Origin of the sequence: Bradyrhizobium sp. LTSP849 (assembly GCF_000938255.1) — a bacterium.
In the GTDB taxonomy this organism is placed as follows: Bacteria; Pseudomonadota; Alphaproteobacteria; order Rhizobiales; family Xanthobacteraceae; genus Bradyrhizobium.
This window is the reverse complement of the sequence record NZ_JYMR01000001.1, coordinates 56,336-247,565: the sequence shown is the minus strand read 5'-3', so window position 1 is coordinate 247,565 and position 191,230 is coordinate 56,336. Positions and strand designations below refer to the sequence as shown.

At 63.0% G+C, this 191,230-nt stretch carries 196 protein-coding genes, 2 tRNA genes and 1 pseudogene (1 of these 199 only partly in view); 106 read left to right on the top strand and 93 right to left on the bottom strand.

Annotated features, from left to right (window positions below; genetic code table 11):
• From UB31_RS01190 to UB31_RS01155, 8 genes are all read left to right on the top strand, one after another.
• Positions 1 to 1,038: IS5 family transposase (locus tag UB31_RS01190; protein ID WP_245305927.1), on the top strand; the 1,038-nt coding region annotated here is incomplete at its 5' end.
• Positions 1,039 to 1,359: 321 nt separating this feature from the next.
• On the top strand, positions 1,360 to 2,223 hold the full coding sequence (locus UB31_RS01185) for an FAD binding domain-containing protein (RefSeq protein ID WP_045009508.1): 864 nt from the start codon (positions 1,360 to 1,362) through the stop codon (positions 2,221 to 2,223).
• Between the two features lie 12 nt (positions 2,224 to 2,235).
• Positions 2,236 to 2,736: a (2Fe-2S)-binding protein gene (locus UB31_RS01180; protein WP_045009488.1), complete on the top strand. Its 501-nt coding sequence runs from the start codon at positions 2,236 to 2,238 to the stop codon at positions 2,734 to 2,736.
• Positions 2,733 to 5,153 (top strand): aerobic carbon-monoxide dehydrogenase large subunit, encoded by a 2,421-nt coding sequence (locus UB31_RS01175; protein WP_045009487.1) that lies wholly within the window; start codon positions 2,733 to 2,735, stop codon positions 5,151 to 5,153. Before UB31_RS01180 ends, UB31_RS01175 begins: the two co-directional genes overlap by 4 nt.
• A 2-nt stretch (positions 5,154 to 5,155) precedes the next feature.
• Positions 5,156 to 6,022 (top strand): AAA family ATPase, encoded by an 867-nt coding sequence (locus UB31_RS01170; protein WP_045009486.1) that lies wholly within the window; start codon positions 5,156 to 5,158, stop codon positions 6,020 to 6,022.
• Entirely contained in the window at positions 6,019 to 7,227 is a 1,209-nt protein-coding gene (locus UB31_RS01165; RefSeq protein ID WP_045009485.1) for a vWA domain-containing protein, read from the top strand. The genes UB31_RS01170 and UB31_RS01165 overlap by 4 nt, the downstream gene beginning before the upstream one ends.
• Before the next feature lie 11 nt (positions 7,228 to 7,238).
• Entirely contained in the window at positions 7,239 to 8,078 is an 840-nt protein-coding gene (locus UB31_RS01160) for an XdhC family protein (RefSeq protein ID WP_045003763.1), read from the top strand.
• A gap of 9 nt (positions 8,079 to 8,087) precedes the next feature.
• The gene (locus UB31_RS01155) at positions 8,088 to 8,546 is read left to right on the top strand and encodes an SRPBCC family protein (RefSeq protein WP_045009484.1); all 459 of its coding nucleotides are present in this window, start codon (positions 8,088 to 8,090) and stop codon (positions 8,544 to 8,546) included.
• Positions 8,547 to 8,662: 116 nt separating this feature from the next.
• Here the strand turns inward: UB31_RS01155 and UB31_RS01150 are convergent, their stop codons facing one another.
• From UB31_RS01150 to UB31_RS01115, 8 genes are all read right to left on the bottom strand, one after another.
• Positions 8,663 to 9,697 carry a D-alanine--D-alanine ligase family protein gene (locus UB31_RS01150; protein ID WP_045003760.1) on the bottom strand — a complete coding sequence of 345 codons (1,035 nt, stop codon included), beginning with the start codon at positions 9,695 to 9,697 and terminating at the stop codon, positions 8,663 to 8,665.
• Complete coding sequence (locus tag UB31_RS01145) at positions 9,694 to 10,722, bottom strand: putative zinc-binding metallopeptidase (protein ID WP_045003759.1); 1,029 nt, start codon at positions 10,720 to 10,722, stop codon at positions 9,694 to 9,696. The genes UB31_RS01150 and UB31_RS01145 overlap by 4 nt, the downstream gene beginning before the upstream one ends.
• A 139-nt stretch (positions 10,723 to 10,861) precedes the next feature.
• Positions 10,862 to 11,815, bottom strand: a complete 954-nt coding sequence (locus UB31_RS01140) for a ribose-phosphate pyrophosphokinase (protein ID WP_045004225.1) — start codon at positions 11,813 to 11,815, stop codon at positions 10,862 to 10,864.
• 193 nt (positions 11,816 to 12,008) lie between these two features.
• On the bottom strand, positions 12,009 to 12,626 hold the full coding sequence (locus UB31_RS01135; RefSeq protein WP_045009483.1) for a hypothetical protein: 618 nt from the start codon (positions 12,624 to 12,626) through the stop codon (positions 12,009 to 12,011).
• Positions 12,627 to 12,748: 122 nt separating this feature from the next.
• Positions 12,749 to 13,516: a peptidoglycan editing factor PgeF gene (gene pgeF / locus UB31_RS01130; RefSeq protein ID WP_045009482.1), complete on the bottom strand. Its 768-nt coding sequence runs from the start codon at positions 13,514 to 13,516 to the stop codon at positions 12,749 to 12,751.
• Positions 13,513 to 14,631 carry a class I SAM-dependent methyltransferase gene (locus UB31_RS01125; RefSeq protein ID WP_045003755.1) on the bottom strand — a complete coding sequence of 373 codons (1,119 nt, stop codon included), beginning with the start codon at positions 14,629 to 14,631 and terminating at the stop codon, positions 13,513 to 13,515. The genes pgeF and UB31_RS01125 overlap by 4 nt, the downstream gene beginning before the upstream one ends.
• A 21-nt stretch (positions 14,632 to 14,652) precedes the next feature.
• On the bottom strand, positions 14,653 to 15,498 hold the full coding sequence (gene lgt, locus UB31_RS01120) for a prolipoprotein diacylglyceryl transferase (RefSeq protein WP_045003753.1): 846 nt from the start codon (positions 15,496 to 15,498) through the stop codon (positions 14,653 to 14,655).
• 6 nt (positions 15,499 to 15,504) lie between these two features.
• Positions 15,505 to 16,236 (bottom strand): dienelactone hydrolase family protein, encoded by a 732-nt coding sequence (locus UB31_RS01115; protein ID WP_045009481.1) that lies wholly within the window; start codon positions 16,234 to 16,236, stop codon positions 15,505 to 15,507.
• Positions 16,237 to 16,408: 172 nt separating this feature from the next.
• Here UB31_RS01115 and UB31_RS01110 point away from each other — a divergent pair, with 172 nt between their 5' ends.
• From UB31_RS01110 to ychF, 4 genes are all read left to right on the top strand, one after another.
• Positions 16,409 to 16,663 carry an accessory factor UbiK family protein gene (locus tag UB31_RS01110; RefSeq protein ID WP_045003749.1) on the top strand — a complete coding sequence of 85 codons (255 nt, stop codon included), beginning with the start codon at positions 16,409 to 16,411 and terminating at the stop codon, positions 16,661 to 16,663.
• Positions 16,664 to 16,910: 247 nt separating this feature from the next.
• Positions 16,911 to 17,651, top strand: a complete 741-nt coding sequence (locus UB31_RS01105; RefSeq protein WP_045003747.1) for a 50S ribosomal protein L25/general stress protein Ctc — start codon at positions 16,911 to 16,913, stop codon at positions 17,649 to 17,651.
• 58 nt (positions 17,652 to 17,709) lie between these two features.
• Positions 17,710 to 18,315, top strand: a complete 606-nt coding sequence (gene pth, locus UB31_RS01100; protein ID WP_045009480.1) for an aminoacyl-tRNA hydrolase — start codon at positions 17,710 to 17,712, stop codon at positions 18,313 to 18,315.
• 5 nt (positions 18,316 to 18,320) lie between these two features.
• The gene (ychF, locus tag UB31_RS01095) at positions 18,321 to 19,418 is read left to right on the top strand and encodes a redox-regulated ATPase YchF (protein WP_045003744.1); all 1,098 of its coding nucleotides are present in this window, start codon (positions 18,321 to 18,323) and stop codon (positions 19,416 to 19,418) included.
• Positions 19,419 to 19,436: 18 nt separating this feature from the next.
• Here ychF and UB31_RS01090 read toward each other — a convergent pair whose 3' ends face one another.
• Complete coding sequence (locus UB31_RS01090; RefSeq protein ID WP_027534247.1) at positions 19,437 to 19,733, bottom strand: DUF4282 domain-containing protein; 297 nt, start codon at positions 19,731 to 19,733, stop codon at positions 19,437 to 19,439.
• Positions 19,734 to 19,892: 159 nt separating this feature from the next.
• Here UB31_RS01090 and UB31_RS01085 point away from each other — a divergent pair, with 159 nt between their 5' ends.
• From UB31_RS01085 to UB31_RS42010, 3 genes are all read left to right on the top strand, one after another.
• Positions 19,893 to 20,345 (top strand): MaoC family dehydratase, encoded by a 453-nt coding sequence (locus UB31_RS01085; RefSeq protein WP_045009479.1) that lies wholly within the window; start codon positions 19,893 to 19,895, stop codon positions 20,343 to 20,345.
• Entirely contained in the window at positions 20,345 to 20,824 is a 480-nt protein-coding gene (locus UB31_RS01080) for a MaoC family dehydratase (protein ID WP_045009478.1), read from the top strand. The genes UB31_RS01085 and UB31_RS01080 overlap by 1 nt, the downstream gene beginning before the upstream one ends.
• Before the next feature lie 199 nt (positions 20,825 to 21,023).
• Positions 21,024 to 21,170: a hypothetical protein gene (locus tag UB31_RS42010; protein ID WP_045003736.1), complete on the top strand. Its 147-nt coding sequence runs from the start codon at positions 21,024 to 21,026 to the stop codon at positions 21,168 to 21,170.
• Between the two features lie 39 nt (positions 21,171 to 21,209).
• On the opposite strand, the gene UB31_RS42005 is transcribed toward UB31_RS42010, so the two are convergent.
• From UB31_RS42005 to UB31_RS01055, 5 genes are all read right to left on the bottom strand, one after another.
• Entirely contained in the window at positions 21,210 to 21,347 is a 138-nt protein-coding gene (locus tag UB31_RS42005; protein WP_197087272.1) for a hypothetical protein, read from the bottom strand.
• Positions 21,348 to 21,649: 302 nt separating this feature from the next.
• A complete protein-coding gene (locus tag UB31_RS01070) occupies positions 21,650 to 22,069 on the bottom strand; it encodes a hypothetical protein (RefSeq protein ID WP_045003734.1) in 420 nt (139 codons plus the stop codon).
• Between the two features lie 172 nt (positions 22,070 to 22,241).
• Positions 22,242 to 23,156, bottom strand: a complete 915-nt coding sequence (locus UB31_RS01065) for a hypothetical protein (protein ID WP_045009477.1) — start codon at positions 23,154 to 23,156, stop codon at positions 22,242 to 22,244.
• Between the two features lie 221 nt (positions 23,157 to 23,377).
• Positions 23,378 to 23,818 (bottom strand): nuclear transport factor 2 family protein, encoded by a 441-nt coding sequence (locus UB31_RS01060; protein WP_045009476.1) that lies wholly within the window; start codon positions 23,816 to 23,818, stop codon positions 23,378 to 23,380.
• A gap of 182 nt (positions 23,819 to 24,000) precedes the next feature.
• Positions 24,001 to 24,279: a hypothetical protein gene (locus tag UB31_RS01055; RefSeq protein ID WP_045009475.1), complete on the bottom strand. Its 279-nt coding sequence runs from the start codon at positions 24,277 to 24,279 to the stop codon at positions 24,001 to 24,003.
• A gap of 187 nt (positions 24,280 to 24,466) precedes the next feature.
• On the opposite strand from UB31_RS01055, the gene UB31_RS01050 reads away from it, so the two are divergent.
• The 4 genes from UB31_RS01050 to UB31_RS01040 all read left to right on the top strand — a co-directional run bounded on the left by UB31_RS01050 (position 24,467) and on the right by UB31_RS01040 (position 25,975).
• A complete protein-coding gene (locus UB31_RS01050; RefSeq protein WP_045009474.1) occupies positions 24,467 to 24,703 on the top strand; it encodes a hypothetical protein in 237 nt (78 codons plus the stop codon).
• 107 nt (positions 24,704 to 24,810) lie between these two features.
• Positions 24,811 to 25,014 carry an SEC-C metal-binding domain-containing protein gene (locus tag UB31_RS42920; protein WP_197090755.1) on the top strand — a complete coding sequence of 68 codons (204 nt, stop codon included), beginning with the start codon at positions 24,811 to 24,813 and terminating at the stop codon, positions 25,012 to 25,014.
• Between the two features lie 201 nt (positions 25,015 to 25,215).
• Positions 25,216 to 25,602 carry a hypothetical protein gene (locus tag UB31_RS01045; protein WP_045009473.1) on the top strand — a complete coding sequence of 129 codons (387 nt, stop codon included), beginning with the start codon at positions 25,216 to 25,218 and terminating at the stop codon, positions 25,600 to 25,602.
• 7 nt (positions 25,603 to 25,609) lie between these two features.
• On the top strand, positions 25,610 to 25,975 hold the full coding sequence (locus UB31_RS01040) for a hypothetical protein (RefSeq protein ID WP_045009472.1): 366 nt from the start codon (positions 25,610 to 25,612) through the stop codon (positions 25,973 to 25,975).
• A 92-nt stretch (positions 25,976 to 26,067) separates the two neighbouring features.
• Here UB31_RS01040 and uvrB read toward each other — a convergent pair whose 3' ends face one another.
• The 4 genes from uvrB to UB31_RS01020 form a co-directional block, all read right to left on the bottom strand.
• Positions 26,068 to 29,061: an excinuclease ABC subunit UvrB gene (gene uvrB, locus UB31_RS01035; protein WP_082078363.1), complete on the bottom strand. Its 2,994-nt coding sequence runs from the start codon at positions 29,059 to 29,061 to the stop codon at positions 26,068 to 26,070.
• Positions 29,062 to 29,154: 93 nt separating this feature from the next.
• Positions 29,155 to 29,385 carry a hypothetical protein gene (locus UB31_RS01030; RefSeq protein ID WP_045009471.1) on the bottom strand — a complete coding sequence of 77 codons (231 nt, stop codon included), beginning with the start codon at positions 29,383 to 29,385 and terminating at the stop codon, positions 29,155 to 29,157.
• A gap of 63 nt (positions 29,386 to 29,448) precedes the next feature.
• On the bottom strand, positions 29,449 to 29,676 hold the full coding sequence (locus tag UB31_RS01025; protein WP_027534256.1) for a hypothetical protein: 228 nt from the start codon (positions 29,674 to 29,676) through the stop codon (positions 29,449 to 29,451).
• Between the two features lie 113 nt (positions 29,677 to 29,789).
• Positions 29,790 to 30,704 carry a LysR substrate-binding domain-containing protein gene (locus tag UB31_RS01020; protein WP_045003718.1) on the bottom strand — a complete coding sequence of 305 codons (915 nt, stop codon included), beginning with the start codon at positions 30,702 to 30,704 and terminating at the stop codon, positions 29,790 to 29,792.
• A gap of 314 nt (positions 30,705 to 31,018) precedes the next feature.
• Here UB31_RS01020 and UB31_RS01015 point away from each other — a divergent pair, with 314 nt between their 5' ends.
• The 4 genes from UB31_RS01015 (at position 31,019) to UB31_RS01000 (ending at position 33,586) form a co-directional block, all read left to right on the top strand.
• Complete coding sequence (locus UB31_RS01015) at positions 31,019 to 31,798, top strand: sulfite exporter TauE/SafE family protein (protein ID WP_045009470.1); 780 nt, start codon at positions 31,019 to 31,021, stop codon at positions 31,796 to 31,798.
• A 12-nt stretch (positions 31,799 to 31,810) separates the two neighbouring features.
• Positions 31,811 to 32,041, top strand: coding sequence for a hypothetical protein (locus UB31_RS01010; RefSeq protein ID WP_045009469.1), 231 nt, complete (start codon positions 31,811 to 31,813; stop codon positions 32,039 to 32,041).
• Positions 32,042 to 32,149: 108 nt separating this feature from the next.
• Positions 32,150 to 32,857, top strand: coding sequence for a glutathione S-transferase N-terminal domain-containing protein (locus tag UB31_RS01005; RefSeq protein ID WP_045003715.1), 708 nt, complete (start codon positions 32,150 to 32,152; stop codon positions 32,855 to 32,857).
• A 33-nt stretch (positions 32,858 to 32,890) separates the two neighbouring features.
• The gene (locus UB31_RS01000; protein ID WP_045003713.1) at positions 32,891 to 33,586 is read left to right on the top strand and encodes a glutathione S-transferase family protein; all 696 of its coding nucleotides are present in this window, start codon (positions 32,891 to 32,893) and stop codon (positions 33,584 to 33,586) included.
• Between the two features lie 61 nt (positions 33,587 to 33,647).
• Here UB31_RS01000 and UB31_RS00995 read toward each other — a convergent pair whose 3' ends face one another.
• Both UB31_RS00995 and UB31_RS42420 read right to left on the bottom strand, forming a co-directional pair.
• Complete coding sequence (locus UB31_RS00995) at positions 33,648 to 34,421, bottom strand: outer membrane protein (RefSeq protein WP_045009506.1); 774 nt, start codon at positions 34,419 to 34,421, stop codon at positions 33,648 to 33,650.
• A 262-nt stretch (positions 34,422 to 34,683) separates the two neighbouring features.
• Entirely contained in the window at positions 34,684 to 34,878 is a 195-nt protein-coding gene (locus UB31_RS42420) for a cysteine-rich CWC family protein (protein ID WP_045009468.1), read from the bottom strand.
• Between the two features lie 114 nt (positions 34,879 to 34,992).
• Between UB31_RS42420 and UB31_RS00985 the strand changes: the two genes are divergently transcribed.
• The 4 genes from UB31_RS00985 (at position 34,993) to hmuQ (ending at position 38,869) form a co-directional block, all read left to right on the top strand.
• Entirely contained in the window at positions 34,993 to 36,567 is a 1,575-nt protein-coding gene (locus UB31_RS00985) for a DUF1800 domain-containing protein (RefSeq protein ID WP_045009467.1), read from the top strand.
• 2 nt (positions 36,568 to 36,569) lie between these two features.
• Positions 36,570 to 37,787, top strand: coding sequence for a DUF1501 domain-containing protein (locus tag UB31_RS00980; protein ID WP_045009505.1), 1,218 nt, complete (start codon positions 36,570 to 36,572; stop codon positions 37,785 to 37,787).
• Positions 37,788 to 37,851: 64 nt separating this feature from the next.
• Positions 37,852 to 38,223 (top strand): endonuclease domain-containing protein, encoded by a 372-nt coding sequence (locus UB31_RS00975; RefSeq protein ID WP_045009504.1) that lies wholly within the window; start codon positions 37,852 to 37,854, stop codon positions 38,221 to 38,223.
• Positions 38,224 to 38,545: 322 nt separating this feature from the next.
• Positions 38,546 to 38,869, top strand: coding sequence for a heme-degrading protein HmuQ (gene hmuQ, locus UB31_RS00970; protein ID WP_045009466.1), 324 nt, complete (start codon positions 38,546 to 38,548; stop codon positions 38,867 to 38,869).
• A 15-nt stretch (positions 38,870 to 38,884) separates the two neighbouring features.
• On the opposite strand, the gene UB31_RS00965 is transcribed toward hmuQ, so the two are convergent.
• The 6 genes from UB31_RS00965 to UB31_RS00950 all read right to left on the bottom strand — a co-directional run bounded on the left by UB31_RS00965 (position 38,885) and on the right by UB31_RS00950 (position 42,783).
• On the bottom strand, positions 38,885 to 39,826 hold the full coding sequence (locus UB31_RS00965; RefSeq protein ID WP_045003704.1) for an aldo/keto reductase: 942 nt from the start codon (positions 39,824 to 39,826) through the stop codon (positions 38,885 to 38,887).
• A gap of 259 nt (positions 39,827 to 40,085) precedes the next feature.
• A complete protein-coding gene (locus UB31_RS00960) occupies positions 40,086 to 40,541 on the bottom strand; it encodes a GNAT family N-acetyltransferase (RefSeq protein ID WP_045003702.1) in 456 nt (151 codons plus the stop codon).
• Positions 40,542 to 40,621: 80 nt separating this feature from the next.
• Positions 40,622 to 41,434 (bottom strand): PAS-domain containing protein, encoded by an 813-nt coding sequence (locus tag UB31_RS00955; protein WP_045009465.1) that lies wholly within the window; start codon positions 41,432 to 41,434, stop codon positions 40,622 to 40,624.
• A 147-nt stretch (positions 41,435 to 41,581) separates the two neighbouring features.
• Complete coding sequence (locus UB31_RS42000) at positions 41,582 to 41,728, bottom strand: hypothetical protein (protein ID WP_197087270.1); 147 nt, start codon at positions 41,726 to 41,728, stop codon at positions 41,582 to 41,584.
• Positions 41,729 to 41,801: 73 nt separating this feature from the next.
• Entirely contained in the window at positions 41,802 to 41,978 is a 177-nt protein-coding gene (locus tag UB31_RS41995) for a hypothetical protein (protein WP_197087268.1), read from the bottom strand.
• A gap of 154 nt (positions 41,979 to 42,132) precedes the next feature.
• Entirely contained in the window at positions 42,133 to 42,783 is a 651-nt protein-coding gene (locus tag UB31_RS00950) for a glutathione S-transferase family protein (protein ID WP_045009464.1), read from the bottom strand.
• 473 nt (positions 42,784 to 43,256) lie between these two features.
• Here UB31_RS00950 and UB31_RS00945 point away from each other — a divergent pair, with 473 nt between their 5' ends.
• The 9 genes from UB31_RS00945 to UB31_RS00905 all read left to right on the top strand — a co-directional run bounded on the left by UB31_RS00945 (position 43,257) and on the right by UB31_RS00905 (position 52,741).
• Complete coding sequence (locus UB31_RS00945) at positions 43,257 to 44,459, top strand: pyridoxal phosphate-dependent aminotransferase (RefSeq protein WP_045004222.1); 1,203 nt, start codon at positions 43,257 to 43,259, stop codon at positions 44,457 to 44,459.
• Between the two features lie 164 nt (positions 44,460 to 44,623).
• Entirely contained in the window at positions 44,624 to 45,103 is a 480-nt protein-coding gene (locus UB31_RS00940) for a DUF992 domain-containing protein (RefSeq protein ID WP_045009463.1), read from the top strand.
• A gap of 152 nt (positions 45,104 to 45,255) precedes the next feature.
• Entirely contained in the window at positions 45,256 to 47,304 is a 2,049-nt protein-coding gene (locus UB31_RS00935; protein WP_045009462.1) for an elongation factor G, read from the top strand.
• A 285-nt stretch (positions 47,305 to 47,589) separates the two neighbouring features.
• Positions 47,590 to 47,862 (top strand): helix-turn-helix domain-containing protein, encoded by a 273-nt coding sequence (locus UB31_RS00930; protein ID WP_045003693.1) that lies wholly within the window; start codon positions 47,590 to 47,592, stop codon positions 47,860 to 47,862.
• Between the two features lie 90 nt (positions 47,863 to 47,952).
• Positions 47,953 to 49,707 carry a SulP family inorganic anion transporter gene (locus UB31_RS00925; protein WP_045009461.1) on the top strand — a complete coding sequence of 585 codons (1,755 nt, stop codon included), beginning with the start codon at positions 47,953 to 47,955 and terminating at the stop codon, positions 49,705 to 49,707.
• Between the two features lie 68 nt (positions 49,708 to 49,775).
• Complete coding sequence (locus UB31_RS00920) at positions 49,776 to 50,420, top strand: YoaK family protein (RefSeq protein ID WP_045009503.1); 645 nt, start codon at positions 49,776 to 49,778, stop codon at positions 50,418 to 50,420.
• A gap of 51 nt (positions 50,421 to 50,471) precedes the next feature.
• The gene (locus tag UB31_RS00915) at positions 50,472 to 51,311 is read left to right on the top strand and encodes a shikimate dehydrogenase (protein ID WP_045009460.1); all 840 of its coding nucleotides are present in this window, start codon (positions 50,472 to 50,474) and stop codon (positions 51,309 to 51,311) included.
• A gap of 56 nt (positions 51,312 to 51,367) precedes the next feature.
• The gene (locus UB31_RS00910; protein ID WP_045009459.1) at positions 51,368 to 51,994 is read left to right on the top strand and encodes a hypothetical protein; all 627 of its coding nucleotides are present in this window, start codon (positions 51,368 to 51,370) and stop codon (positions 51,992 to 51,994) included.
• Positions 51,995 to 52,123: 129 nt separating this feature from the next.
• Positions 52,124 to 52,741, top strand: a complete 618-nt coding sequence (locus UB31_RS00905; RefSeq protein ID WP_045003686.1) for a single stranded DNA-binding domain-containing protein — start codon at positions 52,124 to 52,126, stop codon at positions 52,739 to 52,741.
• Here the strand turns inward: UB31_RS00905 and UB31_RS00900 are convergent.
• The 3 genes from UB31_RS00900 to UB31_RS00890 form a co-directional block, all read right to left on the bottom strand.
• A complete protein-coding gene (locus UB31_RS00900) occupies positions 52,704 to 53,405 on the bottom strand; it encodes a MarR family winged helix-turn-helix transcriptional regulator (RefSeq protein WP_063775618.1) in 702 nt (233 codons plus the stop codon). The two genes, UB31_RS00905 and UB31_RS00900, sit on opposite strands and share 38 nt — an antisense overlap.
• A gap of 44 nt (positions 53,406 to 53,449) precedes the next feature.
• Positions 53,450 to 54,667 carry an ABC transporter substrate-binding protein gene (locus UB31_RS00895; RefSeq protein WP_045009458.1) on the bottom strand — a complete coding sequence of 406 codons (1,218 nt, stop codon included), beginning with the start codon at positions 54,665 to 54,667 and terminating at the stop codon, positions 53,450 to 53,452.
• A 231-nt stretch (positions 54,668 to 54,898) separates the two neighbouring features.
• The gene (locus UB31_RS00890; RefSeq protein ID WP_197087267.1) at positions 54,899 to 55,492 is read right to left on the bottom strand and encodes a TetR/AcrR family transcriptional regulator; all 594 of its coding nucleotides are present in this window, start codon (positions 55,490 to 55,492) and stop codon (positions 54,899 to 54,901) included.
• A 207-nt stretch (positions 55,493 to 55,699) separates the two neighbouring features.
• Here UB31_RS00890 and UB31_RS00885 point away from each other — a divergent pair, with 207 nt between their 5' ends.
• Positions 55,700 to 57,793 carry a methyl-accepting chemotaxis protein gene (locus UB31_RS00885; protein WP_045009457.1) on the top strand — a complete coding sequence of 698 codons (2,094 nt, stop codon included), beginning with the start codon at positions 55,700 to 55,702 and terminating at the stop codon, positions 57,791 to 57,793.
• A 151-nt stretch (positions 57,794 to 57,944) separates the two neighbouring features.
• On the opposite strand, the gene UB31_RS00880 is transcribed toward UB31_RS00885, so the two are convergent.
• Complete coding sequence (locus UB31_RS00880) at positions 57,945 to 59,084, bottom strand: alpha-hydroxy acid oxidase (RefSeq protein WP_045003678.1); 1,140 nt, start codon at positions 59,082 to 59,084, stop codon at positions 57,945 to 57,947.
• 119 nt (positions 59,085 to 59,203) lie between these two features.
• On the opposite strand from UB31_RS00880, the gene UB31_RS41990 reads away from it, so the two are divergent.
• From UB31_RS41990 to UB31_RS00825, 12 genes are all read left to right on the top strand, one after another.
• On the top strand, positions 59,204 to 59,371 hold the full coding sequence (locus UB31_RS41990; protein ID WP_197087265.1) for a hypothetical protein: 168 nt from the start codon (positions 59,204 to 59,206) through the stop codon (positions 59,369 to 59,371).
• 221 nt (positions 59,372 to 59,592) lie between these two features.
• Positions 59,593 to 60,936 (top strand): phosphoglucosamine mutase, encoded by a 1,344-nt coding sequence (gene glmM, locus UB31_RS00875; protein WP_045003676.1) that lies wholly within the window; start codon positions 59,593 to 59,595, stop codon positions 60,934 to 60,936.
• Between the two features lie 223 nt (positions 60,937 to 61,159).
• Entirely contained in the window at positions 61,160 to 62,401 is a 1,242-nt protein-coding gene (locus tag UB31_RS00870) for an MFS transporter (protein ID WP_045009456.1), read from the top strand.
• A 226-nt stretch (positions 62,402 to 62,627) separates the two neighbouring features.
• Positions 62,628 to 63,464, top strand: a complete 837-nt coding sequence (locus tag UB31_RS00865) for an outer membrane beta-barrel protein (protein ID WP_045003674.1) — start codon at positions 62,628 to 62,630, stop codon at positions 63,462 to 63,464.
• A 169-nt stretch (positions 63,465 to 63,633) separates the two neighbouring features.
• Positions 63,634 to 64,521 (top strand): outer membrane protein, encoded by an 888-nt coding sequence (locus tag UB31_RS00860; protein WP_045009455.1) that lies wholly within the window; start codon positions 63,634 to 63,636, stop codon positions 64,519 to 64,521.
• A 76-nt stretch (positions 64,522 to 64,597) separates the two neighbouring features.
• Positions 64,598 to 65,188: a glutathione S-transferase family protein gene (locus UB31_RS00855; protein ID WP_045009454.1), complete on the top strand. Its 591-nt coding sequence runs from the start codon at positions 64,598 to 64,600 to the stop codon at positions 65,186 to 65,188.
• Positions 65,189 to 65,204: 16 nt separating this feature from the next.
• On the top strand, positions 65,205 to 65,669 hold the full coding sequence (locus tag UB31_RS00850; protein WP_045003672.1) for a GNAT family N-acetyltransferase: 465 nt from the start codon (positions 65,205 to 65,207) through the stop codon (positions 65,667 to 65,669).
• 173 nt (positions 65,670 to 65,842) lie between these two features.
• Positions 65,843 to 66,034 (top strand): hypothetical protein, encoded by a 192-nt coding sequence (locus tag UB31_RS00845; RefSeq protein WP_245305926.1) that lies wholly within the window; start codon positions 65,843 to 65,845, stop codon positions 66,032 to 66,034.
• A 79-nt stretch (positions 66,035 to 66,113) separates the two neighbouring features.
• On the top strand, positions 66,114 to 67,286 hold the full coding sequence (locus tag UB31_RS00840; RefSeq protein WP_045003670.1) for a phosphoserine transaminase: 1,173 nt from the start codon (positions 66,114 to 66,116) through the stop codon (positions 67,284 to 67,286).
• A gap of 118 nt (positions 67,287 to 67,404) precedes the next feature.
• A complete protein-coding gene (gene serA, locus UB31_RS00835; RefSeq protein ID WP_045003669.1) occupies positions 67,405 to 68,994 on the top strand; it encodes a phosphoglycerate dehydrogenase in 1,590 nt (529 codons plus the stop codon).
• A 224-nt stretch (positions 68,995 to 69,218) separates the two neighbouring features.
• On the top strand, positions 69,219 to 70,391 hold the full coding sequence (locus UB31_RS00830) for a thiolase family protein (protein ID WP_045003667.1): 1,173 nt from the start codon (positions 69,219 to 69,221) through the stop codon (positions 70,389 to 70,391).
• Positions 70,392 to 70,665: 274 nt separating this feature from the next.
• Positions 70,666 to 72,210 carry an FAD-dependent oxidoreductase gene (locus tag UB31_RS00825; protein ID WP_045009452.1) on the top strand — a complete coding sequence of 515 codons (1,545 nt, stop codon included), beginning with the start codon at positions 70,666 to 70,668 and terminating at the stop codon, positions 72,208 to 72,210.
• Positions 72,211 to 72,224: 14 nt separating this feature from the next.
• Here UB31_RS00825 and UB31_RS00820 read toward each other — a convergent pair whose 3' ends face one another.
• Positions 72,225 to 75,662 (bottom strand): PAS domain S-box protein, encoded by a 3,438-nt coding sequence (locus tag UB31_RS00820; RefSeq protein WP_045009501.1) that lies wholly within the window; start codon positions 75,660 to 75,662, stop codon positions 72,225 to 72,227.
• Between the two features lie 614 nt (positions 75,663 to 76,276).
• On the opposite strand from UB31_RS00820, the gene UB31_RS00815 reads away from it, so the two are divergent.
• The 4 genes from UB31_RS00815 to UB31_RS00805 all read left to right on the top strand — a co-directional run bounded on the left by UB31_RS00815 (position 76,277) and on the right by UB31_RS00805 (position 79,404).
• The gene (locus UB31_RS00815) at positions 76,277 to 76,711 is read left to right on the top strand and encodes a phasin (protein WP_045003664.1); all 435 of its coding nucleotides are present in this window, start codon (positions 76,277 to 76,279) and stop codon (positions 76,709 to 76,711) included.
• Positions 76,712 to 76,902: 191 nt separating this feature from the next.
• A tRNA-His gene (locus tag UB31_RS00810) sits at positions 76,903 to 76,979 on the top strand.
• Positions 76,980 to 77,079: 100 nt separating this feature from the next.
• Positions 77,080 to 77,322 (top strand): hypothetical protein, encoded by a 243-nt coding sequence (locus UB31_RS41110; RefSeq protein ID WP_156175122.1) that lies wholly within the window; start codon positions 77,080 to 77,082, stop codon positions 77,320 to 77,322.
• A gap of 75 nt (positions 77,323 to 77,397) precedes the next feature.
• Positions 77,398 to 79,404, top strand: coding sequence for an ATP-binding protein (locus UB31_RS00805; protein ID WP_045009451.1), 2,007 nt, complete (start codon positions 77,398 to 77,400; stop codon positions 79,402 to 79,404).
• Between the two features lie 55 nt (positions 79,405 to 79,459).
• Here UB31_RS00805 and UB31_RS00800 read toward each other — a convergent pair whose 3' ends face one another.
• Positions 79,460 to 81,040: a trypsin-like peptidase domain-containing protein gene (locus UB31_RS00800; protein ID WP_045009500.1), complete on the bottom strand. Its 1,581-nt coding sequence runs from the start codon at positions 81,038 to 81,040 to the stop codon at positions 79,460 to 79,462.
• A gap of 383 nt (positions 81,041 to 81,423) precedes the next feature.
• On the opposite strand from UB31_RS00800, the gene tenA reads away from it, so the two are divergent.
• Positions 81,424 to 82,098, top strand: a complete 675-nt coding sequence (gene tenA, locus UB31_RS00795; RefSeq protein ID WP_045009450.1) for a thiaminase II — start codon at positions 81,424 to 81,426, stop codon at positions 82,096 to 82,098.
• Between the two features lie 75 nt (positions 82,099 to 82,173).
• Here the strand turns inward: tenA and UB31_RS41105 are convergent, their stop codons facing one another.
• The 3 genes from UB31_RS41105 to UB31_RS00785 form a co-directional block, all read right to left on the bottom strand.
• Positions 82,174 to 82,491 carry a hypothetical protein gene (locus tag UB31_RS41105; protein WP_156175121.1) on the bottom strand — a complete coding sequence of 106 codons (318 nt, stop codon included), beginning with the start codon at positions 82,489 to 82,491 and terminating at the stop codon, positions 82,174 to 82,176.
• A gap of 181 nt (positions 82,492 to 82,672) precedes the next feature.
• Positions 82,673 to 83,020: a hypothetical protein gene (locus UB31_RS00790; protein WP_156175120.1), complete on the bottom strand. Its 348-nt coding sequence runs from the start codon at positions 83,018 to 83,020 to the stop codon at positions 82,673 to 82,675.
• Between the two features lie 464 nt (positions 83,021 to 83,484).
• Positions 83,485 to 83,754 (bottom strand): hypothetical protein, encoded by a 270-nt coding sequence (locus UB31_RS00785; RefSeq protein ID WP_156175119.1) that lies wholly within the window; start codon positions 83,752 to 83,754, stop codon positions 83,485 to 83,487.
• 708 nt (positions 83,755 to 84,462) lie between these two features.
• On the opposite strand from UB31_RS00785, the gene UB31_RS00780 reads away from it, so the two are divergent.
• Positions 84,463 to 86,265, top strand: coding sequence for a caspase family protein (locus UB31_RS00780; protein WP_045009448.1), 1,803 nt, complete (start codon positions 84,463 to 84,465; stop codon positions 86,263 to 86,265).
• A 73-nt stretch (positions 86,266 to 86,338) separates the two neighbouring features.
• On the opposite strand, the gene UB31_RS00775 is transcribed toward UB31_RS00780, so the two are convergent.
• A complete protein-coding gene (locus UB31_RS00775; RefSeq protein ID WP_045009447.1) occupies positions 86,339 to 87,277 on the bottom strand; it encodes an AEC family transporter in 939 nt (312 codons plus the stop codon).
• A gap of 432 nt (positions 87,278 to 87,709) precedes the next feature.
• Here UB31_RS00775 and UB31_RS00770 point away from each other — a divergent pair, with 432 nt between their 5' ends.
• Together UB31_RS00770 and UB31_RS00765 are read left to right on the top strand one after the other, a co-directional pair.
• Positions 87,710 to 88,066 (top strand): hypothetical protein, encoded by a 357-nt coding sequence (locus UB31_RS00770; protein ID WP_045009446.1) that lies wholly within the window; start codon positions 87,710 to 87,712, stop codon positions 88,064 to 88,066.
• A gap of 426 nt (positions 88,067 to 88,492) precedes the next feature.
• The gene (locus UB31_RS00765; RefSeq protein WP_045003647.1) at positions 88,493 to 89,170 is read left to right on the top strand and encodes an AAA family ATPase; all 678 of its coding nucleotides are present in this window, start codon (positions 88,493 to 88,495) and stop codon (positions 89,168 to 89,170) included.
• Between the two features lie 74 nt (positions 89,171 to 89,244).
• Here UB31_RS00765 and UB31_RS41100 read toward each other — a convergent pair whose 3' ends face one another.
• The 5 genes from UB31_RS41100 to trxB all read right to left on the bottom strand — a co-directional run bounded on the left by UB31_RS41100 (position 89,245) and on the right by trxB (position 93,286).
• Positions 89,245 to 89,391, bottom strand: a complete 147-nt coding sequence (locus tag UB31_RS41100) for a hypothetical protein (protein WP_156162994.1) — start codon at positions 89,389 to 89,391, stop codon at positions 89,245 to 89,247.
• 132 nt (positions 89,392 to 89,523) lie between these two features.
• Positions 89,524 to 89,670, bottom strand: a complete 147-nt coding sequence (locus tag UB31_RS41985) for a hypothetical protein (RefSeq protein ID WP_197090754.1) — start codon at positions 89,668 to 89,670, stop codon at positions 89,524 to 89,526.
• Positions 89,671 to 89,972: 302 nt separating this feature from the next.
• Positions 89,973 to 90,944, bottom strand: a complete 972-nt coding sequence (locus UB31_RS00760) for a 4-hydroxy-tetrahydrodipicolinate synthase family protein (protein WP_045009445.1) — start codon at positions 90,942 to 90,944, stop codon at positions 89,973 to 89,975.
• A 447-nt stretch (positions 90,945 to 91,391) separates the two neighbouring features.
• Positions 91,392 to 92,315 (bottom strand): LysR family transcriptional regulator, encoded by a 924-nt coding sequence (locus UB31_RS00755; RefSeq protein WP_045003643.1) that lies wholly within the window; start codon positions 92,313 to 92,315, stop codon positions 91,392 to 91,394.
• 5 nt (positions 92,316 to 92,320) lie between these two features.
• Positions 92,321 to 93,286 (bottom strand): thioredoxin-disulfide reductase, encoded by a 966-nt coding sequence (trxB, locus tag UB31_RS00750; RefSeq protein WP_045009444.1) that lies wholly within the window; start codon positions 93,284 to 93,286, stop codon positions 92,321 to 92,323.
• Between the two features lie 266 nt (positions 93,287 to 93,552).
• On the opposite strand from trxB, the gene UB31_RS00745 reads away from it, so the two are divergent.
• Complete coding sequence (locus UB31_RS00745; RefSeq protein WP_045003640.1) at positions 93,553 to 94,032, top strand: Lrp/AsnC family transcriptional regulator; 480 nt, start codon at positions 93,553 to 93,555, stop codon at positions 94,030 to 94,032.
• A 324-nt stretch (positions 94,033 to 94,356) separates the two neighbouring features.
• Here UB31_RS00745 and greA read toward each other — a convergent pair whose 3' ends face one another.
• From greA to UB31_RS00730, 3 genes are all read right to left on the bottom strand, one after another.
• Positions 94,357 to 94,830, bottom strand: coding sequence for a transcription elongation factor GreA (greA, locus tag UB31_RS00740; RefSeq protein ID WP_045003638.1), 474 nt, complete (start codon positions 94,828 to 94,830; stop codon positions 94,357 to 94,359).
• Between the two features lie 212 nt (positions 94,831 to 95,042).
• Positions 95,043 to 98,507: a carbamoyl-phosphate synthase large subunit gene (carB, locus tag UB31_RS00735; protein WP_045003636.1), complete on the bottom strand. Its 3,465-nt coding sequence runs from the start codon at positions 98,505 to 98,507 to the stop codon at positions 95,043 to 95,045.
• A gap of 143 nt (positions 98,508 to 98,650) precedes the next feature.
• Positions 98,651 to 99,820, bottom strand: coding sequence for an MFS transporter (locus UB31_RS00730; RefSeq protein ID WP_045003635.1), 1,170 nt, complete (start codon positions 99,818 to 99,820; stop codon positions 98,651 to 98,653).
• A 111-nt stretch (positions 99,821 to 99,931) separates the two neighbouring features.
• Here UB31_RS00730 and UB31_RS00725 point away from each other — a divergent pair, with 111 nt between their 5' ends.
• Complete coding sequence (locus UB31_RS00725) at positions 99,932 to 100,303, top strand: ArsR/SmtB family transcription factor (RefSeq protein ID WP_045009443.1); 372 nt, start codon at positions 99,932 to 99,934, stop codon at positions 100,301 to 100,303.
• Between the two features lie 231 nt (positions 100,304 to 100,534).
• Here UB31_RS00725 and UB31_RS00720 read toward each other — a convergent pair whose 3' ends face one another.
• Positions 100,535 to 101,236, bottom strand: a complete 702-nt coding sequence (locus UB31_RS00720) for a class I SAM-dependent methyltransferase (RefSeq protein ID WP_045003633.1) — start codon at positions 101,234 to 101,236, stop codon at positions 100,535 to 100,537.
• A 113-nt stretch (positions 101,237 to 101,349) separates the two neighbouring features.
• Between UB31_RS00720 and UB31_RS00715 the strand changes: the two genes are divergently transcribed.
• Entirely contained in the window at positions 101,350 to 101,874 is a 525-nt protein-coding gene (locus UB31_RS00715; RefSeq protein WP_045009442.1) for a Dps family protein, read from the top strand.
• A gap of 163 nt (positions 101,875 to 102,037) precedes the next feature.
• Here UB31_RS00715 and UB31_RS00710 read toward each other — a convergent pair whose 3' ends face one another.
• Together UB31_RS00710 and carA are read right to left on the bottom strand one after the other, a co-directional pair.
• On the bottom strand, positions 102,038 to 102,562 hold the full coding sequence (locus tag UB31_RS00710) for a cupin domain-containing protein (RefSeq protein ID WP_045009441.1): 525 nt from the start codon (positions 102,560 to 102,562) through the stop codon (positions 102,038 to 102,040).
• Positions 102,563 to 102,684: 122 nt separating this feature from the next.
• Positions 102,685 to 103,875 (bottom strand): glutamine-hydrolyzing carbamoyl-phosphate synthase small subunit, encoded by a 1,191-nt coding sequence (gene carA / locus UB31_RS00705; protein ID WP_045003627.1) that lies wholly within the window; start codon positions 103,873 to 103,875, stop codon positions 102,685 to 102,687.
• Between the two features lie 232 nt (positions 103,876 to 104,107).
• On the opposite strand from carA, the gene UB31_RS00700 reads away from it, so the two are divergent.
• The 7 genes and pseudogenes from UB31_RS00700 (at position 104,108) to UB31_RS42415 (ending at position 109,507) form a co-directional block, all read left to right on the top strand.
• Positions 104,108 to 104,563: a GatB/YqeY domain-containing protein gene (locus UB31_RS00700; RefSeq protein ID WP_045003626.1), complete on the top strand. Its 456-nt coding sequence runs from the start codon at positions 104,108 to 104,110 to the stop codon at positions 104,561 to 104,563.
• Positions 104,564 to 104,648: 85 nt separating this feature from the next.
• On the top strand, positions 104,649 to 105,788 hold the full coding sequence (locus tag UB31_RS00695) for an epoxide hydrolase family protein (protein ID WP_045009440.1): 1,140 nt from the start codon (positions 104,649 to 104,651) through the stop codon (positions 105,786 to 105,788).
• 8 nt (positions 105,789 to 105,796) lie between these two features.
• Positions 105,797 to 107,409: pseudogene (locus UB31_RS00690) on the top strand (acyl-CoA synthetase).
• Between the two features lie 32 nt (positions 107,410 to 107,441).
• Complete coding sequence (locus UB31_RS00685) at positions 107,442 to 107,912, top strand: MarR family winged helix-turn-helix transcriptional regulator (RefSeq protein WP_045009439.1); 471 nt, start codon at positions 107,442 to 107,444, stop codon at positions 107,910 to 107,912.
• 79 nt (positions 107,913 to 107,991) lie between these two features.
• Positions 107,992 to 108,360, top strand: a complete 369-nt coding sequence (locus UB31_RS00680) for a nuclear transport factor 2 family protein (RefSeq protein WP_045009438.1) — start codon at positions 107,992 to 107,994, stop codon at positions 108,358 to 108,360.
• Positions 108,361 to 108,362: 2 nt separating this feature from the next.
• The gene (locus tag UB31_RS00675; protein ID WP_045009437.1) at positions 108,363 to 108,806 is read left to right on the top strand and encodes a hypothetical protein; all 444 of its coding nucleotides are present in this window, start codon (positions 108,363 to 108,365) and stop codon (positions 108,804 to 108,806) included.
• 491 nt (positions 108,807 to 109,297) lie between these two features.
• Positions 109,298 to 109,507: a hypothetical protein gene (locus tag UB31_RS42415; RefSeq protein ID WP_502691243.1), complete on the top strand. Its 210-nt coding sequence runs from the start codon at positions 109,298 to 109,300 to the stop codon at positions 109,505 to 109,507.
• A gap of 18 nt (positions 109,508 to 109,525) precedes the next feature.
• On the opposite strand, the gene UB31_RS00665 is transcribed toward UB31_RS42415, so the two are convergent.
• From UB31_RS00665 to UB31_RS00655, 3 genes are read right to left on the bottom strand one after another with little or no spacing between them, the layout of a single operon-like run.
• Positions 109,526 to 110,038 (bottom strand): SRPBCC family protein, encoded by a 513-nt coding sequence (locus tag UB31_RS00665; protein WP_045009436.1) that lies wholly within the window; start codon positions 110,036 to 110,038, stop codon positions 109,526 to 109,528.
• Positions 110,035 to 110,505 (bottom strand): SRPBCC family protein, encoded by a 471-nt coding sequence (locus UB31_RS00660; protein WP_045009435.1) that lies wholly within the window; start codon positions 110,503 to 110,505, stop codon positions 110,035 to 110,037. Before UB31_RS00660 ends, UB31_RS00665 begins: the two co-directional genes overlap by 4 nt.
• On the bottom strand, positions 110,498 to 110,812 hold the full coding sequence (locus tag UB31_RS00655; protein WP_045009434.1) for an ArsR/SmtB family transcription factor: 315 nt from the start codon (positions 110,810 to 110,812) through the stop codon (positions 110,498 to 110,500). Before UB31_RS00655 ends, UB31_RS00660 begins: the two co-directional genes overlap by 8 nt.
• A gap of 221 nt (positions 110,813 to 111,033) precedes the next feature.
• Here UB31_RS00655 and UB31_RS00650 point away from each other — a divergent pair, with 221 nt between their 5' ends.
• From UB31_RS00650 to UB31_RS00635, 4 genes are all read left to right on the top strand, one after another.
• A complete protein-coding gene (locus UB31_RS00650) occupies positions 111,034 to 112,374 on the top strand; it encodes an LVIVD repeat-containing protein (protein WP_245305925.1) in 1,341 nt (446 codons plus the stop codon).
• Positions 112,375 to 112,376: 2 nt separating this feature from the next.
• Positions 112,377 to 112,922, top strand: coding sequence for a hypothetical protein (locus UB31_RS00645; RefSeq protein WP_045009432.1), 546 nt, complete (start codon positions 112,377 to 112,379; stop codon positions 112,920 to 112,922).
• A 50-nt stretch (positions 112,923 to 112,972) separates the two neighbouring features.
• Positions 112,973 to 113,590, top strand: a complete 618-nt coding sequence (locus UB31_RS00640) for a LysE family translocator (protein WP_045004201.1) — start codon at positions 112,973 to 112,975, stop codon at positions 113,588 to 113,590.
• Positions 113,591 to 113,672: 82 nt separating this feature from the next.
• Positions 113,673 to 114,656: a DUF3592 domain-containing protein gene (locus tag UB31_RS00635; protein WP_050044704.1), complete on the top strand. Its 984-nt coding sequence runs from the start codon at positions 113,673 to 113,675 to the stop codon at positions 114,654 to 114,656.
• Here UB31_RS00635 and UB31_RS00630 read toward each other — a convergent pair.
• Complete coding sequence (locus UB31_RS00630) at positions 114,653 to 115,459, bottom strand: N-formylglutamate amidohydrolase (RefSeq protein ID WP_045009431.1); 807 nt, start codon at positions 115,457 to 115,459, stop codon at positions 114,653 to 114,655. The two genes, UB31_RS00635 and UB31_RS00630, sit on opposite strands and share 4 nt — an antisense overlap.
• 92 nt (positions 115,460 to 115,551) lie before the next feature.
• On the opposite strand from UB31_RS00630, the gene UB31_RS00625 reads away from it, so the two are divergent.
• The 3 genes from UB31_RS00625 to UB31_RS00615 all read left to right on the top strand — a co-directional run bounded on the left by UB31_RS00625 (position 115,552) and on the right by UB31_RS00615 (position 117,903).
• Entirely contained in the window at positions 115,552 to 116,463 is a 912-nt protein-coding gene (locus tag UB31_RS00625; RefSeq protein WP_045009430.1) for a transglutaminase family protein, read from the top strand.
• Positions 116,464 to 117,279, top strand: coding sequence for a transglutaminase-like domain-containing protein (locus UB31_RS00620; protein ID WP_045009429.1), 816 nt, complete (start codon positions 116,464 to 116,466; stop codon positions 117,277 to 117,279).
• Between the two features lie 225 nt (positions 117,280 to 117,504).
• Complete coding sequence (locus tag UB31_RS00615) at positions 117,505 to 117,903, top strand: gamma-glutamylcyclotransferase family protein (protein ID WP_045009428.1); 399 nt, start codon at positions 117,505 to 117,507, stop codon at positions 117,901 to 117,903.
• Here UB31_RS00615 and UB31_RS00610 read toward each other — a convergent pair.
• The 3 genes from UB31_RS00610 to UB31_RS00600 all read right to left on the bottom strand — a co-directional run bounded on the left by UB31_RS00610 (position 117,900) and on the right by UB31_RS00600 (position 119,109).
• On the bottom strand, positions 117,900 to 118,463 hold the full coding sequence (locus UB31_RS00610) for a chlorite dismutase family protein (protein WP_045009427.1): 564 nt from the start codon (positions 118,461 to 118,463) through the stop codon (positions 117,900 to 117,902). The two genes, UB31_RS00615 and UB31_RS00610, sit on opposite strands and share 4 nt — an antisense overlap.
• 69 nt (positions 118,464 to 118,532) lie before the next feature.
• The gene (locus UB31_RS00605) at positions 118,533 to 118,772 is read right to left on the bottom strand and encodes a BrnA antitoxin family protein (RefSeq protein WP_245305488.1); all 240 of its coding nucleotides are present in this window, start codon (positions 118,770 to 118,772) and stop codon (positions 118,533 to 118,535) included.
• 19 nt (positions 118,773 to 118,791) lie between these two features.
• Positions 118,792 to 119,109 carry a BrnT family toxin gene (locus UB31_RS00600; protein ID WP_045009426.1) on the bottom strand — a complete coding sequence of 106 codons (318 nt, stop codon included), beginning with the start codon at positions 119,107 to 119,109 and terminating at the stop codon, positions 118,792 to 118,794.
• Positions 119,110 to 119,269: 160 nt separating this feature from the next.
• Between UB31_RS00600 and dnaG the strand changes: the two genes are divergently transcribed.
• Positions 119,270 to 121,288 carry a DNA primase gene (gene dnaG, locus UB31_RS00595; protein ID WP_045009425.1) on the top strand — a complete coding sequence of 673 codons (2,019 nt, stop codon included), beginning with the start codon at positions 119,270 to 119,272 and terminating at the stop codon, positions 121,286 to 121,288.
• Between the two features lie 378 nt (positions 121,289 to 121,666).
• Positions 121,667 to 123,808 carry an RNA polymerase sigma factor RpoD gene (gene rpoD, locus UB31_RS00590; RefSeq protein WP_045003600.1) on the top strand — a complete coding sequence of 714 codons (2,142 nt, stop codon included), beginning with the start codon at positions 121,667 to 121,669 and terminating at the stop codon, positions 123,806 to 123,808.
• 74 nt (positions 123,809 to 123,882) lie between these two features.
• On the opposite strand, the gene UB31_RS00585 is transcribed toward rpoD, so the two are convergent.
• Positions 123,883 to 125,385, bottom strand: coding sequence for a hypothetical protein (locus tag UB31_RS00585; RefSeq protein ID WP_045009424.1), 1,503 nt, complete (start codon positions 125,383 to 125,385; stop codon positions 123,883 to 123,885).
• Between the two features lie 39 nt (positions 125,386 to 125,424).
• Entirely contained in the window at positions 125,425 to 126,177 is a 753-nt protein-coding gene (locus tag UB31_RS00580; RefSeq protein ID WP_045009423.1) for a hypothetical protein, read from the bottom strand.
• Positions 126,178 to 126,340: 163 nt separating this feature from the next.
• On the opposite strand from UB31_RS00580, the gene UB31_RS00575 reads away from it, so the two are divergent.
• On the top strand, positions 126,341 to 126,721 hold the full coding sequence (locus UB31_RS00575; protein ID WP_045009422.1) for a thiol-disulfide oxidoreductase DCC family protein: 381 nt from the start codon (positions 126,341 to 126,343) through the stop codon (positions 126,719 to 126,721).
• Positions 126,722 to 126,739: 18 nt separating this feature from the next.
• Here the strand turns inward: UB31_RS00575 and UB31_RS00570 are convergent, their stop codons facing one another.
• Entirely contained in the window at positions 126,740 to 126,976 is a 237-nt protein-coding gene (locus UB31_RS00570; protein ID WP_045003598.1) for a hypothetical protein, read from the bottom strand.
• Between the two features lie 546 nt (positions 126,977 to 127,522).
• Positions 127,523 to 128,458 (bottom strand): OmpA family protein, encoded by a 936-nt coding sequence (locus UB31_RS00565; protein ID WP_502691242.1) that lies wholly within the window; start codon positions 128,456 to 128,458, stop codon positions 127,523 to 127,525.
• A 154-nt stretch (positions 128,459 to 128,612) separates the two neighbouring features.
• On the opposite strand from UB31_RS00565, the gene UB31_RS00560 reads away from it, so the two are divergent.
• Complete coding sequence (locus UB31_RS00560) at positions 128,613 to 129,419, top strand: lytic murein transglycosylase (protein ID WP_045009420.1); 807 nt, start codon at positions 128,613 to 128,615, stop codon at positions 129,417 to 129,419.
• Positions 129,420 to 129,617: 198 nt separating this feature from the next.
• Here UB31_RS00560 and UB31_RS00555 read toward each other — a convergent pair whose 3' ends face one another.
• Positions 129,618 to 130,451: an SDR family NAD(P)-dependent oxidoreductase gene (locus UB31_RS00555; protein WP_045009419.1), complete on the bottom strand. Its 834-nt coding sequence runs from the start codon at positions 130,449 to 130,451 to the stop codon at positions 129,618 to 129,620.
• A 125-nt stretch (positions 130,452 to 130,576) separates the two neighbouring features.
• Between UB31_RS00555 and UB31_RS00550 the strand changes: the two genes are divergently transcribed.
• The 4 genes from UB31_RS00550 to UB31_RS00535 all read left to right on the top strand — a co-directional run bounded on the left by UB31_RS00550 (position 130,577) and on the right by UB31_RS00535 (position 134,187).
• A complete protein-coding gene (locus tag UB31_RS00550; RefSeq protein WP_045009418.1) occupies positions 130,577 to 130,951 on the top strand; it encodes a response regulator in 375 nt (124 codons plus the stop codon).
• Between the two features lie 96 nt (positions 130,952 to 131,047).
• Positions 131,048 to 131,659: a LysE family translocator gene (locus UB31_RS00545; RefSeq protein ID WP_045009417.1), complete on the top strand. Its 612-nt coding sequence runs from the start codon at positions 131,048 to 131,050 to the stop codon at positions 131,657 to 131,659.
• Between the two features lie 655 nt (positions 131,660 to 132,314).
• Positions 132,315 to 133,526, top strand: coding sequence for a GGDEF domain-containing protein (locus UB31_RS00540; RefSeq protein WP_045009416.1), 1,212 nt, complete (start codon positions 132,315 to 132,317; stop codon positions 133,524 to 133,526).
• Positions 133,527 to 133,560: 34 nt separating this feature from the next.
• Positions 133,561 to 134,187, top strand: a complete 627-nt coding sequence (locus UB31_RS00535) for a peptidoglycan recognition protein family protein (protein ID WP_045009415.1) — start codon at positions 133,561 to 133,563, stop codon at positions 134,185 to 134,187.
• 8 nt (positions 134,188 to 134,195) lie between these two features.
• Here the strand turns inward: UB31_RS00535 and UB31_RS00530 are convergent, their stop codons facing one another.
• The 3 genes from UB31_RS00530 to UB31_RS00520 all read right to left on the bottom strand — a co-directional run bounded on the left by UB31_RS00530 (position 134,196) and on the right by UB31_RS00520 (position 137,059).
• Positions 134,196 to 134,537: a hypothetical protein gene (locus UB31_RS00530; RefSeq protein ID WP_045009414.1), complete on the bottom strand. Its 342-nt coding sequence runs from the start codon at positions 134,535 to 134,537 to the stop codon at positions 134,196 to 134,198.
• 395 nt (positions 134,538 to 134,932) lie between these two features.
• Positions 134,933 to 135,832, bottom strand: coding sequence for an RNA polymerase sigma factor RpoH (rpoH, locus tag UB31_RS00525; protein ID WP_045009413.1), 900 nt, complete (start codon positions 135,830 to 135,832; stop codon positions 134,933 to 134,935).
• A gap of 219 nt (positions 135,833 to 136,051) precedes the next feature.
• Positions 136,052 to 137,059 (bottom strand): RluA family pseudouridine synthase, encoded by a 1,008-nt coding sequence (locus tag UB31_RS00520; protein ID WP_045009412.1) that lies wholly within the window; start codon positions 137,057 to 137,059, stop codon positions 136,052 to 136,054.
• Between UB31_RS00520 and UB31_RS00515 the strand changes: the two genes are divergently transcribed.
• The 4 genes from UB31_RS00515 (at position 137,058) to UB31_RS00500 (ending at position 139,951) form a co-directional block, all read left to right on the top strand.
• Positions 137,058 to 137,402 carry a hypothetical protein gene (locus UB31_RS00515; protein WP_045009411.1) on the top strand — a complete coding sequence of 115 codons (345 nt, stop codon included), beginning with the start codon at positions 137,058 to 137,060 and terminating at the stop codon, positions 137,400 to 137,402. The genes UB31_RS00520 and UB31_RS00515 overlap by 2 nt on opposite strands.
• Positions 137,403 to 137,632: 230 nt before the next feature.
• Positions 137,633 to 137,707: transfer RNA gene (locus tag UB31_RS00510), tRNA-Glu, on the top strand.
• 89 nt (positions 137,708 to 137,796) lie between these two features.
• A complete protein-coding gene (locus tag UB31_RS00505; protein WP_156175118.1) occupies positions 137,797 to 139,626 on the top strand; it encodes a site-specific integrase in 1,830 nt (609 codons plus the stop codon).
• Between the two features lie 52 nt (positions 139,627 to 139,678).
• The gene (locus tag UB31_RS00500) at positions 139,679 to 139,951 is read left to right on the top strand and encodes a hypothetical protein (RefSeq protein ID WP_045009409.1); all 273 of its coding nucleotides are present in this window, start codon (positions 139,679 to 139,681) and stop codon (positions 139,949 to 139,951) included.
• Between the two features lie 81 nt (positions 139,952 to 140,032).
• Here UB31_RS00500 and UB31_RS00495 read toward each other — a convergent pair whose 3' ends face one another.
• The 4 genes from UB31_RS00495 to UB31_RS41095 form a co-directional block, all read right to left on the bottom strand.
• Positions 140,033 to 141,985, bottom strand: a complete 1,953-nt coding sequence (locus tag UB31_RS00495) for a DEAD/DEAH box helicase family protein (RefSeq protein ID WP_045009408.1) — start codon at positions 141,983 to 141,985, stop codon at positions 140,033 to 140,035.
• A gap of 572 nt (positions 141,986 to 142,557) precedes the next feature.
• Positions 142,558 to 142,935, bottom strand: a complete 378-nt coding sequence (locus UB31_RS00490) for a hypothetical protein (RefSeq protein WP_156175117.1) — start codon at positions 142,933 to 142,935, stop codon at positions 142,558 to 142,560.
• A 173-nt stretch (positions 142,936 to 143,108) separates the two neighbouring features.
• Entirely contained in the window at positions 143,109 to 144,104 is a 996-nt protein-coding gene (locus UB31_RS00485) for a phage tail protein (protein ID WP_045009406.1), read from the bottom strand.
• Positions 144,105 to 144,192: 88 nt separating this feature from the next.
• Positions 144,193 to 144,693: a hypothetical protein gene (locus UB31_RS41095; RefSeq protein ID WP_156175116.1), complete on the bottom strand. Its 501-nt coding sequence runs from the start codon at positions 144,691 to 144,693 to the stop codon at positions 144,193 to 144,195.
• 609 nt (positions 144,694 to 145,302) lie between these two features.
• On the opposite strand from UB31_RS41095, the gene UB31_RS00480 reads away from it, so the two are divergent.
• From UB31_RS00480 to ligD, 3 genes are all read left to right on the top strand, one after another.
• Complete coding sequence (locus tag UB31_RS00480; RefSeq protein ID WP_245305924.1) at positions 145,303 to 145,704, top strand: hypothetical protein; 402 nt, start codon at positions 145,303 to 145,305, stop codon at positions 145,702 to 145,704.
• Positions 145,705 to 145,786: 82 nt separating this feature from the next.
• Positions 145,787 to 146,041: a hypothetical protein gene (locus UB31_RS00475; protein WP_045009404.1), complete on the top strand. Its 255-nt coding sequence runs from the start codon at positions 145,787 to 145,789 to the stop codon at positions 146,039 to 146,041.
• Positions 146,042 to 146,386: 345 nt separating this feature from the next.
• Positions 146,387 to 147,259: a non-homologous end-joining DNA ligase gene (gene ligD / locus UB31_RS00465; RefSeq protein ID WP_045009402.1), complete on the top strand. Its 873-nt coding sequence runs from the start codon at positions 146,387 to 146,389 to the stop codon at positions 147,257 to 147,259.
• Between the two features lie 506 nt (positions 147,260 to 147,765).
• On the opposite strand, the gene UB31_RS42785 is transcribed toward ligD, so the two are convergent.
• Both UB31_RS42785 and UB31_RS41980 read right to left on the bottom strand, forming a co-directional pair.
• Positions 147,766 to 147,891 carry a hypothetical protein gene (locus UB31_RS42785; protein ID WP_283806067.1) on the bottom strand — a complete coding sequence of 42 codons (126 nt, stop codon included), beginning with the start codon at positions 147,889 to 147,891 and terminating at the stop codon, positions 147,766 to 147,768.
• Positions 147,892 to 147,895: 4 nt separating this feature from the next.
• Complete coding sequence (locus UB31_RS41980; protein ID WP_197090753.1) at positions 147,896 to 148,069, bottom strand: hypothetical protein; 174 nt, start codon at positions 148,067 to 148,069, stop codon at positions 147,896 to 147,898.
• Between the two features lie 761 nt (positions 148,070 to 148,830).
• Between UB31_RS41980 and UB31_RS00455 the strand changes: the two genes are divergently transcribed.
• Together UB31_RS00455 and UB31_RS00450 are read left to right on the top strand one after the other, a co-directional pair.
• Positions 148,831 to 149,619 carry an alpha/beta fold hydrolase gene (locus tag UB31_RS00455; protein ID WP_045009400.1) on the top strand — a complete coding sequence of 263 codons (789 nt, stop codon included), beginning with the start codon at positions 148,831 to 148,833 and terminating at the stop codon, positions 149,617 to 149,619.
• 40 nt (positions 149,620 to 149,659) lie between these two features.
• Positions 149,660 to 150,730, top strand: a complete 1,071-nt coding sequence (locus UB31_RS00450) for a PAS domain-containing sensor histidine kinase (RefSeq protein WP_045009497.1) — start codon at positions 149,660 to 149,662, stop codon at positions 150,728 to 150,730.
• Positions 150,731 to 151,209: 479 nt separating this feature from the next.
• Here UB31_RS00450 and UB31_RS00445 read toward each other — a convergent pair whose 3' ends face one another.
• The 4 genes from UB31_RS00445 to UB31_RS00435 form a co-directional block, all read right to left on the bottom strand.
• Positions 151,210 to 151,656, bottom strand: a complete 447-nt coding sequence (locus UB31_RS00445; RefSeq protein WP_045009399.1) for a hypothetical protein — start codon at positions 151,654 to 151,656, stop codon at positions 151,210 to 151,212.
• On the bottom strand, positions 151,653 to 152,033 hold the full coding sequence (locus UB31_RS00440) for a PadR family transcriptional regulator (RefSeq protein ID WP_156175115.1): 381 nt from the start codon (positions 152,031 to 152,033) through the stop codon (positions 151,653 to 151,655). Before UB31_RS00440 ends, UB31_RS00445 begins: the two co-directional genes overlap by 4 nt.
• Before the next feature lie 210 nt (positions 152,034 to 152,243).
• Positions 152,244 to 152,366 (bottom strand): hypothetical protein, encoded by a 123-nt coding sequence (locus UB31_RS42780; RefSeq protein WP_283806066.1) that lies wholly within the window; start codon positions 152,364 to 152,366, stop codon positions 152,244 to 152,246.
• An 11-nt stretch (positions 152,367 to 152,377) separates the two neighbouring features.
• Complete coding sequence (locus UB31_RS00435) at positions 152,378 to 153,073, bottom strand: recombinase family protein (RefSeq protein WP_245305923.1); 696 nt, start codon at positions 153,071 to 153,073, stop codon at positions 152,378 to 152,380.
• A gap of 190 nt (positions 153,074 to 153,263) precedes the next feature.
• On the opposite strand from UB31_RS00435, the gene UB31_RS00430 reads away from it, so the two are divergent.
• Positions 153,264 to 155,435, top strand: a complete 2,172-nt coding sequence (locus tag UB31_RS00430; protein WP_045009398.1) for a hypothetical protein — start codon at positions 153,264 to 153,266, stop codon at positions 155,433 to 155,435.
• Positions 155,436 to 155,656: 221 nt separating this feature from the next.
• On the opposite strand, the gene UB31_RS00425 is transcribed toward UB31_RS00430, so the two are convergent.
• From UB31_RS00425 to UB31_RS00400, 6 genes are all read right to left on the bottom strand, one after another.
• Entirely contained in the window at positions 155,657 to 156,157 is a 501-nt protein-coding gene (locus tag UB31_RS00425; protein WP_045009397.1) for a GNAT family N-acetyltransferase, read from the bottom strand.
• A gap of 3 nt (positions 156,158 to 156,160) precedes the next feature.
• On the bottom strand, positions 156,161 to 156,466 hold the full coding sequence (locus UB31_RS00420; RefSeq protein WP_502691241.1) for a type II toxin-antitoxin system TacA family antitoxin: 306 nt from the start codon (positions 156,464 to 156,466) through the stop codon (positions 156,161 to 156,163).
• A gap of 126 nt (positions 156,467 to 156,592) precedes the next feature.
• Positions 156,593 to 157,024, bottom strand: coding sequence for a hypothetical protein (locus UB31_RS00415; RefSeq protein ID WP_045003580.1), 432 nt, complete (start codon positions 157,022 to 157,024; stop codon positions 156,593 to 156,595).
• Between the two features lie 102 nt (positions 157,025 to 157,126).
• On the bottom strand, positions 157,127 to 157,882 hold the full coding sequence (locus tag UB31_RS00410) for a DUF7986 domain-containing protein (RefSeq protein WP_156175114.1): 756 nt from the start codon (positions 157,880 to 157,882) through the stop codon (positions 157,127 to 157,129).
• 137 nt (positions 157,883 to 158,019) lie between these two features.
• Complete coding sequence (locus tag UB31_RS00405) at positions 158,020 to 158,316, bottom strand: HigA family addiction module antitoxin (RefSeq protein ID WP_045009395.1); 297 nt, start codon at positions 158,314 to 158,316, stop codon at positions 158,020 to 158,022.
• 42 nt (positions 158,317 to 158,358) lie between these two features.
• The gene (locus tag UB31_RS00400; RefSeq protein WP_045009394.1) at positions 158,359 to 158,643 is read right to left on the bottom strand and encodes a type II toxin-antitoxin system RelE/ParE family toxin; all 285 of its coding nucleotides are present in this window, start codon (positions 158,641 to 158,643) and stop codon (positions 158,359 to 158,361) included.
• A gap of 851 nt (positions 158,644 to 159,494) precedes the next feature.
• Between UB31_RS00400 and UB31_RS00395 the strand changes: the two genes are divergently transcribed.
• The 3 genes from UB31_RS00395 to UB31_RS00385 are packed head-to-tail and all read left to right on the top strand — an operon-like array spanning position 159,495 to position 162,847.
• Positions 159,495 to 161,006 carry an amidohydrolase family protein gene (locus UB31_RS00395; protein WP_082078365.1) on the top strand — a complete coding sequence of 504 codons (1,512 nt, stop codon included), beginning with the start codon at positions 159,495 to 159,497 and terminating at the stop codon, positions 161,004 to 161,006.
• Between the two features lie 3 nt (positions 161,007 to 161,009).
• The gene (locus UB31_RS00390; RefSeq protein WP_045009392.1) at positions 161,010 to 161,939 is read left to right on the top strand and encodes a CobW family GTP-binding protein; all 930 of its coding nucleotides are present in this window, start codon (positions 161,010 to 161,012) and stop codon (positions 161,937 to 161,939) included.
• Between the two features lie 44 nt (positions 161,940 to 161,983).
• Positions 161,984 to 162,847, top strand: coding sequence for an urea carboxylase-associated family protein (locus UB31_RS00385; RefSeq protein ID WP_045009391.1), 864 nt, complete (start codon positions 161,984 to 161,986; stop codon positions 162,845 to 162,847).
• A gap of 42 nt (positions 162,848 to 162,889) precedes the next feature.
• Here the strand turns inward: UB31_RS00385 and UB31_RS00380 are convergent, their stop codons facing one another.
• Positions 162,890 to 163,267 carry a tautomerase family protein gene (locus tag UB31_RS00380; RefSeq protein ID WP_045009390.1) on the bottom strand — a complete coding sequence of 126 codons (378 nt, stop codon included), beginning with the start codon at positions 163,265 to 163,267 and terminating at the stop codon, positions 162,890 to 162,892.
• Between the two features lie 147 nt (positions 163,268 to 163,414).
• On the opposite strand from UB31_RS00380, the gene UB31_RS00375 reads away from it, so the two are divergent.
• Together UB31_RS00375 and UB31_RS00370 are read left to right on the top strand one after the other, a co-directional pair.
• On the top strand, positions 163,415 to 164,023 hold the full coding sequence (locus UB31_RS00375; protein WP_045009389.1) for a TetR/AcrR family transcriptional regulator: 609 nt from the start codon (positions 163,415 to 163,417) through the stop codon (positions 164,021 to 164,023).
• A 93-nt stretch (positions 164,024 to 164,116) separates the two neighbouring features.
• Positions 164,117 to 165,799: a methyl-accepting chemotaxis protein gene (locus UB31_RS00370; RefSeq protein ID WP_045009388.1), complete on the top strand. Its 1,683-nt coding sequence runs from the start codon at positions 164,117 to 164,119 to the stop codon at positions 165,797 to 165,799.
• On the opposite strand, the gene UB31_RS00365 is transcribed toward UB31_RS00370, so the two are convergent.
• Genes UB31_RS00365 through UB31_RS00345 form a run of 5 tightly spaced genes read right to left on the bottom strand, consistent with a single transcriptional unit; the run spans position 165,796 to position 170,492 of the window.
• Positions 165,796 to 166,707 (bottom strand): polysaccharide deacetylase family protein, encoded by a 912-nt coding sequence (locus UB31_RS00365; protein WP_082078360.1) that lies wholly within the window; start codon positions 166,705 to 166,707, stop codon positions 165,796 to 165,798. The two genes, UB31_RS00370 and UB31_RS00365, sit on opposite strands and share 4 nt — an antisense overlap.
• Positions 166,708 to 166,709: 2 nt before the next feature.
• Positions 166,710 to 167,519: an ABC transporter permease gene (locus UB31_RS00360; RefSeq protein ID WP_045009387.1), complete on the bottom strand. Its 810-nt coding sequence runs from the start codon at positions 167,517 to 167,519 to the stop codon at positions 166,710 to 166,712.
• Positions 167,509 to 168,366: an ABC transporter permease gene (locus tag UB31_RS00355; RefSeq protein ID WP_045009386.1), complete on the bottom strand. Its 858-nt coding sequence runs from the start codon at positions 168,364 to 168,366 to the stop codon at positions 167,509 to 167,511. Before UB31_RS00355 ends, UB31_RS00360 begins: the two co-directional genes overlap by 11 nt.
• A 1-nt stretch (position 168,367) precedes the next feature.
• Positions 168,368 to 169,411 carry an extracellular solute-binding protein gene (locus tag UB31_RS00350; RefSeq protein ID WP_045009385.1) on the bottom strand — a complete coding sequence of 348 codons (1,044 nt, stop codon included), beginning with the start codon at positions 169,409 to 169,411 and terminating at the stop codon, positions 168,368 to 168,370.
• 1 nt (position 169,412) lies between these two features.
• Complete coding sequence (locus UB31_RS00345) at positions 169,413 to 170,492, bottom strand: ABC transporter ATP-binding protein (protein WP_045009493.1); 1,080 nt, start codon at positions 170,490 to 170,492, stop codon at positions 169,413 to 169,415.
• Positions 170,493 to 170,738: 246 nt separating this feature from the next.
• Here UB31_RS00345 and UB31_RS00340 point away from each other — a divergent pair, with 246 nt between their 5' ends.
• The 4 genes from UB31_RS00340 to UB31_RS00325 all read left to right on the top strand — a co-directional run bounded on the left by UB31_RS00340 (position 170,739) and on the right by UB31_RS00325 (position 177,581).
• Positions 170,739 to 171,512: a GntR family transcriptional regulator gene (locus UB31_RS00340; RefSeq protein ID WP_045009384.1), complete on the top strand. Its 774-nt coding sequence runs from the start codon at positions 170,739 to 170,741 to the stop codon at positions 171,510 to 171,512.
• A gap of 1 nt (position 171,513) precedes the next feature.
• On the top strand, positions 171,514 to 172,182 hold the full coding sequence (locus UB31_RS00335; protein WP_045009383.1) for an aspartate/glutamate racemase family protein: 669 nt from the start codon (positions 171,514 to 171,516) through the stop codon (positions 172,180 to 172,182).
• Positions 172,183 to 172,310: 128 nt separating this feature from the next.
• Positions 172,311 to 175,616 carry an acetyl-CoA carboxylase family protein gene (locus UB31_RS00330; RefSeq protein ID WP_045009382.1) on the top strand — a complete coding sequence of 1,102 codons (3,306 nt, stop codon included), beginning with the start codon at positions 172,311 to 172,313 and terminating at the stop codon, positions 175,614 to 175,616.
• Between the two features lie 108 nt (positions 175,617 to 175,724).
• Positions 175,725 to 177,581: a sigma-54-dependent Fis family transcriptional regulator gene (locus tag UB31_RS00325; RefSeq protein WP_045009381.1), complete on the top strand. Its 1,857-nt coding sequence runs from the start codon at positions 175,725 to 175,727 to the stop codon at positions 177,579 to 177,581.
• Positions 177,582 to 177,590: 9 nt separating this feature from the next.
• Here the strand turns inward: UB31_RS00325 and UB31_RS00320 are convergent, their stop codons facing one another.
• Positions 177,591 to 178,142: a flavin reductase family protein gene (locus UB31_RS00320; RefSeq protein WP_156162989.1), complete on the bottom strand. Its 552-nt coding sequence runs from the start codon at positions 178,140 to 178,142 to the stop codon at positions 177,591 to 177,593.
• A 57-nt stretch (positions 178,143 to 178,199) separates the two neighbouring features.
• A complete protein-coding gene (locus UB31_RS00315; protein WP_045003551.1) occupies positions 178,200 to 179,297 on the bottom strand; it encodes an LLM class flavin-dependent oxidoreductase in 1,098 nt (365 codons plus the stop codon).
• A gap of 217 nt (positions 179,298 to 179,514) precedes the next feature.
• On the opposite strand from UB31_RS00315, the gene UB31_RS00310 reads away from it, so the two are divergent.
• From UB31_RS00310 to poxB, 3 genes are all read left to right on the top strand, one after another.
• Positions 179,515 to 180,429: a 2-dehydro-3-deoxygalactonokinase gene (locus tag UB31_RS00310; RefSeq protein ID WP_045003550.1), complete on the top strand. Its 915-nt coding sequence runs from the start codon at positions 179,515 to 179,517 to the stop codon at positions 180,427 to 180,429.
• 13 nt (positions 180,430 to 180,442) lie between these two features.
• A complete protein-coding gene (locus tag UB31_RS00305) occupies positions 180,443 to 181,075 on the top strand; it encodes a 2-dehydro-3-deoxy-6-phosphogalactonate aldolase (RefSeq protein WP_045003549.1) in 633 nt (210 codons plus the stop codon).
• A 79-nt stretch (positions 181,076 to 181,154) separates the two neighbouring features.
• Positions 181,155 to 182,891, top strand: a complete 1,737-nt coding sequence (gene poxB / locus UB31_RS00300; RefSeq protein WP_045009380.1) for a ubiquinone-dependent pyruvate dehydrogenase — start codon at positions 181,155 to 181,157, stop codon at positions 182,889 to 182,891.
• 19 nt (positions 182,892 to 182,910) lie between these two features.
• Here the strand turns inward: poxB and UB31_RS00295 are convergent, their stop codons facing one another.
• From UB31_RS00295 to UB31_RS00270, 5 genes are all read right to left on the bottom strand, one after another.
• Positions 182,911 to 183,639, bottom strand: a complete 729-nt coding sequence (locus tag UB31_RS00295) for a hypothetical protein (protein WP_156162988.1) — start codon at positions 183,637 to 183,639, stop codon at positions 182,911 to 182,913.
• A complete protein-coding gene (locus tag UB31_RS00290) occupies positions 183,636 to 184,028 on the bottom strand; it encodes a hypothetical protein (RefSeq protein WP_045003543.1) in 393 nt (130 codons plus the stop codon). The genes UB31_RS00295 and UB31_RS00290 overlap by 4 nt, the downstream gene beginning before the upstream one ends.
• Complete coding sequence (locus tag UB31_RS00285) at positions 184,025 to 184,864, bottom strand: M48 family metalloprotease (RefSeq protein WP_156175111.1); 840 nt, start codon at positions 184,862 to 184,864, stop codon at positions 184,025 to 184,027. Before UB31_RS00285 ends, UB31_RS00290 begins: the two co-directional genes overlap by 4 nt.
• A 580-nt stretch (positions 184,865 to 185,444) precedes the next feature.
• Positions 185,445 to 185,810 (bottom strand): hypothetical protein, encoded by a 366-nt coding sequence (locus UB31_RS00275; protein ID WP_045003540.1) that lies wholly within the window; start codon positions 185,808 to 185,810, stop codon positions 185,445 to 185,447.
• A gap of 66 nt (positions 185,811 to 185,876) precedes the next feature.
• A complete protein-coding gene (locus UB31_RS00270; protein ID WP_045003539.1) occupies positions 185,877 to 186,800 on the bottom strand; it encodes a PaaI family thioesterase in 924 nt (307 codons plus the stop codon).
• A 231-nt stretch (positions 186,801 to 187,031) separates the two neighbouring features.
• On the opposite strand from UB31_RS00270, the gene UB31_RS41975 reads away from it, so the two are divergent.
• Together UB31_RS41975 and UB31_RS00260 are read left to right on the top strand one after the other, a co-directional pair.
• The gene (locus UB31_RS41975) at positions 187,032 to 187,349 is read left to right on the top strand and encodes a hypothetical protein (RefSeq protein WP_045003538.1); all 318 of its coding nucleotides are present in this window, start codon (positions 187,032 to 187,034) and stop codon (positions 187,347 to 187,349) included.
• A gap of 181 nt (positions 187,350 to 187,530) precedes the next feature.
• Positions 187,531 to 188,757 (top strand): LON peptidase substrate-binding domain-containing protein, encoded by a 1,227-nt coding sequence (locus UB31_RS00260; RefSeq protein WP_045009377.1) that lies wholly within the window; start codon positions 187,531 to 187,533, stop codon positions 188,755 to 188,757.
• 37 nt (positions 188,758 to 188,794) lie between these two features.
• On the opposite strand, the gene UB31_RS00255 is transcribed toward UB31_RS00260, so the two are convergent.
• Together UB31_RS00255 and atzD are read right to left on the bottom strand one after the other, a co-directional pair.
• On the bottom strand, positions 188,795 to 190,264 hold the full coding sequence (locus UB31_RS00255) for an amidase (RefSeq protein WP_045003536.1): 1,470 nt from the start codon (positions 190,262 to 190,264) through the stop codon (positions 188,795 to 188,797).
• 126 nt (positions 190,265 to 190,390) lie between these two features.
• A protein-coding gene (atzD, locus tag UB31_RS00250) for a cyanuric acid amidohydrolase (protein WP_045003535.1) crosses the window boundary here: on the bottom strand, positions 190,391 to 191,230 show its 3' portion. The gene runs 270 nt beyond the window's last position; the window shows 840 of its 1,110 coding nt (coding positions 271-1,110); its start codon lies beyond the right edge, outside the window; it ends in the stop codon at positions 190,391 to 190,393.

The following is a 191,230-nucleotide window of genomic DNA, read 5'->3' as shown; positions in this document are numbered from 1 at the left end:
GAGAGATCTGAAGAGGGTCTTGGGATGGCATATCGGCAGGTTGGGCAACCGAGCTTCGCAGATGCGCTGGCGTCGCGGCGTGGGAAAGGCGGTGCGGTGCTGAGGCGGATTTGCGAACTGGTCGATTGGGGGGCTGTGGAGCGCGTGCTGTGCGGCCTTCCGGAACCTGAGCGTGGCGCGCCGGCCTATCCTCGGCTGGTGATGTTCAAGGCTGTGCTGTTGCAGCAATGGTACGGGCTGTCCGATCCGGAACTGGAAGAAGCGCTCGATGACCGGGCCTCTTTCCGCGACTTCTGCGGCTTTGCGCTGGGCGACGAGACGCCCGACCATACGACGATCTGGCGCTTCCGCGAAGCTTTGCAGCAGGCCGGTCTGGACGAGACGCTGTTTGCCGAGATGCTGCGCCAGATCGACGCGCGCGGGCTGGTGCTGCGTCGAGGCACATTGATCGACGCCAGCCTGATCCCGGCGGCGGTGAAGCCGCCGAAGCCGCCAAAGGACCCGCTGCCGCCCGGCCCAGACGGGCGCGCGCCGAGCAAGCTGGTCAACAGCGAGCGCGATGCGGATGCGCGATGGACCAAGAAGGGTGGCAAGCGATACTTCGGCTACAAGGCGCATGTCGGTGTCGACCAGTGCTCGGCGATCATCCGTCGCAGTAAGCTGACCGACGCTGCGGTCAACGATACGGTGCCGGCCGATGAATTGATCAGCGGCGACGAGAAGGCGGTCTACGCCGACCAGGCCTATGACAAGCACGAGCGCCGCGCCGGGCTGGCTGCCCGGGGCATCAAGCCGCGGCTGATGTTCCGGCCCAACAAGCATCATCCCCTGACCGAGCGGAAGAAGCGCTTCAACGACGCCGTGGGACGCCGCCGCGCGCCGGTCGAGCAGGTCTTTGCGCGCCTCAAGGGCGTTTACGGCTGGGCGCGCGCTCGCTATCTGGGCTTGGCACGCAACCATACCCATCTGCGTCTTCTCTGCTTGGCCATGAACCTCAAACGATGGGCGGTGCTGTGTCCCGCGGGAGGTGTGGCGTGACTGCCGTAGCCCAACGCCATCGATCGGCCACGAAAACAAGGCCGTCTGCGTTCGCTCGCCATCCGAGGCCACACAAAAAAATGCCCCACATCGAGCCTCACTCCCGCACGGCCAATTAAGCAAAGCCCTCGCAGGCGGGAGAGGTTGCAGCGAGATCGCGGCTCTTACGTCGCCGACCCTGACGCAATTCGTGCGTTCCAACCCGCAACTCGTGCGAAATCTGCTGTTCCGTGCCCTAGCGATTGCGGCCCGCCCCGCCGGGGGAGACCGTCCCGCCAACGTCCGCGCCGTCAGCGCCAAGGACGATTGTGGGAGGTGATGATGATCCCGGGCTCATTCAGCTATCACCGGCCGGCGAGCGTCGCCGATGCCGTCAAACTCTTGACCGACCTCGGCGAGGATGCGCGGCCACTGGCTGGCGGGCACAGCCTGGTGCCGATGATGAAGCTCCGGCTCGCAACCCCCGCCCATCTGATCGATTTGCACGGCATCGCAAACCTCAAGGGCATCCGCCGCGACGGCACCAATCTCGTCATTGGCGCGATGACCACCCAGCATGATCTGCTGGCGTCCGACGAGATCGCCAGATCCGCGCCGATCCTGCACGAGACGGCGCTTCTCATCGCCGACCCGCAGGTGCGCTACCGCGGCACCATCGGCGGCAATGTCGCCAATGGCGATCCCGGCAACGACATGCCGGCGCTGATGATGACGCTGGGCGCGAGCTATCGCCTCGAAGGGCCGAGCGGCGCCCGCGACGTGCCGGCGGCCGACTTCTACCAGGGTGCCTATTTCACCGCGCTCGAGCCCGGCGAGATCCTTACCTCCGTCTCGTTCCCCGCACCAGTTGCCGGCCACGGTTACGCCTACGAAAAGCTCAAGCGCAAGGTCGGCGACTACGCCACCGCCGCGGCTGCTGTTGTGCTGACTATGGCAGGTGGCAAGGTCGCGAGCTGCGTCATCGGCCTCACCAATGTCCACGAGACGCCGCTGCTCGCGACCGACGCCGCCAACGCCGTGATCGGCACGAGCCTCGATCCGGCGACGCTAAAGAAGGCGGCAGCGGCAGCCTCGGCGATCATGTCGCCGGCCGCCGATGCCCGCGGGCCCGTTGAATACCGCAAGCATGTCGGCGGCATCATGGTGACGCGCGCGCTCCAGCGCGCAGTCGCCATCGCGAAATAGGGGAGAGGATCGATGGCAAAAACACATGTGACCATGAAGGTGAACGGCGCCGAGGTCGAAGGCCTCGTGGAGCCGCGCACGCTGCTGGTGCACTTCATCCGCGAGAATTTGCAGCTGACCGGCACCCATATCGGCTGCGAGACCACCCATTGCGGCGCCTGCACCGTCGATATCGACGGCATGTCGGTGAAATCCTGCACCGTGTTCGCGGTGCAGGCCGACGGCTCCGACATCATCACGATCGAAGGCATGGCCAATGCCGACGGCACGCCGTCGGCGCTCCAGGAAGGCTTTCGCATGATGCACGGCCTGCAATGCGGCTTCTGCACGCCCGGCATGATTGTCCGTGCGCATCGGCTGCTGAAAGAGAATCCGTCGCCGAGCGAGCCGGAAATCCGGATGGGCATCTCCGGCAACATCTGCCGCTGCACCGGCTATCAGAACATCGTCAAGGCAATCCAGTACGCTAGCGCCAAGATCAACGGCGTGGAATTCCAGGAGGCCGCAGAATGAATGACCTCACTCCCACGCGGGAACAACGCACCGCCGCGCTCGAAGGCATGGGCTGCAAGCGCAAGCGCGTCGAGGACATCCGCTTCACGCAAGGCAGGGGCAATTACGTCGACGATATCAAGCTGCCGGGCATGCTGCATGGCGACTTCGTCCGCTCGCCGCATCCGCATGCGCGCGTCACAAAGATCGACGACAGCGAGGCGCTGAAAGTGCCCGGCGTGCTGGCGGTCATCACCGCCGAGACGTTGAAGACGGTCAACCTCGCCTGGATGCCGACCTTGGCCGGCGACGTCCAGATGGTCTTGGCCGACGGCAAGGTGCTGTTCCAGAATCAGGAGGTCGCCTTCGTGGTCGCGACCGACCGTTATGCTGCCGACGACGGCATCAACAAGGTCATCGTCGAATACGAGCCGTTGCCGCCACTGGTCGATCCTTTCAAGGCGATGGATGCCGACGCTCCGGTGTTGCGCGAGGACCTCGTCGGCAAGATGTCCGGGGCGCACGGGCCGCGCAAGCACAACAACCACATTTTTGAGTGGATGGTCGGTGACAAGGATCTGACCGACGCTGCCTTCAGAAAGGCGGAGGTGTCGATCAAGGAGATGATCTCCTATCACCGCACCCATCCGTCGCCGCTGGAGACCTGCCAGTGCGTCTGCTCGTTCGACAAGATCAAGGGCGAGCTGACGATCTATGGCACGTTCCAGGCCCCGCATGTGATCCGCACCGTGGTGGCGCTGATCGCAAAGATTCCGGAGCACAAGATCCACGTGATCGCGCCCGATATCGGCGGCGGCTTCGGCAACAAGGTCGGCGCCTATCCCGGCTACATCTGTGCGGCCGTCGCCTCCATCGTCACCGGCAAGCCGGTGAAATGGGTCGAGGATCGCATCGAGAACCTCACCGCGACCTCGTTCGCGCGCGACTATCACATGACCACCGAGATCGCGGCGACCAAGGACGGCAAGGTCACCGGCCTGCGCGTCCACGTGCTTGCCGATCACGGCGCGTTCGATGCCTGCGCCGACCCGTCGAAATGGCCGGCCGGCTTCTTCAACATCGTCACGGGGTCTTACGACTTCCCGACTGCGCATCTGGCGGTCGACGGCGTCTACACCAACAAGGCGCCGGGCGGTGTCGCCTACCGTTGCTCGTTCCGCGTCACTGAGGCGGCCTATTGCATCGAGCGCGCCATGGATATTCTGGCGCAGAAGCTCAACATGGACCCGGCGGAGCTGAGGCTGAAGAACTTCATCAAGCCGGAGCAGTTCCCGTATCACTCGGCCTTGGGTTGGGAATACGATTCCGGTGACTACCACACCGCCATGCGCAAGATGATGGAGACCACCGGCTACGCCGCGCTCCGCAAGGAGCAGGCGGAGAAGCGCGCCGCCTTCGCGCGTGGCGAGACCCGCGACATCATGGGCCTCGGCGTCTCCTTCTTCACCGAGATCGTTGGCGCCGGCCCGTCGAAGAATTGCGACATCCTCGGCATTGCGATGTTCGACTCCTGCGAGATCCGGATGCACCCGACCGGCGCCGGGATCGCGCGGGTCGGCTCCAAGAGCCAGGGCCAGGGCCACGAGACCACCTGGGCGCAGATCATCGCAACCGAGATCGGCATTCCCGCCGACAACATCATGGTGGAAGAGGGCAACACCGACACTGCGCCTTACGGGCTCGGCACTTATGGCTCACGCTCGACACCGGTGGCGGGTGCCGCGATCGCGATGGCTGCGCGAAAGATCAAGGCCAAGGCGCAGATGATCGCAGCCTACAAGCTCGAAGTCCACGAGGACGATCTCGAATTCGACATCGACGGCTTCCGGGTGAGGGGCCTGCCGGAAAAATTCATGTCGATGAAGGATATCTGCTGGGCGGCATACAACTCAGTGCCGCCGGGCATGGAGCCGGGGCTGGAGGCGGTGAGTTACTACGATCCGCCCAACATGACCTATCCGTTCGGCGCCTATCTCTGCGTGATGGACATCGACGTCGATACCGGCGTGTACAATGTTCGGCGCTTCTACGCGCTCGACGATTGCGGCACCCGCATCAACCCGATGATCATTGAGGGCCAGATTCATGGCGGCCTCACCGAAGCCTTCGCGATCGCAATGGGCCAGGAGATCCGTTACGACGAGGTCGGCAATGTCGTCACCGGCTCGTTCATGGACTTCTTCATGCCAACCGCGGTCGAGACGCCGCATTGGGAGACCGACTTCACTGTCACCCCGTCGCCGCATCACCCGATCGGCGCCAAGGGCGTCGGCGAAAGCCCGAATGTCGGCGGCGTGCCGGCCTTCTCCAACGCCGTCAACGACGCGTTCTCGTTCTTAGGGTCCAAGCACATCCAGATGCCGCACGATTTCTGGCGCAACTGGAAGGCGGCAAAGGATCTGGGCGCGGTGGCGTAGCGATGAAGGGCCGTGACGAGATCGCGCAAGCTTTGGCCGCATCGGGATACATCGCCGATGCGGATCTCGCGACCGCGATCTCGCTGATGCAATTGCTGCGGCGTCCGCTGCTGCTCGAAGGCGAGGCGGGCGTCGGCAAGACGGAGGTTGCGAAGGCACTGGCAAAAGTGCACGCGACCGAGCTGATCCGGCTGCAATGCTATGAGGGCCTCGACCAGTCTTCCGCGCTCTACGAATGGAACTACCAGCGCCAATTGCTGGCGATCCAGGCGCATCGCGGGGCCGACAGCATCGAGGATCAGGTCTTCTCGGAAAAATACCTGCTCGAGCGTCCCTTGCTCGCGGCGATCCGCCGCGCGAAAGCGCCGGTGCTGCTGATCGACGAGATCGACCGCGCCGACGACGAGTTCGAAGCCTTCCTGCTCGAGCTGCTGTCCGACTTTCAGATATCGATCCCCGAGCTCGGCACCATTTCCGCCGTCACCATCCCGCATGTGGTGCTGACCTCGAACGGCACGCGCGAGCTCTCCGACGCGCTGCGCCGTCGCTGCCTCTATCACTATGTCGATTATCCCGATGTCGACCGCGAGGCCCGCATCATCCTGGCGCGGATCGCCGGTGCGAGCCCGTCGCTCTCGCTCCAGATTGCGCGCATGGTGGAGGGCGTGCGCAAGGAGGAGTTACGAAAAGTCCCGGGCGTCGCGGAGACGCTGGATTGGACGGCAGCTCTCGTCGGTCTCGACGTTCGTGATCTCCACGACGCGCCCGAGACCGTGCACGAGACGATGGTCTGCCTGCTGAAGACCCACGAAGATCGCGCGCGCGTCACGGGCGAGGTGACCCAGCGCCTGCTCGGGAAGGCCGCATGAGCTGCTGTGGCTCCAGCCCCGGATATGAGGACCTCAACGAGGTCTCCCGCCTCGTCTCGGCGAAGCTTGCGGCCTTTCTCCGCACGCTGCGCGATGCAGGCTTTCGCGTCGGGCTTGCCGAAGGGCAGGATGCGGCGACGCTGATGTCGGCTGGCTATGCGGTACGACCTGGCCTGTTGCGCGCGGCGTTCAAGCATCTGTTTTCGGCGCGCAAGTCCGATTGGGACAAGTTCGACGGACTGTTCGACGCATTCTGGCTCGGCAAGCGCGCACGCTCGCGCTCTCGTACCATCGGCGCGGCCCCGGGCGCCAGCAATCCGTCGCTGAAGAGCTTGCAGGACACGAAAGCAGAGCAGGGTGGCGGTCAATCCGCCACCGACCAGCTTCCGTCTTCGGACGATGCGCCGGACGGGCGCGCCGGCGAGGGCCGCATGGAAGGTGCTTCGCGTGCCGACAATCTCGCTGAGGTCGATTTCCGAAAGCTCGGCGATCCCGACCAGGTCGCGCAGGCCCATGAGGCGGCCGCCCAGCTCGCAAGGGTGATGCGCACGCGGCTGACTCGCCGCGATCTGGCGCGCCGGCGCGGCTACCGGCTCGATCTCAGGCGCACCATCCACCGCAACATCAGCCATGGCGGCGTGCCGATCGCTCTCGTGAAACGGCAACGCAAGGACAAGCCGCTGCGGCTCATCGTGCTGCTCGACGCCTCCGGATCGATGAGCATGTACACCTCGGTGTTCCTGCGCTTCATCCATGGCGTGCTCGACGAGTTCCGCGAGGCCGAGGCGTTCTTGTTCCACACGCGCCTTGCCTATGTCTCCGATGCGATGAAGGAAAAGGACGCCGGCCGCGCGCTCGATCGGCTCTCGATCATGGCGCAGGGCGCGGGCGGCGGCACGCGGATCGGCGAGTCCTTACAAACCTTCAACCGCTGGCATGCCGCGCGGGTGATCCATTCGCGCAGTTGCGTGATGATCGTGTCCGACGGCTACGAGACCGGCGATGCGGCGTTGCTCGGGCGGGAAATGGCGGCGCTGGCGCGGCGCTGCCGCCGCATCGTCTGGCTCAATCCGATGATGGCGTGGGAAGGCTATGCGCCTGAGGCGAGGGGCATCAAGGCCGCGCTGCCGCATGTCGATCTCTATGCGCCAGCCAATTCGCTGAACAGCCTGCGCGCGCTCGAACCTTATCTGGCAAAGCTCTAGAGGAGGCACCGATGACCGCTCACGTCGAAGTGCTGGATCTCGTGGCGCAGATGAAAGCCGCCGAGCGTGCCTTTGTGCTCGCGACCGTCGTGCGCACGGTGTCGGTAACGGCGGCGAAAGCCGGTGCGAAGGCGATCATCGCCGCCGACGGCACCATCGTGGCGGGGTGGATCGGCGGCGGCTGCGCCAAGGGCGCGGTGCTCAAGGCGGCGCGCGAGGCGCTCGCCGACGGGGAGCCGCGCATGGTCTCGGTGCAGCCGGAAAATCTGCTGGCCGAGCTCGGCGTCAGCGCGGGCGAGAGCCGCGACGGCATCCGTTTTGTCAGCAACATGTGCCCGAGCAAGGGCACGATGGATATTTTCGTCGAGCCGGTGCTGCCGCATCCCTCGCTCGTCATCCTCGGTGCGAGCCCAGTGGCTCTCTCGCTTGCGGCGCAGGCGCGCACGCTTGGCTACCACGTCACGCTCGCCGCGCCGGCCTCCGATCTCACGGCGCAGCCGGACGCCGATACGATGATCGATGGCTACCAGCTCGGCGATCTCAACGACGCCAAACGCTTCGTCGTGGTGTCCACGCAAGGCAAGGGCGACGAAGCCGCCTTGCGCGCGGCCGTCGCGACCAGGGCCGACTATCACGCTTTCGTCGGAAGCCGCCGCAAGATGGCGTCGCTGCGCGCAAAGCTGATCGCGGAAGGCGCGATAGCTGCTGCGATCGATGATTTCAGGGCGCCCGCCGGGCTCGATCTCGGCGCCATCACCCCGGAGGAGATCGCGATGTCGATCCTCGCCGAGATCACCCAGGAACGGAGACGCGGCCAGCGCGCCGCCAATCAGGCCGCAAGCAGAGAGTGAGAACCGATCATGCAGATGAACGACAGCCAGCGCATCCCGGCATCACGCAATCAGGTGTGGGCCGCGCTGAACGATCCCGATGTGCTGAAGCAGTGCATCCCCGGCTGTCAGTCGCTCGAGGTGACCGGTCCGAACGAGATGACCGCGACCGTGATCTTCAGGGTCGGTCCGGTGAAGGCAACGTTCGGCGGCAAGGTGACGCTGTCTGATCTCGATCCGCCCAACAGTTACCGTATCTCAGGAGAGGGCTCAGGCGGCGTCGCCGGCTTCGCCAAGGGCGGCGCGCTGGTGCGGCTGGAATCCGAGAGTGCCGACGTGACGGTGTTGCATTACGAAGTCGATGCGCAGATCGGCGGCAAGCTCGCGCAGTTGGGAGCGCGGCTGATCAATTCGACCGCGACGAAGCTGGTGGGGGAGTTCTTCAAGTCATTTGCCGACGTGGTGAGCGCGAAGGCCGAGGCGCAATAGGTCTCGTAGGGTGGGCAAGCGGAAGCGTGCCCACCATTCTCTATCGCAAACAAAGACGGTGGCACGGCGCTTCGCGCCTTTGCCCACCCTACGATATCCGTGCAAGCTGACCCAGCTCACCCCAGCGACACGCCCGCCTTGGCCCGGCTGATTCCGAGAGTCAGGATGCGCTGCAGGAGGTCCGGGTATTTGAGCCCGGCATGTTGAGCCGCCGTGGCGAACTCCTGGCTCTTGGCGATCTCGGGGTTGGGGTTGGCTTCGATGAAATACGGCGTGCCGTCGGCGGCAAGACGAAAATCGATGCGCGCGTAGCCGTCGAGTCCAAGTGCCCGGTAGATGCGCTTTGCAGCGCGCTGGATGCGCGCGGTGATTTCGGGCGCGAGGTCCTTCGCCGGCCCGTCGACGATGCCGACCTTCTCCTGATAGTCGGTGTCATGCTTTGCCTTTTCGGTGGCGATGTGCCGCGACCTACGCCCGCCCATGCTGCCGAATTTCAGCTCCCAAACCGGCAAGACGCGCAGCCGGTTGTTGCCGAGCACGCCGACATAAAGCTCTCTCCCCTCGATGAACTGTTCGGCGATGGCGGCGGATTCGACCCGCTCGTGGATGAAGGCGACGCGCTCCGCCAGCTTTTCGTCGGTGTCGACGATCGATGCCTGAGAGATGCCGAACGAGCCATCCATGTTCAGGCTCTTGACGATCAGCGGCAGCGCAAGGCGCGTCGGGCGTTTCACCTTGCGGCGCATCGGGAAGACGGCGAAGGCCGGCGCCGCGATCCTGCGGTGATGCACCAGCGTCTTGGACAAATCCTTGCCGCGCGCCAGGATCAGGCCACGCGGATTGCACCCGGTATAGGGGACCTTCATCAGTTCGAGATAGCTGGCGATGTGCTGGTCGTAGGCGACGTTGTTGTGGAATTCCTCCAGCAACGTGAAAACAATGTGCGGCTTGAACTCCTCGATCGCCTCGCGCACCGGCTTGATCTCCTCCTGCGCGCCGAGCGGGCGGACGTCGTGGCCGGCCGTGCGCAAGGTGCTCACCACGTCGTATTCGGTTTTCCACGTATTGACCTCCTGCGCGGTGTATCCGTCGGAGGAGTCCGGGGGCAGGAAGTCCGGATGCATCAGGACCAGAATACGGAGTCGCCTCATAGCGCGATCCATTTGCGCCGAGACGGGCCAAACAGCGCGTGCATCGTCTTGGCGGTCACAAGGACAGTGAAATCGAGAACGAGCTTCTGTTCGGGGCCGACGGCGCGCAGATCGAGCTCGCGGCAGCGGGAGATCATGTCATCGAGCACGGCATCGAGCGTGAGCTGGTTCTCGCCCGTCCACCGCGCGACCAATTGCCTGATCTGGGCGCGGTGGCGCCTGATCAGGGCCGAGGCCGGCTTTGAGCGGTGATGCCGTGGATCGGCTGAAAACAGCCGGGAGAGGTCGCGGTCGTAGGTCTTCGGCGGCGTGAAGGCGTAGAACGCCTGCTTCTTCTTGTAGTGCTCTTCGAGCGTCTGGCTGAGCCGCCCCAGCGTATCGACACGCTCTCGCGTCGTGATCAGCGGCCGCTTTCCCGCAATCTCGTTCATCAGCTCGTCGACATATTCGAGCTTCTTCAGCGCCGGCCATCCGGCATATCGCGTCCGCCAGTTCGAGCGTGGCCGCAGCCACACCGCAAAGGTCTCGGCGAAATCTTCGTCCGGATGGCTCTGCGCGTACCACAGCCGGAGATGCTGGACGTAACGCCGACTGGCCGGATTTGGCCGGTAGTAGCGCGGATAGTGTTTCGACGACGGGCCGAACAGCTGCTGCCAGCGCCGGCGGCGCTGCAGCTGGTAGCCGTGCTGCATGGCGTGGCCCGCTTCGTGACGGAGGATGGCCATGCATTCGCGCCAGGTTCCGCCCTCGACGTCGAACATCATCTTCTTCTCGAGCTTCATCAGGCGGGGATGAGCGAGATAGAAGGGAATGGCGATGCCGGGCACATCGCCCGGACTGAACCATTCGCTCGAGATCCATGTGTGCGGCCGCAGCCGGATGCCGCGTTCTTCGAGCTCTTCGTGGAGGGTGCTGACACAATCCTCGAGCCAGGTGCCTTCGATCGAAACCCTCAGGCTGCTGAGGCGCTGCTGGAGCAACTGCTCATCCGACAGCTTTTCCCAAGCAAATTTCCGTCGTGGCATCAGGTATCCAGAAGGCAGGGATGACTCGGTATCTGGATGATGTCATGGGCCGCTGCCGGCAACAACCCGCCCCTCGGTCGTGAGAGACTTAAGGGACGAGCTCCCTCGCCCCGCTTGCGGGGTGAGGCGAAGAAGAAACTCAGTCGAACAGGCTGGACACCGATTCTTCTGCCGCGGTGCGTGCGATCGCGTCGGAGATCAGGCTGGCGATCGGCAGCGTGCGGATGTTCGGTGCCTTGGTCACCGCATCCGTCGGCAGGATCGAGTCGGTGATCACGAGCTCTTTCAGCTTCGAGCCGGCGATACGGGCGGCCGCGCCACCGGAGAGCACACCGTGGGTGATGTAGGCGTAGACTTCCTTGGCGCCCTTGGCGATCAGCGCATCGGCCGCGTTCACCAGCGTGCCGCCGGAATCGACGATGTCGTCGATCAGGATGCAGGTGTAGCCGGCGACGTCGCCGATCACGTTCATGACCTCGGATTCGCCGGCCCTCTCGCGGCGCTTGTCGACGATCGCGAGCGGGGTGTTGATGCGCTTGGCGAGGCCGCGTGCGCGCGCCACGCCGCCGACGTCAGGCGAGATCACCATCGTCTTGGAGAGGTCGAACTTGTCCTTGATGTCGCGCACCATGATGGGCGCTGCGTAGAGATTATCGGTCGGGATGTCGAAGAAGCCCTGGATCTGGCCGGCGTGCAGGTCGAGCGTCATGACGCGGTCGACGCCGGCCTGCGTGATCAGATTGGCGACGAGCTTGGCCGAGATCGGCGTGCGCGAACCCGATTTGCGGTCCTGCCGGGCGTAGCCGAAATAGGGCAGCACCGCGGTGATGCGGCGCGCCGACGAGCGGCGCAGCGCGTCGGTGATGATCAGCAATTCCATCAGATGGTCGTTGGCCGGGAACGAGGTCGACTGGATGATGAAGGCATCCGAACCGCGGACGTTTTCCTGGATCTCGACGAAGATCTCCATGTCGGCGAAGCGCCGTACCACGGCCTTGGTCAGCGGCAGGTCGAGGCCCTGCGCGATGGCCTGGGCGAGAGCCGGATTGGAGTTGCCGGCGACAAGCTTGATGGAGCCGTTCTTGGCCGACATGGACGCTTCCTCCCGCGCTTTGCTGGACACGATGTTCAACATCAGAGACTACCCACTGGAAGCACGGTTACGACGGGCGAGGAAATATCAGGCCGAAGGCCGCACTGGCAACCCGGCATGCTACGTTTTCCCTTCGAAATCCCGAGTCGGGCCAACGGTTTGGCCGGTAGTTGGGCCCGTGGTTTAGCGGGGGTTATTGCTCGGCGTAGCCGAGCGCGGAGGCCCGCATGTCCGGTGTCGGCCCCGCTGGGGTCATGCTCGCCACGGCCGGTCCCCGCAGGCCCGGAACAGAGCCCGGCGCATCCGCCGGCGTTCCGTTGATCATGTTGGAAAGTCCGCTGAATCCGGCCTGGGCGATCCGCCGCAGCACGAGATCGTCGGCGGCCTGCCAGGGATCACGGCCGCCCTTCACCGCAGTCGGTTCCTCGCCGGTGAGGCGCAGCGCCCGCTGCTGGTTGGAATCATAGACGTCCCAGACCCAGGCGATCACGGTCTTACCACGCACCACCTGGGCGGAGAGGTAGCTGCGCACGCGGTAGGCAGCCGTCCCCTCACGGGAGACGACGAACAGGCTACGCAGCTTGGATTCGCTGTCGAGCACGCCGACCATGCGGTCGAACACCTGTGGCGGCGGCCCGTCGATCGATTCGAAGGCCACCGTCGCTCCGCTGCCGGCGGCCGGCGCCATCGCGTAGGAATTGCTCGCAGCACCTCCGCCGGCGCAGCCGCCAAGCGCGGTCGCAGCCGCCAGCAGCATGACCGCCAGCACGCGCGAACCTGCGCGGCGCAAGATGGATGACGCGTCCCTCATTATGGAGGGCAGCGATATCGTTAAAACGCATTAACGTCTAGGGCGGGGACGACACAGACCCGGGGCATTGCGGGGGCAATGTTTGTGCATCGCCCCGGAATGACACGGCGTTGCCTGTGTGTTCACCCCTCCAGCGCAATCGCGTGGATGTGCCGGCCGTAATCCGGCTCCTTGCGATGCACCGAGCGTCGATAGCTGAAGAAGCGATCGTCGGCATAGGTGTCCAGACCGAGATCGTCGATCATCAGGATGCCGGCGGCCTCCAGCCGTTTGCGGATGAAGCCGGCAAGGTCGAACATGGCGTGGCCTTCGCGGACCGACGGGATGAAGAACATGGCGTTCTCCGCATCCGCCTCGATGAAGCGCGCGACGAACTCGTTGCCGACCTCATAGCTGGCCTGGCGGATCAAGGGGCCGATCGCAGCGATGATGCCACTGCGTGTAGCGCCGAGTTTCTCCATTGCGAGAATTGTGGATTCCAGCACGCCGGTCAGCGCGCCCTTCCAGCCGGCATGGGCGCCGCCGATCACGCGCGCATTGGGGTCGACGAACAGCACCGGACCGCAATCGGCGGTGGAGACGCCGAGCGCGATGCCCGGCGTTTTGGTGACCAGCGCATCGCCCTTCGGCCGCGGCCCGCTCGGCCATGGAGCCTCTGCGACGAGGACGTCGGGCGAATGGATCTGGTGCAGGCTGAGGAAGCGCTCCGGTGCGACACCGACATGCTCGGCCATGCGGCGGCGGTTTTCCGCGACATGGGCCGGATCGTCATTGGAGCCGAGCCCGCCATTGAGCGCAGCATAGATGCCGCTAGAGACACCGCCTTCACGGGTGAAGAAGGAATGGCGCAAACCGGGCACTGCTGAGAGCAGCGACGAAGCAAGCGTCATGACGCGCCTCTAGCCTGTTCGAGATCGCTGAGGCCCGCGAGGCCGGTCAGCCGTGGCTCGGAGATGCCGAGCACCTTGAACATCGAGCCCATGCCGCTGCGCCCCGTATCGGTCAGGCGCTTCAGCGCCACGGAAATGTCGGTGGCGACGTCCGGCGCCGCCTTCTGCATCAGCGCGGCCGCGCGGGTGTCGATGCCGACGCGCTTGAGGAAATCGCCTTGCGTCACCGGCCCGTGCACGAGGGCGCCGACGTCCTCCGCCGCCCGCGCCAGCGCCTGGAAGTCGACATGGGCAGTGACGTCGGCCTGGCCCGGCGCCTTCAGGGGATCGGTGAAGGTGTGGCGCGCGATCGCCTGGAAGGTGTCGCCGGCATCGCTGCGCAGATGGCCGTAATCGATGATCAGCGCCGCGCCGTCCTGGTCGCGCACGCGCGTTGCGAGCTTCATGATCTCGGAATCGGGCCGCCATTCGAACACGGCGCCGACGGGCGCCGCGCGCACCAAAGGCGGCAGCAGCACGTCGAAGCGCGGCGTCGGTTCGGAGGCCGCGCCGAACTGAAGCTTGCCGTTGGGATCGATTTCGATCACGCGTTCGTGCCAGCCGTTCTCGCGTTTCACCATCTGGTGGATCGGCAGCACGTCGAAATATTCGTTGGCGAGGATGATGCTTGGACCTTCGGGCACGTCGTCGATGCTGTCGTGCCAGGCGATGTTGCGCACGCCCGACAGCGTCGCGCTCTGCCGGTCGCGCAGGATAGGGTTGACCTCGACCAGGTGGATATGAAGCGCCTGGTAGAGCGGCGGCAGCACGCGCAAAGCGCGCAGCGCGTCCGCCATCATGGTGCCGCGGCCCGGGCCGAGCTCGATCAGCCGCAGGAATTGTGGCGAGCCCATCTGCTTCCACACCGACGCGGTCCACAGGCCGAGCAGCTCACCGAACATCTGGCTGACCTCGGGCGCGGTGGTGAAGTCGCCCTCGCGCCCGAGCGGATCGCGCGAGACATAATAGCCATAGCGCGGATGCATCAGGCACAGTTCCATGTACCGCCAGACCGGCATGGGGCCCGAGGATTTGATCAGCGCCTTGATCTCGTTCAACAGCGGCGAGTCGGTCACGGACTGCTTTCTCGAAATGAATTAACGAATGGCCTCGATGGGCTTCGGCGCACCGCGCTTGATAGCCCATACAATAAGTATACCGCCGACAATAAGCATCGGGATGGACAACAGCATGCCCATGGTTAATCCGCCCCAGAGGAAGCCGAGCTGCTCGTCTGGTTCGCGGAAATGCTCGCCGGCGATCCGGGTCAGGCCATAGATCAGGATGAAGGCACCGAGGATCATGCCCGGCCGTTTCAGGGCACCGAAGCGGATCATGATCGCGAGCACGGTGAACAGCAGGATGCCCTCCATGCCGGCTTCATAGAGTTGGCTCGGATGGCGGGGCAGGTGTGTCGGGTCATGGGGGAAGATCATCGCCCAGGGCACGCTCGCATCGGTGGCGCGGCCCCACAATTCGCCGTTGATGAAGTTGGCGATCCGCCCGAGGAACAGCCCGATCGGACCGACCGCAGTGGTGATGTCACCGAGCGACAGGATCGAGATGCGGTTGCGGTAGGCAAACCACATCACCGCAACGACGCATCCGAGAAAGCCACCATGGAACGACATGCCGCCCTCCCACAGCCGGAAGATCGCCGTGGGATGCTCGATGAAGAACGGCAGATTGTAGAACAGCACGTAGCCGGTGCGACCGCCCAGGATGATGCCGAGCGTGACCCAGAGGATGAAATCGTCGATCTGGAGCAGCGAGATCGGCGCGGGCCCGCCCCACAGCCGCTCGTTCTTCAACAGCGAGCGCGCATAGAGCCAGCCGAGCACGATGCCGCCGATATAGGCGAGCGCATACCAGCGAATCGCGAACGGTCCGATCGCGACCGCGATCGGATTGAAGGACGGAAAGTCGATCAGCAGAAAGGGCATCGCACGCTAGACGAGGTTGCGGCGGTAGAGCGCGAGCAGCCGCTCCCAATGCCGCTCGGCCGCGTCGCGGTCATAGACTGGACGCTTGGGGAAGGCGAAGCCGTGATGGGTGCCGGGATAGATCTCGACCTCGGCTTTGGCGCCGCTCATGCCCTGCTTGACCTTCTCGATGATCTCCGTGGGCGCATAGATATCGGTCTCGGCGCAGCCGAAATACAGCTCGGCCTTGGTCTTGCCGGCGGCGAGATGTGGGCTGTCATCCTGATCGGTGGCAAGCTGCGTTCCGTAGATCGAGGCGGCGGCTTTGACGCGATCGGAAAAATGCGTGGCGGCGTTGACGGCGTAGCGGCCGCTCATGCAGTAGCCGACGGTGCCGACGATCTTCGTGTTCGCAGCGGCTTGGCCCTCGGCATAGGTCAGCAGTGCCCTGGTGTCGTCCATGATCATGGGAATCGTGAGCGAGCCCATCAGCGCGAACATGCGCTTGCGCTCCGGCGCGTTCGGATCGGCCGGCAGCGCGCCGAGCTCCATCACGCCGGAGCGGTAATAGAGGTTCGGCAGCATCACGTAATAGCCCGATGTCGCAAGCCGGCGCGCCATGTCGCGCAGCTCCTCGCGGATCGCCGGCGCATCCATGTAGAAGAGAATGACCGGGAAGGGGCCGCCGCGCTCGGGATGAGCGATGAAGGTCGCGGTGTGACCGTCCTTGGTGGGAATTGCGATCTGCTGCTCGATCATGTCTTGCGTTCCGCCTTGTGATTCTTGTTATGCAGGGACGGTGAATACGATTGCAAGGAAACCGGGGCATGACAAGGATAGCTCGGGTCAGCCCTTGAACCGTCTCGTCTGGATTGCCATTGTGCTTTGAGCAGTTCGCGCAAAGTTTATCGGGGACGCCAAGGAGACCGAAATGACCCAGACCACCAACCGGTTTTTCGACGAGATCGGCCGCCTGATGAACGACGCCGCCGGTGCCGCACAGGGCGCCAAGCGCGAGTTCGACACGGTGCTGCGCAACCAGGCCGAAAAATTCCTCCGCGACATGGATCTGGTCAAGCGCGAGGAGTTCGAGGTGGTCAAGGATATGGCCCGCCTGGCGCGTGAGGAGAACGAGGCGCTGAAGGCACGGATCGCGGCGCTGGAGGCCAAGCTCGGCGGGGCATGATGGCCCCGTAGCCCGGATGGAGCGCAGCGCAATCCGGGGAGCTGCGCCCGCGGAACCACCCCGATTTCGCTGCGCTCCATCCGGGCTACAGTTCCCACCCGGTAGCCCATTCTCCTTGTCATTTCCGCGTCTTCCGGCTAAAAGCCCGCCACGTCCGCAGCCCCCGCACCCCTGGAGGCTTGCTGCGGCGTGCACCATGGGCCGCGTTGCGGCCCATTAACTTTTGCAAAAACAAGGACTTAACGTTATGGCGACCGTCAAGGAATTGAAGGCGACCGCACGTCCGAAGAGCGGCAAGGGGGCCGCCCGGGCTGAGCGTCGCGCCGGGAAAGTGCCCGGAGTGATCTATGGCAACAAGCAACCCCCGCTCACGATCTCGGTCGATGATCGCGAACTGCGCCAGCGCATCCTCGCCGGCCGGTTCCTGACCACGCTGGTCGACATCGACCTCGACGGCAAGAAGCACCGCGTGATTCCGCGCGACTTCCACCTCGATCCGGTCAAGGACTTCCCGATCCACGTCGACTTCATGCGCCTCGGCGAAGGCGCCACCATCCGCATCAGCGTGCCTCTGCACGTGGTGAAGGCGGAAGGCTCCCCGGGTGTGAAGCGCGGCGGCGCCGTCAACATCGTCGCGCATGCAATCGAGCTCGAATGCGGCGTCGAGAGCATCCCGCAGTACATCGAGGCCGATGTCGGCTCGCTCGAAATCGGTCACTCCCTGCATCTGGCCGACATCAAGCTGCCGGCCGGCGTCAAGGCGCTGACCCGCGAGGACGCGACCCTCGTCACCATCGTACCGCCGTCCGGTTACGCTGAAGAGCTGAAGGCGGCGGCTGCGGCTGCTGCTGGTGGCGCGGCTCCGGTGGCTGGTGCGGCCGCTCCGGCGGCTGGCGCTGCGGCTCCGGCTGCGGGTGCTGCTGCTCCGGCAGCGGCTGCCAAGGCTCCTGCTGCCAAGGCTCCGGCCGGCGGCGACAAGAAGAAGTAATCTCTCAAAGCCGGCGCGCGGTCCCTGACTGCGCGCCGAGCGAGGGGCGCACCGCGTCATGCGACTCTTTGTTGGGCTCGGCAATCCCGGCGCGAAATACGCACGTAACCGGCATAATATCGGCTTCATGGCCGTCGACGAGATCGCGCGGCGTCATGGTTTCGCACCATGGCGCCGTCGTTTTCAGGGCGAGACCTCGGAAGGTGCGCTCGGGCCTGAGCGCGTCATCCTGCTCAAGCCGACGACCTACATGAACGACTCCGGCCGCAGCGTTCAGGAGGCGGCGAGCTTCTTCAAGATCGCGCCGGGCGACGTCACCGTGTTCCACGATGAGCTCGAATTGCCGCCGGGCAAGGTGCGGGTGAAGATCGGCGGCGGCATCGCCGGGCATAACGGCCTGCGCTCGATCTCCGCCCATATCGGCAACGACTACCGCCGGGTGCGGCTCGGCATCGGTCATCCCGGCGTCAAGGAGATGGTGCACGGCCATGTGCTGTCGGACTTTGCCAAGGCCGACAACGACTGGGTGGCGACGCTTTGCGACGCGGTGGCCGAGCACGCGGCACTGATCGCCAAGGGCACGGACGCGACCTTCGCCAACAGGGTGCATCTCGCGATGCAGGCGAAGGGATTTTTGACCAAGGACGACAACGGCAAGGAATAACGCTGGTGGGATTCAAATGCGGGATTGTCGGGTTGCCCAATGTCGGCAAGTCGACCTTGTTCAACGCGCTGACAGAGACGGCCGCGGCGCAGGCGGCGAACTATCCGTTCTGCACCATCGAGCCGAATGTCGGCGAGGTCGCCGTGCCCGATCCGCGGCTCGACAAGCTCTCGGCCATCGCCAAATCGGCGCAGATCATCCCGACCCGGCTGACCTTCGTCGACATCGCAGGCCTGGTGCGCGGTGCCTCCAAGGGTGAAGGCCTCGGCAACCAGTTTCTGGCCAACATCCGCGAGGTCGATGCCATCGCGCATGTCGTGCGCTGCTTTGAAGATTCCGACATCACCCATGTCGAGGGCAAGATCGCCCCGCTCGCCGACATCGAGACCATCGAGACCGAGCTGATGCTCGCCGACCTCGACAGCCTCGAGAAGCGCGTCGACAATCTGTCCAAGAAAGCCAAGGGCAACGACAAGGACGCCAAGGAGCAGCTCGACCTCGTCAACCGCACGCTGGTGCTGCTCCGCGAGGGCAAGCCCGCGCGCCTCGTCGAGCGCAAGGCCGAGGAAGAGCGCGCCTTCTCGATGCTCGGCCTGCTCTCGTCGAAGCCCGTGCTCTACGTCTGCAACGTCGAGGAAGGCTCGGCCGCGACCGGCAACGGTTTTTCCAAGGCGGTCGAGGAGCAGGCGGCGAAAGAGGGCGCAATTGCCGTTGTCATCTCGGCAAAAATCGAATCCGAGATCGCGACGATCTCGCGTGACGAGCGCACTGATTTCCTGGAGACGCTGGGCCTGGAGGAGGCCGGTCTCGATCGCCTGATCCGCGCCGGCTACACCCTGCTCCAGCTCATCACCTATTTCACGGTGGGGCCGAAGGAGGCCCGCGCCTGGACCATCCATCGCGGCACCAAGGCGCCGGGTGCGGCCGGCGTGATCCACACCGATTTCGAGAAGGGCTTTATCCGCGCCGAGACCATTGCCTATGACGATTACGTCGCGCTCAACGGCGAAGCCGGCGCCCGCGATGCCGGCAAGCTGCGGCTCGAAGGCAAGGAATACGTCGTCGCCGACGGCGACGTGATGCATTTCCGGTTCAATACGTAAGGCGCGGAGAAGGGTGCCTCACCGCACCCCGCCGCCCTGATCCCTGATCGCGCCGAGATGCTCGTTGATGCGGAACACGATCAGGATCAGCTCCGCGGCGATGCGCGAGAACACGACACCGACGACGACGCCCGCGATCGATTCCAGCACCACCAGGAAGCCGGCGAACGGGCTGATCGCCATCGCCGTGAGACCTGCAAAGATTCCGGAGAGTCCAAACAGGCAGATCACGCCGATCACCAGCCAGTAGAAGGTCTTGATGATCGTCGGCGTGATGAAGCGGTCCCATTGAAACAGATCGCTGAATGAAAACATCTCTCTCCCCCGGGCAAATCGCGCCGCCGGCCGCGTCAATCCGATGAGGAGGCTGGTCTGGCCCGACTCGCCGAATGTAGCACGAGCCATGCGGGCCGGCGGGTTGAGATTGCCGCAAAGTGCGGCCACAATCTGTCATTCCCGGAAGCCAATCCAAAGATGACCCTGACCTTCGAAGATTTCCCACCCGGCCGGTTCGGCACGTTCGGCCCGCGCCATGTCACCCGCGACGAGATCCTGGCCTTTGCGGCCGAGTTCGATCCGCAACCGATGCACCTCGACGAGGAGGCTGCCAGCAAGAGCATGCTGCGCGGCCTGTCCGGCTCGGGCTGGCACCTCTGTTCGCTGATGATGCGGATGATGGCCGACGGCTTCATCACTCGCGCCGCATCGCTCGGCTCGCCCGGCGTCGATGAAGTGCGCTGGCTGTCTCCCTTGCGGCCCGGCGACGACCTCACGCTCGACGTCGACGTCGTGGAAGCCCGCACCTCGAAGAGCAGGCCAAGCCTCGGCATCGTCAAGTTCAAATGCACCGTGCGCAACGCCAAGGGCGACGCGCTGTGCGAGATGACCTCGCCGATCCTGATCGAGCGACGCGAGGGAGCGGTCTGATGCCGTTTTTCGAAGAGATCGAGATCGGTCATCGCCGCGAGATCGGCACCTACACCTTCACGGCCGAGTCCATCAAAACGTTCGCCGCAAAGTTCGATCCGCAGCGCTTCCATCTCGACGAGGAGGAAGGCAAGAATTCGCTGTTCGGCGGGCTCGCCGCGTCCGGCTGGCATGTCGGCTCGGCCTGCATGAGCCTGCTCGTCGCAGACGGCCAGCGCCTGGCGCGCGAGGCCGCAGCACGCGGCGAGGAGGTTGCGGTGTGGGGGCCGTCGCCGGGCTTTCGCGATCTGCGCTGGATCAAGCCGGTGCTCGCCGGCGACACCGTCGTTTACGCCAATGTCGTCATCGATAAGCGCGCCTCCGGCTCGCGTCCCGGCTGGGGCATCCTGACGGCCCGCACCACCGGCACCAACCAGCGCGGCGAGGAAGTCTATTCCATCACCGCCTCGGCCTTCGTGCCAATGCGAAAGAGCGGTTAGATCTGTTCCAAGATGAACGGTTGAAAAGAGCGCGCGAGTGTTGCCCGCGCGCTATGGACGCGATTCGGGGCTGCTGCCATAAGCCTTTCCGAGATGGCCGGCCTGCGAAGCAGTTGGCGGAACCATCGAGTTGCTAACCAATTATGAACCTGTCGCTGTCTATTTGAACGAACTGGGCAGAGTACAGGGGACGAGCATCATGGCAGACCGCGGCGCACTCAAGCTGGTCGGATTTATCTTCGCTACCGCCACGCTGGCTGTGATGCTGGTGGCCGGCATGGTGGTGAAGGGTTATGCCGATGGCGGTTACACCCTGGAAGCCTCGACGATCGACGCGAGCCGTTAAGGGTTCGTTAACTTTTCGGGGCCGGCATCCGGCTTCAGTTCAGCGGCTATAGACGAACGCCAATATCGCGATCGCGACCGCCAGCAATCCGACAAAGCGCAGCATGATCGTGCCGAACTGGTTCGGCGCGGGCCGCATCGGTATCGGGTCCGTGTTGTCCGGTCGAATGCTTTCCATCTGAAATGTCCCCAGGCCCGCCGTGATGGCTGCGGGCGCTTGGCATTGGTCGCCGGGGAGGAGCGGAGGGTTCAAAAGCCGGGGGGGCTGTTAGGCCGCGCGGTGCGGACCACACCCTCCGCCGTCATGCCCCGCGAAGGCGGGGCATCCAGTACTCCGCGGCCTCTCGACTCAATCACAACCGTCTCTGGAATACTGGATCGCCCGCCTTCGCGGGCGATGACCGCGAGAATGTGGTGACAGAATCAAAACCACCGCGTCCCTTTCGGAACGCGGCGGCTGGTGATGCGAGACGTGTGCGATCAGCTGTTGCGCAGGCCGTCGGCGGCGCGCTTCCACTGGGTGACGTTGTCGGCGATCATGCGGGTCGACTTCATTGCGGCCTGGCTGAGCTGGGCGTAGCCGGAGATCTCGCGCTGGACGCGCTGGCCTTCGGCATGGAGCAGGTCGCGCAGGCTTTCGAGCTCGGAGATCAGATTCTCGATCTCGGCGAGCGAGGTGCCGGCGACGCGCTGGATCAGCGAGTTGACGTTGGTGACGGTGGCTTCCGCGCTCGCATCGAGCGCCGGCTCGGTGGCCGTCGTCGCCGGACGGCGCAGATAGGCGATGTCGTTGCGGACGAAATCGCGGATGCCGGCTTCGACTTCCGTCACTGCGGCGAGATTGCTGTCGACGGTTTCGGTCTCGGTTGCTTCAACCTTTTCCGGACGAATGGCGTTCATCGGTGTTCCCCTGTTCGCGTTGAGCGCAGCGCGAGTGTCCCCCGCACGACGATGTGTGTCAGGCCGATGCATCAGGGCGTCGGATTTTGACGGCAACTAGGCAGAGATGCGGCAAGGGCGGACCATTCGGGGGCTTTGCCGTGGCGTTTGGTTACAAGTTTCTAAAGAAGATTCACCAGCTCTTCTTGAAGCCCGCGGTCAGGCTCTTGTTGATCGCGCCTTGCGAGGTCTCGCCGACGGAGCCGGAGACGGTGACGTTGTCGAACAGCTTCTGCTCGGCGCCGACCTTGCGCAGCCATTTGTCGTCGGTGGTCGACAGCGTCTGGCCCGCCGTGATGCTGGTGCCGGTGTCGGTGATCTCGACCTTGGCGGACTGCTCGGTCTCGTAGTTGCGGGTGGTGTGGCCGGCGATGCCGGGCAGCGCGGTGGTGCCCTGCTGGTTGACGCTGTAGCCGTTCTGGAGCGTCAGCGACGTGTCGCCCGACAGCGGCACCGATTTGGTCAGCGACGCGCCGATCTTGCTCTGCTCGGAGCCGGGATCGATGCGGCCTTCCACCGCGGTCTTGTCCCACACCGAGCCCGCGCCCGGCGCGGTCGCGGCGGCCCAGGCGCTGCCGGAGGATTGCGGGATATTGCCGCCATTGGCGGCCTTCTGCGCCATCAGCTCCGACATCGTGGTCGGCTCCTTCGCCACCGTCATGTCGGCGCCGATTCGGGCATCCCAAAACGAGGAGACCGACTGCTTGACCTTCACCGCCGAGGAGCCGTTGGCATTGGCGTTGGACGACCAGTCCATCCCGTCCCTGGCTGCGGCCTGCGCCCGCTTTTTGGCGGCGATGATGTCGTTGAGCGTGCCGGCGTCGATGGCGAGCTGGGCCCAGTCGAGCTTGTCGACGTCGATACCTTTGAGCACGTCGGGGTCGTTGACGTCGGGGGCGTCCTCCGCCTCTTCGTCAGGCACGGCCGCCGCGGGGGCAGGGGAGAAGGGCGGAATGATCTGCGCCGAGGCCGTCGGCACCGAGCCGAAAATCAACGCGGCCGCCAGTAACGGCAGCCTGGTCCAGCCCAAACCTGTCGAGAATTCCATCGTCCTGCCCGCGAGCCCAGTTCGCGCAGAGGATGCGGAACTATCATTGCGAAATTGTGGCGTTCGCCTTGCCCAGAATAACGAACCAACGGGCCGCGCGAAAGGCGCGCGCCCGATGACGAGCTTCTCCACGACGGCATCCGGCGGGGCTGGAGGCCAGGACAACGTCGCGGGAGCATCAATCGATCGGTCCCGAATTGCGGGGCCCGTTGGTGTCCCCCTCAGCCGACGCTCGTCACCTTTGGCAGATGAATGGCGCGGCCGAGTGCCTGCTCGACCAGATCGAAAGTGTCGACCAGCACACGCATGTTGATGAGCCGGTCCGCCCTGAACTGGGCGAACTGCGCGACCCGCAAGCTAATCGGCTTGTCGGAATCCAGTGCGGTCAGCGAATAGCGCAGCATCGAGGAGGCGGAATCGACGCCCAGCATGATGCTCTCGCGCTCGAAGCGGCGGACGCGGAAGTTGTCGGCCAGCTGGCGAATGACGTCGAGCACCGCCCGCTTGCCCTGGCGCGCGCCCAGGAACGGAAACATGTCGATCGGGCCGTAGATCGCCCATTCGACGTCCTCGTCGATCAGGGCCTCGATATCCTCGAAATGCCGGTCGTTGATCGCGCGGTGCAACGCGCGCGAGAAACGCCAGAGGCTGTGCTCTGTCATTTTGGGGGCGTCCTGAAGCTGGCTTGCAAAAAAACGAAAAACAACCCCATGCACAGTAGGCGCAGCGGGTTGCTAATTCATTAGTATACGAACAAATAGGTCGTTTCGGCCAAAACGCAATTCACATTTTCGCAATGCACAATTGAGCGCGAAATGTGAGATTTACAATAGAACCCCGTATTTTACCGGTCCCGGCTACGTGCCGGTTCCGCTGCGGGGTTCCGCTCGATCGCGATGGCGTCGTCGCGCATGGCGAGCAGGCCGAACAGAGCCGCGCCGCCGATCCCGCCGATGACAGCGCCGAGCGGCATGAAGGTGAAGAACACCAGCATGCCGCTATGGCCTTCAAAGCTCGTGGTGTGCGCGATTTCGACCCAGGCGAGCCCGGCCCCGATGCCGAGCGCCGCCCCGCCCAGCGCGCCCAGGAACAGCCCCAAGATTACAAGCAACGCGACTTTCATTGGCCCCACTCACCCCCGGCGTGCACGACGCCCCGGAATGGGTCTGGGAAACGGCGAGGGAGGTTCAAACGGGGCTTGTGGAGATGCGCGAGCGCGCGCCACATATTATCGCCGTGTGGAGAGCGCTGGAACCCGAGCCGGTCCGTGCTCGTTGAGACGCCGACACCGCACCCGGAGACATCGATCCATGAAATTCCCGCTCATCGCCATCGCCGCCGCGCTCCTCATCTGTGGTGCGACATCCGCCGCCAACGCCAAGGGCTGTATCAAGGGCGCCGTCGTCGGCGGCGTCGCCGGTCACTATGCGGGCCATCACGGCGTGTTAGGCGCCGCCGCGGGCTGCCTTTACGGTCGCCACCAAGCCAAGGAGCAGGAGAAGCAGCAGCAACAGGAGAGCCAAGTGAACGGCCAAGGAAAGTTGTAGCCAAGCTGTAACGCTGTCGTCGCCTTTCCACGCAGCCCACATCGTGATAGCGAGACGCCGCGGCAACGGGCCGCGTTTCCAACCGATGGAGGGCGTCATGCGCAACTATCGCGATCTCGAAAACCTCCCCTGCTTTCAGCGTCACGCGTAAGCGGCGGAACTCATTCCCCTCGGAAACCCACGTCAAGCGGGGCAGGCGCGTCGTCCATGGTGACGTCGAGCTGACCGAAAAGCTCGGCCGCAACGACCTCTGCCCCTGCGGCTCCGGACGCAGATTTCAAAGCTTGCTGCCTGAAATCCGGCGCCCATGACGGCTCCAACCGCAAATATTACTTTCAGGGAGTGAGAGCCTGACTTACCGCCATATCGGCGGTCCGCTCCCTCGTCCCGCCTTGCGCCGAAGCTTCGGCGAACAAGAGCGGGGCGAGGTGAACAGCAGCCCGTGACCCATCTCACATCCCGGATCTCCCGATGCGGCTAATGTCATCCGCATGTCACCAGGGAGACGTGCCATGGCCGTCACCGCCGCCGCGAGAAAGTCCCGCCTGCACAACGCGCTCGAAGGCTTTGCGCTGACCGCGATCCTCCAGAGTTTCCCGACCTTCGCCGCCGCCGCGCTACTGCTCAAGCTGTTCGGCAATCACGACCTCGTCGGCGACCCCGGCGTCGCCATCTTCGTCGCCTGCGCGTCCCTCGTTCACGCGGTGATCGCGGTGACGCTGGGGTCGGCAATCCCGGCGCTCTCCAGGCTGCTCTACGAGCCGAGCTTCTTCGATCCCAGCCTGTCACTCTCCGAAAAAATCACCGAATGGCGCACCCACCCGGCAGCCTCGATGCAGCTCGTCGCGATCGTGCTGATGTTGTCGGTGATGGCGGTGGTGACGGCGAGCGTGGGGTGAGCGTGTTATGCCCTTCATCACCGCGCCGAAATTCGGCCCGCTCAATTGGCTCGAAGGCTTTGCGCTCACCACAATCCTTCAGGGCTTCCCGATCTTCGCCGCTGCTTCTCTGATGGTGAAGCTTCTGGGAGACTACCGCGGCAGCAGTCCTGTACTCACGATTGCCTTGGCGTCGATGTTCTACAGCATCTTCGTCGTCTCGGTCGGGTCGGCGTTCCCGACGCTCTTCAAGAACGGCTACGAAGCCCAGTTCTTCGACGCGAACCTGTCCCTCTCCGAAAAGATCGCCTGCTGGCGCACCAGGCCCGCGACGTCGGTGCAGCTCATGGCGTCTGTACTGCTGTTGTCGCTGCTGGCGGCGATTGCGGGGTGAGGAGCCTGAATCTCTCCGCGTCATTCCGGGGCGCCGCAAAGTGGCGAGCCCGGAATCCATAGCCACGACAAGCGCGGACGATACTCCGTCGCCTACCTCTTCTTCCACCCACCCCGATGCCCCGGCGCGCCGCCGCTTGACCGTGGCGACGGCCCGAACTCCGGCCCCGACTGCTTTGAATCGGTCGGCTGGATGATCCGGCTCTCGCCGCCGAACGGCTTTGACGGCAGCGCGCGATCCGCCCGATAGGGCAGTGACTCCGGGCCGTGCATTTCGTCGAGATGCGGCTTGTGCACCTTGGAGCCGCCGCCTCCGCCGCTGGCTTTCAACGCAGAGCTCACGGTCTTCTTCTTCATCGCGCTGACCGGGAGGTTGGCCGCCTCGCCGTACTTCTTCGTGCCGGCATAGGCGCCGGCCTTGCCCTGCACGGTGCGCTGCTTGACGGTGGGGTCGTCGACCACGGCGAGCTCGGTGGCGCGCAGGCGCTTGACTTCGTCGCGCAGGCGGGCGGCTTCCTCGAAATTCAGATCGGCTGCGGCCTCGCGCATCCGCGTTTCCAGATCGCCGAGCACGGCTTCAAAATTGTGGCCGATCGAGATGACGTCGTCGGTCATGTCGTGGCCGCCGATTTCGACCAGCACATGATCGCGCTCGTAGACGCTGTTCATGATGTCGCCAATCGACTTCTTGATGCTCTCCGGCGTGATGCCATGCGCGGTGTTGTACTCGACCTGCTTCTCGCGGCGGCGGTCGGTCTCGGCGATGGCGCGCTCCATCGATCCCGTCACCTGGTCGGCATAGAGGATCACCTTGCCGTCGACATTGCGCGCGGCGCGGCCAATGGTCTGGATCAGCGAGGTTTCGCTGCGCAGAAAGCCCTCCTTGTCGGCGTCCAGAATCGCGACCAGCGCGCATTCGGGAATGTCGAGGCCTTCGCGCAAGAGGTTGATGCCGACCAGCGCGTCGAAGGCGCCGAGGCGCAAATCGCGGATGATCTCGATGCGCTCGATGGTGTCGATGTCGCTATGCATGTAGCGGACGCGAATGCCCTGTTCATGCAGATATTCGGTGAGGTCTTCCGCCATGCGCTTGGTCAGCACGGTGACCAGCGAGCGATAGCCGGCCTGCGCGGTGGCGCGCACCTCGCCGACGAGATCGTCGACCTGGGTGCGGGCCGGGCGAATATTAACGGGAGGATCAATAAGCCCGGTGGGGCGGATGACCTGCTCGACGAACACGCCGCCGCTCTCGTTGATCTCCCAGCCGCTCGGCGTCGCCGACACCGCGACCGTCTGCGGGCGCATCATGTCCCACTCCTCGAAGCGGAGCGGGCGGTTGTCCATGCAGGAGGGCAGGCGGAAGCCGTATTCGGCCAGCGTCGCCTTGCGGCGGAAGTCACCTTTGAACATGGCGCCGATCTGCGGCACCGTGACGTGGCTTTCGTCGGCAAACACCAGCGCGTTGTCGGGCACGTATTCGAACAGCGTCGGCGGCGGCTCGCCGGGCAGACGTCCCGTGAGATAGCGCGAATAGTTTTCGATGCCGGCGCAGCTTCCGGTCGCCTCCATCATCTCGAGATCGAACGTGGTGCGCTGCTCCAGGCGCTGCGCTTCCAGCAGGCGGCCCTGGTCGTGCAGCTGGTCGAGCCGCATCTTCAATTCGGATTTGATCGACTTGATCGCCTGCACCAGCGTCGGGCGCGGCGTCACATAGTGCGAATTGGCGTAGATCTTGATGAATTCGAGCTCGTCCTGCTTGTGGCCGGTGAGCGGATCGAATTCCTCGATATTCTCCACGGTGTCGCCGAACAAATTCACGCGCCAGGCCCGGTCTTCATAGTGCGCCGGAAAAATGTCGATCACGTCGCCGCGCACACGGAACGTGCCGCGGGTGAAATCGGCCTGGGTGCGCTTGTACTGGAGGGCAACGAGGTCGGCGATCAGCTGGCGCTGGTCGATGCGCTCGCCCTTCTTCAGCGCAAACGTCATCGCGGTGTAGGTCTCGACCGAGCCGATACCGTAGATGCAGGATACGGACGCAACGATGATGACGTCGTCGCGTTCGAGCAGCGCGCGCGTCGCGGAGTGACGCATGCGATCGATCTGCTCGTTGATCGAGGAGTCCTTTTCTATGTAGGTGTCCGTGCGCGGGACATAGGCCTCCGGCTGGTAGTAATCGTAATACGAGACGAAATATTCGACCGCGTTGTCCGGGAAGAAGCTCTTGAACTCGCCATAGAGCTGGGCGGCCAGCGTCTTGTTCGGCGCCAGAATGATCGCGGGGCGCTGCGTCGCCTCGATCACCTTGGCCATGGTGTAGGTCTTGCCGGAGCCGGTGACGCCGAGCAGCACCTGCGAGCGGTCGTTGCGCTGGATGCCCTCGACCAGCTCGGCGATCGCGGTCGGCTGGTCGCCGCGCGGCTCATATTCCGACTTGATCTCGAAGCGCACACCGCCTTCGGACTTTTCCGGGCGCGGCGGCCGGTGCGGCGTCCATACCCGCAAGCTGCCGTCGTCCTTGCGGAACTCCGGCCGGCCCTCACGGATCAGCGATTCCAGCGCATCCGCGGTCGCCTTGACGCCGAGCGCCTCCATCTTGTTGCGCGGCGGGCGGGCGAGGGCCTCGGCATCGTCCTCCTCTGTGGGCAGCCCGAGCTGCCGCGCCAGTTCCGGATCGAGCGTCGGGATCGTGGCGGCAGTTCCGTAATTGGCCTGCGGTGCTTCGCCAAGACCTTCGGCCTCTCCGCTCCCTCCCCCCTTGCGGGGGAGGGTCGGGGAGAGGAGTAAGCCACGAGTCGCGCTGCCCGATGCGGTATCCTGTGGAAAGTCTTTTGGCGTCGAGGCGCGCGCGCGATGCGCGGCAGCCTCGCCCCCGGAGCGGCGGTCGCGCGAATTGTCCGGCGGCGGCTGGAGACCGGTGCCCGAGCCAAGCCCGGCATCGCCGCGATTGATCGCGGGATTCAGCAGCTCGGCCAGCGCCGGCCCGATCGGCTGCACGTCAGGCCGATGTGCCTTGGAGTTCGGCGCCTTCGAGCTCAGTGCCTTGGATTTGGGGGATTTTGCGGGGGGAGCAGGTTTCTTCGCCATGCCCCGAATATGGGGCGAGTCCGCCCCTCAGAAAAGAGCGAAAGCCCGTCCGTACGCAGGCTGCTGACAGCAGGTTGGCAGCAGGGTCGACGATTACGCCGCCGGCTGCGGCCCCTCGTCGTCCTCGGCCACCAGACGCGGCTCGAGGATGTCGAGATGGATCCCGCCGCAATCGGTGCAGCGCATGGTCCAGTACTCGCACCCGGCGCGGCCGCCGATCACACGGAGCACCGTGAGATCGCCGTCGCATTCCGGGCATCTCGACAGCACATTACGGGCGTAGATCCTCGGCCGTGGTTCGTCTTCGAATTCGATGATTGACATGACCGGTTCCCCAATTGCGCCGCGCTGTCCCAGGTCGGTTTGAAATGTCGGTTTGAAATCCGCTTATTCGTCGTCGCTGTCGTCGGCGCGCCGGCGGAAGCGATCGATGTGGTGCTTGGCATCGGCAATCGCGGCGTCCGGATCGGGCCAGGCGAAGCCGACTTCCATGGCCGGAAACAGCACGCCGTCGATGGCAACCGGGCTGAAATCGGCGCGCCTGATACGGGCGTGCCACAGTCCCTTGCCTGCTTCGAAGGATTCGATGTCAAAACCGTCGTAAAGGGTCGTCATTGGTAGTCCCCGAATGTCCTGTTCTGTTGGAGGGTCAGGGGACCACATTTCCGGATGTGCGGATGTGAAGCGGTTCACAAGCGGCCGGCTTTTTCACCCGATCGGGTGATGGATCAGCCCCGTCCGGCGGCTCGTCCGACCCGCCGCGGCCGGGCTGCGGGTTCCGCGGCCGCGCGCATGATCCAGCGGCGGAACGCGGCAAAGTCGCGCTGCTCGGTTTGGAAGCTGCGGTAGAGCAGGTACCAGCGCATGCCCTTTGGGACCGAGAGATCGAACGGCGCGACCAAGCGTCCGGCGGCGAGATCGTCGTCGATATAGGGCCGGATGCCCATGGCGATGCCGAGCCCGTCGGCGGCGGCTTGCAGCGCCTGGCCGTAGAACTGGAACTCCGGCCCGCGCGCGTTGATCCGGGTGAGGCCGGCGGCCTTGAGCCAGAGCGGCCAGTCCTCGGTTGAATGCGTGACGCGGATCAGGCTCGGGCCCTTGAGATCCGCCGGGCGCTTCAGGCCGGAGGCGAGGCGGGGCACGCAGACCGGCGTGAGGTCGCCGGCAAACAATGGCTCGGCGACCAGCCCCGGCCAGTCGCCGGTGCCGAGCTTGACGCCGCAGCTCCAATCCTCGCCGAACGCGACCTCGGCGCCGCCGGTGGTGAAGCGCACCTCGATGTCGGGCTCCTCGTTGCGAAACTCCGACAGCCGCGGGATCAGCCAGCGCATCGCAAAGGTATGGCCGACGCCGATGGTAAGCACGCGGACGCTGGAGGGCGCCGTCACCTGCGCGGTGAGGCTCGCCAGCGCATCGAAGATCGGCGTCAGCCCGCTCTGGTAGGCGCGCCCGGCTTGCGTCAGCACCAGTCTGTTGGCCTTGCGCTCGAACAGCGCGACGCCGAGCCGTTCCTCCAGCAGATGCACCATGCGGCTGACGGCGGCCGCCGAGACGTTGAGCTCGAGGCCGGCCGCGGCAAAGCTGCCGGTCCGCGCCGCCGCCTCGAATGCCTTGATGCCGTTGAGAAAGAGCAGTCGCCGCAAATGCAAGGACCCTCAGGAAAGCTGATGCCAGGCCAAGATAACTCAGTTTGCCTGCTTCCCACAAGCGAGGCACAAGAATGAGTGTAATTCCAAGCTGATTTGTTGAAGCGGAGGCCGTGCCCTTCGCCTCTCCCCGCCTGCGGGCAGAGGCCGACACGCGAAGCGTGGTGGGTGAGGGGGAGGCTCCGCGAGTCCAATTGCTACCGTCCTTGCGGAGACTCCCCCTCACCCCACCCGCTCCCCGCAAGCGGGGCGAGGGAGTGAAGCAGTCTGCGTCCCTTACTTGCCGTAGCCACCATGAGGAGAATCATCACGTGACGCCGATCATGATCGCTGCCCTTGGATTGCTGATGGTCGGCACCGCGTTCCTGTCGGGGCTGTTCGGCATGGCGGGCGGGCTGATCCTGATCGGCGTGCTGCTGGCCTTGATGCCGCTGCCGACCGCGATGGTGCTGCATGCGATCACGCAGATGGCCTCGAACGGCTGGCGCGCTTTTCTCTGGCGGGCGCATATCCGCTGGCGGCCGGTAGCGAACTATATGGTCGGCGCTGCCGTCGCGCTCGCAGCCTGGTCGCTCACGCGCTATGTGCCGGACAAGCCGATGGCGCTGCTGCTGCTCGGCATCACGCCGTTCATGGCGCGACTGCTGCCCGCCAACATCAAGCCCGATCCCGACCGCCTCTGGCAGGGCACCGTCTATGGCACGATCTGCATGGGCTTGATGCTGATGACCGGCGTCTCCGGCCCGCTGCTCGACACCTTCTTCCTCGGTGGCGATTTTGGCCGGCGCGAGAAGGTGGCGACCAAGGCGATGTGCCAGCTCGTCAGCCATTTCACCAAGCTGATCTATTTCGGCGGCGTCATCGATCAGGCGGCGACGCTCGATCCGGTGCTGGCCGGCGTCGCGATCGCAGCCTCGATGCTCGGCACCACGCTGGCGCGGCGCCTGCTCGAAGCCATGACCGACCAGCAGTTCATCGCCTGGTCGAACAAGCTGATCACCACCATCGCCTGCTACTACGTCGCCTATGGCGGTTGGCTGCTGGTGCGTACACCGGTGCTGGCCGCCTTCACCAAGGCAGGTGTGCAATGAAGGGAGGTTGCAATGAGCGAGACCGCCGATCCGCTGGTGCTGGACTTCGTCGAATGGGTCGCGCGCGAACCGCGCGCTTATGCCGAGGTGATCGCGACCTGGAAAACCTCGTGCCCGCGTCTCACCATCTGGGAGGACGCCGCTGACCGCGGGCTTGTCGCGCGCGAGACGCTGCCCGGAATCGGGCTGATCATCGCGGTGACGGAAAACGGCGAGAAGTTGCTGCGCGCGAACGGCCGCTGACTTCACGCGGCCGTCATTGCGAACACCATTGACTTGAGGCGAGCCCGGCGCGACGTTCATGCAACCGCATCTTCTTGCGCGCATCCTTCCAGCCCGGGACATCCAGCCATGATCGACCTGCACTATTGGTCCACGCCGAACGGCCACAAGATCACGATGTTCCTCGAAGAGACCGGACTGAAATACAAGGTCATCCCGGTCAACATCGGCAAGGGCGAGCAGTTCACGCCGGAGTTTCTGGCCGTGGCGCCCAACAACCGCATTCCCGCGATCGTCGATCACGAACCGAAAGGCGGCACCAAGCCGCTGTCGCTGTTCGAGTCGGGTGCGATCCTGCTCTATCTCGCCGAGAAGACCGGCCAGTTTCTTCCGACCGATTTCTACGCACATTACGACGTCATCCAGTGGACGTTCTGGCAGATGGGCGGCCTCGGCCCGATGGCCGGCCAGAACCACCATTTCCGCAACTACGCGCAGGAGAAGATTCCCTACGCCATCGATCGCTATGTCAACGAGACCAACCGCCTCTACGGCGTGCTCAACAAGCGCCTCGCCGATCGCGAATTCATTGCCGGCGAGTATTCCATTGCCGACATGGCGTCCTATCCCTGGGTGGTCGGTCATGCGAACCAGGGCCAGAACATCGACGACTTCCCGCATCTGAAGCGCTGGCTAGAGGTCATCCGCGTCCGCCCCGCGACCGAGCGTGCTTACGCGCTGGCCAAAGAGGTCAATCCCAACTTCGGCAAGCCCGCCATCCGCACCGACGAGGAACGGAAGATTTTGTTCGGGCAGACCGCGTCGGTGGTGCGGTAGGTACGCTGCGCTCGCAAAGACGGAACACCATCCATGTCACTCAAGCTCTACGAACTTGTCGGCACCGACGCCTCGCGGCCCTTCAGCCCGTATTGCTGGCGCATTCGGATGGCGCTTGCGCATAAGGGGCTGTCGGCGGACTCGCTGCCCTGGCGCTTCACCGAGAAGAGCACGATCGCGCCGCACGGCTCGGAGAGGGTGCCGGTGCTGCTGCATCATGACAAGCCTGTCGTCGATTCCTGGACGATCGCGAACTATCTCGAAGACAAGTTTCCGGACCGGCCCTCGCTGTTCGGCGGCGAGGGCGGACGCGCCATGGCGCGCATGCTCAATGCGTGGGGCGACATCGCCATCGTCGGCGGCATCTCTCTGCTGATCGTCGCCGACATCCCGAAGAATCTTGCCGAAGTCGATGCCGAATATTTCCGCAAGTCGCGCGAGGCGCGTTTCGGCAAGAGCCTGGACGAGGTCCAGGCAAACCGCGACACCGGCGTCGTCGCATTCCGCAAGTCGCTCGAAGTAATGCGGCAGACGTTGAAGAAGCAGCCCTTCATTGGTGGCGACGCGCCGAATTATGCCGACTACATCGTGTTCGGCGGCTTCCAATGGTCGCGCGTGGTCAGCCCGTTCAAGCTGCTGGAGGCAGATGATCCGGTCTATGCGTGGCGCGAAAAGCTGCTCGATGCGTTCGACGGCATGGCGCGGAAGTCGCCGGGGTTTGCGGTGTAGCAGATCGGAAGCCAGGGTCGGCCGAAAGCGCGGCCCACCCTGGCGCGGAGCGCGGCTTGCGTCAGAACTTGTAGGCGATGCCAAGGCGCCCAATGTCGCTGCGCAGCTTGGTCGAGACGTTGAAGGTCGCGGTAGGTGTGTTGCCGGTCGTGACGAGGCCGGAGGTGGAGACGGAGCCGAGATCCACGTGCAGGTATTCGCCGCTCACCACCCAATGTGGCGTGATCGCATAGTCGATGCCGGCGCCAACCGTCCAGCCGACCCGGGTCTGGCTGACCGCGGCCGTCTCGAATTCCAAGCCGAATCCGAGCGGCGAGAAGCCCACATAGGTGTTCGAATATTTGACGTCGCCGATAGCGACACCGCCGGTGGCGTAGAAGAGCGCCTTGTCGACCGCATAACCGATGCGGGGGCGAATGGTCGCGAGCCAGTTGGTCGAGACGGTGGTTGTGAACGCCGCGGTGCCAGCGGGGAACGTCAGGAACGGACTGCCGGCCGTCGCGACCGTCTTGTTGAAGTGGCGCCACGAAATGTCGCCTTCGACGCCGACGACGAAACTGCCCCATTGCTGATTGTAACCGGCCTTGCCGCCAACGATTGCACTGGTGCCCGACAGGTTCGGCGAACCGATGGCGCTCAGTCCGGGAATGTCGGCGGGGAAGTAGAGCGGAACCGGCCCGTTGACAGCGCTGAGACTCGTATCCGCCTTGGTCCAGCTCGCGCCGGCAGTTCCGCCAACGTAAAATCCCGTCCAGCTGAACGGCGCGACCGCAGGGAGGGCCTTGTAGACCGGGGCCTGCATGTCGGCTGCCGCAGCCGCGGAGACGGACGCCATTCCCCCGACGGCCGCGAGGAGCGCGAGTCGTGAGAAGCAAATTCGTGCCATGCAGAGCCCCTAGCCGATAAAACCTGAGGTGGTTCACTAGCAGGGGACCAGCCCATTGGCTGTTCCTGAAATGTCACGCGACGCTCAAGCCGCGGCGCCGAGACCGACATGATCACGCTCGTGACGACATCGGGCAGGAAAATATCGTGGCGCAGAAATCGCCGGGGCGACACTGAAAGTGTTGGGTGCGCGCCCTCACGACTGTTGCCGGCTACCTCGCCGCAGCCTTACGCAAACACTCCCGGCACAGGCAATCCTCGCCCTTCACCGGCATCGGCAGCCGCGCCGTCTCCTCCGCGCACCAGCAGGTGCCCGATAGGTCGCAGCCGAACTCGGTGCCGCAGCGGGAGCAGGCGAGGCGGCGCGGTTGCGGTTCCGGCAACGGAATTTCTTTCGGAATTGTCATGATTTGCGCAAAAGCCTGACCGTCATTTTCATGTCGGGTTCATCTCCCGCTGCGGTATATTAGGCGTCGCGCACAGACCAGGGAAGCGGTTGGCTCCGCGCGGAGGACAAATTGATGGCCCGCGATTCGCAAGCTGCGCTGGTTGCGCTGAATCGATTCGGCTTCGGGGCCCGCGGCGGAGCATCCGGCGATCTCATCAATGCGGCCTCCGATCCCAGAGGTTTCGTCAAGGCGGAGCTGGCCCGCCCCTCAGGCGTGCTGCTGGAGGCGCCGGGCCTGCAATCGACGCCGCAACTCGGCCAGGCCGTGTTCGCCTATCAGGACCAGGTCAAGCAGGCGCGCGAGGCGGCGGCCAAAGCAGTTGCGCCGACGGAGGCCCAGCCTGCGCAGACGCCGGCCGATCAGAAGCCCGGGCTGCGCCGCAATCTCTCGCTGAACACGGTGGCGACCGAGATCGCCGGCCAGATGACCGAGGCCAAACCTACTGACAACAAGCCGGCCGACAATGCGATGAAGCCCGACGCCATGCAGCCGGCGATCGCACCGCCTGCTGCGAAAGCCGCGCCGCAGCCGCTCAACGTGATCCAGAAAACCTTTCGCGCCGAGGCGCTGGCGCGGTTGCAGCGCGCGACGCTGGTCGATTGCGGCTTCACCGAGCGGCTTGTGGTGTTCTGGTCCAACCATTTCTGCATCTCCGCGAGCAAGGGCGAGCTGGCGCGGATGTGGGCCGGCGCGTTCGAACGCGAGGCGATCCGTCCGCATGTGCTCGGGCGCTTCGCCGACATGCTGAAGGCGGTGGAACAGCATCCGGCGATGCTGTTCTTCCTCGACAACCAGCAATCGCTTGGGCCGGATTCGCGCGCGGGCCAGAACCGCAAGCGCGGGCTGAACGAGAATCTCGCGCGCGAGATCATGGAGCTGCATACGCTCGGTGTCGGCGGCGGCTATACCCAGGAAGACGTCACCTCGCTCGCGCGCATCATCACGGGCTGGACCTTTGCCGGCCGGCAGGGCCAGCTCGGGGTGCCCGGCTCGTTCGTGTTCAACACCAATGCGCATCAGCCCGGGCCGCAGATGCTGCTCGGCAAGACCTATGAGGCGACGGGACTATCGCAGGGCGAGGCCGCGCTCGCCGACATCGCGCGTCATCCGGCGACGGCGAATTTCGTCGCCACCAAATTCGTCCGTCACTTCGTGGCCGATGATCCGCCGCAGCCTTTGGTCGCGCGATTGCGCGATGTCTTCGTCAAGACCGATGGCGATCTCAAGGCACTGGCAACGGCGCTGGTCGATTCCGACGAGGCCTGGCAGGCGCCGCTGACCAAGATGCGTTCGCCCTATGATTTTGTGATCGCGAGCGGGCGGCTGCTCGCGCGCGTGCCGGAGGACCCCGGTGGCTATCTCAACAACCTGAACCTGCTCGGCCAGCCCTTGTGGACACCGGCAGGGCCGAATGGTTTCCCCGACACCAGTGCGGCTTGGGCCGCGCCCGAGGGCATGAAGCTCCGGCTCGACATCGCCTCGCAGATGGGCGCGCGACTCGGCAACAACATCGATCCGCTCGATCTGCTGGAATTCGCCGCTGCGGACGCGGCTTCGGTCGAAACGCGGCGGACGATCGAGCGCGCGGAGTCGCGTCAGCAAGCGCTGGCACTGCTGCTGATGTCGCCGGAAATGCAGAGGAGATGATGATGATCGACTGCGTCGAAAACCGGCTCCTCACCTCGCGCCGCGGCCTTCTGCTCGGCGGCGCCTCCTTCGCCGCCTGGGCCTATTTGCCGAAATTCGCGCGTGCGGCTGACGGACGTGACCCACGGCTGGTCGTGGTGATCCTGCGCGGTGCGCTCGACGGGCTCGCAACCGTCGCGCCGATCGGCGATCCCGATTATGCCGGCCTGCACGGCTCGATCGCGCTCACCGCGGATGGCGCGCATCCTGCGATCATGCTGGACTCCTTCTTCGCGCTGCATCCGTCGATGCCCGAATTCGCCCGCATGTATCGCGACCAGCATGCCGCCGTCGTTCATGCGGTGGCGACGCCCTATCGCGACCGCTCGCATTTCGATGGCCAGGACGTGCTCGAAAGCGGCTATGCCGGCCCGGGCCGCGTGCAGTCCGGCTGGCTCAACCGTGCGCTGGAAGCGCTGCCGCGCGGCGAGCGCGTGTCGAGCGGGCTCGCGGTCGGTCCCACCACGCCGCTGGTGCTGCGCGGCAATGCGCCGACCGTCGGCTGGGCGCCGGTCGCGCTGCCGCAGGCCGATGACGACACCGCGATGCGGCTGGTCGAGCTCTATCGCCACCGCGATCCCATGCTGGCGTCTGCGCTGTCGCAGGGGCTTCAGCTTGAGAAGGCGGCGAGCGGTGACGACATGAAGCCAAAACCCGGCAACCAGGTCGCGCAGATGCGGCAGGTCGCGCGCGGCGCCGCAAAACTGATGGCGGCCGATGACGGTCCGCGCATCGCCGCACTCGCCTTCGACGGCTGGGACACGCATGCCAATGAAGGCGGCCCGATCGGACGTCTTGCGTTCCTGCTCAGCGGCCTCGACGGCGCGCTCGCCGAATTCGAGAGCGGCCTTGGCGATCGCTGGCGCGAAACTGTCGTGGTGGTCGCGACCGAGTTCGGCCGCACCGCGCGCATCAACGGCACCGACGGCACCGACCACGGCACCGGCACCGTCGCGCTGCTCGCCGGCGGCGCGGTGAAGGGCGGCCGCGTCATCTCCGACTGGCCCGGCCTCAAGCTCGCCAACCTCTTTGAGGCCCGCGACCTCAAGCCCACCACCGACCTCCGCTCCGTGATCAAGGGCGTGCTGCAAGACCGGTTCGGCCTCTCGGATCGTGTGCTGGCCGAGACGGTGTTCCCGGACAGCGCAAGCGCAAGGCCGATGAAGGGATTGGTTGCTTAACCTCTCCCCGCTCTTCTGCGGGGAGAGGTCGGATCGCGTAGCGATCCGGGTGAGGGGCAAGGCAATGCGTGGCCACGATGAGAAGTCCATCCGACGCGCACGACGACTGCGCGTCGATCAGACGGATGCAGAGACGGTTCTCTGGAATCGCATCCGCAATCGGAGGATCGATGGCAACAAGTTCGTGAGGCAAGAGCCCATCGCCGGCTACATCTGTGATTTCGTCTGCCGGGAGAAGCGGCTCATCATTGAAGTCGACGGTGGACAGCACAATGAGTCCGCAGCAGATGCGATTCGAGACGAACGCCTGAGAGAGAAAGACTACAAGATCCTTCGCTTCTGGAACAACGACGTGCTGGGCAATATCGACGGCGTTCTCATTACAATTCAAACCGAACTCGCGGAGGCAGCCCCTCACCCCACCCTCTCCCCGTAAGAACGGGGCGAGGGTGCGAGAGGGCAGTTCGTCCCTGGCCTCGGACGGCCAATTAGATTGTCCGTGGAGGCGGTTCTCAACCTCTCCCCGCTCTTTTGCGGGGAGAGGTCGGATCGCGCAGCGATCCGGGTGAGGGGCAAGGCCCATCGTTTGCCAAGACGGCGGTCCATCCGACTCGCACAACGACCGTGCGCGCATCACGCGCATCGACTACAATTCAAACCTAGCTCGCGGAGGCAGCCCCTCACCCCACCCTCTCCCCGTAAGAACGGGGCGAGGGAGTGAGAGGGCGGTGCCTCCCTCACTTCAGGAGACCACCCGTATGTACATCGCCATGAACCGATTTCGCGTCACAAAAGGATCGGAGGCCGCCTTCGAGCAGGTCTGGGCGTCGCGCGACACGCATCTGGACAAGGTGCCGGGCTTCGTCGAATTCCATCTGCTGCGGGGACCCGAGCTCGAGGACCATACGCTGTATGCCTCGCACACCGTGTGGGCCAATCACGCGGCGTTCGAGGCCTGGACCAAGTCGGAGGCGTTCCGTGCGGCGCATGCTCGCGCCGGCGACAACAAGCCGCTCTATCTCGGCCATCCCCAGTTCGAAGGTTTTGAGGTGATGCAGACGGCGGGACGCGGCGCCAAGTAGCGCCGCGCCGCAAAATCAGCCCATCGTGATCTTGTCGATCTCGGCGAGATCCTCGGCAGAGAGTTTCCAGGCGATCGCCTTGACGTTCTCCTCGACCTGCTCGACGCGGGTGGCGCCCGCGATCACGCTCGACACCTGCGGGCGCGCGGCGAGCCAGGAGAAGGCAAGCTCGAGCATCGAATGGCCGCGGGCTTTGGCAAAGGCCTGGAGCTTTTCGACGATGTCCTCGTTGCGCGGCGTGACGTAGCGGTCGCGCAGCGCCGGCGCCTTGCCAAAGCGCGTGTCGGCGGGTGCGGCGGCACCGCGCTGGTACTTGCCGGTGAGCAGGCCGCTCGCGAGTGGGAAGAACGGCAACAGGCCGAGCTTGTATTCCTGCGCGGCCGGCAGCAAATCCTTCTCGATGTCGCGCACCACGAGACTGTATTCGTCCTGGGCCGAGACGAAGCGGCTGACATTCATCGCGCGCGCGGTGAACTCGGCTTCGGCGATGCGCCAGGCCGGAAAGTTCGAATTGCCGATGTAGCGGACCTTGCCCTGGCGGATCAGATCGTCGAGCGCGCGCAGCGTCTCTTCCATTGGCGTCAGCGGATCGTAATCGTGCTGCTGGTAGAGATCGATGTAGTCGGTCTTGAGCCGCGTCAGGCTGGCCTCGACCGCGTTCATGATGTAGCGGCGCGAGGCGCCCTGCTTGGTCCCGTCGGCCGCCATCGGCTTGGAATATTTGGTGGCGAGCACGATGTCCTTGCGGCGGTCGCCGAGCACGGTGCCGAGCACCGTCTCCGAGCCGCCCTGGCCCGCATAGATGTCGGCGGTGTCGAACAGCGTGATGCCGAGATCGATCGCGCGGTGGATCACCTTGCGCGAGGCCTCCAGATCGGTGCGCTGGCCGAAATTGTTGCAGCCGAGCCCGACCGCAGAGACGCGCAGGCCGGAGCCGCCGAGATTACGAATTTCCATGGGGAATCCTGTCAGAAGAAAGCAGGGGCCCATTGTGACCGTGGCGCGCTGCACCGGCAAGCCGTCGCCCGCGTTGCTGCCATGCTGAAAGGAACCGCGGACAAAAAAATGCGGCCCCAGTCAGACGCGGCGACTGACGGGGACCGCTTGGGCGCTTGATCGGTGACGGGGGGGCCTGATCAGACGCAGGCGCAACCTAGCCCCGGAGTGTTACGCGCGGGTGACAAGCAAAGTTATCCACAGGGCTCCCGCAGCGGGATCAGAATATCTTGCGATAGACGATGAAGCCGGAGCGTTCCGCGACCTTGTCGTACAGGCTCTGCGCCGTGACATTGGTTTCATGCGTCTGCCAATAGACGCGCGGTGATCCCGCGAGCTTGGCGCGCTCGTACACGCCGTTAATCAGCGCCGAGGCGACGCCCTTGCCACGTGAGGCCTCAAGCGTGAACAGGTCCTGCAAGTAACACGACGGCTCGATCGCGGTGGTGCTGCGATGAAACAGATAGTGCGTCAGCCCGAGCAGGCGGCCCTCGCTCTCGGCGACCAGCGCATGCACCGGCTCATAGGCGTCGAAGAAGCGTTGCCAGGTCACGCGCGTGATCTCGGGCGCAAGCGCAGTCGGGCCCGAGCGGCCGTAGAAGGCGTTGTAGCCGTCCCACAGTGGCAGCCATTGATCGTAGTCCTGCCGTGTGACGGAGCGAATGGTGAGCGACATCTGAAAATTCCACGATCGAAAAGCCGATGAAGCGTCCTTCATACGTGATGATAGGCGCGCGGATCAATCGCGTTGTCGCACTACTCAGCGACCCGCAGATAACGCATCAGCTTGCGGCCCGTGGGATCGCGCAGCGAACGGTAGTAATCGGCGCGTGCGGGCGTATCGGTGTGGCGCACGAGGTCGGTCACCGGCGTGTAGCTCAACATGCGCCCGCCATCGGGCAACGCGGTGCAGACGAAGCGCAACACCTCGCCGTTGGCAAGATTGATATTGATCGGCGTGGCGTCGCCGATCCGCACCATCTCCATGCGCTGCGCGATGAAGGCGCTCAACTCATCCTCCGGCAGTTCGAACGCGCCGGTGTCGCGGCCGTGATACATCAGCGCGATGAACGGCGGCTTGTTGTCGGCCTTTTCGTCCGGCAGCGCAAAATAATCGCGGAACGCACGATTGATGAATTCGGCGCGGGTCTCGGCATCGAGCAGCACGATGCCGATATCGACCTGGTCGAGCGCGGCCGACAGCCGCGCGGCGGTGGCGTGGTTGCGCTGCTCGGCGGCGAATGCGTCGAGCAGGCGCTCGCGCATCAGGCCGGTGATGGCGGCGGTGCCGGCGGTCGTGATCGCGAGCAGGCCGAGCTGCACCAGATCGGCCTCGTCAAAGCCCGGCATGGTGCGATGGCGGAGAGAAAGCAGCGCCGCGCCGATCACGGCGATGGTGGCGCTGCCGAGCGCGGACGCGAAGCCCGAGAGCGAACCGGCAAGCGCAACAATGCAGACGAACAGCGGCGCAAGCGAGAGAACCGGAAGATGGCGGTCGAGCATGATCGCCAGCAGCGCGGTCGCTGCCGTCAGCGCCGGACCGGAGATCGCTCGCCATCCGAACCGCATGGCCTGTCTCGCTCCTCCCTGAACGAGTTAAGACCGCGAGACTGACCGATCGTTGCGCGATCGCCACGCAATTCGCGCGCGGTGCTTAAGGCGTGCTTGCGACCCGGCGCAAAGCTTTCAAATGATTTTAGGCCAAATCGACCGGCGTCACGTGTTGTGGCGGACGACGAGCACCGGCGCGTGCAGCGTCGAGATGCCGACGGCCTTGCGCGTGCCCGTCACGATCAACAGCGATGCCGCGACCAGGATGGCCGCAGTCAGGGCTATTGCAACGAGTGCCGCCGGTGACTTCATGGATGTCCTGCCGCGTGCCTGTCGGCGCCGATTCACAGGGCGCCTTGAAGGCTGATCGAGGACGAAACGGGGATCAGATCGGCAGGCCCATCGCCATGGTCGCCTTGGTGGTCAGCACCGTGAGGGTGACGATCAGACACAGCGACAGCGCCGCGATGGCCAGCGAGGCCGCCACGGCGTGGGTCAACCGGGAGGAGGCGGCAATCGCGGATCGGCCCTGAAAGCCGACCGTGCCGGACGCCCGAATCATGGTCTAAATCCTTCAACGTGCGAGCGAATCACTCGCGACGTCACACAACTTCACAATTCCAACCGGCAATATTGGGGCGGCAATCCTGCTAAAATGGCGAGATTGCGGCAAAGGTTAACGCTATGCCCGCTATTTCTTAACGCCGAACCGGTTTTCAGGCCCCGGCCGCGATACTGGCGGGGTCCTCGACATCGGCCGGGCGCCAGTCCATCGCCACGAAGCCGGGCGTCGCTTCGACGCGCTTCAGCCAGTCCCGGATCGCCGGGAAGGTCGAGAGGTCGAAGTCGCAGCGCTCGGCGACGTGGGTGTAACCGTAGAGCGCGATGTCGGCGACCGTGAGCTGGCGGGCGGCGAAGTAGGCGTTGGTCTTGAGGTGGTTCTCCATCACCTGGAGTGCGCCATAGCCGCGCTCCATCCAGTCCTCCAGCGCGTGGGTTTGGAGGTCGCGGCCGCCCTTCACCAGCGACAGCCAGAAATAGGCGGCGCCGATATTCGGCTCGAGCGCGTGCTGCTCGAAGAACATCCATTGCAGCGCCTCGGCGCGATCGATGCGATTCTCCGGCGCGAGCGGCGTGCCGACGGCGACGTACCACAGGATGGCGTTGGACTCGGCGAGGAAACGGTCGTTGCCGACCTCGAGCAGCGGCACCTGGCCGGATGGGTTCTTCGACAGGAAGTCGGGCGTACGGCTTTCGCCGCGCAGAATGTCCACCTCGATTGCTTGGTAAGGCAAGTTCAGCAGCGCCAGCGCAAGGCGGACCTTGTAGCTGTTGCCGGAGCGTTGCATCGAATAGAGCTTGTACATTCTGGGAGTTCGATTCCGAAGGACAGGATAAGCGCGGGGCTTGTTGCCCCGCAACGCGGCTAAACAATGATGCCGATGCGAATCCGCCGCAAGGGCCGGGCAATAGAAAAACTCGAAAACCCTACCGCACTGCAACGCCGCGGAAGATCATTTTCGTGCGACGCTGCAAATCAGATCACGCTTGCGTCAACATGCGAACGCGTGACCTCACAACGTCAGCTGGTCGTCAGTTTCGCGGCGCTCCGAAGGCGCAAAATTGCTCCGAGGACAAGGCTTCCCGGATATGAGCGATTTCGACAGCAAAGTTGCCAGTTATTGCGGGAAATCGGGCCTGGAAACGCTCAAATCCGTAAACTTTTTCGAGATCGGGCCGAAGTTTCTTGCGGTGCAGCGGCACTCGTTTTAGGGTGGCTCATTCCCACAATCAGAGTCGTGACAACCCATGGGTTCACGACGCTTGTCAGGAGATGACGATGCCCTTCCTTGCCGCTGCGCTCGACCGTGTGAAGCCGTCCGCAACCATCGCGGTCACGGACAAAGCACGCGCGCTGAAAGCGGCGGGCCGCAACGTCATCGGCCTCGGCGCCGGCGAGCCCGACTTCGACACGCCCGCCAACATCAAGCTGGCGGCAATCCACGCCATCGAGTCCGGCAAGACCAAGTACACTGCGGTCGACGGCATCCCCGAGCTGAAGGAAGCCATCATCGCGAAGTTTCAGCGCGAGAACGGCGTCGTCTACAAGCCGAACCAGGTGATCGTCGGCACCGGCGGCAAGCAGGTGCTCTACAACGCGCTGATGGCGACCATCAATCCGGGCGACGAGGTGATCATCCCCGCGCCATACTGGGTCAGCTATCCCGAGATGGTGGCGCTCGCCGGCGGCGAGCCGGTGCCGGTGGTCTGCACCGCTGCGGCCGGCTTCAAGCTCCAGGCCGAGGCGCTCGAGCGCGCGATCACGCCGAAGACCAAATGGGTCATCCTGTGTTCGCCGTCGAACCCGACCGGCGCGGCCTATACGCGCGCTGAGCTGAAGGCGCTCACCGACGTGCTGGTCAGGCATCCCCATGTCTGGGTGATGACCGACGACATGTACGAGCACCTCGTCTATGACGACTTCCAGTTCACCACCGTCGCGCAGGTCGAGCCGAAACTGTACGACCGCACGCTGACCGTGAACGGCGTGTCGAAGGCCTATTGCATGACCGGCTGGCGCATTGGCTATGCCGGCGGCCCGGTTCAGCTCATCAAGGCGATGTCGACGATCCAATCGCAATCGACCTCGAACCCGTCCTCGATCTCGCAGTGGGCGGCGGTCGAGGCGCTGAACGGTCCGCAGGACTTCATCCCCGCCAACAACAAGGTGTTCAAGGAGCGCCGCGACCTCGTGGTCTCCATGCTCAACCAGGCCAGCGGCATCGAGTGTCCGCGCCCCGAAGGCGCGTTCTATGTCTATCCGTCCTGCGCCGGCACGATCGGCAAGAAAGCACCGTCGGGCAATTTGATCAGCAATGACGAGCAGTTCGTCACCGAGCTGTTGGAGACCGAGGGTGTTGCCGTCGTGCAGGGTTCGGCCTTCGGCCTCGGCCCGGCGTTCCGCATCTCCTACGCGACCAAAACGTCGGACCTCGAAGACGCCTGCAATCGCATCCAGCGCTTCTGCGGCAATCTGCGATAAGCCTGCAGTAACGATCTGACATGAAAGGGCCCGCTCGCTGCGGGCCCTTTTTTCTTTAAGCCTGCGTGATCTGGCACCCCCGGAACTATTGTGGCATAGAACTCCCGCGTGGCTTGTCCCGCGCCCTCCAATGCTCGCATCACAATCATAGCCGGAGACGTTTCATGCGCCGCTCACTCCTCCTCGCCGGGCTCACCATTGCGAGCCTCGTTGCCTCCGTCGCGGGCGCCAGTGCGCAGTCGCGGCTGGTGCAGGTGGGCGTGCTCGAATGCCGCGGCGGCGCCAGCATCGGCTTCGTCGTAGGCTCGGTCACCAATCTCGGCTGCGTGCTGCGCGTCGATGGTGTGCCGGACGATCGTTACGTCGCAACGATCCGTAAAGTAGGTCTCGACCTCGGCATCACCCAGGAGACGGCGCTCGCCTGGGGCGTGTTCGCGCCGGTGAACCGGCTCGGCCCCGGCGATCTCTCCGGCAACTATGCCGGCGCGCAGGGCAGCGCCTCGATCGGCGTTGGCCTCGGCGGCAACGTGCTGGTCGGCGGCTCCAACAATTCGATCGCGCTCCAGCCGCTGAGCGTGCAGGGCCAGGTCGGTCTCAACGTCGCGGCCGGCCTCGAAAGCCTGGAACTTCGTCCCGGTCGTTAACGATTTCGCGTGCGTGATCGCGCCGTTCCACCGGCGCGATCACGACGACGCACCGCAGCGACGTTTGACGCTTGCCAAAATGCGGGGACGGGCAGAGCATCTGCGTTTGCCGACCCAATCATGGGCCGAGCTCCACACCAAGGAGGCGGCGAATGGGACAAGACGTCAGAAGTCCCCGAGGTCCACGGTGCATTGCGCTGGTGGGCCCTTTCCAAAGCGGTAAAACCACACTTCTTGAAGCGATACTGGCGCGCACGGGCGCAATCCCGCGCGCCGGCAGCGTCGACGCCGGAACCTCCGTCGGCGACGCCAGTGCCGAGGCCCGTCATCACAAGATGACCGTTGGGCTCACTGCCGCCACCACGAGTTTCATGGGCGACAGCTACACCTTCCTGGATTGTCCCGGTTCCGTCGAGTTCGCCCACGACATGCGCGCAGCACTTCCCGCTGTCGACGCTGCGGTTGTGGTCTGCGAGGCCGACGAGAAGAAGCTGCCGCAGCTCCAGATCATCCTGCGCGAGCTGGAAGAACTGAAGATCCCGCGCTTCCTGTTCCTCAATAAGATCGACCGCGCCAACAAGCGCATCCGCGAGACGCTCGCAACGCTTCAGCCGGCCTCGCGCGTGCCGCTGGTGCTGCGCCAGATTCCGATCTGGAAGGACGATCTGATTGAAGGCTTCGTCGATCTCGCGCTGGAGCGCGCCTTCATCTATCGCGAGCACAAGGCCTCCGAGGTGGTTGCGCTCGAAGGCGGCAATCTCGATCGCGAGAAGGAGGCCCGCTTCTCGATGCTGGAGAAGCTCGCCGACCACGACGATGCGCTGATGGAGCAATTGCTCGAGGACATCCAGCCGCCGCGCGACGCCGTGTTCGACGACCTCGCCCGCGAATTGCGCGAAGGGCAGATCTGCCCGGTGCTGTTAGGTGCGGCCGCGCGCGAGAACGGCGTGCTGCGCCTGATGAAGGCGCTGCGCCACGAGGCGCCGGGCATCGCAGAGACCGTCAAGCGTTTAGGCGCACCCTCCGCGAAGGACGCGCTCGGCTTCGTCTTCAAGACGCTGCACTCGCAGCACGGCGGAAAGCTGTCGCTGACGCGGTTGCTCGCCGGCCATCTCGAGGACGGCGCGACGCTGCAATCCTCCTCCGGCGGAACCAGTCGCATCTCCGGCATCCTCGCCGTCAACGGCGCTTACGACAGCAAGCGTGCCTCGGCTGAACCCGGCGACACCGTGGCGCTCGCCAAGCTCGATCCGGTCAACACCGGCGACACGGTCTCGAGCGGCAAGACCCAGCCGGCCGCGCTGGCCGCTCTCGAGCCGACGCCGCCGGTGCTCGCGACGTCGATTGCGGCCGTCGACCGCAAGGACGACGTCAAGCTCGGCCAGGCGCTGGCACGGCTGCACGAGGAGGATCCCTCACTCGTCGTCGTCCAGAACGCCCAGACCCATGACACCGTGCTGTGGGGGCAGGGCGAGATGCATCTGCGTGTAGCCAATGAGCGGCTACGCGACCGCTTCGGCATCAAGCTCACCTCGCATCCGCCTGCGATCGGCTATCAGGAGACGATCCGCAAGCCGATCACCCAGCGCGGCCGCCACAAGAAGCAGTCCGGTGGCCACGGCCAGTTCGGTGACGTCGTGCTCGACATCAGGCCGATGCCGCGCGGCGACGGCTTCAAGTTCACCGAGAAGGTGGTCGGCGGCGCGGTGCCGCGCAACTACATCGGGGCGGTGGAGGAAGGTGTCGTCGACGGCCTGGTGCGCGGTCCGCTGGGTTTTCCCGTCACCGATTTGCAGGTGACGTTGACCGACGGCTCCTATCACAGCGTCGATTCCTCCGACCTCGCCTTCCGCACGGCGGCGCGGGTCGGACTCAATGAAGGCCTGCCGCAATGCCAGCCGGTGCTGCTGGAGCCGATCCACATGGTCGAGATCGTCTGTCCGACCGATGCCACCGCCAAGATCAACGCGATCCTGTCGGCGCGGCGCGGCCAGATCCTCGGCTTCGACACCCGCGACGGCTGGAGCGGCTGGGACTCTGTCCGCGCCATGATGCCGGAAGCCGAGATCGGCGAGCTCATCGTCGAGCTGCGCTCAGCCACGGCAGGTGCCGGCAGCTTCACCCGTCAGTTCGACCACATGGCCGAGGTGACCGGCCGCGCCGCCGACCAGATCATCGCCGCGCATCGCGTCGCGGCGTGATCGGCCTCGCGCAGTAGGGAGCACATCCCATACTCTCTCTTCCTCTCCCCGTTCTCGCGGGGAGAGGAGCAGGAAGGCCTGCGCCCTCTCCACTCGTCGTTGCGAGCGTAGCGAAGCAATCCAGACTGTCTCTGCGGAGGCGGCCTGGATTGCTTCGTCGCAAGAGCTCCTCGCAATGACGGAGGAGACAGACGGGCGCCACTTGCGTTCGCCCCAAGATGATGTATTTTACATCATTGTACATGCTTCAGATATCACTTATAAGCTCTGACACGTGAGGCCAAGGTGATCACGTCGTTCCAAATGCGGGCAGCCCGCGCGCTGCTTGGCATTGACCAGAGAACCCTGGCCGAGCTCGCCGGCGTTTCGCTGCCGACCATCCAGCGGATGGAGGCCAGCACCGGCAATGTTCGCGGCGTTGTCGAGACCTTGATGAAGGTGGTCGACGCGTTTGACCGGGCCGGCGTGGAGCTGATCGGCGAACATGCACGCAGCGAAAGCGGAGGACGTGGCGTTCGCCTGAGGGAGCCCGGGCCGCCGCGTCGGATCGGAGCGTGATCGCGCAATGATCATGCTCGCAAGCGGGCTGAACTAACGCACCGTCGCGCCCCAGTACGCGGCCGCACGATGCATCGGAGCATTGTGGGCATGAGCATCACGGGCGAACACGCAGGCAAGCTGTACCAGCATCGTCAGCCGACCTTTACCGAACTCTATCTGCCAAAGCTCGTGACTGTGTGGCGCGAGGGCTATGGCTTGTCGGATTTCCGCGCTGACGTGTTCGCCGGCCTCACGGTCGCGATCGTCGCGCTGCCGCTGTCGATGGCGATCGCGATCGCCTCGGGCGTGACGCCCGACCGCGGCCTCTACACCGCCGTCGTCGGCGGCTTCATCGCGTCGCTGCTCGGCGGCAGCCGATTTCAGGTCGGTGGACCGGCCGGCGCCTTCATTGTGCTGGTTGCGGCGACCGCCAACCGTCACGGCGTCGATGGCGTGATTCTTGCCACCCTGATGGCGGGCCTGTTGCTGATCGCCGCGGGATTGCTGCGGATCGGCACCTACATCAAGTTCATTCCCTATCCGGTGACGGTCGGCTTCACCGCCGGCATCGCCGTGATCATCTTCGCAAGCCAGCTGCGCGATCTCGGCGGAATCACGCTTGTCGCGAAGGAGCCGAGCGAATTCGTCGCAAAACTCATCGCATTGGCCGGAGGCCTGCACACCGTCAATCCATCCGCAGTTGCGGTCGCAATCGTCAGCATCGCCATCATTGCCGGCTTGCGGCGCTGGCGGCCGTCCTGGCCTGGCATCCTGATCGCAGTCGTGTTCGCGGCGGTCGCGAGCGCTGCGCTGTCGCTACCGGTCGAGACCATCGGCAGCCGCTTCGGCGGCATTCCGCGCGAATTGCCGTCGCCGGCCTTGCCTGTGTTTTCGCTGGAGAAGGTGAGCGCAGTGCTGCCGGATGCGATCGCGTTCGCGCTGCTCGCCGCAATCGAATCGCTGCTGTCGGCCGTGGTGGCCGACGGCATGACCGGACGCCGTCACCGCTCCAATTGCGAGCTGGTCGCGCAAGGCGTTGCCAATATCGGCTCGGCACTGTTCGGCGGCATCTGCGTCACCGGCCTGATCGCGCGCACCGCCACCAATATCCGCGCCGGCGCGCGCGGGCCGCTGGCGGGCATGCTGCATTCGGTGTTCCTGCTGCTGTTCATGCTGATCGCAGCACCGCTCGCGAGCTACATCCCGCTCGCCGCACTCGCCGCCGTGCTCGTGGTGGTGGCCTGGACCATGGCGGAGAAGCACGAATTTGCCACGCTGCTGCGCTCCTCATGGGGCGATGCCATCGTGCTGCTCGCAACCTTCCTGCTCACGATCTTCCGCGACCTGACCGAAGGCATTCTGGTCGGCTTCGCGCTCGGCGCGGTGCTGTTCATCCACCGCATGGCGGAGATGACCGGCATCGAGGAGCGCTCCCCGCTGGTCGCCGGTGATCGCCCCGACGACGGCAATGGCGAGCGCGTGCGTTACGATTCCGGGCTCGCGGTGGATCGCGACGTGCTGGTCTATCGCATCACCGGCGCGTTCTTCTTCGGTGCCGCGTCCGCGATCGGAGGCGTGCTCGACGGCATCGCCGACAACCGCAAGGGTTTCGTCGTTGATTTTGCCGCGGTGCCATTCCTGGATTCGACGGCGGCGAACGTGCTCGGCCGCGTTGCCGCCAAGGCTCACCGCCAGGGCATCAGGCTGTTCATCACCGGCGCCTCGCCCGCGGTCCGCCGCGCGCTCTTGACCCATGGCGTGACACCGCCGCGTGCACGCTATCGCGCGACGATCGAGCGCGCGGTCGCCGACATCAAGGGCGGCGCGGCTCAGCCCGCGGCCGATGACGTCGCAGCAAACTGACGTCGCATACTTCTCAAGCCGGCCGATTTGATCGACACTGCCGCGACGTCACGGCGGTGGTGCAGGGAATGCTGGATTCGCGTCGCAATATTGCGCTGGCCTGCGCGCTCAGCATGCTTGCAGGCTATGTCGATGGCATCGGCTTTCTGCATCTCGGCGGCCTGTTCGTCTCGTTCATGAGCGGCAACTCCACGCGCCTCGGCGTGAGTCTTGCGGAGGCCCATTGGCAGCAGGCCGCCAGCGCCCTGGGCCTGATCGCACTGTTCGTGGGCGGTGCGGCGGCCGGCAGCCTGATGGTGCTCGGCGGCGGCACCGAGCGGCAACCATGGCTGCTCCTCACCGAGGCCGTGCTGCTCGCGGGGGCCGCGCTGTGCCATGAGTACGGGGTGCCGAACCTCGCGATCGCGGGAATCGTGCTCGCGATGGGCCTGGAGAACGCCGTGTTCCAGATCGACGGCGGCGCGGGCCTCGGCCTTACCTATGTCACCGGCGCGCTGGTCAAGGTCGGCCAGCTCCTCGCCGTTAGCCTGACCGGCGGTCCGCGCTGGGGCTGGGCGCCGAACCTGCTGTTGTGGGCGGCGCTGGTTGCGGGCTCGGCGGCCGGCGCGCTCGGCTATGCGTGGATCAACCTTGCCGCGATCTGGTTTGCCGCCGGCGCGGCGCTCGCCTTGAGCGCGGTCGTGGCCGTCGCGATGCGGCGCCCGCGCGCTTGACAGAGCCGTTCGGACACGAAATGGATCGCCCCAAAGCGACCCGAGGACAGGATGACCGTGACCAAGGCTCCCGCAGCCTGCTTGATCGGATGGCCGGCAGCGCATTCGCGCTCGCCGCTGATCCATCATTATTGGCTGCGCACGCTCGGGATCGCCGGCGGCTATGTCATCGAGGCCGTCCCGCCCGACGATCTCCGCGACTTCGTGCTGCGGCTGTCGCTGCGCGGTTTTGTCGGCGCCAACGTCACCATCCCGCACAAGGAGGGCGTGCTGGCGCTATCCGCGCCCGATGCGCGCGCAAAGGCGGTCGGCGCCGCCAACACGCTGTGGTTCGCCGATGGTGAACTCCGCTCGACCAACACCGACGTCGAGGGCTTCATCAACAATCTCGATGCCAGCGCGCCCGGTTGGGATGGGGCCGATGAGGCACTGGTGCTGGGCGCCGGCGGCTCCTCGCGCGCGGTCGTATTCGGCCTGCTCGAACGCGGCTTTGGCCGCGTCCATCTCGCCAACCGCACCGTCGCGCGGGCCGAGGCGCTGGCAAAGCAGTTCGGGTCGAATGTGCATCCGTTGGCCTGGGACGGCATCAACGACGTGCTGCCGCGGGCAAAATTGCTGGTGAACACGACCTCGCTCGGGATGCACGGCCAGCCTTCACTCGATGTTGATGTGGCGCGCCTGCCGGAAGCGGCCGTCGTCGCCGACCTCGTCTATGTTCCCCTGGTGACGCCGCTGCTTGCAGCCGCCAAGGCCCGTGGCCTGAAGACCGCCGACGGGCTCGGCATGCTCTTGCACCAGGCGGTGCGCGGCTTCGAGTTGTGGTTCGGCCAGAGGCCTGAAGTTACCGCAGAGCTCCGCGCGCTGGTCGAGGCCGATCTCACAAAGACTTGAGCGAATAGTGTGCGGTTTCCGGAGTTCTATGTCCGTGGGACAATCCGGAGATCTTCATGTCTGTTCAACGTGCAACTTTCACACGTCCGCTCATCGCCGTCGCGATGGTGGCCGCCTCAACTCTCCATGCCTTCGCGCAGAAGGCGCCGGTGCCAACGCGCGTGCGCGGCACGATCGAAAACGTGCAGGGTGACACGATGGCGGTCAAGTCGCGCAGCGGTGAGGAGGTCAAGCTCCATATTGCCTCGGATGTGCGCGTGGCCGGCATCACCAAGATTTCGCTTGCCGACATCAAGGTCGGCTCCTTTGTCGGCGCCACCACCGTGCCGGGACCGGATGGCGGCGAGAACGCCGTCGAGGTGCATGTGTTTCCCGAGAGCATGCGCGGCACCGGAGAGGGATCCCGGCCCTACGACCTGAAACCCAACTCCAGCATGACCAATGCGACTGTGTCGGAGAGCGTGGTCGGCAATGACGGCCATACGCTGCTCGTCAAATACAAGGACGGCGAGAAGAAGGTGTTCGTCTCCGACATGACACCGGTGGTGACCTTCGTGCCGGGCGAAAAATCCGACCTGAAGGCCGGAGCCAAGATCGTGGCCTTCATGAAGCAGCTGCCGGACGGCTCGTTCGAGACCAACCGTGTCAGCGTCGGTCGTGATGGCCTGACACCGCCGATGTGATCGGGAGCATGATCCGGAAAAGTGTGCAGCGGTTTTCCGACAAGATCATGCTCAAAAAGTTGAGGGAATAGCGGTGGTCGCACGGGGTTGGCCTGTGTGACCGTCACAACGCCCTGAAGGGACAAAACCATGTCAAATCTGAATAACTGGCTGCCACGCGCCGTCGTGGCCGCCTTCGCCACCTGCATTTTCGTTTCATCCGTCTCGGCGCAGCAGGTCCGCATCCGCGGCACCATCGAAAGCGTCGATGGCAATACGCTCGGCATCAAGACCCGCGAGGGCAATGACGTGAAGGTCAACATGACCGACAACGTCGCCGTCTTTGCCGTGGTCAAGACGTCACTGTCGGAAATCAAGGAAGGCTCTTACATCGGCGTCACCGCCATGCCCGAGCCCGACGGCACGCAAAAGGCGATCGCGGTCCACATCTTCCCGGAGAACCAGCGCGGCGCGGCCGAAGGTTTTCGTCCCTGGGACGCGCGCGCCAACTCGACCATGACGAATGCGACCGTCGCGCAGACTGTGAAGGGCACTGACGGCCAGAACATTTTGGTCAAGTACAAGGACGGCGAGAAGAAAGTCGTGGTGCCGCCGGAGACCCCGATCGTCACCTTCGTCGCCAGCGACAAGTCCGAGATCAAGCCGGGCGCAAAGCTGATCATCTTCGGTGCGGCGAAGAAGGAAGACGGCTCGCTGGAGGCCAACCGGGTTAATGTCGGCCGCGACGGCGTGACGCCGCCGATGTGACGGCGTCGTCCCGGAGAAGGCCGGGGGACGCATCCCCGGCCTGCGACACCAGCCCACTGAGATGTTTGTCCGTCTTTGGGCGATCATGCGTGCGCTCGAAGCTCGTGCACTGAAGCGCAGTCTCGTCAAACGTGATCGGGGTTCGATAAAGCCTGCACCTGAACCTCGCGGGCTTGCGCCCCTTACCCTCGTGCGGCTCTTGTTCCGCAAGAAACATGCAATCTCGACAAACGCCGATATTGAAGCACTGATGCGTCGAATCGATGCGGCTCAAGATGTCTCGGAGTGAATTGAGCAACGCGACACGATCTTCGTCGCCAAGCTCGGCCATCGCACTCAGCGCGAGATTGATCGGGTCGTGTTGAGCCAGGTGTCTTTCACCCAGCGGGGTTACCTCGAGCGTGACCGAGCGCTTGTCCTCAAGCGACTGCTTCCGGACCAGCAGCGATTTCTTCACGAGAATCTTCACGATCGGGGATGTCGCTGCCTTGGTGGCGCCAATGGCGGCGGCGAGTGCCGACGGGGTGCGCGAGAACCGGTTCGCCCGTCCAAGAAATCGGAGCGCCAGCCATTCTCGATCCCGCAACCCGTGTCGATTGCCGTCGAAGTGCCAGAATTTCGACAATTGGATCTGCAACTCAACTGCTTCGCGGACCGAATGCATGCCGTACCTCGCTCACGAATATTCGCCCGCGTGACGATTTGGAACTAGAAAGCACTCAACAGGCCTCCCACCTTCTCATAGGCCTCACCCCTGAAGCGCATCAGTTGAAACTGCTTGATGGGGACGTAGTCCGTCGGCGTCGTCGTCATGGTAATGCCTGGAACAAGCAGCGGAGCCGCGAAGCTTGAGAGGTTGGTCGCCTGCCGAAGAACGTTCGCTCTGGTCAGATTGTCGCCGCAGGCGCGAATGACATGCGACGTCGTCGCCGCGATCGTGTAGCCGATCGCATAGAGATCGTCGGCGCGGTCCGCATTCGGTGCGTAGCGATCGAGGAAGGCCATGTAATCCTGCATATCCTTTTGCCCGGCCCACAGGGGGTTGCCCGGATCCTGACGCGTGACCAACGCCTGCACGCCCTGCGCGTTCTCGAATCCTGCCGGCTTCAAGGTTGCGCGGGTCGACGAATTGCCCGAGCCGAGAAATACCTTGGGCTTCCAGTCGAGCGCGGCCATCTTCCGCAGCGCCTGGCTCGCCATCCTGGGGATCGTGATCAGGCTGACGACATCGGCGCCGGATATCTTCATCTGAACGATCTGCGAATCAATTGTGGGATCGCCGATCATGTAGCTCAGCTCGGAGACGATCTGCGATGTCTTGCCAGCAAGGCCATGCTTCAAGCCCGTCAAGGTCGGCTTGCCGGCGTCGTCATTCTGATAGAGCACCGCTATCTTCGAGTCAGGCCAGGTGCTCGCAATGTGGCGACCGATCACCGAGCCCTCGTGTTCATAGGTCGTGCTCCACAGCATCGTCCACGGGGCGTTGACGGAATCGGACAGCTTGCTCGCCGCCGCCGCCAGGAACAGTTGCGGCACCTTGCGCGCATTCATGTATTTTTGAACGGCGATGTTGCCGGGCGTTCCCATCGCGCCGGCGATGAACAGCACCTGATCGCCCTCGACCAGCCGCCGCGCTGCCTCTACCGATTTCGGCGGGCTGTAGGCATCGTCGTAATTGATGAAAGTGATCTTGCGCCCGTTGATCCCGCCCTGCTCATTCACCATGCGGAAATAAGCGTCCATCGCGTTGGCCAGCACGCCGAACGAGGAGACGGGACCGCTCAGGGGACCGAACTGTCCGATGCGGATCTCCTTGTCGCTGGCGCCGGGATCGTAAGATCCTGCCGCGAAGGCCGTTCGTTTGACGAGCCCAGCCGCCAGACCGCTTACTGCGCCACTGAGCACCGTCCGACGATTGATTGTCATAGCCTCCTCGCTCTACGGCCTATTGAACGCAGCTCGCGAATGCCGCCTGGTATCGTTCGACCAGTTCCAATGGCAAGCGGAGGTGTCGCGCTATTTCGGCACGCTCGGACAAATTAGTTGCCTCAGCAACAATATGCGCGGCCGAAGTCAAGCGCCGGCCGCCTTCAACGAAGGCCCTCGTCGCCGGTGTGATCGCGGCCCAATATTCGACAGTGCCCAGTTGCGGCTCGCTCATTTCGCCAGGCTCTGCTCGAGGGTTGAGATGAAATGCGTTCCGAGGCGCGTCAGGTCGATGCGCTCGGGATCGGCCAGCCATTGCGGGATCGCTCCCCGCAGGGTTGCCAGGATCAGCGCGCCCTGCATGTCCGGATCGATGTCGTCGCGCAGCCGTCCAGCAGTGATACCGGCCCTGATGGCAGCCGCGATCTCCGCAACGGTGTTTCGATTGAGCTGAGCGACGGTTGCCGCGACCGCCGGCGTGTTGAGCGCACTGGCAAGCACCGCGTGGAAGGCGCGGACCATGGTCGGGTTCTCTAACGGCATCTGGAAATAGTAGCGGATCGCTTCGATCAGACCTTCGAAGCCGACCACATCGCTCGCACTGGCGCGATACGAATCGACGACGTAGATGCCAAGCGCCGCCAGCAAGTCGCCCTTGGTCCGAAAGTAGTGCGATGGCAGCCCGCGGCTGTAACCCGCCCGCGCACCAGCTTCGGCCAACGTGACCGCCTCAAACCCGCCTTCGGCCGCGATCTCAGCGGCGGCTTCGAGAATACGGCGCTCGGCCTCGTCGCGGCGCTCGGCCTGCGTGCGCGCCTCGCGCACGGATGCCTCGCCCTTTCGTTCGGACACACGCCGCGCTTCCCCGATCATGCTCCGCCGGCTCCCCGTTCGCTTGCCGACGATCTAAAATAATACTTGTTGGTTCGTCAACAAGTTTCTTACTGATTTCAGAGTAATTGAGAGAAGTGCCTGTTCGGCCCGCGGATTGCCGCTGGTCTCCACGCAAGCTTTGGAATCCTGGGGTGTCCGATGTTGAATCGTTTGAGCGTTTCTGCGCTGCTGAAGGCGGTCGTTCTGTCCACCGCACTCGTGATCGTTGCCGGCGTGTCCGTCTTCGCCTGGAGCTCGTGGATCCGGTTGCAGCAAGCCAACCACATGGTTGCGGTTTCGACAGCGTCCGCCGACGCATTCAAGGCGATGTCCAATATCCGGGTCGACCGCTCGAACAGCAGCCAGCAACTGGCCTCCGATATCCAGATGAACAACGATATCGAGAACTATATTCGCGGTGTTCGCAACGAGCAGATGCCCGCGCTTGTACGCTTAATTGAGATCTTGCCCTCGATCGACATCCCGCAGCGGGATATGATCGTTGCCGATATCGACCGGCTGAACAAGGCGCTGATCGCGGCGCAGGCGGAATTCTGGATCGAGGCCGCCAAACCCAGGGCGTCGCGCCGTGCAGCGTTGGCCAAGGACTATACCGACAGCGCGGACGGCTTGATGGCTATCCTCGAAAAGCTGGCGCGCCTGCTTGCAGCCAGTGTCAACCATCAGGATGCGACCATCGATCAGCTCCTCGTGATCAAGCAGATGGCGTGGCTATTGCGCCTGAACGCCGGCCAATATTCGCTTATTGTCGTCAACGCGCTCGACAGCGGCAAAATCACGCCCGAGCTGCAGCTCGCTTATACGAAGTGGAACGGAGGAGCCGATACCGCCTGGAGCGCGATCGAAATCGCCGCCTCCGGCATGCAACTGCCGCCGGCATTGAGCGCAGCCATGGCGGAAACCAAGTCCGCCTATTTCGATCCGCAGTTTTCCGACATACGCGGCGGCATCGTCTCAGCCGTTGCCAAGGGCGAGCAGCCGCCGATGACCAGCGCCGAGTGGAAGCCCTATTTGGTCGGCCGCTTGACGACCGCGGTGAAGTTCGCCGAGGCAGTACTGGCAACCGCCAAGGAACATTCCGCGACGCAGCGCGCTGTGGCGATGCAGTCGCTGACTGTCCTGCTCACGCTGTTGATCGCCGCCATCGTCCTGACCGCTGCCACATTGCTTGCGGTCAGCCGCCGTGTGATTGCGCCGCTGCACCGGATTCGCGACGCCATGCTGAAGGTCGCCGGCGGCGACCTCGCTGTCGACACTGGCTATCTCGACCGTCATGACGAGATCGGCGCACTCGCCGGAGCGCTCGAAACTTTCAAGCAGCACGCGGTGGACAAGCTGAAGATCGAGGCCCACGAACGCGAGCGCAATGCGGAGGCTGCAGCACGCCAGCGCGCGATCGAGAGTTACATCGGCGAGTTCGAGGGTGCGATCAGAAAATCGCTCGACGAGTTGAGCGTTGCCTCGTCCGAGATGCGCAAGACCTCGGGCGATCTCTCCGGCGTGTCGAGTCAGACCAACAATCGCGTCCTGGTTGCCGGCAAGGCCTCGGGCGATGCTTCCGCGAGCGTCGATAGCGTGGCTGTCGCGGCCGAAGAGCTCAGCGCGTCGATCAACGACATCAGCCAGCAGGCGGCACACGCCACAAGTATCGTCAGCCGCGCGGTGACGCAGGCGCGCGACACCGACGTGACGGTGCAGGGACTGGCGAAATCGGCGAACCGGATCGGTGAGGTGGTCGGACTGATCAATACCATCGCCGCGCAGACCAATCTGCTCGCGCTCAACGCCACCATCGAGGCCGCACGTGCCGGCGAGGCCGGCCGCGGTTTTGCGGTTGTCGCCTCCGAGGTCAAATCGCTCGCGACTCAGACCGCGAAGGCGACCGACGAGATATCCGAGCAGATCGCCGGCATCCAGAAGGTTGCCCGCGACGCCATCAATGACATTCAGGCAATCGGCGGCATCATCGGCGAGGTCGACGAGGTCGCAACCGCCATCGCGGCGGCCGTCCAGGAACAGGGCGCGGCCACGCAGGAAATCACGCGCAGCACGCAATATGCGGCCCAAGGCACCAAGCGCGTCTCGGAGAACATCACCGGCGTCAAGACCGATGCGGACGCAGCCGCCGCCGCCGCCGAGAACGTGAAGCAGGCGTCGGAGCTCCTGGAGACGCAGAGCCGCCAGCTCGGATCCGACGTGACAAATTTCCTCGGCAAGATCAGAGCGGCGTAGTCCAGGACCACGGAAGACGACTGAGATCGTGATGGCGGCTTTGGTTAGCCGCTGAGTTCAGAATCGTAGGGTGGGCAAAGGCGCGCTTGCGCCGTGCCCACCTCTTCTCGCATTCCGTAAAACGTGGTGGGCATGCTTCGCCTTGCCTACCCTACGGCACCGCGATGATGTGATCGTCGATCTCGTCGATCCTGTTGACGCCGCACAGGCCCATGGTGGTCAACAGCTCCTTCTGGATGATGTCGATCGCCTTGGCGACGCCGGCCTGGCCGCCGGCACCGAGGCCATAGGCGTAGGCGCGGCCGATCATGCAGGATTTTGCGCCGAGCGCGAGCGCGCGCATCACGTCCTGGCCGGAGCGGATGCCGCCGTCGAACATGACCTCCATCCGCTCACCGACCGCGTCGACGATCTCGGGCAGCACCTCGATCGAGGACGGCGCGCCGTCGAGCTGACGGCCGCCATGGTTGGAGACCACGATCGCCTGCGCGCCGGTTTTCGCGGCGAGCTCGGCGTCCTCGACGTCGAGAATGCCCTTCAGGATCAGCTTGCCCGGCCAGATGCTGCGGATCCAGTCGATGTCCTTCCAGTTCAGCGAGGTGTCGAACTGCGAGTTGATCCAGGTCGACAGCGACGTGATGTCGTCGCTGACCTTCAGATGACCGGCGAGATTGCCGAAGGTGCGGCGCTTGCCCTGGAGCACGCCCGACACCCAGGCCGGCTTGGTGGCGAAATCGATCAGCTTCGACAACGACCATTCCGGCGGCACCGTCATGCCGTTCTTGATGTCCTGGTGGCGCTGGCCGATCACCTGGAGGTCGACGGTCAGCACCAGCGCCGAACATTTCGCCGCCATCGCGCGCTGGATCAGCTCCTTGATGAAGCCGCGGTCCTTCATCACGTAGAGCTGGAACCAGAACGGCTTCTCGACATTGGCGGCGATGTCCTCGATCGAGCAGATCGACATCGTCGATTGCGTGAACGGGATGCCGGCGGCCTGCGCGGCGCGGCAGGCGTAGATCTCGCCGTCGCCATGCTGCATGCCCAGCAGGCCGACAGGCGCGAGCATCAGCGGCATGGTCGAAGGCTCGCCGAGGATTGTGGTCGAGGTGTCGCGGCTGGAGACGTCGATCAGGATGCGCTGGCGGAATTTGATGTCCTGCATGTCATCGCGATTGGCGCGCAGTGTCTCCTCGGCATAGGAACCGCGGTCGCAATAATCGAAGAACGCCTTCGGCACGCGACGCTGATGCAGCGTGCGCAGATCGTCGATACAGGTGATGTGCTTCATGAACGTTTCCCCGGCCCGTCTTGTATCGGAAGTCTTGTATTAGAAGTCTTGCATCGGAAGGTTTAGGGGTCATCTAGCATGGTTGGATGCACAGCCAAATCGTTTGCGAGAGGGGTGCCATGACCAAGCCGCACGCCGGACCGACGCCGGAAGAAATCAAAGAGAAGCAAGACCTCGAAGAAGCGCTGGAAGAGGGCCTCGAAGAGACCTTTCCGGGCTCCGATCCCGTCAACGTCACCCAGCCGGCGCCGAGCCGCGAGGACGGTCATGTGAAGCGGACGGGCTAGCGGGCGGTTCCGTCCCACTCCGGCTTTCCAGCAGGAAATATAATATTAACAATAAGTTACCGGAGCGGTGCCGGCCCGGTTCCGTAATGATTCATCATATTTTTTGAAGCCAAATTAGCTGCGAACGCTTTATAAGACCTCAGCGTAATCAGGGATGGCGGAGCCGTACAAGGCATCCGGGAGTTGTAGTGGGGATCCCTGGTTGTTGCGTGGGGGACGATATGAGCCGCAAATATTTCGGGACGGACGGGATTCGGGGCCGCGCCAACGGACTGATCACGCCGGAGCTCGCGCTCAAGGTCGGCCAGGCCGCAGGCCTTGCGTTTCAGCGCGGTGACCACCGCCACCGGGTCGTGATCGGCAAGGACACCCGCCTGTCCGGCTACATGATCGAATATGCGATGGTCGCGGGCTTCACCTCCGTCGGCATGGACGTGCTGCTGGTCGGCCCGATGCCGACGCCGGCGGTCGCGATGCTGACCAAGTCGATGCGCGCCGATCTCGGCGTGATGATCTCGGCCTCGCATAATCTGTTCGAGGACAACGGCATCAAGCTGTTCGGCCCGCAGGGCTTCAAGCTGTCCGACGACGTCGAGAAGCAGATCGAGCAGCTGCTCGACGAGCCCATCGACAAGCGGCTGGCGCAGAGCGCGAGCCTCGGTCGCGCCCGCCGTATCGACGGCGTGCATGACCGTTACATCGAATTCGCCAAGCGCACGCTGCCGCGCGATTTGTCGCTCGACGGCCTGCGCGTCGTGGTCGATTGCGCCAATGGCGCCGCCTACAAGGTGGTGCCGGAAGCGCTGTGGGAGCTGGGCGCCGACGTGGTGCCGATCGGCGTCGAGCCCGACGGCTTCAACATCAACAAGGATTGCGGCTCGACCTCGCCGGAAGCGCTGTCGAAGAAGGTGCGCGAGATGCGCGCCGACATCGGCATTGCACTCGACGGCGACGCCGACCGCGTCATCCTGGTCGACGAGCGCGGCCATGTCGTCGACGGCGACCAACTGCTCGCGGTGATCGCCCAGAGCTGGAAGGAAGACGGACGGCTGTCGCGGCCCGGCATCGTCGCCACCGTGATGTCCAATCTCGGGCTGGAGCGTTTCCTGAAGGGGCAGGGGCTCGATCTCGTGCGCACGCCGGTCGGTGACCGCTACGTGCTCGAGCAGATGCTGAGCGGCGGCTACAATCTCGGCGGCGAGCAGTCCGGCCACATCATCCTGTCCGACTATGCCACCACTGGTGACGGCTTCGTTGCTGCCTTGCAGGTGCTGGCGGTGGTGCAGAGGCTGCGCCGGCCCGTGTCCGAGGTCTGCCACCGCTTCGATCCGCTGCCGCAGATTCTCAAGAACGTCCGCCACAAGGGCGGCAAGCCGCTCGATGATTCCGACGTCAAGTCGGCGATCTCCGACGGCGAGAAGCGCCTCAACGGCCACGGCCGCCTCTTGATCCGCTCCTCCGGTACCGAGCCGGTGATCCGCGTCATGGCCGAAGGCGAAGACCGCATCCTGGTCGAGGACGTCGTCGACACCATTGTCTCGGCGCTGGGACAAGCCGCGGCGTAAGCAAGTACGATCGTAGCCCGGATGGAGCGCAGCGAAATCCGGGATTCGCGCCCGCGAATACGGATGCCCCGGATTACGCTGCGCTCCATTCGGGCTACGAAATCCTTGGACCTAGCGGAGCGCACGCGCATCCCAGCTATCGACGATTGGCGGTGGTTTGGCCGCCGCTAGCATCGTAGCTAGGCGGATGCGGCGGTTCGCCGCGCCTGCCGGGATTGCTCCATTGAACAAGCCAGTCGTCGTCTCCGAGGAAACGCTGACCGAGCCGGTCGTCGTCGCCGACATCGCGCCCGCTGCCGCGGGGCCGGCCTATGTCGTTCTTGCCGGCATCAGCTTCTCGCACTTCCTCAACGACACCATGCAGTCGCTGATCGCCTCGGTGTATCCAATCCTGAAGGACACCTATGCGCTCGACTTCGCGCAGATCGGCATGATCACGCTGGCCTTCCAGTTCACGGCCTCGCTGCTTCAGCCGGTGGTCGGCCACTACACCGACAAGAAGGCGCAGCCCTATTCGCTGTCGATCGGCATGGCTTCGACCTTCTTCGGCCTGCTGCTGCTCAGCGCCGCGCACCAATATCTCGTCATCCTGATTGCCGCCGCGCTGGTCGGCCTCGGCTCGGCGGTGTTTCATCCCGAGTCCGCGCGCATCGCGCGGCTCGCCTCCGGCGGTCGCCACGGTTTCGCGCAATCGGTGTTCCAGCTCGGTGGCAGCTTTGGTACCTCGATGGGGCCGATATTGGCCGCACTCATCGTAGTGCCGTTCGGGCAGGGCAGTATCGCCTGGTTCTCCTCGATCGCGTTCCTCGCCATCGTCATCCTCTGGCGCATCGGCCGCTGGTATGAACCGCAGATCAAGGCGAAGAAGACGGCGGTGGCTCGCACTCATCCCGACGCGCCGAGCTCGCGCCGCGTCAAGATTGCGCTTCTCGTGCTGGTGGCGTTGCTGTTCTCGAAGCAGCTTTATGTCTCGAGCCTGTCGAGCTACTACATCTTCTATCTGATCGACCGCTTCGGTGTGTCGACGCAGGCGGCCCAGATCTATCTCTTCATCTTCCTGGCGGCGAACGCCGTCGGCGCGTTCTTCGGTGGTCCCTTGGGGGACCGCTTCGGCCGCAAGATCGTGATCTGGATCTCGATCCTCGGCGCGCTGCCGTTCACGCTGGCGCTGCCTTATGCCGGGCTCTATGCAAGCGCGGCGCTCACAGTCGTCATCGGCCTGATCATCTCCTCGACGACGTCGTCGATCATCGTGTTCGCGCAGGAGCTGGTGCCGCACCGCTTCGGCATGATCTCCGGCGTGTTCTTCGGCGTCGCCTTCGGCATCGGCGGCTTAGGCGCCGCCGTGCTCGGCAAGCTCGCCGATCACACCTCGATCGAGTTCGTCTATCAGGTCTGCGCCTATCTGCCGGCGATCGGGCTTCTTGCGGTGTTCCTGCCCAAGCTGCCGCAGCACGCGCGTTAACAAATCCTTTTTCGCCGCAAGGCGGCTTCATCAATCGTTAGCAATTGCGGCGCGCGAGCGCCGCATTTTTGCAACGCTCTTGCCGCATCCGCGCGCTCGTTGCGAAAAAATCAACCTTAAAAATTAGGGTTAAGTGGCGCTTAAACATTTGGTGCGATCGTCCGGCCTGTGAGTTTCCAGAAAGTGAGGCGCCCGTATTGCCTCACCGGCCAAAAGGACGAAGCCAATGCGTAGCGTGAAGTCTCTCCTTGCCGCGGGTGCGGCATCACTGATCTCGTCGATGGCGTTCGCCGCCGATATGCCGATCGCGGCACCGCCCCCCATGTACGCGCCGGTCGCCCCGCCCTCCGATTTCGGCGGCTGGTATCTGCGCGGCGACGTCGGCATGACCAACCAGAGCGCCAAGCGCATCGACAGCGCGACTGCGGCTGCGTTCCCGACCACGACGAACGGGCTCGGCTTCGACTCGTCGCCGCTGTTCGACCTCGGCGTCGGCTATCGCTTCAACAACTGGTTCCGCGCCGACGTGATCGGTCAGTACCGCGGCAAGGCCAATCTGCACGGTTCGGACAGCGTCGTCCTCGGTGCGACCGACGTCGAAGCCAACACCTACACCGGCAGCAAGTCCGAGTGGGTCGTCATGGCCAACGCCTATGTCGATCTCGGCACCTGGTGGTGCATCACGCCGTTCATCGGCGCCGGTGTCGGCGGCTCCTACAACAAGCTGAGCAGCTTCCAGGACAACGGCGTCCGCTACACCGCCGGTGCGCTGTCCAACAGCGTCACCTATTTCGGCGACAACGGTAAGTGGAACCTGGCCTGGGCTGCCCACGCCGGTCTCGCCTACAAGGTCAATCCCGGCTTCACCGTCGAACTGGCCTACAGCTACATGGATCTCGGCGATGCCGCGCCCGGCAACTTCCGCGCGTTCGACGGCAGCATCTCCGGCTCCTCGACGATCAAGGTCAAGGACATCACCTCGCACGACGTCAAGCTCGGCGTGCGCTGGGAGCTCAACAGCCCGCCGGTCTACGCGCCGGCGCCGCTCGTCACCAAGGGCTGATCGACAACTCGATCGGTTAGGATTTCCTAACGGCGCGGGATCATCCCGCGCCGTTTTGCTTTGCGTATTTTTCATGGCGTGACAGCGATGAAAGCGCCCGACGCAACCATTGGTTAAGGTTAACGAGCCATGATCACGAGCGAAAGTTCGAGTTCGATGGAGCGTTGCAATGCGTAGGCTGATGTTGGCGGCGGCGATGTTGGGGACGGTGTCTGCCGCGCACGCGGCCGATATGCCGGATCTGCCGGTGCTGCGCGGCGGCATCACCGACGGCCTGTCGAAGACGGCACACAATTGGGACGGCGTCTATTTCGGCGGCAGCGCCGGCTACACGACCGACGCAACTGATTTCGGCCAAAGCGTTGTCGGCCTGACCAACTACATCTTCCGCGACAGCGTGCTTCAGCAGCCGACGTCGACGTGGTCGCTCCTGCAAAAGGCCAACACCCAAGGCACCAATTTCGGCGGCTTCGTCGGCCGCAATTGGCAGTGGTACGATGCCATTCTCAGTCTCGAAGGCACCTACAGCTATTTCGGCAACCTCTCGTCGGGGTCGACGGGCTCGAACGCGCTCGTGATCGTCAACCCGCCCGGTGAGACGCGGGCCGCCGGCATCACCAACAACTATGCGGTGTCGCTCACCGGGGCCGCCACGGCGCAGGTCAAGGACATGGTCACGCTCCGCGGCCGCGTCGGTTGGGATGGCGGCGACTTCATGCCATACGCCTTCTTCGGCGCAGCCGTCGGACGGATGGATGTGACCCGCACGGTGACGAGCAATGTGCAGCTGCGCGTGGACGTCACCACAACGGACATCTTCGGCAACCAGAACACCACGCTCGGAACATACGCACCCGTCCCAGCGCAGTCGGGGACGCAGGGGCAGCACAGGACCAACACCTTCGCGGTGGGCTGGACCGCCGGCCTCGGCCTCGAATATTGCATTTGGGACGGGCTGTTCGCGCGCGTGGAATACGAGCACGTCCAGTTCTCCCCCGTCATGAACACGAATGTGACGCTGAACAACGCGCGCGTCGGGCTCGGCTACAAGTTCTGACGCTGCTTCGCCGCGCCGCGGTTGACAGGTTCGCTACGTCCTGATGCTCTGTCGCTCCAAGCAGGGTGCGGCGGCGATGCAGATCTACGGCGATACCAATTCCGGCAATTGTCTGAAGGTGAAATGGGTCTGCGACACGCTCGCGCTGCCCTATCGCTGGATCGAGATCGATACGCGCAAGGGCGAGACGCGCACGCCGCAATTCCTCAAGATGAACAGCGCCGGCCAGGTCCCGACGATCGCATTCGACGACGGTCGCACCCTGGCGCAGTCCAATGCCATCATCCGCTATCTCGCCCGCGACAGCGCACTGATTCCGCGCGACGCTTTTGCCGCTGCCAAGATGGACGAATGGCTGTTCTGGGAACAATACAGCCACGAGCCCTATATCGCGGTGTGCCGCTTCCAGCTGGTCTATCTCGGCAAGGACGCATCCGAGCTCGATTCGGAGAAGGTCAAGCGTGGCTATGCGGCGCTCGACCGCATGGAGGCGCATCTCGCCGCCAGCCGCTTCTTCGCCGGGGAAGCGGTTTCGCTCGCCGACGTCTCGCTGCTCGCCTATACCCGCGTCGCGCATGAAGGCGGCTTCGATCTCGGCCGATACGCGGCCATCCGCCGCTGGATCGGAGAAACCGAGACCTATCTCGGTCTTCCATCGGCGCGCTGAGCCCGGAGCCTCTCACATGACTGCCAATTCCGTTTCCATCCGCCCTGCGCGTCGCGAGGACGTCGCCGCGATCGTGGCGATGCTCGCCGACGATCATCTCGGCCGTGCCCGCGAACGGGTCGAGGATCCGCTGCCCGCCGTCTATTACGAGGCGTTCGAGCGGGTCGAGCGCGATCAAAACCTCCAGCTCGTGGTCGCCGAGAGCGAGGGCAGGGTGGTCGGCTGCCTGCAACTCGCGGTGCTGCCGGGCATCAGCTCGCAAGGCGGCCTCCGCGGTCTGCTCGAGGATGTCCGCGTTGCCACTGATTGTCGCAGCCGCGGCATCGGCGAGCAATTGGTGCAGTGGGCGGTTACCGAGGCAAAAGCGCGCGGCTGCAATCTGGTCGAATTGCTGACGCATCAGAGTCGCGTCGATGCGCAGCGCTTCTACAAGCGGCTTGGATTTGCTGCGAGTCATGTAGGCATGACTGTGCGCTTTTGAGGCAGCGCGTCGCAGCCGTTGCGCAAGCTGCGAAATCGGATCGCACGTTCGTTCATGTTAAGAGCTGATAAACTACCCAGCGGTCGTTCACGTTGATCCGGGAACGAAGGGTGCTACGCCAGCGTCAGACACCGGGCTCGGTCGGTTCGGGGATTTCAATGACAAGCTATTCAATGATCAAGGTCGGCAACGACTACGTTGTGCAGGCCAATGACAAGTGCATTTTGAAAGTCGGCAGCCGCCGTCGCGCCGCGCAATTGATCAGCGATGCCACGGGCTTGCTGAACGCGCTGACGCGCGTCGAATCCCCGGAGATCGCGCCGGAGGCGCCATCACTGGCGCGTGAGGTCCCGGAACTTCCTTGACGACTCTTCCTGTTTCCCGTATCAGCCGCGGCGGGACACCTCCCCCCAACGGGAGGCTCACTATCTGGAAGGGTAGATTATGACTGTAGCGAAGCCCGCTTCGCGGCCGAACGTGCCGCATTTCTCGTCCGGCCCCTGCGCCAAGCGCCCCGGATGGAACGCCCAAAATCTCAAGGACGCAGCGCTCGGCCGTTCGCATCGCGCGAAGGTCGGCAAGACCAAGCTCAAGCTCGCGATCGATCTGACGCGCGAAGTGCTTGAAGTGCCCGCCGATTATCGCATCGGTATCGTGCCGGCGTCCGATACCGGCGCGGTCGAGATGGCACTGTGGTCGCTGCTCGGTGCGCGGCCCGTCACCACGCTCGCCTGGGAATCCTTCGGCGAGGGCTGGGTCAGCGACATCGTCAAGGAATTGAAGCTCAAGGACGTCACCAAGCTCAACGCAGCCTATGGCGAAATCCCCGACCTCTCCAAGGTCGATCAGAACAGCGACGTCGTCTTCACCTGGAACGGCACCACCTCCGGCGTGCGCGTGCCCAATGCCGACTGGATCAGCGCGACCCGCGCAGGCCTGACCATTTGCGACGCCACGTCGGCCGCATTTGCGCAAGCCCTCGACTGGGCCAAGCTCGATGTCGTCACCTTCTCCTGGCAGAAGGCGCTCGGCGGCGAAGCCGCGCACGGCATGCTGATCCTCTCGCCGCGCGCGGTGGAGCGGCTCGAGACCTACAAGCCGGCCTGGCCGCTGCCGAAGATCTTCCGCATGACCAAGGGCGGCAAGATCAACGAAGGCATCTTCGTCGGCGAGACCATCAACACGCCCTCGATGCTCTGCGTCGAGGACTATCTCGACGCGTTGACCTGGGCCAAGTCGATCGGCGGCCTCAAGGCGCTGATCGCGCGCGCCGACGCCAACACCAAGGTGCTTGCCGACTGGAAGGCGAAGACGCCCTGGATCGACTTTCTGGCCAAGGATGCGGCGATCCGCTCCAACACCTCGGTGTGCCTGAAGTTCACCGATCCCGCGCTCACCTCGCTTTCGGAGGACGCGCAAGCCGAGTTCTCCAAGAAGCTGGTTGCGCTGGTCGAGAAGGAAGGCGCGGGCTACGACTTCGCCTATTACCGTGACGCACCGGCTGGCCTGCGCATCTGGTGCGGCGCCACCGTCGAGGCGAAGGACGTCGAGCTCCTGACCCAGTGGATCGACTGGGCGTTTGCCGAGACCAAGGCCGCTCTGCCCAAGGCAGCGTAAGGTTCTTTTTCGCCTCTCCCCGTTCTTGCGGGGAGAGGGAGAAGAAATCGCTTCAAGACATCAACCTATTCCGGTCGAAGGCCACCCGTCGTTTCAGGGCAGGTAGAGGATCATCCCCATGACCAAACCCAAAGTTCTCATTTCCGACGCGCTTTCGCCCGCTGCCGTGCAGATCTTCAAGGATCGCGGCGTCGAGGTCGACTTCCAGCCCAACCTCGGCAAGGACAAGGACAAGCTCGCCGAGATCATCGGCAATTACGACGGCCTCGCGATCCGCTCCGCGACCAAGGCGACCGCGAAGATCCTGGAGAAGGCGACCAACCTCAAGGTGATCGGCCGCGCCGGCATCGGCGTCGACAACGTCGAGATCCCGGCCGCGACGGCCAAGGGCATCATCGTGATGAACACGCCGTTCGGCAACTCGATCACGACCGCCGAGCACGCCATCACGCTGATGCTGGCGCTGGCCCGCGAGATCCCGCAGGCCGACGCCTCGACCCAGGCCGGCAAGTGGGAGAAGAACCGCTTCATGGGCGTCGAGATCACCGGCAAGGTGCTCGGCGTGGTCGGCTGCGGCAATATCGGCTCGATCGTCGCCGACCGCGCGCTCGGCCTGCGCATGAAGGTCATCGCGTTCGATCCGTTCCTGTCGCCGGAGCGCGCCAAGGACATCGGCGTCGAGAAGGTCGATCTCGATGATCTCCTGAAGCGCGCCGACTTCATCACGCTGCACACCCCGCTGACCGAGAAGACCAAGAACATCATCGACGCGGCCGCGATCGCGAAGATGAAGAAGGGCGCGCGCCTGATCAACTGTGCCCGTGGCGGTCTGGTCGACGAGCAGGCGGTGGTCGATGCGCTGAATTCCAAGCACATTGCCGGCGCCGCCTTCGACGTCTTCGTCGAGGAGCCCGCGACTGCGAACGTGCTGTTCGGCCATCCCAACGTGATCTGCACGCCGCATCTCGGCGCCTCCACCACCGAAGCGCAGGAGAACGTCGCGCTCCAGGTTGCCGAGCAGATGTCGGACTATCTGCTCACTGGCGCGATCTCGAACGCCGTCAACTTCCCCTCGATCACCGCGGAAGAGGCGCCGAAGCTGAAGCCGTTCATCGCGCTCGCCGAAAAGCTCGGCTCGTTCGCCGGCCAGCTCACGGAGTCCGGCATCCTCAAGGTGGAGATCACCTATGAGGGCCACGTCGCCGAGATGAAGATCAAGGCGATCACGTCAGCCGTGCTGTCGGGCCTGCTGCGGCCGATGCTCGGCGAGGTCAACGTGGTGTCCGCCCCCGTCGTCGCCAAGGAGCGCGGCATGGTGGTCGACGAGATCGTGCGCGCCGCCCAGAGCGATTATGAGAGCCTGATCACCGTGACGGTTACAACGGAGCGCCAGGAGCGGTCCGTCTCCGGCACCGTCTATGCCGACGGCAAGCCGCGCCTCGTCGACATCAAGGGCATCCGCGTCGATGCCGAGTTCGGCAAATCGATGATCTACGTCACCAACGAGGACAAGCCGGGCTTCATCGGCAAGTTCGCGAGCCTGCTCGGCGACGCCAAGATCAACATCGCGACCTTCCATCTCGGCCGCGTCGCGCCCGGCTCCGATGCCATCGCGCTGATCGAGGTCGACGGCGCGGTGCCGGCGGATTTGCTCGCCAAGGTGCAGGCCCTGCCGCAGGTCAAGCAGGTCAAGGCGCTGACGTTCTGAGGCACGCGTCAATCCCCAATGCGCAATTGCGCATTGCGGCCTGCGCGCCACGGAATGACGGGTATCATATATTCCGACCTGCGGAACAAAAACGCCGCCCCGCCTTGCGAGGGCGGCGTTTTTGTTGATGCAGCGCGGCGCTTTATTTCTCCCGCACTTCCCAAACTTTGTGTACCAATGGCACCAGGACACTCCGTACCAATCGTTTGAAAAGGGAGAAAACAATGCGTGAAGCCGTCATCGTTTCCTATGCACGCACGGGCCTGGCGAAGTCCGGCCGCGGCGGGTTCAACATCACGCCGCCGATGTCGCTCGCGGCCCACGCCATCCACCACGCGGTCGACCGCGCCGGCGTTGAGAAGGACTATGTCGAGGATTGCTATCTCGGCAATTGCGCCCATGGCGCACCGAATATCGGCCGTCAGTCGGCGCTGCTCGCAGGGCTGCCGAAATCAACCGGCGGCGTCTCGGTGAACCGCTTCTGCTCCTCGGGCCTCCAGACCATCGCGATGGCCGCGAACTCCATTCGCTCGGACGGTTCTGACTGCATCGTCGCGGGCGGCGTCGAGAGCATCTCGATTCCGGGCGGCGGCTCGCCGAAGGAATGGGTCGATCCCGAGTTGCTCAAGACGGCGCCGGCCATCTTCATGGCGATGATCGACACCGCCGACATCGTCGCCGAGCGCTACAAGCTCAGCCGCGAATATCAGGACGAATATTCGCTGGAGTCGCAGCGCCGCATGGCCGCGGCCCAGCAGGCCAACAAGTTCAAGGACGAGATCGTCCCGATGAAGACCAAGATGAAGGTGGTCGACAAGGCGACCAAGGCCGAGTCCATCGTCGACTACGTCGTCGACCGCGACGAGTGCAACCGTCCCGAGACCACGCTGGAGGGCCTCGCCAAGCTCGAGCCGGTGAAGGGCCCGGGCAAGTACGTCACTGCGGGCAATGCCAGCCAGCTCTCGGACGGCGCAGCTGCCGTGGTGCTGATGGAAGCCAAGGATGCGGAGAAGCGCGGTCTCAATCCGATGGGCCGCTTCGTCGCCTGGGCGGCCGCAGGCTGCGAGCCGGACGAGATGGGCATCGGCCCGATCTTTGCGGTGCCGAAGCTGTTGAAGCGCCATGGCCTGAAGATCGACGATATCGATCTCTGGGAGCTCAACGAGGCCTTCGCCAGCCAGTGCCTCTATTCGCGCGACAAGCTCGGCATCGATCCCGAGAAGTACAACGTCAACGGCGGCTCGATCGCGATCGGCCATCCCTTCGGCATGACCGGCGCGCGCCTCACCGGCCATCTGCTCCAGGAAGGCAAGCGCCGCAAGGCCAAGTGGGGCGTGGTGACCATGTGCATCGGCGGCGGCCAGGGCGGCGCCGGCCTGTTCGAGATCTACAGCTGATCTGAACGCCTGACATGTGAAAGGCACGGCGCCACAAACGCCGTGCCTTTTTTGTTGCGCATCTCTCGCTGCGAAACTATATAGACCCCGTCGGAAAAGGCAGATTTGGTCTGGTAAGCTCAAATCCTTTCGGTAACGAAAGCTCTGGTCTTTGGCCTTGTGCACGAGATCCCCGCGACGAACATCGGGCGCCACGCAGGCGCTCAATTGTTCGTCCGTGTGATTCTCAAGCGCTGGGAACGCTCCGGTCGAACATCGACCACAGGAGCGTCTCATGCAAACTCAGTCCACAAATCTCTACGACGTCGTCATTGCCGGTGCCGGCCCCGTTGGCCTGTTTCTCGCGTGCGAATTGCGGCTCGCCGGGCTCTCGGTCCTGGTGCTGGAGCAAGCGCAAGACCCGCACTCGGCCCTGAAGCAACTTCCGTTCGGCCTGCGCGGCCTTTCGATCGCCACGCTCGAGGCCTTTCACCGGCGTGGCCTGCTGGACGATGTCGCGGCCGCGCAGCGCGCGAGCTCCGGCGCGATCAAGACCGCAGCCCACTGGATGCAGCAGACACGACGGCCCGCGGGGCATTTTGCCGGCATCCAGTTCTATCAGGACGACATCGATGCCGCGAAGTGGCCCTGGCGCCTGCCAACGCCGGCCGATGCCAACGTCGCGGTCGACATGGAAACTCTCGAAACTGTTCTCGCCGCGCGCGCGCACAGCATGGGCGTCGAGATCCGGCGCGGCTTTGGCGTCACCGCCATTGCCGATTCAGATGAAGACGTCGCGGTGCAGGCAGGCGGCGAGACTTTTCGGGGACGCTGGCTCGTCGGTTGTGACGGCGGCCGCAGCACGGTGCGCAAGATCAGCGGATTCGACTTCGTCGGTACCGACCCCGAGTTCACGGGCTATTCCGTCGAGGCCGAGCTCGCCGATCCCACGAAACTCCGCCCGGGCCGCAACTACACGCCCGCGGGCATGTACACCTTCGCTCAGCCCGGGACGATCGCGATGGTCGATTTCGACGGCGGCGCTTTCCACCGGACCGAGCCGATCACAATCGAGCATGTGCAGAGGGTCTTGCGCCATGTGTCCTGCACGGACGTCACCATCACCGCCGTTCGGCTTGCTGCCACCTGGACGGATCGGGCCCATCAGGCAACGACCTATCGCAAGGGACGTGTGCTGCTCGCGGGCGACGCCGCCCACATCCATTCGCCGCTGGGCGGCCAGGGCCTCAATCTCGGTCTCGGTGATGCCTTGAATTTGGGTTGGAAGCTGGCTGCGACGATCCACGGGCATGCACCGGCAAATCTCCTCGATACCTATTCGCGCGAGCGGCATCCCGTGGGCGCGCAGATCCTCGACTGGTCGCGCGCGCAGGTCGCGATCATGCGGCCGACGCCGAGCACCCGCGCGCTCCAGTCCATCATTCGCGATCTGATCGAGACCCGGGACGGCACGACCTATTTCGCCGAGCGCGTGCGCGGCGTTTCGCTCCGCTACGATCTCGGCGGCAACCATCCGCTTGTCGGCCGGAGCGTTTCCGATTTCGAATGGCCTGACGGCACGACGGTCGGAGAACGTCTGAGGCAAGCGAAAGGCTTATTGCTGGATTTCGACGCACTTGCACCGCTCCAGGCGCTCGCAAGCCGCTGGGGCGATCGGATCACCTATGTCGCAGGCGAGCCGAGGGATCGGCTGGGCCTGAGCGCTGTGCTGGTGCGCCCCGATGGCTTCGTCGCCTGGGCCAGCGACGGTGCGTCCGACGATGAGGAGGCCGCTCACGCCGCGGCGCGATGGTTCGGTGAAGCCACGGAGGCGCGTTAAGCGCCGCCGCGGCTTTAAGCCCGCGCCAGCGCCGGTGCGAACACCACTTCGATCAGCGTGCCGGTGTTGGCCGTGCTCCTGATGTTGAACTGGGCGCGGTTGGCTTCGACCAGCGCCTTGGTCAGGGACAGGTTGAGTGCCGAACTGTCCGACGCGTCTCCGGGCGGCGGGGTACGGAACGGCTCCATCGCGGCTGCGACTTCCTTTTCGCTCAGCCCATGGCCGGTGTCGCGGATGCGCAAGCACACGTCGCCGCGGTCGTTGAGCGCGGTCGAGACGATGACCTGGCCGCCGGCACTCGCCAATCGGATCGAGTTGGAGATCAGGTTCATGGTGACCTGCCGCAGCGCGCGCGTATCTGCGGTGACCTGCGGCAGCGCATGCGCGAGCGAGGTGCGGATGATGATGCGCTCGCGGTTGGCCTGCGGCTGCATCACCACGACGCAGGCTTCAACGAGATCGTTGAGGCTGAGATTGGCGAAGTTGAGATCGAGCTTGCCGGTCTCGATTCGCGACAGCTCCAGCAGATCGTCGATGATGGTGATAACGCGCTCGCCGGAGGCGCGGATGTCCTTCATGTATTCGCCGTAGCGCTCGTTGCCGAGCGTGCCGAAGCGTTCGGAGATCATCACCTCGGCAAAGCCGATGATGGCGTTGAGCGGCGTGCGGATCTCGTGGCTGATCCGCGCCAGCATGTCGGCCTTGGCGTTGGCGGCGCCGTCGACGAGGCGGCGCGCCCGCGTCAGCTCGTTCTCGCCCTGCTTGCTCTGCGAGAGGTCGCGGAACACCGCGAAGAAGTTCGGGCCGTCGGGCCTGGTACGGCCCATGATCATGGCGAGCGGAAGCACGCCGCCGTTCTTCTCGCGGCCCAGCACCTCGCGGCCATGGTCGAGCAGGCTCGCGATGTCCTGACTCTTGACGCTTTCGAGATAGTCGATGACGACATGCTGGCTCTCAGGTGCGAACAGCGTCACCAGATTTTGCTGCATCAGCGCTTCGCCGTCATAACCGAACAGCGCCTCGGCGCTGCGGTTGCAGGCGTAGATGTTGCCTTCGGCATCGAACATCACGATGCCTTCGGCCGTGGTGTCGAGGATCGCGGCGAGATCCTCCGCGTCCGCATCGCCGGCCTCGGGCTCAGCAGCGAAGGGGAAGGATTCTGCGACAACAGGATTGGCGACGACAGGCTCGGCGACAACCGGCGGCGCAACGATGGGCGCGGCGATGTCAGCTGTCACTTGCGGCAGCGCGCAGATCAGCGCATGCGCGGATGCGCCGTCCCAGTCGATGGTGTGCAGATGGGCTTCAGTTGTCGCGAGCGGCTGCTCGCCATTGGCGACCGTCGCGCTGATCGTCACCGGCGTGCCGGCCTGCGAGGTGCTGCTGGCCGCGGACACGCCGGGCTCGACATAGAGCGCATCGAGCCCGCCGGCATCTTCCAGTGCGCCGAGATTGGAATAGCCCATGCGCGCGAGGAAGGCGGAGTTGGCGTAGAGCAGGCGGTCGAGGCGATAGATCAAAATGCCCGTCGGCAGCAGGTCGAGCAGCGTGCGGTCGCGCGCGCTGTCGCCGCGCGCCGGCGGCGCAGGCTCAGCCAGCCACTCGACCGCAGCCAGCGGCGCCTCTGGTTCAGGGAGCGCCGGTTCAGCTTCGATCTCGGTCGTGAGCGGCTCGGACGATGTGGCCGTGATCGTTTCCCGCTCGCGTTCGAGCCGCTCGGACAATTGCCGGGCGAGCTCGTTGAACGCGCTGTTCTCGACCGGCGTCAGCGTCGGCGATCTCTGATCACTGGGTGATCTCTGATCACCCTGTGATCTCTGATCGCCGGCCGGTCGGAACGGTACGACGTTGGGAGGCGTTTCCACGGATGTTTCCAGACTGGTTGGCTGTGAATTCGCGTCGCTTAAGGGTTCGGGCAGTTCGGGCTCAGGTGTGGGCGGCGGCGGCTCGGTCGACGGAGGCGGCGCCTCCGGCTCGGGATCAGGCTCGACCACATCGGCCGAGAGGCTCTGCGGTACGAGCGGCTCGGTGAGCAGCTCGTAGCGCCGGAGCGCATCGAGCCGGTTGAGGCCGTCGAGATCGCGGCAGACGCCAAAGCCCTTGAAGCCCGCAAAATTGCGCTCGCGGTCGTAGACCGGCAGGCCCGCAAGCTCGACCGGCAAATGCTCGCCGCCGTCAGTCGGCCAGTTCACGGTGATGCCGGCCCAGGTGTCGTGGCTCGCCAGCGCCTGCGCGACGCGCCCGTCGGGATCGAGCGCAAACTCGTCGGCGATCTCGTGCCAGGGCCGGCCGAAGCCGGACGCAATGTGCGCGCCGATCAGGCGGATGAACTCGCTGGTTGCGAGCACAAAGCGGCCCTCCGCATCCATCTGCCACAGGAAGCGCAGCGGATGCTGATGCGGTGCGGGCGGTTCCGCCTGGGCCGACGACGGCTCGACCATAAGGGGCGTGATCGGCGCGGCTTGCGGCGGCACGATGGCTGAGGGCGGGTTTTCAACCGGAGTTTTGGGCGCGGCTTCGCTCACCGCTTCGAAATTGTCTTGAACGTTGTCTTGAACGTGGTCTTGGACGTTGTCCTGAACGTTTTCTCGGATGTTTTCTTGGACCGGCGCGGGGGCTTGCGCGGGCGTTTCGACCGGCTCGGCGAATGCGTCGAACATCTGTATCGCGGCTTCGGCCTCGTTGTTCGCTGGCGGCGGCTCGGCCGGCGTGGCGACGGCTTGTGGCGTGGGTTGAACCGGCGCTTCAGGCGCGGCGTCCGGCGCGCTCTCAGCCGTGGGCGCGGCAGGTTCGGCCTGCGCGACGATGGGCTCGATCAGCGCGACAAGGCCGACATCGGCACCGAGGCCAACCCGCTGCAGCACCATGGTGCCGATGCCGATCGGCATCTCGACACGGCCTTTGGTGAGCGCATCGCTGCGCGCCTGTTCGAGGCCGGCCTCGCTGAGATCGCGAAAGCCGAGCAGGGGACGCGCCGCCTCGCTTGCGCCGATGAAAAGGCCGTCGGGCGCGAACGCCGCCATCGGCACCGCTGCGCCTTCGACCAGGCGATGCAGGCGCTCGACCAGCGGCATGATGCGCCCCGTTGCACTCATCGCGGTGACGAGCACGGCATGTCCGCCATCGGCAAATTCGAGCCGCGCACAGGCGCAGGTCATCAGCGTGCCGAGCGCGGCGCCGAAGCCGCGCAGCCGCTCCAGCCTGATGGCGCCACCCGCGGGCAGCCGTCGGGCAAGCTGGGCGATCTGGCGGCGATGGCTGTCGGCCGGTCCGAAGATCTTTTGCGCGAGAGCAGCTGCGTTGGACGCGCCGAAGAATTTGGCGCCGACCGGATTGGCCCACAGCACGCGCGCGCCGTCGATCGACCAGAGCCACGCAGGCAGCGGAGAGGTCGCATGCACGGCCAGCCGCGGATCGCCGACGCCTCGCAACTGGAAATCCGAATTCGTCATCCGACCGGCTTGTGTCTCGCTGTCACGCATCAGGGTACGGCGCTGCCGGGAATGGCAGCCTTAAGAAAGGGTTAGTATCGCGCGCGGGCGCGGGCAGGTCCACGGCCCCGGTCTACAGGGCAAGACCTAAAGCCGCGATAACCTTAATCCGGCCGGCCCTGCAAGCCGCACCGCGGCTGCATCCGCAGGATTCAGCGCGGGCGCTGTGGCCCATCCTTCGAGACGCCCGCTTTGGGCGGGCTCCTCAGGATGAGGGCGGCGTGTGCGGCAGCAATATCGGCAGGCACCGATGCCGCTTAGCCTCATCCTGAGGAGACCGCAAAGCGGTTGTCTCGAAGGACGGGGGCGCGCTCAGGCTCGCCTTGTGGTACCGCAACCATGAGTTCCCCCACCCAGGAACCTCATCCTCCCCGGGATTAAATTATGGCAACGCAGTGCGGATCGCGTTGCGCCGCACAATGTTGACATGTTAGGCAGCCATACTACCGGGCGTTGGGCGAGCCATTTCGTTTCGCGTATCCGGTCTTCGTACCCGCTGAATTGAGGCCCAAATTGGGGCCCGGCGGGAGGCGCCAGAAGGCTCACCCCATTTTCCATTATCGTGAGGGACAACCATGACAGGTGCGACTGATCCATTCTCTGCCTCCGTCATTCCGTTCGAGGTTCCGGAGCAGATGCGTGCGTTCGCCGAAAAGGGCGTTTCGCAGGCCCGTGAAAGCTATGCCAAGTTCAAGGACGCCGCCGAAACCCATAACGGCACCGTCGAGGCCGTATTCAGCTCCGCCCACAAGGGCGCGAGCGAGTACACCGCCAAGCTGATGGAGTTCGCGAAGGCCAACACCACGGCCCATCTCGATTTCACCCAGGAGCTGTTCAGCGTGAAGTCGCCGCAGGACGCGTTCGCGCTGTGGACCGACCATTCCAAGAAGCAGCTCGAGACCTTCCAGGCCCAGGCCAAGGAGCTCGCCGAGATCGCCCAGCGGGCTGCCACTGCCGCCGTCGAGCCGATCAAGGCCTCTGCCGCCAAGCTCTACCCGCCCGCCGCCTGAGCGGACCGGCCGGTTTAAGTTAAGAAACCCGGGCCTAGAGCCCGGGTTTTGCTTTGGAAATAACGTTGTTTGGGGCGCGATTATCGGGTTTTGCGGCCTTGCCAAAAACGGCCGTTGCACCTAGTTTCCGCCCCGTCCAGCCCCCCTCGGTCGGCCCGTTCAGGGCGCCCAGAGGCGCGGCTCGCAAGGATGCAGTTGTAGCTCAGTTGGTTAGAGCGCCTGTCTGTGGAACAGGAGGTCGGTGGTTCGAGCCCACCCAACTGTACCAACGCCGGCGACGTCCCAGCAGACATCACCGAGACTTTGCCAGACCACCGACCTGCCTCGACCCAGGCTCAGGTGAGTCTCAAGACGCCGGTCTTCGGATCATGACCATTATCTGGAACAGGATCGTCCTAGACATCACGGGTTGGGGGGCGCATTCAGTGCTGGCGGGCGCTGCTCGCGCGCCAACATCGTTCGGCCAGTTCGGATCTCCGCGCGAGGACCCGCGCCTCAATCGCGGCGTCCATTCGGCGCTCTCCGTGCCCCTACCAATGATCGTCGCAACTGGAGAAGCGGCGCCGGATCATAAACGCTTGCCCGACTTCGTCGCGCCTTTTGCAACCTAAACGTTTTGGCCTATACATTCGCGTTTTGCTTGCGCGCAAATATCCGACCAGGCCGCTCGCTGAAGGGGAAACGAGTTGAGCAGCATTAATATCAAGCGAGCGGTTGAGAACATTCGCTCGGGCACCACCGTTTACACCCCTGTTATCGAACTCATCGTGAACGCGATCCAGGCCATTCGAGCGGTAAAGCCAACGGGCGGGTTGATCCAGGTTACAATCCTTCGGCACGATCAAGCCGACATGATCGACAAGATCGCCCCAGTGGATGGCTTCATTGTTCGGGACGACGGCATCGGGTTTAACGAAGAGCACCGAAACTCCTTTGACACCTTGTATACGGCCCTCAAGGCCGGCGATGGGGGTAAGGGCTTCGGGCGGTTCACATGCCTCAAATACTTCCGTCGGTTCACCGTCGAGAGCGTATTCGCGGATGGCCTAATGCGGAAGAAGCGTTCTTTCGCGATGGGGCATGGCAACGACATCATAATCGATGAAAAGGTGGCAGATGCGGGAGTTGCCGCGACCGGATCGGCGGTCACCATCTCCGGCGCGCAAGCCGTCAAGTTTCCGGACAAAGGGCTCGATGTCATCGCGAGAGTCTTGGTTGAGAAGCTGCTCCCCTACTTCATCGATCCAAATTCGGAATGCCCCCAAATCGTCATGCGCGATGATCAGGGCGGTAGCCCTATCATACTCAACGACTATCTTGGTCAAACCAATAGACAGATCGTCGAACTGTCTGTGCAGAAGAACGAACTGCATCTCAAATCCCTCGACAAAGATAAAGACGAAGTATTCACCGTCCGCGTGTTCAAGTTCTACGCGCCCCGCGCGAACAAGAGCAAGGTCAGCTTGGTGGCCCATCGGAGAGAAGTCACCGACGTGACGATGCAGACGTACATTCCAGAGTTCGCGGATGAGTTCTATGACAAGACAGACGAAGGAGAAAACGCCAAGGATCGGAATTACATCATAAAAGCGTACGTCTTTGGTGACTATCTCGATCGAAACGTCTCGCTTGAGCGCGGAGCTTTCAGCTTTGGCAAAGACAATGACTTGGTTTTTGGAATTTCGCAGTCTCAAATCGAGGCGCAAGCGGCAACGATTGCTCAAGAGGCAGTCGGTCATGAAATCTTGGCGCGAAGAGAGCGCAAGCAGGCACGCATCAGAGATTACATCAACGATGAAGCGCCGTGGCACCGAGGCTTGAGCCGAGAAACCGACTTCTCGTCACTGTCGATGAAGCCTACTCCACAGGAGATTGAACTCCACCTTCAAGCTGCAAAATTCCAGATGGAGACGCGCGTCCGGGCGGAGGTGAAGCAAATACTCCAGAGCAAGGACACCGAAGACCTGAAAGATAGGGTAACGGAAGTCGTTGGAAAAATTTCTCAGACGAGCAAGAACGACCTTATTCATTACGTGTCGCTGCGCAAATGCGTTCTCGAACTCTTCGATAAGTCGTTGCAAATCGGCGATGACGGAAAATACAAGTCTGAAGGCGATGTGCATGACATCGTAATGCCGCGCAAGAGAGACACTGATCAGATCGACTACGACCAGCACAATCTTTGGATACTCGACGAGCGGCTAAATTTCACCGAGTATGTAGCGTCCGACAAGCCCATGGATGACAAGAATGGTGACCGAACGGATTTGTCAATCTTCGGCAAACGCGTTGCATTTCGCGGAGACAACGAGGCGTCGAATCCGATTACGATCTTCGAGTTCAAAAAGCCTCAGCGTCACGACTTCGTCAATCCCTCATCCGACGAAGATCCGATCGAGCAGATCGTCCGCTACGTGAACGACATAAGGGACGGAAAGTACAAGACGCCCTACGGGCGAGACATCCTCGTCAGCACTAACACACCGTTCTATGGGTACGTGGTGTGCGACTTTCCGCAGAAGGTGAAGATCTGGCTGGAGCGAGAAAAAGATTTCACGGTGATGCCGGATGGCCTCGGCTACTTTCGATGGTACGGCAATATCAAGCTTTACATCGAAGTCTTAAGCTGGACCAAGGTGCAGCGTGATGCCGAAATGCGGAACAAGGTCTTCTTCCACAAGTTGGGCATTTGAGAAATGCATACCTCGCTGCATCGCCGACCTTGTGATACGGCGATCGCAGGTTTAGTCACTCGTTTGCAAGAGCAATTAGCTCGGAAACGATCACACCCAGCTGCTTGTTTTCTTCGTATCCTCCTTTATGCGCTACGGCAACAACTTGAGCTCGATCGTTCACGATCGGGCCTCCGCTGATGCCGCTCAAAAGTAATGCGGATACTTCGAGCATTTTAACCCCGTGCCTAGTAGCGTTTCCAACGACGAGACCCGAGCGCGTACCTAATTCGTCTCCGGCGTTGAAGCTGGGAAATCCTAAGGCCACGATCGGAGCGTTCCTCCGCTCTGGTGATGTTGCGGCGGATAAACTGAGATAATCGGTTGCCGGTACATTGTGCTCCAATATCATCAAGTCGCGATACGGGCATTGGCGCTTAGTCGGCGTTGCCTTGAACTTCTTGCCGGGCAAGCTTGGTCTGTGGAGCACGGCACTACAGCCCGGCGGCAAATCTGCGAGCACGTGGTGCGCAGTCACAAGCCCGATGTTTGCGATAAAGAATGCCGTGCCTTGTGCGCAGGTAGGCTCAGGTTTACCCGCAACATCCTCGCAGAAATCAATCACCCAAATCGCCTGCTCCGCAACTTCATCGTATGTCGGGAGCACAGCAATGGGTGAAGCCGGAAAGATCGCATTGAATCGCTTTGCAAGTGTTCGATACGCTCCGAAGCTCCGGCCTCTAACCTGCGCGATCCACTCTAAGCGGCCACGTAGAACTTGTTGCAAGGACGCTGTCGTTCCATATCGCTTCTGATAATCTTTCTCGGCTGCACTAATCCCCATCGTTTCGGCCTTGTACAAAGAGGAACGCAGATTTCGCACGAAAGTACGCTTGACGTTGGGAAATTCGTTGACGATGAGCCCCGTTACCTCCTTTCGAAAATCTGGACCGGAGTACCAGATTTTTTCCGGGGCAGTTTCAAACCCATTTGTAGAGAAGACGGAGCGAAGACCGGTTGAAAGCTGCTCCTCCGCTACTCGACCTGAGTTAGGTAGACCTGCATTGAAAAGTCCCATTGGGGGCGTATAGCTAGATAGAGAGATATCATCGGCGTACCGCGTGTATCGCAATCGATGGGTCTTAGAGAAATTTATGAGATCGCGATCGAGCCGGTAGGCTATCATGTTCGATAGCATCGGGGATGTTGGAGCGCCTTGCGGAAGCTGATTCCTCGTCGTGCAAATGTCGCAGATTGCCTCCGCAATCTCTTCCTCTAGATGGAAACTTAGCAACATGCCGCGCACTCGGCGGCGGGCAATTACGCCGAAGAAATTCTTTAGATCGATATTGAGAAGGTATGGCCGTTTCTCATGTGCGCTGGCGTTTGTGAGCGCGCCGCGACCAACTACAAATCCGTGCACAGGGTCACGTGGCACGTATAGTTGCGATAGCAACTTAAGCATTTCCCGCTGGAGGAATTTGAGACGGCGTTCTGGCACAAGGAGCTTTCGCTCGCCTTTACGCCGCTTCGGGATTGCTACTTCGGTATATCTGTAGAACGCGTGATGTTCTAGGAATTTTCGCTCTGCGCTTCCAACGCCAAGATGAGCAAAAAGTGCATTCGCCGTCTTTAGTTCTGCAGGCACTGTCGGCATCGTAAAGTGCGCCCCCTCCTTCTCGCCCGAGCCCAAGGCATTCGGGCCGCGATCATATCCAGAACCTTTCGGTCAAATCTCCGCAGTTACGACAGAGCGGCATGCGAGGGGGCGCGGTCGCAGCATATCCAAGGTCCGCTTCTTCGGCAATCGTCCGCGAGCCATAAGGCTCGCGATATAGCCAAAAGCTTAAGCGAATGCCGATTTTGTGCACCGTCACCGCAAATGCCCGATGGGCTAAACTTTCGATGCGGGGAGCGCCCCATCCGCAACGCTGCTCAAAGCCAGTTTTGTGCACGCTCACCGTAGCTCCTCGGTTCGCAATGCGCTATCGGTAGCGAACCAAAGGCGTTCATGGACAAGCAAGCCAGGCGAACAAGATCGTGAGTTTCTTCGAGCGTCTCAAGACAGAAGCGTCCGTTGAGTGGCGGGCCTACACCGAGCATCCCTTCACGAACGGATTGGCAGACGGCTCGCTTCCCGAAGCGGCGTTTCGTCACTACCTCGTTCAAGACTACCTGTTCCTCATCGAGTTTGCTCGCGCCTACGCGCTCGCGGTCTACAAGTCGCCCAGACTTGCCGACATGCGTGAAGCAGCGGCCGGCCTTTCGGCCATCCTTGATGTCGAGATGAACCTGCATGTGAAGCTCTGTGCCGATTGGGGTCTGTCCCCGGCCGACCTTGAACAGGCCCCTCCGGCGGCCGAGATGCTGGCCTATACACGCTACGTGCTCGACGCGGGAATGCGCGGCGACCTGCTGGCTCTCAAGGTGGCGCTTGCCCCCTGCGTGATCGGGTACGCGGAGATCGCAACGCGGCTCGCCTCGCTCCCCCTCGCGGACGCTGCGACGAACGCGTATCGCGTTTGGATCGCCGAGTATGCCGGCGCGCCGTACCAGGAGGTCGCTGCCAAAGCGCGAGCGCACATGGAGCATCTCGCCGATCTCTATGCCACGCCGGCCCGCGAGGCAGAACTGATTGCGATCTTCAAGGAAGCCACCCGACTCGAGGCAGACTTCTGGGAGATGGCCTGGCGCGCGGGCCAGCGTGTTCACTAGCCCTTTCGGCAGTGGAATTGCGGTGACAGTGCACGAAACCCACGAAATCAGGAGGCATCGAGAGCCAGGCTCACATCAAACATTCCCGCTGCGCTGCGAGCGAGCCAATGGCAGGATATTGGAAGACTCGGCGGGCCCTTGATGTGTATGGGCATGTGCCTCATCTCGTTTAACTTCGCGAGCTGCTTGTTGTGCGGTCAACGATACTGGCTGAGATGTCAGGCCCGAAGCGCCGGCAGAGTGTCTGGACATATGATCAAATAAATCCTTCCAGCCTTTCTCCCTTGCGATCGCGGCTCTCCTTCTGCGCTTCTCGCGCTGACGAAGCCGCGTACGCTCTTCCAGCTGCTCGTGAAGCGCGCAAACCATTTTCTTGAGGATATTGCTCGTCATCATCGTATTCCGCGTAGCGCAGGGTGACCCCAAGCTTATCAGAAAGTCGCTCAGTCGCTTGCCTGTGTATCACTCCATAGCGGGTTTGGTGGGTGCGTCTTTTTGCCCTCGGCCAGTGGCGCCGGAGCATCCACTGGCCGCTTTGGAGTGGCTATGGGGATCAACTTTAAAATCGCCTATGTCAGTTCGGCGAAGACCGTAAATTGGCCGGCGCGCCCTTTGTTGATGTTGCGCCAGGCCCTGTGGTGGTATCGGCGCTTTTGTCCGTGGATCGGCTGGCTCGACCGACGATTTTCAGCTTCGAAACAACCTCGCTGTTTTCCTCACGGATCACCGTTTCAAAAGTGTTCTCGATCGATTCGAGTTTTGCGCGCGAAAAATGGCTGCCGTTGGGATCAAGGTCGAAGTCGACTTCGACAACCAGCGTCTTCTTGTGATGATGTCCTTTGATCTCCAACTCGAAATGGGTTCCGACCACTCCCTCGATACGCTCGACGAGTTCTCTGACCATCGCTTTGTCTTGGTTCATGGGATCCTCCATAGACTGAATGCGTCTGATAATCCTTGGGCAGAAACTCGAACACACGACGGGCACGTCCGTTCCATGTTCGGCTGCTTTCCGTGACTGTGGCCGGATTGGTCGTGGCCGATCAGGAGGGCGTGTCGTGGCGGGCTCTTCCGTCAAGGTGGCTGGCTGTGCTCGACTGTACCTGGGCCTCGACCTTATCCAACCCCTGGAGTAGTCTCTTCGAACCCAGCAACATGTCAGCGGAGGTTCTCCGTGGAACATCGCGGCGTAAGCTTCTCGATCGTTGAGATGCGTTATTTATCCGGTTGGCAGTGGACTGTCGGAAAGGGCCGAACCGTGTCGGTCGGCGTCTGCGCGACGAGGGGGGACGCGATCCGCCAGGCTCAGACTTTCATTGACGCGATTATGGACTGGGCTGCCTAAGCAGATCACTCACCGCCGCGCGAGGGCGGAGCTTTCCGCCGTCATCGATGCGGATCGCGAGGCGCGATCTCGTTGAGAGGCGTTGCCTGGGGATCATCGGGCGCGAGCTCCCGCTGCTCTCGCAGAGTGTTCAGTCGAGACAATCCGGCATCGATGAGCTCGATTTCCTCCACGAGCGCGGCGATCATCCGGCTGTTGTCGAGTTCGACAACGGACCTCGCCGCTTCCAGCATCTCAATGCGGTGGGTGCGCAGCTTCTCCAGAGCCGCGCGATCCCGCAGCCGCACATAGCCGTCCACGATCAGGGACATGGCGAGTGGCATGCCGGCTCAATGACCGTGCAGCGCGCGGTACCCCGCGTTTCGCAGCTTCAGGACATGCAGGGTGGCGGATTCGGCAGCTGAGACGCGAGACGTCACGTACGTCTGCGAGGCGATGAAGAGGCAAATCGAAAATGCAATCGTCGTCGTCGCACTCGCGATTTGGTGCCAGGCACTCATCGATCCCTCTCCTCAAGAACAGCTCCGGATTCAGAAGCAGGATGGGGCCCATTCGTTCCTACATCCGGGAAAAAACGGCAATCGGCATGGAGGACCTTTTCTTCGCTCCAGGTGTTTCCAGTTGCAGCAGGGACAAACAACGCTGAGGGAGCTGAGCAATGAACGGAATTATCTATCTGGTCGGTCTCGTCGTCGTGGTTGGCGCAATTCTCTCCTTTCTGGGATTGCATTGATCGGGCACCGGTCACCGGTCCGAAGCGCTTGAATGTCGCCCGCGGCGGCCAAGGCTTCGGATCGGCCAGGCTTCGGATCGGCCAGGCTTCGGACTGATTGCCCCTGCCGATAGGCAGGCCAGCTAGTCGAGGGGCCACGATCACCACCGGCAACGTCGCTGTCCCCAGCGCCACCGCGCCCGACATTGGTTAGGGTTATTCTGGCCGATAGCGCCAATATTGCCGCCGCCCGCTTGCCTTCCCGCCCGCTCCAGCTACTCTCCGCCGATATTCGCTTGGGGTAGCCATGCGCGGGCTCCGTTTTTTTATCCTTTTTGTTTTCTCTGTCTGTCTCGGCTGCGGCACCGCTTTCGCCGAGAAGCGCGTTGCGCTGGTGATCGGGAATTCGGCCTATAAGAGTGTCGCCAAGCTGACCAACCCGGCCAATGACGCCGCGCTGGTCGGCGGCATGTTCACCAAGGCCGGGTTCGACACCGTGGATGTGAAGTTCGACCTCAACGTGGTCGACATGCGCAAGGCGCTGCGCGAGTTCGGCATCAGGACGCGCGATGCCGACGTCGCGGTGATCTATTACGCCGGTCATGGCATCGAGCTCGACGGCAACAATTACCTGATACCGACCGACGCCACGCTCGAGACCGATACCGACGTGTTCGACGAGACCTTTCCGCTCGATCGCGTGCTGTTCGCGATCGAGCCGGCCAGGCAGCTGCGCCTCGTCATTCTCGATGCCTGCCGCGACAATCCTTTCGCCCGGTCGATGCGGCGCACCGTCGCCTCCCGCGCTGTCGGGCGTGGCCTCGCCAAGGTCGAACCGTCCAGCCCGAATACGATGATCGCCTTTGCCGCCAAGGCGGGATCGACCGCGTCGGATGGCGACGCGAAAAACAGTCCGTTCGCGATGGCGCTGGTCGAGCGACTGCCGACGCCCGGGCTGGATCTGCGCAAGGCGCTCGGCTTCGTGCGCGACGACGTGCTCAAGAATACCGGTTACAAGCAGGAGCCCTATGTCTATGGCTCGCTCGGCGGCAATGATGTGCCGCTGGTGCCCGGCCAGCCGGCCGCGACCGGACCGCAGGCCAGTCCGCAGGATGCGGTGCGCCGCGACTACGAGCTGGCGCTGCAGATCGGCACGCGCGAGGTCTGGACCGCCTTCCTGGCGCAATATCCCGACGGATTTTACGCCAGCCTCGCACAAGGACAGCTGAAGCGGATTGCGGCCGAGGACACGCGTGCCGACGCGGCCGAAAGGGCCCGCCAGGCTGAAGACGAGAAGGCGCGTCTCACCGCCGAGCACGCCAAGACCACCGAGCAGCAAAAGGCGGCTGCCGCCGCGAAGGCGGCCGAGGATGCGCGTCTCGCCGCCGAAAAGGCAAAGCAGCTCGAGGAAGCCAGGGCGGCCGCAGCCGAGCAGAAGCGCAAGGATGCCGAAACCGCTGCCGCGAAGGCAGCCGCGGACAAGCAGGCCGCGGACAAGGCGCTCGCCGAGAAGCAGGCGGCTGAGAAACAAGCCGCCGAAAGCAAGCAGACCATCGCCACGCTCGCGCCGCCGCCGAGCCAGCCCACTCTGTCGTCGCAGGAGGTCACGAAGCTGGTGCAGCTTGAGCTGCGCCGCGTTGGTTGCCTCGACACATTGGCGGAAGGTGACTGGAATGCGTCCTCGCAGCGGTCGCTGGCCGCGTTCAACAAAAATGCCGGGACCAGCCTCGATGCCAGGCTCGCGAGCCTTGATGCGCTCGACGCCATCAAGGCCAAGCAGGGCCGCGTCTGCCCGCTGGTCTGCGAGCACGGTTTTAGGACGGACGGCGATCATTGCGTCAAGGTCACCTGCCGGGCCGGCTTCCGCGTCAACGATGACAGTGAATGCGAGAAGATCCCGGACAAGAAGCCTGTCGCTGCGCGCGAGGAACCGAAGCGTGAACCACAGGAACGCGCAAAAACGGAAGCTGCTCCATCGAAGCCACAAACATCGGCACAAGTCGTATGTAACAACGCTGGCTGTCGGCCTGTCCAAAAAGGATGCCGGCTTGAGGCCAGAAAGGAAAGCTGGGGTTCTGCCCTTATGCGCAACATTGAAGTCTGCAACTGAAGTTCGGCTTCAGCCTGGCTGATGTGTCTGATTTCGGCGCGCTCGCGCAAAAGCATGCAAGGGACGGGCTGAACTACTTCGCCACGATCATCACCACCACCGGCAACGTCACCGCCGCCAGCAGCGTCCCCAGCGCCACCGCGCCCGACACCGGGTTCACCAGCCGCTTGTACTGAACCGCGAAAATGTACGCGTTGGCGCCGGTCGGCATCGCCGCGAACAGCACGATCACGCCGGCTGCGGCTGGCGGCAGGTTCAATAGCTTCACCAGCACGAACGCCACCGCCGGCATCGCCAGCAGCTTCAGCGCGCTCATCACGACGACGCTCAGCATCTCGCCCTTCACCTCGAACCGGAACAGATTGATGCCGAGCGCGATCAGCGCCGCCGGCGATCCCGCCTGCGCCAGGAGCTCGATCGTCCGGTCGACGACGGGATTGAGTCCGAGGCCGGTGAAGCGCCAGACCACGCCAAAACCGATTCCCAGCATGAGCGGGTTGCGCGCGAGATCCGCGAGCACGGGCCGGATCACCGACAGGGCCGAGCCGGTGTCTTTGCGGCTGACCCATTCCATTTGCAGGATGCCGCAAAGCCAGAGCAGCGGTGTGTTCACCGACAGGATCAACGCCATCGGTCCCGCCGCCTCGTTGCCCAGCGCCGAGAGCGTCAGCGGAATCCCTAACATGACGATGTTGCCGTAGACCGAGCCGATCGCGAACACGACGCCGTCTTCGCGGTCCTCGCGCCGCGCGCGCAGCAGCGCCGAGATCGCCAGCGCCGCGATCCAGATGATGGCGAGCGCGCCGTAATAGGCGCCCCACATTCGCCAGGGGCTGACATCGGGGAATTCCGACACCACGATGGTGCGGAACAGCAAAGCGGGAATCGCGATGCTGAAGGCGAATTCGGAGATGCCCTTGTGCGCGGTCTCGGAGACGAAGCGAAACAGCACCGCCGCATAGCCGGCCGCGATCAGGGCAAACACCGGCGCGACGATCAACACGGTGGCCATGCGACCCTCATTGAAGGGGATCTGGACTGGCCACCCCACGCGTTTTCGATGATGGCATCATGCCTCTGTTTTGCCCGACGAGTCAAAGCGGCTTCGTAAAATCCGCAAAGGCGGGTGGAAATTCGCGAGGCCGCGCCGTGACCCGGCTACTGTGCATGGGGTTGTTTTCGCGGTTTTTGTCGGACGGGTTGCCGCACCCACCGCCGTCATCCCCCGCGAAAGCGGGGGATCCAGTATTCCAGAGGCAGTAGTGATCGGCCGAGAGGCCGCGGCGTACTGGATGCCCCGCCTGCGCGGGGCATGACGGCCGAGAAGACGGTAGGCTGCCCTGTTGCCGAGACCGCACAGCTCCCGGTTTTCGCCTCTCCGCTCGGTTGCCAACGAACGGCCGTTCACCCACACTCCGCGCTGACTCGACATTTGGGGGGATCGATGCCGGCGTTTCGCTCTTGGAAGTTTTTGATTGCTGCGGTCTCGGGGGTTGCCCTGGCCGTGCTGATCCAGCCGGGTGCCGGCTTTGCCTATACGCCGGAGCAGCAGCAGGCCTGCACGCCGGACGCGATGCGGCTGTGCGGCGAGTTCGTTCCGAACGTCGATGCCATCACCGCCTGCATGATCCAGAAGAAGGCGCAACTGTCACCGCAGTGCCGGCCGTTCTTCCGGCAGGGACCGGAGCCGAGCGAGGCGGTCGCGACCCGTGCCGGCCCGCCGACCAACATCAAGCCCAAGGCTGCCAAGAAGAGCTCCAAGCCGAAGGCGACCAAGAAGAAAAAGACCGAAGACAGCTGAGCGCCGCCTCGCACGAGCCTTCTCCAAACTCCGTCATGCCCGGCAAAAGCGCGAAGCGCGTCTTCCCAATCGATCCTCCCGGGCATTTGCATTTGCTGCCTCAGCCACCGGACTCCTTTTGTTCGCGTGCTGGCGCGGACGCCTGCGACAATTACGAACGCATCGGATGAAAAAAGCCGGGCAAGGCTTTGCCCGGCGAGGTTGCATTCCGCTTTTTCCCGCGCGGCTGCTCAAAAAACGCACGATTGCCCCGGTGAAAGGGGCCTCGTGACGGTTTGTGTCTGCCGTCGCGCGAAGCAGTGTGACTCAAAAGCCAACACGTCTTGTTATTTCGTGGCTGAGACGCAACTCCTGATAAATTTTTCTTTCACGAATCAGCGCGGTGATTCATTTTCGCAGCCTGGGGTCAATCTGGAGGCCAGAGGTATGAACGTTATTGTTTTTGCATCGCGTAAAGGCGGCTCGGGCAAGAGTACCCTGGCTGCACATCTCGCCGCGCAGATCAAGGCGACTAAGCCCATTCTGCTCGTCGATGCGGATCCGCAGGGGTCGCTCACGCTGTGGCACAAGCTGCGTGGCACCAACGAGCCGCCGATCAAGTCTGCGGTGAACTCGGTCAGCGGCATCGTCTCCGCTGCCAAGCGCGACGGATATGAATGGGTGTTGATCGACACGCCGCCGAATCTGTCGGCCGTCGTCGACGACGCGATCAGGAACGCCACCATGGTGGTCATTCCGGCCCGTCCCGGCGTGTTCGACGTCAACGCGGTGCAGGAAACCATCCAGATGTGCCGCGCGGCGCGCAAGCCCTACGCGGTCGTGCTCAATGGTGCGCCGGCACGCCGCGACGAGGCCGAAAGCCCAATCGTCACGATCGCGCGCGAGGCACTGGCGAAATTCCGTGCTCCGGTGTGGGGCGGCCAGATCACCAACCGTTCGGATCTGCTGATGGCGCTGAGCCACGGCGAAGGCGCGCGGGAATATCAGGCCGAGAGCCGTGCGGCTCAGGAAATTGGAAGGCTGTGGGCGGCGATCGAGCGTTCAGTGAAAGCTATTCGCGGCACGGCGTCGGCATCCGGCGCAATGCACAAGCAGGCGGCATAATTTTCATCAATCATTTCCCCGGACGAAAAACGCGCGGATGTCCGCGCGTTTTGCGTTTCAGGGATCATCGCGCTTTACGCGACCATCAGCATGTAGAACACGATCACCGGCGACAGCGTCAGGATCACCGACCAGATGCCGACGGCCCAGAGAATGTCTCCGGTGCTAAAGCCCTGCTGTCCGGCGTCGTAATGCGACGCCATATCGTTCTGACTATTCACAAACGCCCCCGCGATTTCTTCGCCTATGGACGGGAATGATAGGCAAGATGTTTTAAAGTTCCGGGTCGCAACTCCGCTCGCATTTTGAGCGCATTTGTGACGTCCGTTTAACCATCCGCGTGAGAAGTCGTATCAGGCAAGCCAGATACGAAACAGCAGCACCGGCATCAAGCCGAGCATCACGGCCCAGAAGCCGAACGACGACACCACCAGAATTCCCTTTAAAAGATCGGCGGGCGCGAAGATTTCCGCGGCCGTCGGACGGATGCGATTCCCCATGGTCATTCCCCCTGTTTGAAGACTTTGCAGTGGGACGTTAGGCGTCATTGCGTAAACGAGGCGTGGATGCGCCATGCCGCGCCTGCGAACGCCGTTGGTGTGCGGTTAACCATGGGGCACGCTGCCGCACTGCCTCTCCCCGGTCTTGCGGGGAGAGGCGAAGGCCAACCGGCTACACCCATCCGGTATGTTTCCGCCTGATCTCGTCCACGTGGTCCCACACCGATGTCACGACATCTTCCGTCAGCCCGATATCGCGGCGCAGCCAGCCGGGCATCGGATATGTCTCGACTCGTCCATACTCAGGTCTGCATGAAAGGCGTTGCCAGACCGCCGTCAGGGTGCGGAGCCACCCACGATTCCCCATGAGTCGATTTTTCTAACCTCCGTTCGATCTCGCGATCGAGTTGGGCTGCGAGCTCGCTGCTCACTTCCACCATCGGCAGGCGCACCTCGGGGCTGTCGATCAGGCCCGTTCGCCACAGCCAGTACTTTGCCGGCGCCGGGCTTGGTTCAGTGAACAACAGGCGCGTCAGCTCGGCGACCTCCTGCCAGCGTGCCCGTGCCGCGTCGTGGTTGCCGCGCTTCAGTTCAGCGTGGATTGCGGCGAAGGTCGCGGTCTCGATGTGGGCGGAGAGCAGGATGCCGCCGTCGGCGCCGTCGGAGAGCGCCTCGAGATAATTGGCGTCCTCGCCGGTGAGCATGCGAAAGCCCTTCGGCCGGTCGCGCAGCAATGCGATCGACTGCTCGCGGCTCGCGCCGCAATCCTTCAGGCCGACGATGTTGGGGTGCTCGGCAAGCCGCAGCATGGTCTGGTTGGTGATGTTGACCGCGCAGCGATAGGGGATGTTGTAGAGCGCCAGCGGCCAGGCGGCGTGGTCGGCGAGCGCTTCGAAATGCGCCAGCAGTCCGCGCTGCGACGGTCGAACGTAGTAGGGGCTCGCAACGAGATAGAAGTCGATCGGCCAGTCCGCGGTTTCGTCGAGACGATCCTTCAGCCGCGAGGTGTCGGCGCCGGAAAGGCCGAGGCAGATCGGAACGGTGCGGCGGCAGGCCGCCATTTCGTCGCGCACGATGGCGACGAGGCGTTCGAGCTCGGCGTCCCGCAGCGTCATGCCTTCGCCGGAGGTTGCCCCGAGGATGAAGCCGTCGACGGCTTGTGCGCTGTAGTGCCGCGTCAGCCGCCGCAGCGACGTCTCGTCGAGACGGCCGTTCCGAAACGGCGTCACCAGCGGCAGCCAGAGCCCGTGTAGATGCGTTCGTAGGTCGGTCATGTTCCTTCTCCTTCTCAAGGCGACCTGAGACGGAGGGCACATGAAAAAAACCCCGTCCAGGCGGCGGGGTTTTCGGGATTTTGTTGCGATGACGAAGTCGAGTTAGCGCGCGCAAAAATCCGAGGTCCCCGAATGGGGGCCTTTTTTCGAGACGATTGCGCACGACTTCGTGATCATTTGCAAATGATGCGGGGTACGTCTGGAACTGTCAATACACGCGGAAGGTGAATACCGAATTGCGCGAAAAAAAGCCGGGCTCAAGAGAGCCCGGCTTAAGGTATTGGCCACGTGAGGCCGACACAATCACCTTCCAAGAGGGATTACTGAACTCCCGCGCCACTGGAGGAGGGGGACAAATGCGCAACGCGAAGGCTCAGCGTGCAAACAGTATGAGCTTGCCAAGCGTCATGCAGCAACCGTCGAGGTCGCATGTCAGACATGCGGAAATCAGGAAGGCCAGCGCTGCGCCTTGCTCACCACGAAGTCGCGGAACACCTGCACGCGTGCAACCGTCTTCAGCTCTTCCGGATAGACAAAATACGTATCGAGCTGGATCGAATCCGATTCGCCGAACAGCTGCACGAGGCGGCTCTGTTCTTCGATCAGATAGTCCGGCAGCGCGGCGATGCCGAGGCCCTGCTGACAGGCGCGCACCAGGCCGAGGATATTGTTCACCCTGAAATAGGCCTCGCGCGGACCCGAGCCGTTGCGACCGGCTTCGACCAGCCAGTTGCGGTTCTGAAGATGCGGCGCGAAGGTGCCGTCCGAGAGCGTGATGATGCGGTGAGCGTCGAGCTCTTCCAGCGTGCGCGGCGTGCCGAAGCGCTTGATGTAGTCCGGCGAGCAATAGGCGTGGAAGCCCATCGCGAACAGCTTGCGCTGAATGAGATCCGGCTGCGTCGGCTTGCGGGTGCGGATCGCGACGTCGGCCTCGCGCATCGATAGATCCAGCTCCTCGTCGGTGACGATCAGCGAGATCCGGATCTCCGGATAGAGCGCGGTGAATTCGCCGAGGCGCGGGATCAGCCAGTTGATGCCGACGCCGGGCGTGGTGGTGATCTTGAGATCGCCGCTCGGCCGCTCGCGGCTGTCGGTCAGCTTTGCGCGCGCCGCCTGGAGCTGCATGAACACGTCATGCGCGGTGCGGAACAAGAGGTCGCCCTGCTCGGTGAGGATCAGGCCGCGGGCGTGGCGGTGGAACAGCGAGACCGAGAGCTCCTGTTCCAGCGCCGAGACCTGGCGCGAGACCGCCGATTGCGACAGACCAAGCTGCTCGCCGGCATGCGTGAAGCTGCCCGCTTCCGCCGCCGCGTGAAACACCTTCAGCTTGTCCCAATCCATATCCGTAAATCCGTCGCGTGTTCGAGGCATGATTTTTATTCCGCTGCCGCGCGCTCGCTGGCGCGCAGGGCCAAGAAACGTTCGGCTTCGAGAGCGGCCATGCAGCCGAGGCCTGCGGCCGTGACGGCCTGGCGATAGGTTTCGTCGGCGACGTCGCCGGCGGCGAACAGGCCGGGCACCGAGGTCGCGGTCGAGTTCGGGGCGACTTCGACATAGCCCGACGGTTTGAGCTTGACCTGGTCTTTCACGAGCTCCGTCGCCGGTGCGTGGCCGATAGCAACGAAGACGCCGTCGGTCTTCACGTCCGAAAGCGCACCGGTCTTGACGTTCTTCAGCCGCACGTGGGTGACCTTGTTGGGGTTCTCGGTGCCGCAGATCTCGTCGACGGCGGAGTCCCAGACCACCTTGATCTTCGGGTGCTTGAACAGGCGCTCCTGCAGGATGCGTTCGGCGCGGAAGTGATCGCGACGATGCACGATGGTGACCTGCGAGGCATGGTTGGTGAGGTACAGGGCTTCCTCGACCGCGGTATTGCCGCCGCCGACCACCACGACTTCCTTGCCGCGGTAGAAGAAGCCGTCGCAGGTGGCGCAGGCCGAGACGCCGCCGCCCTGGAATTTCCCTTCGGACGGCAGCCCGAGCCAGCGCGCTTGCGCGCCCGTGGCGAGGATCACGGCTTCCGCGAGATAGACGTCGCCGCTGTCGCAGGTGAGGCGGAACGGCCGTTGCCCGGTCTCCAGCTTGGTCACGAGGTCAGTGACGATCTTGGTGCCGACATGGACCGCCTGCTTCTCCATCTGTTCCATCAGCCAGGGGCCCTGGATCACGTCGGCGAAGCCCGGATAGTTCTCGACGTCGGTGGTGATGGTGAGCTGGCCGCCCGGCTGGATGCCCTGGATCAGGATCGGCTCGAGCATCGCCCGCGCGGCGTAGATCGCCGCGGTGTAGCCGGCGGGGCCGGAGCCAATGATGACGACCTTTGCATGGACATGGGCGGACATTTTAGCGGACGCCTTTCACCGGGGGATTGCAGCGCGGGCGCGGACAGTGCCGGGAGGCCTAGCGGAGGCGCTGAAATATCAGAGCTAATCTAAGCCTTCTGGTGAGCCATGCAAGAATTGCATTCCCAATCGGCGGATTTTTCCAACGCGGAACAAAAGTCGATTGCGGTGCACGCGCAATAAAATTGCGCATTCTGCCAAGACTGGGCTATGAGGATTGCGACAGACCCACCCGATACCGCCGTAAGGCTAGGAGTTCCAATCACGTGTCGCGGAACCTAGACGAGATCGACTTCAAAATTCTCGCCGAGATCCAGGCCGACGGGCGAATCACCAATGTCGAGCTGGCCAAGCGCGTCGGGATTTCGCCCCCGCCATGCCTGCGCCGGGTCCGGGCGCTGGAGGAGGAGGGCTATATCCAGGGCTATCGCGGGCTTCTGGACGCGCGGAAACTCGGTTTCGACGTCACGGTGTTTGCCGCCGTGCACCTCTCCAGCCAGGCCGAGGCCGATTTGCGCGCCTTCGAGGAGTTCGTCCGCGCCGAGCCGCTGGTACGGGAATGCTGGATGCTGTCGGGCGAGGTCGACTTCATCCTGAAATGCGTCGCACCCGACATGGCGACGTTCCAGGATTTCGTGACCCACCTGACCGCAGCTCCCCATGTGCGCAACGTGCGGACGTCGCTGGTGCTGCACAATTCGAAATACGAGGCGGCTGTGCCGCTGGATGTGAAGGGGCGAAGGTAGGTCTTCCGCAGGCGTATCAGTCCCGTCATCCCCGCGCGAGCGCGTAGCGCTCGTCGCTGGAGGTGCGAGCCGCGCGGCGCAACGCGCCGTGCGGAGAGCCTCGAAGGATGAACGGCCGAGATGCAGCAGCGCGAGGCAACAGCGGGGCCGTCGCCCTTGAGGGCCGCTGAAGAAGCGGCCACCTCCGGGGGACCGTGATGGAGCTTCGCTCGCAATGACGCGTCGAGAGGGTGCGCACCCACCTCACAGCAACATGCAGAAACAAAAAAGGCCGCACGGATCGCACGGCCTTTTCAAAATCTCATCACGCGCAGCGGCAAATCCCTACCGCCACTCCACCTTCGTGATCTCATACGCCTTGGCGCCGCCGGGCGCCACGACCTCGACGGTTGAACCCTTTTTCTTGCCGATCAGCGCACGCGCCAGCGGCGAGGTGATGGAGATACGGCCCTTCTTGGCGTCGGCCTCGACCTCGCCGACGATCTGCCACACCGCCTTCTTCTCGGTGTCCTCGTCCACCAGCGTCACGGTGGCGCCGAACTTGATGGTATCGCCGGACAATTTCGAGATGTCGATGATGTCGGCGCGCGCGAGCTTGTCCTCGAGCTCGGCGATGCGGCCCTCATTGTGGGACTGCTCTTCCTTCGCGGCATGATATTCCGCGTTCTCCGACAGGTCGCCGTGAGAGCGTGCCTCCGCGATATGCTCGATGATGCGCGGACGGTCCTCGGACTGGCGCTTCTTCAATTCTTCCCCGAGCGAGGCAAACCCGCCCGCAGTCATCGGAACCTTTTCCATCTTCTCTCTCGTCCTTCGTCGTGCGCCCCAATACGCGGATGGGCGCCCGCAACCTTGATTCGTCGGCCTTCCGGGGCCCAAGGCGTGGGCCGCCGGATGTTGACAGATAGGGGCTTGGCAACGGAACAGAACTGCCACGCGACCGGACAGTTCCTCCGGCCATTGTGGCTTCATCACCAATCACTTGGCGGAGGCTATGCCGCCGCTAATGATCAGGTGTCTGAAAAATAGCTCTGCAGGGTACGAACCTCAAGGTCCCCACCCAGATAGGCGCGGATGCCCTGCGCGGCCGCCACGGCCCCGGAAAGAGTGGTGTAATACGGCACTTTATGCAAGAGGGCCGCGCGCCGCAGCGAGCGGCTGTCGGCGAGCGCTTGCGGGCCTTCGGTGGTGTTGAAGACGAGCTGGACGTCGCCATTGGTGATGGCGTCGACGATGTGCGGCCGCCCCTCCAGCACCTTGTTCACCTTCTCGGTCGGGATGCCCTCATCGGTCAGGAAGCGCGCCGTGCCCGATGTCGCCAGCACCTTGAAGCCGAGCGAGTGCAGCTCGCGAACGGCGTCGGCGATGCGCGTCTTGTCGCTCTCGCGCACCGAGACGAACACCGTGCCCTTGCGCGGCACCCGCGTGCCGCCGCCGAGCTGGCTCTTGGCAAAGGCCACCGCGAAGGAGCGGTCGATGCCCATGACCTCGCCGGTCGAGCGCATCTCGGGACCGAGCACCGTGTCGACGCCGGGGAAGCGAGCGAACGGAAACACCGATTCCTTCACGCCGACATGCTTGAAGTTGGCCTTCTTCAGTTTGAAGTCGGCAAGCTTCTCGCCGGCCATGATTCGCGCGGCAATTTTCGCGACCGGCGTGCCGACCACCTTGGCGACGAACGGCACCGTGCGCGAGGCGCGCGGATTGACTTCGAGCACGTAGATGTCGCCGTCCTTGATCGCGTACTGCACGTTCATCAGGCCGACGACGTCGAGGCCGAGCGCCAGCTCACGCGTCTGCCGCTCCAGCTCCTCGATCATCTTGGCATCGAGCGAGTGCGGCGGCAGCGAGCAGGCGCTATCGCCGGAATGGATGCCGGCTTCCTCGATGTGCTCCATGATGCCGACGATGAAGGTGTCCTTGCCGTCGCAGAGGCAGTCGACGTCGATCTCGGTGGCGTCGGAGAGGTAGCGATCGAACAGCAGCGGGTTCTTGCCGAGCACGGTGTTGATCTGCCCGGTCTTGTCGTTCGGGTAGCGCGCCTTGACATCGGCCGGCACCAGCTCCGGCAGGGTGCCGAGCAGGTAATCGCCGAGCTGGTTCTCCTCGCGGATGATCTGCATCGCGCGGCCACCGAGCACATAGGACGGGCGCACCACCAGCGGCAGGCCGAGATCGGTCGCGACCAAGCGGGCCTGCTCGACCGAATAGGCGATGCCGTTCTTGGGCTGCTTGAGACGAAGCTTGTCGAGCACGCGCTTGAAGCGGTCGCGGTCTTCAGCAAGATCGATCGCGTCGGGCGAGGTGCCGAGGATCGGCACTTCAGCGGCTTCCAGCGCACGCGCCAGTTTCAGCGGAGTCTGACCGCCGAACTGCACGATCACGCCGTGCAGCGTGCCGTTGGTGCGCTCCTTCGCGATGATCTCCAGCACGTCCTCGGCGGTGAGCGGCTCGAAATAGAGCCGGTCCGCGGTGTCGTAGTCGGTCGACACCGTTTCCGGGTTGCAATTGACCATGATGGATTCGTAGCCGGCATCATGCAGCGCGAAGCAGGCGTGACAGCAGCAATAGTCGAACTCGATGCCCTGGCCGATGCGGTTCGGCCCGCCGCCGAGGATGATGACCTTCTTCTTGTCGGACGGCGCGCTTTCGTCGGCAGGCGTGCCCGCGAACGGAGCCTCATAGGTCGAATACATGTAGGCGGTGGGAGAGGCGAATTCGGCCGCGCAGGTGTCAATGCGCTTGTAGACGGGACGGACGCCGAGCGCGTGACGCTTCGCGGTCACCTCGGCCTCCGTCGTCGCCACCAGCACCGCAAGCCGCGCGTCCGAGAAGCCCATGGTCTTGAGCGAGCGCATGGCGAAGGCGTTGCCGGGCAGGCCGTTCTTCCGGACCTTCTCTTCCATGTCGACGATGCCGCGCATCTCGCTAAGGAACCACGGATCGATCTTGCACGAGTTGAAGATCTCGTCATTCGACCAGCCAAGCCGCATCGCCTGCGCGACCTGGAGCAACCGGTCCGGCGTCGGCGTGCCGAGCGCCGCGCGGATCGCGTTCTTGTCGTCGTCGCGGCCGAGGCCTTCGATCTCGATCTCGTCGAGACCGGTGAGGCCGGTCTCGAGCCCGCGCAACGCCTTCTGAAGGCTTTCCTGGAAGGTGCGGCCGATCGCCATTACTTCGCCGACAGACTTCATCGACGTCGTCAGCGTGCGCGAGGCGCCCGGAAATTTCTCGAAGGCGAAACGCGGTACCTTGGTGACGACGTAGTCGATCGTGGGCTCGAACGAGGCCGGCGTCGCGCCGCCGGTGATGTCGTTGGCGATTTCGTCCAGGGTATAGCCGACCGCGAGCTTGGCCGCCACCTTGGCGATCGGGAAGCCGGTGGCCTTGGAGGCCAGCGCAGACGAACGCGACACGCGCGGATTCATCTCGATCACGACCATGCGGCCGTCTTCAGGATTGACACCGAATTGCACGTTGGAGCCGCCGGTCTCCACGCCGATCTCGCGCAGCACCGCCAGCGAGGCGTCGCGCATGATCTGGTATTCCTTGTCGGTCAGCGTCAGCGCCGGCGCCACCGTGATGGAATCGCCGGTGTGCACGCCCATCGGATCGAGGTTCTCGATCGAGCAGACGATGATGCAATTGTCCTTCTTGTCGCGCACGACCTCCATCTCGAACTCTTTCCAGCCGAGCACGGATTCTTCGATCAGCACTTCGTTGGTGGGAGACGCGTCGAGGCCGCGCTCGATGATGTCGAGGAACTCTTCCTTGTTGTAGGCGATGCCGCCGCCGGTGCCGCCCATCGTGAAGGACGGGCGGATGATCGCGGGCAGGCCGATCTCGGAGAGCGCCATCAGCGCCTGGCCGAGCGCATATTCCTGGTAGCGCTTGCGCCGGTCGCTTTCGCCGAGCGTCCATTGCCGCTCGAGTTCCTCGAGCGCGGCACCCGTCAGCTTCGCGCGCTCGGCCTGGTACTTGTCGCGGAAGGATTTCTTCAGGGAGGAGGCGTTGGCGAGCCGCGACTTCGGCGTCTCAAGCCCGATCTTGGTCATGGCCTCGCGGAAAAGCTGGCGGTCCTCGGCCTTGTCGATCGCATCTGCCGTGGCGCCGATCATCTCGACGTCGAACTTCTCCAGCGTGCCCTGCCGGCGCAGCGACAGCGCGCAGTTCAGCGCGGTCTGTCCGCCCATGGTCGGCAGCAGCGCGAAGCCGCCGGGAATGACATGACGTTCCTTCTCGATGATTTTGGCGACGATCTCGGGCGTGATCGGCTCGATATAGGTCGCATCGGCCAATTCCGGGTCGGTCATGATGGTGGCCGGGTTGGAATTGACGAGGACGATGCGATAGCCCTCTTCCTTCAGCGTCTTCACCGCCTGCGTGCCCGAATAGTCGAACTCGCAGGCCTGGCCGATCACGATGGGACCGGCGCCGATGATCAGGATGGTGGTGATGTCTGTGCGTTTGGGCATCAACTCTCGCCGAAGTGGAATTTGGGCACAAAAAAAGGGCGCGCTACCGCGCGTCCCCTTGAGCCGAGAGCGCGGTGGTGTCCCTCGCGCGCGGGTGGGTCTTAGACCAGTTTCCGGGGCGGCGAAACCCCGAAAAATGCCAATCAACCGGCAATTTTGACGGGTTTTGGCCGCACCTGCCAGCCACGGGCGAGGTGCACCAGAAGGGCTGCCGAAACGCTCAATCCACCGACCCAGCCGAGATCGGCCGGGCTCCATGCCGCAAGCACGGCACCGCCCAGGGCGCCCCCGATCGCAAAGCCGAGATACATGGCTGAGGCGTTGAGCGAGAGCGCGACCATCGAGGCCTTCGGGTCGATCCGAATGATGCTGGCGACTTGGGCCGGATAGAACGCCCAGCCCGAAATGCCCTGGAGGAAGATCGGGCCCAGGATCGCATAATGCGCCTGGTCAGGGAGGAATTTCAGCACCAGCGAATGCAGGAAAAGCGCGCTCGCCATGCCAGTCAGGCCGAGTGCCCCCGTGGCGATGGTGCCCAACCGGTCGGCCAACAGGCCGCCGAGCATGTTCCCGATCGCGGCGGCCGCGCCGAAGACCAGGAGCGCGAGGCTGATGTGCGAGGCGTCGAAGCCGAGACCGCGCAGCGGGACGGCAAAATAGGTGAACATGGTGAAGCCGCCGAGCGCCCATAATATCGTGATGACAAGCACGATCAGGACATTGCTGTGACGCGCCACGGCCAGCCGCTCGGCGAGCGAGGCTGTGCTTTTGGGCAGACCTCGCGGGAGCCCAAAAAGCAGGCCCGCCAGCGCGATTGCGCCGAGCAGTGCGACCATGGCGAATGTCGCGCGCCAGCCGAACAGGCTGCCGATCCAATTGCCGAGGGGAACACCGATAACGGTTGCGATGGTGAGGCCGGAGGTGACCAGCGCCACGGCGCGGCCGCGCCGTTCAGGGGAGGCGACGGCCACGGAGACACCGAGCGCTGTCGGCATGCACAGGCCAGCGCCAAGTGCCATCAGCATCCGCGATGCCAGCAGCAGTGCGAACCCGGACGCGACCACCGCCAGCAGATTGCCGGCGATGAAGGTCGACAAAGCCAGCGTCAGCACGGTGCGGCGGTCGATATTGTTGAGGGTCACCGCGAGGATCGGCGACCCCACGGCGTAGGTGAGCGCGTAGACGCTGACCAACTGCCCGGCAGCCGGCACCGAAATCTGCAGATCCGCCGCGATCGTCGGCAACAGCCCTGCAATGACAAAGGCTTCCGTCCCGATCGCAAACGCCGCCACCGCCAGCCAGAACACGCTCATGATCAGCCATTCCTATGTTCAATGTTTATTGAACTATCGAGTAACGGGGCTTCCAATGTCAATCAGTTCAAGAACTATTGAACATATGGGCTGTGTTGCTATAACTGCACCATGAGCCGCACGCCGCATCATCCCACCCGCGAGCAGATCGAGCTGCCGATGGTCCTGGATTGCCTGAGCGATCCGACCCGGTTGGCGATCGTGTACCAGCTCGCCCAGCAGGAACGTGTCAGCAGCGAGCTCCGCTGCGGCGACTTCAACGCGCTCAGCGGCAAGTCGAACCTCGCCTACCACTTCGCCAAGTTGCGCGAATGCGGCTTGATGCAGACGCGCATCGTCGGCACCAGCCGCCTGATGCGGCTCCGCCGCGAGGATCTGGAGGCGCGCTTCCCGGGCCTGCTCGATGCCGTGATCAAATCCGCGGCCAAGGACGCCGATAGGCTTCAGCTTATGTCGGAATGTGACGTGGTCGAGGTGGACTAGGGCCTGCCGAGCCGAGCCCGGCTTCGCCCTTCGGGCTTCGCCGCGGCAGCCTTCGCCACGATAGGGCCTGCCGAGCCGAAGCGGCGTCAGCCGCGAAGGCTGGAGACCCGGCCTGGATTTGAACCAGGATAAAGAGCGATGCACTGCTCTCGCGTGGACGCTTTCCGCCACCGGGCCGCAGAGATCATTGCCGATCGAGGTGCGACAAGCCACCTCAGCCAATTGTTAAGCTTAACGGACGAGCGGCGGCCTTGCGATGAAGGTCATGCGCCAGCGGTTGTGGCCGATATTGGTGTTGGCGCGTTGCGCCGCGAAGCCTGCCGCCTTGAGCTTGGCGGCGATCTCGTCCTCGCTGTAGCGCTGGAGCCCGATGCGCGAGCGCAGATGACGGTAATCTGACAGCGCGGTGCTGACCAGCCCGACCAGCGCGTCCTTGAGGAAGCCGTGACGCAGGCCGAAGCTGAGCAGCGCCGTCACATCGCGGCCCATTCCGACATGGGGTTGGAGGATATCGCCGAGCACCAGCTTGCCGGACGGCTTCAGGATGCGCCGGATGTTGAGCAGCGCGCCATCGAGTTCGGTCGATGTCATGTATTGCGCGACCGAATTCATCACGACGAGGTCGATGGATTGCTCCTGCATTTTCCGCACGTCGTCGAGCGAGCGGACGCGGATCTTTGTATTGGGGGCAAACCGCGAGATCAGCCGGCCGCGGACGCCCGGCGCCGGCTCAGCCAGGATCAGCTTGCCGCAGGCCGCCGCCACCTGGCTCGCCGACAGCGCCTCGCCGCAGGCATAGTCCAGCACGGTCGCCTCGGGCGAGGTGATGTAGCCGATGATGTCCCGCGCGATGATCTGAAAGTGCAAATCGCGATGCAGCTTGCTGACATAGATCGTGTGCGTCGAGTCGTAATAATCGATCCAATCGTCCATGGTATCCGAGGGCCCCGGCCAAACGGTTCCGGCAAAGGAACCGGCGCTGCCCGCCTGCGTTAGGGGTGCGACGGCGCGCCGTCAATGTCCGCGTCCTAACAGGAAGGTTTCCCGTGAGCAAAGCCCCCAGCAAGGTCTCGCCCGACCTCGATACGCCCACCGATCTGTCGCCCCAGGCGGTCAACAAGGTTTCGGAGGCGCTCAACGTGCTTCTGGCCGACTCGTTCGCGCTGTATCTGAAGACCAAGAATTTCCACTGGCACATCAGCGGCCGGCATTTCCGCGACTATCATCTGCTGCTCGACGAGCAGTCGGACCAGATTTTCGCCACCACCGACCAGCTTGCCGAGCGCGTCCGCAAGATCGGCGGCACCACGCTGAAGTCGATCGGCGAGGTCGCCAAGCTCCAGACCATCAAGGACAACAACGAGGACTACGTCCCGCCGCGCGAAATGCTGCGCGAGCTGATGCAGGACAACAAGCATGTCGCGGCTGCGATGCGGAAGGCCCACGAGGTCTGCGACGACGCCGGCGACGTCGCCAGCGCCAGCATCCTCGAAAACTTCATCGACGACACCGAGCGCCGCACCTGGTTCCTGTTCGAAGCCACCCGCCAGGAAGGCGGCAACGAGGCGTAAGGGCCGATGGCACGCTGCGTAGGGTGGGCAAAGGCGCGCTCTTCGCGCGCCGTGCCCACCATTTGGCTGTCGTCAATCGCGGATGAATGGTGGGCACGCTTCCGCCTTCGCTCTTCGAGCTACGGCGGACAAGTCGCTTTGCCCACCCTACGGCACTCGCGCTTTAAGGCCGCCACAACCGCATCAGCGCGCCATCCTTGCCCGTCACCGGATCGGCCGGCGGCAACGCGACCTTCGGAATCGTCTTCAGCGCCTTGGCATGATTCTCCGGCGTTGCCCGCGTGATCTCCATCTTCGATCCCGGCGGATAGGCGCCGATCACGCAGAAATCATCGCTCGCCTTGATGCATTGGTGGCCGGTGCCGGCCGGCAGGATCGCGATGTCGCCTGCCTTGATATCGAGCTCCTGGCCATGATCGCCGCCAAAGCGGACGCGGGCGTGGCCGCGCGCGACGCCGAGCACCTCATGCACCGTCGCGTGGTAATGCAGATAGTTGTAGACGCCGTTGCGCCACATCCCGCCCCAGCCGTTCGCGCCGAACAGTTGCTCGATGGTCTCTTCCGGATGCTTCGGATCGAGCTTCACCGCACCTTGGTAAACGAGGAACGGAATGACGTTGTTCGGCACGAGCCCATCGTCCTCGAACACGATGGCGAGCGGCTCGGCTTTGTCGCGAACGACGGACATGATGGGCTCCTGCGTGAGCGTAGCAGGGGATCAACGAAAGGCGTGAGACGACGTTCCCTAAACGAAGAAGCCCGGGAACGAAGCCCGGGCCTTATGTGAAACCAGTTGCGAGAGAGCGCGGCTTACGCGCTCTTCTTCTGCCGCATCAGATCCGCGAAGCGCTGGAACAGATAGTGCGAGTCGCGCGGGCCGGGCGATGCCTCGGGGTGGTACTGCACCGAGAACACCGGCCTGCCGTCGAGCTGGATGCCGCAATTGGAGCCGTCGAACAGCGAGATGTGGGTCTGGGTTGCGCCCTTCGGCAGCGTGTTCTCGTCCACGGCAAAGCCGTGGTTCATGGAGGTGATCTCGACCTTGCCGGTGGTCTCGTCCTTCACGGGATGGTTGGCGCCGTGATGGCCCTGATGCATCTTCTTCGTCTTCGCGCCGACGGCGAGGCCGAGCATCTGGTGGCCGAGGCAGATGCCGAAGGTTGGCGTGCCCGACTTGATCACGTCCTTGATCACCGGCACCGCATATTTGCCGGTCGCGGCGGGATCGCCCGGTCCGTTGGACAGGAACACGCCGTCCGGCTTCATCGCCAGGATGTCTTCGGACGAGGTCGTCGCCGGCACCACCGTCACCTTGCAGCCGACGCCGGCGAGCAGGCGCAAAATGTTGCGCTTGATGCCGTAGTCAATGGCGACGACGTTGAACTCCGTCTTGTCCTGCCGGCCAAAGCCCTTCTCCCAGAGCCACGGCGTCTCGTCCCAGGTGAAGCGCTGGCCGGAGGTGACCATCGGCACGAGGTCCATGCCCTCGAGGCCCGGCCATTCGCGCGCCTCTTCCTTGAGGCCGTGCAGGTCGAACTCGCCGTCTTTGGCGTGCACGATCACCGCGTTGGGCATGCCCTTGCTGCGGATCAACGAGGTCAGCGCCCTTGTGTCGATGCCGGAGAGGCCGATGATGCCGCGCGCCTTCAGCCACGCGTCGAGATGCTTGGTGGCGCGGTAGTTCGAGGGATCGGTGATCGCGGTGCGCAGGATCACGCCGCGCGCACCGGGCGTCGCGGCCATGTTCACCGTCTCGATGTCTTCCTCGTTGGTACCGACGTTACCGATATGCGGGAAGGTGAAGGTGATCAGCTGCCCGGCATAGGAGGGATCGGTGAGGATCTCCTCATAGCCGGTCATGGCGGTGTTGAAGCAGACTTCACCGACGGCATGGCCTTCGGCGCCGAGACCAAAGCCTTCGAGCACCGTGCCATCGGCGAGCACGAGGAGCGCGGTCGGTTTGTGGTCCGGCCAGGCGGTATCGTTGTCATGTTGTGTCATGAGCCCGGTTCATAGTCCCGGCAGGCGCCGCCGTCAAAGCGGGAAAGGCCGGATTCACATGCGTTTTTGCATATTTGACAGGTGTCCTCAGGCACTTAAGCTGGAACAGGTAATTTTTGCGCAGTTTCGGCGGCCGGATCGGAAACAATGAACCGCAGCGCGACGGGGCCGGTATGGCCTCTTTGCCGCAAACGGCTTAGATCAGGCGCAATGGATTGAGAGGATCACGATCATGTTGCGCGACGACATCAACAATGCAGTCAAGGAGGCCATGAAGGCCAGGGAGGAGCGCAAGCTCTCCACGCTGCGCATGGTCAACTCGACCATCAAGAACGCCGACATCGAGGCGCGCGGCAACGGCAAGCCGCCGCTGTCGGACGCCGACCTGCTGGCCGTGCTCCAGAAGATGATCAAGCAGCGCCAGGAATCGGTCGAGCTCTACGACAAGGGCGGCCGCGCTGAGCTCGCCGCCCAGGAGCGCGAGGAGATCGCGGTGATCTCGGCGTACCTGCCGAAGCAAATGTCGGATGACGATGTGAAGAAGGCGATCTCGGAGATCATCGCCGAGACCGGCGCGGGCGGCATGAAGGACATGGGGAAGGTGATCGCTGCGCTGAAGGCGAAGTACGCCGGGCAGATGGACTTTGGCAAGGCCAGCGGATTGGTGAAGGCGGCGCTGACGGGTTAGCGTCTTCCCCTAGGGGAGGATGGGCATCTTTGATACCGCGCCTATTCGGTCTACTCTCTTCGACAAGAAAAATCGGGAGGCAACGATGACCGGCGCCATAAAACCGTTCCGTATCGCCATCGGCGACGACATCCTCACCGATCTCAAATCGCGTCTTGCCCGCACGCGCTGGCCGGAGGCGGAGCTGGTCGATGACTGGAGCCAGGGCGCGCCGCTGACATGGATCCAGGAGATCTGCGGCTACTGGGCTGATGGCTACGACTGGCGGGCGCGCGAGGCCAAACTCAATCGCTTCGAGCAGTTCACCACCGAGATCGACGGGCTCGACATCCACTTCCTGCACGTGCGGTCGAAAGAACCGTCCGCACTGCCGCTGATCATCACCCATGGCTGGCCCGGCTCGATCGTCGAATTCCAGAAGGTGATCGCACCGCTGGTCGATCCCGCCGCGCATGGCGGCGATCCCGCGGATGCCTTCCACGTGATCTGCCCCTCATTGCCGGGCTTCGGCTTCTCCGCCAAACCCACGACCACCGGCTGGGGCGTCGACCGCATCGCCGCGACCTGGTCGAAGCTGATGGACCGGCTCGGCTATATCAGGTACGGCGCGCAAGGCGGTGACTGGGGCTCGGCGGTGACGACCTCGCTCGGCATGCAAGACGGCGAGCATTGCGCCGGCATCCACATCACGCTCGCCTTCAACGCAGCGCCGAAGGTCGAGGGCGAGCCGACGCCGGAAGAAAAGCGCGCGCTCGCCGGCCTCAAGCACTATGTCGATCTCGATTCCGGCTATTCGAAGCAGCAATCGACGCGGCCGCAGACGCTCGGCTACGCGTTGACGGATTCGCCGAGCGGGCAGGCGGCCTGGATTCTGGAAAAGTTCTGGGCCTGGACCGATTGCGACGGCCATCCCGAAAATATCTTCAACAAGGACGAGCTGCTCGACAATGTCATGCTCTATTGGGTGACGGAGACGGCGACTTCCTCGGCACGGCTCTATTGGGAGAGCTTCGGCAAGCGCCGGACGACGCCGCTCGTGAAGGTGCCGACCGGCGTCGCCGTGTTCCCCAAGGAGATCATCACGCCGGTGCGGCGCTGGATGGAGCCGAACTTCCCCAACATCACGCATTGGAGCGAGATGGAGAAGGGCGGGCATTTCGCCGCATTCGAGCAGCCGGAGCTGTATGTCGGCGAGGTCCGCAAGTTCTTTGCGACCGTGCGGTGAGCCAAGCCATGTTGACCGAAGCCGCAACCTACGACGAACTCTATCGCAACTTCCGCTGGGACGTCCCGGCGCGCTTCAACATGGCGGAAGCGTGCTGCGACCGCCACGCCGACGGCACCGACCGCCTCGCGCTGGTCTATGTCGACGAGAACGGCGCCATCACGCGCACCTCGTTCGACGAGGTCGCGGAGATGTCGCGGCGCTTTGCCAATGTGCTGAAGGCCGATGGACTCGCGCGCGGCGATCGTGTCGCCGTGTTCCTGTCGCAGTCCCTGGAATTGCCGATCGCGCATCTCGCCGTGTTTCGTTCCGGAATGATCTCGGTCCCGCTGTTCGCACTGTTCGGCGAGGACGCGCTGGAATTCCGCCTGTCGAATTCACAAGCCAGGGCGATCATCACCGATGAGGCCGGCTGGGAGAAGCTCACAAAGGTCCGCGACCGGTTGCCCTACCTGCAAGACATCTACGTCACGAGCGGCGCCGTTCACGCCGGCGCAAAACCGTTCTGGTCGGCGATCGAAACCGCCTCGGAAGACTTCGCAAGCGTCGACACCTCGGCCGACGATCCCGCGCTGATCATCTACACCTCGGGCACGACCGGCAATCCGAAGGGCGCGCTGCACGCGCATCGCGTCGTGCTCGGTCATCTGCCCAATGTCGAGATGTGCCACAACTTCCTGCCGCGGCCCGGCGACCTCATGTGGACGCCGGCGGATTGGGCCTGGATCGGCGGTCTCGTCAACGGTCTGTTCGCTTTCTGGTACCACGGCATCCCCCTGGTCGGTCATCGCGCGCGAAAATTCGAGCCGCAGGCGGCGATGCAGATGATGGCCGATCTCGGCGTCCGCAACGTCTTCCTGCCGCCGACTGCACTGAAGCTGATGCGGCAGGCCGGCGTGAAGCATTCCGGCGTCAAGCTGCGCAGCATCTTTACCGGCGGTGAATCGCTCGGCGGCGAATTGTTGGGCTGGGTGCGCGAGACCTTCGGCATCGATGCGCACGAGGTGTTCGGCCAGACCGAGTGCAATCTGGTGATCGGCAGCAACTCCAACCTGTTTCCGATCCGCCCGGGCTCGATGGGCAAGGCGACGCCGGGTTTTGACGTTCGCATCGTCAACGACAAGGGCGAGGAGCTGCCCACGGGCCAGCGCGGCATCATCGGCGTGCGGCAGCCCTGTCCCGTCACCATGATCGAATACTGGCGCAATCCGGAAGCGACGGCGAAGAAATATGCCGGCGAGTTCTTGCTCACCGGTGATCTCGGCGTGCAGGACGAGGACGGCTATTTCTGGTACGTCAGCCGCGAGGACGACGTCATCACCACCGCCGGCTACCGCGTGTCGGCCCATCCGAGATCGAGCATACCCTTATGAAGCATCCGTCGGTGGCGATGGCCGCGGTGGTCGGTATCCCCGATCCGATCCGCACCGAGTCGATCAAGGCCTGGATCGTGCTGCGCCCCGGCTTTACCGGCAGCGACGCACTCGCGCGGGAGATCCAGGAGTTTGTGAAGGTGCAGCTCGCCGCCCACGAGTATCCACGCTTCGTCGAGTTTGCCGAGACTCTGCCGATGACGGCGACGGGGAAGGTGTTGCGGCGCGAGCTGCGGGCGCTAGGGTAGCTTCTCTTCGCCAGATTCGACGCGGTCAGCTCATGCAAAAAATTGCCACTCACGCCGCGGGGCATCACCGCGCCTCGCTCAAGAAGCTGCATGATTTGGATGCGGCGCTGGAGCTCATGTATTACGGCTGGCGCGGGATGACGCTGGAGGCCGATGCGTATCTTGCGAAGCAAGGCCTGTCGCGGCCGCACCATCGCATCCTTTACGTGGTGGCGCGCCGGCCCGATATCGCGATCGGTTCGCTGATCGAGATCCTCGGCATTTCCAAGCAGGCGTTGAACAGGCCGCTCAACCTGCTGCTGGAGCGCAAGCTCCTGACGTCGAAGCGGTCGCCCGAGCAGCATCGCTCCAAACTGTTGCGTCTGACGGACGCCGGGCGACGCATCGAGCAAAAGGCATCGGATCACGAGCGCAAGGTCCTGCGCGAGGCGTTTGATCGCGTCGGGACGCCCGGTGCGGCGGCATGGATGGCCGTCATGGAGACGATCGCCGACAACAACTGACGAATCCTCAAGTCAACATAGTTGACATGAGACGAGAGCTTTGCCACCCTCCGGGCAACGAACCGGGGAGGGCCGCGTCATGGGCGCAGAGAAAATGAATCGCGCTGCCGCTGAATGCTTTGTCGCGGCATGGTGCGCGAATTGGTGCAGGGTCGATATCGAAGCGGTCGTGGCGCATCTTGCCGACAATGCGGAGATGCGCAGCCCTCTCGCGCTGAAGCTGACCGATTCCCCCATCGTCACGGGCGCCGAAAACATCCGTGCCTATTGGCAGAGAGCCTATGGTCACGTCGAGAGTGCCGACCTGAAGATCCTGAACTGGAGCTGGGACGACACGATCGCGCGACTGACGGTGTGGTGGCAACTGGACGATACACGCGCCAGCGAGTTCATGGATTTCGACGATGCCGGCCGCGTGGTGCGCAGCGAGGCCTTTTACGGAAAATAGCCATGCGCCTTTCGGATGTCGTACTGCTTCTCAACGCGCTCTGGTTCGGCGGCGCATTCGTCCAGTTCAGCATTGCCCAGCGCAACACGCTGAAGATATTGCTGCCACGGGAAGAGCGCGGCAATCCGATCGCGCCGACCTTGGCGGCCAGCGTGGCGTTCCTGGGCGGGATCAATCTGCCGATCGGGATTTTGTCGCTCTATCTTCTGGCAGCTCGTCCGTCCTTCTTCCAGAGGATCGAAGCGCAGCTTGTGCTGTTCCTGTTCTTTGCTGCCTGCCATTTCAGCCAGTTCGCCTATAACCTTCCGGTCCTGATGCGCGGAGGACGCGTCGGAGTGGCCTACTGGCCCGTGTTGAAGGGGCCAATGCTCAGGATCTTCGTCATCGATGCGGCTCTGTTCGCGGCCAATCTTGGTGTGGCGCTCCCGCTCGTCTCGCGCCCCTGACAAGCGCGGCGCTTGAGGTGAAGGAATGGCGGTATCTGCTGACCGCCCAACGAAGATCGCGTGAGGGAGGAGGCTGATGCCCATCTCGGGCAAGGTCGATCCGGTGGCGTGGCATCTTTATCGACGGGTTGGTGGTGCAGGTGGCGTAAGAGGGGAGCCGGACGCAACGGCTACGAAGCGGTCGAACACAAGGCTTCGACGATCTTATTCGATCGAAAGCGATTTCGCGCTTCAAAAGCATGGCGCGTGCGAGAAAACGGTAGCTAATTGCAGTTATTGCGCGCACGGTGCGCCGATGTCGGAAAGAGCGGTCGTCTCTGCGCACACGACGACACGCGCGCGACGCGAAGCCACTCATTCCTCGCACCCGCGGAGCCGAATCATCACGACGTCGCAACGGCGATCGTTGCGCATGTTGCCCGTTACGGCGGTTGAGTCGGATGCGGCAGGCTCGTGCTGCGGATGCTTGAAAGATTCCAGCGCGATTCGATATGAGATCGAACGCCAACCGAAAGCAGCTGATGCAAGCTCTCTCCCCACGGCACGTCAAGACAGACGAAGCGCTCCGGCTCGGCGTGGAGTCAGGCTGGTACGCGATCAGGGTCAGCGGTACCTTTGTCTCGGGCCCGCACGGCTCGGAAGGGGATTGCCGTCGCAAGATCGACGAGATTCATCCGCCGCTGGTAACGAAGAAGCGATGAGGGCGCAGATTGCGGCCGCTACGGCGTCTTGATTCCCATCGCCTTCAATGCCGCAAGCATCTGCGCCGGCGGAGCCATCTTGATCTGCGGCGCCTTTCCCGTCTCCAGCAAACTCTTCAGTCCCGACAGGATCGCGGGCCAGCCGGTGCGGCCGCCGGAGAGGATGTCGTCGCTGAGCGCGCGGTCGTGGCGCTCGCTCATGGTGAGGCGGACGGCCTCGCCGGCAGGCTCGATCTCGTAGGTCACGAGTGTGGTGCCGAGTTTTGCGACGAGATCGGGCCAGTTGACGTTCCACGTCACTGTCAGCTTCTTCGGCGGATCGTATTCGAAGACTTCGCCAGAGATGTGCAGCGAACCATCAGGCGCGCGCACGATGAAGGTGCCGCCGAGTTTTGGCTCCATCTCCACCGCAAAGCCGGAGAAATACTTTCGGCTGAACTCGGCCGAGGTCAGTGCCTCCCAAACCTTCTCGGGCGTGGAGGCGATGTAAATCGTATAGACCGTGAGCGGCTTGAACTGATCGAGGTTCATTTCGCGTCAAATCCCTTGTTGAGCGCGGCGCGCGGAATGGCGAGCATCTGGCCTCTCTCCAGCAGGCTCTTGAGCCCGGACAGGATCGCGGGCCAGCCGTTGGAGACGGCGCCGAGATATTTGCCGCCCTCGACGAAGCCGTCATGCAGCACCGTCAGGCGCGTGAGCGAACCGAAGGGTTCGAGCGTGAAGACGACGCGCGAGATCGGTTCACCGCGGAGCTCTTCGAACTTCTGATGCTTGAAGCTGTAGGACAGCCGCCGCGGTGGATCGGCCTCGAGGATCTCGCCGGAATCGGTGGTTTCGCCGTCCAGCAATAGCGCGAAGGGGGAGCCGACCTTCCAGTCAGACCTGACCTCGGCGCCGAACCAGTATTGCTTTGTGAACGCGCTCGACGTCAGTGCCTCCCACAGCTGCTCCGGCGTGGTCTCGACGTAGGTGACGTAGACGAATTGGGGCTTACTCATCGCGCTTCTCCAACTGACGTTTCAACTCGCTGAGTGCGGCGAGCTTGCCGCGCTCGAATTTCTTGATCCAGCGCTCGCCGATCTGATGGATCGGCACCGGGTTGAGATAGTGCAGCTTCTCGCGGCCATGTCTGATGGTCGTGACCAGATTGGCCTCTTCCAGAATGACAAGGTGCTTTGTCACGGCCTGGCGCGTCATCGCGAGGCCCTCGCAGAGTTCGTTCAGCGTCTGGCCGTTCCTGGCGTGAAGGCTGTCCAGCAGCGACCGTCGTGACGCGTCGGCGAGCGCTTTGAAGACCTCATCCATGGCAGTGATAATAAGCAACCAATTGGTTGCATGTCAATTTGGTGTCTTTGGCGCCCACAATTGGTTGTGTTAGCCTTGAAGCTCAGCCAACGCAGATTGGTTCCGGGAGGGCTCTTATGTTCCGTTGCGTCTTAACTGCTGCTTGCCTCGTCCTTTTCGCCAGCAGCACTCTCGTTCACGCGCAGAAGCAAACGATCGGCGCGCCGCCGGAAGCTTCCAACATGAAGCTGGTCGGCAGCAACGATCTCCAGGCGCGCAGCGCCTATCAGCCGACCATCCATCACCAGGGTAATCGCTGGATCGCCTATATCGGTCACCACGGCGGCACCGATGACGTGCCCGCGCCCGTCAATCCGATGACGGGGCAGGCGGAGCCGAACGGAACCTCGATCGTCGACGTCACTGACCCCGCGCATCCCAAATATCTGCGGCACCTGCCGGGGCAGGAAGGCAAATATGAATCCGGCGGCGCGCAGATGGTGCGCGTCTGCGACGGCAAGTCGTTGCCGAAGGGCGATCCGAATGCGGTCTATATGCTGCGCACTTTCGGCAGTGAGGCGCATGAGATCTGGAATGTCGCCGATCCTGCGAGCCCCGTGCTCATCACGCGCCTTGGCGGCTTGAAGGACACGCACAAGAGCTGGTGGGAGTGCGACACCGGCATCGCTTATCTCGTTTCGGGCGCGCCGGACTGGCGCACCCGCCGCATGACGCAGATCTATGATCTCAGCGATCCCGCCCATCCGCAGAAGATCAGGGATTTCGGCCTGCCGGGTCAGGAGCCCGGTTCGACCGGCGCGGTGCCGACCGAACTGCACGGGCCGATCTCGACCGGGCCCACCGGCAATCGCGTCTATTTCGGCTATGGCACCAACAAGGGCGGCATTTTGCAGATCGTCGATCGCGAGAAGCTATTGAACGGCGGCAAAGAGCCGACGCCGGACAATCTGCGTTATCCCGAGATCTCGCGGATGCCGATGTCCGCGTTCAACGGTGCCCACACCACGTTCCCGATGCTCGACATGCCGGTAGCCGAGTTCGCCGAGGACAAGGACGGCAAGACCCGCGACATCGTGATGATCGTGGACGAGGCGATCCTCAACGAATGCGGCGAGGCGCGGCAGATGGTGTGGTTCGCCGACGTCACCACCGAGACGCGGCCGATGATGATCTCGAGCTACACCGTGCCGGAGGCGAGCGGGCAGTTCTGCCAGCGCGGCGGCCGCTTCGGCTCGCATTCGGCGAACGAGAGCATGGCGCCGGTCTATTACAAGAAGATGGCCTTCATCGCCTTCTTTAATGCCGGGGTGCGCGCGCTCGACATCCGCGATCCCTATCACCCCAAGGAAGTCGGCTATTTCATTCCTGCGATCACGCAGGCGACCGACAAGCGCTGCATTCCGGTCGAGGGTGGCGAGCGCTGCAAGGTCGCGATCCAGACCAACAATGTCGAGACCGATGACCGCGGCTACATCTACATCGTCGATCGCGCCAACACCGGCCTGCACGTTTTGGAGCTGACCGGGCCGGCACGCGCCGTCGCCGGCCTGCCGAAGAACTGACGATGCGGCGTGCGGTGACCATCGCGCTCGTCCTGGCGGCGCTCGGCGCGTCCGGCGTCGGCGCGTATCAGCTTGCGCCGCCGCTTGGGCAAGCATCAGCGCATTGGCGCGAGATCGCCTGGCCGTTCTCGCGCGACGGCTGGCCGGCGGGCCGCGCGTTTCGCTGCGAAGGCGGTGGCTGCGACGGCGTCGAGCTCTACGTCCGCGCCAAGCGCGGCTTCTGCAATTGCGACAGCGGCGTCGCAGATGACGACGAGGTCGATCGCGTTGCCGATATCGATCTGATCACCCCGCGGTTTACTGCGACTGCCCCGGGTGAGCTGGTGCATCTCGGTGAGATGCGCGGTCGCGCGCGACGGTATGATCTCGCCATTGATGACAGTGTGAGCCGCGCCGCGATCGGCATTGCCGTCTCACGGCGCTGCGATCTCTTCGTCGCGGCGGCGCAGGGGCGTGGCGACGCCAGCGCGATGCAGCATGCGGCGCTCGCGTTTCTGGAGGCGGAGGAGATGGAAACGTGGGTGGCTGCGGCGCTGGACGGACACTGAGTGTCATGCATTAATACAAGTAAACGCCTTCAGCTCGAGTCCTCACCATGATGTCCATGCAAGCCTATCTCGCCTTCGTTGCCGCCTGCATCGCGCTGGCGCTGCTGCCTGGGCCGATCGTCACCCTTGTCATCGCCAACGGCCTGCGTCACGGCACGCGCGCGGCGCTGACCAACATTCTCGGCGTGCAGCTGGGGCTGTTGATCGTGATTGGCATACTTGCAGTGGGCCTCACCACGCTCATGGCGACGATGGGCTATTGGTTCAACTGGGTGCGCTTTGCGGGCGCGGCCTATCTGGTCTGGCTCGGCATCAAGCTGATCCGCTCTCCGGTTGAGGGCGTCGATACCGACGCGCCACCGCCTCCCCCTCGTGGTGGCTTCCTTTTACAGGGCTTTGTCGTGGCGTTGTCGAACCCGAAGCTGCTGGTGTTCTTCGGCGCGTTCATTCCGCAATTCATGGATATGAGCAAGGATCACCTGTCGCAGGTCCTGGTGCTCGGAATCACCTTCATGGTGCTTGCCGGCTTGACGGACGGAATCTACGCGCTGCTTGCCGGACAGGTCCGCGGCTTTTTCTCGGCGCGCCGCACCCGCATGGTGTCACGCGTCTCCGGCGGCTTCATGATCGGCGGCGGCATCTGGCTGGCGTTGATCCGGGCGAAATAGCCCGCTTTCACCTCGCTTCGGGTTGAACCTTTCTCGGCGGCGACGCGTCCAACCGGGCATTGCCGCTGACGAAGGATTTGCCGTGCCCGATTTGCCCTGGTTCGTCTATGCGATGCTGCTCGCACCGCTCGGACTCATCCTGATTGCGGCCATCGTGAAGACCTGGCAGGCCCGCGAGGCGCGGAGCTGGCCGCAAGCACAAGGCAAGGCGGTCACCTCAGTCGCCGAGGTGCGCGAGGTCAGGGTGTCCGATGACGAGCGCGAGGAGGGCTATCGCCTCGAGAGCCGCAATTTTGCGAACGTGACCTACGAATATTCGGTCGCTGGCCGGAAGCTTCGCTGCAACCGCATCTCGATCGGCGAGGACCTCGGCAATTTCCAGGTGGCCGAGCAGCTCGCGAAATATCCCGCCGGCAGCATTGTCACCGTCTACTACAATCCGCGCCATCCCGATCAGGCCGTGCTCGAGCGTGATCTGCCCAAAGGCCTGTGGGGCTGTCTCGGTATCGGCACGGCAATTGTGATTGCCATCATTTTCGGCTCTGCCTTCGGCCTCAACCAGAGCTACGCCTATCTTGCGCATCACATCGCGCGTCCCGATCTCGCTGGCCTGGTCGTCGGCTTCGGTGCCTTTGGCCTCGTCATTGGACTGATGGGGTTTGCCGTGCGGCGGCAGACGTCGATGGCGACGCGCTGGCCGGTGGTGCCGGGTACGATCAAGCTGTCGGAGATGGAGGAATATCACGAGGCGAGCGAGCCGGGCGGAGGCCGTGGCGTCGAGATGTTCGGCAAGCGAGTGACCTACACCTATAACTACCGGGATGTCCGCTACACCAATGAATGCGCGCGAGTGGCAGCCGGTACACCGTCGGCCTCCAACAAGATGCTGGAGAAGCTGATGTCGCGCTATCAGGATGGCGCCAGCGTTGAGGTTCACGTCAATCCGGACAATCCGGCCGAGGCCACGCTCGACGCACGCGGCGACGGCCGCATTGCCTACGTGCTGTGGGGCATCGCCGCGATCTTCGCCGCGCTGGCCCTGTTCGTCGCGACGCGCGGCGGTTAGTCGACCAACCTCTCCGCCCGCAACTCCCCCTCGATCTCAGCAAAAATCCGCGCCAGCCGCTCGGCCCATTGCTGCTGGCCGGATTGATCGCCGATCAAATCCTGGCGGATCTCGATGCCGGTGTTGATCAGGCCGCGCGCCTCGCCGTGCACGGGGATGGTGTAGTCGGTGAGGTCGCTCACCGCGTAGGGCTCGTTGTCGCCGACGACCAAGTCGCTCTCGGCGTGGAGATGCTTCAGCAGGAGCCGCGGCAGCACCGTGTCGCGGTTGTAGAGCGCGCCGATGTGCCAGGGCCGCGCGACGCCGGCATAGATCGGCGTAAAACTGTGCAGCGACACCAGCACCGTTGGCCGCTTCGCATGCACGCGGTCGTCGATCACGGCATCGATGCGGTGATGATAAGGCTCGAAAATCTCGCGCCGCCGTGCCTCACGCTCCTGCTCCGAAATTCCCTCGTTGCGCGGGACCGACGTTGCCTCGGACATCACCGGGATCGAGCTCACCGCGCCGGGCGGGCGGTTGCAGTCGATCACCAGCCGCGAATAGCGCTGCGCGACCAGATGCGCATTGAGCAGCTCTGAGAGCTGCTCGGCGACACCGGCAATGCCGATATCCCAGGCGATGTGCCGCGTCAGTTCGCTCTCGGCGACGCCGAGATCGCCGAGCGCGTGCGGCAGGATCCGCCCGTAATGATCTGAGGTGAGCAGGAAGGGCGATGCTCCCCCTGCATTCACCTCATGCACTGGCGGCATGTCGCCCTTGCCGAGGAGTTGATCGGCCGCCTCAGCTGTGTCTAAAGCCATCCTGATTGCCTATGGAAAAAGCAGTCGACCCCGAAAATTGGGCAGGAATCGGTATAGATTGCCCTGTCCAAAATGACCATGATCGCCCGACGATGCCGCTACTGACGATTCATCACAAGACCGAATATCGTTACAACCGCCCGGTGGCGTTCGGCGAGCACAGGATCATGCTGCGTCCGCGCGACGGGCATGATCTGCGCGTGCTCGACTCTCAGCTCGATATCTCGCCGACGCCGATGTCGCTGCGCTGGATCCACGACGTGTTCGGCAATTCGGTCGCGATCGCGACTTTCGACGAGCGTGCGGACACGCTGACCTTCGACTGGCACGTCACCGTCGAACACAATCCGGTGGAGGAGTTCGCGCTGACACCGGACGATCCCGCCTTTTTCTATCCCTTCGTCTATGACGACGAGGAGTTTCCGGATCTCGTCCAGTACATCACGCCGCAATATGCCGATCCCAACGACGAGATCGCGGAGTGGGCGCGCGGCTTCCTCGATGAAGACTCGCCGTCGCCGACCTTCAAGATCCTCAGCGGCATCACCCACGGCATCCGCGAGCAGTTCAAATACCGCAAGCGCCATGAGCCGGGCACGCAGCATCCACTCGACACTTTGCAGTCGGGCACGGGAACTTGTCGGGACTATGCGCTGTTTATGATCGAAGCGCTGCGCCATCTCGGCTTCGCGGCGCGATTCGTCTCCGGCTACATCTTCGTGCCGGAGGATATCGAGGAACATCACGTCGGCGGTGGCTCGACGCACGCCTGGGTGCAGGTCTATTTGCCGAGCGCGGGCTGGATCGAGTTCGACCCGACCAACGGCATCGTCGGCACCCGCGACCTGATCCGTGTCGCGGTCGCCCGCGATCCGCGCCAGGCGATCCCGCTGTACGGCGTCTATATCGGCCCAGGGGATGCCTTCGAGGCCATGGACGTGAACATCAAGGTGGTCTCCGACGACCAGGACAGCGACCAGGAGATGGAGGCAGAGGTTTTGTAGATGGAGATCAAGGTCGGCTTCGAGATCACCTACGCGGCAGCGCAGCCGACACCGATGGTGATCATGCTCAACATCCACCCCTCGCGGCAGGCCGACATCATCGGCAAGGAGACGGTGGTCGCGGAGCCCGACGTTCCCATCCGCTTCTATCACGACGGTTTTGGTAATGTGTGCGGTCGCCTCGTCGCGCCGGCCGGCGGCGTGACGCTGAAGGGCCGCGCGCGGGTGCGTGACACCGGCCTGCCGGACGAGGTGATGCCGGGCGCGCAGCAACTCCCGATCGAGCAGCTGCCGAACGAGTTGATGCTCTATTTGATGCCGAGCCGTTACTGCGAGACCGACAAGCTCACCGACATCGCCTGGTCGCTGTTCGCCAAGACGGAGCCGGGCTGGAAGCGAGTCTGCGCGATCACCGAGTTCGTGCATAAGCACGTCGCGTTCGGCTACGAGCATGCCCATCACATGAAGTCGGCGCACGACGTCTACGAGCAGAAGACCGGCGTCTGCCGCGACTTCGCGCATCTCGCGTTGACGTTCTGCCGCTGCATGGGCATTCCGGCGCGCTACTGCACCGGCTATATGGGTGATATCGGCATTCCGCCGGATCCGTCTCCGATGGATTTTTCCGGATGGTTTCAGGTCTGGCTCTCCGGCAAATGGTTCACTTTCGACGCCCGCCACAACGTCCCCCGCAAGGGCCGCATCCTGATGGGAACGGGCCGCGACGCCGCCGACGTCGCGCTGTCGACCAGCTTTGGCCGGATGGAATTGAAGAAATTCGAAGTGGTGAGCGACGAGGTGGCGAAGGCGGGGTGAGGTGTTGGTCAGCGCTCAACACGCCTCTCCGCCGTCGTCCCGGCGAAGGCCGGGACCCATATCGCGTGATCTCTCGGTTAAGCGCGGTGTTAATACCGCGGTAGAGCTCTTTCACTGCCAGTCTTCGTCAAACTGCTCCCTGTGATTATGGGTCCCGGCCTTCGCCGGGACGACGGTGAGGTGTAGCGCTGTCGCTCCGCAAAATTCGCGGCTATAGACACCTCCATGACCTCCGATCGTCTCTTCGTCTACGGCACCCTGATGCGCGGCTTCGACCATCCGATGGCGCGGCTGCTCGCGGGCCATGCGGATTGTTTGGGTGACGCGACCTGTCGCGGCAGGCTCGTGCTGGTGAAGCATTATCCGGGATTGCTGCTGTCGGACGCGCCGTCCGATCTCGTTCACGGCGAGCTTTTTCAGCTCCGTGCGCCCGAGGAGCTCCTGAGTGAGCTCGACATGTACGAGGCCTGCGGCGAAGGCTTTCCGGAGCCGACCGAATATCTGCGCAAGCTGATCGACGTGACGCGTCTGGATGGCGCCATCGAGAAGGCCTGGACCTACATTTACAACTGGCCGGTCACTGATCTGCCCATCATCGAGTCGGGCCGCTTCCTGGAGCACTAAGCCGACAGCACTTCCTTGACCACGCGGACATCGACCTCACGCTCGACATAAGTCCATTCCTCGGTCCGCCGCAGCATCGCCACCAGCTCCTCGAACAGTGAGGCATGCGCGGGTGCGAACTCGAACCAGGTCAGGAAGTCGAAGGGCTCGCCGAGATCGCGGCAGTGATAGAGCTGCCGCGCGATCGCGGGCAGGAAGCGCAGGCTGCTGGCGATGTGGTGCGACTTGTCCTCAAAGATCCTGCGTCGCTCTTCCTGCGTCAGCTCCCACCAGGCCTGCGACTTGCGGATCGGGATCAGCGCCGCGCAGGTGGCCTCGAGCCGGCCGAGCCCGGCCTGCACCGCGGTGAGCTGCTGCTTCTCGGCGCGCTCGGTGTAGCGAAGCGAGCTCGGGGCGCCCACCAGCCGCCACGCATTGCGCGAGGGCACCAGTGGCAAAGAGACGGCATTGCCGTCGATCACCGACAGCGCCGGCATGAAAGGCAGGGGCTCGCCCGTCACGGGCGAAACCGAGGTCACACGCCAGCCCCCGCTCTGGCCACCTCGAAACGTCCTGAACATGGCCCATGGAAGCGTGGAACCGGGCTGGGTTCAAGGTCTCTGTCATGAGCCTCCGAAGATTTCCCCGGATCAGGCCCGCTTCTTTGGCTTCGACTTCTGCTGCATGTAGGAGCGCAGCACGGCATTCATGCGCCGCTGATAGCCCTCACCCTCGCGCTTGAAGAAAGCGAGCACGTCCTCGTCGAGCCGGATGGAGATGGCCTTTTTCCTGGGGGGCATCACGAGCACGGCGTCCGACCAATCGATGTCCTTGAACTCTGCCCAGTCGGGATCATTTGCGATCGAGGCTTCCAACTCCTCGTCCGTCATCGCATCGACACGGGCCCAATCAGTGTTTCCCTTGCGGCGATCGCCCCATCGACGCTTCACGATATGCTCTTTTTTCATCTGGCCTCGGACGTCGCGCTGAAATGATGCGGATCGCTTCGTTTCGGCGGGTAAAAATCACCGTCAGAATTCGATCCTTGAATTCTCCGATCGCGATCCACCGTTCCTCGTTGTTGCGGTTTGATTTCTTTGCGACGACCGGTCCGTAGAAAATCTGACTGGCGTCGTCGAAGCTGATACCGTGCTTGATCAGATTGGCCCGACTCTTCCCCTCGTCCCATTCGAAGCCCACAGGCGTGAGGAGGCCAAAGTCGGACATCAATTTCTCTGTATATACAATCGTATTCCAGGAATATCAAGCCTGTGGATATGGACGGAACATATCAAGAACATTAAATGAGCGATTGAAGCAAGGCAAGAGTTTGCCTCTCTGGTGAGGGGCGCTGCTTGCGGCCAAGCCAAGAGAGTTTCATCGCGCCATGCGCTTCACGCCCCAATTCCTCGACGAGCTGCGTGCCCGGCTTTCGGTCTCCGAAGTCGTGGGCAAGCGCGTCAAGCTGAAGAAGGCGGGGCGGGAGTGGAAGGGGCTGTCGCCGTTCCAGCAGGAGAAGACGCCGTCCTTCTACGTCAACGACCAGAAGGGTTTTTACCACGACTTCTCCTCCGGCAAACACGGCGACATCATCAACTTCGTGATGGAGACCGATGGCCTGCCGTTTGCCGAGGCGGTCGAGCGGCTTGCCAACATGGCGGGGCTGCCGCTGCCGGCGGTGACGCCGGATGCGGCGCGGCATGAGCAGCGGCGTCGCACGCTGCATGACGTCATGGAGCTTGCGGCAAAGTTCTTTGCCGAGACGCTGGCATCGCGCGTCGGCGCCAAGGCGCGCGGCTATCTTGCAGACCGCGCGATCTCGCCGGCGACGCAATTGCAGTTCCGCCTCGGCTACGCGCCACCGCCGCCCGAGCGCTTCGCGCTGAAGGAGCATCTCGGCAAGCTCGGCGTCTCCGTCGAGGACATGGTCGAGACCGGCATGCTCGTTGCCGGCGACGACATCCCCGTGCCCTACGATCGCTTCCGCGATCGCGTGATGTTTCCGATCACGGATCTGCGCGGCCGCGTCATCGCCTTCGGCGGACGCGCGCTGGAGAAGGACGTTCCGGCGAAATATTTGAACTCGCCGGAGACGCCGCTCTTCCACAAGGGCGACAATCTCTACAACCACCAGACGGCACGCAAGGCGACTCATGACGGCAGCGCGCTGATCGTGGTCGAAGGCTATGTCGACGTCATCGCCATGGTCACCGCGGGTTTTGCAGGCGCCGTCGCGCCGCTCGGCACTGCGCTGACCGAAAACCAGCTCGCGCTGCTCTGGAAGATGGCGGACGAGCCGATCCTCTGCTTTGACGGCGACCGCGCCGGACAGAAGGCGGCGTATCGCGCCGCCGATCTCGCGCTGCCGTTTCTCGCACCCGGAAAAAGCCTGCGCTTCGCACTGCTGCCGGAAGGGCAGGACCCCGACGATCTCGCGCGCTCCGGCGGCCGTGGCGCGATCGAGGAGGTGATCGCGGCGGCACGTCCGCTCGCCGACATGATCTGGTCGCGCGAGCTCGAAGGCGGCAACTTTGCCACCCCCGAGCGCCGCGCCGCGCTGGAGGCGCGCATCAAGGAGCTCTCCAACGGCATTCGCGACGAGGTGGTCCGGCGCTATTATCGCCAGGATCTCGCCGAGCGGCTTCTGCGCGCCTTTGCCCCCGATAGCGGGCGCGGCGGCTTTGCCGGCCGCGGCAATTTCCGTCCTGGTCAGGCCGGGCGCCAATTCCAGCCGAGGGGCGGGGGGCAGCCGAATCGATTCGGCGGCCAGGGGTTTGGTGGAGGCCGCCGCGGTGCGCCGGGGCCGATCCAGCTCCCCTCCGGCCCCTACCAGGCGGCGAGCCCGCAACTGGCATCAAGTCCGATCATGCGGGGGCAGCGCAGCGCCATTTCCCGGCGCGAGGCCCTGATCCTGCAAAGCCTGATCAACCACCCCTGGCTGCTGGATGATCACCTCGAGGAGGTGGCTGCCCTGGAGTTCGCCCACCCCGAGGCCCACAAGCTCAGGGCCGGGATCATCGCGGCTTTCGCCAACGATCATCACCACTCGCCGGACCCCGGCGAGCAGGCCGAGAAGATGCGATCCGACATCGAGAAAGGGGGATTTTTACAGCTTCTTCAAAGGGTTGAGGGCGGTATCACGACCGCGGCAGTGTGGGGCGCCCGCGAGGGCGCAGCCCGGGACGACGTTCTCTCCACCTGGCACCAGCTCGTTGCCTTGCATCGGCAGTACCATTCACTACTTAGAGAGTTGAAAGACGCCGAGCTGGCCTTGGGGGAGGACCCCAGCGAGGCCAATATGGCGTGGCTGCGTGACATCAAGGCCCGACTGGCCGAGGTCGACGGCACCGAGGCCCTGATCGAGGGTTTTGGCGAGCTGTCGGGCCGATTCCAGAAGAGCGTGTGATGAAAGAATCATGCGGACGGCCGGGGTCGGAACCGCTAAAAGACTCGCCAAATCCAAGGTTTGGCGGCAAAAACAGGGTTAATCGAGGCTTAACGGTCTTGTAGCACTTTGGCCCCCAGGCGGCCGCAGGCAGAACAGACGCGTCAGGAATGAATCCGCGCAATATCTGTTGGCACTTCACCTGCATCCGCTGCGACAAAGAGGCTCACGAAGCGTTAGGCAAATCCGGCGAGAGAAAGGTCGGGGTGGCGAGAGATGGGTGCGCCGCCCTTTCCGTGTCGCGATCTGACGAAGCGAGAGCGTCGAGCAACAGGTTCAAGTGATTTCACGCGGGCGGGCCAGTGAGCCTTCTGCATGAAGCGCGTTTAGGAGCAATGGATGGCCACCAAGGCAAAGACGCTGCAGGCGAAGGACAAGGAAAAAGACGACAAGGCAGCGGACGCGCCGGAGAAGGACTCCCAGGACGCGCCGTCGCCGTTGCTCGATCTGTCCGATGCGGCAGTGAAGAAGATGATCAAGCAGGCCAAGAAGCGCGGCTTCGTGACCTTCGATCAGCTCAACGAAGTTTTGCCGTCCGATCAAACCTCGCCCGAGCAGATCGAGGACATCATGTCCATGCTCTCGGACATGGGCATCAACGTCACCGAGGCCGATGATAGCGGCGACGAGGAGGAAAAGGACGAGGGCGGCGAGGACGAGACCGACAACGAGCTGGTCGAGGTCACGCAGAAGGCCGTCACCGAGGTCAAGAAGAGCGAGCCGGGCGAACGCACCGACGATCCCGTGCGCATGTATCTGCGCGAGATGGGCACGGTCGAGCTGCTGTCGCGCGAGGGCGAAATCGCGATTGCCAAGCGCATCGAGGCCGGCCGCGAGGCGATGATCGCAGGGCTCTGCGAAAGCCCGCTGACCTTCCAGGCCATCATCATCTGGCGCGACGAATTGAACGAAGGAAAGATCTTCCTTCGCGACATCATCGATCTCGAAGCGACCTATGCCGGCCCCGATGCCAAGGCCGGCATGAACACCGCCATGATTGCCGGTCCCAACGGCGAGAACGGCGAAGCGTCGGCCGAAGGCGGCCAGGCTGCTGCGGCCGTGGGCGCGCCGGCGCATGTCGCGCCGCCCGCAGCACCGCCGTCGCCGACCCCGTTCCGTGCCGTGCCTGCTGGCGGCACTGAGGCCGGCGAGGAAAAGGATCCGGCCGAGTCCGCCGCCGAGTCCGACATGGACGACGACGAGTTCGAGAACCAGATGTCGCTTGCGGCCATCGAGGCCGAGCTCAAGCCGAAGGTCGTCGAGATCTTCGACAAGATCGCCGACAGCTACAAGAAGCTGCGCAAGCTTCAAGAGCAGGACATCCAGAACCAGCTCCAGAACGAGTCGCTCTCGCCGCACCAGGAGCGCAAGTACAAGAAGCTGAAGGACGAGATCATCGTCGAGGTGAAGTCGCTGCGCCTGAACCAGGCCCGTATCGATTCGCTCGTCGAGCAGCTCTACGACATCAACAAGCGCCTCGTCTCGCATGAGGGCCGCCTGATGCGCCTTGCCGACAGCCATGGCGTCGCGCGCGAAGACTTCCTGCGCAACTACACCGGCTCGGAGCTCGACCCGCGCTGGCTCAACCGTGTCTCGAAGCTTTCGGCCAAGGGCTGGAAGAATTTCGTCCATCACGAGAAGGACCGCATCAAGGACCTCCGCCACGAGGTGCATCAGCTCGCTGCGCTGACCGGCCTTGAGATCGTCGAGTTCCGCAAGATCGTGCACTCCGTGCAGAAGGGCGAGCGCGAAGCCCGTCAGGCCAAGAAGGAGATGGTGGAAGCCAACCTCCGTCTCGTGATCTCGATCGCCAAGAAATACACCAACCGCGGTCTTCAGTTCCTCGACCTGATCCAGGAAGGCAACATCGGCCTGATGAAGGCGGTCGACAAGTTCGAGTATCGCCGCGGCTACAAGTTCTCGACCTACGCAACGTGGTGGATCCGGCAGGCGATCACCCGCTCGATCGCCGACCAGGCGCGCACCATCCGCATCCCCGTGCACATGATCGAGACGATCAACAAGATCGTGCGCACCTCGCGCCAGATGCTCAACGAGATCGGCCGCGAGCCGACCCCGGAAGAGCTCGCCGAAAAGCTCGGCATGCCCTTGGAGAAGGTCCGCAAGGTCCTCAAGATCGCCAAGGAGCCGTTGTCGCTGGAAACGCCAGTCGGTGACGAAGAGGATTCACACCTCGGCGATTTCATCGAGGACAAGAACGCGATCCTGCCGATCGACGCCGCCATCCAGTCGAACCTGCGCGAGACCACCACGCGCGTGCTGGCGTCCCTCACCCCGCGCGAAGAGCGCGTGCTGCGCATGCGCTTCGGCATCGGCATGAACACCGACCACACGCTGGAAGAAGTCGGCCAGCAGTTCTCGGTCACCCGCGAACGTATTCGCCAGATCGAAGCAAAGGCGCTGCGGAAGCTGAAGCATCCGTCGCGGTCGCGGAAGCTGCGGAGTTTCTTGGATAACTAATCTCGGCATCATGCCTGGATGCGATCCGGCCAGTCACTCAAATGAAAACGGCGGGCGAAAGCCCGCCGTTTTCTTTATATCGGCGCCGGAATTTCGTCGGGGCGGTAGTAAACCACAAGGGTCGTATAGGGATAATCGGCTCCCTCCACATCTTGGGCCATAACTAGACAGGCGTTGGCCGTAGATTTCTCGAAAAAACTTACGGAGGCATTGTCCATAATGTTGTGCCGCTTGGCTCGCTCGTCCTCATAGAACGCAGCACACGCGAAGCCAACTTTGCGCCAAATAGGAGGGTATTCAACAGTGGTATTCTGTCTAACGTGGATATCTTGCCGCTTTCGTTTTAATCCCCGACAAACGGATTTGAAATGAGATTCAAATTTGAGTTGATCATCGTATCCCAAATCAAGGAGAGCCAGTGCGGCTTCAGTCCAGCCCGGGGGCTTGCGATTCGCTAGTCGATCACGAATGGCCCGAAACCAGTTCGTCATTCTTCGAGCTGGCTTCGGGGTCTCGATTTTTTGGTCAAGAGCTTCGAAATAGGCGTCGATCTTCTGCGACATTCCGATGGCCATTAGACGATTTTTACCGGCTTCGAAATCGACCCCAATGAGTCCAGTTCCAACGTAGAGCCCCAGCAAGTCGAGTTCATCCGCCAGATATTCCCAGCTCTCCTGAATGGACTTTCTTCTCTGTAGATAGTGCATTCTCTCAACGGGGTTGTCCAAAATCTCAAAGACGACCTTTAGATCAGACAGCGAGATTGTGAGTGCCTTTGGAAAGTCGTCCGCGATTAAGCCTGTGCCTTCGATGGCCTTAAGGTTTGATTGAATCGTGGAGAAATCCTCAAGCGTAACGGACAGCCGGTGAAATTCTTTTACTGCGGCTAGGTCAATATTCACACCTAGTTCGAATGCTTGGGGTTCGCCCTTTTGCTTTTTGCGTAGCGCGTTTTCTAATCGCTGAGACTGTATTGCAGGAGCAATCAATAGGGCTTCTATCTCACGCTTCAGGCGCTGAGGTGCGCCGCGCAACGCCGGCCAAGAAATTCTGTTCGATTTAGCCTCAACGATAAAGAGTTGAGCGTCGACCTGGATCAGAAGGTCCGTTTCGTAATTCGCCCCTTCGTAGCTCCAAGTAACTGACGGGTGAATAGTATGGGTACCAAAAGCATTCTCAAAGCAGTTGGCAATTTCGTTCTCGAGATATTCAGCTCGTTGCTTGGCGACAAGCTGTTTCGTTGGCTCGTTCAGGGAAAAGATGCGGTCGAAGATATGAAACGCAAAAGCAGGGAAAAGTTGAGGAAAGCAACAGAAGTAGCTATCAGCGGCTTCTTTAATAGCGGGTCGCTCCCATATCGGATTTCCAAGAAAGATGTTCTCAAAGGGAAAATCCTTCAGGCCCCCATACTCGATCGAAAGGAAGTCAAACGCTGTCCTAGCGTTTGAGGGTGAGCAGCCTAGCTGCTTGGCCATATCGGTAGCTGAAAACCGGAATGTATCGGTTGCGAAGAGTCCGCTGTGACTGAGTAGCATCGCAATCACGTTCTCGCGCGACCATTTATCGCGTTCGGCCATGTCAATCAGCTTTTGGGCGGTTTCGATCGGAATGTTAAATTAGCGATGGTACTCCTCGATCATTTGGCGCTTTGATTTACAAGTAAACGCCGCGGCAAGTTTGTGCCTGAATGAAGCTGACTCTCGCTCGGTCGCTCTTAAGAGGATGTCGAATGCCGAGATCAATTCTTTAGCTGTTAAGCCCACCAAGCGCGCGCAATGATCGTCTAACGGGCCGAAGACGCCTCTCAAGATATTTAGGGCGGGCTCATAGTAACCCCAGTTTCTGACGGCCAAAGTGTGCAATCGAACCCTCTCTTGTAAAGCAATCAGATATTGCTCTTCTTTTGATTGGGCTTCGCCTACCATTGCAAACCGTGATTCTTTGTAGGCATCGAGTAATTCGCTCAGCTTATCCGAAATGTCCTGGATGTCTTTTGGATGCGCGAAAATGGGCTGTAAGTCGCTGGGGTCGATGGTTAGAAAAGCAGCTTGTGCGAATTCGAGGTGGAATTGCTGTAGCGCGCCATCTTTATATTTAGGCCTGTCGATCGTTCCATCTCTCGCGATGCTGGCGAATAGGTAGGATTGTGCCATGTTAGCTAAGAAGTATGTCGGTTCGCAGCGCAGTAGCATCCCACGAAGTTGCTGTTGCAAGTTCGGCAACTCCGCTGCGGCCTTGGCGCCCACCTCTCCTATTGCCGATCGAATGACGTCGCTGGGAACGCCAGAAAACGGGTGTTTCGTAAGAAACGGTCCCTCGTCGTTCTGAATCGATCTGCGGTCGGACGATCGGCGCGTCTTGCGCGCCATTCGCCTGCGATCTTTTCTATTTGGTGACATGGTGGGCCACGTGAAGGAAATTCTATATTCGGCGTTGGATCATTTCTGACCAGAGCATTCTATACTCAATGTCGTTGTTTTGCTGGTTCTGCCGTCCTGTTGCTTTCCGCCCGACTCCCGGCCCCTTCAAGCCATGTCCGTCCCCCATCTCACCGTCTACTACAACACCCGCTGCCCCGTCTGTGACGCCGGCATCGACTGGCAGCGCAACAAGCTGCTGGCGCTGGTGCGCGCGGGCACGGTCGAGTTCAGGGACATCAACGAGCAGCCGGATGCACTGGCGCACTTCGGCGCCTCGCTCGACGACATCAGGCGCCGCCTGCACGCGACCGATGAGGCCGGTCGGCTTACCGTCGGTGCGGATGTTGCGATCGCGCTGTGGCGGTTAACGCCGGGGGAGGGGTGGCTTGCGGCGCTGTTCGGCAATCGCGTGGCATTGCCGTTCACGCGTTTCTTCTATGACCGGTTTGCCGATCTGCTGTTTGCCTGGAACAAGTGGAGCGGGCGCTGGTGATCGCCTGCCTAGGTCGGCCTACTTCTTCTTCGCGCCGACCCGGTCGAGGTTCTTGATTTCCAGCGGCGGGCGGCCGGATTTTTCGGCGATCTCGCGGTCCTGCTCCATGATGAAGGCACGGGCAGGCTCATCGCCGTCGAGGCCTCCGAGCAATTCCGAAGGCACGCGCCGGTTGGAGCGTTGTGAGCCGTCTTCGTAGAAGACGTTGAAAAAGGCGAATTCGCCTTTGGGATTGGTTCCAGGTTTTTTGGCCATGGCGGGCTTTTCGTCGATCAGGACGCCATAGTCAAATGACTTTGGCAGCTGCCAGCGCCGGTTTGAGGGGCTTTTTGCACGACTGCTAGACGAAATCCGTTCGCCCGATCGCCACGTCAGGCGCCTCGTATGGTCGATGCGACCTTTAGATCGGACCCTTGCCTCAATAAACGGCGGGCCGAAAAGCCCGCCGTTTATTTTTGGTCTTCAGTGTCGCCCGGGGCTGGCAGGGCAACAACTTAGGATAGAAGACTATAACTTGCGCCATAAGGTGGCAAGATAAATCGAGGCGGCGTTGGTCTCGCAGCGAGCGCGTCTGATATGCGCCAAAGGTCATCGCGGGTTCCAGCGTGCTCCCGAAGCAGATGCTTGGATAGCTGAAACATTTGTTCATTTTCTCTGCTCTCGCAATGCAGCGAGAGTTCGCTCGCATCGCGCGTATGCGTGTTGATGTGCATCGGCGCGCGTGCAGAAGGTCTCATCTAGTGCATGCAGATGAGTTCCAGCTTTGCGATGTGCACGTCACGTTGCGCGTGCGCGCCGCCCTCACGGTGCCACCAGCTCGACCCGCCGGTTGAGCGCGCGTCCGGCGTCCGTCGCATTCGAGCCGACGGGTGCCAGCAAGCCGACGCCGGCGGTGCGCAACCGTGCTTGCGCGATCCGAAAACTCTTCACGAGTTCGGCTGCGACAGCTTCAGCGCGACGCTTCGACAGATCGAGATTGTACTCATAGGCGCCCTGGCTGTCGGTGTGGCCGACGATGAAGACGTTGAGCTGGGGCTGGCTGGTGAGCAGCTTTGCGATCTGCTCCAGCGTCGGGCGGCTCTCCGGCTTGAGCATCGCCTTGTCGGTGTCGAAATAGATGCCGTAGAGCGCGATGTGGCCGGTCTCGCCAAGCCCCTTGGCCATCGCGGCGGCATCGACCATCTTGTTTTCGATTGCGCCCAGCTCCGCGACGGTGACCTGCGCATAGATCTCCTGGTTGTTCTGGCTGACGAGGACGCTGGCATAGGTCTCGCGCCCGCCCTCGGTCTTGCGGCCGGAAAAATAGCGGTAGTTGAAGCCGTCGACCCACATCTGCGGGACTGGCAGCGTATCGACCGCTTCCGTGAACGGAATAGCGCCGCAGGCGTCGGTGTCGCAGGCGAGCAAGGTCTCGAAGCCGGCCTTGGCAAGTTGCGTCTCAAAATTGCGGGAGACTTCCAGGATCGACGGGCCGGGATTGGTGCGGTAGGCGATGCGGATGATGCGGCCCTCGAGCCGCCGCGCGTCGATGGGCTGGCCGTCCTTGAAGGCGGCGGCTTGCATCCGCGCCGCGTCAAAATCTTTCACCACATAGCCGGTGACGACGCTGCCGGTGAAGCGGCCGATGCCGGGATAGTCCCGTCCGCCTGCGACGTCGCGCGTCTGTGCTGAGGCGGCCGTGATGGCGTGAAAGGAGAGCAACGCGAGGACTGCGATCATTCGGTAGGGAATGGGCATGGTCATCTCGAAGAGTTGGGGATGGGGGCGAACGCAAATCTTTAGTCGCGCGCACGCAGCGATCGGTTCTGGCGGGGATTTGCCGCTTTGACGCGACTCCGGTTCCCGGGCATGATCGCGCGCTGTTTCGCGCAAGATTTGAGGATTTCCCCACATGTTGAGATTCGCGCTCGCCACCGCGTTCGTCGTTTGTCTGGCCGGCGGCCAAGCCGAGGCCGCGCGTTGCGGCGGCGACTTCAACAGCTTCGTCGCCAGCATGACCTCGGAAGCGCAAGGAGCGGGCGTCTCTGCGAGCACGACCAGTGCGGCCTTCAGCGGCATTACCGAGGATGGCGCCGTGCTCGCCTTCGACCGGCGCCAGCGCTACACCTTCAACAAGAGCTTTGAGCAATATGTCTCGACCCGCGTCGGCCCGGGCCGCATCAATGGCGGCCGCGCGCTGCTCCAGCGCCATGCGGCGCTGCTCTCGCGCATCGAGCAGCAGTTCGGCGTGCCCCGGCATATCCTGGTCGCGATCTGGGGCCTGGAGAGTGACTTCGGCAAGGGCGACATCGGCAAGCTGCCGGTGATCCGCACGCTCGCGACGCTGGCGCATGACTGCCGCCGCACCGAGCTGTTCCAGGGTGAGCTGCTCGCCGCGCTCAAGATCGTGCAACGCGGCGACCTGCCGCTGCGCGACCTCATCGGCGCCTACGCCGGCGAGATCGGCCAGACCCAGTTCCTGCCGTCGTCCTACATCAAATACGGTGTCGATTTCGACGGCGATGGCCACGTCGACCTCCGCCACAGCGTCCCCGACGTGCTCGCCTCGACCGCGAACCTGCTCCACACCAACGGCTTCAAGATGGGCCAGCCTTACGGCGAAGGCACCGCCAATTTCGATGCCATGCGGGAGTGGAACAGGGCGGTGATCTATCGCAAGACGATCGGGTATTTTGCGGATCGGTTGGCGGGGCAGTGAGGCGTTGAGGAGGGCGAATGGTTTTCCGGCGTCGTCCCGGCGAAGGCCGGGACCCATACCGCGGAATCTATCGGTTGCGAACGGTGGGAGTACCGAACTGCGAGTCTTCGCCAAATCGAGTTCGGTGGTTATGGGTCCCGGCCTTCGCCGGGACGACGACGGAGAGTGAGGCGCGTTGCTTCACTCACCCACCCACGCTCACTTCGTCCCCTTCGCCATCTTCTCCAGCCGGCGCTGTAGCGGCAGCCAATATGTCCCCGGGCGGAAGCGCTGCAACAGGTCCATGAAGCGGGCGTCGTTGCCGATCAGGATGCGCGGCTGGTTCTTCTCGATGCCCTTGATGATGCGCAGCGCAGCGTCCTTCGGCGTGGTCTTCGCCGCGTTCTCGAACCGATCGATCATCTGCGCGCGACGGGCATTGTCGGTCACGCCGATCCCGGTGCGGGAACTGCGCGCGATGGAGGTGGCGACGCCGCCGGGATGCACGACCGACAGCTTCACCGGACTTCCCGCGACCGCAAGCTCGTGCCGCACGCTCTCGGAGAAGCCGCGCACCGCGAATTTGGCCGCCGCATAGGCTGCCTGACCCGGCGGCGCGATGATGCCGAAGATCGAGGAGAGGTTGACGATGTGCGCCTCTGCCTGCGTCTTCAGGTGCGGCAGGAAGGCGCGGGTGCCATGCACCACACCCCAGAAATTGATGTCGAACAGCCAGTCCATCTGCGCCTGGTCGATCTCCTCGAATTGGCCGAGCAGCGCCACGCCGGCATTGTTGACGAGGATGTTGAGCGAGGGATGCGCCGCGATCGCATCGGTCGCGAACCGGGCGATGTCACCGGGCTCGCTGACATCGACGCGATGCACGCTGACTTTGCGCGCAGCTCCGATCTCTGCGGCGAGAGTCTTCAGTCCGGCCTCGTCGCGATCGGCAAGCGCGAGGTCGCAGCCGAGCTGGGCCAGTTCGATTGCGAGCGCGCGGCCGATGCCGCTGGCCGCTCCGGTGATGGCCGCGGCGCCGCGAATCACAGTCATGATGCCTCCCGTCAAGCTCTGATAGGGAACTATGATTTACATTTTTTCAGAATGGAACCGAACTGCAAGGGAGTTCGCTCCTTAACTCACGTGAGGCGGACGCACACAAGCATTGGGAGCCATCGATGGGACAGTCAGAACCATTTCAAGCAACCGCACTCATCGTAGAGGACGACGCTATGCAGCGGGAGATGCTCAGTCTGCTGCTGGAAGAGAGTGGCTACCAGGTCATCCAGTGCGAAAGTGCCGAGGCTGCCGAGCGTGTGCTTGAGAAGAATGCGGGCGCGCTGTGCCTGATGCTGACGGACGTGCAACTTGCCGGCCGCATGAACGGCATCGAGCTGGCGCATGTCGCCAAGGACCGCAATCCGAAGCTCGACATCGTCGTCACCTCCGGGCGTCCGCTGATGCAGCCCTTGCCTGATGGTGCAAAATTCTGGGCCAAGCCGTGGGCGCCGCTCGACGTGCTGCGCGAAGCCGAGCTCGCGCAACTGTCCTAGCGGAGCACGAGGTCGCCGTCGACCCGATGAGCGTCGCCGGCGCGGCTGACCGCGTCGTGACTTTTCCAGGCCGGGCAGGGGTGGTAGGGACAGGACATGTCCTGGTCCTTCCTGCTTACCTCGCTCATCGTCGTCGCGTCCCCCGGCACCGGCGTGCTCTATACGCTGGCTGCGGCACTCACGCGCGGCTCCCGTGCCAGCGTGGCGGCCTCCTTCGGCTGCACCCTCGGGATCGTGCCGCATATGATCGCGGCGATGCTGGGCCTTGCCGCCGTGCTCCACACCAGCGCGCTCGCCTTTGCCGCGCTGAAATGGTGCGGCGTGGCCTATCTGCTCTACATGTCCTGGCAGGCGCTGCGCGAAACCGGGTCGCTTTCGGTCGAGGCTGATATCAAGGAGCGCTCGAGCGGCCGCGTCATCGTGACCGGATTCCTGATCAACATCCTGAACCCAAAACTCTCGATCTTCTTCCTCGCCTTCCTGCCGCAGTTCATCGCGCTCGACGAGGCCCATGTGCTGGCACGGATGCTGGAATTGAGCGGCGCCTTCATGGCGATGACGTTTGTGGTGTTCGTCGTCTATGGCCTCTGCGCGGCATCGGTACGCGAGCGCGTCATCTCCCGCCCTGGTGTGATGGCCTGGCTGCGCCGCAGTTTTGCAGCTGGCTTTGCGCTGCTTGGGGCGAAGCTCGCATTCGCCGAGCGATAGGCAGTAGACGCGATCTCCTCTTCACCTCTCCCCGCTTGCGGGGCGAGGTGTGAGAGAACGGAACAAGCCAATAAAAAAGCGGGCCTCGCGCCCGCCACCTTCAATCTCTCAAGCCTTACCCGAAGCCCGGGCGGAGCGAGGCTCCACCCGGGCAAACAAAAAGAAGCTGCGTTACTTCTTCTTCGCCTTCTTGGCCTTCTTCGCCTTCTTCTTCGCCGCCTTCTTCGCTTTCTTAGCCATAGTATCCTCTCAAGGGTTCATGGTTAAACGCGACACGAGGGATGCTCGGCGGAGGGCCAGCCTCGCAACATCCTCGGTGACGAACTCAGCAGATTCGCGGGCGCCTGCCCCGCGTTGTCACATCTGTGTCATTACGTTATCCACAGCTCAGATGCATTTTCGGGTGATTTCCGCCCGCGAATCCGCATCGCAGCACGCCACGGCGCATCTCACATCAACGTCGGCGGCATGGCTAACAACCCGACAATCGGCGCGCGCCGTTCATGAATCCAAAACCAAAGACGCGCTTTCGCAGATCGCGGTGAGGTTCCGTTAAGCGCACCCGCGCATTGTCGTCCGCAAGAACACGGGGACGGGTCATGGACGAACGGGTGCCAGAGACAGGGAGCGGGACGCTGCGCGTACTGTGGGCGCCATGCTGAACGTACCGACACTTTGGACGGTCTTCGTCGTCAACTTCCTGGCGCTCGGCCTGATCTGGGCCTACGTGACGCGCTCCTATCCGAAATTCGAGGCGGCACGGTTCTGGATGGCGTCGGCCTTTGTCGGTGCAGCCGGTGCAATGACCGCCCTGGCCCGCCTGTTCGTCACCTCTCCTCTGCCGCTTCTGCTCGGGTCCGCCGGTATCATCGCCGCGAGCTGCCTGGCGGCGATGGGCATTCAGCGTTTCTATGGCCGGCCGGTGTCCTGGCGCGTCATGGTCGCGACGAGCGCCCTGAGCATCAGTGGCACGGTGTTCTTCATGGTCGTGTTCGATCACATGCAGCTTCGCATGATGAGCTACACGCTCGGGCAGGCCGTTCCTCTGCTGCTGGCGTTGCGCCTGCTGCTGTCGCCGCAGGAAGGCCGCGTCAGTCCCGGCGCTTGGCTCTCCAGCATCGTCATCATCACCATCATCGCGATCTTCGCGGCCCGTACGGTCGGCAATCTGCTTGGCGGCGATTTCTCGGCCGTGGCCGGCAGTCAGGGCCATGCCGTCATGGTGCTGGGGCTGCTGTTCCTGTCGATGACGCTCAATTTCGGCTTCCTCTTGATGGCGATGGACCGGCTGCGCAACGAGGTCGCCGATCTCGCGCTGCTCGACGATCTCACGGGAGTATCCAACCGTCGCCATCTGTTGCAGCGCCTCTCCGAGGAATGCGCCCGCTCGGAGCGCAGCGGCGAGCCGTTCTCGCTGCTGGTGATCGACCTCGACGGCTTCAAGACCATCAACGACACCCATGGACATGCGGCCGGAGACGCCTGCCTCCAGCATTTCACCCTGATGGCGCAGACGCGCTTAAGGCCCGGCGACATGCTCGCCCGCACCGGCGGCGACGAGTTCTGCGTCGTGCTGCCGTCGTCCTCCTTACGCGAAGGCGCGCTGATCGCCCGCCGCGTGCTTGAGGTTTGCCGCCAGGATGCCGCCGCTTGCGCCGGCAACGACATTCCGATCGCGATATCGATTGGCGTCGCCGAATGGGATCGCGACATCGGCCAATTCCCGGACCGGCTGATCGCGCACGCCGACCACGCCCTCTATGCCGCCAAGAAGAACGGCAAGAACGATTTTGCGGTCTATGACCAGGCGCCGCCGCTCTCGCCGGAGCCGCCCGGACCGGTCGAGGCCACGCGCAAATTCGCGTAAAGTCGTGCTAACTTCGGGTCTGCATTGGACCCGCATGATGATATCTCGCCTGCTCGCGGCCGTTGTCGCCGCGCTCTTTCTGATCGCCCCCGCAGCCGCAACGGACGCCGAGCTCGCCAAGATCGCGCGGGTCTCGGGCACGCCCGACATTCCCGGGCTGAAAATGGTCTGGCTCGCGCCGTGGGGCGATGTCGGCAACGCCCATCCCTGGCGCAACATCATCGTGCACCAGACCGAGGGGCCGACGGGCTCGGCGCGCGGCGGCGCGCAAGAGCAGTTCAAGAACCCGACCCGGCGCGGTGTGATGGTCTGGGTGGAGACCGACGGCACGGTCTATTGGTCGGTTGCGGAAAATCTGGTGCCGACCCATACCGACGGCGCCAATCGCGACGACAACAAGTACATCGACAACAAGCCGACCTTTCATCAGATCGTGCGCGACAATTCGATCGGTGTCGAGTTCGCCGGCAACTATCCCGACGTGGCGACCGGCCCGACGGCGGCGCAGGTCGCAGCGTGGAAGATCCTCGTCCAGGTCTTGCGCGCGCGCTACGGCATCCCGCTCGACCACGTCTACGCGCACAACTGGATCGACTACAAGGACGCCCGCTATTGCGAGGGCTGCTGGCTCGCGACGCTGGCAAGGACATGGGGGGAGTAAGGGGGGCGTTAGACCGGCTGCGCCATCCAACCAAAAAATCGCCGGATCAATCCCGGCCGCTGCGGTAACTCCGGCGGCTCGTCGGCCGCCAGCACGCGTTTGAAGAAGTAATCCAGAAACACCGTGTCGTTCGGCTCGGTGACGGTGAACTGCTCGTCGCCGAAGAACACGCTGTAATTATAGAAGAACGGACCCATGATCGGGATCGTGGCCGTGCTCGCATAGTCCTTCGAGATCACGAACTCCGCGGGGTCGAGCCCGTGCTCGCGCATCGCTTGCTCGACCAGCGGCAGCTTGCGCATGAACTGGGCGGAGAAGCCGCCGACTGTGGATTGCAGGATGATTGACACGGTGGTGTCCGTTCGCTTGATGTTGTCGGTCCGATAGTTTTGGGTCGGTTGACCGGTCGCAGGGGTTCAAGGCAAGCTCGGTTCTACCTTGGCTTAAGGGGAGGGGAGTGTGATGGCGGTCTCAGTCGGCAGGACGCTCTACCGACTGCAGCCACAGCCACCGCTGTCATCGCCCGGTTTAGCCGGGCGATCCAGTATTCCAGAGGCCTACGTTGGAGATCTCGCTCTCGCGATGGCGCCGCGGCGTACTGGATGCGCCGCCTTCGCGGAGCATGACACCGAGTGTGGGACGAACTTGGCGCTCAAACAGAGCATCGCCACAAAACAAAAAAGCCGGCGTTGCCGCCGGCTTTCTGTCTCTCGATCCGCCAATCTCTGGCGCCGGATCCTCGCGCTTAGTGCGCGGCTTCCAGCGCGGCTTGTTCGGCCCTTGCGATCGTGCCCTTGACCGCGGACTGCACCTTCTCGAAGGCGCGGACCTCGATCTGGCGGACGCGCTCGCGCGACACGCCGAACTCGGCGGCAAGGTCTTCCAGCGTCATCGGCTCATCGGCGAGGCGACGGGCCTCGAAGATGCGGCGTTCGCGCGCGTTGAGCACGCCCATGGCGCCATTGAGCGCGTCACGGCGATGATCATATTCCTCGTGCTCGGCCAGCATGGCTTCCTGGTTGGGCGAATTGTCGACCAGCCAGTCCTGCCATTCGCCGGCTTCGCCGTCGTCGCGGATCGGTGCGTTGAGCGACGCGTCGCCACCGAGGCGGCGGTTCATGTCGATCACGTCCTGATCAGTGACGCCGAGACGCTTGGCGATGATCTTCACCTGGTCGGGGCGGAGATCGCCTTCGTCCAGTGCGGAAATCTTGCTCTTCGCCTTGCGCAGGTTGAAGAACAGCTTCTTCTGGTTCGCGGTGGTGCCCATCTTCACGAGCGACCACGAACGCAGGATGTACTCTTGAATCGACGCCTTGATCCACCACATGGCGTAGGTGGCGAGACGGAACCCCTTTTCGGGTTCGAAACGCTTCACCGCCTGCATCAAGCCGACGTTGCCTTCCGAGACGACCTCGGAGATGGGCAGGCCGTAGCCGCGATAGCCCATGGCAATCTTGGCCACGAGTCGCAGATGGCTGGTGACGAGTTGATGCGCGGCGTCACGATCGTCGTGCTCGCGCCAACGCTTGGCGAGCATGTATTCCTGCTGGGGTTCCAGCATCGGAAACTTGCGGATTTCGCCGAGGTAACGGGAAAGGCCGGATTCTCCATTGAGGACCGGCAGGGTAGCGGTACGGGCCATAGTGCGCCCTCCAAACAGGTTCAGGCCCCCGATAGCGGCGGGCCAGGCAGACGACCGCTTGGTTAAAGCCAGTCGTAGCTGCGATGTTCCGCGTTGGTCATTTCAACGCAGGCGCAATATACCCCAAGGGGGGGCAAAAAGGGAAGGATTGCTGACGTCACGTCCCCGTGTGGCAGCTATAACTTTTTGTAAGGTAAGGGTTTTCTGAAACTGCCTGCGTCATAGCGCCGCTTTCAAAGCCCCTTCCAGGAGAAGCAAATCCTCCGGCAGAGCCGCCTCCCAGTGAAGAAGTTCTCCAGTCCTCGGGTGCTCCAATACCAGCAGATAAGCGTGCAGGGCCTGCCGCCCGAGGGCAGTCAAAGCGGCCTGCGACTCGGGGCCGAGGTGGTTCGCCTTGGTCTTGAAATGCGGGCCGTAGACGGCGTCGCCCAAGAGCGGATGGTCGATATGGGCGAGGTGGACCCGGATCTGGTGGGTGCGCCCGGTCTCGAGCTCGCAGGCGAGCAGGGTTGCGATCGGCTTGCCGTCACGCCCGGTAAAACTCTGCAAGATCTCCCAGTGCGTCACCGCCTCGCGGCCGCTCTGGCGCACCGCCATCTTCTCCCGCGCATACGGATGGCGGTCGATCGGCGCGTCCACCGTGCCGCGGTGACGGCCCGGCGCGCCCCAGGCGAACGCCATGTAGCCGCGCCGCATCGGACCGGTGCGGCCGTGGTCGGCGAATTGCGCGGTCAGCGACGCATGCGCAAGGTCGTTCTTGGCGACCACCATCAGCCCGGTGGTGTCCTTGTCGAGCCGGTGCACGATGCCGGGCCGGCGCACCCCGCCGATGCCCGAGAGCGAAGAGCCGCAATGGGCGATCAGCGCATTTACCAAGGTCCCTGTCTCGTGCCCGGCCGCGGGGTGCACCACCAGCCCCTTCGGCTTGTTGAGGACGATGATGTCGTCGTCCTCGAACACGATATCCAGCGCGATGTCCTCGCCCTTGGGCTCCGGCGGGACCGCCTCCGGCACGTCGATTATGATCGTATCGCCCGAACTGACGTGATAAGCGGGATCGCGGACCGCGGCGGCCTTCAGGCTCACCGCGCCCGCCAAAATCAGGGCTTTCAGCCTTGATCGCGACAGGTCCGGCAGCTGTGCCGCCAGCACGCGGTCGAGCCGGGCCGAGCCCTCGTCGCCGCCGACCACGACCTCCAATTTCTGCGCTGAACCCGAGCTTTCCATGACGACGTCTGATACCGCTGTTCCCGACCCGAGCCCCGAGCAGGCCGCGCTGTTTGCGCGGGTGCGGCGGATGATGCTGATCGCGGGGTTGACGACGGCGCTGGCAATCTGCGCCGTCCTGATCGCGGTGGGCTACCGCCTTTTCAAGTCGGAGGGAAGGGCGGCGGAGCCGGTCGTGGACGTCACCGCTACCTTGCCGAAGGGAGCCAAAATCGTCTCGACCGGGGTTGCCGGGGACCGGCTCGTGATCACGCTCGATGTCGGCGGCGCCACCGAAATCCGTACCTTCGACGCCCACAGCTTGAGGCCGGTCGGAACGCTGAAATTTGCCAATGAGCCGTAAGGCCGGGCTCGGAACTCCCCAACGCCTCCGCTGTCGTCCTGGGCGAAAGCCAGGACCCATAGCCACTGGCCGGATATGGTTATGGGGACTCGGAGTTAACTCTGCGCGTTACAATTATCCCGTGGGGTAATGGGTCCTGGCTTTCGCCAGGACGACGACAGAGAGCATGTCTGAAACCCTCAATCCCGGCTTGCCGCCGGCAAAATTCGAGGCTATGTCGTGTCCCTCACGCTCCCTTCGTCTAGCGGTTAGGACGCGGCCCTCTCAAGGCTGAAACAGGGGTTCGATTCCCCTAGGGAGCGCCAGCGGCTCTAGAAGCGCTGAGATATCAAAAACATCACGCAAATCATGGCTTTGACTGCGCTCGGGTGGTAGCACTGCGTGGTAGCTTTTGATGCGCGCGTTGATGGGACTGATCAAGGACAGACACGGGACGTACTACGCCCAACGGAAGGTGCCACAGCGCCTCCAGGAGGCCGTCGCGCGCGTGCTCAATTCCGACAAGCCCAGGCAGGTGTTCCTAAAGAAATCCCTCGGCACCAAAGTTCTCAAGGAAGCCAACGTCGCGGCCACGCACGTCTTGGGGGACTTCAATCGGACGCTCGCCAGCGCGGAAGCCCTGCTCAAGGAACGCCCTTCCGTAGCGGCGCTCACCGACGCACAAATCAAGCGGATGTCCGAACGCTGCTACGCGCTGCTGATGGCATCCGATGAAGAGGAGCGTCAGGAAGGGACAGGCTCAGAGCCAATCTTCCAAAGTGTCGCGGAGCAACTCACCGCAGCGGGCGTTGAATTCGATACGCCTTTCAAGGTTGGTGAACTGCCGGAGGCCGGTCTCTCGGACCGTGAGGTACTCAAGCGCACGCACGCACTATCTGAGGACCTGCCTGATGCCATGGCCGCTTTGGCCAAGGGCGATGTCACCCATGTGCGCCTCGACGTGGAAGAGTTGCTCGAAGAATTCCAACTGAACCTTGATCGCAAAAGCCAGTCATACAGACGGCTAGGTATGGCTGTGCTCGCGGCCCGCGTGCGAGGTCTCAAGGATGTCCAGCAGCGCGATGCTGGAGAGCCGATACCGACCCCGCAGCTCGGGGAGGTCGTGACCCTCAGTGCCTCTGGGACCCTCAGGGAGGCCTTTGAGGGATGGAAGAAGGAACGCGATAGGCCTGAGGGCACAGTGCACGAATATGGGCGAGCGGTGGAAATGTTCGTTCAACTGCACGGCAACCTTGCCGTCTTGGAATTGCGGCGGTCGCACGCACGGGCTTATCGGGAAGCCCTTCAACTGGTGCCCAAGACACGCAGGGGCGCGTTGCTGAAGGCCTCGCTGCCCGAGCTGAGCGAGTATGGCCGCGAGCACCCCACGGTCCCCAAGGTCTCCTCAGGCACCGTTAACAAGCAACTAGGAGCGCTGCAAGCTATAGCCGGTTGGGGCCATCACCACGGACTTGTGCCGGACGACGTGCCATGGGCGGACCCGTTCTCTGAGATGCGCCTTGAGGAGGAGCAGTCAGAGCGAGAGCCATTCGACGCGCGCGACCTCCAAACTATCTTTGATGCCCCGCTCTTCACCGAGCACAAGTTGCCCACGGGAGCTAAGGGTGATGCGGGTGTGTGGCTGCCGCTCCTCGCCCTCTTCGCTGGTGCACGTCAGGCGGAGTACGCAGGCCTTCGCGTGTCTGACATTCGGGTAGATGAAGAGACGAGCGTTGCGCTCATGTGGTTTGCGAAGGACACTAAGGCTGGGCGGCGGCTCAAGACGAAGACATCTGAGCGTGTCGTGCCGGTTCATCCTCTACTCGTGACCCTGGGCTTCCTGAAGTATGTGGAGGCCCGGCGCAAGGAAGGTGAGAAGGCTTGGTTGTTCCCCACTGTGGCGCCCGATCAGAAAGGCTCCCTGAGCGCTTGGTCTAAGTGGTGGGGCCGCTATCTGCGCAACCATGTCGGCATCAACGACCAGAACAAGGTGTACCACAGCTTTCGTCACGGCTTTCAGGACGCGCTCCGGCGAACCACGCCTGATGAGGAGTTGCGTGATGCTCTGACTGGCCGGAGCAGCGGGAACAAATCTGTTGGCCGAACCTATGGCGCAAAGGCCATGTTGCAGCGCTGGGGTGCCCCGGCACTCAAGCGAGCCGTGGACGACATTTCGTATCCCGGCTTGGACGTGTCGCGCGTTCAAGCTTTCGGGCGTGTAAGGCGTACCCGCGACATCGCCTAAGCACGACCGGCAGAGCATTGGGCTCGCCCGTAACCCGAAAGCATCACCTATCATGATGGACGCACTTCTGAACAACAGCTCGACACTCACCACACTCATGCGCGCCGCGTGGCGTCTCATCTACACGGGCCAAGGCATTGTGGCGCTGTCGGAAGCTTTTGAGGGCCCGGAGCCCTACTCCGTACGCTGTAACCTCGCGTGGACGCTCCGCGCGATAGGTGAGGACCTTGAGCGCCTCGGGGAACGCCTGGAGAAGTACGTGAATGACCGCGCCGCCAAAGCGGACATCAACTCTGATGATTATCTCGGGCCGCTGATGGCCTAGTGCTCTGCCCTACGTGATGCTTACAGGCGTCCCGCAGCTCAGGTGTCCTTTGGGATCACAGGGAGCTGCGGGCGCGAAGGTCTAAGCGGCCTTCTTTAGCAAGTAGGATTTAGCGCCCCGGCCACCACCGGGAATGTACTGCACCCCAAGAGCGCCCAGCGCTTTGGTCGTCTCGTGTTCCACGTTGTTGAGCGTCTCGCGAAGCTTGCCCAGGCCACTCTTCCCAATGTGCAGTTCGTGTTGAACGCTGGACAGCGAGAGCATGCCCGGCTGTACATCGGCCATGTAGCTAATCAGCCGGGCGTGTGAACTTCCGTTGCGAGGCTGACGGACCTTGGGGCCGTCCAGTTCGAAGTTCCAAGGGACGATGTTGAGCCCTGGCATGTCAGCCCGCACCGCGTCCAAGACTGCCTCGCCCGTCTTATCCTGCGGCAGCACGATGAAGATGTCAGCCGCTGGGCAATTACCTTCTGCGTCAATGACGCGACGGCAGCAGATGCGGTTTATGGCTTGGATCACGGACACCGCAAGTTGGCGGTCTTCCATCACCTTCCGGACATTCGTGTACTGCTTCCACTCGGGGGACCGCAGCCACTTGTCATCCTGGGAACCCTGCAACGCGCAAAACATATTAGTGGCCCACGTCTGCGGCCGGTACGGCAAGCCCAGGATGACAGCCGCGTCGCACTCCTGCCAATCGTTGCGGCCATCCACCGCGCCCCAGTGGCCTACCGCGAAACGCTTGAACCGCGCACCGTAGCCCTTCGTTACCGCCTCAGCGTCCTTGTGCATACACATGAAGACTGAGCGCTCTGGGCCTAGCTCAGCTTCGATGGCGCGCTGCACTCGCGGCCACCGCTCTCCAATGCGTTCAATCATACTGTGCTTGCCAAGTCCCGACGCCCGGGCAAGATGCAGGGTGACGTTGCCGTAGTTTCGCGCATTGCTCGGCACGGCCGGGCGGATGTGATGCTCTTCGAACAGATCCCACAGAAAGTTAGCGCTCGCCGTGGCATCCAGCACAACGGGGCCTGGGGTGTCCAAGGGCATCCCAAGCGCGGCCGAGTTGATGGAATGTCGCTCGCCCGTCTTGGCGTAGTAGGCGAATTGATCCAGCGCGGCTTGAGCGACCTTGAGCGTCTCATCAACGCGAGCAGCTAGGCGTGTGCGGTCGCTGGGGTTGTCGCGGCTGTACACTAAGCGGTCATAGCGGAGGGAAGACATTGCGGTCCGGAGAGGATCGAAGTCTACGCACGCAGGCGCCCCACCGTCTGGCCACAACAACGTCATCGCATTGTCTGAGCTTCCATCTATCTCGACATAGTTCAAGACAACTCTGTGCATCTGCTCCAGCACCGCCACTTGCTCAGGCAATGCTACACGAACGGCGACCGGAATGTGACCGATGACGAATGCTAGGTTCTCTGTCGTCGCGTGACTCTCATCGACCACGTTTGCAAGGGCCTCATCCACGATGGTGAGGAGCCGTTGCCCACCGCGCCATTGGGTCCTACGTTCCCAGGGTTCTCTTAGGTGCTCTTTGAGCCCTCGCTTAGCATTGAGGAATGCTTCGTGCGTTATGATCAGTGCGTCGCTGTCGCGAAGGGCCTCGGGCGTCGCCCGGTTGCCCGAATGATCGACTGCGGCAACGGAGCTGCCTGCGATGCGATTGATGGTCTCCTTGAGCTTGTCTGCTTCCTCTCTCAGCCGCGTCACGATCAGAATGCCAACGGGCCTTTGCGTTTCGCTCAAGTCACGGTTTAGGTCCGCCTGCATGGCTGTGTATACGCAGGTGCCCTGGGTCTTCCCGGTACCCGTGGGCGGCTGCAAGATGCGCCACGGTGACTTCGTACCCTTGGCAGCTTCCACAATTGATTGTTGGAAGTTCTCGCCCATAATCTTCCATAAGGTCCGAAGGGCGGAGGATGTGCATTGGCCTAGGCCCTGGGGGACCGAAGTAGTCCAATGAATGTTCATGCGATCAGAGAAGGCCTGCGGCGACACGAGCGCGTAGGTTTCGACGGTAGAGGGCATCTTGGGTGTTCCTGATTGGACACGACAAGGCGCATAGGAGTCCTAGGAGCCCTAAGCAGCCTTGTGGAATGTTGATGGTGGTCGGTGATTGGTTGTTGGTGACCAATAAAGGTCCCCCTCAAAGCTCTAAGAAGAGAGTCCCTTAGAGGTCTCAGGGGGTCCTTTCTGGCGGTGTTAAGCAGGGTCCACGGCCCCACTTGCGCGTAAGGTAATCGGACGAAGGCGGTGGTCAGGACGGTGCTCCGCTAGGATGCCCCTAGGACCACCTAGGGACTCGCTGGAGTCGTTGAGCCTCGTGGGGCCGGGGTTTCCCTCCAGCTTTCCGCGAGCGCTCCTGAGAGTCCTGAGGGGCCCGTGGAAGGCACCGTGTTTCTTTGTGGTGATTGATGGGGCGGGAGCGCCATCGCGACCGTGTCCACCCAGGCCAACCCAAGAGGCCCTAGGATCACCCAGGGACTCGCTGGAGTCGTTTGAGCCGTGCGTGCTGGGTTTCCCTGTCGGTTTCTGCGGGCGCTCCTGGGCTTCCTAAGAGCGGCCTGGCGCCGTGTAAACGGTTTGCCGTGGGGATAGGACTAGGTGGCCCTAGGACCTCTTCGCAATTCATGTATCAGCATGTGCGCCAGCGCTCTTCCCTTATAGGTTAGGAAAGCTTCGCGGCGGCGCCCGCTGATCAGGGATCGCCGGGTCTCGACGAGATCAAGGCCCGGCTTGTGGCGACGGCGGTTTAACTCACCCATGTCTGCAATCATCTTGCTCATGCCGGGGTCAGTTATGCTGAGCATCCTTGCATGCTCCCCGATGCTCTTCCCTTCGTCAGCAGCAACCCGCAGAAACGTTTGGGCGACGGGCAGGTGCATGGTTCGATTGTGAGACAGCAGCGTCTTCAGGACCCTCTGCATAGTATCCAAGGCCGCTCGTTGCTCGTCCGATAACCGATTGCTTTCCAGCACGGGCCGCTTTCCTCCATCCAGTCGATGCCCACAGGAAGGTGGGATTAAGGTGGCTGGATGACGTTTGAGCACGAGAAGCGAGGACGGACAACGATGTCGCTGTAAACTGATTACGCTGGGATCGGAAACACGCCGCGCCCCTAAGGATCGTCTCAGGGGCGCGGGAAGGCAGGCTAACCGGCACGCACTATGTAGTTCACTGCCACTGATGGCTGCACGACTGCGAATGGGGCGCTGGTGCCGCCATTGTTGCTACCGGTGAACGACGCGGTGCTAGTGGCCTGGGATGCCGACAGGGGCGCACCAGAGACACCGAACGAACCACCGCCGCCAACGCCAGCACCAGAACCACTGACGATCAACTGCGATTGCCCGTTGATGCTGATTGCGCCGTTGGTGACGCTAACAGTGCCAGAGGGCGTGTACGATGGAAGGTTCGTAGCCAACAGTGTGGCGGTCGATGCGCCAATCGGTGCACCACCGAGAACGCCAGTAGCGAGGAGCGTTCGAGAGCTTGCGCCGCCCATGGCGCGCTGGCCTACGGGCACGACCTCGCACAGGTTCGGCACGTTGAATGTGGTCGAGCCGTCTCCTGCGCCGTACTTGGTGCCCCAAAGAGCCCAGAGAACCGGGTAGGCAGTGCGTGAGAGCGTGCCGCCGTTGGCCCAGCAATAGCCACCCTCCGCAGGCAACGTATCAGCGAGCCACATGGTCACGCTGCCGATGGTTACAAGCTGTCCTGTGCCGCCTGAGTACGCTCCAGTCGCCGCGATAGCCGCACCAGCGACACCGCCTGAGGCTAGGACGCTACCAGTGACACCCAGGGACCCTGAGGAAGCCGTAAGCACATTCACGCCGCCCACGGCGAGTGACACCGTGTTGGCGGTGGCCTGATAGAGCCCTGTGTCGGTATCGCCCGCGAAGAATGCGCCCGGGAACGCCACGGTGCCCGCGTTGATCGGGAGCTTGTTGGTGCCCGCAACTGTCGCCACGGCGGCGTCAAGCTGCGTTTGGGACGAAGCGAGCGCTGCGGAAGTGAAGCCCGCGAAGGTGTTCTTGAGAGTGCTCTTGATGAGCCTCATGTGATCGTCGGCTTGCCCGAGGCCATCGGAAGACACGGGGTTCGAAGTTACCAAGTCGTAGATGAAGGAGCCGGTTTCTAAAGGCAATTATTGATCCAAGTTAGGTGTGAGTTGGGTTGGTGAGGTGTGCTGAGTGGAGGCGGTGGACTGAAGTGCGTTAGGACAGTTAAGGGGCCTAGGCGGCAACTGTTGCTGCGGCCTGCTCTTTCTGAAACCAGACATACGAAGCGATCCACGCGTGCGGATGCACTGAGGATACTTCAGGGATGTTGAAGTACGCCCGGGTGCGCGCGTCGATTAGCGCAATCAACTCGGGGCTATGGAAGGCCCAGTAACGATGGTTGCTTCCGATGCCTGAGGACGGCGGTGTGTAATCTAGTTCTTTGGGACACCTAGGCGGCAGCGGGAGTGACCCGCGTTCTCGGAACAGCTTGCGCCAGAGCTGGGCGTCTTTGCTGCCGTGGTGCTTGAGAGCACTTCGGTACGAGTGCGCGGTGGCATAGTCGCGATTGCGGCGGCGGTGGCAGGACCGTGCGTATTCGTCGAACTCTAGGGCACGCCAGCCCGCTTTGGGAGCCGCAGCGAGCCGCTTGCGGTCTAGCGGTGTCTGACATGCCTTGCGAGCCGCCTGCCACGCGGGGCCTGACGGTAAGGCGGTGTCGTCGTCATTGATCAATGGTGGTTCCTTTCCAGTTTTCGCGAAAAATTCCACGCAACAGGTTGGCCGAAGCGAACGCATGTTGTCGTGGGATGGTGGGGCGAGGAGCGCGAAGCTCGCCTCCTTGACTAAGCGGGAGTACTAAAATCAGTCATGTGGTTGGAGCTGCTTAGGAATGTATCGATTTGCTCGGCTTTGCCTTAGAGCACCCAAGTGCCCTGAGCCGCACGCTCCGCACCTAGCGATAAGCCACACTACTGATGCAGGTTCTGACCTGATCAGGCGCTTCTCACTTAGGGTGGGTGTCAAAATTGGTCATGTGATTGAGTGCGTTTGGGAAAAGGTTCATTTGCGGCACACTTTGGAGGAGCGACGCTTTCGGGCTGTTGACACAGGCTCTCACCGGAGCAGCGCGGCGAGGGATTTACTGGCTCAATTTGAAGCCTGCTTTGTCACTCGGGCCGAAATAGGGGTCCCGCTCGAAAGGGGACCCGTTGGAGCGCGAGTGTTGTTTAGGGCGCCACGACCTGCGATAGACGATCAGGGCAGGGGGGGCTTATCGAGATGAGAGTTCTGGGTGCGTTAGCGTTGGCGCTGGTGTTGGGCGCGTGCGCGCGAGGAGCCGCTGTGCGGACTTCCGCCAACACGATGATCGTTCAAACTTCAGCGGCGGCAGTCTGTGGCGGGCAAGGTGCGCTTGCGGCATCTCAGCGACTAGCAGCCATTGAGACCATCCGTGCAGGCTATGACCGCTACATCATCACGGGCGGTGAGGCGCAGAACAATGTGCGGGTGAGCCAACTGCCTGGTAGTTACAACACCGAGGGCACCTACGGGCGCGGCTCCTATCAAGCGACCACGACGTACCAGCCGGGTCCCACCGTTGTGTCTGGCTCACATGACCAAGGCCTTTCCATCGTGATGTTCCATGAAGGCGAGCCTGGAGCTCAACAGGCCGTAGGTGCTCGGGAGGTGTTGGGGCCTGACTGGGAAGAGAAGGTCAAGAAAGGCGTGAGCTTCTGCTTCTAGCGCTGTGGGGGAGGACCTTTCGTTTGTCCGCTTGACTCGAAGTTCTTGTTTCGTTCTACTGGGGAAAATCCCAGGTTCGGTCATGCCCACACTCGAATTTATTCGCTCGGAAATCGAGCGTATGCGCTCGCAAGTCAGCCGACAGCGCAAGGAAATCCTCCAACTTCAGAGAGCTGGGATTGGGGCCGCTTCGGCGGAAGCTCTCCTTTCGCGAATGTTGGCGAAGGTTGACGATCTGTGCGCTGAACGCGACCGGCAGGTGCGGGCGGCAAAGGAAGGCCCGACCTATGCCTCGGGCAAGCCGATACGGGGCACTCCGGCAAACCGCAGGCTGTAATGGATAACCTTCGGCGGTTTCCAGCGCCGTGGGCAATGGAAGAGGAGACGGACTGTTTTCGCGTGAAGGACGCGAACGGCTTCTCCCTCTGCTGCATCGTCCACCGGCAAGACCTTCACGACCGTCCGTATCAGTATGCCGACCAGTTCCTCACCCGTGATGAGGCGAGGCGGCTTGCCAAAGCATTCTCCAAGTTGCCCGAGCTGCTTAAGCGGCCTCAGTATTAGGAACCGGCGAAGACAGTCCGAGTTGCATCGACGTGGGTATTGTAAGCTAGACTGGCCGCCGTTGATCCCCCGACGGCGGCCTTTTTGTGAGTTGCGCAGAGTGGCGAAGCGTTCCGGTATGCCGGGGTTCATTAAGCCCCAGCTGGCGACCTTGAAGAGCAACGCTCCTTCAGGTGCTCAGTGGATTCACGAAATAAAGTATGACGGCTACCGCGCTCAGGTCCATGTCGATCGCGGGGCTACGAAGATATTCACCCGCAACGGACACAACTGGACGACGCGGTTCTCGACCATAGCCGGCGCGTTCAAGCTGAAGAGCCAGACCATCTTCGACGGTGAGATTGTTGTGGTCCACGAGGACCGCACCAACTTCTCCGAGCTGCAGGCTGACCTGGCTAAAGGTCGTCAGGACCGGATGCTGTTCTATGTGTTCGACATCCTCTTCCACAACGGAGAGGATCTTCGCAGCGAGCCCCAACTCAAGCGCAAAGAGCTGCTTAAAGAACTCATCGACATGCTCGACCCACCCGTCCTCTACAGCGAACATCACGAAGGGGACGGACAGGCGCTGTTCGAGGCTGCGGCCCGGTTGAACTATGAGGGCATTGTTTCAAAACGGGTAGACGCGCCGTACCGCTCCGACCGCGTTGAGGCATGGCAGAAAATTAAAACTGTCCAGCGCGAGAAATTCCCTGTCGTCGGGTTCATCAAAGACCCCGGTGGCGTCGCAGCCCTTTACCTCGGCAAGAAAGAGGGCAAGGAGCTTGTCTACATGGGCAAGGTCGGCACCGGCTGGTCCCGGACGGTCTCCAGCGAAATCCGAAAGAAGCTTGATACCGTCGTGAGCCCGAAGGCAAAGCTCACCAGGCCCATCAAGAAGCCGAAGGCTACCTGGGTCGAGCCGACGTTCTATGCCGACATCGAATACCGGGACATCACGTCCGAAGGGTTATTGCGCGCCAGCTCCTTCAAAGGGTTGTCCCGGAAATAGTGTCAGCTACCTGACATAGGAACGGTTTTTGGGGCTTCTCGTTTATCTGCCGTCTCAAAACACGGGAGCAGCACGATGAAGCGAAATCGTTTCAAACAGACCGACTCCCTTCAGGATCGGCTTACAAAATTCGCCGAGGACATGAAGAAGCAGGCAGAGGCAATGCCGGCAGGAAAGGAGCGGGAAGAATTCCTGAAGCGCGCGCGGAGTGCTGACACTGCCGCGCACATTTCCGATTGGGCTTCGTCACCCGGCCTGCGACCACCTACGTGAGCACCACCCGCGCGGCGCTCGCAGGAACTAGCCGTTTCGACCGGCGTTTTTTGTTATCGGCTGCTGCCGTGCGTTGAGTATGCGGCGCGGCCGGAGGGCGCGCGGTATTCTTGCGACCTCTGGAGCAAGGCCCGCGCGCCTATTGAGATGATATGACCAAATCGAATTGCCCGAACTGCCAAGACCTAAGATGGGTCTGCGAGAATCACCCCAACCGCGCCTGGAGCGAGGTGTTAGAGGGAGGGTGTCAGTGCGGCGCCGGCATGCCCTGCGAATGCAACAGGATAGACGACTTCGAGGTGCCCGACGTGGAGGGAGTTATCGAGGAAGTCGAGGGCGAGCTGAAGAAGACTCGTCATTAACTCACTTCTCTTTCCGCACACCCTTGAACTTCTTCGCGCTCTTCTTGACGGCCATGAACTGCCCGCCCTTCTTGTTGCGCTTGGTCGATGTCTCGGTCAGCGGGTTCTTCAACTGCGTGCGCTTCTTCACCGCGCCCTTGCGTGCGTTGTCGCCGGTTGGTTTGTTGACTGCCATTGGTGCCTCCTAAAGAAATACCAAGCCTTGGATCAGTGAGGGAGTTCCTTATGAACTTTGGATGTCTGAGCCAAGGTGGCCAACGGCCTCTGGTCCTCGCTCTTAGCAACGCCGCAACTACCCCAAGAACTCCCAAGGATGCGACGCCCGCAGCTTGCCCTCCAAGGCCTTCTAGGGAGTCGCTGACTCGCTCGGGAGCCCTCGGGCCACCCTGGTAGCCGCCTCGGATGGGGCTTCCTGAGGACTCCTAGAGTCACCTGGACCCGTGTGAACGGTTTGTCGTGGGGACTGAAGTGACCGTCGGTTTGGCTCGGCATCTCATGTTCACGTGACACTTAAGCTCAGGCTTCTTGAGTAGTCCCGGGATCACCAAGGCCTGGCTCCAGCCGAGCAGCGAACGGGCTTTAGACCATCGATTTCAAAGTTGCCCGAGAGGACTTTCGGAAATAGGGGTCCCGCTCAGAAGGGGACCCATTTTCTTTGGGTCGCCTAAGGTCACCAGCGAAGCTACCAGCACCGCGTCCAAACGATCAGCGCTGACGACGTCTATTGGTGAAGGCGGAGCAGACATGGCGACGGCGCGGGCCGCGAGTCTGGATGTGACCCACAACGGACATCCAGGAGCTTGGACTTTTGTCGAAAAGTGCATACGCTCTTCTGGGAGCATCGAAAGCGGAACAAGCGGACTGTTGGTTTCCTTCGCCCGGAAAACGGGCAAAGTGACAACGGCGGTTCACTACCAACCTCGTGTGAGTTCCATCATGGGCGTAATAGAACGAAATAATGTCCATGTTCGCGGCTCGGCCGACCGGACTATGGTGTTTGCCCACGGGTTCGGTTGCGATCAGAACATGTGGCGGTTTGTGGAACCCGCTTTTGAAGGTGAGTTTAGAACTGTCTTGTTCGACCATGTCGGCGCCGGCGCCTCCGACCTCAAGGCCTACGACAAAACCAAATACTCGACACTGGAAGGTTACGCCGACGACGTGGTGGAAATCGGCGGTGAACTTGGTCTGAAGGATGCCGTCTTTGTCGGCCATTCGGTCAGCAGCATGATCGGCGTTCTGGCGGCGCAAAAGGCGCCGGGAATGTTCGGCAAACTGGTGCTGGTCGGGCCTTCCGCCCGCTACATCGATGACGGCGACTATGTCGGCGGCTTCAGTGAACAGCAGATCGAAGAGCTTTTGCAGTTTCTCGAGGCCAATCACATGGGCTGGTCCGCGCAGATGGCACCGGCGATCATGGGTAATCCGGATCGTCCCGAACTCGGCGAGGAATTGACCAACAGCTTCTGCCGAACCGATCCCGATATCGCCAAGGCGTTTGCGCGGGTCACGTTCAAGTCCGACAACCGCGGCGACCTCGCCGGGGTCGAGATCCCGACGCTCATCCTTCAGTGCAGCGAAGACATCATCGCCTCAAAAGAGGTGGGCGAGTTCGTCCATCGCGGCATCCCCGACAGCGAAATCATCATCCTGGAGGCAACCGGCCATTGCCCCAATCTCAGCGCACCCGACGAGGTTATCGCCGCGATGCGAACGTTCGTCTGAGCGTTTCGTGCCCGGCCCCCGCATCGATGATTTCGAGGACATGTTCGAGAATTCTCCCTGCGGCTACATCACGCTGGGGGTGAACGGCCGCATCGCGCGCGTCAACAAGACCTTGCTGGAATGGATCGGCCGAAGCGCCGATGAAATGATCGGCAAGCGGTTCAGCGATTTCCTCAACATGGCTGGCCGCATCTTCTACGAAACCCATATCGCGCCGCTGCTGCGCATGCAGGGCTTCTTCAACGAGTTCGCCATCGACATGATGGCCGCGGGCGGCGAGCCGATGCAGATGATTTGCAACGCGCTGGAAGGCCGGGATGACGCCGGCAAACCGTTGTTCACCCGGCTGGCGCTGTTAAAGGCCACCGACCGGCGGCGTTACGAACAGGAGCTGCTGGCGGCACGCGAAGCTGCAAAGAACAGTCTGGCGAACGAACGCGAGACGTCGGAATTGCGGGAGCAATTTATTGCCGTTCTCGGCCATGACCTTCGCAATCCGCTGGCATCGATCAGCGCAGGCGCGCGCATCCTAGGGCGGGACGCCAAGACTGAGAAAGAGCATCAGGTCGTGGCGATGTTGCAGACCACCGTCACGCGCATGGCGGAGCTGATCGACAACGTGCTCGATTTCGCGCGCGGGCGGCTTGGCGGCGGCATCACCCTTGATCGCAATGCCCGCAAACCGCTGGAGCCCGTGCTGCATCAGGTGATCGACGAACTGCGGCTGTCCTCACCGGGCCGCCAGATCGAAGCCGAATATGCCATCGACACTCCCGTGGATTGCGACAGAACCCGGATCGGGCAACTTGTTTCCAATCTCGTCGGAAACGCGCTCAGCCATGGAACGGCCAGCCAGCCCGTGCGGGTGCGCGCGGAAACGGAGGATGGGCTGTTCAAGTTGTCCGTTGCGAATGGTGGCGAACCGATTCCCCAAGCGGCCATGGAAAGACTGTTCGAACCCTTCTTCCGCGGCGAAGTGCGCGCCAGCCGGCAGGGCTTGGGTCTCGGTCTGCACATTGCCTCTCAAATCGCGAAAGCCCATGAGGGCGTGCTGACCGTGACCTCGACGCCTGAAGAGACCAGGTTCACTTTCGTCATGCCGCTCCGGTGAGCGGTCTAAAGCGGCCCACAAAGGTCGCCTTTTGGCCTTTCTCGGAAGTGGGCTAGCGGTGTGCCAAAGGTTCGGTAATAGCGAAAGAGCGGACTAGGCCAAGGGCGGCGGCTTCTGCTCTTGAACATAGCTCGCAATTGCGCCCTCAGGACTCCTGAGAGACCCGGTGACTCGTTCGTCAACACCCGGGCTACCATGGTGGCGGTCTGGTGGAACGGCTCCTGGGGACTCCTGAGCCCAAGGGGACACGGGCTCGCTCTCGGCGCTCCGCTGAGGCTCAAGCTTCCTGAGAACTCTCGGGTTCTCCCAGCGCCGCACCAGCCGAGCAGCAAACGGGCCTTAAGGCCGTTGATTTGGAATTCTCCGGGGGAATTGTTCGGCAATAGGGGTCCCGCTCAGAAGGGGACCCTTTTTTTCCTGGAGTTCTTCTGGCCTCTTCTGACTTCGTGGCCACCCTCAGCATAATGCGAACTGTCGGCTCATCTTGCGAAGAGCTTGATTAAATCCAAACGCTGACGAACCCAGTCGATCCAAAAGCCGGCCACTGCTCCTGTCGCTTGAAGGAGGAAAATACGCCGAGCTTTGCGAGCGCCGTATTTCGGAAGCCAGCGCTCGTCATAGGCGCGCTGGAGATTCGCAAGCATATCATCGGCCCGCTCCGGGGGGACCAACAGGTCGATAATCAGACCCTTCGGCATTCGGGGGGACCGGCTCAAAATGTTCCCCCATAAATTCCCCGCGGCTATCCAGAGTGGGAGCGAAAGCAAATACAAAGCTGCCGCGAATACCCTGTTCATCCACGAACCAGACGGGCGGATCATTGTTAGGCGAATATCAATCTCAGCTTGCTGAATGTTTTTTCCGTCCTTGCCAGCAAGGGACCAAACCATGACGCAGGCTTCGGCGAGCTTCTTCAAGAGCCTCATGGCTTCGCTCCCCTCAAGCCGGGGGCAGCATCGAATCCTGACGCAAACTGGCGTGCGCGAAACGCCTCATCCAGCGCAGCACGGCCTGCGCCTGTGATCTCGTACAACCGCGGCGCTCGCCCGCCTGGGCGTGATTGCGCCGTTCCTTTACGCCACATCACCAACTTTTTGGCAGACATGCGATCAAGCGTTGTGAAAACAGCGCCGAACGACCGTTCCCTCCCTTCCGCATCGGACAGTTGGCCTTGAACATCAGTTGCGGTCGCCTCGCCCTGCCCGCGGAGAACGATGTGCAGCATCAGTTCTTCTAGTCTGGAGATCATAGGCATAAACTCCACATTTGTAGAGAAAATGGGCTGGTAGCTCGGATTCGTCAAGTCCCCGTGGGTGGCTCCTCAAAACTCCTAAAGCCACCTGTGCCATGGGGCCGGTGGGGCTACGTGAGAACTCCCTGGTATTCAAACGCTGCATCAGCTGAGCAGCATTCGGCCTAAAGGGCGACGAATTTGAAATTCACCTGGGAAATTGCTCGGCAATAGGGGTCCCGTGAAATAGGGGACCCATTTTCTAGGCCGGGGTGCCTTCGCTCACATGACGAAACGCACGATCAGCACCGCGCAGCCGATCAGGATTGAGCCTGCCACTGCGCATTCGAGGGCTACCGAGGCGCACCCGGCGACCATAAGCGTGAGGGCTAGAGCGAGGGTCATGATGCGCTTCCTTACTGTGCTGTCGGACGGTCGAGGAGATTCTTGACGCTCATGGGGTGCCAAGCGCCCCCACGTGCTGTCGCGATACCCCGGGCGTTCAAGGCTTCCGCAATCTGCCTGAACGTGCTCGCTCCGGCCTTCTGCGCCTCGCGGATGATTGGCAGCACGTTCGCTGCATAGCGATCAGCTTCAGCCTTCACAGCCTCTACCGCACCCTTGCGGGCCATATGGAGCCTAGGGTTGCCCAGGGTTATCCCGCGAGCCTTGGCGGCGGCGAGCGCTTGCTTCGTCCGGTTTGAAGTCATCTTCACCTCTTTCTCCGCAATGGCAGCGAACAGGTGGAGCACGAAAGGGTCTACGTCGGCGCCAAGCTCTGCCACCACGAAGGGCACCCTGTGGGCCATCAGGCCCGAGATGAAGTGCACATCACGTCCGAGTCGGTCGAGCTTCGCCACGCCCACGTGGCACCGGAGCTTCCGTGCTTCCGCCAGCGCTGCCTTGAGCTGAGGCCTGCGGTCGAGCGCATCGGAGCCTTTGCCCGTTTCCACCTCCACGAACTCGCGAGCGACGTTGTATCCCTCGGCGGTCGCGAAGCGGGCGAGGGCGTGCCTCTGCGCCTCAATGCCCAGCCCTGAACGGCCTTGGGTGGCCTTTGATACGCGTAGGTAGGTGATAAGGGGAGCCGTGGGCACGTCGAGGTCCTCCAAGCGCTGCTTGTATAAGACCTATACGACCAATTAGAGTTTATACAACGTTCGCTTTGGAATCCCTGTGATTCCGTTATGCATAGCTCGCCGGCGATGGTGACGAAGCGGGTCTGCCGTGAGTAGGGTCTTAAGAGTTGTGATTCCCTTCACAACGACCATAAGACGCAAGGCTCGTGCGCTTGGAGACGCCATGGAGATTTCACAAGAACGTTTTCTATTGGCGTTGGGCGGCCTCAAGCCCAGCGACTGGGAGCGCTTTGAACGCTTAGCTTCCACCTTCTTAGCGTCCGAATGGCCAAAGATTAGAACGATGGCCAGCGCCGGTGGAGATGGTGGCCGCGATTCCGAGCTGTTCTGTGCAGACGGGGTTTCGAACGTCGTGATCCAGTACTCGGTTCAGTATGATTGGGCAGCCAAGGTGCACGCCACCGTAACGCGCCTTCAGGAAACATTCCCGGACGCAACCTTACTAGTTTACGTCTCCAATCAGCTGATTGGGGCGAAGGCTGACGCGTTGCGAACGGAGCTAAGCAAGAAGGGCATTTACCTCGACATACGGGACAAGTCCTGGTTCGTTGAACGATGCAATCTTGATCAAAGTCGAAGCGCCGCTGCTTCCGAGCTTGCTCGCGTTATCGTGGACCCGCTGCTGGAAGCCTCAGGAGTGAAGCACAACGCGGCATCGGCACTATCTGGTCAAGACGCACGCACTGCTCACCATTTTCTAGAGATGCAATGGCGTGACGAAAATGCTTCTAAGGGACTGACGAAGTCATCGTTCGAGGCACTTGTGCGTTCGGCATTGCAAGGCTCTGACAACGAAAAACGAGTAAGCCGTGATGAGGTACATGCCCGAGTGGGCCGAGTTCTGCCGCAGCATTCGCGTGAGCAGCTTTATCCCTATGTAGAAGCGGCTCTCAAGCGACTCACAAAGTTAGCAATTCGCCATTGGCCGAAGGACGATACTTTCAATTTGAGCTTTGAAGAAACGGAACGGTTGAAGGACAGGAAGGCATCAGTCGCGTTGCTGGTAGAGGCCTTCGATGGTGACTTAGACGAGTTGCTCCAAGCTCACAGCGAGCTAAACGTCGCCAAGCGTTCCGAAGTTGTCGAGCTGCTTCACAGAATCATTGAACATTATTTCCTCCGGCAGGGAGAAAAATTTGCAAGCGCGTTAGCTCACGACGAGGACTTTTCGCTAAACGACGAAGATATCGGGCTTGTCGTAAAGGAGCTGTCGCCGAAGGGAAAGCTCGTGACTGGGCGTGACAATGTCCAGTTCCTTCTACACATCATTACTACCTTGATGGCAAGCCCGTCTGAGCAGACGAAAGAGTATCTCCGTCTCCTTGCCGATACCTACACTCTGTTCGCGTTTCTGGAAGAAGTCCCGGACGTCCAGAAGGTCACAAAGAAACTCTTCAACCATGGTCAATTCTGGCTGGATACCAGCGTTCTGCTTCCCTTGTTCGCTGAACAAGCCCTTCCAGAATCTCTGCGTCCGTTTACCGCGCTGTTCAAACAGGCCCATGCCAGTGCGATCACGTTGCGAGTTACGCCGGGTATCTTGGAAGAGATTGAACGCCACTTGAACTTGTGCGTGACCTACACCCGCGAAAGCGTCTGGAAGGGGCGGGTACCGTATGTGGTTGCTCGGTATCTTTTTGCAGGCAAACCCTTGAACGGTTTTGTCAGCTGGGTTGAACAATTCAGAGGAAACCATCAGCCTATCCAGGACATCGCTGACTATCTTGGCGATGAGTTCGGGGTTGAATTGGATGATCCAATCGTATCAGAGGCGCTCGACGAGCAAGTGGTCGCTGCAGTTCGCGAGTACTGGAAGAAAATCCATCAAGATCGACGAGGAGGGTTGGAGGCGCCATTCAGCATCAACGCGAACAGATTGGCAGAGCATGACTCGGAGAACTTCATCTCCGTCTTAAGTGACCGGCGCATGCAAGCGGGGAAGTCTCCCCTCGGATACACCACTTGGCTTCTGACGCTCGATAGCGCAGCGAGGCGGATGCTTCAGGGACTAGAGTGGGAAATCAGAGAAAAAATAAAGCACCTTCCAATCATTTCAGTAGACTTCCTGCTCAAATACCTTGCTTTCGGTCCAAGTCGTGATCGAGTTGCCCAGACGGCTGACCGGATGCCTTACGTGTTCATTGATCCGGTAATGGAAGTTCCGAAGGAGTTGCTCGAAGTCGCGGCCGCAACCCGAAATGAAAGCCAAAACCTTCCTGAACGCATAGTGCAGCGACGTATACGAGATGCCTTAGATCGAGAGAGAATGAAGCTGGGGCCGGTCCAAATAGCGGGTCTCGATGGCTCCTCCGATGCCATAGAATCCATGTTCTAACGACATGTGGGCTCGGAGTTGGCGTAAGCCGGCTCTGACCTTGCTGGTGGTAGTAACAAATGGTAGCAATGGAAAATGCGGCTCGCCTGATTTGCCATGTTTTTCAACGCCTTCGTGTGTCGCCCGTTCCCTCCCCTAGGGAGCGCCATATATCCCGAACATCGATGCGTCTCAGCGCATCTCTTGGCGATCGACTCTCGTGAGCTGCACATTTGCGGCGGCTATTTGCGAAGCGATGCCGCAATATCAGCGATCGATCTGAAGAGGATAAGCGGGTCATCCTTCGAGGGAATGAACCCGCGCCGTCCCCAGAACGCAGCAGCGTCAGTATCGACCGCGTTGACAATCAACGCACGCCCTCCAATCAGGCCTGCGGCCGTGACGCAGCGCTGGAGCGCATGCTTGAGCAGGCCGGTGCCAACTCCTTTGCCAATCCAATTCTCATCAGTCGCAAGCTGACCCAGCAGCAGGCAGGGCACAGGGTCGGGTGGTTGACCGGTCCGTATGGACCGCGGCAGAGACGAGGGTATGATTGCCGTCGGCGCGAGACCATAATAGCCGACCACTCGGTTCACGTCGTGAACGACCATAACGGCCGTAAAACCCTTTTCCTGGTTGGACAGCGCCCGCGTTTTGAGCCATCGGTCGAGGGATGGCTTGCCGCAGGAGAACTCGTCGAGATTGTGAGCCCCCGTCAGTGGTTCGGGGCCGGAGATTGCCAAGCCTCATCGCCTCTTGCTTGAGCGATTGGTCTCCCATGGCGCTGCACGCTGGAAGAGCTCAACCATTTCTGGGACCGGGGCAGCCGGGCCGGACAGCGTCGCCATGAATGCCTTGAAGCCGGATGGAGTCATTCGAATAGGGGCCGTCTCCATCAGCACGTCCTCGGCCGCACGTACTGCCGCGTCACGCACGAAGTCTGTGCGTGATCGCCCGCGCAGCGCCGCTGCCCGATCGATGATGGCAATGTCAGTTTCCGGCAGCCGCATCGAAAGCGGATGCTCCTTACGTTCAACGGCTCGGGGCATCATGAACCTCCATAGAAGCCAATATAGAATTTGTAGCGCTTTTTGCAATACGAAGTGAAGATATAGAAAATAAGCTAACTATTTCAGGTGGATGGAAGCGGATGTCTTCGTTCTGAACAGAATGCCGCATTAACCGACGATTTCGATCTCATTCAGCGCACACCAGTCGCGCAGCGCCTGCTCCGTGGCTTTCGCCTCGAAGGCATGCCAGCGATCGATCGCACCGCGTCTGGCGAGCAGCGCCTTGAATTTCGAATAAGCGCCGCGCTTGTCGAAGAAATAGCGGACGTCATCGAAATCGCCCGGCAGGTATTCGCCGGCAAAAGCGAGAACCAGCGGCTTGCCCAGATCGAGTTCGCGCTTGTCCGGGAGTGCGACGTATTTTTCCTCGTCGTGGATGTCGTCCGGTAGTTCGTCGAGCAACTCTGCTGTGTCCGGGAAATCGGTTTGGAGGTAGATTTTCCCGGTCTGCTTGCAGACGAAGGCGCAAAACTCTCCCATGTCGCCGCCGGTATTGGCGAACTCGAAGGCTCCGGTAATGTCCCCGATAGTCACTGGCATGGTGTTCGCCCGTGTCGACCACGATGATCTCAGATTGAAGCGCGCCGCGCTCAAGGTCGCAATGGGTATCGCGAGAAACTCGACCCATGCTACAAAAAGAGGTCAGGCCCGGTCGGGCAGATCAAGATAGGCCATCTTGTCCATGACGCCGTCCATCAGCCCCGCCTTGTAGACGGCTTCAGCGAAGCGCCTGTCCTCGGCTACGCGACTGAGCTCGCCGTTGCCAATGCTCCGGGGCAGCAGCGCGCAAATCGCCTCGAGCATTTCGATCTCGAACGGAACGTTGACGCCGGCGGTCATCGAGAACGAGCCGGGGGTGATCAGCCTGGTCGCGATCAATTCTCCGTCGTCCATCGAACTTTCGAGCCCAATGTCGAGCAGCCACACTTTGGAGTTGCGGAGAATATCGGTGGCGATCAGGCCCGCCGAGTCGTGACGTTGTTCGATCAGAAGGATTGCAAACTGCGACGCGCGCATCGCGTCCAACATCAACCGCTCGTCGGATTGCGGTTCGAACCGGGCCGACCTCGCGTAGCGGTCGATCGCCCGGGAGCGATCGGCCGGCGCTGTGTAAACGGCAAGGTCGTAGACGTAGTACATCTCGTCTTCATGATCGAGAACGAACGTCTTTCCCTGCGCCAATCCGAGCCGACGCGCGTGATTCAGAAACGTCTCGGCAGAGATGGAGCTGAGAACGTCGTCATGAAGTCTCTTGGAGATTTCCCGAAGATGAAAATATCTGTCGAGGAGCTCGTCCCGCGTCGAACGCGTATCGGGGCCCCAAGGCAGGGGCGGCTGCTGTTGGACGAGAGGAAGGGCCATGGAACGTCTCCGAATTGGACCGGCAATTTTCTGCAATAATTACCGCTGTGCACCGATTCGCGTAACAGCCAATGTCGCAATTTTGTATCGGCCGGAGCCGCCCGGTTCCGGCCTTTTCACAGTCGAGGTGAACCATCTCGCAAGGTCAATCGGTGCTCGCGACCGCTAGGCTCTCATACCGCCTCGTAAGACGTGATCTTCTTGATCTGGGGCGCAAGCACGTCTTCGGCCGTTTCGAGATCGAAGCGCGCCTGAATGTTCATCCAGAACGCAGCGCCGGTCTTGAAGAATTTGCCGAGCCGTAGCGCGGTGTCGGCTGTGACGGGCTTTTCTTCGCGCGCAATGCGCTCGATCCGGGTGCGCGGCACGTTCAGGGCAGCCGCGACCGCGTAGGGTGTCAGCTTGAACGGAACGAGAAATTCTTCACGCAGAATTTCGCCGGGATGAATTGGCGGTAGCCTTTTTGCCATCTGCGAACTCCTTTTGGTCGGCCACAGGGCGGGCCGGTCTGCCTAGTGATAGTCCACGATCTCGACGTCTTCGGGGCCCGCGGCGGTCCATCTGAATACGATCCGCCATTGATCGTTGATGCGGATCGAGTGCTTGCCGGCCAGATCGCCCTTGAGAGCTTCAAGGCGGTTGCCGGGAGGCGATTTCAACGTATCGAGAAACTCGGCGGCATCCACCATGATCAGCTTTCGGCGCGCGACTTTCGCGAGATCTGCCGGGAAACCCTTCGGTGCCATGCGGCCCTGAAGGATCGTCTCGGCGAACTTCCCTTTGAAGCTCTTGATCATGGCTATACGTATCTCGGGGGGATACGTATTTCAAGTCCTTCGTATCTCAACGAGATACCATTGGCGGGTCTACTTGCGTAGGCCGGCCGTGGGCTTGGGCCGCCCGTCCGGCAAAACAGCCGTCACTTGTGTCAACCCCTTTCTACAAAAATATTCCACTTTGCCGAAATTCGGATTTGTCGTATGTGTCGGCCATCCCAGCCCACCAAAGGGGCGGTCGTACGTCGTCACGAAACGCGGGCTGGGTTGCGGTGGACGCGGGCGGCGTCGATGCGGGATCGGGCGTGCAGGGCGGGATGAACCCCGTGAGTGCGTCACGAACTGCGCATGACGAACGGCGCCTATGCCCTGCGAAGCCTCTTGGCGAAGCAGGGTTGCCTGCGTACGGCGAAACCGTGTGGTCCTGGCCGTCGTTGCTACGGTCAAGCCTTCGCGAAGGAGTCATTGCGTCAACCGGCGCGGTGGTCGTGAGTTTCGCGATGGTGAGGGAGGCCAGAACGAACTCGGCTCCCGGGAGAGCACGGCATAGGCCGTCAAACCACTGCGCAGGGAAGGCCGAACGTTTGGCTGCCCTGTGTTTCCCCCGTGCATTGCGTGTGCATCATCTTCGCATAGGGGTTGTGTGGGTGCCAGCCGGCGCCCGGTCTTCCCTGCGCCCTTTCTTACGAGAGGGTGAAAACGAAAAGCATGACTCGGGCCAAACGGGCCGCGAGAACGCGAGCGTACGCCCTGACCTCCCATGCGAGCATGATGCATCGGCATCAGCGGAGGTGGTCGTTCTCCCCGGAATCTGCCTCTATGCGCCCCGATTTGCCTCCAAAGCTGCTGCCGGGCCTTTGGAGGTTTTGGCAATAGCTTTTCGGAGTGGCGATATGAGCGGTTTGGTGATCAGCGGCGGCCGGGTGGTGGATCCGGCGAGCGGGATGGATGCCATCGGCGATGTGGCGGTGGTGGATGGCAAGATCGCCGCGGTCGGCTCCTCGCTCGGCGGCGCCGAGCGGGTGATCGACGCGACCGGGCTCGTGGTCGCGCCCGGCTTCATCGATCTCCATGCGCACGGCCAGTCGCTTCCGGCCGACCGCATGCAGGCCTTCGATGGCGTGACGACGACGCTCGATCTCGAGGCCGGCGTGCTGCCGGTCGGGTCATGGTATGAGCGCCAGGCCAGGAAGGGACGCGTGCTGAACTACGGCGCAGCTACCAATTGGGCGTTTGCGCGCATCGGCGCGATGACGGGCTCCAACGCGGAGAGCTCGCTGGAGGCGTTCGGCAACGCCATGCGCGATCGCCGCTGGATGGACAACGTGGCGAGTGACTCCGAGGTCGCAGGTATCCTCGATCGCCTCGCGCGCGGCCTGAACGAGGGCGGCATCGGCATCGGCATCTTGAACGCCTATGCGCCCGGCGCCGGCGTGCAGGAGCTGACCGCAGTCTGCCAGCTCGCGGCCAAGCAGGACGTGCCGACCTTCACCCACGTCGCCTACATGTCGCGCATCGATCCCGAAAGCGCGGCGGAAGCCTATATCCGCCTGATCGGCTATGCCGGCGCCACCGGCGCGCACATGCACATCTGCCATTTCAATTCGTCGAGCAAGACCGACATCGCGCGCTGCCGCGTGCTGATCGAGAAGGCGCAGGCGCAGGGTCTGCCCATCACGGTCGAGGCCTATCCTTACGGCACCGGCTCGACCGTGCTGGCCGCCGCCTTCTTCAGCGACCCTGAATTCGTCGAGCGCAACGGCACCGGCTACGATTCAGTGCAGCGGGTGACCGACGGCTACCGCTTCCACGACCGCGAGGAGCTGCTCAAGGCGCAAGCCGAGGAACCCTCCACGCTTGTGCTGTGGCATATCCTCGACACCGACAACAATGCGCATCATCGCGATCTCCTCGACATGTCGGTGCTCTATCCCGGCGGCGCGATCGCCTCCGACGCGATGCCGTGGACGACGTCGGACGGCAAGACCTACACCGGCGACGCCTGGCCGCTGCCGGATGACGCCACCTCGCATCCGCGCTCGGCCGGCTGCTTCACAAAATTCATCCGCGAATGGGTGCGTGAGCGCAAAGCCGTGTCGCTGATGGAAGGCGTGCACAAATGTGCGCTGATCCCCGCGGAGATTTTGTCGCAAAGCACGCCCGCGATGCGCGCCAAGGGCAGGCTCACGCAGGGCGCGGATGCCGACATCGTCGTGTTCGACTACGAGAAGCTCAGCGACCGCGCCACGTTCACGGCGATGAACCGTCCGTCGGAAGGCGTGCGGCATCTCGTGGTCAGCGGCCAGCCGTTGATCAGCGACGGCATTCTGGATGTCGAAGCGCGCCCCGGAAAGCCGGTGCGCCGGCCCGTCGTCGAGAGCTGACGCATGCCGGTCCCGATTCTCCTGGTCACGGGCTTTCTGGGGGCGGGCAAGACGACGATCGTGAACCATCTGCTGGCGCATGCGGGCGGGCGGCGGATCGCCGCCGTGGTCAATGATTTCGGCGCGATCAACATCGATGCCGAGCTGATCGCCGGCGCGAGCGACGGCGTGGTGAGTCTGAGCAACGGCTGCATCTGCTGCTCGCTCGAAGGCGATCTGCTCCGCACGCTCTCGTCGCTGCTGCGGCGTGATCCCAGGCCGGAGTACATCGTCATCGAAACCAGTGGCGTGGCCGATCCCGCCGACGTCGTGCGCAATCTGCTGGACCCCGTGATCCTGCGCGAAGCACCGCTGGAAACGGTGCTCTGCGTGATGGACGCGGCAACACCGCCGGCGGCCCTGGATAACGCGCTGATGCGGTCGCAGTTGCGCGTCGCCGATATCGTGGCGCTGAGCAAGCTGGATCTGGCGGACGAGGGGGCAGGTGCCCGGATGCGTGATTCCATCCGCGCGCTCCGCGTTCCTGCGGTGGTGGTCGATGCGCGGAATGGTGAGATCCCCGCTGCGCTGCTGTTTCTCGCGAATGTTGATCGTGCGCCGGCGCCGCGCGAGCCGGGGCCGAAACGGCCGGCCGAAGAGCGCTTCGAGACGCTGAGCTGGACGTCGGAGCGGGCGCTCTCGCTGCCGCGCTTGCAGCAGGCCATCAATCGTCTGGCGCCAAAACTTGCGCGCGCCAAAGGCCTGTTCGAAACGATCGAGCAGCCCGGGCGCCTGATGGTGTTTCAGTTCGCCGGCGGCCGCGCGACGCTGGCGACAGGCGAGGTGCCGGCGCCGGGCGTGCCGCGGGCGCGGATCGTCTTCATCGCCGAGCTCGGTGTGCTCTCGAAGGCCGAGCTCGATGGGATCATGGAGGGGTGCGTTGCGAGCGAGTGAGCTGAGGCGGTAGGATGGATCACAATCGCAGGGATGAGCCTGGCATGTCGCCCAAAATCGCACCCGCTGACGCCGCCTCGCGCCGCGCCGCCAAACCGGCGATCGTCTATCCGGTCGGCACGATGCCCAGGCCCGACCTGGCCGCGCTCGAGCAAGCCCGCCATACCATGGTCAAAACGCACGAACTCATCGTGCCGGCTCGCGACGCCAGAACATTTCGTGTAGCACGCGGCCAGTTCTTCCGCATCGTCAGCATCGAAGGCCCTCAGGTCGGCGATCTCAATCTCTGGAACGCGGACGATCTCTCCGAGCGTTTTTTCAGCGGCAAGACGCGCGCGATCCATGGCACGCATGTCGGCGCTGGCGACCGGCTCTGGAGCAACATGCCCTATCTTCGGCCGATGGCGACCATCAGCCACGACACGCTCGGCTGGTACGGTTTCGACGAGGACGGCGGCGGAATTCACGACGTCATCGGCACGCGCTGCGATCCCTACACGAACCTGATGCTGAACGGCGGCAGCTATGATTTCTGCTGCCATTCCAACCTGTCCCGCGCGCTTGCCGCTGAACTGAAGATGGAGCCACGCGCGGTCGAGCATCACGTCCACGACGTGCTCAATGTCTTCATGTGTACCGGCTTCACCAAAGACACACATCAATATTTTATGAAGGCAAGCCCCGTCCGCCCCGGCGACTTCATCGAGTTCTCCGCGGAGATCGATCTGCTCGGAGCGTTGTCGGCCTGTCCCGGTGGAGACTGCAGCGCAACCCATTCCAGCGATGCTGCGGAATGCCACCCGCTCAAGATCGAAATCTTCGAGCCGGATCGAGCGGTGTTGAAGGGTTGGACCTGGTCGTCGCCAAGTGCGTATCACCGCCGCCATGGTGCGCATGCTGGAAGCTGAACCTCGGTCCTCCGCGACCGCCACCTTGCAGGCCCCGCAAACTCACGCGAATTGCGCGAGGCCGTGGCCGACGGACCAGTTTTCCGCAGGTGCGTCGAGTACGTTGACGAACACGTCCTCCGGCTGGATCCCCGGGTTTTCGCCGAGCAGCCCCGCGATCCGCCGATACAGCGCCTTCTTCTGCTCGGCGGTGCGCGTGGCGAACACGGTGATCTGGATCAGCACTGCGTCGTCGCTTCGCTTGACGCCGTAGGCGTTGCCGCAGCGGAAGTTTGCGGGTTCAAGCTCGCTGATAGTCATGAACTCGTCGCCTTCGGGCACGTTGAGCGCCTCGCGCATGGCCAGATAGAGGCCGTCGAGGATCGCCTTTCGATAAGCTTCCGGCTTGCCGGCGCGCATCGAGATGTGAAGCAGAGGCATCGCGAGTCCCTTTGCAAGCGGGCGCGAGCCGCCCGTTCGCGGTTTGGCTTATTGACGCGGCGGGCGATCGGCCCCATCTGTTTTTGACGCGATGTCTAAAAACCAAATTCTTGACATCGTGTCAAATACTTTCGAAGGGAGCAAAACTTGAGGCCGCGCGAATTCGACCACGACGATCTCCTGCGCATCGCGTTCGATCAGTTCTGGCGCAACGGCGTCCGCGGCACCTCGCTGTCCGACATCGCGCGCGACGCCGGCGTCCAGCGCGGCAGCCTCTACAACGCCTTCGGCAGCAAGGAAGCGCTGTTCCTCCAGGCCTATGAGCGCTACGCGGGCGACTATGTCGGCTCGATCCAGAAGGTGCTTGGCGCGGGCACTTTGCGAAAACGCCTCACGGCGTTTTTCGATCTGACGATCAAGAACTTCCGCTCCGGCTCGCCGCCCCGCGGATGTCCGACCACGCGGGGGCTGATGGAGCTTGGTTCGGTCGAAGGCGAAGGGCTGGACGAGCACGCGCGCCACGCGTTTGCGGATATGGTGACGCGCATCACCGCTCTGGTCCGGGATACTTTGTCGGCAGGTGCGCAACGGGGCGAGTTCAGCGGCGACCCCGAAATTGCCGCCTTGCACATCATCACCGTGACGCGCGGGCTGGCTGTTCTCGAGCGCGCCTATGGCGATGAGGCCGAGCTTCGAAAGATTGCGGCCCACACCATCGATCTGACCCTGCGCAAGGACGTCGCCAAATCCAGGTGATATTGCAGGGGTTCGGAGCCCGAATGCTTAAAGCTTTGATAAGGCGTTCGGGCTAAATTGGCATATCTGTATTGCTTATTCATGCGAGCCCCAATGATTTTCTCCCGTATCAGTTTCAAGCTGGTCCTGATTGTCGGCGTCAGCCTCCTCGGCATGATTGCGCTGGTGCCGATCGCGCTCTCGACCCTGCGCGGACAGATGGTTGCCGATCGCCAGGCCAAGATCCAGCAGATAGTTGATGTCGTCTACGGTATTCTGACGCACGAGCAGAAGCTCGAGAGCGAAGGCAAACTCACGCGCGAGCAGGCACAGGCCGCCGCGATCGCGGAGATCAAGAGCCTGCGCTACGACAAGGCCGAGTATTTCTGGCTCAACGACATGGCCGCAAAGATGATCATGCATCCGATCAAGCCCGAGCTTGATGGCAAGGATGTCTCGGACATGAAGGACCCCACTGGTAACCGCCTGTTCTCCGGCTTCGTTGACGTCGTCAAAAAGCAGGGCGCCGGATTCTACAGCTACCTCTGGCCCAAGCCCGGCTTCGAGCAGCCCGTTGCCAAGATCTCTTATGTGAAAGGCTTTACGCCCTGGGGCTGGATCGTCGGCACCGGCATCTATCTCGACGACGTCGACGCCGTGTTCCGCCAGGATGCGATGACCTTCGCGCTGGTTTGCCTCGCCGTGTTCGTGCTTGTGCTCGGTTGTTCGTTCGTGATTGGTCGCAGCGTCACCCGACCGCTCGCCAAGATCACCGCGCTGACCGAGCGTCTCGCCGCCGGCGACAGCGCGTTCGACGTGCCCTACACCCATCATAGCAACGAGGTCGGCGGGCTCGCCAAGGCGCTGGCCGTCTTCAAGGACAACGCGTCGCAAGTGGGCCGGATGCACGCCGAGCAGCAGGAGGCGAAGCAGAGGGCCGACGACGAGAAGCGCAAGACGATGACCGATCTCGCCGGCAAATTCGAGGCGAGCGTTCGGGCCGTGGTTAGCGAAGTCTTCAACGAGGCCCGCGCCATGCAGCACGCCGCGCAAGGCATGTCGGAGACCGCGAACAAGGCGACCGACCGCGCCAGCTTCGTCGCCACCGCCTGCCAGCAGGCCTCGAGCAACGTGCAGACGGTGGCCTCAGCCGCCGGCGAGTTGTCGTCTTCCATCAGCGAGATCAGCCAGCGCGTCGCACAGGCCGCCGCGGTGGCCGACAAGGCAGCCGCCGATGGCCAGCGCACCAACGACACGGTTCAGGGCCTTGCTGCGGCCGCGCACAAGATCGGCGAGGTCATCGACCTCATCAACCAGATTGCCTCGCAGACCAATCTGCTCGCGCTCAACGCCACCATCGAAGCTGCCCGTGCCGGCGAGGCCGGCAGGGGTTTTGCGGTGGTCGCAAGCGAAGTGAAGTCGCTGGCGAGCCAGACCGCCAGGGCGACCGAAGAAATCGGCGCGCAGATATCGGCGATCCAGACCGAGACCAACCAGGTCGTCGGCAATATCGAAAGCATTCGCTCGACCATCATGGAGGTCAACGAGATATCCTCGTCGATCGCAGCCGCAGTCGAGGAGCAGGGCGCCGCGACCCAGGCGATCGCCCACAGCGTGCGGGAGGCGGCCTCCGGCACCGACCAGGTCTCGCAAAACATCTCCGGCGTCACCGAGGCGACGGCAGAGACCGGCCAGGCCGCAGGCGTCGTGCTGCAATCGAGTGGCCGACTGACGCACAAGCTGCAATCCCTGCAGGACGAGGTCAGCGCCTTCGTTGCGGGGGTACGGGCGGCCTAGCGCGGCCGCTCTTCTGCGACATCGCGAAAATACTTCGCGATGTCCGCGCGCGTTGCGACCCAGACGCGGCCGTCGAGCCGCGCAAGCTCGGCGAGAATGGCCTTCACGGCCCGGAAGCGCGCTGGCCGGCCGCAAATGCGCAGATGAAAGCCGATCGACAGCATTGAGGACCGCCCGCGTTCGGCCTCCTCGAGCAGCGTCGTGAGCGCGGCGCTGACATAGCCCGAAAAATCCTCCGGCTGCACAAATCCGTTCGGGTGGAAAAACTTCATATCGTTGGTGTCGAAGCCATAAGGCAGGATCAGCATCGATCCCCGCGGCGATGGACTCCAATAGGGCAGGTCGTCATCGAGTGCGTTCGAATCGTAGTCGAAACCGAGTTCGATCAGGAGATCGCGGGTCCAGGCGCTCTGGCTGCCGCGCGACATGAAGCCGACCGGCGTGACGCCGGTCACGCGGGCAATTACCTCGCGTGTCCTCTCGATGTCGCGACGCTCGGTTTCGGGAGCGCCATAGAGCGCGTGCGACAACCAGCGCCAGCCGTGCACCGCCGGCTCGTGCCCGGCGTCAATTGCTGCGCGCGCGAGATCAGGTACACGTTCGACCGCACGACCGCACATCATAAAGGTAGAACGGATGTTGGCGTCAGCGAAGGCGTCGAGGAAACGCCACAGGCCGGCGCGCATGCCGTAATCGAACACCTGCTCCTGCGCGAGGTCGCGTACACTTGGCGGTAGCGTCGAGGCGACCTCGCCGTAGCGTTCGGTCTCGGCGTCGCCCTGTTCGACGGCAAGCTCGGCGCCTTCCTCGAAATTCACCACCAGCGACACTGCGACGCGGGCGCCATTAGGCCAGATGATATCCGGGCGTACCCTGCCATATCCGCGGAGATCGCGTTGGATCGGCATGGTCAGCGGCTCCCGATCTGACGGCTGACGCCACCGAAGATCTCCGCGCAGACGAGGCCGGCCAGCGTCACCAGCACGACCACGCCGGAGACGGCGGCGACGCGCACGTCGAGACTGCCTTCGAGGATCGCCCAGAGCTTGATCGGCAGGACTTCGGTGCGGGCATCGGCCAGGAACAGCGACACCGGAACGTTGTCGAACGAGGTCAGGAACGCCACGAAGCAGCTCGCGATGACGCCGCGGCGGATCAGCGGCAGCGTGATCCGCCGGAATGTGTACCAACGGCTGGCGCCGAGGCTGTGTGAGCAGGTGATCAGCACCGGATTGAGTTGCTGCACCGATGCACCAACCATCCGGATCACGAAGGGCACGCAGATGATGGTGTGGCCGAGCACCAGCGTGGCCGCAGACAGTCGGATGCCGAGAAGGTTGAAGACCAGCAGCAGCGATAGGCCGAATGCCATCGCGGGAAGTACCATCGGCGACATGAACAGCGCATCCAGAGCGCGCGCGGTCTTCAGTCTGCTGCGCGCGAGCCCGAGGGCTGCCGCGCCACCGAGCACGGCAGAGAGGATCGTCGCCGCCGCGGCGACCTTGAGACTCGTCAGAGCGGGTTCGATGATCTCCTGTGATTGCAGCAGCTCGACATACCAGCGCAACGACCAGCTCGGCGGCGGGAATTTCAGCGTGATACCGCCGGTGAAGGAAATGATGACCACGACCAGGGTCGGTGCCAGCAGCAGCAGCATCCCGAAGCTGGTGATCGTTCCGACCACGCCGGAATAAATGCGATCGATCAAGCTACACTGCATCGATGCCTCGCACGTAGCGGCGGGACAGCGCGCCGATGGCAAAGACGATGCCGGTCACGGCGAGTGTGAAGACCAGCGACAGCGCCGCTGCGAACGGCCAGTCCTGCACGCCGACCGCCTGCTGATAGATGTAGGATGGCATTAGAATGATGCGTCCGCCGCCGACCAGCGTCTGGGTGATGAAGGCGGTCGCGGCGGCGGCAAAGACGAGCAGCCAGCCGGCAATGGCGCCCGGCAGCGTCAGCGGCAGGATGACGGTCACGAAGGTACGGGCGCGGCTTGCTCCGAGCCCCTCGGCGGCCCTCGTCAGGTTGCCGTCGAGCCGCAGCAGGCTGTTGATGACCGGTAGTGCCATCAAGGGAAGCTGGATCTGGGTCAGCGCCAGAACCATGCCCTCCCAAGTATAGAGCAGCCGGGCGGGCGCCTGCCAGAGCCCGAGTGACAGCATCGCCGAGTTGATGATGCCGTCGCGGCCGAGGATGACGATCCAGGCGAAGGTGCGCACCACCGTGCTGGTGAGGAGCGGCAGCATGATCAGGAAGGTGATCAGGGTGCGCATGAACTGGCCGCTCGCGACATAGACGAGCGCCAGCGGATAGGCGAGGACCAGCGCCGCAAGCGCGACTTCCGCGCCGAGCAACAGCGTATCCGACAATACCTTGATGCTGAACGGGTCGGACAGAAATCGCAGATATTGCGCCAGCGACAACTCCGCAAATTGCGGGGTCCGGAACAGGCTGATCGCGACAAGCGCGGCCAGCGGCAGCACGAAGGCTGCGAAGAACAGCGCTGCCAGCGGGATCACTGGCAGCAATTGTCTTGATGCGGTTGTGCTGGCCGGTGTCATCTTAAATCTTCACTTCCTTGCTGAAACGGGTAATCCACTCGCCGCGCATCGCTTGGAATTTGGTCCAGTCGAGCAGGACATTGTTGGCGACGAGATCGTCGACGCTCTTGGCCACGGTGAGGTTGGCGCCGGTCAGCGCCACCTTGCTGTTAGTCGGCATCATCACCCAGGGCGCGGCCTCGATCCCTTTTTGCGTGTCGACCGACATCACGGTGTCGAGATAGTCGAGCACAGCCTTCGGATCCTGGTTGTTCTTGACGATCTGCGCGCTGGTGCGGATCACGACGGCGCCGGATTTCGGTTTGGCGAAGGCGATATCGACGCCCTTGGCGGCGAGCAGCGCCACGTTGTTCCAGAAGTTGAAGGCGATATCGATCTCACCCTGCTGGAACAATGTGGCCAGCGCGCCGGGCGAGGCTGCGATCGCGCCGACATTCGGCAAGAGCTTTTTGATAGCTTCGAAAGCCGGCTCAATGTTGGTCTCGGAGCCGCCGTTCAGCTTGGCGATCTCGACCATGAAGGCGGTGCCGAGGCTCGAGCCGAGCCCAGTGATGCCGACGCGCCCCTTGTATTCTGGCTTCCACAGATCCTCCCAGGAGGTCGGAGGCGTCGTGATCTTCTTCGGATTGTAGGCGATGCCGATCAACTGCACTGTGATAACAGGGGCGTAACCGTCGGGATGCCGGAATACATTCGGAATGTCGGCATAGGACTTCGACTGTTCGATCGGGAATTTCTCCAGCACGCCGCTGGCAATCGCCGGAATCAGCGGCCCTTCGTCGAACAGCACGACGTCGAAAGGCGGCGCATTGCGCGAAGCCTGGATCTTGCCGATCTGATCAACACCGAGCAGGGGTGTGAAGGTGACGCTACCGGTCTTCTTGAAGGCCGGTCCGACCACGGCGCGGAAGGCTTCGTCGAAACTGCCGGGATAGGTCGTCGCCACGATCGAGGTGGTGGCGCGCGATGAACTCGGCAATCCGAGGCCTGCCGCGGCGAGGGCGGCTGAACCGGTCGCAAGCAGCGATCTCCGGGATAGGCTCATGTCAGATACTCCTTTGCTGTTGGCTTGAAACGTCGTCGACCGGCGTGCTGAAGATGCTGACACGCGAAAGATCTGAGATCGCGAGCCAGACGTTCGATCCCGCTTGCGCCTTCGCGGTTGTAGCGGCGCGCGCCTGGCTGATCTTCACGGCCTCGCCGCTGGCGGTGATGCCCTCGGTGACACTGACGGCGCCGAGCGGCACAGTGACGCGGATCGTGACGGGAATTGCGCCGGGCCGTTCGGCGGCACCGAACTCGACGTTCTCGGGTCGGACCGAGACCGTCACCGGGGTGCCGCGCCTGCGTTGCACGGAGCGTCCGAGATCGATCTCCGGACCTGCATCCAGCAGCACGCGGTCTGTCTCGGTCACGGTGCCGCGCAGCAAATTTGTGTGGCCGATGAAACTCGAGATGAAGAGGCTCGCCGGGCGATCGTAGAGCGCATCAGGGTTGTCGATCTGCTCGATGCGGCCCTTGTTGAGCACGACGATGCGGTCGGCCATCGACAGCGCCTCCTCCTGGTCGTGCGTGACGATGATGGAGGTGACGCCGAATGTCTTCAGCAGGCTCTTGATCTCGATCTGCATGTCGAGGCGCAGATTCTTGTCGAGTGCCGAGAACGGCTCGTCGAGCAGGACGAGGCCCGGATCGATCGCGAGCGCGCGGGCCAGCGCCACGCGCTGCTGCTGCCCGCCGGACAGCTCGCCGGGGAGCCTTCGCGCGAACGTCGTCATCTGGGCAAGGCCGAGCATCTGCTCGACCTTCGTCGCGACCTCGGCGTTCGCAGTCTTGCGCGCTCGCAGTCCGTAGGCGACGTTCTCGAACACCGTGAGATGCGGAAACAGGGCGTAGTTCTGGAACACCATGCCAATGCTGCGGCGGTTCGCTGGTATGTGCTCCACCCGCGCGCCGTCGAAGCGGACTTCACCCCGGGAAGGGCGCAGGAAGCCCGCGATGATCTGGAGCATCGTGGTCTTGCCGCAGCCGGATGGTCCGAGCAGCGCGATCAACTCTCCGGCCGCGACGGCAAGGTTGATCCCGTCCAGCGCAACTGTCGCGCCGAACGCGTGGCCTATGTCCATGAGATCCAGCGAATGTCCGCGCGTGTTGCTCAACGCCAACTCCGTCGTTCGTGTGTCCCGACACGAAGGAAGGTTAGCAAGCGCCGTGCCAATCCTGTCTGATAGCTAATGCATTGTGAGTACGTTGATAATTTTAAGGCGCCAAAAATTGGCGCCAATAAAGTGTCTATATTGTAAACATTATGTCGGTTGTTTTGTGCAAAAAATAGGCTGCGGCAACATTAGAAAACCCTGTAAAAGCGAAGCATGAAGCGAGTTCGTTCCGTTAAGCGCAAGTCGAAGCGCCCCGAGCCAAAACGCGGGGAGCCCGAGGCTGTCGATCCGCGCAGCATCGATGACGATCCGGTGGTTCAGGACATTTTGACCGCGATCAGCCAGAAGCGGCTCAAGCCGGGGGCAAAGCTTGGCGAGGACAAGCTCGCGGCTGCGTTCGGCACTACGCGGATTCATATCCGCCAGGCGCTGGCGCATCTCGCCTCGCGCAAGGTGGTGATGCAAATCCCCAACCGCGGAGCGTTCGTGTACCGGCCGAGCTGGGAGGAGGCCCAGGAAATTTTCGCCGCGCGGCGCCTGATCGAGACTGCCACGGTGGCTGCGGCGATCGACCGGTTGGACAAGTCAGGCAAGGCCGCGCTGAAGGCGCATATGGAGCTCGAAGCGCGCCACGACCGCAATGATCGCTGGGCCTCACTGTCGGTCACGGCGGAATTCCACATCCTGGTCGCGAAGCTCGCGGGCAACCGCGTGCTGCTGGACATGTCACGCGAACTGATGCTGAGGACGTCGCTGGCTATCGCGACGTTCGAGCAGCCGGACGAGCAGGATTGTTCACCCGACGCGCACCCCGACATCGGGGCGCTGATCCTCGCCCGGGATAAGGCCGGCGCGATTCATGCCATGCGTCACCACCTCGAGGAGATGGAGCAGCGGATCAGGCCCCAGGAGGGCAGGGACGAGGTCGACGAGCTCACCGCGATCTTCCAGGAGATCGGCGCGCGTGCAGCACGGGCGGGCGGATAGCATGGCCGGCCGTCGCATCCTCCTGATCAATCCAAACAGTCTTGAGGCGACCACCGCGATGATGGTCGCCATTGCGAAATCTGCTGCCACGGACGGCTTCGACATCATGGGCGCCACGGCAACACGTGCTCCGCAGATGGTCGTATCGGCGGAGGCACTGGATACGGCTGCGCCTGAGGTCGAGGAGATCGCGCGAGCGCATCAGCACGCCTGCGATGGCGTCATCGTCGCCGCCTTCGGCGATCCCGGTCTGGCCGGGATCAAGGCCCACATGGCGTTGCCTGCGGCCGGCATTGGAGAGGCGGCAATGCTGGAGGCGGCCGGAAGTGGTCGTCGCTTCGGTGTGGCAACCACGACGCCGCTGCTCGGAGCGAAAATCGACGCCTTGCCCGAAGCGCTGGGATTGCGATCCTGCTACACTGGCACCCGCTTCGCCGCTGGCGATCCGCAAAAGCTGATGCTCGACCCGGTGCGGCTGCGCGCAGCTCTCGCCGGCGCGGTTGAAGCCTGCATCGTGCAGGACGGTGCGGAGGCGGTCATCATCGGCGGCGGGCCGCTGGGCGAGGCCGCGCGCGAGCTTCAACCGATGTTCGCCGTGCCGGTCATCGCGCCGATCCCGTCTGCCGTGGCGCGGATTATTCGCCTCATCACGTCGCGCGCGGCTGGCTGATATTCCGGCCCGCGGGAGCGGTCCTTGCGACCGGCTTCCTCGCCCTTGACGATCTCGGCTAAAGTGAAGAAGCAGGATCATCGAACCTGCCGCCTTGCGTTTGGCCGCGGGGCCATGGAGACCGCTGCATGTCGTTCAAGAAGCTCCTGATCGCCAATCGCGGCGAGATCGCCATCCGCATAGCGCGCGCAGCCGCCGATGCCGGCATTGCAACGGTTGCGATCCATCCGGCCGATGATGCGCTGTCGCTGCACGTGCGTGTTGCCGATGACGCCGTCGAAATCCCCGGTCGTGGAGCGCGGGCCTATCTCGACATCGATGCCGTGGTGAAGGCGGCGAAGAGCGCCGGCTGCGATGCCGTGCATCCCGGCTACGGCTTCCTCAGTGAGAATGCGGCGTTCGCGAAGGCCTGCGCCGACGCCGGCATCGCCTTCGTCGGGCCGAAGGTCGCGGCACTCGAACTGTTCGGCGACAAGGTCGCGGCACGCCAATTGGCAAAACGCTGCGGCGTGCCGATCATCGCCGGCACCAGCGGGCCGTCGTCGGTCGAGGAGATCACGGCGTTCTTCACCTCGCTCGGCAGCAATGCGGCGATCGTGATCAAGGCAATGGCCGGCGGCGGCGGCCGTGGCATGCGCGTGGTGGAGAACGCTGCGGATCTCGCGGAGGCCTATGCCCGCTGCCAGTCCGAGGCCAAGGCGGCGTTCGGCTTCGACGGTGTCTATGCCGAGCGACTGATCCGGCAGGCGCGCCATATCGAGGTGCAGATTATCGGCGACCGCCACGGCGCGATCTCTCATCTCTGGGAACGCGAATGCACCATCCAGCGCCGCCATCAGAAGCTGATCGAGGTGGCGCCGAGCCCTTCGTTGAGCGAGCCCCTGCGCGGCCGTATCATCGAGGCGGCGAAGCAGCTTGCAACGGCCGCGGCTTACGACAATCTCGGCACGTTCGAGTTTCTGGTCGACGGCGGTGCTGAGGACAGCTTTGCCTTCATCGAGGCCAATCCGCGCCTTCAGGTCGAACACACCGTGACGGAAGAGGTGCTCGGCCTCGACCTTGTCCGCGCCCAGCTCGCAATTGCCGCAGGCAGCACGCTGGCCTCGCTCGGCCTTGCGCAAGGCTCGATCCCGAAGCCGCGCGGCTATGCCATGCAGTTGCGGGTCAATATGGAGACGCTGGATGAGACCGGCGCCACGCATCCGACCGGCGGTGTGCTCGCCGTGTTCGAACCGCCGTCGGGGCCCGGTGTCCGCGTCGATAGTTTTGGCTATGCCGGCTACAAGACCAGTGCCGCCTTCGACTCCCTGCTCGCCAAAGTCATCGTGCACACACCGGGCGAAGCCTGGCACGACGTAGTCGCAAAAGCCTCGCGTGCCTTGCGCGAGTTCCGGATTGACGGCGTTGTCACCAACATCGCCTTCCTTCAAGCGGTGCTCGCGCATCCCGATTTCAGGACCAACCGCATCGCGACCGACTTCATCGATCGCAACATCGGCAAGCTTGTCGAGGCCGCCGATGGCGCGGCCAAGCCACTCTACTTCGCTGCGGCTGAACGGAGTGGTGGCCACAGCGCGGAAGCGCATGTCGCGCAAGCCGTACCCGAAGGTGCCGTGATGGTTGCGGCACCGCTGCAAGGAACCATCGTCACCATCCAGGTCAGGGAAGGCGAGATCGTGCGCCCCGGCCAGCAACTCGCAGTGATCGAGTCCATGAAGATGGAGCATCTGGTCATGGCCGAACAGGGCGGCCGGGTGATGAAGCTCGTCGCCGGCGACGGTGTCACGCTGATGCATGGCGAGCCGATCCTCTATCTTGAACCGCTCGACGTCGCGGCGGATCATTCGGCGGCCGAAGCCGATGTCGATCTCGACCACGTTCGTCCCGATCTCGCCGAGCTGATTGCGCGTCAGGCCAATACACTTGACGCGAACCGCCCGGGCTCGGTCGAGCGTCGCCGCAATACCAACCAGCGCACCGTGCGCGAGAACGTCGCGCAGCTGGTCGACGACGGCTCGTTCATGGAATATGGCAGCCTCGCAATCGCGGCGCAGCGCCGCCGCCGCAAGCTCGACGATCTCATCAAGAACACGCCGGCCGATGGCCTCGTCATGGGCGTTGCCACCGTCAATGCCGAGAAGTTTGGCCCTGAAGGCGGCCGCTGCATCGTCGTGGCCTACGACTACACCGTGCTTGCGGGCACGCAGGGCCACATGAACCACAAGAAGATCGACCGCATGCTGACGTTGGCGGAAGACTGGCGCGTGCCGCTGGTGTTTTACGCCGAAGGCGGTGGCGGTCGGCCTGGCGACACCGACCGGCTCGGCATGACCGGCCTCGACGGCCCATCCTTCGTGCAGTTCGCAAGGCTCTCCGGGCTCGTGCCCGTGATCGGAATCGTCTCGGGCTATTGCTTCGCCGGCAATGCCGCGATGCTCGGCTGCTGCGACGTCATCATTGCGACGAAGAATGCGTCGATCGGCATGGGGGGCCCCGCGATGATCGAGGGCGGCGGGCTCGGCGTCTATCATCCGGCCGAGGTCGGCCCGGTCTCGTTCCAGTCGCCGAACGGCGTCATCGACATTCTCGTCGAGGACGAGGAGGATGCGACGCGGGCCGCGCAAAAATACCTGTCCTATTTCCAGGGCGCTGTGACGGAGTGGCAGGCGGCCGATCAGCGCCTGCTCCGTCGCGCGATCCCTGAGAACCGGCTGCGAGTCTACGACATCCGCAGGGTGATCGATCTCGTCGCCGACAAGGACAGCGTGCTGGAGCTGCGCCGCGACTACGGCGTCGGCATGATCACCGCGCTGATCCGCATTGAAGGAAAACCGTTCGGCCTGATCGCCAACAATCCGCGCCATCTCGGCGGCGCGATCGATGCCGACGCCGGCGACAAGGCCGCGCGCTTCCTCCAGCTCTGCGACGCCTTCGATCTGCCGATCGTCTCGCTCTGCGACACGCCCGGCTTCATGGTCGGCCCCGAGGCCGAGAAGACCGCGATCGTGCGCCATGTCTCGCGCATGTTCGTCACCGGCGCGAGCCTCACTGTGCCGTTGTTCGGCATCGTGCTGCGCAAGGGCTATGGGCTGGGCGCGCAATCGATGATCGGCGGCGGCTTCCACGCCTCGTTTTTCACGGCGGCGTGGCCGACCGGCGAGTTCGGCGGCATGGGCCTGGAGGGCTATGTTCGTCTCGGCTTCCGCAAGGAGATGGAGGCGATCGCCGATCCCGAGGAGCGCGAGACCTACTACCGCAACAAGGTCGCGGAGCTCTACGCCAACGGCAAGGCGGTCTCGATCGCCTCGGTGTTCGAGATCGACAATGTCATCGATCCCGCCGAGACGCGGCGCTGGATCATGGCAGGGCTCCGCACGGTGCCGAAGCCGTCGGCGAGGACAGGGAAGAAGCGGCCTTGCATTGATACTTGGTGAGGGCAGTGCAGCAATTCTGACGGCGTCGCGTCTGTTCCCGGTTCCCGATTGACATCCCCGCCTGTGGTGCCAGACTTTGCACAATAATACAGGGTGGAGACGTCCGCGATGGCCAGCCTTTCGGCCTCGAACCATGTCGCCCGTGTCTTGTCCGTCGCCAATCACGTGGCCGACGTCGACGCCTCTTCGCGCATCGCCAATTCCTGGCGGCGCTGCCTGATCAGCCACAAGCTCGACCCCGCCCGCCAGGGTCCGCCACAGACGCTTACCGAGGCAGAGGTGCGGCACGTCGTCGAGCCGATGGAAGAGACGATCAGGCTGCTCACGCCCGAGCTCGACGATCTCGCCCGCGTGCTGCGCGACGCCGGTTACTGCGTCAACTTCGCCGACACGAATGCAACGATGCTGTTCAGCCGCCTGCCGGGCGAAGCCGACGCCAAAATGTTCATGGACTGGAAGATCTATACGGGTTCGAACTTTGCCGAGACGTTTGAGGGCACCAACGGTCTGGGGACCTGCCTCGCCGAGCAGAAGCCGATCCTGGTGCATCGCGACGAGCATTTCCGCGCGCAGTGGCACATGTTCTCTTGCGCCGTGGCGCCGCTGTTCGACCAGGCCGGACGCCTTGCAGGCGCCATCAACATCACCTCGTGCCGCGAGGATCTCGAACGGACCGCGCATCAGCTCGCGCTTGCAGTGACGATGGAGGCGACGCGCCGGATGGAGGGCGCGATCTTCCGCGATCATTTCCACAACGCCTGGATCGCGACCGTGCCGGGCGACGGCGGCAGCGGCCTGCTCGCCTATGACGACGACCACCGCATCGTCGGCGCCTGCCGGTCGGCGCGTGCGCTGCTCAGCCTCACCGATGGCATGATCGCGTCCGGCATCGATCTGTCACGCTACATCAAATTCGATCATCGCGCCGCGCGCAATGCCGACGAGCTCGTCGAGCTGCGCCGCGCCGATGGCAGCGCGTTAGGGCAGGGGCATGTTGTGCCGCCGCTGCGCGCGAAGTCTTCTACGCCACGTCGCGATGTAACCGTCGATCGCTTCGACGCGCTGCACCGGCTCGCCGGCCGTGATCCCAGCCTGATCAAGAGCGTGAAGCGGCTCAGAAGCATCGGCGATCACAATCTACCGGTGCTGCTACATGGCGAGACCGGCGTCGGCAAGGACGTGTTCGCCCGCGCCATTCACGCCGCGAGCAACCGAGCCCGCAACAACTATGTCGCATTGAACTGCGCGGCGATGCCGGAGAGCCTGATCGACGCCGAGCTGTTCGGCTACGAGGCCGGCGCCTTCACCGGCGCGCGGCGTGACGGCTCGAAGGGCCTGATCGTGCAGGCTGACGGCGGTACGCTGTTCCTGGACGAGATCGGCGACATGCCGATCGGGCTACAGACGCGGCTTCTGCGCGTACTGGAAAATCGCGAGGTCTGGCCGCTCGGCGCGCTCAAGCCTGTGCCCGTCGATATTCGCCTGATCAGTGCCAGCCATCGCGACCTCGGTCGCATGGCGGAAGAGGGCGTCTTCCGCGCTGATCTCTACTTCCGTCTCCGCGGCATGGAGGTGCGCCTGCCAGCGCTGCGCGAGCGCGCGGACAGAGATGATGTCATCCGCCAGATCGCGCGCGAAGAGGCGCCGAACTGCCGCCTGTCGGAGGAGGCCTGGTCGCAGCTCGCGGCCTATCCGTATCCCGGCAATATGCGCCAGCTCCGCCACGTGCTGCGGCTCGCCGGCTGCACTGCGGAGGATGGTATCATCACCGACGCAGACCTCGATCTGCCGCCGTTTGGTCGGAGGACGGCGGAGTCGGATCTTGCCGCGGCCGAACGCGCGACCATCATTGAAGCGTTGCGCAAGCATGGCGGCCGCGTCACCGAGGCGGCGCGCGCGCTAAAACTCAGCCGTGCCACGCTGTATCGGAAGATCAAGCTGCTGAAGATTGAGACGGCGCAGTAGCGCCGCTCTCTACGAAAAATCGCTCCAGCTCAGATGTCGCGAATCGAGATCGCCGACCGAAACGGTGCCGCGGATTTCTTGAGGGATGTGGAAGCTGCTGCGCAGATACACCAGCGGCGCCCCGTCGGAATGCGACACGCCGCGTACCTCGCCGACGAAGATCGAATGCGTTGTCGTCTCGAATTCCTGTGCCAGCACGCAGTCGAATGCGGCAACCGCATCCGTCAACACCGGCGCGCCGGTCGCCCCGCGGGTCCATTGCCCGAAGGCAAAACGGTCGTCGCCGTTGACGCCTTTCTGGCCGCTGAAGGTGAGCGCCAGCAGCGCGTGATCCTCGTGGAGGAAGTTGATCGCGAAGGCGGCTTCCTCACGAATACGCGCATGTGCGCTGGCGTTGCGATTGACGCAGACGATCAGCGACGGCGGATTGTCCGACAGCGAGCAGGCCGAGGTCACCGTCAGCCCGGTGCGCTTGCCATGCTCGGCGCCGACCGTGACCAGCGCGACGGCGCCGGCACATTGGCGCATCGCCTGTTTGAAATCCTTTGCGTCGACCGTCACGCCCAAATCTCCGAAATAGATGCGGGTGCGGCAGGATCGCGCCGCACCCGCCTCCGGTCAAGCCGCCCTGCGCGCACCGCCGAGATGCTTCAGGCGCGGCATCACCTCGTTGCTGAGCAGGGAGAGCGAATGCTTCCAGGCTTCCGGCTTGTGCTTGTAGTCGAAACCGAACACGAGGAGCACGCCGAAGCCGCCGACCTCGTCGTAGATCTTCTCGATCTTCTCGGCGACGGTTGCGGGCGAGCCGACGATCCAGTTCCGCTTGGCGCAATATTCGACGGTGACGTCGCTGTCGGGCACGTCGGGCGCGTGCTTCAGATAGTCCTTGAAGCCGAAATGGCCGAGCAGGGGCAGGAAGTACTCGCCCATCATCCGGCCCATCATGTCGCCGGTCGAGAGCTTCCAGGCCTCTTCATCCGTGTCGGCGACGAACACCTCGCGCACCAGCCGCCAGTCCTGGCGGTTCGGCTTGCGGCCGGTCTTGGCGGCGCCGATCTCGACCGAGTCCCAATGGCTGCCGACATAGGCCGGGTTGAGGTTGAGGCTCATCGGAATGAAGCCGCGCTCGCCGGCGAGCTTCAGTGTGTCCGAGTTCTTCGACAGCCCGGCAACGCCGATCGGCGGATGCGGCGCCTGCAACGGCTTGATGTGGGGCTTCAGGAAGTCGAACATCGTGTCCGGCTTGGTCACCGTCCAGAACTTGCCCTTGTAGGTCCAGGGCGCGGGATCGGTCCACATTTTCAGGATGATCTCCAGCGCCTCGCGCGTCATGTCGCGGTTCTGTCCGCTCATGCCGTCGACGTTGAACATCGCCCAGTCGCTCGGCAGGCCGCTAGCCGCAACGCCGAAATTGAGCCGGCCCTCGGAGAGGTGGTCGAGCATGGCGACGCGGTTGGCGAGCTCGGCGGGATGGTGATAGGGCAGCAGGAAGCCGCCCGGTCCGATGCGAATATTCTTGGTCTGCATCAGCGCCTGCGCGATCAGGAGATCCGGCGTGGGGTTGGGTTCCCAGGGCGCGGTGTGGTGCTCGCCAACCCAGGCCTCCTGATAGCCGAGCTCGTCGAGCCAGCGCATGACCAGCAGGTCCCAGTCGTTTCCTTCCTTTAGGCCGCACTCCGGCGGGTGCGAAGGCATCGTGAAATATCCGATCTCCATGGGTTTCCTCATCTGATGTTGACGCGTCTTGTTGCGCGGTTCACGGATGTGAGTGGAGATGCTTGAGCAAGCGGTGTGCCAGCGGGGTCAGGGCTCAAACTGACGAGAAAAGGCTGGTTTGCAGCGGCAATAGCCGATATCCCGAGGCGGAAATGCGTGGCGTCGTCTCATTGTCGCGAGACGGCGTCTTGCCGGTGAGACGAGGACGTGAACTGACATGAGTGAGCCTGCCTATGTCGCTGTGGACTGGGGCACCAGCAGCTTTCGGCTCTGGCTGGTTGATCGCGCCGGCCACGTTCTGGCCGAGCGCCGCAGCGACGAGGGCATGCTGGTGGCGGCGAAGGCTGGTTTCGCCGGGGTGCTGCAATCGCATCTCGCTGCGGTCGAGGCCCCCGAGCATCTGCCGGTTCTGGTCTGCGGTATGGCGGGTGCCCGCACCGGCTGGGTCGAGGCGGGCTATGTCGACACGCCGGCGCCGCTTGTGGGCATCCTGAGGCAGGCCGCGCGCGTGCCGGGCCAAACACGCGACATCCGCATCCTGCCGGGTATCGCGCAGCGCGACGCCAGGGCGCCGGACGTGATGCGGGGTGAAGAGACGCAATTGCTCGGCGCGCTTGGCCTGGATGCCACGGGCGAGACGCTGGTGTGCATGCCCGGCACCCATTCGAAATGGGTGCGCATGAAGGGCGGGATGGTCGAACATTTTTCCACCTTCATGACCGGTGAGCTTTTCAGCGTGATCTCGCGCGAGACGATCTTGTCGCTCGCGGTCGCCGGCGCCGATGACGCCGAAGACGTCGCGAGTTTCAGGGCCGCCGTCATTGCCGCATACGAGGCGCCTGCTTTCGCCGCCAATCTCCTGTTTGGCGCGCGGTCGCGACAGCTCCTGTTCGGCGGCACGCCGTCCGCCGCGCGCGAAAGGCTGTCGGGCACGTTGATCGGGGTCGAACTCGCGGCAGGACTTTCCGGGACGTTGCCGAAAGCTGGCGTCACGCTGATTGCGTCGGGACGGCTCGCGATGTTGTACCAGCTGGCCTTTGACGCGCTGTCGGTCGCGGTGAAGCCGATCGATGCCGACGAAGCCGTCCGCCGCGGCCTGTCGATGGCGGCGGCCGCGATCTGGGTGAAATAGAAGGACTCCCAAGATGAGCATTCCCTTTCCGCCGATGAAGCGACCGTTGGTTGCGATCCTGCGCGGCGTGAAGCCGGAGGAGACCGAGGCCATCGTCGGCGTGCTGATCGAGGCCGGCATGACCGCGATCGAGATTCCCTTGAATTCGCCCGATCCGTTCCGCTCCATCGGACTTGCCGTGAAGCAGGCGCCGGCCGGCGTGCTGATCGGCGCCGGCACGGTGCTGACGACCGCAGATGTCGATCGCCTCAACGACGTCGGCGGCAAGCTGATGGTCTCGCCGAATGTGGATACGCTGGTGCTCGCGCGTGCCCATCAGTACGCGATGGTCACGTTGCCGGGCGTATTCTCGCCGACCGAAGCGTTGCTCGCGGCGCGCTCCGGCGCATCGGGTTTGAAGTTCTTTCCGGCCAGCGTGCTCGGCGCCTCCGGCATCGCCGCGATCCGCGCCGTGCTGCCGGCCGGCGTGCTGATCGCGGCCGTCGGCGGCGTCTCCGACCAGAATTTTGCGGAGTATATCAAGGGCGGCGTGACCGCCTTCGGGCTCGGCTCCAGCCTCTACAAGCCCGGCATGAATGCGGCCGATGTCGCCGCCCGCGCCAAGGCGACGATCGCGGCCTACGATCGGGCGATTGTGAAAGATTGAGCAGTAATAAACAAGCCGTGATGCCGTCACGGCGGCTTAGTGTCCTATCTTGCGTTACCGGCGAGATCAGGAGACCGACATGGCGATCAACAACATAGCTGATCTGTTTGTGGCAACGCTCGAACAGGCCGGCGTCAAGCGCATCTATGGCATCGTCGGCGACAGCCTGAACGCTTTCACCGAATCGCTGCGGCGCCGCGGTACTATCGAATGGATCCATGTCCGGCACGAGGAAGTCGCGGCATTCGCGGCCGCCGGTGAAGCCGAGATGACGGGGAGCCTGGCGGTGTGCGCGGGCTCCTGCGGCCCGGGCAATCTGCATCTGATCAACGGCCTGTTCGACGCGCATCGCAGCCGTGTTCCCGTGCTGGCGATCGCGGCGCAGATTCCGTCGGCCGAGATCGGCGGCGGCTATTTCCAGGAAACCCATCCGCAAAACCTGTTCCGGGAATGCAGCCATTATTGCGAGCTGGTCTCGGATCCGAGCCAGCTTCCTTATGTGCTGGAAAACGCGATTCGCGCGGCGGTGGGCTTGCGCGGCGTGGCCGTGATCGCCATGCCCGGCGACGTCGCCTTCCGTACGCCGCCCAAGCGCGCGCTGTCGACGGCGCGCGGGCTTGCGCTGTCGCCGCCGAAGGTCGTGCCGCAAGCCGACGAGTTGAAGGCGCTCGCGGATCTCCTCAATGGTGCTGAGCGCATCACGCTGTTTTGTGGCCGCGGCTGCGCTGGCGCGCATGCGCCCTTGATGCAGCTTGCCGAGGCCTTGAAGAGCCCGATTGTGCATGCGCTCGGCGGCAAGGAGCATGTCGAATACGAAAACCCCTACGACGTCGGCATGACCGGCTTCATCGGCTTCTCCTCGGGCTATGCCGCCATGCATGCCTGTGACGCGCTGGTGATGCTCGGCACCGATTTCCCCTACAAGCAGTTCTTCCCGACCGACTGCCAGGTTGCGCAGATCGATATCCGCCCCGAGAATCTCGGCCGGCGCTGCAAGATCGATCTCGGTCTCGTCGGCGACGTCAAGCTCACCATCGAGGCGCTGCTGCCACTCTTGAAGAGCAAGACGCAGCGAAAGCATCTCGACGATGCTGTTGCACACTACAAGAAAGCGCGGGAAGGGCTCGACTCGCTTGCCAAGGGCACGCCGGGCAGCAAGCAGATCCATCCGCAATATCTCGCCAAGGTCATCAGCGATCATGCTTCTGATGACGCAGTGTTCACCGCTGATGTCGGCACACCGACGGTGTGGGCCGCCCGCTATCTCGACATGAACGGCCGCCGCCGGCTGATCGGCTCCTTCGTGCACGGCTCGATGGCCAACGCCATGCCGCAGGCAATCGGTGCGCAGGCCTCGCAGCCCAGCCGTCAGGTGATCTCGCTTTCGGGCGACGGCGGTTTCACCATGCTGATGGGCGATTTGATCACGCTGACGCAGATGAAGCTGCCGGTGAAGGTCGTGGTCTTCAACAACGGCGTGCTCGGCTTCGTCGCACTGGAGATGAAGGCGGCCGGCTTCGTCGACACCAATGTCGACCTGGAGAATCCCGACTTCGCCGCGATGGCGCGCGCGATGGGCATCTTCGCCAAACGCGTCGAGGATCCCGGCGAGCTTCCGGGCGCGATGAAGGAAATGCTGGCCCACAATGGGCCGGCGCTGCTCGATGTCGTCACCGCCAAGCAGGAGTTGTCGATGCCGCCGACCATCACGCCCGAGCAGATCAAGGGCTTCAGCCTCTGGGTGCTGCGTGCGGTGATGAACGGCCGCGGCGACGAGGTGCTGGATCTGGCGAAAACGAATCTGCTGTCGCGCTAGGCGCAACGAGACTGGCGCGCTATTTCGTCGCTTCCTGCGCGCAAGTCGCGACCAGCACCAGGGAAACCAGTTGCGGAGTCGGGAGCCGCCTGGCATCGGGCTCGCCCTTGATCTTCAGGACGGTGTTGGTGCCGTCCTGCGCTGTTAACTCTCCGCACAGAGTCTCGGTGGGTTGGCTTGCCGTTGCGCCGCGAACGACCATTTTGACGAATGCAAGGGGTTTGCTTGCTGCTGTCGGTCCGTACCAGGACAACGCAATCGCGGCCGCGAGCAATGCTGCGCTGATAACTGCAAGGAGCTGGGCCCAGCCCAGATCGTTCAATGCCGCCGTCGCCAGGTTCACGTTGCGAATGTCGACCCCGCCTTCAGTCAGTATGGACTGTACGGTGACCGTTCGCAGTCTGCCATAAGCAGCCAGGAGGAACAGCCATAACGAAATCATCGCCAGAACGACCGCGAGCAAGGTGAGCCCGCCGAGTGCATATTGGACCCAGGGTTCATATGCGTTGATCGTACCCTGACCTTTGAAGAGCAGGATGGTCGTGACCAAGGTGAGAAGACCTGCTGTACCGGTTCGCCAGCTTTCAGCCGTCTTCCTAACCCGCTCAAGGGCGCCCTTGACCTCTTCCGCCAGGCGGGCTCGGTCGCCAAGTTCGCTTGCGCTGGGCATCGGATCGTGCGGTGGAACTGGCTTGATGACCGGTCCACTCGATCTTGCATTCACATGTGATGGCGCAGTGTCGTTCACGAGTGTTCCTCGTCGACGCTCTCGATACGCATCTTCCAGGTCGCGCCACATCCGGTGAGTCCGGAGCGTCCGAGACCGTCGGGGTGCACAACCTGGCAGCGGCACCGGACGCTGAACTCTACAGGTAGCAGCGGTCCGTTGATCATCCCAGCATCCCGCAACGTCTTGACCGTCGCGCGCAGGGTTTCGGGGCTCGTCGGAGCCACGCCCTTGAACGCGATCAGGAACTCGCTGTGTTGCATGTGGTCTTTGCAGCGCGGGCAATTGCCATCCAGCTCAAGCACCATTGGGTCATGGGCATCCGGACGCGGAGTTACGTTGAAACTTTCGACGGCCAAGGCCGACCACGTGGGATCGGGCTGGTCGATGTATTTGAGCGGCTTCTTCAAGCTTGGCCCCCCATGATTGGAAATCGTACACCTAGGCACTGCTTTACCGGAACTGGCGCGTATCGGGCGATGAAGTGCGCGATTTGATGACGCCGCCAGCGATCGTCCCGCTCGAGCGCCTCAACAGATGAAGCGGATTGCAGGACCTGCCTGTATGTGTCGGCGTCACAGAGGTTCGCGGCCAGGGCCTCCACGACGGCACTGGGCGAATGCGACATCAGAGACTGCATTTCCTTCAGCAGCGCCGTGTCTCGCGCGATATCACGCTGGCCCATGCTCCACGTCGTGGTCCGCAGAACCTCGTCCATGCGCGCGGCCGCCACCAGCCGACGTCGATCTCGCTCCTTGAGTGCTGCCCTGGCGAACCGTTCGAGCAATTCGTCGCTTGAACGAGCCCATTGTCGCAGCACGGGCGCATGCGATCCATAGCGTCCGCCAATCACGTGATCGCAAATATTGAGCCGCTCTTCGGCCGGGCGATGTGCCTCGTCGACCTCAATGGCGCCGACCAGCTCTCCAAGCTGGACGGCGCGCAGAAAAAAATAAATGCCGGTGACTGCTGCACGCGGATCGATCCCGTCTTTGTCCATCGACTCGATCGAAATGAAGGTGCCACTCACGTCGGCTTCGATCTCCTGTTCGACCGGCCGTTTATCGAGTTCCGCGAGGGAAGCCTTTGCGAGATCCACCTTGGCGGAGTCTGTGATCAGGTGCTTGTGCAGGATGTGCCCGACTTCGTGCGCGATTACGAAGCGCTCAGCCGAGGTTGCGAAGTTCTCCGCAGTTTTCGTCTCGCGTGGTCCGACCGGCCAATCCTCCACAAGCGGTGCGCGCACGGGTGACGCCATCCAGTCCAGCAGGGAGGCGATGATGCCAATCGTCTGGCTTTCCGGCGGCGCTGGTGGGTCGTTCGGCCCGCGTACGATCCGTGGGCGGCAAGCGCCCGGGCGAGTCGGTAGACGAACAGGGCAAGGCCTCGGTTGACCGCGATGACATGCCGAGGCGCGATCCATATCGTCAATGCTTCGATACCCGCGGGCGGAATCGTTCGTATGAGCACGCGGTCTGGTTGCAGCAACTGCGCGAGCTCAACGTCCTTCAGCGTAGTCCCGGCGTAGCGCAGAATGCTTTCGGTGATCGTCTCGATGACGCGGGCTACGGGGTCATTGTCCGGAGCCCCGATTTCGACTTCTTGCGGTTTGCCACGCGCGAACAGCTGGACGTAGAAGTCGTCCACCTGTTGGGCTGCGCCTTTGGAAGAGGACATCCTCTACTCCGCGGCAATCGGGGTCCGAGCCTTCATCTGCGTGAGGTTGATAGCATATAGCAATACATCCTTTGCGGATATCGTTTTCCGCGAGCCTCCCCAAAAATTGTAGGATCGTTCGGAACGTCCTCGTTGCTTCATCGAATTCGCTAGCTGCGTTTCGCCGAAGGCAACGGCAGACGCTCGTGGCGGCGCTGGAAGCGCAGCCAGTGCAGCACAATTCCGATGATCGCCGCCGGCACGAAGCCAAGCACGATCAGGAAGTGCGGCAGCTCTTTCGGCGAGATGAAGGCAATGGCGATGTCCGAGATCAGCCAGAGCGCTGCGAATATCACCGCGAAATCCGTCCGCGGGCAGCGCAGATAATAGAACACGGCGGTGATGATGATGGCGGGGCCGATCGCGATGGCGATCATGACCGCCGTCAGCTCTTTCGGCGTGAGCGCATCAAGCACCATCGACGCCAACAGCCAGATGGCGGCGAACATGGCGATGATGTCGATCGGATGCCGCAACCCAATACCTCTCGTGGGAACGCGCTATCGTTGAGTCCCAAGCCCCGGCCGTCAAGCAAAATACGCCTATTCCTCGTCATTTCCAGGCGTCGGGCGCAGCATGAAATGACCGAAGGCGGAGGCTATCGGTTTATCCGGATCGTCCTGCCAGGCCCGCGCCTCGAAGGCGACGATACGCCGGCCCTGTTTCACGATCGAGACATTGGCAAAGCTGTCGAGCGCACGGCCGGAGCGCAGATAGTTGACCGTCAGCCCGATCGGCTTCGGTAGTGCGGCAATCCCGAGCTCGCGCCTCACGCCAAAAATCGCGGTGGTCTCGAGGAAGGCGCCGGTCATGCCGCCATGGATCGCGGGCAGGATCGGGTTGCCGATGATCATTGGCGAGAACGGCATCGTCAGCGTGCCATCGTCGTTGACGCGAATGCCGAGGCAGCGCGCGAACGGGCTGTTGGCGAACGGGCCATCCGGATCCTCAGGCGCCTCCAGCGTCGCGATGGCGCGGTTGTCGAGCCTGATGTCCGCGAGCATGTTGGTGCGGTTGGCGCCGATCATGAAGCAGGCGGTCGCGGTCGCGACCGGATCGTCCTCGGAGTCCTGGTAGGCGGTGGAGCGCACGAAGGCGATCGAACGGGTAGTGCGGTAGCAGACCGAATGCGCCTTGATGTCGAGGCCGGGCGTCGCCGGCTTCTGGTAGTCGATGCGCAGGTCGAGCGTTGCAATCGCACTTGTGCCGTCGAGCGCGAGCTGCACGGCCATGCCGCAGCTCTCGTCCAGCATCGCGGTGACGACGCCGCCATGCAGTACGCCGGTCTCGGTGTCGCCGACGAAGGCGGGGCGGTAGGGCAGGCTCGACCAGGCTTCTCCCGGTGCAAAGCGGTCGAGCTGGAGTCCGCTGATATGGCCGTAATCGGAACGGCGGCCTTTGATGGCCTCGGCGAGTTCCGCGAAGGCAAGCGTGGTCGGTGAGCTGGACGTAGGAGAGTTGGACATGGTCACGTTCTAGACCAGTGCCGCGCGCCGCGCAAAACATCGCATGCATCGCTGTACGGCGGGTCTGCTCGAGCATGATCCGGAAAAGTGCGCGGCGGTTTTCCGAAAAGATCATGCTCAAACAATAACCTAAAGCGCGATGACATCGCGCTTTAGGCCCGGTTTGGCCTCGACAGGGCGGGGCGAAGCAACGATGGTGGGCGTTCGTCCACTGCCCGCGAGGAGTATCCCATGGCCGACCCCGAGACGCCCGCCAATCAGGGGCCCGTCACCATTTCGAGCTCCAGCTCCGAGCGGGCGCCGATCATCTATTTCGACGGCGCGTCCTGCTTCGGCCATCACAACGGCGCGATCCAGATCGAGCTCGCCGCCAACCTCCTGCTGCCGGTCGGTGCTGCCGTCAGGGTCGACGTGGTCCAGACCGCGCATCTGCGTTGTAGCGTGGCCGCGGCACTGGCCTTGCGCGAAGCGCTCGACAAGGCACTGGCGATGTACAAGCTCGGACAGCAGCAGCCGACTCCGGAGGAGATTCCGGCGGTGAAGAATTGAACGGCAATTGACTCGACGCACTGTTTGCGCCATTTTTTACGCAGGTTGATACGACCTGCCGGTTGCCCCCTCCGCGGAATGGTGAACGTATCGAGCCCTGATCGGCCCCCTTTGCCCGAGCGACCGGGTCAGCAACGCAACCACCTGACACACCTGGATCGCTCATGCAGAGGACGAACCGATGCGCGATTTTCGCGATGCCAAGGCTATGGCGCAGACCCTGCGCGAATCCCTGACTACCAAGGCCGTCACCATCAGTCACAGCGAGAGCCTCGAACTGGTGTCGAGGATGCTCGGCGTTGCCGACTGGAACACGTTGTCGGCACTGCTTCACGCCGAGCGCCGTGACGCAACTGTACCGGCTGCACGGCTCAAGACGACAACGGCGGTCTATCCAGCCGTTCCGCTGCGCGATCTCGTTCCATTTCCGAATGCGACTTACCCGATGTTTGTGGGCCGCGAGAGAACCGTCCAGGCCCTGAACCAGGCGTTTGAAGGTGGGCGGGAGATCGTCGTGGCGATCCAGCAGGAGGCGGCCGTCGATGAACCCCGATTTTCCGATGTTTACGAAATCGGCGTATTGGCCCAGCTGCTCGAACTCGAACCGCTCGCCGATGGTACGTTCAGGGTGCTGACGCGCGCGCATCGGCGTGTCGCGCTACGCAGCTTTGCGACTGAAGCCTCTGGCTATCAGGCTGAGGCGGCTGAAGTTAGCGAAGGAGCGGCCCGCGATGCCCGGGATCTGATCCGAAGGATCTATCAGCGTTTTCAGGATTACACGGCGGCGCATGGAATTCTGGTACCGGATATCTGGCTGTTCTTCGATCAAACGCGCGATCCTGGACAGATCGCCGATACCGTCGCGACGCGGATGAGGCTGCCCGTCAGCGACAAATACGAGCTGCTGGCGACGCTCGATCCCATGAAACGGCTCGAGCGGATCGAAGCGCTGCTTGATCTGTCGCAGCGCCAAATCTCGGCAAATTACGCGGCCACGAAACGGCAGGCGCTGGATCACGCTGATGGGCGTCGCCATCAATACGCGACGCTTGAGCATTTGCTGCTCGCTCTGATCGATGATGCGGAAGCATCTGCGGTGATGCGCGCCTGCGACGCAAATCTCGCTGGGCTGAGGCAAAGCCTTGCGCAATATCTCGACAACGAGCTCAAACACACCGTGACCGAGACCGGGAGTGCCGAGCCCACGGCGGCGTTCAAGCGCGTCGATCAGCGCGCCGCGCTCCACGCTCAGGAGGTGGGCTATGCCGCTGTGACCGGCGCCAATGCGCTTGTCGCCTTGTTTGCCGAAACGCGAAGCCCCGCGGCGCGGCTGCTCGCGGATCATGGTGTCTCGCGCGGGCCCACCGATAAAGCGATCGCGCGAGGCGTTGGCAAGGGCGCGCAGTAGAGCCCAGGCGATCGCATCTCAATGCGATCGCTGACCCCTAGCCGACATGCACCTTCGGCTTCTTGCCGCCGTTCCACTTGCCGTCGAGTGCGCGCTCGATCTGGGCGGCGAGTTGCAGCAGCAGGCCGTCATTGGCCTGCTTCGCAATCGCCTGGATGCCGAGCGGCAGGCCGTGATCTTGCGCCGCCATCGGCATCGAGATCGCGGGCATGCCGCAGAGATTGGCGAGCGGCGTGAAGGCGAAAAAGCGCCAGAGATTGCCGAACCAGTCGAGCACGTCCGGATTGTCGGAGATGGTGAGATATTCTTTCGTGCCGACCTTCGGCGTCGGCAGCGCGGTGATCGGCGTCAGGATCACGTCCCACTGTTCGAAGAAGCTGCCGAAGCCGCGCGACGTCGTGTTGAACACGCCTTGCATCCTGGCGCGGTCGGCGAAACTCGTGTGCCGCCCGGCTTCCCAGATACGGATGTTGACGGGCTCGATCAGATCCTCTGGCGGCCGCTCCAGCCCGCGTGCGGCGAGCATGTTGGAGATCACCACGGCAAAATTGCTGATGTAGCAGGTAGTCTGGGCCTCGAACGCGGTGCGGAAGTCGAGCTCGGGCAGCGCATAGTCGACGTGGTGGCCGAGGCCTTCGAGGAAACGGCCGGTCTTCTCCAGTTCGGCCGCGATGTGCGGCGTCGCGGTGTAGTCACCCCAGGTGTGCGACAGCGCGATGCGAAGCTTCGCCGGATCGCGCTTGACCATCTCGCTATAGGGCTGCGCCGTGGTCCAGAATGGCATGAACTCGCCGGGCGCAGGCCCGCGGGCATGGTCGACGAAGGCCGCAGTGTCGCGCACCGAGCGCGACTGGCAGCCCTGGATCGAGACGAGGCCGGTGAGGTCCGACATGTGCGGCGCCAGCGAGAACACGCCGCGCGACACCTTCAGGCCGATATTGCCGTTGACGCCGGCGGGAATGCGGATCGAGCCGCCGCCATCGGTCGCATGTGCGATCGGCACGACGCCGGCCGCGACCATCGCCGCGCTTCCCGCCGATGAACCGCAGGTGGTGTAGTCGGTATTCCAGGGATTGCGCGTGACATAGACGGCCGGATTGTCGGCCGAGCTGCACACGCCGAATTCCGGCGTCGTCGTTCGCCCAATCAGGTTCAGTCCGGCCTGGCGCAATTTTCCGGTCAGGAATGTGTCGGCGGCGGCGCGATTGCCGCGCATCAACAGCGAGCCCATCTCCTGGAGCCGGCCCTTCATGGTCGGGCCGAGATCCTTCATCAGGAAGGGCAGGCCTGCGAACGGGCCGGCGAGATTGGCGCCGTCCTTGGCCGGATCGGCGATCACGTCGTCGAACAGCTCGACCACGCCTGACAGCGTCGGATTGACCTTGGCAACGGCCGCGGCGGCCTGGCGGGCCAATTCCTTCGCCGTCAGCTCACCCTTGCGGACGCGCGCGGCCAGCCCCACGCCATCGTGCTGTGCCCATTCGTTCCAGCTCATCGGCAAAGTCATGAAGTTCAAATCCCTTGAGATGCGGCGTCACCTTTTTCGCAAGGGACCGCCTGAATCAACTGAGCCGGCGCGAGGGGCAGGGTTGCGCCGGGCGGAGAGGTCGTGTGAGCTTCTAATGCGGATGCATCAATCGGGCAGCCGTGCAATGACCGCAACCGGACCGCCGCCGGCCGGTCCCTGGTGCTCGGCGCCACCGGAGACGTAGATCGCACCGGTGCCGGCGAGGCCGGCAATCAAGCCGCCGACGGCTGCGCGGGCGTGGCGCGTCGAACTGATGTCGGTGTCTTCCAGCATGGTATGACGGAAGCCACGCACGCTGCCGTTCGGCGAGGCCTCGGCCTTGGCGAAGATGTTGACGAACTCGCGGCCCGCCTTTGCTTGTGACGCAATGCCAAGTCCGACGCTCTCAAGCGCTGACATTACCGCGGTGGCGTCGATCGCGTCGCTCATCACGGTGTGTCCTATCTCGAATTCGCTCGCGGATGACGCCGAGTTGCCGAGCACGATGACGACATTATGCATCAGCTCGATCCCGGACGAGGTGGAGGCGACCGACGAGAACAAATCGTAGCGTCGCAGTACGTCCTCATCGCGGATGTCGGAAGTGATCTCGCCGAGCGCCACCGCAACTCCGAGCGCGGAGGCGCCGCGCGAATAGGCCATCGAGGTATAGGCGCTGGTCGTCGCTGTCTTGTTACCGCGTGCGCCTGCCGCCTCGACGCGGTCGCTGGTGAGCAGCGGGCATTTGATCTGCACGAAATGGACGTCCGCGGGATCGGCGATGCCGGCATCCTCCATCGCGGCCTTGACGGCCTTGGCCGTCTCCGCGATCTGCGCGGAACGACCGAGCTCCTCGGGGAGAAAATCGCGGGTATGCGCCATGCCGATGCTCAGGCGCTTATCGGAAACACTGGCCGGTCGTTCGGCTTCGCGGCGCGTGAACACCGTGATATGTGGGCTGAGCAC

Excerpts from the sequence above, each read along its gene's own strand:
- UB31_RS01185 (WP_045009508.1), top strand. The coding sequence starts at position 1,360 with ATGATCCCGGGCTCATTCAGCTATCACCGGCCGGCGAGCGTCGCCGAT.
- UB31_RS01180 (WP_045009488.1), top strand. The coding sequence starts at position 2,236 with ATGGCAAAAACACATGTGACCATGAAGGTGAACGGCGCCGAGGTCGAA.
- UB31_RS01175 (WP_045009487.1), top strand. The coding sequence starts at position 2,733 with ATGAATGACCTCACTCCCACGCGGGAACAACGCACCGCCGCGCTCGAA.
- UB31_RS01170 (WP_045009486.1), top strand. The coding sequence starts at position 5,156 with ATGAAGGGCCGTGACGAGATCGCGCAAGCTTTGGCCGCATCGGGATAC.
- UB31_RS01165 (WP_045009485.1), top strand. The coding sequence starts at position 6,019 with ATGAGCTGCTGTGGCTCCAGCCCCGGATATGAGGACCTCAACGAGGTC.
- UB31_RS01160 (WP_045003763.1), top strand. The coding sequence starts at position 7,239 with ATGACCGCTCACGTCGAAGTGCTGGATCTCGTGGCGCAGATGAAAGCC.
- UB31_RS01155 (WP_045009484.1), top strand. The coding sequence starts at position 8,088 with ATGCAGATGAACGACAGCCAGCGCATCCCGGCATCACGCAATCAGGTG.
- UB31_RS01150 (WP_045003760.1), bottom strand. The coding sequence starts at position 9,697 with ATGAGGCGACTCCGTATTCTGGTCCTGATGCATCCGGACTTCCTGCCC.
- UB31_RS01145 (WP_045003759.1), bottom strand. The coding sequence starts at position 10,722 with ATGCCACGACGGAAATTTGCTTGGGAAAAGCTGTCGGATGAGCAGTTG.
- UB31_RS01140 (WP_045004225.1), bottom strand. The coding sequence starts at position 11,815 with ATGTCGGCCAAGAACGGCTCCATCAAGCTTGTCGCCGGCAACTCCAAT.
- UB31_RS01135 (WP_045009483.1), bottom strand. The coding sequence starts at position 12,626 with ATGAGGGACGCGTCATCCATCTTGCGCCGCGCAGGTTCGCGCGTGCTG.
- pgeF (WP_045009482.1), bottom strand. The coding sequence starts at position 13,516 with ATGACGCTTGCTTCGTCGCTGCTCTCAGCAGTGCCCGGTTTGCGCCAT.
- lgt (WP_045003753.1), bottom strand. The coding sequence starts at position 15,498 with ATGCCCTTTCTGCTGATCGACTTTCCGTCCTTCAATCCGATCGCGGTC.
- UB31_RS01115 (WP_045009481.1), bottom strand. The coding sequence starts at position 16,236 with ATGATCGAGCAGCAGATCGCAATTCCCACCAAGGACGGTCACACCGCG.
- UB31_RS01110 (WP_045003749.1), top strand. The coding sequence starts at position 16,409 with ATGACCCAGACCACCAACCGGTTTTTCGACGAGATCGGCCGCCTGATG.
- UB31_RS01105 (WP_045003747.1), top strand. The coding sequence starts at position 16,911 with ATGGCGACCGTCAAGGAATTGAAGGCGACCGCACGTCCGAAGAGCGGC.
- pth (WP_045009480.1), top strand. The coding sequence starts at position 17,710 with ATGCGACTCTTTGTTGGGCTCGGCAATCCCGGCGCGAAATACGCACGT.
- UB31_RS01090 (WP_027534247.1), bottom strand. The coding sequence starts at position 19,733 with ATGTTTTCATTCAGCGATCTGTTTCAATGGGACCGCTTCATCACGCCG.
- UB31_RS01085 (WP_045009479.1), top strand. The coding sequence starts at position 19,893 with ATGACCCTGACCTTCGAAGATTTCCCACCCGGCCGGTTCGGCACGTTC.
- UB31_RS01080 (WP_045009478.1), top strand. The coding sequence starts at position 20,345 with ATGCCGTTTTTCGAAGAGATCGAGATCGGTCATCGCCGCGAGATCGGC.
- UB31_RS42010 (WP_045003736.1), top strand. The coding sequence starts at position 21,024 with ATGGCAGACCGCGGCGCACTCAAGCTGGTCGGATTTATCTTCGCTACC.
- UB31_RS42005 (WP_197087272.1), bottom strand. The coding sequence starts at position 21,347 with ATGGAAAGCATTCGACCGGACAACACGGACCCGATACCGATGCGGCCC.
- UB31_RS01070 (WP_045003734.1), bottom strand. The coding sequence starts at position 22,069 with ATGAACGCCATTCGTCCGGAAAAGGTTGAAGCAACCGAGACCGAAACC.
- UB31_RS01065 (WP_045009477.1), bottom strand. The coding sequence starts at position 23,156 with ATGGAATTCTCGACAGGTTTGGGCTGGACCAGGCTGCCGTTACTGGCG.
- UB31_RS01060 (WP_045009476.1), bottom strand. The coding sequence starts at position 23,818 with ATGACAGAGCACAGCCTCTGGCGTTTCTCGCGCGCGTTGCACCGCGCG.
- UB31_RS01055 (WP_045009475.1), bottom strand. The coding sequence starts at position 24,279 with ATGAAAGTCGCGTTGCTTGTAATCTTGGGGCTGTTCCTGGGCGCGCTG.
- UB31_RS01050 (WP_045009474.1), top strand. The coding sequence starts at position 24,467 with ATGAAATTCCCGCTCATCGCCATCGCCGCCGCGCTCCTCATCTGTGGT.
- UB31_RS01045 (WP_045009473.1), top strand. The coding sequence starts at position 25,216 with ATGGCCGTCACCGCCGCCGCGAGAAAGTCCCGCCTGCACAACGCGCTC.
- UB31_RS01040 (WP_045009472.1), top strand. The coding sequence starts at position 25,610 with ATGCCCTTCATCACCGCGCCGAAATTCGGCCCGCTCAATTGGCTCGAA.
- uvrB (WP_082078363.1), bottom strand. The coding sequence starts at position 29,061 with ATGGCGAAGAAACCTGCTCCCCCCGCAAAATCCCCCAAATCCAAGGCA.
- UB31_RS01030 (WP_045009471.1), bottom strand. The coding sequence starts at position 29,385 with ATGTCAATCATCGAATTCGAAGACGAACCACGGCCGAGGATCTACGCC.
- UB31_RS01025 (WP_027534256.1), bottom strand. The coding sequence starts at position 29,676 with ATGACGACCCTTTACGACGGTTTTGACATCGAATCCTTCGAAGCAGGC.
- UB31_RS01010 (WP_045009469.1), top strand. The coding sequence starts at position 31,811 with ATGAGCGAGACCGCCGATCCGCTGGTGCTGGACTTCGTCGAATGGGTC.
- UB31_RS01005 (WP_045003715.1), top strand. The coding sequence starts at position 32,150 with ATGATCGACCTGCACTATTGGTCCACGCCGAACGGCCACAAGATCACG.
- UB31_RS01000 (WP_045003713.1), top strand. The coding sequence starts at position 32,891 with ATGTCACTCAAGCTCTACGAACTTGTCGGCACCGACGCCTCGCGGCCC.
- UB31_RS00995 (WP_045009506.1), bottom strand. The coding sequence starts at position 34,421 with ATGGCGTCCGTCTCCGCGGCTGCGGCAGCCGACATGCAGGCCCCGGTC.
- UB31_RS42420 (WP_045009468.1), bottom strand. The coding sequence starts at position 34,878 with ATGACAATTCCGAAAGAAATTCCGTTGCCGGAACCGCAACCGCGCCGC.
- UB31_RS00985 (WP_045009467.1), top strand. The coding sequence starts at position 34,993 with ATGGCCCGCGATTCGCAAGCTGCGCTGGTTGCGCTGAATCGATTCGGC.
- UB31_RS00980 (WP_045009505.1), top strand. The coding sequence starts at position 36,570 with ATGATCGACTGCGTCGAAAACCGGCTCCTCACCTCGCGCCGCGGCCTT.
- UB31_RS00975 (WP_045009504.1), top strand. The coding sequence starts at position 37,852 with ATGCGTGGCCACGATGAGAAGTCCATCCGACGCGCACGACGACTGCGC.
- hmuQ (WP_045009466.1), top strand. The coding sequence starts at position 38,546 with ATGTACATCGCCATGAACCGATTTCGCGTCACAAAAGGATCGGAGGCC.
- UB31_RS00965 (WP_045003704.1), bottom strand. The coding sequence starts at position 39,826 with ATGGAAATTCGTAATCTCGGCGGCTCCGGCCTGCGCGTCTCTGCGGTC.
- UB31_RS00960 (WP_045003702.1), bottom strand. The coding sequence starts at position 40,541 with ATGTCGCTCACCATTCGCTCCGTCACACGGCAGGACTACGATCAATGG.
- UB31_RS00955 (WP_045009465.1), bottom strand. The coding sequence starts at position 41,434 with ATGCGGTTCGGATGGCGAGCGATCTCCGGTCCGGCGCTGACGGCAGCG.
- UB31_RS42000 (WP_197087270.1), bottom strand. The coding sequence starts at position 41,728 with ATGAAGTCACCGGCGGCACTCGTTGCAATAGCCCTGACTGCGGCCATC.
- UB31_RS41995 (WP_197087268.1), bottom strand. The coding sequence starts at position 41,978 with ATGATTCGGGCGTCCGGCACGGTCGGCTTTCAGGGCCGATCCGCGATT.
- UB31_RS00950 (WP_045009464.1), bottom strand. The coding sequence starts at position 42,783 with ATGTACAAGCTCTATTCGATGCAACGCTCCGGCAACAGCTACAAGGTC.
- UB31_RS00945 (WP_045004222.1), top strand. The coding sequence starts at position 43,257 with ATGCCCTTCCTTGCCGCTGCGCTCGACCGTGTGAAGCCGTCCGCAACC.
- UB31_RS00940 (WP_045009463.1), top strand. The coding sequence starts at position 44,624 with ATGCGCCGCTCACTCCTCCTCGCCGGGCTCACCATTGCGAGCCTCGTT.
- UB31_RS00935 (WP_045009462.1), top strand. The coding sequence starts at position 45,256 with ATGGGACAAGACGTCAGAAGTCCCCGAGGTCCACGGTGCATTGCGCTG.
- UB31_RS00925 (WP_045009461.1), top strand. The coding sequence starts at position 47,953 with ATGAGCATCACGGGCGAACACGCAGGCAAGCTGTACCAGCATCGTCAG.
- UB31_RS00920 (WP_045009503.1), top strand. The coding sequence starts at position 49,776 with ATGCTGGATTCGCGTCGCAATATTGCGCTGGCCTGCGCGCTCAGCATG.
- UB31_RS00915 (WP_045009460.1), top strand. The coding sequence starts at position 50,472 with ATGACCGTGACCAAGGCTCCCGCAGCCTGCTTGATCGGATGGCCGGCA.
- UB31_RS00910 (WP_045009459.1), top strand. The coding sequence starts at position 51,368 with ATGTCTGTTCAACGTGCAACTTTCACACGTCCGCTCATCGCCGTCGCG.
- UB31_RS00905 (WP_045003686.1), top strand. The coding sequence starts at position 52,124 with ATGTCAAATCTGAATAACTGGCTGCCACGCGCCGTCGTGGCCGCCTTC.
- UB31_RS00900 (WP_063775618.1), bottom strand. The coding sequence starts at position 53,405 with ATGCATTCGGTCCGCGAAGCAGTTGAGTTGCAGATCCAATTGTCGAAA.
- UB31_RS00895 (WP_045009458.1), bottom strand. The coding sequence starts at position 54,667 with ATGACAATCAATCGTCGGACGGTGCTCAGTGGCGCAGTAAGCGGTCTG.
- UB31_RS00885 (WP_045009457.1), top strand. The coding sequence starts at position 55,700 with ATGTTGAATCGTTTGAGCGTTTCTGCGCTGCTGAAGGCGGTCGTTCTG.
- UB31_RS00880 (WP_045003678.1), bottom strand. The coding sequence starts at position 59,084 with ATGAAGCACATCACCTGTATCGACGATCTGCGCACGCTGCATCAGCGT.
- UB31_RS41990 (WP_197087265.1), top strand. The coding sequence starts at position 59,204 with ATGACCAAGCCGCACGCCGGACCGACGCCGGAAGAAATCAAAGAGAAG.
- glmM (WP_045003676.1), top strand. The coding sequence starts at position 59,593 with ATGAGCCGCAAATATTTCGGGACGGACGGGATTCGGGGCCGCGCCAAC.
- UB31_RS00865 (WP_045003674.1), top strand. The coding sequence starts at position 62,628 with ATGCGTAGCGTGAAGTCTCTCCTTGCCGCGGGTGCGGCATCACTGATC.
- UB31_RS00860 (WP_045009455.1), top strand. The coding sequence starts at position 63,634 with ATGCGTAGGCTGATGTTGGCGGCGGCGATGTTGGGGACGGTGTCTGCC.
- UB31_RS00855 (WP_045009454.1), top strand. The coding sequence starts at position 64,598 with ATGCAGATCTACGGCGATACCAATTCCGGCAATTGTCTGAAGGTGAAA.
- UB31_RS00850 (WP_045003672.1), top strand. The coding sequence starts at position 65,205 with ATGACTGCCAATTCCGTTTCCATCCGCCCTGCGCGTCGCGAGGACGTC.
- UB31_RS00845 (WP_245305926.1), top strand. The coding sequence starts at position 65,843 with ATGATCAAGGTCGGCAACGACTACGTTGTGCAGGCCAATGACAAGTGC.
- UB31_RS00840 (WP_045003670.1), top strand. The coding sequence starts at position 66,114 with ATGACTGTAGCGAAGCCCGCTTCGCGGCCGAACGTGCCGCATTTCTCG.
- serA (WP_045003669.1), top strand. The coding sequence starts at position 67,405 with ATGACCAAACCCAAAGTTCTCATTTCCGACGCGCTTTCGCCCGCTGCC.
- UB31_RS00830 (WP_045003667.1), top strand. The coding sequence starts at position 69,219 with ATGCGTGAAGCCGTCATCGTTTCCTATGCACGCACGGGCCTGGCGAAG.
- UB31_RS00825 (WP_045009452.1), top strand. The coding sequence starts at position 70,666 with ATGCAAACTCAGTCCACAAATCTCTACGACGTCGTCATTGCCGGTGCC.
- UB31_RS00820 (WP_045009501.1), bottom strand. The coding sequence starts at position 75,662 with ATGACGAATTCGGATTTCCAGTTGCGAGGCGTCGGCGATCCGCGGCTG.
- UB31_RS00815 (WP_045003664.1), top strand. The coding sequence starts at position 76,277 with ATGACAGGTGCGACTGATCCATTCTCTGCCTCCGTCATTCCGTTCGAG.
- UB31_RS41110 (WP_156175122.1), top strand. The coding sequence starts at position 77,080 with ATGACCATTATCTGGAACAGGATCGTCCTAGACATCACGGGTTGGGGG.
- UB31_RS00800 (WP_045009500.1), bottom strand. The coding sequence starts at position 81,040 with ATGCCGACAGTGCCTGCAGAACTAAAGACGGCGAATGCACTTTTTGCT.
- UB31_RS41105 (WP_156175121.1), bottom strand. The coding sequence starts at position 82,491 with ATGACGAGCAATATCCTCAAGAAAATGGTTTGCGCGCTTCACGAGCAG.
- UB31_RS00790 (WP_156175120.1), bottom strand. The coding sequence starts at position 83,020 with ATGAACCAAGACAAAGCGATGGTCAGAGAACTCGTCGAGCGTATCGAG.
- UB31_RS00785 (WP_156175119.1), bottom strand. The coding sequence starts at position 83,754 with ATGTCCCTGATCGTGGACGGCTATGTGCGGCTGCGGGATCGCGCGGCT.
- UB31_RS00780 (WP_045009448.1), top strand. The coding sequence starts at position 84,463 with ATGCGCGGGCTCCGTTTTTTTATCCTTTTTGTTTTCTCTGTCTGTCTC.
- UB31_RS00775 (WP_045009447.1), bottom strand. The coding sequence starts at position 87,277 with ATGGCCACCGTGTTGATCGTCGCGCCGGTGTTTGCCCTGATCGCGGCC.
- UB31_RS00770 (WP_045009446.1), top strand. The coding sequence starts at position 87,710 with ATGCCGGCGTTTCGCTCTTGGAAGTTTTTGATTGCTGCGGTCTCGGGG.
- UB31_RS00765 (WP_045003647.1), top strand. The coding sequence starts at position 88,493 with ATGAACGTTATTGTTTTTGCATCGCGTAAAGGCGGCTCGGGCAAGAGT.
- UB31_RS41985 (WP_197090754.1), bottom strand. The coding sequence starts at position 89,670 with ATGGGGAATCGCATCCGTCCGACGGCCGCGGAAATCTTCGCGCCCGCC.
- UB31_RS00760 (WP_045009445.1), bottom strand. The coding sequence starts at position 90,944 with ATGACCGACCTACGAACGCATCTACACGGGCTCTGGCTGCCGCTGGTG.
- UB31_RS00755 (WP_045003643.1), bottom strand. The coding sequence starts at position 92,315 with ATGCCTCGAACACGCGACGGATTTACGGATATGGATTGGGACAAGCTG.
- trxB (WP_045009444.1), bottom strand. The coding sequence starts at position 93,286 with ATGTCCGCCCATGTCCATGCAAAGGTCGTCATCATTGGCTCCGGCCCC.
- greA (WP_045003638.1), bottom strand. The coding sequence starts at position 94,830 with ATGGAAAAGGTTCCGATGACTGCGGGCGGGTTTGCCTCGCTCGGGGAA.
- carB (WP_045003636.1), bottom strand. The coding sequence starts at position 98,507 with ATGCCCAAACGCACAGACATCACCACCATCCTGATCATCGGCGCCGGT.
- UB31_RS00730 (WP_045003635.1), bottom strand. The coding sequence starts at position 99,820 with ATGAGCGTGTTCTGGCTGGCGGTGGCGGCGTTTGCGATCGGGACGGAA.
- UB31_RS00725 (WP_045009443.1), top strand. The coding sequence starts at position 99,932 with ATGAGCCGCACGCCGCATCATCCCACCCGCGAGCAGATCGAGCTGCCG.
- UB31_RS00720 (WP_045003633.1), bottom strand. The coding sequence starts at position 101,236 with ATGGACGATTGGATCGATTATTACGACTCGACGCACACGATCTATGTC.
- UB31_RS00710 (WP_045009441.1), bottom strand. The coding sequence starts at position 102,562 with ATGTCCGTCGTTCGCGACAAAGCCGAGCCGCTCGCCATCGTGTTCGAG.
- carA (WP_045003627.1), bottom strand. The coding sequence starts at position 103,875 with ATGACACAACATGACAACGATACCGCCTGGCCGGACCACAAACCGACC.
- UB31_RS00700 (WP_045003626.1), top strand. The coding sequence starts at position 104,108 with ATGTTGCGCGACGACATCAACAATGCAGTCAAGGAGGCCATGAAGGCC.
- UB31_RS00695 (WP_045009440.1), top strand. The coding sequence starts at position 104,649 with ATGACCGGCGCCATAAAACCGTTCCGTATCGCCATCGGCGACGACATC.
- UB31_RS00685 (WP_045009439.1), top strand. The coding sequence starts at position 107,442 with ATGCAAAAAATTGCCACTCACGCCGCGGGGCATCACCGCGCCTCGCTC.
- UB31_RS00680 (WP_045009438.1), top strand. The coding sequence starts at position 107,992 with ATGGGCGCAGAGAAAATGAATCGCGCTGCCGCTGAATGCTTTGTCGCG.
- UB31_RS00675 (WP_045009437.1), top strand. The coding sequence starts at position 108,363 with ATGCGCCTTTCGGATGTCGTACTGCTTCTCAACGCGCTCTGGTTCGGC.
- UB31_RS42415 (WP_502691243.1), top strand. The coding sequence starts at position 109,298 with ATGAGATCGAACGCCAACCGAAAGCAGCTGATGCAAGCTCTCTCCCCA.
- UB31_RS00665 (WP_045009436.1), bottom strand. The coding sequence starts at position 110,038 with ATGAACCTCGATCAGTTCAAGCCGCTCACGGTCTATACGATTTACATC.
- UB31_RS00660 (WP_045009435.1), bottom strand. The coding sequence starts at position 110,505 with ATGAGTAAGCCCCAATTCGTCTACGTCACCTACGTCGAGACCACGCCG.
- UB31_RS00655 (WP_045009434.1), bottom strand. The coding sequence starts at position 110,812 with ATGGATGAGGTCTTCAAAGCGCTCGCCGACGCGTCACGACGGTCGCTG.
- UB31_RS00650 (WP_245305925.1), top strand. The coding sequence starts at position 111,034 with ATGAAGCTGGTCGGCAGCAACGATCTCCAGGCGCGCAGCGCCTATCAG.
- UB31_RS00645 (WP_045009432.1), top strand. The coding sequence starts at position 112,377 with ATGCGGCGTGCGGTGACCATCGCGCTCGTCCTGGCGGCGCTCGGCGCG.
- UB31_RS00640 (WP_045004201.1), top strand. The coding sequence starts at position 112,973 with ATGTCCATGCAAGCCTATCTCGCCTTCGTTGCCGCCTGCATCGCGCTG.
- UB31_RS00630 (WP_045009431.1), bottom strand. The coding sequence starts at position 115,459 with ATGGCTTTAGACACAGCTGAGGCGGCCGATCAACTCCTCGGCAAGGGC.
- UB31_RS00625 (WP_045009430.1), top strand. The coding sequence starts at position 115,552 with ATGCCGCTACTGACGATTCATCACAAGACCGAATATCGTTACAACCGC.
- UB31_RS00620 (WP_045009429.1), top strand. The coding sequence starts at position 116,464 with ATGGAGATCAAGGTCGGCTTCGAGATCACCTACGCGGCAGCGCAGCCG.
- UB31_RS00615 (WP_045009428.1), top strand. The coding sequence starts at position 117,505 with ATGACCTCCGATCGTCTCTTCGTCTACGGCACCCTGATGCGCGGCTTC.
- UB31_RS00610 (WP_045009427.1), bottom strand. The coding sequence starts at position 118,463 with ATGTTCAGGACGTTTCGAGGTGGCCAGAGCGGGGGCTGGCGTGTGACC.
- UB31_RS00605 (WP_245305488.1), bottom strand. The coding sequence starts at position 118,772 with ATGACGGACGAGGAGTTGGAAGCCTCGATCGCAAATGATCCCGACTGG.
- UB31_RS00600 (WP_045009426.1), bottom strand. The coding sequence starts at position 119,109 with ATGTCCGACTTTGGCCTCCTCACGCCTGTGGGCTTCGAATGGGACGAG.
- dnaG (WP_045009425.1), top strand. The coding sequence starts at position 119,270 with ATGCGCTTCACGCCCCAATTCCTCGACGAGCTGCGTGCCCGGCTTTCG.
- rpoD (WP_045003600.1), top strand. The coding sequence starts at position 121,667 with ATGGCCACCAAGGCAAAGACGCTGCAGGCGAAGGACAAGGAAAAAGAC.
- UB31_RS00585 (WP_045009424.1), bottom strand. The coding sequence starts at position 125,385 with ATGGCCGAACGCGATAAATGGTCGCGCGAGAACGTGATTGCGATGCTA.
- UB31_RS00580 (WP_045009423.1), bottom strand. The coding sequence starts at position 126,177 with ATGGCGCGCAAGACGCGCCGATCGTCCGACCGCAGATCGATTCAGAAC.
- UB31_RS00575 (WP_045009422.1), top strand. The coding sequence starts at position 126,341 with ATGTCCGTCCCCCATCTCACCGTCTACTACAACACCCGCTGCCCCGTC.
- UB31_RS00570 (WP_045003598.1), bottom strand. The coding sequence starts at position 126,976 with ATGGCCAAAAAACCTGGAACCAATCCCAAAGGCGAATTCGCCTTTTTC.
- UB31_RS00565 (WP_502691242.1), bottom strand. The coding sequence starts at position 128,458 with ATGCCCATTCCCTACCGAATGATCGCAGTCCTCGCGTTGCTCTCCTTT.
- UB31_RS00560 (WP_045009420.1), top strand. The coding sequence starts at position 128,613 with ATGTTGAGATTCGCGCTCGCCACCGCGTTCGTCGTTTGTCTGGCCGGC.
- UB31_RS00555 (WP_045009419.1), bottom strand. The coding sequence starts at position 130,451 with ATGACTGTGATTCGCGGCGCCGCGGCCATCACCGGAGCGGCCAGCGGC.
- UB31_RS00550 (WP_045009418.1), top strand. The coding sequence starts at position 130,577 with ATGGGACAGTCAGAACCATTTCAAGCAACCGCACTCATCGTAGAGGAC.
- UB31_RS00545 (WP_045009417.1), top strand. The coding sequence starts at position 131,048 with ATGTCCTGGTCCTTCCTGCTTACCTCGCTCATCGTCGTCGCGTCCCCC.
- UB31_RS00540 (WP_045009416.1), top strand. The coding sequence starts at position 132,315 with ATGCTGAACGTACCGACACTTTGGACGGTCTTCGTCGTCAACTTCCTG.
- UB31_RS00535 (WP_045009415.1), top strand. The coding sequence starts at position 133,561 with ATGATGATATCTCGCCTGCTCGCGGCCGTTGTCGCCGCGCTCTTTCTG.
- rpoH (WP_045009413.1), bottom strand. The coding sequence starts at position 135,832 with ATGGCCCGTACCGCTACCCTGCCGGTCCTCAATGGAGAATCCGGCCTT.
- UB31_RS00515 (WP_045009411.1), top strand. The coding sequence starts at position 137,058 with ATGACGACGTCTGATACCGCTGTTCCCGACCCGAGCCCCGAGCAGGCC.
- UB31_RS00520 (WP_045009412.1), bottom strand. The coding sequence starts at position 137,059 with ATGGAAAGCTCGGGTTCAGCGCAGAAATTGGAGGTCGTGGTCGGCGGC.
- UB31_RS00505 (WP_156175118.1), top strand. The coding sequence starts at position 137,797 with ATGCGCGCGTTGATGGGACTGATCAAGGACAGACACGGGACGTACTAC.
- UB31_RS00500 (WP_045009409.1), top strand. The coding sequence starts at position 139,679 with ATGATGGACGCACTTCTGAACAACAGCTCGACACTCACCACACTCATG.
- UB31_RS00495 (WP_045009408.1), bottom strand. The coding sequence starts at position 141,985 with ATGCCCTCTACCGTCGAAACCTACGCGCTCGTGTCGCCGCAGGCCTTC.
- UB31_RS00475 (WP_045009404.1), top strand. The coding sequence starts at position 145,787 with ATGCCCACACTCGAATTTATTCGCTCGGAAATCGAGCGTATGCGCTCG.
- ligD (WP_045009402.1), top strand. The coding sequence starts at position 146,387 with ATGCCGGGGTTCATTAAGCCCCAGCTGGCGACCTTGAAGAGCAACGCT.
- UB31_RS42785 (WP_283806067.1), bottom strand. The coding sequence starts at position 147,891 with ATGACGAGTCTTCTTCAGCTCGCCCTCGACTTCCTCGATAACTCCCTC.
- UB31_RS41980 (WP_197090753.1), bottom strand. The coding sequence starts at position 148,069 with ATGGCAGTCAACAAACCAACCGGCGACAACGCACGCAAGGGCGCGGTG.
- UB31_RS00455 (WP_045009400.1), top strand. The coding sequence starts at position 148,831 with ATGGGCGTAATAGAACGAAATAATGTCCATGTTCGCGGCTCGGCCGAC.
- UB31_RS00450 (WP_045009497.1), top strand. The coding sequence starts at position 149,660 with ATGTTCGAGAATTCTCCCTGCGGCTACATCACGCTGGGGGTGAACGGC.
- UB31_RS00445 (WP_045009399.1), bottom strand. The coding sequence starts at position 151,656 with ATGAGGCTCTTGAAGAAGCTCGCCGAAGCCTGCGTCATGGTTTGGTCC.
- UB31_RS42780 (WP_283806066.1), bottom strand. The coding sequence starts at position 152,366 with ATGACCCTCGCTCTAGCCCTCACGCTTATGGTCGCCGGGTGCGCCTCG.
- UB31_RS00430 (WP_045009398.1), top strand. The coding sequence starts at position 153,264 with ATGGAGATTTCACAAGAACGTTTTCTATTGGCGTTGGGCGGCCTCAAG.
- UB31_RS00420 (WP_502691241.1), bottom strand. The coding sequence starts at position 156,466 with ATGATGCCCCGAGCCGTTGAACGTAAGGAGCATCCGCTTTCGATGCGG.
- UB31_RS00415 (WP_045003580.1), bottom strand. The coding sequence starts at position 157,024 with ATGCCAGTGACTATCGGGGACATTACCGGAGCCTTCGAGTTCGCCAAT.
- UB31_RS00405 (WP_045009395.1), bottom strand. The coding sequence starts at position 158,316 with ATGGCAAAAAGGCTACCGCCAATTCATCCCGGCGAAATTCTGCGTGAA.
- UB31_RS00400 (WP_045009394.1), bottom strand. The coding sequence starts at position 158,643 with ATGATCAAGAGCTTCAAAGGGAAGTTCGCCGAGACGATCCTTCAGGGC.
- UB31_RS00390 (WP_045009392.1), top strand. The coding sequence starts at position 161,010 with ATGCCGGTCCCGATTCTCCTGGTCACGGGCTTTCTGGGGGCGGGCAAG.
- UB31_RS00385 (WP_045009391.1), top strand. The coding sequence starts at position 161,984 with ATGTCGCCCAAAATCGCACCCGCTGACGCCGCCTCGCGCCGCGCCGCC.
- UB31_RS00380 (WP_045009390.1), bottom strand. The coding sequence starts at position 163,267 with ATGCCTCTGCTTCACATCTCGATGCGCGCCGGCAAGCCGGAAGCTTAT.
- UB31_RS00370 (WP_045009388.1), top strand. The coding sequence starts at position 164,117 with ATGATTTTCTCCCGTATCAGTTTCAAGCTGGTCCTGATTGTCGGCGTC.
- UB31_RS00365 (WP_082078360.1), bottom strand. The coding sequence starts at position 166,707 with ATGCCGATCCAACGCGATCTCCGCGGATATGGCAGGGTACGCCCGGAT.
- UB31_RS00360 (WP_045009387.1), bottom strand. The coding sequence starts at position 167,519 with ATGCAGTGTAGCTTGATCGATCGCATTTATTCCGGCGTGGTCGGAACG.
- UB31_RS00355 (WP_045009386.1), bottom strand. The coding sequence starts at position 168,366 with ATGACACCGGCCAGCACAACCGCATCAAGACAATTGCTGCCAGTGATC.
- UB31_RS00350 (WP_045009385.1), bottom strand. The coding sequence starts at position 169,411 with ATGAGCCTATCCCGGAGATCGCTGCTTGCGACCGGTTCAGCCGCCCTC.
- UB31_RS00345 (WP_045009493.1), bottom strand. The coding sequence starts at position 170,492 with ATGGACATAGGCCACGCGTTCGGCGCGACAGTTGCGCTGGACGGGATC.
- UB31_RS00340 (WP_045009384.1), top strand. The coding sequence starts at position 170,739 with ATGAAGCGAGTTCGTTCCGTTAAGCGCAAGTCGAAGCGCCCCGAGCCA.
- UB31_RS00335 (WP_045009383.1), top strand. The coding sequence starts at position 171,514 with ATGGCCGGCCGTCGCATCCTCCTGATCAATCCAAACAGTCTTGAGGCG.
- UB31_RS00330 (WP_045009382.1), top strand. The coding sequence starts at position 172,311 with ATGTCGTTCAAGAAGCTCCTGATCGCCAATCGCGGCGAGATCGCCATC.
- UB31_RS00325 (WP_045009381.1), top strand. The coding sequence starts at position 175,725 with ATGGCCAGCCTTTCGGCCTCGAACCATGTCGCCCGTGTCTTGTCCGTC.
- UB31_RS00315 (WP_045003551.1), bottom strand. The coding sequence starts at position 179,297 with ATGGAGATCGGATATTTCACGATGCCTTCGCACCCGCCGGAGTGCGGC.
- UB31_RS00310 (WP_045003550.1), top strand. The coding sequence starts at position 179,515 with ATGAGTGAGCCTGCCTATGTCGCTGTGGACTGGGGCACCAGCAGCTTT.
- UB31_RS00305 (WP_045003549.1), top strand. The coding sequence starts at position 180,443 with ATGAGCATTCCCTTTCCGCCGATGAAGCGACCGTTGGTTGCGATCCTG.
- poxB (WP_045009380.1), top strand. The coding sequence starts at position 181,155 with ATGGCGATCAACAACATAGCTGATCTGTTTGTGGCAACGCTCGAACAG.
- UB31_RS00270 (WP_045003539.1), bottom strand. The coding sequence starts at position 186,800 with ATGTCCAACTCTCCTACGTCCAGCTCACCGACCACGCTTGCCTTCGCG.
- UB31_RS41975 (WP_045003538.1), top strand. The coding sequence starts at position 187,032 with ATGGCCGACCCCGAGACGCCCGCCAATCAGGGGCCCGTCACCATTTCG.
- UB31_RS00260 (WP_045009377.1), top strand. The coding sequence starts at position 187,531 with ATGCGCGATTTTCGCGATGCCAAGGCTATGGCGCAGACCCTGCGCGAA.
- UB31_RS00255 (WP_045003536.1), bottom strand. The coding sequence starts at position 190,264 with ATGACTTTGCCGATGAGCTGGAACGAATGGGCACAGCACGATGGCGTG.